The sequence below is a fragment of the Acidovorax sp. 56 genome, from assembly GCF_002749705.1.
Lineage (GTDB): Bacteria > Pseudomonadota > Gammaproteobacteria > Burkholderiales > Burkholderiaceae_C > Acidovorax.
In genome coordinates this window covers 1,564,380-1,791,921 of sequence record NZ_PEEV01000001.1, presented here as the reverse complement: position 1 = coordinate 1,791,921, position 227,542 = coordinate 1,564,380, and the positions used below count along the sequence as shown (strand labels likewise).

At 61.5% G+C, this 227,542-nt stretch carries 210 protein-coding genes, 4 tRNA genes and 3 pseudogenes (2 of these 217 only partly in view); 129 read left to right on the top strand and 88 right to left on the bottom strand.

Going from position 1 to position 227,542, the window contains the following annotated elements; genetic code table 11:
- A protein-coding gene (locus CLU88_RS07960) for a DUF1631 family protein (RefSeq protein WP_099656132.1) crosses the window boundary here: on the top strand, positions 1–685 show its final stretch. Its footprint begins 1,736 nt before the window's first position; the window shows 685 of its 2,421 coding nt (coding positions 1,737–2,421); its start codon lies beyond the left edge, outside the window; the stop codon is at positions 683–685.
- A 37-nt stretch (positions 686–722) separates the two neighbouring features.
- Here the strand turns inward: CLU88_RS07960 and CLU88_RS07955 are convergent, their stop codons facing one another.
- From CLU88_RS07955 to CLU88_RS07905, 10 genes are all read right to left on the bottom strand, one after another.
- The gene (locus CLU88_RS07955; RefSeq protein ID WP_099656131.1) at positions 723–2,045 is read right to left on the bottom strand and encodes a TAXI family TRAP transporter solute-binding subunit; all 1,323 of its coding nucleotides are present in this window, start codon (positions 2,043–2,045) and stop codon (positions 723–725) included.
- Between the two features lie 94 nt (positions 2,046–2,139).
- Positions 2,140–3,150, bottom strand: a complete 1,011-nt coding sequence (locus tag CLU88_RS07950) for a P1 family peptidase (protein WP_099656130.1) — start codon at positions 3,148–3,150, stop codon at positions 2,140–2,142.
- A 44-nt stretch (positions 3,151–3,194) separates the two neighbouring features.
- Positions 3,195–3,626: a copper-binding protein gene (locus CLU88_RS07945; RefSeq protein WP_099656129.1), complete on the bottom strand. Its 432-nt coding sequence runs from the start codon at positions 3,624–3,626 to the stop codon at positions 3,195–3,197.
- Complete coding sequence (locus tag CLU88_RS07940) at positions 3,623–4,138, bottom strand: DUF411 domain-containing protein (RefSeq protein ID WP_099656128.1); 516 nt, start codon at positions 4,136–4,138, stop codon at positions 3,623–3,625. The genes CLU88_RS07945 and CLU88_RS07940 overlap by 4 nt, the downstream gene beginning before the upstream one ends.
- A gap of 209 nt (positions 4,139–4,347) precedes the next feature.
- Positions 4,348–4,839, bottom strand: coding sequence for a plastocyanin/azurin family copper-binding protein (locus CLU88_RS07935; protein WP_099656127.1), 492 nt, complete (start codon positions 4,837–4,839; stop codon positions 4,348–4,350).
- A 15-nt stretch (positions 4,840–4,854) separates the two neighbouring features.
- Positions 4,855–6,237 carry a multicopper oxidase family protein gene (locus CLU88_RS07930; RefSeq protein ID WP_099656126.1) on the bottom strand — a complete coding sequence of 461 codons (1,383 nt, stop codon included), beginning with the start codon at positions 6,235–6,237 and terminating at the stop codon, positions 4,855–4,857.
- 28 nt (positions 6,238–6,265) lie between these two features.
- On the bottom strand, positions 6,266–7,717 hold the full coding sequence (locus CLU88_RS07925; RefSeq protein ID WP_099656125.1) for a TolC family protein: 1,452 nt from the start codon (positions 7,715–7,717) through the stop codon (positions 6,266–6,268).
- Positions 7,714–8,181 carry a hypothetical protein gene (locus tag CLU88_RS07920; protein WP_099656124.1) on the bottom strand — a complete coding sequence of 156 codons (468 nt, stop codon included), beginning with the start codon at positions 8,179–8,181 and terminating at the stop codon, positions 7,714–7,716. The genes CLU88_RS07925 and CLU88_RS07920 overlap by 4 nt, the downstream gene beginning before the upstream one ends.
- Positions 8,182–8,531: 350 nt before the next feature.
- A complete protein-coding gene (locus CLU88_RS07910) occupies positions 8,532–9,026 on the bottom strand; it encodes a hypothetical protein (protein WP_099656123.1) in 495 nt (164 codons plus the stop codon).
- A gap of 60 nt (positions 9,027–9,086) precedes the next feature.
- Positions 9,087–9,722: a YitT family protein gene (locus CLU88_RS07905; protein ID WP_099656122.1), complete on the bottom strand. Its 636-nt coding sequence runs from the start codon at positions 9,720–9,722 to the stop codon at positions 9,087–9,089.
- A 452-nt stretch (positions 9,723–10,174) separates the two neighbouring features.
- Between CLU88_RS07905 and CLU88_RS07900 the strand changes: the two genes are divergently transcribed.
- The 4 genes from CLU88_RS07900 to CLU88_RS07885 all read left to right on the top strand — a co-directional run bounded on the left by CLU88_RS07900 (position 10,175) and on the right by CLU88_RS07885 (position 13,397).
- Complete coding sequence (locus tag CLU88_RS07900; protein WP_099656121.1) at positions 10,175–10,648, top strand: Cd(II)/Pb(II)-responsive transcriptional regulator; 474 nt, start codon at positions 10,175–10,177, stop codon at positions 10,646–10,648.
- Positions 10,649–10,827: 179 nt separating this feature from the next.
- Positions 10,828–11,628 (top strand): ABC transporter permease, encoded by an 801-nt coding sequence (locus CLU88_RS07895; RefSeq protein WP_099656120.1) that lies wholly within the window; start codon positions 10,828–10,830, stop codon positions 11,626–11,628.
- Positions 11,629–11,670: 42 nt separating this feature from the next.
- Positions 11,671–12,687 carry an MlaD family protein gene (locus tag CLU88_RS07890; protein WP_099656119.1) on the top strand — a complete coding sequence of 339 codons (1,017 nt, stop codon included), beginning with the start codon at positions 11,671–11,673 and terminating at the stop codon, positions 12,685–12,687.
- 119 nt (positions 12,688–12,806) lie between these two features.
- The gene (locus tag CLU88_RS07885) at positions 12,807–13,397 is read left to right on the top strand and encodes a hypothetical protein (protein ID WP_233205404.1); all 591 of its coding nucleotides are present in this window, start codon (positions 12,807–12,809) and stop codon (positions 13,395–13,397) included.
- Between the two features lie 121 nt (positions 13,398–13,518).
- Here the strand turns inward: CLU88_RS07885 and CLU88_RS07880 are convergent, their stop codons facing one another.
- The 3 genes from CLU88_RS07880 to CLU88_RS07870 all read right to left on the bottom strand — a co-directional run bounded on the left by CLU88_RS07880 (position 13,519) and on the right by CLU88_RS07870 (position 14,737).
- Complete coding sequence (locus CLU88_RS07880) at positions 13,519–13,707, bottom strand: hypothetical protein (protein WP_099656118.1); 189 nt, start codon at positions 13,705–13,707, stop codon at positions 13,519–13,521.
- A gap of 251 nt (positions 13,708–13,958) precedes the next feature.
- Positions 13,959–14,267 carry a hypothetical protein gene (locus CLU88_RS07875; RefSeq protein ID WP_099656117.1) on the bottom strand — a complete coding sequence of 103 codons (309 nt, stop codon included), beginning with the start codon at positions 14,265–14,267 and terminating at the stop codon, positions 13,959–13,961.
- 385 nt (positions 14,268–14,652) lie between these two features.
- Positions 14,653–14,737 (bottom strand) — tRNA-Leu (locus tag CLU88_RS07870).
- Positions 14,738–14,778: 41 nt separating this feature from the next.
- On the opposite strand from CLU88_RS07870, the gene cysM reads away from it, so the two are divergent.
- From cysM to CLU88_RS07855, 3 genes are all read left to right on the top strand, one after another.
- Positions 14,779–15,681: a cysteine synthase CysM gene (cysM, locus tag CLU88_RS07865; protein ID WP_099656116.1), complete on the top strand. Its 903-nt coding sequence runs from the start codon at positions 14,779–14,781 to the stop codon at positions 15,679–15,681.
- A 115-nt stretch (positions 15,682–15,796) separates the two neighbouring features.
- Positions 15,797–16,366 (top strand): NUDIX domain-containing protein, encoded by a 570-nt coding sequence (locus CLU88_RS07860; protein WP_099656115.1) that lies wholly within the window; start codon positions 15,797–15,799, stop codon positions 16,364–16,366.
- Between the two features lie 5 nt (positions 16,367–16,371).
- Positions 16,372–16,599: a sulfurtransferase TusA family protein gene (locus tag CLU88_RS07855; RefSeq protein WP_099656114.1), complete on the top strand. Its 228-nt coding sequence runs from the start codon at positions 16,372–16,374 to the stop codon at positions 16,597–16,599.
- Between the two features lie 104 nt (positions 16,600–16,703).
- Here CLU88_RS07855 and galU read toward each other — a convergent pair whose 3' ends face one another.
- Together galU and CLU88_RS07845 are read right to left on the bottom strand one after the other, a co-directional pair.
- On the bottom strand, positions 16,704–17,591 hold the full coding sequence (galU, locus tag CLU88_RS07850; protein WP_099656113.1) for a UTP--glucose-1-phosphate uridylyltransferase GalU: 888 nt from the start codon (positions 17,589–17,591) through the stop codon (positions 16,704–16,706).
- A 64-nt stretch (positions 17,592–17,655) separates the two neighbouring features.
- The gene (locus CLU88_RS07845; RefSeq protein ID WP_099656112.1) at positions 17,656–20,664 is read right to left on the bottom strand and encodes a valine--tRNA ligase; all 3,009 of its coding nucleotides are present in this window, start codon (positions 20,662–20,664) and stop codon (positions 17,656–17,658) included.
- Positions 20,665–21,103: 439 nt separating this feature from the next.
- Between CLU88_RS07845 and CLU88_RS07840 the strand changes: the two genes are divergently transcribed.
- The 5 genes from CLU88_RS07840 to CLU88_RS07820 all read left to right on the top strand — a co-directional run bounded on the left by CLU88_RS07840 (position 21,104) and on the right by CLU88_RS07820 (position 26,693).
- A complete protein-coding gene (locus CLU88_RS07840) occupies positions 21,104–22,330 on the top strand; it encodes a site-specific integrase (protein ID WP_099656111.1) in 1,227 nt (408 codons plus the stop codon).
- A gap of 41 nt (positions 22,331–22,371) precedes the next feature.
- Positions 22,372–23,154, top strand: coding sequence for a hypothetical protein (locus tag CLU88_RS07835; protein WP_143225965.1), 783 nt, complete (start codon positions 22,372–22,374; stop codon positions 23,152–23,154).
- Positions 23,155–23,315: 161 nt separating this feature from the next.
- Positions 23,316–23,534 carry an AlpA family transcriptional regulator gene (locus tag CLU88_RS07830; RefSeq protein WP_099656109.1) on the top strand — a complete coding sequence of 73 codons (219 nt, stop codon included), beginning with the start codon at positions 23,316–23,318 and terminating at the stop codon, positions 23,532–23,534.
- Positions 23,531–25,315 (top strand): DUF927 domain-containing protein, encoded by a 1,785-nt coding sequence (locus CLU88_RS07825; protein ID WP_099656108.1) that lies wholly within the window; start codon positions 23,531–23,533, stop codon positions 25,313–25,315. The genes CLU88_RS07830 and CLU88_RS07825 overlap by 4 nt, the downstream gene beginning before the upstream one ends.
- A 130-nt stretch (positions 25,316–25,445) precedes the next feature.
- Positions 25,446–26,693: a phage/plasmid replication protein, II/X family gene (locus tag CLU88_RS07820; RefSeq protein WP_099656107.1), complete on the top strand. Its 1,248-nt coding sequence runs from the start codon at positions 25,446–25,448 to the stop codon at positions 26,691–26,693.
- A 300-nt stretch (positions 26,694–26,993) separates the two neighbouring features.
- Here the strand turns inward: CLU88_RS07820 and CLU88_RS07815 are convergent, their stop codons facing one another.
- The 5 genes from CLU88_RS07815 to CLU88_RS07795 form a co-directional block, all read right to left on the bottom strand.
- A complete protein-coding gene (locus tag CLU88_RS07815) occupies positions 26,994–27,695 on the bottom strand; it encodes a hypothetical protein (RefSeq protein ID WP_099656106.1) in 702 nt (233 codons plus the stop codon).
- 44 nt (positions 27,696–27,739) lie between these two features.
- Positions 27,740–29,386 carry a DUF2779 domain-containing protein gene (locus CLU88_RS23245; RefSeq protein ID WP_158235586.1) on the bottom strand — a complete coding sequence of 549 codons (1,647 nt, stop codon included), beginning with the start codon at positions 29,384–29,386 and terminating at the stop codon, positions 27,740–27,742.
- Positions 29,387–29,523: 137 nt separating this feature from the next.
- Complete coding sequence (locus tag CLU88_RS07805) at positions 29,524–29,727, bottom strand: hypothetical protein (RefSeq protein ID WP_054258138.1); 204 nt, start codon at positions 29,725–29,727, stop codon at positions 29,524–29,526.
- A gap of 31 nt (positions 29,728–29,758) precedes the next feature.
- The gene (locus tag CLU88_RS07800; RefSeq protein ID WP_099656104.1) at positions 29,759–31,159 is read right to left on the bottom strand and encodes a PD-(D/E)XK nuclease family protein; all 1,401 of its coding nucleotides are present in this window, start codon (positions 31,157–31,159) and stop codon (positions 29,759–29,761) included.
- Positions 31,156–32,175 (bottom strand): YafY family protein, encoded by a 1,020-nt coding sequence (locus tag CLU88_RS07795; protein WP_099656103.1) that lies wholly within the window; start codon positions 32,173–32,175, stop codon positions 31,156–31,158. Before CLU88_RS07795 ends, CLU88_RS07800 begins: the two co-directional genes overlap by 4 nt.
- A gap of 114 nt (positions 32,176–32,289) precedes the next feature.
- On the opposite strand from CLU88_RS07795, the gene CLU88_RS07790 reads away from it, so the two are divergent.
- From CLU88_RS07790 to CLU88_RS07760, 7 genes are all read left to right on the top strand, one after another.
- Complete coding sequence (locus CLU88_RS07790; protein WP_143225964.1) at positions 32,290–32,484, top strand: hypothetical protein; 195 nt, start codon at positions 32,290–32,292, stop codon at positions 32,482–32,484.
- A gap of 62 nt (positions 32,485–32,546) precedes the next feature.
- Complete coding sequence (locus CLU88_RS07785) at positions 32,547–33,152, top strand: restriction endonuclease subunit S (RefSeq protein ID WP_099656101.1); 606 nt, start codon at positions 32,547–32,549, stop codon at positions 33,150–33,152.
- Positions 33,153–33,174: 22 nt separating this feature from the next.
- Positions 33,175–34,716, top strand: a complete 1,542-nt coding sequence (locus tag CLU88_RS07780; protein ID WP_099656100.1) for a type I restriction-modification system subunit M — start codon at positions 33,175–33,177, stop codon at positions 34,714–34,716.
- Positions 34,709–35,809, top strand: coding sequence for a virulence RhuM family protein (locus CLU88_RS07775; RefSeq protein WP_099656099.1), 1,101 nt, complete (start codon positions 34,709–34,711; stop codon positions 35,807–35,809). Before CLU88_RS07780 ends, CLU88_RS07775 begins: the two co-directional genes overlap by 8 nt.
- Complete coding sequence (locus CLU88_RS07770) at positions 35,796–37,076, top strand: restriction endonuclease subunit S (RefSeq protein ID WP_099656098.1); 1,281 nt, start codon at positions 35,796–35,798, stop codon at positions 37,074–37,076. The genes CLU88_RS07775 and CLU88_RS07770 overlap by 14 nt, the downstream gene beginning before the upstream one ends.
- A 2-nt stretch (positions 37,077–37,078) precedes the next feature.
- Positions 37,079–40,381, top strand: coding sequence for a type I restriction endonuclease subunit R (locus CLU88_RS07765; RefSeq protein WP_099656097.1), 3,303 nt, complete (start codon positions 37,079–37,081; stop codon positions 40,379–40,381).
- A 2-nt stretch (positions 40,382–40,383) separates the two neighbouring features.
- A complete protein-coding gene (locus CLU88_RS07760) occupies positions 40,384–41,133 on the top strand; it encodes a M48 family metallopeptidase (RefSeq protein WP_099656096.1) in 750 nt (249 codons plus the stop codon).
- A gap of 20 nt (positions 41,134–41,153) precedes the next feature.
- Here the strand turns inward: CLU88_RS07760 and CLU88_RS07755 are convergent, their stop codons facing one another.
- From CLU88_RS07755 to CLU88_RS07740, 4 genes are all read right to left on the bottom strand, one after another.
- On the bottom strand, positions 41,154–42,125 hold the full coding sequence (locus CLU88_RS07755) for a plasmid partitioning protein RepB C-terminal domain-containing protein (protein ID WP_099656095.1): 972 nt from the start codon (positions 42,123–42,125) through the stop codon (positions 41,154–41,156).
- Positions 42,122–43,015, bottom strand: coding sequence for a plasmid partitioning protein RepB C-terminal domain-containing protein (locus CLU88_RS07750; protein ID WP_099656094.1), 894 nt, complete (start codon positions 43,013–43,015; stop codon positions 42,122–42,124). Before CLU88_RS07750 ends, CLU88_RS07755 begins: the two co-directional genes overlap by 4 nt.
- The gene (locus CLU88_RS07745) at positions 43,012–44,577 is read right to left on the bottom strand and encodes a recombinase family protein (RefSeq protein WP_255410650.1); all 1,566 of its coding nucleotides are present in this window, start codon (positions 44,575–44,577) and stop codon (positions 43,012–43,014) included. The genes CLU88_RS07750 and CLU88_RS07745 overlap by 4 nt, the downstream gene beginning before the upstream one ends.
- A gap of 157 nt (positions 44,578–44,734) precedes the next feature.
- On the bottom strand, positions 44,735–45,043 hold the full coding sequence (locus CLU88_RS07740; protein WP_099656092.1) for a helix-turn-helix domain-containing protein: 309 nt from the start codon (positions 45,041–45,043) through the stop codon (positions 44,735–44,737).
- Between the two features lie 499 nt (positions 45,044–45,542).
- On the opposite strand from CLU88_RS07740, the gene CLU88_RS22745 reads away from it, so the two are divergent.
- Together CLU88_RS22745 and CLU88_RS23385 are read left to right on the top strand one after the other, a co-directional pair.
- Positions 45,543–46,919: a hypothetical protein gene (locus tag CLU88_RS22745; RefSeq protein ID WP_143225963.1), complete on the top strand. Its 1,377-nt coding sequence runs from the start codon at positions 45,543–45,545 to the stop codon at positions 46,917–46,919.
- A gap of 18 nt (positions 46,920–46,937) precedes the next feature.
- Positions 46,938–48,524, top strand: a complete 1,587-nt coding sequence (locus tag CLU88_RS23385) for a flagellin (protein WP_099656090.1) — start codon at positions 46,938–46,940, stop codon at positions 48,522–48,524.
- A gap of 1 nt (position 48,525) precedes the next feature.
- On the opposite strand, the gene CLU88_RS07725 is transcribed toward CLU88_RS23385, so the two are convergent.
- The 3 genes from CLU88_RS07725 to CLU88_RS07710 all read right to left on the bottom strand — a co-directional run bounded on the left by CLU88_RS07725 (position 48,526) and on the right by CLU88_RS07710 (position 51,532).
- Positions 48,526–49,014: a DUF4124 domain-containing protein gene (locus CLU88_RS07725; RefSeq protein ID WP_099656089.1), complete on the bottom strand. Its 489-nt coding sequence runs from the start codon at positions 49,012–49,014 to the stop codon at positions 48,526–48,528.
- A gap of 16 nt (positions 49,015–49,030) precedes the next feature.
- Complete coding sequence (locus tag CLU88_RS07720) at positions 49,031–49,951, bottom strand: restriction endonuclease (protein ID WP_099656088.1); 921 nt, start codon at positions 49,949–49,951, stop codon at positions 49,031–49,033.
- Positions 49,952–50,374: 423 nt separating this feature from the next.
- Positions 50,375–51,532, bottom strand: coding sequence for a Shedu immune nuclease family protein (locus CLU88_RS07710; RefSeq protein ID WP_099656086.1), 1,158 nt, complete (start codon positions 51,530–51,532; stop codon positions 50,375–50,377).
- 536 nt (positions 51,533–52,068) lie between these two features.
- Between CLU88_RS07710 and CLU88_RS07705 the strand changes: the two genes are divergently transcribed.
- The 8 genes from CLU88_RS07705 to CLU88_RS07670 all read left to right on the top strand — a co-directional run bounded on the left by CLU88_RS07705 (position 52,069) and on the right by CLU88_RS07670 (position 63,199).
- On the top strand, positions 52,069–53,235 hold the full coding sequence (locus CLU88_RS07705; RefSeq protein ID WP_099656085.1) for an AAA family ATPase: 1,167 nt from the start codon (positions 52,069–52,071) through the stop codon (positions 53,233–53,235).
- A complete protein-coding gene (locus CLU88_RS07700) occupies positions 53,232–55,451 on the top strand; it encodes a S8 family peptidase (protein WP_099656084.1) in 2,220 nt (739 codons plus the stop codon). Before CLU88_RS07705 ends, CLU88_RS07700 begins: the two co-directional genes overlap by 4 nt.
- Before the next feature lie 47 nt (positions 55,452–55,498).
- Complete coding sequence (locus tag CLU88_RS07695; protein ID WP_099656083.1) at positions 55,499–56,290, top strand: RNA polymerase sigma factor; 792 nt, start codon at positions 55,499–55,501, stop codon at positions 56,288–56,290.
- Positions 56,287–56,883 carry a hypothetical protein gene (locus CLU88_RS07690; protein WP_099656082.1) on the top strand — a complete coding sequence of 199 codons (597 nt, stop codon included), beginning with the start codon at positions 56,287–56,289 and terminating at the stop codon, positions 56,881–56,883. The genes CLU88_RS07695 and CLU88_RS07690 overlap by 4 nt, the downstream gene beginning before the upstream one ends.
- A gap of 2 nt (positions 56,884–56,885) precedes the next feature.
- Positions 56,886–60,311, top strand: a complete 3,426-nt coding sequence (locus CLU88_RS07685) for an ATP-dependent helicase (protein ID WP_099656081.1) — start codon at positions 56,886–56,888, stop codon at positions 60,309–60,311.
- A 92-nt stretch (positions 60,312–60,403) separates the two neighbouring features.
- On the top strand, positions 60,404–61,333 hold the full coding sequence (locus CLU88_RS07680) for a multiubiquitin domain-containing protein (protein WP_099656080.1): 930 nt from the start codon (positions 60,404–60,406) through the stop codon (positions 61,331–61,333).
- The gene (locus CLU88_RS07675) at positions 61,333–62,739 is read left to right on the top strand and encodes a ThiF family adenylyltransferase (RefSeq protein WP_099656079.1); all 1,407 of its coding nucleotides are present in this window, start codon (positions 61,333–61,335) and stop codon (positions 62,737–62,739) included. The genes CLU88_RS07680 and CLU88_RS07675 overlap by 1 nt, the downstream gene beginning before the upstream one ends.
- A gap of 4 nt (positions 62,740–62,743) precedes the next feature.
- Positions 62,744–63,199 (top strand): DUF6527 family protein, encoded by a 456-nt coding sequence (locus CLU88_RS07670; protein WP_233205402.1) that lies wholly within the window; start codon positions 62,744–62,746, stop codon positions 63,197–63,199.
- 96 nt (positions 63,200–63,295) lie between these two features.
- Here CLU88_RS07670 and CLU88_RS07665 read toward each other — a convergent pair whose 3' ends face one another.
- Positions 63,296–63,568: an H-NS family nucleoid-associated regulatory protein gene (locus CLU88_RS07665; RefSeq protein ID WP_099656078.1), complete on the bottom strand. Its 273-nt coding sequence runs from the start codon at positions 63,566–63,568 to the stop codon at positions 63,296–63,298.
- 73 nt (positions 63,569–63,641) lie between these two features.
- Positions 63,642–64,073 (bottom strand): hypothetical protein, encoded by a 432-nt coding sequence (locus tag CLU88_RS22740; RefSeq protein ID WP_143225962.1) that lies wholly within the window; start codon positions 64,071–64,073, stop codon positions 63,642–63,644.
- Between CLU88_RS22740 and CLU88_RS07660 the strand changes: the two genes are divergently transcribed.
- From CLU88_RS07660 to CLU88_RS07610, 13 genes and pseudogenes are all read left to right on the top strand, one after another.
- The gene (locus CLU88_RS07660) at positions 64,072–64,398 is read left to right on the top strand and encodes a type I restriction endonuclease subunit M (protein WP_099656077.1); all 327 of its coding nucleotides are present in this window, start codon (positions 64,072–64,074) and stop codon (positions 64,396–64,398) included. The genes CLU88_RS22740 and CLU88_RS07660 overlap by 2 nt on opposite strands.
- A gap of 3 nt (positions 64,399–64,401) precedes the next feature.
- A complete protein-coding gene (locus tag CLU88_RS07655; protein WP_099656076.1) occupies positions 64,402–65,013 on the top strand; it encodes a hypothetical protein in 612 nt (203 codons plus the stop codon).
- Between the two features lie 177 nt (positions 65,014–65,190).
- The gene (locus CLU88_RS07650) at positions 65,191–66,480 is read left to right on the top strand and encodes a hypothetical protein (RefSeq protein ID WP_099656055.1); all 1,290 of its coding nucleotides are present in this window, start codon (positions 65,191–65,193) and stop codon (positions 66,478–66,480) included.
- A gap of 469 nt (positions 66,481–66,949) precedes the next feature.
- A complete protein-coding gene (locus CLU88_RS07645; RefSeq protein ID WP_099656075.1) occupies positions 66,950–68,179 on the top strand; it encodes a site-specific integrase in 1,230 nt (409 codons plus the stop codon).
- A 434-nt stretch (positions 68,180–68,613) separates the two neighbouring features.
- Positions 68,614–69,105, top strand: coding sequence for an AlpA family transcriptional regulator (locus CLU88_RS22735; RefSeq protein ID WP_143225961.1), 492 nt, complete (start codon positions 68,614–68,616; stop codon positions 69,103–69,105).
- Complete coding sequence (locus CLU88_RS07640) at positions 69,102–71,432, top strand: phage/plasmid primase, P4 family (protein ID WP_099656074.1); 2,331 nt, start codon at positions 69,102–69,104, stop codon at positions 71,430–71,432. Before CLU88_RS22735 ends, CLU88_RS07640 begins: the two co-directional genes overlap by 4 nt.
- Positions 71,433–71,587: 155 nt before the next feature.
- Entirely contained in the window at positions 71,588–71,881 is a 294-nt protein-coding gene (locus CLU88_RS07635; RefSeq protein ID WP_099656073.1) for a type II toxin-antitoxin system Phd/YefM family antitoxin, read from the top strand.
- 28 nt (positions 71,882–71,909) lie between these two features.
- Positions 71,910–72,296, top strand: a complete 387-nt coding sequence (locus tag CLU88_RS07630; RefSeq protein ID WP_369827613.1) for a type II toxin-antitoxin system RelE/ParE family toxin — start codon at positions 71,910–71,912, stop codon at positions 72,294–72,296.
- A 46-nt stretch (positions 72,297–72,342) separates the two neighbouring features.
- Positions 72,343–73,230 (top strand): annotated as a pseudogene (locus CLU88_RS23500) (helicase); the annotation flags it as partial.
- 62 nt (positions 73,231–73,292) lie between these two features.
- Positions 73,293–75,806: a restriction endonuclease subunit R gene (locus CLU88_RS23225; protein ID WP_233205401.1), complete on the top strand. Its 2,514-nt coding sequence runs from the start codon at positions 73,293–73,295 to the stop codon at positions 75,804–75,806.
- A 65-nt stretch (positions 75,807–75,871) separates the two neighbouring features.
- Positions 75,872–76,438, top strand: a complete 567-nt coding sequence (locus tag CLU88_RS07620) for a hypothetical protein (protein WP_199173432.1) — start codon at positions 75,872–75,874, stop codon at positions 76,436–76,438.
- Between the two features lie 112 nt (positions 76,439–76,550).
- Complete coding sequence (locus CLU88_RS07615) at positions 76,551–77,276, top strand: hypothetical protein (RefSeq protein WP_199173431.1); 726 nt, start codon at positions 76,551–76,553, stop codon at positions 77,274–77,276.
- 389 nt (positions 77,277–77,665) lie between these two features.
- The gene (locus tag CLU88_RS07610) at positions 77,666–78,892 is read left to right on the top strand and encodes an IS110-like element ISAisp4 family transposase (protein WP_099656071.1); all 1,227 of its coding nucleotides are present in this window, start codon (positions 77,666–77,668) and stop codon (positions 78,890–78,892) included.
- A gap of 158 nt (positions 78,893–79,050) precedes the next feature.
- On the opposite strand, the gene CLU88_RS07605 is transcribed toward CLU88_RS07610, so the two are convergent.
- Positions 79,051–79,362, bottom strand: coding sequence for a helix-turn-helix domain-containing protein (locus CLU88_RS07605; RefSeq protein ID WP_099656070.1), 312 nt, complete (start codon positions 79,360–79,362; stop codon positions 79,051–79,053).
- Positions 79,363–79,785: 423 nt separating this feature from the next.
- Here CLU88_RS07605 and CLU88_RS07600 point away from each other — a divergent pair, with 423 nt between their 5' ends.
- A complete protein-coding gene (locus CLU88_RS07600; protein ID WP_099656069.1) occupies positions 79,786–81,372 on the top strand; it encodes a flagellin in 1,587 nt (528 codons plus the stop codon).
- A gap of 1 nt (position 81,373) precedes the next feature.
- On the opposite strand, the gene CLU88_RS07595 is transcribed toward CLU88_RS07600, so the two are convergent.
- The 4 genes and pseudogenes from CLU88_RS07595 to istA all read right to left on the bottom strand — a co-directional run bounded on the left by CLU88_RS07595 (position 81,374) and on the right by istA (position 84,846).
- Positions 81,374–81,868 (bottom strand): DUF4124 domain-containing protein, encoded by a 495-nt coding sequence (locus CLU88_RS07595; RefSeq protein WP_099656068.1) that lies wholly within the window; start codon positions 81,866–81,868, stop codon positions 81,374–81,376.
- A 16-nt stretch (positions 81,869–81,884) separates the two neighbouring features.
- Positions 81,885–82,334, bottom strand: a pseudogene (locus tag CLU88_RS07590) (restriction endonuclease); the annotation flags it as partial.
- Positions 82,335–82,424: 90 nt separating this feature from the next.
- Positions 82,425–83,321, bottom strand: coding sequence for an IS21-like element helper ATPase IstB (gene istB, locus CLU88_RS07585; protein ID WP_099656067.1), 897 nt, complete (start codon positions 83,319–83,321; stop codon positions 82,425–82,427).
- Entirely contained in the window at positions 83,314–84,846 is a 1,533-nt protein-coding gene (gene istA, locus CLU88_RS07580) for an IS21 family transposase (protein WP_099658717.1), read from the bottom strand. Before istA ends, istB begins: the two co-directional genes overlap by 8 nt.
- Between istA and CLU88_RS07575 the strand changes: the two genes are divergently transcribed.
- Positions 84,802–85,809, top strand: a complete 1,008-nt coding sequence (locus tag CLU88_RS07575; protein ID WP_233205399.1) for an alpha/beta fold hydrolase — start codon at positions 84,802–84,804, stop codon at positions 85,807–85,809. The two genes, istA and CLU88_RS07575, sit on opposite strands and share 45 nt — an antisense overlap.
- A 7-nt stretch (positions 85,810–85,816) precedes the next feature.
- A complete protein-coding gene (locus CLU88_RS07570) occupies positions 85,817–87,184 on the top strand; it encodes a GGDEF domain-containing protein (RefSeq protein ID WP_143225959.1) in 1,368 nt (455 codons plus the stop codon).
- 613 nt (positions 87,185–87,797) lie between these two features.
- Here the strand turns inward: CLU88_RS07570 and CLU88_RS07565 are convergent.
- On the bottom strand, positions 87,798–88,802 hold the full coding sequence (locus CLU88_RS07565; RefSeq protein ID WP_143225958.1) for a hypothetical protein: 1,005 nt from the start codon (positions 88,800–88,802) through the stop codon (positions 87,798–87,800).
- Between the two features lie 1,029 nt (positions 88,803–89,831).
- Between CLU88_RS07565 and CLU88_RS07560 the strand changes: the two genes are divergently transcribed.
- On the top strand, positions 89,832–90,812 hold the full coding sequence (locus tag CLU88_RS07560; protein ID WP_099656063.1) for a hypothetical protein: 981 nt from the start codon (positions 89,832–89,834) through the stop codon (positions 90,810–90,812).
- A 146-nt stretch (positions 90,813–90,958) separates the two neighbouring features.
- Here CLU88_RS07560 and CLU88_RS07555 read toward each other — a convergent pair whose 3' ends face one another.
- Both CLU88_RS07555 and CLU88_RS07550 read right to left on the bottom strand, forming a co-directional pair.
- Positions 90,959–91,729 carry a hypothetical protein gene (locus CLU88_RS07555; protein WP_099656062.1) on the bottom strand — a complete coding sequence of 257 codons (771 nt, stop codon included), beginning with the start codon at positions 91,727–91,729 and terminating at the stop codon, positions 90,959–90,961.
- A 65-nt stretch (positions 91,730–91,794) separates the two neighbouring features.
- Positions 91,795–92,154, bottom strand: a pseudogene (locus CLU88_RS07550) (integrase core domain-containing protein); the annotation flags it as partial.
- Positions 92,155–92,523: 369 nt separating this feature from the next.
- On the opposite strand from CLU88_RS07550, the gene CLU88_RS07540 reads away from it, so the two are divergent.
- A complete protein-coding gene (locus tag CLU88_RS07540; protein ID WP_099656059.1) occupies positions 92,524–93,147 on the top strand; it encodes a tyrosine-type recombinase/integrase in 624 nt (207 codons plus the stop codon).
- Between the two features lie 189 nt (positions 93,148–93,336).
- Here the strand turns inward: CLU88_RS07540 and CLU88_RS22725 are convergent, their stop codons facing one another.
- On the bottom strand, positions 93,337–94,407 hold the full coding sequence (locus tag CLU88_RS22725; protein ID WP_143225957.1) for a hypothetical protein: 1,071 nt from the start codon (positions 94,405–94,407) through the stop codon (positions 93,337–93,339).
- A 158-nt stretch (positions 94,408–94,565) separates the two neighbouring features.
- On the opposite strand from CLU88_RS22725, the gene CLU88_RS22720 reads away from it, so the two are divergent.
- A complete protein-coding gene (locus tag CLU88_RS22720; protein WP_143225956.1) occupies positions 94,566–94,892 on the top strand; it encodes a hypothetical protein in 327 nt (108 codons plus the stop codon).
- 398 nt (positions 94,893–95,290) lie between these two features.
- Here CLU88_RS22720 and CLU88_RS07535 read toward each other — a convergent pair whose 3' ends face one another.
- Positions 95,291–95,563, bottom strand: coding sequence for an H-NS family nucleoid-associated regulatory protein (locus CLU88_RS07535; protein WP_099656058.1), 273 nt, complete (start codon positions 95,561–95,563; stop codon positions 95,291–95,293).
- Between the two features lie 508 nt (positions 95,564–96,071).
- Between CLU88_RS07535 and CLU88_RS07530 the strand changes: the two genes are divergently transcribed.
- The 3 genes from CLU88_RS07530 to CLU88_RS07520 all read left to right on the top strand — a co-directional run bounded on the left by CLU88_RS07530 (position 96,072) and on the right by CLU88_RS07520 (position 98,480).
- Positions 96,072–96,398: a type I restriction endonuclease subunit M gene (locus tag CLU88_RS07530; RefSeq protein WP_099656057.1), complete on the top strand. Its 327-nt coding sequence runs from the start codon at positions 96,072–96,074 to the stop codon at positions 96,396–96,398.
- 3 nt (positions 96,399–96,401) lie between these two features.
- Positions 96,402–97,013: a hypothetical protein gene (locus CLU88_RS07525; protein WP_099656056.1), complete on the top strand. Its 612-nt coding sequence runs from the start codon at positions 96,402–96,404 to the stop codon at positions 97,011–97,013.
- A 177-nt stretch (positions 97,014–97,190) separates the two neighbouring features.
- Positions 97,191–98,480, top strand: coding sequence for a hypothetical protein (locus CLU88_RS07520; RefSeq protein ID WP_099656055.1), 1,290 nt, complete (start codon positions 97,191–97,193; stop codon positions 98,478–98,480).
- A gap of 145 nt (positions 98,481–98,625) precedes the next feature.
- On the opposite strand, the gene CLU88_RS07515 is transcribed toward CLU88_RS07520, so the two are convergent.
- The 3 genes from CLU88_RS07515 to CLU88_RS07505 all read right to left on the bottom strand — a co-directional run bounded on the left by CLU88_RS07515 (position 98,626) and on the right by CLU88_RS07505 (position 100,201).
- A tRNA-Ser gene (locus CLU88_RS07515) sits at positions 98,626–98,715 on the bottom strand.
- An 84-nt stretch (positions 98,716–98,799) separates the two neighbouring features.
- Positions 98,800–99,717, bottom strand: a complete 918-nt coding sequence (locus CLU88_RS07510) for an SPFH domain-containing protein (protein ID WP_099656054.1) — start codon at positions 99,715–99,717, stop codon at positions 98,800–98,802.
- 58 nt (positions 99,718–99,775) lie between these two features.
- The gene (locus tag CLU88_RS07505) at positions 99,776–100,201 is read right to left on the bottom strand and encodes an NfeD family protein (RefSeq protein WP_099658716.1); all 426 of its coding nucleotides are present in this window, start codon (positions 100,199–100,201) and stop codon (positions 99,776–99,778) included.
- Positions 100,202–100,362: 161 nt separating this feature from the next.
- Here CLU88_RS07505 and CLU88_RS07500 point away from each other — a divergent pair, with 161 nt between their 5' ends.
- Positions 100,363–102,645, top strand: a complete 2,283-nt coding sequence (locus CLU88_RS07500) for an arginine/lysine/ornithine decarboxylase (RefSeq protein ID WP_099656053.1) — start codon at positions 100,363–100,365, stop codon at positions 102,643–102,645.
- Positions 102,646–102,749: 104 nt separating this feature from the next.
- Here the strand turns inward: CLU88_RS07500 and CLU88_RS07495 are convergent, their stop codons facing one another.
- Both CLU88_RS07495 and fabI read right to left on the bottom strand, forming a co-directional pair.
- On the bottom strand, positions 102,750–103,643 hold the full coding sequence (locus CLU88_RS07495; RefSeq protein ID WP_099656052.1) for a DNA ligase: 894 nt from the start codon (positions 103,641–103,643) through the stop codon (positions 102,750–102,752).
- Between the two features lie 105 nt (positions 103,644–103,748).
- Positions 103,749–104,549, bottom strand: a complete 801-nt coding sequence (fabI, locus tag CLU88_RS07490) for an enoyl-ACP reductase FabI (protein WP_099656051.1) — start codon at positions 104,547–104,549, stop codon at positions 103,749–103,751.
- Between the two features lie 162 nt (positions 104,550–104,711).
- Between fabI and CLU88_RS07485 the strand changes: the two genes are divergently transcribed.
- From CLU88_RS07485 to CLU88_RS07460, 6 genes are read left to right on the top strand one after another with little or no spacing between them, the layout of a single operon-like run.
- A complete protein-coding gene (locus tag CLU88_RS07485) occupies positions 104,712–106,481 on the top strand; it encodes an extracellular solute-binding protein (RefSeq protein ID WP_099656050.1) in 1,770 nt (589 codons plus the stop codon).
- Between the two features lie 11 nt (positions 106,482–106,492).
- On the top strand, positions 106,493–107,536 hold the full coding sequence (locus CLU88_RS07480; protein ID WP_099656049.1) for a microcin C ABC transporter permease YejB: 1,044 nt from the start codon (positions 106,493–106,495) through the stop codon (positions 107,534–107,536).
- A 9-nt stretch (positions 107,537–107,545) separates the two neighbouring features.
- The gene (locus CLU88_RS07475; RefSeq protein ID WP_099656048.1) at positions 107,546–107,980 is read left to right on the top strand and encodes a nucleotidyltransferase domain-containing protein; all 435 of its coding nucleotides are present in this window, start codon (positions 107,546–107,548) and stop codon (positions 107,978–107,980) included.
- Entirely contained in the window at positions 107,970–108,386 is a 417-nt protein-coding gene (locus CLU88_RS07470; protein ID WP_099656047.1) for a DUF86 domain-containing protein, read from the top strand. The genes CLU88_RS07475 and CLU88_RS07470 overlap by 11 nt, the downstream gene beginning before the upstream one ends.
- A 29-nt stretch (positions 108,387–108,415) precedes the next feature.
- Complete coding sequence (locus CLU88_RS07465) at positions 108,416–109,492, top strand: ABC transporter permease (RefSeq protein ID WP_099658715.1); 1,077 nt, start codon at positions 108,416–108,418, stop codon at positions 109,490–109,492.
- Entirely contained in the window at positions 109,492–111,126 is a 1,635-nt protein-coding gene (locus tag CLU88_RS07460) for an ABC transporter ATP-binding protein (protein WP_099656046.1), read from the top strand. The genes CLU88_RS07465 and CLU88_RS07460 overlap by 1 nt, the downstream gene beginning before the upstream one ends.
- 25 nt (positions 111,127–111,151) lie before the next feature.
- Here the strand turns inward: CLU88_RS07460 and CLU88_RS07455 are convergent, their stop codons facing one another.
- Positions 111,152–111,517 carry a FlxA-like family protein gene (locus tag CLU88_RS07455; RefSeq protein ID WP_143225955.1) on the bottom strand — a complete coding sequence of 122 codons (366 nt, stop codon included), beginning with the start codon at positions 111,515–111,517 and terminating at the stop codon, positions 111,152–111,154.
- A 103-nt stretch (positions 111,518–111,620) separates the two neighbouring features.
- Between CLU88_RS07455 and CLU88_RS07450 the strand changes: the two genes are divergently transcribed.
- The 3 genes from CLU88_RS07450 (at position 111,621) to CLU88_RS07440 (ending at position 114,169) form a co-directional block, all read left to right on the top strand.
- A complete protein-coding gene (locus tag CLU88_RS07450) occupies positions 111,621–112,562 on the top strand; it encodes a cation diffusion facilitator family transporter (RefSeq protein WP_099656044.1) in 942 nt (313 codons plus the stop codon).
- Positions 112,563–112,825: 263 nt separating this feature from the next.
- Positions 112,826–113,476: a DUF1003 domain-containing protein gene (locus CLU88_RS07445; protein ID WP_099656043.1), complete on the top strand. Its 651-nt coding sequence runs from the start codon at positions 112,826–112,828 to the stop codon at positions 113,474–113,476.
- 39 nt (positions 113,477–113,515) lie between these two features.
- Positions 113,516–114,169: a hypothetical protein gene (locus CLU88_RS07440; RefSeq protein WP_099656042.1), complete on the top strand. Its 654-nt coding sequence runs from the start codon at positions 113,516–113,518 to the stop codon at positions 114,167–114,169.
- On the opposite strand, the gene CLU88_RS07435 is transcribed toward CLU88_RS07440, so the two are convergent.
- On the bottom strand, positions 114,161–115,093 hold the full coding sequence (locus CLU88_RS07435) for a LysR family transcriptional regulator (protein ID WP_099656041.1): 933 nt from the start codon (positions 115,091–115,093) through the stop codon (positions 114,161–114,163). The two genes, CLU88_RS07440 and CLU88_RS07435, sit on opposite strands and share 9 nt — an antisense overlap.
- A gap of 119 nt (positions 115,094–115,212) precedes the next feature.
- Between CLU88_RS07435 and CLU88_RS07430 the strand changes: the two genes are divergently transcribed.
- From CLU88_RS07430 to leuD, 4 genes are read left to right on the top strand one after another with little or no spacing between them, the layout of a single operon-like run.
- A complete protein-coding gene (locus tag CLU88_RS07430) occupies positions 115,213–116,214 on the top strand; it encodes a tripartite tricarboxylate transporter substrate binding protein (protein ID WP_233205397.1) in 1,002 nt (333 codons plus the stop codon).
- 31 nt (positions 116,215–116,245) lie between these two features.
- Positions 116,246–117,148, top strand: coding sequence for an alpha/beta fold hydrolase (locus tag CLU88_RS07425; protein ID WP_099656040.1), 903 nt, complete (start codon positions 116,246–116,248; stop codon positions 117,146–117,148).
- 29 nt (positions 117,149–117,177) lie between these two features.
- Positions 117,178–118,596, top strand: a complete 1,419-nt coding sequence (gene leuC, locus CLU88_RS07420) for a 3-isopropylmalate dehydratase large subunit (protein WP_099658713.1) — start codon at positions 117,178–117,180, stop codon at positions 118,594–118,596.
- On the top strand, positions 118,593–119,255 hold the full coding sequence (gene leuD, locus CLU88_RS07415; RefSeq protein WP_099656039.1) for a 3-isopropylmalate dehydratase small subunit: 663 nt from the start codon (positions 118,593–118,595) through the stop codon (positions 119,253–119,255). Before leuC ends, leuD begins: the two co-directional genes overlap by 4 nt.
- Before the next feature lie 37 nt (positions 119,256–119,292).
- On the opposite strand, the gene CLU88_RS07410 is transcribed toward leuD, so the two are convergent.
- The 4 genes from CLU88_RS07410 to CLU88_RS07395 all read right to left on the bottom strand — a co-directional run bounded on the left by CLU88_RS07410 (position 119,293) and on the right by CLU88_RS07395 (position 122,382).
- Positions 119,293–120,282, bottom strand: coding sequence for a PhnD/SsuA/transferrin family substrate-binding protein (locus CLU88_RS07410; protein ID WP_233205396.1), 990 nt, complete (start codon positions 120,280–120,282; stop codon positions 119,293–119,295).
- A 185-nt stretch (positions 120,283–120,467) separates the two neighbouring features.
- Entirely contained in the window at positions 120,468–120,968 is a 501-nt protein-coding gene (locus tag CLU88_RS07405) for a ribonuclease HI family protein (RefSeq protein ID WP_099656037.1), read from the bottom strand.
- Between the two features lie 31 nt (positions 120,969–120,999).
- Positions 121,000–121,248: a DUF3297 family protein gene (locus CLU88_RS07400; RefSeq protein ID WP_099656036.1), complete on the bottom strand. Its 249-nt coding sequence runs from the start codon at positions 121,246–121,248 to the stop codon at positions 121,000–121,002.
- Between the two features lie 228 nt (positions 121,249–121,476).
- On the bottom strand, positions 121,477–122,382 hold the full coding sequence (locus CLU88_RS07395) for a LysR family transcriptional regulator (RefSeq protein ID WP_099656035.1): 906 nt from the start codon (positions 122,380–122,382) through the stop codon (positions 121,477–121,479).
- An 85-nt stretch (positions 122,383–122,467) separates the two neighbouring features.
- Between CLU88_RS07395 and CLU88_RS07390 the strand changes: the two genes are divergently transcribed.
- The 4 genes from CLU88_RS07390 (at position 122,468) to CLU88_RS07375 (ending at position 127,604) form a co-directional block, all read left to right on the top strand.
- Entirely contained in the window at positions 122,468–123,844 is a 1,377-nt protein-coding gene (locus CLU88_RS07390) for an acyclic terpene utilization AtuA family protein (protein WP_099656034.1), read from the top strand.
- Positions 123,841–124,227: a hypothetical protein gene (locus CLU88_RS07385; protein ID WP_233205395.1), complete on the top strand. Its 387-nt coding sequence runs from the start codon at positions 123,841–123,843 to the stop codon at positions 124,225–124,227. Before CLU88_RS07390 ends, CLU88_RS07385 begins: the two co-directional genes overlap by 4 nt.
- Before the next feature lie 48 nt (positions 124,228–124,275).
- Complete coding sequence (locus tag CLU88_RS07380; protein WP_099656033.1) at positions 124,276–125,268, top strand: tripartite tricarboxylate transporter substrate binding protein; 993 nt, start codon at positions 124,276–124,278, stop codon at positions 125,266–125,268.
- A gap of 212 nt (positions 125,269–125,480) precedes the next feature.
- Positions 125,481–127,604: an alpha/beta hydrolase domain-containing protein gene (locus tag CLU88_RS07375; protein ID WP_099656032.1), complete on the top strand. Its 2,124-nt coding sequence runs from the start codon at positions 125,481–125,483 to the stop codon at positions 127,602–127,604.
- Between the two features lie 135 nt (positions 127,605–127,739).
- Here the strand turns inward: CLU88_RS07375 and CLU88_RS07370 are convergent, their stop codons facing one another.
- Complete coding sequence (locus CLU88_RS07370) at positions 127,740–128,771, bottom strand: LacI family DNA-binding transcriptional regulator (RefSeq protein WP_099658711.1); 1,032 nt, start codon at positions 128,769–128,771, stop codon at positions 127,740–127,742.
- A 392-nt stretch (positions 128,772–129,163) separates the two neighbouring features.
- Here CLU88_RS07370 and CLU88_RS07365 point away from each other — a divergent pair, with 392 nt between their 5' ends.
- Together CLU88_RS07365 and CLU88_RS07360 are read left to right on the top strand one after the other, a co-directional pair.
- On the top strand, positions 129,164–130,123 hold the full coding sequence (locus tag CLU88_RS07365) for a tripartite tricarboxylate transporter substrate binding protein (protein WP_099656031.1): 960 nt from the start codon (positions 129,164–129,166) through the stop codon (positions 130,121–130,123).
- 130 nt (positions 130,124–130,253) lie between these two features.
- The gene (locus CLU88_RS07360) at positions 130,254–131,423 is read left to right on the top strand and encodes a mandelate racemase/muconate lactonizing enzyme family protein (protein WP_099656030.1); all 1,170 of its coding nucleotides are present in this window, start codon (positions 130,254–130,256) and stop codon (positions 131,421–131,423) included.
- Positions 131,424–131,460: 37 nt separating this feature from the next.
- On the opposite strand, the gene CLU88_RS07355 is transcribed toward CLU88_RS07360, so the two are convergent.
- Positions 131,461–132,354, bottom strand: coding sequence for a LysR family transcriptional regulator (locus tag CLU88_RS07355; RefSeq protein WP_099656029.1), 894 nt, complete (start codon positions 132,352–132,354; stop codon positions 131,461–131,463).
- Positions 132,355–132,479: 125 nt separating this feature from the next.
- Between CLU88_RS07355 and CLU88_RS07350 the strand changes: the two genes are divergently transcribed.
- The 4 genes from CLU88_RS07350 (at position 132,480) to CLU88_RS07335 (ending at position 135,934) form a co-directional block, all read left to right on the top strand.
- A complete protein-coding gene (locus CLU88_RS07350; protein WP_099656028.1) occupies positions 132,480–133,346 on the top strand; it encodes an MBL fold metallo-hydrolase in 867 nt (288 codons plus the stop codon).
- Between the two features lie 48 nt (positions 133,347–133,394).
- Entirely contained in the window at positions 133,395–133,973 is a 579-nt protein-coding gene (locus CLU88_RS22970) for a hypothetical protein (RefSeq protein ID WP_158235584.1), read from the top strand.
- 16 nt (positions 133,974–133,989) lie between these two features.
- Complete coding sequence (locus CLU88_RS07340) at positions 133,990–134,649, top strand: DsbA family protein (RefSeq protein WP_099656027.1); 660 nt, start codon at positions 133,990–133,992, stop codon at positions 134,647–134,649.
- 328 nt (positions 134,650–134,977) lie between these two features.
- Positions 134,978–135,934, top strand: a complete 957-nt coding sequence (locus CLU88_RS07335) for an IS110 family transposase (RefSeq protein WP_099654889.1) — start codon at positions 134,978–134,980, stop codon at positions 135,932–135,934.
- 131 nt (positions 135,935–136,065) lie between these two features.
- Here CLU88_RS07335 and CLU88_RS07330 read toward each other — a convergent pair whose 3' ends face one another.
- Positions 136,066–137,214 carry a zinc-binding dehydrogenase gene (locus CLU88_RS07330; protein WP_099656026.1) on the bottom strand — a complete coding sequence of 383 codons (1,149 nt, stop codon included), beginning with the start codon at positions 137,212–137,214 and terminating at the stop codon, positions 136,066–136,068.
- Between the two features lie 448 nt (positions 137,215–137,662).
- Here CLU88_RS07330 and CLU88_RS07325 point away from each other — a divergent pair, with 448 nt between their 5' ends.
- Positions 137,663–138,010 (top strand): hypothetical protein, encoded by a 348-nt coding sequence (locus CLU88_RS07325; protein WP_099656025.1) that lies wholly within the window; start codon positions 137,663–137,665, stop codon positions 138,008–138,010.
- A gap of 137 nt (positions 138,011–138,147) precedes the next feature.
- On the opposite strand, the gene CLU88_RS07320 is transcribed toward CLU88_RS07325, so the two are convergent.
- From CLU88_RS07320 to CLU88_RS07295, 6 genes are all read right to left on the bottom strand, one after another.
- Complete coding sequence (locus CLU88_RS07320; RefSeq protein WP_099656024.1) at positions 138,148–138,402, bottom strand: serine kinase; 255 nt, start codon at positions 138,400–138,402, stop codon at positions 138,148–138,150.
- A 67-nt stretch (positions 138,403–138,469) separates the two neighbouring features.
- A complete protein-coding gene (locus CLU88_RS07315; RefSeq protein WP_099656023.1) occupies positions 138,470–138,988 on the bottom strand; it encodes a hypothetical protein in 519 nt (172 codons plus the stop codon).
- A gap of 101 nt (positions 138,989–139,089) precedes the next feature.
- A complete protein-coding gene (locus CLU88_RS07310; protein ID WP_099656022.1) occupies positions 139,090–139,617 on the bottom strand; it encodes an SMI1/KNR4 family protein in 528 nt (175 codons plus the stop codon).
- Positions 139,618–140,054: 437 nt separating this feature from the next.
- Complete coding sequence (locus tag CLU88_RS07305; RefSeq protein WP_099655131.1) at positions 140,055–140,867, bottom strand: IS5 family transposase; 813 nt, start codon at positions 140,865–140,867, stop codon at positions 140,055–140,057.
- Positions 140,868–141,050: 183 nt separating this feature from the next.
- Positions 141,051–142,034, bottom strand: a complete 984-nt coding sequence (locus CLU88_RS07300) for an IS5 family transposase (RefSeq protein ID WP_099656021.1) — start codon at positions 142,032–142,034, stop codon at positions 141,051–141,053.
- A gap of 440 nt (positions 142,035–142,474) precedes the next feature.
- Positions 142,475–143,074: a FadR/GntR family transcriptional regulator gene (locus CLU88_RS07295; protein ID WP_255410674.1), complete on the bottom strand. Its 600-nt coding sequence runs from the start codon at positions 143,072–143,074 to the stop codon at positions 142,475–142,477.
- Between the two features lie 382 nt (positions 143,075–143,456).
- Here CLU88_RS07295 and CLU88_RS07290 point away from each other — a divergent pair, with 382 nt between their 5' ends.
- The 15 genes from CLU88_RS07290 (at position 143,457) to CLU88_RS07215 (ending at position 165,078) form a co-directional block, all read left to right on the top strand.
- A complete protein-coding gene (locus CLU88_RS07290; RefSeq protein ID WP_099656019.1) occupies positions 143,457–144,833 on the top strand; it encodes an MFS transporter in 1,377 nt (458 codons plus the stop codon).
- Positions 144,830–145,663, top strand: coding sequence for a shikimate dehydrogenase (locus CLU88_RS07285; RefSeq protein ID WP_099656018.1), 834 nt, complete (start codon positions 144,830–144,832; stop codon positions 145,661–145,663). The genes CLU88_RS07290 and CLU88_RS07285 overlap by 4 nt, the downstream gene beginning before the upstream one ends.
- Positions 145,664–145,854: 191 nt before the next feature.
- The gene (locus CLU88_RS07275; protein WP_099656016.1) at positions 145,855–147,795 is read left to right on the top strand and encodes a bifunctional sugar phosphate isomerase/epimerase/4-hydroxyphenylpyruvate dioxygenase family protein; all 1,941 of its coding nucleotides are present in this window, start codon (positions 145,855–145,857) and stop codon (positions 147,793–147,795) included.
- Between the two features lie 441 nt (positions 147,796–148,236).
- Positions 148,237–149,013: a c-type cytochrome gene (locus tag CLU88_RS07270; RefSeq protein ID WP_099656015.1), complete on the top strand. Its 777-nt coding sequence runs from the start codon at positions 148,237–148,239 to the stop codon at positions 149,011–149,013.
- Complete coding sequence (locus tag CLU88_RS07265) at positions 149,010–150,341, top strand: cytochrome c (RefSeq protein WP_199173430.1); 1,332 nt, start codon at positions 149,010–149,012, stop codon at positions 150,339–150,341. Before CLU88_RS07270 ends, CLU88_RS07265 begins: the two co-directional genes overlap by 4 nt.
- Positions 150,342–150,390: 49 nt before the next feature.
- Positions 150,391–150,792 (top strand): thioredoxin family protein, encoded by a 402-nt coding sequence (locus CLU88_RS07260; RefSeq protein ID WP_099656014.1) that lies wholly within the window; start codon positions 150,391–150,393, stop codon positions 150,790–150,792.
- Between the two features lie 63 nt (positions 150,793–150,855).
- Positions 150,856–154,446, top strand: coding sequence for a DEAD/DEAH box helicase (locus CLU88_RS07255; protein WP_099656013.1), 3,591 nt, complete (start codon positions 150,856–150,858; stop codon positions 154,444–154,446).
- A gap of 238 nt (positions 154,447–154,684) precedes the next feature.
- Positions 154,685–155,278, top strand: coding sequence for a ribosome maturation factor RimP (gene rimP / locus CLU88_RS07250; RefSeq protein ID WP_099656012.1), 594 nt, complete (start codon positions 154,685–154,687; stop codon positions 155,276–155,278).
- Positions 155,279–155,356: 78 nt separating this feature from the next.
- On the top strand, positions 155,357–156,844 hold the full coding sequence (nusA, locus tag CLU88_RS07245; protein ID WP_099656011.1) for a transcription termination factor NusA: 1,488 nt from the start codon (positions 155,357–155,359) through the stop codon (positions 156,842–156,844).
- 24 nt (positions 156,845–156,868) lie between these two features.
- Positions 156,869–159,736 carry a translation initiation factor IF-2 gene (gene infB / locus CLU88_RS07240; RefSeq protein ID WP_099656010.1) on the top strand — a complete coding sequence of 956 codons (2,868 nt, stop codon included), beginning with the start codon at positions 156,869–156,871 and terminating at the stop codon, positions 159,734–159,736.
- Positions 159,737–159,760: 24 nt separating this feature from the next.
- On the top strand, positions 159,761–160,141 hold the full coding sequence (rbfA, locus tag CLU88_RS07235; RefSeq protein WP_099656009.1) for a 30S ribosome-binding factor RbfA: 381 nt from the start codon (positions 159,761–159,763) through the stop codon (positions 160,139–160,141).
- Positions 160,138–161,145, top strand: a complete 1,008-nt coding sequence (truB, locus tag CLU88_RS07230) for a tRNA pseudouridine(55) synthase TruB (protein ID WP_099656008.1) — start codon at positions 160,138–160,140, stop codon at positions 161,143–161,145. Before rbfA ends, truB begins: the two co-directional genes overlap by 4 nt.
- A complete protein-coding gene (gene typA / locus CLU88_RS07225; protein ID WP_099656007.1) occupies positions 161,142–162,965 on the top strand; it encodes a translational GTPase TypA in 1,824 nt (607 codons plus the stop codon). The genes truB and typA overlap by 4 nt, the downstream gene beginning before the upstream one ends.
- 122 nt (positions 162,966–163,087) lie before the next feature.
- Positions 163,088–163,963, top strand: a complete 876-nt coding sequence (locus CLU88_RS07220; protein WP_099656006.1) for a DMT family transporter — start codon at positions 163,088–163,090, stop codon at positions 163,961–163,963.
- 11 nt (positions 163,964–163,974) lie between these two features.
- Positions 163,975–165,078 (top strand): enoyl-CoA hydratase/isomerase family protein, encoded by a 1,104-nt coding sequence (locus CLU88_RS07215; RefSeq protein WP_099658709.1) that lies wholly within the window; start codon positions 163,975–163,977, stop codon positions 165,076–165,078.
- Between the two features lie 83 nt (positions 165,079–165,161).
- On the opposite strand, the gene smpB is transcribed toward CLU88_RS07215, so the two are convergent.
- Complete coding sequence (gene smpB / locus CLU88_RS07210) at positions 165,162–165,635, bottom strand: SsrA-binding protein SmpB (protein ID WP_099656005.1); 474 nt, start codon at positions 165,633–165,635, stop codon at positions 165,162–165,164.
- Positions 165,636–165,770: 135 nt separating this feature from the next.
- On the opposite strand from smpB, the gene CLU88_RS07205 reads away from it, so the two are divergent.
- A complete protein-coding gene (locus CLU88_RS07205; protein WP_099656004.1) occupies positions 165,771–166,211 on the top strand; it encodes a type II toxin-antitoxin system RatA family toxin in 441 nt (146 codons plus the stop codon).
- Positions 166,102–166,587, top strand: a complete 486-nt coding sequence (locus tag CLU88_RS07200) for an RnfH family protein (protein WP_369827605.1) — start codon at positions 166,102–166,104, stop codon at positions 166,585–166,587. The genes CLU88_RS07205 and CLU88_RS07200 overlap by 110 nt, the downstream gene beginning before the upstream one ends.
- Positions 166,588–166,635: 48 nt before the next feature.
- Here the strand turns inward: CLU88_RS07200 and CLU88_RS07195 are convergent, their stop codons facing one another.
- Positions 166,636–167,163 (bottom strand): DUF4124 domain-containing protein, encoded by a 528-nt coding sequence (locus CLU88_RS07195; RefSeq protein ID WP_099656003.1) that lies wholly within the window; start codon positions 167,161–167,163, stop codon positions 166,636–166,638.
- A gap of 149 nt (positions 167,164–167,312) precedes the next feature.
- On the opposite strand from CLU88_RS07195, the gene guaB reads away from it, so the two are divergent.
- The 4 genes from guaB to guaA all read left to right on the top strand — a co-directional run bounded on the left by guaB (position 167,313) and on the right by guaA (position 171,226).
- A complete protein-coding gene (gene guaB / locus CLU88_RS07190) occupies positions 167,313–168,788 on the top strand; it encodes an IMP dehydrogenase (RefSeq protein WP_099656002.1) in 1,476 nt (491 codons plus the stop codon).
- 93 nt (positions 168,789–168,881) lie between these two features.
- On the top strand, positions 168,882–169,139 hold the full coding sequence (locus CLU88_RS07185; RefSeq protein ID WP_099656001.1) for a type II toxin-antitoxin system Phd/YefM family antitoxin: 258 nt from the start codon (positions 168,882–168,884) through the stop codon (positions 169,137–169,139).
- Positions 169,136–169,570: a type II toxin-antitoxin system VapC family toxin gene (locus tag CLU88_RS07180; protein WP_099656000.1), complete on the top strand. Its 435-nt coding sequence runs from the start codon at positions 169,136–169,138 to the stop codon at positions 169,568–169,570. Before CLU88_RS07185 ends, CLU88_RS07180 begins: the two co-directional genes overlap by 4 nt.
- A 12-nt stretch (positions 169,571–169,582) precedes the next feature.
- Entirely contained in the window at positions 169,583–171,226 is a 1,644-nt protein-coding gene (guaA, locus tag CLU88_RS07175; RefSeq protein WP_099655999.1) for a glutamine-hydrolyzing GMP synthase, read from the top strand.
- Positions 171,227–171,353: 127 nt separating this feature from the next.
- On the opposite strand, the gene CLU88_RS07170 is transcribed toward guaA, so the two are convergent.
- Positions 171,354–171,764: a hypothetical protein gene (locus CLU88_RS07170; protein ID WP_099655998.1), complete on the bottom strand. Its 411-nt coding sequence runs from the start codon at positions 171,762–171,764 to the stop codon at positions 171,354–171,356.
- Positions 171,765–171,869: 105 nt separating this feature from the next.
- Between CLU88_RS07170 and CLU88_RS07165 the strand changes: the two genes are divergently transcribed.
- On the top strand, positions 171,870–172,943 hold the full coding sequence (locus CLU88_RS07165; protein WP_233205394.1) for a DUF6352 family protein: 1,074 nt from the start codon (positions 171,870–171,872) through the stop codon (positions 172,941–172,943).
- 100 nt (positions 172,944–173,043) lie between these two features.
- On the opposite strand, the gene putA is transcribed toward CLU88_RS07165, so the two are convergent.
- Positions 173,044–176,790, bottom strand: a complete 3,747-nt coding sequence (gene putA / locus CLU88_RS07160) for a trifunctional transcriptional regulator/proline dehydrogenase/L-glutamate gamma-semialdehyde dehydrogenase (protein ID WP_099658706.1) — start codon at positions 176,788–176,790, stop codon at positions 173,044–173,046.
- Positions 176,791–176,929: 139 nt separating this feature from the next.
- Between putA and CLU88_RS07155 the strand changes: the two genes are divergently transcribed.
- The 3 genes from CLU88_RS07155 to rlmD all read left to right on the top strand — a co-directional run bounded on the left by CLU88_RS07155 (position 176,930) and on the right by rlmD (position 179,417).
- Positions 176,930–177,406, top strand: coding sequence for an Lrp/AsnC ligand binding domain-containing protein (locus CLU88_RS07155; RefSeq protein ID WP_099655997.1), 477 nt, complete (start codon positions 176,930–176,932; stop codon positions 177,404–177,406).
- A 150-nt stretch (positions 177,407–177,556) separates the two neighbouring features.
- Complete coding sequence (locus CLU88_RS07150; protein WP_099655996.1) at positions 177,557–177,862, top strand: hypothetical protein; 306 nt, start codon at positions 177,557–177,559, stop codon at positions 177,860–177,862.
- Positions 177,863–177,944: 82 nt separating this feature from the next.
- The gene (gene rlmD, locus CLU88_RS07145) at positions 177,945–179,417 is read left to right on the top strand and encodes a 23S rRNA (uracil(1939)-C(5))-methyltransferase RlmD (protein ID WP_099655995.1); all 1,473 of its coding nucleotides are present in this window, start codon (positions 177,945–177,947) and stop codon (positions 179,415–179,417) included.
- A 162-nt stretch (positions 179,418–179,579) separates the two neighbouring features.
- Here rlmD and CLU88_RS07140 read toward each other — a convergent pair whose 3' ends face one another.
- Positions 179,580–179,954, bottom strand: coding sequence for a hypothetical protein (locus CLU88_RS07140; RefSeq protein WP_099655994.1), 375 nt, complete (start codon positions 179,952–179,954; stop codon positions 179,580–179,582).
- Positions 179,955–180,182: 228 nt separating this feature from the next.
- Between CLU88_RS07140 and CLU88_RS07135 the strand changes: the two genes are divergently transcribed.
- Complete coding sequence (locus CLU88_RS07135; RefSeq protein ID WP_099655993.1) at positions 180,183–180,590, top strand: heme-binding protein; 408 nt, start codon at positions 180,183–180,185, stop codon at positions 180,588–180,590.
- 525 nt (positions 180,591–181,115) lie between these two features.
- Here the strand turns inward: CLU88_RS07135 and hemP are convergent.
- The 11 genes from hemP to CLU88_RS07080 form a co-directional block, all read right to left on the bottom strand.
- On the bottom strand, positions 181,116–181,328 hold the full coding sequence (hemP, locus tag CLU88_RS07130; RefSeq protein WP_099655992.1) for a hemin uptake protein HemP: 213 nt from the start codon (positions 181,326–181,328) through the stop codon (positions 181,116–181,118).
- Between the two features lie 204 nt (positions 181,329–181,532).
- On the bottom strand, positions 181,533–181,697 hold the full coding sequence (locus CLU88_RS22965) for a hypothetical protein (RefSeq protein ID WP_158235583.1): 165 nt from the start codon (positions 181,695–181,697) through the stop codon (positions 181,533–181,535).
- A 221-nt stretch (positions 181,698–181,918) separates the two neighbouring features.
- Positions 181,919–182,329, bottom strand: a complete 411-nt coding sequence (locus CLU88_RS07120) for a biopolymer transporter ExbD (protein WP_099655990.1) — start codon at positions 182,327–182,329, stop codon at positions 181,919–181,921.
- A gap of 3 nt (positions 182,330–182,332) precedes the next feature.
- Positions 182,333–183,052 carry a MotA/TolQ/ExbB proton channel family protein gene (locus CLU88_RS07115; RefSeq protein ID WP_099655989.1) on the bottom strand — a complete coding sequence of 240 codons (720 nt, stop codon included), beginning with the start codon at positions 183,050–183,052 and terminating at the stop codon, positions 182,333–182,335.
- 15 nt (positions 183,053–183,067) lie between these two features.
- Positions 183,068–183,760, bottom strand: a complete 693-nt coding sequence (locus CLU88_RS07110) for an energy transducer TonB (protein WP_099655988.1) — start codon at positions 183,758–183,760, stop codon at positions 183,068–183,070.
- Positions 183,761–183,861: 101 nt separating this feature from the next.
- Entirely contained in the window at positions 183,862–184,134 is a 273-nt protein-coding gene (locus tag CLU88_RS07105; RefSeq protein WP_099655987.1) for a bacterioferritin-associated ferredoxin, read from the bottom strand.
- Between the two features lie 160 nt (positions 184,135–184,294).
- Positions 184,295–185,410 (bottom strand): alpha-hydroxy acid oxidase, encoded by a 1,116-nt coding sequence (locus CLU88_RS07100; protein WP_099655986.1) that lies wholly within the window; start codon positions 185,408–185,410, stop codon positions 184,295–184,297.
- Between the two features lie 117 nt (positions 185,411–185,527).
- A complete protein-coding gene (locus tag CLU88_RS07095; RefSeq protein WP_099655985.1) occupies positions 185,528–186,217 on the bottom strand; it encodes a Fe2+-dependent dioxygenase in 690 nt (229 codons plus the stop codon).
- Positions 186,218–186,265: 48 nt separating this feature from the next.
- On the bottom strand, positions 186,266–188,464 hold the full coding sequence (locus tag CLU88_RS07090) for a TonB-dependent siderophore receptor (protein WP_099655984.1): 2,199 nt from the start codon (positions 188,462–188,464) through the stop codon (positions 186,266–186,268).
- 367 nt (positions 188,465–188,831) lie between these two features.
- Positions 188,832–189,149 carry an SWIB/MDM2 domain-containing protein gene (locus tag CLU88_RS07085; RefSeq protein WP_099658705.1) on the bottom strand — a complete coding sequence of 106 codons (318 nt, stop codon included), beginning with the start codon at positions 189,147–189,149 and terminating at the stop codon, positions 188,832–188,834.
- A gap of 222 nt (positions 189,150–189,371) precedes the next feature.
- Positions 189,372–190,331 carry a DMT family transporter gene (locus tag CLU88_RS07080; RefSeq protein ID WP_099655983.1) on the bottom strand — a complete coding sequence of 320 codons (960 nt, stop codon included), beginning with the start codon at positions 190,329–190,331 and terminating at the stop codon, positions 189,372–189,374.
- Between the two features lie 28 nt (positions 190,332–190,359).
- On the opposite strand from CLU88_RS07080, the gene CLU88_RS07075 reads away from it, so the two are divergent.
- The 12 genes from CLU88_RS07075 (at position 190,360) to CLU88_RS07020 (ending at position 201,147) form a co-directional block, all read left to right on the top strand.
- Positions 190,360–190,767, top strand: coding sequence for a gamma-glutamylcyclotransferase (locus tag CLU88_RS07075; protein ID WP_099655982.1), 408 nt, complete (start codon positions 190,360–190,362; stop codon positions 190,765–190,767).
- A 271-nt stretch (positions 190,768–191,038) separates the two neighbouring features.
- Entirely contained in the window at positions 191,039–192,370 is a 1,332-nt protein-coding gene (gene aceA / locus CLU88_RS07070; protein WP_099655981.1) for an isocitrate lyase, read from the top strand.
- A 293-nt stretch (positions 192,371–192,663) separates the two neighbouring features.
- The gene (gene thrS / locus CLU88_RS07065; protein ID WP_099655980.1) at positions 192,664–194,583 is read left to right on the top strand and encodes a threonine--tRNA ligase; all 1,920 of its coding nucleotides are present in this window, start codon (positions 192,664–192,666) and stop codon (positions 194,581–194,583) included.
- A gap of 79 nt (positions 194,584–194,662) precedes the next feature.
- A complete protein-coding gene (infC, locus tag CLU88_RS07060) occupies positions 194,663–195,268 on the top strand; it encodes a translation initiation factor IF-3 (protein WP_099655979.1) in 606 nt (201 codons plus the stop codon).
- 199 nt (positions 195,269–195,467) lie between these two features.
- Positions 195,468–195,671 (top strand): 50S ribosomal protein L35, encoded by a 204-nt coding sequence (gene rpmI / locus CLU88_RS07055; RefSeq protein ID WP_008904041.1) that lies wholly within the window; start codon positions 195,468–195,470, stop codon positions 195,669–195,671.
- 26 nt (positions 195,672–195,697) lie between these two features.
- The gene (gene rplT, locus CLU88_RS07050) at positions 195,698–196,057 is read left to right on the top strand and encodes a 50S ribosomal protein L20 (protein ID WP_027475500.1); all 360 of its coding nucleotides are present in this window, start codon (positions 195,698–195,700) and stop codon (positions 196,055–196,057) included.
- A gap of 101 nt (positions 196,058–196,158) precedes the next feature.
- The gene (gene pheS, locus CLU88_RS07045) at positions 196,159–197,211 is read left to right on the top strand and encodes a phenylalanine--tRNA ligase subunit alpha (RefSeq protein ID WP_099655978.1); all 1,053 of its coding nucleotides are present in this window, start codon (positions 196,159–196,161) and stop codon (positions 197,209–197,211) included.
- 122 nt (positions 197,212–197,333) lie between these two features.
- Positions 197,334–199,784: a phenylalanine--tRNA ligase subunit beta gene (gene pheT, locus CLU88_RS07040; RefSeq protein ID WP_099655977.1), complete on the top strand. Its 2,451-nt coding sequence runs from the start codon at positions 197,334–197,336 to the stop codon at positions 199,782–199,784.
- Between the two features lie 13 nt (positions 199,785–199,797).
- On the top strand, positions 199,798–200,139 hold the full coding sequence (locus CLU88_RS07035) for an integration host factor subunit alpha (RefSeq protein ID WP_099655976.1): 342 nt from the start codon (positions 199,798–199,800) through the stop codon (positions 200,137–200,139).
- Positions 200,140–200,239: 100 nt separating this feature from the next.
- On the top strand, positions 200,240–200,656 hold the full coding sequence (locus CLU88_RS07030; RefSeq protein WP_099655975.1) for a MerR family transcriptional regulator: 417 nt from the start codon (positions 200,240–200,242) through the stop codon (positions 200,654–200,656).
- Between the two features lie 35 nt (positions 200,657–200,691).
- Positions 200,692–200,768 (top strand) — tRNA-Pro (locus CLU88_RS07025).
- A gap of 79 nt (positions 200,769–200,847) precedes the next feature.
- Entirely contained in the window at positions 200,848–201,147 is a 300-nt protein-coding gene (locus CLU88_RS07020; protein ID WP_099655974.1) for a single-stranded DNA-binding protein, read from the top strand.
- Positions 201,148–201,286: 139 nt separating this feature from the next.
- Here the strand turns inward: CLU88_RS07020 and CLU88_RS07015 are convergent, their stop codons facing one another.
- The 7 genes from CLU88_RS07015 to CLU88_RS06985 form a co-directional block, all read right to left on the bottom strand.
- Complete coding sequence (locus CLU88_RS07015) at positions 201,287–201,478, bottom strand: hypothetical protein (protein WP_099655973.1); 192 nt, start codon at positions 201,476–201,478, stop codon at positions 201,287–201,289.
- A gap of 208 nt (positions 201,479–201,686) precedes the next feature.
- Positions 201,687–201,762 (bottom strand) — tRNA-Thr (locus CLU88_RS07010).
- A gap of 12 nt (positions 201,763–201,774) precedes the next feature.
- Positions 201,775–202,782, bottom strand: a complete 1,008-nt coding sequence (locus CLU88_RS07005; protein ID WP_099655972.1) for a class 1 fructose-bisphosphatase — start codon at positions 202,780–202,782, stop codon at positions 201,775–201,777.
- A gap of 15 nt (positions 202,783–202,797) precedes the next feature.
- Complete coding sequence (pepN, locus tag CLU88_RS07000; protein ID WP_099655971.1) at positions 202,798–205,527, bottom strand: aminopeptidase N; 2,730 nt, start codon at positions 205,525–205,527, stop codon at positions 202,798–202,800.
- Positions 205,511–206,188: an HAD family phosphatase gene (locus CLU88_RS06995; RefSeq protein WP_099655970.1), complete on the bottom strand. Its 678-nt coding sequence runs from the start codon at positions 206,186–206,188 to the stop codon at positions 205,511–205,513. The genes pepN and CLU88_RS06995 overlap by 17 nt, the downstream gene beginning before the upstream one ends.
- Before the next feature lie 121 nt (positions 206,189–206,309).
- Positions 206,310–207,414 (bottom strand): peptide chain release factor 2 gene (gene prfB / locus CLU88_RS06990; RefSeq protein WP_099655969.1). Its coding sequence is split into 2 segments (ribosomal slippage): positions 206,310–207,332 and positions 207,334–207,414, totalling 1,104 coding nucleotides; the frame shifts between segments, so codons are not numbered across the junction.
- Positions 207,415–207,638: 224 nt separating this feature from the next.
- Positions 207,639–208,547, bottom strand: a complete 909-nt coding sequence (locus tag CLU88_RS06985) for an alpha/beta fold hydrolase (RefSeq protein ID WP_099655968.1) — start codon at positions 208,545–208,547, stop codon at positions 207,639–207,641.
- A 246-nt stretch (positions 208,548–208,793) separates the two neighbouring features.
- Here CLU88_RS06985 and CLU88_RS06980 point away from each other — a divergent pair, with 246 nt between their 5' ends.
- The 10 genes from CLU88_RS06980 to CLU88_RS06935 all read left to right on the top strand — a co-directional run bounded on the left by CLU88_RS06980 (position 208,794) and on the right by CLU88_RS06935 (position 218,416).
- The gene (locus CLU88_RS06980) at positions 208,794–209,822 is read left to right on the top strand and encodes an AraC family transcriptional regulator (protein ID WP_199173429.1); all 1,029 of its coding nucleotides are present in this window, start codon (positions 208,794–208,796) and stop codon (positions 209,820–209,822) included.
- Between the two features lie 201 nt (positions 209,823–210,023).
- On the top strand, positions 210,024–211,313 hold the full coding sequence (andAc, locus tag CLU88_RS06975) for an anthranilate 1,2-dioxygenase large subunit AndAc (RefSeq protein ID WP_233205393.1): 1,290 nt from the start codon (positions 210,024–210,026) through the stop codon (positions 211,311–211,313).
- A gap of 12 nt (positions 211,314–211,325) precedes the next feature.
- Positions 211,326–211,820 (top strand): anthranilate 1,2-dioxygenase small subunit AndAd, encoded by a 495-nt coding sequence (gene andAd / locus CLU88_RS06970; protein ID WP_099655967.1) that lies wholly within the window; start codon positions 211,326–211,328, stop codon positions 211,818–211,820.
- Between the two features lie 14 nt (positions 211,821–211,834).
- Positions 211,835–212,203, top strand: coding sequence for an anthranilate 1,2-dioxygenase ferredoxin subunit AndAb (andAb, locus tag CLU88_RS06965; RefSeq protein WP_233194932.1), 369 nt, complete (start codon positions 211,835–211,837; stop codon positions 212,201–212,203).
- Positions 212,204–212,262: 59 nt separating this feature from the next.
- Positions 212,263–213,489 carry an ABC transporter substrate-binding protein gene (locus CLU88_RS06960; protein WP_099655966.1) on the top strand — a complete coding sequence of 409 codons (1,227 nt, stop codon included), beginning with the start codon at positions 212,263–212,265 and terminating at the stop codon, positions 213,487–213,489.
- A gap of 199 nt (positions 213,490–213,688) precedes the next feature.
- On the top strand, positions 213,689–214,609 hold the full coding sequence (locus CLU88_RS06955; RefSeq protein WP_099655965.1) for a branched-chain amino acid ABC transporter permease: 921 nt from the start codon (positions 213,689–213,691) through the stop codon (positions 214,607–214,609).
- Between the two features lie 3 nt (positions 214,610–214,612).
- Positions 214,613–215,629: a branched-chain amino acid ABC transporter permease gene (locus CLU88_RS06950; RefSeq protein WP_233205392.1), complete on the top strand. Its 1,017-nt coding sequence runs from the start codon at positions 214,613–214,615 to the stop codon at positions 215,627–215,629.
- On the top strand, positions 215,626–216,384 hold the full coding sequence (locus CLU88_RS06945) for an ABC transporter ATP-binding protein (protein WP_099655963.1): 759 nt from the start codon (positions 215,626–215,628) through the stop codon (positions 216,382–216,384). The genes CLU88_RS06950 and CLU88_RS06945 overlap by 4 nt, the downstream gene beginning before the upstream one ends.
- Positions 216,381–217,100 (top strand): ABC transporter ATP-binding protein, encoded by a 720-nt coding sequence (locus CLU88_RS06940; protein ID WP_099655962.1) that lies wholly within the window; start codon positions 216,381–216,383, stop codon positions 217,098–217,100. The genes CLU88_RS06945 and CLU88_RS06940 overlap by 4 nt, the downstream gene beginning before the upstream one ends.
- A gap of 254 nt (positions 217,101–217,354) precedes the next feature.
- Positions 217,355–218,416, top strand: a complete 1,062-nt coding sequence (locus tag CLU88_RS06935; RefSeq protein ID WP_099655961.1) for an aldo/keto reductase — start codon at positions 217,355–217,357, stop codon at positions 218,414–218,416.
- Positions 218,417–218,513: 97 nt separating this feature from the next.
- Here CLU88_RS06935 and CLU88_RS06930 read toward each other — a convergent pair whose 3' ends face one another.
- Positions 218,514–219,935 (bottom strand): M20 family metallopeptidase, encoded by a 1,422-nt coding sequence (locus CLU88_RS06930; RefSeq protein WP_099655960.1) that lies wholly within the window; start codon positions 219,933–219,935, stop codon positions 218,514–218,516.
- A 6-nt stretch (positions 219,936–219,941) separates the two neighbouring features.
- Positions 219,942–220,946, bottom strand: a complete 1,005-nt coding sequence (locus tag CLU88_RS06925; RefSeq protein ID WP_099655959.1) for a tripartite tricarboxylate transporter substrate binding protein — start codon at positions 220,944–220,946, stop codon at positions 219,942–219,944.
- A 177-nt stretch (positions 220,947–221,123) separates the two neighbouring features.
- Between CLU88_RS06925 and CLU88_RS06920 the strand changes: the two genes are divergently transcribed.
- The 3 genes from CLU88_RS06920 (at position 221,124) to plsY (ending at position 223,402) form a co-directional block, all read left to right on the top strand.
- Positions 221,124–222,089 (top strand): LysR family transcriptional regulator, encoded by a 966-nt coding sequence (locus CLU88_RS06920; RefSeq protein WP_099658701.1) that lies wholly within the window; start codon positions 221,124–221,126, stop codon positions 222,087–222,089.
- A gap of 78 nt (positions 222,090–222,167) precedes the next feature.
- Positions 222,168–222,659 (top strand): Cys-tRNA(Pro) deacylase, encoded by a 492-nt coding sequence (gene ybaK, locus CLU88_RS06915; RefSeq protein ID WP_099655958.1) that lies wholly within the window; start codon positions 222,168–222,170, stop codon positions 222,657–222,659.
- 113 nt (positions 222,660–222,772) lie between these two features.
- Positions 222,773–223,402: a glycerol-3-phosphate 1-O-acyltransferase PlsY gene (plsY, locus tag CLU88_RS06910; protein ID WP_099655957.1), complete on the top strand. Its 630-nt coding sequence runs from the start codon at positions 222,773–222,775 to the stop codon at positions 223,400–223,402.
- 42 nt (positions 223,403–223,444) lie between these two features.
- Here plsY and CLU88_RS06905 read toward each other — a convergent pair whose 3' ends face one another.
- Genes CLU88_RS06905 through CLU88_RS06895 form a run of 3 tightly spaced genes read right to left on the bottom strand, consistent with a single transcriptional unit; the run spans position 223,445 to position 225,626 of the window.
- On the bottom strand, positions 223,445–224,473 hold the full coding sequence (locus tag CLU88_RS06905; RefSeq protein ID WP_099655956.1) for an HD-GYP domain-containing protein: 1,029 nt from the start codon (positions 224,471–224,473) through the stop codon (positions 223,445–223,447).
- 11 nt (positions 224,474–224,484) lie between these two features.
- Positions 224,485–225,132 carry a TIGR02281 family clan AA aspartic protease gene (locus CLU88_RS06900; protein ID WP_099655955.1) on the bottom strand — a complete coding sequence of 216 codons (648 nt, stop codon included), beginning with the start codon at positions 225,130–225,132 and terminating at the stop codon, positions 224,485–224,487.
- A gap of 8 nt (positions 225,133–225,140) precedes the next feature.
- Positions 225,141–225,626, bottom strand: coding sequence for a YajQ family cyclic di-GMP-binding protein (locus tag CLU88_RS06895; RefSeq protein ID WP_099655954.1), 486 nt, complete (start codon positions 225,624–225,626; stop codon positions 225,141–225,143).
- Positions 225,627–225,698: 72 nt separating this feature from the next.
- Between CLU88_RS06895 and murB the strand changes: the two genes are divergently transcribed.
- Positions 225,699–226,772 carry a UDP-N-acetylmuramate dehydrogenase gene (gene murB / locus CLU88_RS06890; protein ID WP_099655953.1) on the top strand — a complete coding sequence of 358 codons (1,074 nt, stop codon included), beginning with the start codon at positions 225,699–225,701 and terminating at the stop codon, positions 226,770–226,772.
- Positions 226,773–226,800: 28 nt separating this feature from the next.
- Here murB and CLU88_RS06885 read toward each other — a convergent pair whose 3' ends face one another.
- Positions 226,801–227,542, bottom strand: the 3' end of a protein-coding gene (locus CLU88_RS06885; RefSeq protein WP_158235582.1) for an ATP-binding protein. Its footprint extends 1,565 nt past the window's final position; the window shows 742 of its 2,307 coding nt (coding positions 1,566–2,307); its start codon lies off the right edge, out of view; its stop codon occupies positions 226,801–226,803.

Below are 227,542 nucleotides of genomic sequence, written 5' to 3'. Positions count from 1 at the left end.
CGATGTGGTGGCGCTGGCGCAGGTGAGCCAGGCCGATGGTGCTGAGGATGACCCAGGGGGTTACCTCGCGCTGGTGCCTATGCTGCTGTGGAGTGCGCAGCCAGAGCTGACCCGGCTGGAGCTGGACCGGCTGACGCAGGCGATCCCCGACATGCTGGCCAAGCTGCGTGAGGGCTTGCGCACCGTGGATTACTCCGCCGCCAAAACCAGCACATTTCTGGAGCGGCTGGTGGCCTTGCACCAGTCTGCGTTTGAGATGCCCATGCCCTCGGGCACCTCCATCCCCTTGCCTCAAGGCGAGGTGTTTGCCGAGCCGCCCGACAGCCTGGGCTCTGAAATGCCGTCGGAAGACAGCTTGCAGGCCGTGCTGGACACCGGCAGTGGTTCTGCCGCCAGCGATGCTGTTGCCGACCCCTTTGCCAACTTTGTGGTGGGCGCCTGGGTGGAGCTGATCACCAACCAGCGCCCAGTGCGCACCCAGCTGACCTGGGCCAGCCCCAATGGCACGCTGTTCCTGTTCACATCGCCCGATGGCAGCACCCAGTCCATGACGCGGCGCATGCGCGACAAGCTGGCTGGCGAAGGCACGCTGCGTGTGGTGCGGGTGAAGTCGTCTTCGCGCAGTGCCAACTCGGCCCCGGCAGGCCTGTCGCGTTCCGTCGCCAAGTCGGCCAAGGGCCGTTAACCTCGGAGCGCTCTGGCCTTTGACAGGCTGGGCCTCTTCAAGCCCGTAGCAGCTTCTTGCGCACCAGGTGGATGTGGTTGCGCAGTGCATACAGCTCGTCTGCGTACGACAGCGGCACCGTCACCTTTTCCACCTGCGCTTCCAGGGCATCCAGGGCTTTGAGCATCTCGGGATGCTCGGCGGGTTGAGACTCCACGGTGTCTTCAATTTCCCGCAGGCGGCCATACCAGCGGAACACGCGCGAGCGCACCCTGAACTGGTACAGCGGCGGCACGATGCGCGACAGCGGCAGCAGCGCGGCCAGCAAAATACCCAGCACCAGCCACATCCGCTCAATCAGGTTGGCCAGCCAGAACGGCAGGTAGCGCTGCATTATCGGCACCGGCTCGTTGATGGCGCGCTCGCCCTCCTTGGCGATGGGCAGTTCGCTGTGCCGCATGTTCGGAAACTCCCGGGCGCGGTTGAACCAACCCGGGCTGCTGTGCAGCCGCTGTGCGTTCTGGGCAAACAGCGTGAGCAAGGCCGGGTGGGTCGATTCGCGGGCCAGCAGCGATGTGGTGGACGCCACCATGCGCACATCCCGCGCGGGCACGTTGCTGGCCAAATCCACCACCCCACGCGGCAGCGTGACGGGCGAGAGGAAGGGGAAGCGCCGCGCATAGGCCTCGTGCTGGGCAATGTCGAGCAATTGCACTCCGGGCGTTTGCAGCAGCATCTGCACCATCAGCGACTCGGGGGCCGACGCAAACACCAGGGCGTCCAGCTTGCCCGCCAGGAAGGCCACGGTGGCCGGGGTCTCCTCCAGCCGGGACATGGTCACCGCGCCTTTTTCCAGCCGGTTGGCTTCCAGCAGCCGGTCCATCAAGGTAGGCACACCACTGCCGTCCGACCCCACATTCACCCGCATGCCACGCAGCTGCCGCAGCCCATCGAGCCGGGGGCTGTGGTGCAGGCGCAGTGCAGCGTCGGTGCGATAAAACAGCCACACCGGCTCGACAAACAGGCTGCCCAGCGACACCAGCTCATCAGGGTCCTCAGGCAGTAGCTCGGCCGTGCCGCCTTGCACAAAGGCCAGGTCGGCCTGGCCATCGCGCAGCAACTGCAAGTTGGCCGACGAACCATCGCTGGGCAGCAATCGCACCTCGATGCCCTCGGCGGCCAGTGCTTTTTGGTAGCGCTTGCCAAACTCTTCGTACGCACTTTGCGCCGGGCCGGTGGCCAGGGTGACGGACTTGGGCGGCGTGGGGTTGAGCCACCAGTACGCCAGCGCCAGCAGGCCCACCGCTAGGAAAGCCAGTGGGCCTGCAGACAGCAGCAGGTCGCGCAATGACAGCAGCGTGGATCGAAGGGCCTTGGACATGCGGGAGTTCATTCTGAAGCGGAAGAAGCAGAGCAGGGCGCCCTTGCAGGACACCTGCGAAGACTTTGAACAGGTTCTTAGACCCTGTTCAAAGTCAGGAAGGGCGCCAGTCTGCCATGCCCGGCAGGTGCAGGCCTTCGGCGGTTGTGACAGAACGTGCGGCCAGCACCGCCCGTGCCGTGGCGCGTGCGGTGGCCTCGGCGGCCATGGTGGCCAGCACCATCATGCCGGGGTGGGCTTCCACACAACCGGTGCCCAGGGAAAACACGGTGTCGCCGTCGCTCATGGTATGCACGGGATTGATGCTGCGGGCCAGCCCGTCGTGTGCCGCAATGGCCAGCCGGTGGGCCTGCACTTTGGTGATGCGTGCGTCGGTGGCCACCACGCCCAGCGTGGTGTTGGTGCCCGCCAGCAGCGGCTGGGGGAGCTCGCCGCGCAGCAGGGCGCGGCGGGTGTCGCGCAACCCGTGGCCGTCGTCCGTGCGGGCGCCCGCCAGCACCTGGGCGGTGTCGGGGTTGAGCACATCGCCCAGGGCGTTGCACGCCACCAAAGCCCCCACCGTGACGCCCGCCACCGTGACCGATGCTGTGCCCACGCCACCCTTCATGGCGTGGCCTATGCCAAAAATCTTGCCCACGGCCGCGCCTGCGCCCGCGCCCACGTTGCCTTCTGCCGGGTCGGCCCGGCTCGCGGCCTGGCAGGCGGCATAGCCCGCTGCCGCATCGGGGCGGATGCGCATGTCGCCCACCAGCAAATCAAACAGCACCGCCGCAGGCACCAGCGGCAGGCGGCCCACGGCCACGTCAAAGCCAATGCCTTGCTCCTCCAGCCAGCGCACGGCGCCCGTGGCCGCATCCAGCCCCCAGGCGCTGCCACCGGCCAGTACGATGGCGTGCACTTTTTCGACCAGATTGGACGGGTGGAGCAAGTCCGTCTCGCGGGTGCCGGGGGCGGCCCCGCGCACATCCACACCGGCCACGGCGCCGTCACGCGCCAGGATGACGGTGCAGCCCGTGGGGCGGTGGCTGTCGGTGTGGTGGCCAACCTCAATGCCCGCCACGCGGGTGATGCTGCCAGCGTCGCTGGCGGGTGGGGTGCTGCTCATGGCCCGATTATGGGCTGGGGGTTATCGCCGGTTTGCTGGCTGCGTCATGGTGCCGGGGCAATGTGCGTCAGCACATAGGCGCCTTGCAACTGCTCGGCCCTGAAGCGCACCTTCACGCCCGCTTGCAGGGCGCTGCCCTGGTCGGCGTTTTGCACCTTGAACACCATGGTCATGGGGGGCATGCCCAGGTTGGCAATGGGGCCGTGGCGCAGGGTGACTTTGCCGCTGCGTGCATCCCAGCGCAGCACTTCGCCCTCGCTCAACTCGGCCGCTGTGGCCGCCTGGGCGGGGGCTGCAGCCGGTGCGACGGAGGTTGCGACCTGGGTGGATGCCGTATGGCTGTCGTGGGCTTCGCCGTGGTCGTGGTCGTCGCCCGCAAAGGCCGTGGTCGCGCCGAGCATGCCCAGGGCCAGCAGGGCGGCGCGCAGGTGGGAGGCCGTGCAAGGTGTTGTGTGTTGGCGGGAGTTGTGGCTCATGTGGATTCTTTCTGGTGGCCAGGGTAGCTTTTGAACACGCGGGTGCTGCCATCGCGGGCGACCAGCAGCACGTCATAGGGGTCACGGCGGTTTCCGTACACCGCGCCATCCATGCCGGGGGAGCCCACGGGCATGCCGGGCACGGCCAGGCCCAGGGCCTGGGGCTTTTGCTTCAGCAGGGCGCGCACATCACTGGCGGGCACATGGCCTTCCACCACGTAGCCGCCCACCAGCGCGGTGTGGCACGAGCCCAGCTTTTGCGGCAGGCCCAGGCGGGCGCGCACGGCATTGTTGCCTGTGGCGTGGATGGTGACGGCAAACCCGTGGGCCTGCATGTGGTCCACCCAGTCCTGGCAGCAGCCGCAGTTGGGGTCTTTCCAGACTTCGACCGGGGTAGCAGTGGGGGCGGCTGCGTAGGCCGCGAGCGCAGGCCCTGCCAGCGCGCAGGCCATGGCCTGGGCCAGCCACTGGCGGCGGGTGTTTTTCGTTGGGGTGGGTGTGTAGTGAGTCATGGTGGTGCTCCTGTATTGCAATTGCAGTTCAATCCAATGCGCCGTGGGTGTGCCGCTGCCCTTGGGCCTGGCACGGCCTAGGCCAGCACCCCCGCACAAGGGCCTACGCCGGCCGCGCCGCGCCGCCCCGCCGTGCTGGGGGTGTCCCCCTCCCGCATCGCGCAGCGAAGCGAGAGAGGGGGAAGGCGCGAAGCGGCTCAGGGGGTGTTTCATTTGGGCTTTACGGTGATCGTGCCCTTCATGCCCGCGCTGAAATGGCCAGCGATCAGGCAGGCAAATTCGAAGCGGCCTGCGCGATTGAAATGCCACACGATGTCGCCGCGTTGGCCGGGTGGCACATGCGCCATGTAGGGCTCGTCGTGTTCCATGCCGGGGTGCTTGGCCATCATCTCGGCATGGGCCTGCAGGTCAGTCTGGGTGCCGATCACGATCTCGTGCAACACCTGGCCCTGGTTGGCGGCCCGCAGGCGAATGGTGTCGCCCTCGCGCACTTCGATGTGGCTGGGGGTAAAGCGCATGTCGTCGGTCATGCGCAGGGTGATGGTGCGGCGCACGGCCTGCGCGTCGCCCGCAATGCCCCAGGCCTTTTGCTCTTTCACTGGCGCAGTTACGGGCGCGTGGTGTGGTGCTGATTCATGAGAAAAAACGGCGCTAGCGCTTACCAATAAAGCGCTAGCAGCTATAAATTTAATAGTATTCATGGTATGTGGTGGGGCTCAATGCTGGTGGCCGCTGGCGGCGGGTTTGCGGGCGCTGGGTTCGGTGGGGGCGGTGCCGGGGGCGTCCACGCGCGCCGGGCGTGGCGTGGCGGCAGGGACGCCTTGCCATTCATAGGCGAGGGTGCCCGGCGGGTGCTGGAAGTCGCCGGGGTCGCGGTAGTCGCTGGCGCCCAGGCCCTGGCGCACCTTGAGGGTGGTGAACATGCCGCCCATCTCCAGCGGGCCAAACGGGCCGGTGCCGGTCATCATCGGGAAGGTGTTGTCCGGCAGCGGCATTTCCATGGCGCCCATGTCGGCCATGCCGCGCTCGCCCATCACCATGTAGTCGGGCACGATCTTCTGGATCTTGCCCACCAGCCCCTTGTGATCCACGCCGATCATGGTGGGCACGCCGTGGCCCATGGCGCCCATGGTGTGGTGGCTCTTGTGGCAGTGCAGGGCCCAGTCGCCCAGCTCGTCGGCCGTGAACTCGATCTGCCGCATCTGGCCCACGGCCACGTCGGTGGTCACCTCGGGCCAGCGGGCGGTGGGGGGCACGGGGCCGCCGTCGGTGCCTGTCACCTCAAACTCATGGCCGTGGATATGGATGGGGTGGTTGGTCATGGTGAGGTTGCCCACGCGGATGCGCACGCGATCGCCGCGGCGCGCCACCAGCGGGCTGATGGCGGGGAAGGCGCGGCTGTTCCAGCACCAGATGTTGTGCTCCAGCATGGTGTTGACCTTGGGGGTCTTGCTGCCCGGCTCCACGTCAAAGGCATTGATCAGGAAGGCGTAGTCGCGCTGCACCTTGGCGATGTGCGGGTGTTGACCCTTGGGGTGCGTGATCCACAGGCCCATCATGCCCATGGCCATCTGCACCATTTCGTCGGCGTGCGGGTGGTACATGAAGGTGCCAGGGCGGCGCGCCACAAACTCGTACACAAAGGTTTTGCCCGGCTGGATGGCGGGCTGGGTGAGGCCGCCCACGCCGTCCATGCCATTGGGCAGGCGCTGGCCGTGCCAGTGGATGGTGGTGTGCTCGGGCAGTCGGTTGGTGACGAAGATGCGCACGCGGTCGCCTTCGACCACCTCGATGGTGGGGCCGGGGCTTTGGCCGTTGTAGCCCCACAGGTTGACGAAGAAGCCCGGGGCCACCTCGCGCACCACGGGCTCGGCCACCAGGTGGAATTCTTTGACGCCCTGGTTCATGCGCCAGGGCGTGGTCCAGCCGTTGAGCGTGACCACAGGTAGGTAGGGGCGCCCGTTGGGTGGCACCAGGGGCGGTGCGGTGTCGGGCGATGCCTGGGTGGCGGGCTCGGGCAGGGCGGCCAGTGCCACGCGGCTGACCGATGTGGCCGCGACGGCAGTAGCGGCACCGGCGAAAAATTGGCGTCGTTGCATGGGGTGTCCTGGATTTTTTGGAGAGAGGTCAGTGGCCACGGCTGTCGGCGGCCTCTGCTGGTGTGGTGGTGCCCAGGGCTGTGGCTGGGGTGTCGAGTGCGCCGATGAGGGCCAGGCGCAGGTCGGTGTCGGCCAGCCAGAAGTCGCGCTGCGCCTCGATGGCGCGGGCGCTGGCGGCGGCGGCGGTGCGGGCTTCGGCCAGCAGGTCCCACACGCTGGCCAGCATGCCGTTGTAGCGCAGCGTGGTTTCGCTCTGGATCAGCGCGCGCAGCGGCAGCACTTCGTCGCGCTGCTGGCGGGCCAGGTCGTGGCTGGTGCGGTAGGTGAGCCAGGCGGTGCGCACCTCGGTGCGCGCGCGCAGGGCGGTGTCTTGCAACTGGGCGGCGTTGCGCTCTACCTCCAGCCGCGCCGCCGTGCGGGCCGTGCCGCCCCAGTCGAACAAGGGCAGGGGCAGCTCCAGCTCCCAGCCCCGGGTGGTGTCGCTGTGGCCGCTGTCCCGCTCTGTGGTGGTGTTGCGCTGGTAGCCCAGGCCCACGCTGCCAAACAGGGCAGCTGCACCGGCCCAGCCTGCGCGGGTGCTGGTGGTGTCGAGCTGGCGGCGCGCGGCCTGCAGGTCCAGCCGCTGCTCAAGGGCCTGGGTTTCCAGGGCCTGGGCGTTGAGCACATCGGCGGGCACTGCGGGTAGGGCAGGCAGGCTGCTGGCCAGCGTAAAGCTGGCGTTGCCACCCCACAGGCCCAGGGTGCGGTGCAGTTGCTCGCGCGCCGTGGCGGCGGCCAGCTGTGCCCGGGCTTGGCTGGCGCGGGCATCGCTGAGCAGGGCTTGCTCGCGCGCCCATTGCAGGCGGCTCCAGTTGCCGGTGCGCGCCATGCGCTGGGCCAGCTCGGCACCGGCCTCGGCGGCCTCCACCATGCGGCTGTGCACGGCGGCCACCTGCTCCGCGGCCACGGCGCGCAGCCAGGCGCGGCGGGCATCGGCGGCCACCTGCAGCACGTCTTGTGCGGCCAGCAGAGTGGCATGGTCGCGGGCCTCGGCCTGGCGCTGGGTGCGCCAGGGCAGGGTGATGAGGTCGAGCAGGCCGAAGCTGAGCGATCGCTCGATCTCCCGCTCGTGCCCATTCACCAGCCGTCCCAGGGTGAGGTGCGGGTTGGGCAGTTGCAGGGCCTGCACACGCTGCGCATCTTGAATGCCCAGCTCTGCCAGCCGCACGCGCAGCGCGGGCTGGTGCAGCAAGGCAATGCGCACAGCGTTGTCTTGCGTCAGTGGCTGGGCCAGCCAGGTGCGCAATTGGGCCTGTGCCTCGCTGCGTGTGGCTGGGTCTGCGGGCGGGAGTTGTGCGGCCAGGGTGGGGGCGCTGCGGGCGGCTTGCTCCATGGCACGGCCTTGCAGGCCGTCGGGCGACACGCTGGCGCAGCCTGCCAGCACCGTGAGGGCGGCGGCTGCGGCGGTCAGTCGCCAGAGGGTGGGCACAGTGGCGTTCATGGGCGGCCCCCCTGGGGTGTGGTGGATTGGTCGGTGTGGTGGCCGTGGGGCATGGGGTGCGGCCCTTGGTCATGCATCTGCTGGGGCATCTGGTGGCGCATGCCGGGGTGCGGTGTGCCATCTGTTTTGGCTGCTGGGGGCGATGGGGTTGAGGGCTCCACAGTTGCGGTAGCGTTGTGCGCCTCCCAGTTCACGATGTCGGCATGGCCGCGTGGAAACTCGGCCACGGCGCGGTTGGCGGCAGTCCAGTCCCATTCGGCAGGGGCTTGGGGGCTCTGCAGCGGCAGGGTGGGGTGGTGCAGCGGCGCAGGGGTGTTTGAACCCTGCGCTGGCTGTGCCAAGGCGGGTGCAGCCAGCGTGCTGGCCAGTAGCCACGCCAGCAGGCGGCTGGTGGTTGGCAGGCGTAAAAAGGGCGGGCAGCGCCGCTGGGGGGCACGGGCCCAAAAATCAAGGTGCGATGGCATCGCGGTCTCCAAAAACAAGCTCGAAGGAGCGTTGCAGTCAGCCGATTCGGGCCACTGCAGACGCACTACGGGTGAGAACCTGTTCAAGGTTTTTTCAGAGATCGCGTTGGAGTGCAATCGGGATGAGTGGATGCAACGGATGCGCCGCATGGGCTTTTGCCCATGCAAGCAGCCGGGGCATTCAATCGCCCGATTTCACTCCAACCCTTCGGGCAAGTGCCTTGCCGGGCGGTCTGCGGCGTTGCGGCGCTTGTGGATAGCCGGGCTATCCACTGCGCACCGCGCCTTGCATCCCATCCCGGTATGGCGCTTGCGCGACTCTGAAAAAACCTTGAACAGGTTCTTTGAGTTCAGGCGATGGGAGGCTTGTGGGCCAGCGCGACGGGGGCGTTGGCAGGTGTGCGCACGGCGCGCGCAATGGCGGCTGTGGGGGCTGGGCCCTGTGCGGCTGGCGGGGCCGCAGGCAGCACCATGGTGGCATGGCAGATTTCGCACACGGTGCAGGTGCTGCTGTGGCCGTCTGCACAGGTCGATGTGGGGCCGGGTGTGGCTGCTGCTGTGGATGCACAGTGGGTGTGATCGTGCCCGTCACCCTCTTCGCTGTCGTCGCAATGGGTTGCCTGCGCAGCCGCGTGGTCCATCGCACCGTGGTGGTCGCTGGGATGTGCTGCCTCGGCATGTGGGTCACCGTGGGCCGCTTCGCCCATCTGTGCTCCTGTCTGTGCGGCCATCACCTGGCTGTGGGCCACAGCCACCGGGGGCAGCATGCCCGCTGCCATGGCCGTACCCACCAGGCCACGCAGGACCAGGAAGGTGATCAGCAACAGGGACAGGGCGCGGCGCATGGGGTGAATGATACGGCGGCGGTGGGGTTGGTTCCGTCGCGCGGCCTTTTTGATCCGCGCTCAGGTCGCCATGTAGCGGCCGGGCCGGTGGTTCATGGCCAGCACCAGGTTCAGCGCCACGGCCCCGGCAATGGACCACACCACACGCAGAGGCTCCACCGTCCACAGGGCCAGCAGCACGACGCAGCAGTCCACGGCCATCTGCACCTTGCCTGCGCGCCAGCCGTAGCGGTCTTGCAGGTACAGCGCCAAAATGCCCACGCCCCCCAGGCTGCAGCGGTGGCGAAACAGCACCAAAAATCCGGTGCCCGTGATCAGCCCACCCGCAATGGCGGCGTACAGCGGTTGCAACTGGGCAAATTGCAGAAACTGCGACTGCAGCTCGGTCAGCAGCGACAGCAGCAGCACGGCGATGAAGGTCTTGACGGTGAAGGCCCGGCCCAGTTTGCGCAGGGCCAGCCAGTAAAAGGGCAGGTTCACCACAAAGAAAATCTTGCCGAAGCCAATGCCCGTGGCGTAGTGCAGCAAAAACGCCAGCCCGGCGGTGCCGCCCGTCAGCAAGCCGGCACTGGTGAAAAACGCCACGCCCACCGAAATCAGCAGCACGCCGGTGAAGATGGCAACGGCGTCTTCGGTCAGCGAGTGGGGCACCGCAACAGGGGGCGGCGTGATGGGGGCGGCGGTGGAGCGGGACATGGCGGCAAAAGAAAGGGAAGGCTGGATTGGACCATGCAAGCCCTGTGCCTGGGCTTGCTGTGGGTCAAGAAGCAAAGGGGCGCTGGCGTTGGTTGGGCCAGGGGTTTTTCAGGTTTGTGCTCTGAATGCTATCAATTGAATAGCTGGTGGCGATTGATTCTAAAGCGCTAGGGACCCTCTGCACCAATCGCCGCGCCGTGTGCATCTGCGGTCTCGGGCAGTCTGCGGCGTTGCAAATACTCGCAATAGCTACGGCTATTGCTGCGTTTTGCGCCTTGCATCCCATCCCGATCCGCAGCGCACACTTTCCGCTCGATTTGTGCAGAGGATCCCTAGAGGCAGTTTTTATCAAAATATCGTGCTGTTCGGGCGTGCGGAGATCCCGGGGCCAGCCTGGCGGCTTGCCGCGATGGCATGATGAAAACCTTCAAGTCACTCAAAGGCATGGCTCTATGGCGCAGTCGCTGGCATTGCATCGCATTGGAGAGGCCGCCCGGCAGTCTGGTGTGTCGGCCGCCAATATCCGCTACTACGAAAAAGAAGGCTTGCTGCTGCCCGGCGCCCGCAGCGACAACAGCTACCGCCTGTACAGCGCGGACGATGTGCACCGCCTGCGCTTCATCCGCTTGTGCCGCGCCATGGACATGTCGCTGGACGAGGTGCGCACCCTGCTGGCGCTGGACTGGGGCCGCAAGGAAGACTGCCATGCCGCCTGCGACACGCTGGACGAGCACCTGCAGCATGTGCGTACCCGGCTGGCAGAGTTACAGGCCCTGGAGGCCGATTTGCTGGCCCTGCGCAGCCGCTGCGATGGCACCGACGAACAGTGCCACATCATTGAAGCCCTGCACCAGCGCGCCGATGCCCAGGCGCCTGACACGCTCGCCGCCTTGGCGGGTGCGGCGCCCGGCAAGCGCCATGTCTGACCCCGTTGCCAGCGATGCTGTGAGCACCTGTTTCAGTGCGCCCAGGGCTTTGGATTGTTTTGCTATTGAGTTGATAGCTTCTCGCGCTTTATTCAATGGGCCCAGAGGCCTAAAAGGCTTGTGGTGCCACGGGCCAGGGGCTTGCCACTGCGCTGGCAGCGCCTCGCTATGATCCGGCCATGATTTCGCACTGGCCCGGCCTCTCCTTGCCCGAACGTGTCTGGCGCGTGGTCCGGCGCTGGGCGCTGGCGTGGTGGCGCATTCTGTACCTGGGGGCGGTGGTGCTGGTGCTGGTGTTGTCGCCGTCCAGTTATGTGAGGGGCACGCGCCGCGCCCTGGCGCGCCACCTGTACCTGGACACGGCCCCGGTGTTGCTCGGCTTCACTGTGCTGGCGGCGCTCATCAGCCTGGTGCTCACGCGCATTGTGGTGGTCACTGCGCTCAGCTACGGCTTGTCGCGCTACGCGCTGGAGATGGTGATTCGCGTGCTGGTGCTGGAGCTGATTCCGCTCACGGCCGCGCTCTTCGTGGCCATGCGCTGCACCATCCCCAACGGAACGCAGCTGGCCCTGCTGCGCCAGTCAGGCCGGTTTGACCTCCTGCGCCGTTTGGGGGCTGACCCGGTGCGGGTCGAGCTGCTGCCGCGTGCCGTAGCGGGCGTGTTTGCCTGCATCACCCTGGCCGCCCTCAGTTGCGTGGTGGCACTGGTGCTGGCGTACCTGGGGGTGTATGGCTTCAACCTGGCGGGCCTGCCCAGCTACACGCGCATGTTCGGGCAGGTGTTTGCGCCGGCCGTCACACTGGTGTTTGTGATCAAGACCTTGCTGTTCAGCTTGGCCGTGGCGCTCATCCCCATGGCCGCTGGGCTGTACGACACGGGCGAGCGTGCCCAGCCCGATTCAGAGCTGGGCGGCCTGGCGCGCATGTTTGCGGTGCTGCTGCTCATCGAAGTGGGCTCGCTCGTGGGCAACTACTACTGATGGCCATGTACGCGCACTGGCCCAACCCCTGTTTCTGATGCCATGAACCCTCCATCATCCCCATCCCCTTCCAATGCGCCGCCACAGGAACCTGGCGTTGCCCCTGTGGAGACCCTGCGGCCGGTGGCTTACCTGGAGCTCAAGGCGGCGGCGCTGTTGCTGTTCACCGTGCTGTTGATTGCCGGGTCTGGCCTGTACCTGCTCTATGCCCGGGGGGCATTCGAGCCCACGCAAACCCTGGTGCTCACGGCCGATGATTCTGAGGGCGTGGTGGTGGGCATGGACATGACGTTCTCGGGCTTTCCCATCGGGCGCGTGCGCCGCATTGAGCTGGCCGAAACCGGCAACGCCCGCATCATCGTGGACGTGCCCCGCAAGGACGCCCACTGGCTGCGCGAGTCCAGCGTTTTCACCCTGGTGCGCGGGGTGGTGGGCGCCACCAACATCCGAGCCTACAGCGGCATCCTCACCGACCCCTTGCTGCCCGACGGCGCCACGCGCCCCGTGCTGCGCGGCGATGCCACCGCAGAAATCCCGCAGCTGATGGCATCGGCCCGCGAACTGCTGGGCAACCTCAACGCCTTGACGGCGCAGGACGCCGCCCTGGGCAGCAGCCTGGCCAACGTGCAGGCGCTCACCCAGCGGCTGAACGGCCCCAGCGGCGCACTGGGCGTGGTGATGGGCAACGAGGCCGACGCCAAGAAAGTTCTCGCGACGCTGGAGCGCACCAACACCCTGCTGGCGAGGCTGGACGGGCTGGCCAAGCAGGCCGATCGGCAGGTGTTTGGCGAGAACGGCAAAGATGCCCTGGTGCCCGACCTGCGCGCTATGGTGGCGCAACTCAATGGTTTGTTGGCAGACACGCGCATCAGTCTCAAGAAGGTGGATGCGGTGCTGGCCGAGGCCCAGGCCATTGGCGCCAACGCCCGCGAAGCCACCACCGACCTGGGCGCGCTGCGCGCTGAGGTGGAAAGCAACCTGCGCCGGGTGGAAGGCCTCGTCAATGACATCCAGCGCAAATGGCCGTTTGCGCGCGACACGGAGATCAAGCTGCCATGAGCTTTGCACCCAACACAGGATGGCGCCACCGGGCCTTGCGCGGCGCCCGGTGGCCTTGGCTATTGGCTTGCGCGGTCCTGGCTGCGTGCTCCAGCCAGCCCCCTGCGCCCGACTGGCAGATGAATGCCCACGCTGCCACGCAAAAAGCCTTGAACGCTTACCTGACCGGCCAGGCACGCGTCGAAGCGCAAGAGTGGGAGCGTGCCCGCCAGGCGCTGGCCAGCACCGGCCGTGCCGACCTGCTGGCACGCACCGAACTGCTGCGGTGCGCCGCCCAGTCGGCCAGCTTGGCCTTGGCCGAAAGTTGTGCGGGTTTTGAGGCCCTGCGCCCGGATGCCGCCGCGCCGGAGTTGGCCTACGCCGAATTTTTGCAAGGTCAACGTTTGACCGCTGCGCAGGTCGCTGTGCTGCCGCCACCCCAGCGCGCCGTGGCGCAGCGCCTTGCTGGCACCGCCAGCGGTGGCGATGCGGCAGCCATGCTGGTTGCTGTGGAAGATCCTTTGTCTCGCTTGGTGGGGGCTGCGGCGCTGTTCCAGGCCGGACAGGCGGGGCCTGCAGTGGTGGCGCTGGCGGTAGACACCGCATCAGCCCAAGGGTGGCGCCGCCCGCTGATCGCTTGGCTGACCGTGCAGGCGGATCAGGCGCAAGCTGCGGGCGATGTGGACACTGCAGCCCGTGCGCGCAGGCGCCTGGCCGTGGTGGCGCCCTGAACGTTACTTTGAATCGACGGCGGCAGGGCGGGGCTGCGAGGGGTGCGCAGGCCTATGCCGCGCTGGGCTTGGATCAGGCCATTGCACACCAATTGCATGCCCCATGCCCAGTCTCAGTTTGTCAGTGCGAGGCAGATGCCTCCTGCGGTAACAATGTGTCCCACTGCGCGGGCAGCAAAGGCAGCGAATCCGCAGATTGCGCCACCCACTCTGGCATGGCGCCAACCAGTGCGGCCGCCACGGCCAAGGCCACTGTGACGAGGAACGCAAGCACGGCAGCCGTTTGCGGAGAGAGGTGATGAAGTGTCATGGCATAGCTCCTTTCAGGGGAGTGCGGTTAATCCAAGCATGGCGGCATCGCTGCCGGATGAGACGGACCGCTCTTGCGCAATTCAAAGGTGCGGGGGCCGCAATGGCTCACCCCGCGCCAGCCTCAATGGCCAGTGGATGAGATTCCACCAAACCTGCCCAGTTCCGTCTGTAAGACAAGTGCTTATCTGGCATGCAGTTTGTGACCAGTTGTGTCTTGCACGCCATCTGGCAGAGGAGACGGTGTTTGCTTTATGAAGTCTGTACTTCAAAGTACATGCCTTCTGCCTCCCCCAAATCCCGAAACCCGGCTTGGCGGGCTGCGCTGCAGGCTTTGGCCCACCGCGCAGCCAGTTCCATGTCGGCCTTGGAGATTTCATCAGCGCTGGCGCCTTCCAGGTCGCCCATGGTGTCCAGGGCTGCAGCCACCTGCTCGGGCCCGCCCAGCGTGTTTTCCAGCGCTTTGGTGTAGCGGGCTTCTGCCGCAGCAACTGCTTTGGCAGGCACATCATCGGGGTAGTCACGCAGGGTGACGGTGTACAGGGTGTCAATCACTTCCATGCCGGGCTCCTGGTTTTGAATACTGTTTAAATATACAGTATTTTGAGATGCAGAGCGAGGGCGGCGTGTTGAGCGGGTTTGGGGATGGATTGTTGTGGGCGCTGAATAAAGGAAAAAGGCCGGAAGCTTGTGGAAGCTTTGCATGTCTGCGGTAGTCCAGGAGCCCAGTTTGCTGGTTGCGCCGTGGCTCTGCCGTATAGGCGCAGGCTTTGGGCCTGACGGCGTACACGATGTGCCCCCGCATTTTAAAAATGTGCCCCCAAATGTGCCCCCAATTTTCTCGGATGGGGTGGACTGGTTTGGATGGGGATGGACAGCTAAGATGCTGATTCCAAAGGGGAAATAAAAAAGGCCGGAAGCTTGTGGAAGCTTCCGGCCTTACCTGTGGTGCCCGGGGCCGGAATCGAACCGGCACGCCTTGCGGCGGGGGATTTTGAGTCCCCTGCGTCTACCAATTTCACCACCCGGGCGGGTAATTTGTGAAGACGCAAATTATGGCACAGTAGTGACCATGAATTACCAAACTATCGAACAAGCGGTTGGCAACACGCCACTGGTCGCGCTGCAGCGCATTGGTGCCCAGGACAACGCCGCGCGCGGCAATGTGATTCTGGGCAAGTTGGAAGGCAACAACCCCGCCGGTTCGGTGAAGGACCGGCCTGCGCTGTCCATGATCCGCCGCGCTGAAGAGCGTGGAGACATTCGCCCTGGCGACACCCTGATCGAAGCGACCTCTGGCAACACGGGCATCGCGCTGGCGATGGCGGCGGCCATCAAGGGCTATCGCATGGTGTTGGTGATGCCTGAGGATTTGTCGATTGAGCGTGCACAGACCATGAAGGCATTCGGTGCCGAGCTGGTGCTGACGCCCAAGAGCGGTGGCATGGAGCACGCACGTGACCTGGCCGAGGCCATGCAAAAGCGTGGCGAGGGCAAGGTGCTGGACCAGTTTGGCAATGCCGACAACCCGCGGGTGCACTACGAAACCACGGGTCCCGAGATTTGGGAGCAGACGGGCGGGCGCATCACGCACTTTGTGAGCGCGATGGGCACCACGGGCACCATCACGGGGGTTTCGCGCTTTCTCAAAGAAAAGAACCCTGGCATCCAGATCGTGGGGGCGCAGCCGCAAGAAGGTTCGCGCATCCCGGGCATTCGCAAGTGGCCGCAAGAGTACATGCCCAAGATTTACGACCCGCGCACCGTGGACGAGCTGGTGTCTGTGAGCCAGGACGACGCCGAGGAGATGTGCCGCCGCCTGGCCCGCGAAGAGGGGATTTTTGCGGGCATCTCTGCGGCAGGCGCTTGCTGGGTGGCCCAGCAGATTGCCCAGCGCGAACAAAACGCCACGGTGGTGTTTGTGGTGTGCGACCGGGGTGACCGCTACCTGTCTACCGGCGTGTTTCCGGCCTGAGCTGGCGTCTGCCGGGCAGTGCATTGCAGAGCCCTTGTGTGGGGTTGTTTTGAATGAAATTGGCCTCTAGCGCTTGCCAAATAAGCGCAAGCAGCTATTGTTTTGGAAGCATTTCATGACGCAGTACGAAATTCGACATTGCACCCACTGCGGCACGCCGCTGGCCTGGATCACACAGGCGGAAGATGGCGGCGACAAGGCGCGGCTGCGTTGCCCCGCTTGCGGCTGGACGCATTGGAACAACCCCACGCCCGTGCTGGCCGCCATTGTGGAGGTGGGCGGCCAGGTGCTGTTGGCCCGCAACGCGGCCTGGCCCGAAAAGATGTTTGCGCTGATTACCGGCTTCATGGAGGCGGGTGAGTCGCCGCAAGAAGGCATTGCGCGCGAGGTGAAGGAAGAGACCAACCTCGACGTGCAGTCCGCCACGCTGGTGGGGGCCTATGAATTTTTGCGCATGAACCAGATCATCATTGCCTACCATGTGGTGGCGCAAGGCGAGGTGCGTTTGTCGCCCGAGCTGGTGGACTACCGGCTCTATGATCTGGCAGACCTCAAATGCTGGCCTGCGGGCACCGGTTATGCGCTGGCCGACTGGCTGCGCACACGGGGGCATGAGCCCGTATTTTTTACAGAAGAAGAGAACGCAGAGCGACGCCGCGGGCTGGGCCTGCCGCCTAAGGATTGAAGACCATGGAAACCCACAAAGAAATCGACACCCGGGGCCTGAATTGCCCTCTTCCCATCCTGAAGGCCAAGAAGGCCCTGGCTGACATGGCCAGCGGCCAGTTGCTCAAGGTGCTGGCCACCGATGTGGGTTCGCTGCGCGACTTTCAGGCCTTTGCCCGCCAAACGGGCAATGAACTGGTGGAGCAGCAGACCGTGGGCGAGGAGTTCATTCACATTCTGCGCCGCCGCTGAGCGGGCGGTTTGCAGATGTGCCCTGTCTTTTGGGCCCGGCACAGGCCCGTGCGGTCGCCATGTGCCATGGGGGGGCGGGGCAGGGCGCCCCGCCTTGGCGCTGATTACAGCGACAAGCCTTTGAGATAGTTGCGGAAGGCGTCGCCCACTTGGGGGTGTTGCAATGCCAACTCCACGGTGGCCTCCAAAAAGCCTTCTTTGCTGCCGCAGTCGTAGCGCTTGCCTTCGTACTGAAAGGCGTACACGGCCTCGTTTTGCATCAAGCGTGCGATGCCGTCGGTGAGCTGGATTTCTCCGCCTACGCCGCGTGGCTGGTTGCGGATTTCATCAAACACACCGGGCGTGAGGATGTAGCGCCCCGCCACACCCATGCGCGATGGGGCGACGTCGGCCTTGGGCTTCTCCACAATGCGGTTGATGCGAATCAGCGGGCCACCGGCAGGCTCGCCCGCCACGATGCCGTAGCGGTGGACCTGGTCTTCGGGCACCTCTTGCACTGCAATCACCGAGCGGCCTTGCTGGCGGAAAGCGGCTGCCATCTGGGCCAGCACGGGTTGGCCACCCTCGGGGCCCACCATCAGGTCATCGGCCAGCAGCACGGCAAAGGGTTCATTGCCCACCAGTGGCTCAGCGCACAGCACGGCATGCCCCAGGCCCAGCGAGCGGGGCTGGCGCACAAAGGCGCAGTCCATGTCGTCCGGCTGAATGGAGCGCACCAAAGCCAGTAGCTCCTTTTTGCCCGCGGTCTCCAGCTCGGACTCCAGCTCGTACGCGGTGTCGAAGTGGTCTTCGATGGCGCGCTTGCTGCGGCCCGTCACAAAGATCATGTGGCGAATGCCGGCGGCATAGGCTTCTTCCACGGCGTATTGGATGAGCGGCTTGTCCACCACGGGCAGCATCTCCTTGGGGCTGGCTTTGGTGGCAGGCAAGAAGCGGGTGCCTAGGCCAGCGACGGGAAAAACAGCTTTACGGATGGTGGATACAGCAGTCATGGAGCTCCTTCTAGAGTGGAATGCGTGCAAAAAATAACAGGGCGGCAGCGCTGGTGAGGGCGGCTTAGCCCAGCCGCGCCAGTTGATCGCGCAAGCGGGCCAAGGTGGCGCCAAAGTCGGCGATGCGCTTTTTCTCCTGGTCGATCACAGCGGGCGGTGCCTTGGCCACAAACGCTTCGTTCGAGAGCTTGTTGTTGGCCTTGGTGACTTCGCCGTCAATGCGTGCGATTTCCTTGGACAAACGTGCTTTCTCGGCCGCCACGTCAATTTCCATGTACAGGCACATGCGGGCTTCGCCCACCACGGCCACGGGTGCGGCCTGCGCGGCGGCGGCCCAGGCGGACTCGTCGTCAAACACCTTCACTTCGCTGAGCTTGGCCAGCGCCTGCAGCACGGGCGCTACGCCGCGCATGAAGTCGGTGTCACCCACCACGTACATCGGCAGGCGGGTGGAGGGCGAGACATTCATTTCACCGCGCAGGGCGCGGCAGGCGTCCACCAAGCCCTTCACGCGGCCCATGTGGGCGATTGAAACCTCATCGATCTTCTCGGGCTGGGCCTGGGGGTAACGAGCGATGCTGACCGACTCACCCTGCAACCCGGCCACGGGCGCCACCGTCTGCCACAGGGCTTCGGTGATGAACGGGATGATGGGGTGCGCCAGGCGCAGGATGGCTTCCAGCGTGCGGATCAGGGTGCGGCGCGTGGCGCGTTGTTCTGCCTCGGTGCCGTTCTGGATCTGCACCTTGGCGATCTCCAGGTACCAGTCGCAGTACTCGTTCCAGACAAAGTCGTAGATCGTGTTGGCCACGTTGTCCAGGCGGTACTCGGCAAAGCCCTTGGCCACCTCGGCCTCGGTCTTTTGCAGCAGCGACGAGATCCAGCGGTCGGCCTGGCTGAAGTGCATGTAGCCGTGGGCGGGGCCGCCGGGCTGGCACTCTTCCTTGGTGTGCTCTTTCAGGCCGCAGTCCTGGCCCTCGCAGTTCATCAGCACGAAGCGGCTGGCGTTCCAGAGCTTGTTGCAGAAGTTGCGGTAGCCTTCGCAGCGCTTGCTGTCGAAGTTGATGCTGCGGCCCAGGCTGGCCAGCGCCGCAAAGGTAAAGCGCAGCGCATCGGCGCCGTAGGCCGGAATGCCTTCGGGGAATTCCTTCTGTGTGTTCTTGCGCACCGTGGGCGCGGTCTCGGGCTTGCGCAGGCCGGTGGTGCGTTTGTCCAGCAGCGGCTCCAGAGAGATGCCGTCGATCAGGTCCACCGGGTCGAGCACGTTGCCTTCGGACTTGCTCATCTTCTTGCCCTGCGCGTCGCGCACCAGGCCGTGGATGTACACATGCTTGAACGGCACGCGGCCGGTGAAGTGCGTGGTCATCATGATCATCCGGGCAACCCAGAAGAAGATGATGTCGTAGCCCGTGACCAGCACGGTGCTGGGCAGGTACAGGTTGAAGTCGTCGGTGGCGCTGTCGCCCTGGTTGGGCCAGCCCATGGTGCTGAAGGGCACGAGCGCGGACGAGTACCAGGTGTCGAGCACGTCCTCGTCGCGGCGCAGTGCCTTGCCCGGTGCCTTGGCCTGCGCCTCGGCTTCCGTGCGGGCCACGATCACGTTGCCGTCTTCGTCGTACCAGGCCGGGATCTGGTGGCCCCACCACAGCTGGCGGCTGATGCACCAGTCCTGGATGTTGTTCATCCACTGGTTGTAGGTGTTCACCCAATTCTCGGGCACAAACGTCACCTCGCCGCTGGCCACCGCGTCGATGGCCTTTTGCGCGATGCTCTTGCCCGTGGGGTCCTGGTCGCTCACCTTGCTCATGGCGACGAACCACTGGTCGGTCAGCATGGGCTCGATCACCTGGCCGGTGCGGGTGCAGATGGGCACCATGAGCTTGTGTTTCTTCGTCTCCACCAGGGCGCCAGAGGCTTCCAGATCGGCAACGATAGCCTTGCGGGCTACGAAGCGGTCCATGCCGCGATATTTGTCCGGTATTGCTTGCTGACCTTCAAAATTGGCCAGCTCGTTTCCGTAGAAGAAGGATGTTTCGCCTGCGTTGATTCGTTGCCGCAGCTCTTGCATTTTTGCTGCATCGTCGCCCGATGGGTGAGCAACGACGTGTGCTTGCAAGTCCAACACAGTAATCATCGGCAGCTTGTGGCGCTGGCCCACGGCATAGTCGTTCTGGTCGTGCGCGGGGGTGACCTTGACCACGCCCGTGCCGAACTCCTTGTCCACATACTCGTCGGCGATCACCGGGATCTGGCGGTCGCACAGCGGCAGGTTCACCATCTTGCCGATGAGGTGCGTGTAGCGTGCGTCCTCAGGGTGCACCATCAGTGCCACGTCGCCCAGCATGGTTTCAGGTCGGGTGGTGGCCACCGTCAGGCTGCCCGATCCATCGGCCAGCGGGTAGGCGATGTGCCACAGCGAGCCGTCTTTTTCTTCGCTCTCGACTTCCAGGTCGGACACGGCGGACTGCAGCTTCGGGTCCCAGTTCACCAGGCGCTTGCCACGGTAGATCAGGCCCTGCTCGTACAGCTTCACGAAGGTGTCGGTCACCACCTTGGACAGCTTGTCATCCATGGTGAAGTATTCACGGCTCCAGTCCACGCTGTCGCCCATGCGGCGCATCTGCGTGGTGATGGTGTTGCCCGACTTTTCTTTCCACTCCCACACCTTGCTCACAAAGTTCTTGCGCGCCTCGGGCGGGGTCGGGCCCATGTCGTAGCGGCTGATGCCTTGCTCCTGCAGCTGGCGCTCCACCACGATCTGCGTGGCGATGCCCGCGTGGTCGGTGCCCGGTACCCACACCGTGTTGAAGCCGCGCATGCGGTGGTAGCGCGTGAGGCTGTCCATGATCGTCTGGTTGAACGCATGGCCCATGTGCAGCGTGCCCGTCACGTTGGGGGGCGGCAGCTGGATGGAAAACGCTGGCTCGCCCGCCTGCGGCGCGCCCGTGCCACGGTGGCCTGCGGTGCCATACCCGCGCTTTTCCCATTCAGGGCCCCAGTGGGCTTCCAGCGCAGCGGGTTCAAAGGACTTGGACAGGCTTTCGAGGCCGGGTTGTTGCAGGGGCGTGCTCATGGATGGTGTGGTGTTGCAGGAGGCCGCCGCTGGGGCGCCTCGACAGACAAGAGGGTGAGCCGAGCATTTTAAGGCAGGGCCGAGTGGCTTCGGCCACAGCTGCATTTGTGTCTGTGCCAGAGGGTTACTGGCGCCGCCGGGCCTGCCCTGTATGGCCCGGGTGGCTCAAAGCAAACGGACTGCCCAATGCAAAAAGCCCAAGTGGTAGAACCACTTGGGCTTGCATATGGCGGAGAGGGCGACCGCACGATCCAAAATCCAAGGCAATCCATTTCAGTGCTCAGAGATGCTGTAAGTCATTGTCAATAATAGATTTTCCTGGTAATTGGGTTTGTGGATTGATCCAGATTGAATCAATAGGATACGCTGTCATCCCACGCTAAAATATGGTTAGAAATATGGGTAATACTGCTTATATGCGAGTCCTGAGAGTCCGACAATGAGTAAAGCACGCGACCGACTTACTGCAGTCCAGATCAAGAATTTCAACAAGCCTGGCTTCTACCATGACGGCGGCGGGCTGTACCTTCAGGTCAGCCGTTATGGGAGTAAGTCTTGGATTCTGCGATACACGCTCAATCAGCGAAAGCGGGACATGGGCCTCGGTCCTTTGACGGACTGGACGCTGGCCGAAGCCCGCGAACGTGCGAAGAAATATCGGCAGCTTGTTGATGATGGGATTGACCCAATCGACCAGCGCGATCAGGAAAAGGCGCGCATGCAGGCGGAGCGCCTAGAGGCTGACAGAAAGCGCCGCAGCTTCGAGGAGTGTGCCAAGGAGTACCACGCGGCCAACAAGGACGATTGGAAGAACGCCAAGCACGCTGACCAATGGATCAACACCCTCACCACCTATGCTTTCCCGAAGTTTGGGAAGCAGCCCATAGCGGACTTGACACGTGAGCAAATCCGCGAAGTGCTGGAGCCCATTTGGAAGACCAAGGCCGAGACAGCTTCTCGCGTACTGCAGCGCATCCGCACCGTCGTCAACTATGCAGCTGCCCGGGACTACTGCGTTGGCCTCGACAGCGAACAATGGGATCAGCTCAAGAAAGCACTACCCAAGAACACCAAGGCCCGTGAAGTGGAGCATCACGCTTCGTGTCCTCATGACCAGGTCGGTGCGTTACTTGTTCAGGTTCGCAGCAGCCGCTCAAGTGACAGCGTGAAGTGGGCATTCGAGTTCATCGTATTGACTGCCGCACGCTCAGGCGAGGTACGCAACGCCCTATGGGAAGAGATCGACGCAAGGACCAAGACCTGGATCATTCCCAAAGGCCGCATGAAGGCTGGCCGGGAGCATTCCGTGCCGCTCTCACCCCAGGCCTGGGACATTTTGCAGAAAGCCAAGGCTAGATGGCCCAAAAACACCGAGCCGTCAGGTCTTATCTTCCCCGGTGAAAAGAGCAAAGCCCTCAGCGACATGACCCTCACACAGTTGATGCGCCGTATGGAGCAGCCGTACACGGTTCACGGCTTCCGAGCGAGCTTTAGAACGTGGGGTGCCGACATAGCTCACTACGAGCACGACATGTTAGAAATCGCTTTGTCACACATCGTTGGCGACGCCACGGTTCGTGCATACCATCGCTCAGACATGGTCGAAAAACGCCGTAAGCTGATGATCGAGTGGGCACAGTACCTGTCAATAAGCAATATGCCTTGAGTGCTCAGATCACTCAGTCTCGCGGATTTGGAGAGAATTTCATGCAAGAAGTTACCAGCAAGAATGCCGGGATGTCAAAAGAGGGTAGCGACGTGGAGCCTTCGGCGCCCGTTCCGCTTGTATTTCCTGTGCCCACTGTTCCTGCACCGGACGTGTCTCCGACTGCGGTCAGCAGCGAGTCAGCAAAGGATTTGCCCCCTCCCAACTGGGAGATGTGGAGAACGAGAGGCGCGTGCCCTATCTGGAAGGCCGTGTTGATTTCCATGGCGCTCAAGCCCGCCCCTAAAGTACTCTTCAGACTGCGGCGAGAGCAGCCGAGCCGTTACGCCCAATACGTCAGACGAAAAAAAGACGTTGTCGCTCAGTATGGACTGCACCCCGAGATGCCAGCGGTAGAGCATCCCAATCAAGGCAAGCTACCTGGTGAGAAATATATCTTGCTGCGTGGCCTTCTCGCCATGGGTAAAGAACAGCGTTGGCACGATATAGACGCCTTTGAGAAAGGCATGCGAGCCTCTGCTGCCAAGTCAGTCGCAGCGGCCAAAGCTCACACATCATTTGAAGGCCTTCCCCAAGGTCAACGTAATGCCCTAGTTCGGATGGGTGCCCTGTTGCAGCTGCTAGAGGATGTGTTGAAGAAGGGGGTGCAGATGAATCCCGCTACCCTGTTACACGGAAAGACACTCAATATGTCGGAGGTCGCGTCGCGGGTCGAGAAGATCGTTGGTGACGCGGCTGACCAAGACAAAGTGGACAACTTTGAAAAAGAGGCCAACCGCAAGCAATTTGGCGAGGCCAAGCAGGCGTTGAACGCCTTCTTGTAGCGCGAGTCGTGCGATAGCACGCGTAAAGACTGACAGACGATTTGGGAAGTGCTTCCCAAATGGGAAATGGCACCGCGTTCAGCTTGTCATCTTCATAACCTACACAGGCCGGCAAACACGAGTCCGACGGGACTCATAACCGTACTGTTAAGGACAAAGAAGTGGCACAGCAATTTCAAGAGGCGCTGATTCGCAAGCGCGCCGTACTGGAGATGACCGGATGGTCCAACTCCACCCTATACAACCGCATTGCGACGGGCCATTTCAAGCCCGGCGTCAAAGTCGGCTCTCGCATGGTCGCATGGCCGCGAAGCGAGGTCGAGGCTTACATCCAGGCACGTATTGCTGAGCGTGACGTTGAGATCGGGGGCGCAGCATGAGCCACGAAGCTCAAAGTCTCTCCCCTCGGAAAGCGGTGAAGCGCCGTGCAGTCATCGAAGTCGGCGAAGCGCCGACTTCGCCCAAAAGTGCTGGCAGTGCAAAAAAAACTGCGGGGCTTTCCAGTAGCGGTGTGCTGTCGCCTATCCCTAAGGCCGTCAAGGCTGTCTATCGTGTGCTCGGAGAGTCTGGCCAGAACACCGGTAGATTGGCTGTTGAAGCAGTAAATCAGGCTGGTGATACCGTGCTCAACGTTATTGACCTGAAGCAGTTGAGTCTTGGGAAACTAGATGACATCGCGCAGTTCGCAATAGATGCCGATCTCTACGCATTCCAGTCCCGAAAAGGTGCCAATGAGCTTTCTGCTCTGATCCGCCAAGCCAACAAGCTGCCTTGCTACATCGCTGGCCGTGACGGTTACCACCGGGTTGACTACGGTGATCACCTCATCGAGTTCTTTGTGTGGCGCAATCTGATCCACGTGTTCGACGGCACAACGCCCCCACTGGCGTTGCGAATTCTCCAGGGGCTCCCGACTTACCCACCTCCATCTGGCACCTTGGAAGACTGGAAGTCGGAAGTCGGGGTACTCGTCGCACGTAACCCCTACATGCTCATTGCTGTTCTCGCGGGACTCACGGCACTGCTGCATCAGGCCTTTGGTTTGCCCAAATTAGTGCTGATGTTCGTCGGGCCAAGCAGCCAAGGGAAAACGACATTGCTGTGTGCGGGTCAGTCGATTGTGACCTCTGGTAAGGACATTGAGACTTTTGCAGGAACAACCAAAGGTATAGAGGCCAAGCTGCGGGAACATTCGGACGCGCCAGCGTTCATGGATGAGCTACGCCAAGCAGACGTCCCTGCTGACTTGGTCAAGCTTGTGTTTGATCTTGAGAACGGAGCGAGTCGCAAGGTCAGCTCGGGAAGTCAGCAGGTTGTCCAGCGTGGTGCGCTACGCAATGGAATGGTGATTGCTAACGAAGGCAGTTTGGCCGAGATTACGTTGACATCGCAAGTCAAGGTGCACGAGGGCACTGGCGCACGCTTGCTCGAGGTGCGTATCCAAGCACCACACGGGGCATTCCACGTGTTGCCAGCCAATATGACCGCCAAGCAGTTCTCGGAGCACATGAAAGACGTCACGTCTCGTTTTCATGGTGCCGTGTGGGACGCCTGGGTGACTTTGATTGCAAAAAAAGCGCAGAAGGTCCGTAAATGGCTTGCCGAGAACCTTGCCCAGGTGGAGGAAGAGTTACTGCAAGGGCTGCAAGTCAACAACCCTGTCACTGCTCGTCTGGTGCGAGGCATGGCCGCTTGGGCTTGTGCTGGTTTGCTGGCTGTGCGCTACAAGCTGCTGGACGCTGATCGCAAGGTCATCATCGCTGCCGTTCGCCTGGTGCTTGAGGAGCATCTGAAGCGCAACGTTCATGGCAGTCATAGCATTGCAGAGCAGGTGCTGGGAGCGGTACGCGCCTGTATCGACCAAAACGCGAGCAAGTTTCCGCCCTTGGCACAGTTCCACTCGCCAGAGCACTCAGGCATCTTTGGCTATCGCGTTGGACATGGCGAGGATGCCGAGTTTTTGTTTCTCCCCTCCGTGTTCGAGCAGCAGTTCGGTCAGAAATATGGCAGTGAGGCAACTGCTCGCGCATTGAAGGACGCTGGCTATCTGAAATGCACCAAAGGTGCTGGCTACCAGTACCAAAAACGCGTGCCTAGTTTGGGCGGCGGATCAGAGCGCAAACGGTTTTATACGGTGTTGGCGCGCATTCGTTTTGACTGATTTTCTCGATAGCTGGCTAGTGCTGTCACGTTGTCACAACCATTTGGCATGACAGCGTGGCACTAACGTCAATCAAATTTCGGCTGGCTGTAATACATGACATCAGCCCCCTCGATACCAGGTACTCAATATGAAATTCAATAGTATTCGTCATCGTCTTCGCTCACTGCCTTCGTTCAATCGCAGCAAGATCTCCAAAGCTAATCGCAATCCTGTGAAGGAGTTCACGCCGGTTCCAGACTTGCTTTCGATAGAGCCCTGTTTGCGTCACCAAACTAACGTCGCTGGATGGAAACCGTTTTCCTCGTTCTTGATTGACACGGTCAAGGTCAAGATTCGGGTGAAACACCCGCCCCTGTCTGAACTCGCTCAAGGCAATCCTTACGTCAAGCAAGATGGGTTTAAGTTTCTGATTCGTTGTCCCCGTACAGATTCTGTTGCTCGGCTGTTCAGCATGGAAAACGGCACCGTCTTGCTGATTGAGTACAGCATGCCGAAGTTTCTCACCGGTCAGAACGTCATCGGTCATATGAATGTTCATGATGGGTGTTTGGAGGGCATCAATAAAGCGTTGAATCTCTTGGGGCTCATGCCCACCAAGAAAGAGCGCATAGACATCATTTGTGGTGATTACCTCTTGACTCGCGTTGATATAACGGCGCACGTCGATTGCCAAACGCCTGATCGTGCTCAAGCTTTGTTGTTGGCCTTGCGGACTTTCATCGTCCGTTACGCCAGTGACGTCAGCATGTATGGCTACAAAGGGCTATACATCGGTCAAAGCTCCAAACGTCGAACCCTGAAGATCTACCCCAAGGGCATCGAGTTGAAGGAGAAGGGCCAGATTCCTGAGCATGTGTACAACTGCAAGTACTTGACGAGAAAGGCTGATAGTCTGGTTCGCTTTGAACTGACGCTTCGTGGCAAGGAGTTGACCCGCCTCGGTTTGTCATCGCCGATGACATGGAATAAGCAGGTCGCCATGGAGCAGATCCAGCCATGGCTTGAGAAGCTGCGAGGAGCGGGTGGTGTCGTGCCCAACTTGGCTGCCATCAAAAACCTATCACCTGTCATGCAAAACAAGCTCCTGCTTTGGCTTGGTGGGCATGTGGATGCTTTCACCCGTGGTGTTAAACGGGACTCCTATCTTGAAGCCCGCAAGAAAGTTAAGGTAGTCACTGGTATCGACGTTGAGCAATCGCCGGATGTTGGCTTGCAAGCCGCTGCGGTCGTCACCATCAGCCAACTGTTCTCGGAGGGCCTGGGGTTTAGGACACACAAGAAAAAGTGGCCGAAGCTGTTGGCAGCAATCCAGGCATACCAGCCAACGCTGGCTGTCACAGCGTCACGACCGAAATCATGCACAGCCCATAAATAGGGCGACAGGGATGAGCGAGGGGTTAACAGATTCCCTCATCTGTTAACCCCCGGATGTCACAATGTCACAACCATTGCTAGCATCGAGATCGTGTGCTGTAGGCCGAAGTCGCTCAACGTGAGTGCTTTGAACTTCGCACATCGCCGTGGCACAACCAGAACCGATTCGCGCAGAGCTTCCCTAGGTCGAGGGGGCAATGCTCGTTTTCACACAGCCTCGGCCCATTGCCGTCAGTGTTTTTCTGACCAGATGGGCGCTCAGGTGTGGGGCTTTCTGGTGGGGGAAAACGCGAAGTCTTGCTCAGCAACGGTGACGGAATCCGAAATTCAACGCCTGCATTGCTTCGTGAGCTTTACCGACTTTCGTGGATTTCGGTAGCTTGCTCTGGACTTCCTTAAGAAAAAGTTTGCTTTGCTCGAAAAAATGCAATGGCACTTTGTAGTCGTCGAGCGCTTGAAAAATGTCTTTAGCATCGGTCAGTTGTTTCAACAAGATCGTCACCATCTGCAGTTTGCTTTGCCAGTTATCCACATAGTCACGCTTGCTAGGGCTGCTCACCGGTACCTTTGGTGCCACAAGCACAGTGCCGTGAGCCAGAACATTTCGCAGGGTGAACAATGCTCGAATCGCGTCCGGGTTATAAGCGGTCGATTTGGCATCTAGGGGCACCTTGAAGAAAAAGCTGTACTGCGCCTTCAGCTTTTCAAATCCGCCGTTGCCCTCGACCTCAATAAGGTACTCCTCAAGCAACAGCTCAGCTATATTCTTCTCGTTTTGTCCGGCAGCCGTGCCTTGCTTGATCAAGTCGTCAATCGTTTCCTTGATCGAGTTCGCAAGCCAATAGCGAAGAATGCCTTCGACAATTGACGCATTGAGGATAAGAAGGGGGAAGGTGGTGTTGTAGTTATGTTTGCCGTGCTCGTTCTTTCGATGTCTGAGAGCAAGAAGCTCATAGCTGTATAGAAGCGAATCGGCAGTTTCCAGAACAATATAGGCTGTCATGACAGAGAAGAGGCAGGCAAGCGGTATTTTGAGAAGCAGCTACCTCAAAACTCTGCTTGAGTACGTTGAGCTGCAGGGGACAACACACTGGACGCTTCCAACTCAGCCACCAGCGCTTGCGTCCTCGAATACCCGGTCCGAAGCTTCCTCTGCAGCCACGCAATAGGATCAGTGATCACTCGGTTGTCGGCCAGTCGGCACCGCTCGCGCAGCAGCTCGGCCGCCCGGTACAGTAACGCGCCTTCTTGTGTGTCCTGAGAAAAAGTGCCGCACTCCTTGTCGAGGTCTGACAGGAAGTACCGCCAAGAAGACGTTTCACTCAAGAAATGCGCGAGCCGCACCATCGCCATTGTGTCGAGCGTGCAATATTCGCGCAGCCCCTCTGTCAGCAGCTGCCGACGCGCGTCAGTGGTTGCAGGGTGCACGATTTCGGCATACGCAGTCTGGGCTGCGGTACCGTTGCTCACAGCAATCTCACCATAGTCCAAGTCAGGGGCGACGGTAGGCAGCACTGCCTTGATAGACCACGACCCACGCATATGAGGGTGGTAGTAACTCTCCCTCGTGAGCGGGAGCAAATCAATGACCCGGTCGTTGATGGCTTCAAGCCGTTCAGCCAAGTCTGGGTACAAGGCCGCCAGCTCGGCAATGCGGCTTTTCTCAAACGCTTGGAAGTACACCAGGATCGGGCCGGTGTCGCCCACCACTTCCACCAGGCTTTGCGCAAATTGGCGGCGCGGGTCATCGCCCGTCACGTCCAGGAACATGGCGTGCCGCAGTTCTCCTGATTCCTCTTCGATGTGGCAAGACCACTGAAACGGCACCTGCGTGCGGTGGGGGCTCGTGTTCGCCCAGCGTGGCACAGCCAGTTTGATGGTTTCGAAATCCAGGTAATAGCGTGGATAGGGCAGGGCTTCCAACACACGGGCTGCAGCGTCGGACAGCCACATTTGGCCCGTGCGGCTGCACTCCTGTACGCGCAACTGAACGTCGTTCAGGTGCTCCTCGGGCACCAGCAAAGCGTCGAAAACCCCTTGTGCCCGCAGCTCGTCTTTGAGCGCAGATCGCATGCGCGGAAACACGTCCAGTGTGTAGTCGGGCCCGGGTGTTTCCTCTGTGGCCGCCACGCTGCAGTGCGATTTGAAAGGGCACTCAACAGGATCATCGCATTGCTCGCCAGTGGCAGTGGCGGGCTCAGTCCCCTGCAGTACCAAGCGTGCTTGATCAACCCACTGGACCACGCTTTCCAACATGGGCTCAATGTCCGCATCCAAAGGTGCATGCTGCAAAAGCCCGTGATAGTCGCCATTGCCTTGGTAAACAAAGTCCGTATTGATGTGGGCGAGTTCGACGGCACTGAGCGAAACGCCGTTTTGTCGAATCACCCAAGCTTGCAAGGCGCAGTCGTCCAGGTGGTAGGGCTTGACGCTTGCAGAAGACTTCACCTCGACCATTCGGTAGCCTGCGGGCGAAGGCAGCAGGAGATCGGCCTGCACAAGGACGTTGTCGTGCTGAAAAGTCGCTTCGTACAGAGGTCGGTCGGGGAATTGCTGCATGGCGCTGCGCGTTGCGTCCAGTGCCGACTGCAAATCGGCTTCGCCTTCAATGAGAACGCCGTTCGGAAACAGCGAACGAGCCACCTCTGCGACTTCATAGCCAATTTGGTGTCCGCGTTCTGCTTCTTCGGACACATCCAGCAGATCAGGCCGATGCACTTGCAGCCATAGCTTGCGCGGGCACTGCCGCCAGGCAGCGATACGGGACTTGGACAGGCCAGGGGTTTTCATCGTTGTGTGGCAAGTAGGTGCTGATCTGCGTGTTTGCCGTACTACAGCGTGCGTTTGAGCGAGCCAGTGCGTATGTCGTACACACGCACCTTGCCGTCACCGCAGGTCACTGCCGCCAGATCGCCGGTGATGTTGACGGACTTGGCTCCTTTGTAGCTTGCACAGCCAAAAGTGCGCTTGGTGCTGTTGGTGCGGATTTCAACGATCTTCACGTTGGTGCCTTCGATCTTTGCTGCGTAGGTCATAGGGCTTCAGTTCTTTCATCACAAGTCGGATTTAGCCGTTAGGGAGCGCGTCATCAGAAGGGCAGTACAACGCGCTCATCCGTTCTTGAAAGGGTGCGAAGAAAGTCCAAAGCTCCTGAGCCAAGTGCTGGGCATTCGGATGCGTGGGGTCACGGTTGTCTTCGTGGAGAAAAAGGAGTCCTTCGGTTGATCCTGCAACGGCGGAACCTGCTTCTCTGGCGGGACCGGAAAGGCTTGTCCAACAAAGCCACCACGAGTCCGATTTGCCTGCCAGCTTTTGCGTCATTTCAACGCGCAAAGCGTCGTCTGCAAAGCCTTGGTTTTCATACGCCTTGCGCCACCCGCCAATGAGCGTGCCGTTCCATGCTTCTGCCACACATTTGCTGTGGTCGCCGAAGGCACCGTCTATGCCGATGCCAAAGAGGAGGCCGTTGTCAGCCTCAAGTCTGGCCACCCATGGCTTTTGATAGAGGCTGGCTGCTTGCAGCCTTTGGTTCAGAAGTTCGACAACATGAAGCGCAAAGTCCCTAGGAATGGCTTTCTTTTTCTCTTCCAACTGTTCGGCCAGCATAAATGCAGCTTCCAGTTGCGCAGGGCTCTCCAACATTTCTTGGATTTCAGGATTGGGTTTGGTCACGGGTGCACTTCCTATAGCAATGCTTCTGCAAAGATGGGTGTATTGAGATACGGATTGGATCAGTGGAAGGGCCGTGGCAGGGCAGGCGGCAGCCCCTTGCTCCAGCACGTTTGCCAAGTCTGCGTAGGACATGCACACCACGATGTCGCGCGCTGCCGCAGTCGTCCCCGCTCTGCCGTCTGGAGTCAGGAAAATGAGCGCCGCCTGCTCTGCAGCACGTCCTGGGCGTGAGCGAAGCCACTGCCAATACCTGCTCAGTTGCCTGTCTTGCTCGCCTGCATACACCTTGTTTTCAATGGCGATGGTGGTGCCGTCCGGCAATTCGATGACAAGGTCAACCCGCCCGTATTCACCGGCGTCCTGCTCAGTGGTGATCTTGGCATTGGCTCGGTGCGATGCCCTGCCTAGGTACGCGCTTATGGACTCGCGGACAGCGGATGAAAGATCCATCCGCAATGCGGCCCACTTCAACAAGCCGCGCAAGAACACATCGCCCTGGTCATGTTCACTGCTCGGGTTGAAGAGGTAGCCAATAAAGCGGGAATGGTAGTTTTCCTTGTGAGCAACGCCCAGTGCTTCAAATATGTTGTGGCGCTCACCGGTCAGCCGCCGCCGGACCTTTTCTGTCAGCACCAAATCATGCACAAGCGGGTGCTGCAGCAGCTCGCGTGCTCTACGGGTCTCTTGTGCTTTCTGGCGTCCTTGCAGCCCTATGACTTCATTCAGGATGTCCCGCACTGGATGGAGCTGTGCGCCGGTGCTCGCTGCCAGGTCAGGGTTTAACGGTGGGATCATTGCAGGCTTTCTGTTTCTACTGGCGTGTCATACCGCTTACAGGCGTCTCGCAGCGATTGCGCGATTTCTTCACGCAAAGTCATGGGTTCCAGGACTTCAATGCCAGCCCCTTGCGACAGAATCCACCAGCGCAGCTCCCAACTGTCTTGCACCGTGGCATGGATGGTGTCTTGCTTCATCACCTGGTCTGTAGAAAGCGGCGATTCGGCGACCAAACGCAGCAGGTCTTCGGAAAGTTTCAATCGCAGCTGCATAGTTTGTTGGTTACCGAACTGCGCAGCGCCGTCTTGCAGCCAAGCATCTAGCTTGCCTTCTGCAGGCCGATTGCACGCCGTGTAAGTGCGATGAGCCGCAGTGATCCTGTGGAGCGCATACAGACGGATGTCTTCATAATCCCACGCCGTTGCGGCAAGATAGGTCAACGGGCCGCGCTGGATTAGCGCAAGAGGGTGCAGGCGAAGGGAGGCGGCTGCCGTGGTCCCCAATCCTGTGTATTCCACATCCAACTGTTCGTCGTTCAGCAAGCCTTCATGGATCGTGCTGGCGACTGCGGTGTCCATTTCGGGCAACTCACGGTGCAGCTGTGCGGGAATGCTGCGTACTTTGTCTTGCCAATGGCATAGCGGATTGGTGCTGCTGAGTTCCTGCAGTTTGGCTCGCGCCTGTTGGAACTTGGCCTCCAGTGTTTGGAGCATCGACTGGGGCAACAGCGGGCGCACCGCAGACTCTGCCAAGTGCAGTGAAAGCGCTTCTGCCACATCCATCCCCGCAAGCTCGGTATGGGCGCCGTTGGCCCAACGCCAGCCATACGGAGTGCCCGCCTTGTTGCAATGCAAGGAGAAGCTGGCGGACAAGTCATACAGGTCCCGCTCTACCTGTCGCTTGCTGACTGAGAACCCCCGCTCCAGCAGGTTTTGGCTCAGCTGCTGGGCGGACTTGCCCGATCCGCTTTTGGGCAGGCACTTGAGCAGTTCCCAAAGCCGGGCCTGCGTGTTTCGGGTGGTTTGGGCGGGCATGGTGTAACGTTTTGATACGTAGCACTATAGCCGTGAGTTGCGACGGAATGTGTCGCGGTATGTCGAAGTTCACTCGCATGCAGGTTGGACAAGGGGGCGCGGCTTGGCTGCACTATGGGAGCATTAGGATTGCTGGCTTATGCAGCTCTGGTAATCCTGGACACGCTGGGCTATCTGCCACAGTGGCTCAGGTTGTCCATCGGTGGCTTGCCGATCCGCCTGGAGGTGGCGCACGCCAAGCTGGTGGTCAGTCGCGCCTTCTGCCTATTGGGGTACTACAAGCACATGGAGGAAGCTGGCAAAGATTAATGCATCAAAACAATTGATGCATTAATCTTTAGGGGTGATGATTTTTCGGATACATTTGCGTCATGTCGATTGACGCAATAATTTCAAGCCTTGGGGCGCTCGCCGTTGTTAAGAGCGGCTACCCCTTCCGCGGCTCCATCGAGGAGGCCGCCGACGCGGACGCCTTGGCTGTTCAGATGAAGGACGTTGACCCCGAACATGGGGTGTCTTGGCCCGGCGTCACGCGCACCGCACTAGCGGGTAGAAAGCAGCCGGATTGGCTCAAGGCGGGCGACGTGCTGTTTGTCTCTAAAGGCGCACGCTTCTACGCGGTCTGCATCGACGAGCCGCCCAACCAAGCCGTTTGTAGCCCGCATTTCTTCCATCTCCAGGTTGCCCCACAAACACCTCTGCTGCCAGCCTTTCTGGCATGGCAGATCAATCAACCACCGTTCCAGCGCCAGCTTCAACAGGCGGCAGAGGGCAGCAGCCAACTGAGCATCCGCCGCCCGGTGCTGGAATCGCTATTGCTTTCAGTGCCATCGCTGGCGGACCAGCAGCGCATCGTTGCCCTGGCCGATCTCGCGCGTCGTGAGCGCCAGGCCCTCCACCAACTCATTCACAACCGCGAGCAGCAACTTCAAGCGCTCGCCGAAGGCCTCGCTCACGCCGCTCAGGCCGCCCGTTGAACATCTCCGGAAATACAAGACCATGAACGACACCGCCATCCAGACCGTATCCACTTCTAGCTCAACGGTCAGCCAGGACGACATCAATGCCGCCGTCTGGGCCGCATGTGACACCTTTCGCGGCACCGTAGACCCGAGCATCTACAAGGACTTTGTCCTGACCATGCTGTTCCTGAAATACGTGTCGGACGTCTGGCAAGACCACTACGATGCCTATAAAAAGCAGTACGGCGACCACCCCGAGCTGATCGAGGAAATGCTCAAGAACGAGCGCTTTGTGTTGCCCGCCAGTGCCAGCTTCTATGCGCTGCACACCTTGCGCCACAGCCCCGGCAACGGCGAGCGGATCGACAAGGCCCTGCACGCCATTGAAGAGGCCAACATTACCAAGCTGCGCGATGTGTTCCAGGACATCAGCTTCAACTCCAACAAGCTGGGTGACGAACAGCAGAAGAATGACATCCTGCGCCACCTGCTGGAAGACTTTGCCAAACCCGCACTCGACCTGCGCCCCAGCCGCGTCGGCCAGCTCGACGTGATCGGCAACGCCTACGAATTCCTCATCAAGAACTTCGCCTCCACCAGCGGCAAGAAGGCGGGCGAGTTCTACACCCCGCCGGAGGTGTCGTCACTGATGGCGCGCCTAATGGCACCGCAAGAGGGCGACGAAATTTGCGACCCCACCTGTGGCTCCGGCTCGCTGCTGATGAAGTGTGGTCGCCTCATCCGCGAGCGCACAGGCTCGCGCAAGTACGCGCTCTATGGGCAAGAAGCTATTGGCAGTACATGGGCCCTGGCCAAGATGAACATGTTCCTGCATGGCGAGGACAACCACCGCATCGAGTGGGGCGACACCATCCGCAACCCCAAGTTGCTTGACAGTGCCGCCAGCCTCAAGCACTTCGACATCGTGGTGGCCAACCCGCCGTTCAGTCTGGAGAAGTGGGGCTTCGAGGGGGCTGATGCTGACAAGTTCAGCCGCTTTCGTCGGGGCGTACCGCCGCGAACCAAAGGGGACTATGCCTTTATCTTGCACATGATCGAAACCATGAAGCCCGGCACCGGCCGCATGGCCGTTGTCGTTCCGCACGGTGTGCTTTTCCGTGGCGCGGCCGAAGGGCGTATCCGCCAGAGGTTGATCGAAGAAAACCTGCTCGACGTGGTGATTGGCCTGCCTGAAAAGCTCTTCTACGGCACGGGCATCCCCGCCGCCGTGCTGGTATTTCGCAAGAACAAAGCCGACGACAAGGTGCTGTTCATCGACGCCAGCCGCGAATATGAAGCAGGCAAGAACCAAAATGTCCTGCGTGAAGTCGACCTGCAGCGCATTCTGAGCACAGCCCAGGCAAGGAAGGGCGTTGAGAAATACGCCTACCTTGCAACCCCAGCTGAAATCGCCGAGAACGACTTCAACCTCAACATCCCGCGCTACGTGGACACCTTCGAGGAAGAGGCTGAAATCGACTTAATGGCCGTGCGCAAAGAGCGTGAACAGCTCAAGGCTCAGTTGGTGGGCTTGGAAGCTCAGATGGCCGTATACCTCAAGGAGCTGGGCTATGAGTGAATCCACGCCAGTGCCAGGAGCTGAGTTCCTGCTATATGAAACGGAAGACGGGCGCACCCGCGTGGAGTGCCGTTTTGTGGATGATTCGCTATGGCTGTCGCAAGCCCTCATGGCTGAGCTGTTTCAGGTGTCTGTCCCCACCGTCAACGAACATCTGAAAACGCTGTTTGCCGATGGCGAAATACAACCCGAGGCAACTATTAGGAAATTCCGAATAGTTCGCCAGGAGGGTGCCAGGCAGGTCAACCGCCAGATCGACTACTACAGCTTGGAAGCTATTTTGGCTGTTGGCTACCGCGTGCGCTCAGCCCGTGGTACCCAGTTCCGCCGCTGGGCGACAGAACGTCTGGGCGAGTACCTGCTCAAGGGCTTCACGCTGGACGACGAGCGCCTAAAGAACCCGCCGGCGGGTGATTCCATGGTGCCCGACCGCTTTGGCGAATTGCTGGAGCGCATCCGCGACATCCGCGCCAGCGAGCGCCGCATGTACCTGCGAGTGCGCGAAATCTTTGCCCTGGCCGCCGACTATGCCCCCACGCTGCCGGAAACCACCGCCTTCTTCCGCATCATTCAAAACAAGCTGCATTACGCCGTGTGCGGCCAGACAGCGGCCGAAATCATCCGCACCCGTGCCAACCATACCCAGCCCAACATGGGCCTCACCAGCACACGCAAGGGTCAGGTGCAAAAGGCCGATGTCAGCGTGGCCAAGAACTACCTGGCCGAGAGTGAAATCAGCGAACTCAATCGCATCGTCACCATGTGGCTGGACTTTGCCGAAGACCAGGCCACGCGCCGCAAAGAGGTTTTCCTGAAAGACTGGGCCGAGAAGCTCGACGCCTTCCTTAGCTTCAATGACCGCAAAGTGCTGGTGGGCGCTGGCAAGGTGTCACACAAGCAAGCAGTGGCCCATGCGCAAGGCGAGTATGAGCAGTTTGCGGCCCAGCGGCGTTCGGCGCTGGAGGCCGAGGGAGCGACTTACGCTGTTCGAATGTTGGGAACGGGGTCGACGGATGAAAAGTCCCTGGGCGAACTGGGCCAGGTGGCCAAGCGCCTGACAAAGAAGAAGGGGGGACGCGATGCTTCCGAATGACTGGCAGCGCAGCACCATCGGGGCGTGCACCAAGCTCCTTTCGGGCAACACGCCGAGCAAGGAGAACCAGGACTTTTGGGCAGGTGACTTTCCATGGGTGACCGTCAAAGACATGAAGACGCCTTGGCTCCACAGGACTGGGTTGACACTTACTCAGGCTGGCAGAGCAGCAGCATCGGTAGCGCCTGCAAACTCCATACTGGTTGTGACACGCGGAATGGCCTTGTTGAAGGATCTACCGATCAGCGTCGCGACGCGTGAAGTCGCTTTCAACCAGGATATCAAGGCGATTGTTCCCGGCGAACGCCTAGACGCACGGTTCTTTGCTTATCAACTTCAAAGCAAAAAACATGTCGTCTTGGGTATGGTAGATACGGCAGGCCACGGCACGGGGAAGCTTGACACGGATTTGTTGAAGTCTGTGGATCTGGAGTTGCCTCCACTTCCAGAGCAGCGCCAGATTGCCCGTATCCTCTCCACCTGGGATCAATCAATCGCCGTCACGGAGCGGTTGTTGTCAAACTGTCGAACACAGTGGAACGCACTGATTGGTCTCACCCTACACCTGCCTTCGGCGAATCCGGGCTCATTGGTGCCGACAGACAACGGCAGCTTCCCTGCCTCAGTGCAGCCGGGCATACCCATACTCCCCCCAGCGCCTATCGGCTGGCGGCGCATTCAATTGCGTGACCACCTCACGGAAGTGCGTCGCCCTGCGGCCTTGGTGGACGAGGAAATCTACACGCTTGTGACTGTCAAACGTTCGCGGGGTGGTGTGGAATTGCGTGCAAACTTGCGAGGCAACGAGGTTAAAACGCCGACACAGTTTTATGTTCAGGCAGGTGACTTTCTGATTTCAAAACGCCAGATCGTGCACGGAGCGTGCGGCGTTGTACCGCCAGAACTAGACGGTGCGGTGGTTTCCAACGAATACGCCGTTCTCAACTCGGACGGACAGATCGATTTGCAGTTTTTGCGGTATCTATCGGAGTCAAGATACTTTCAGCAGACGTGCTTTCACTCCAGCATTGGCGTGCATATTGAAAAGATGATTTTCAAGACTGACCACTGGCTCAACTGGCCATTCAACATCCCCCCACTGGCACAGCAGAAGCACATTGTCGAAATCTTGGACACGGCTAGCCGGGAGGTAGCCGCCATCTCTGAGCAGTTGAAAGCACTCAAGCGCGAGAAGTCCGCGCTGATGGCCCAACTGCTGACCGGCAAGCGCCGTGTCAAGCTGCCCGAAGCTGAGACGGAAGCGTAAGCATGAATATCACGCCCAACTCTCGCGAGCAATATAGTGCCCACCTGCCCGCGCTGCACCTGTTGTGCAACCTGGGCTGGAGCTTTCTGACCACGGCCCATGCCCTGGCACTTCGCGGTAGCACACGTGAGGTGCTTCTCAAGCCCCGGCTGATTGAGGTGCTACAGACTCGACGCTACGAGTACAAGGGCGATTGGTACCCGCTATCACCCAGCGGCATCGACCAGATCGTGCGGGAGTTGTCGGCGCTCAGCCTGGCTGAAGGGCTCATGCCCGCCAACGAGCGGCTCTACGGCAAACTGGCACTGGGCATCACGGTCACCGAGTTCATGCCCGATGGCAAGAAACACCAGCCTACTATTCCAGTGATCGATTGGTCAGACGCTACAGCCAACCATTGGGATGTGACCGAAGAATTGGAGGTGCTGGCCGCACAGGGCACGCACCACCGCACACCGGATGTGGTCTGCTATGTCAACGGTATCCCCTTGGTGGTGATCGAAGCCAAGCGGCCCGAATCAGGCGGCGGCAGCCACCCGGCCAAAGCCATGGTGAACGAGGGCATCAGCCAGCACCTACGCAACCAACGGCCCGACGAAATTCCCAACCTGTTTGGCTACGCCCAGTTGTTGCTGTCCATCAGTCAGACCGAGGGGCGCTACGGCACCACGCATACGGCAGCGAAATTCTGGGCCAAGTGGCGTGAAGAGGAATTCGACGACACGCACATACAAGCCCTCAAAAACGCGGCGCTAAAGCCTGTAGTACGCGCCGCGCTGTTTGATGGCAAGCCCGCCGACCTGACTACCTACTTCGATGCGCTGTGGAGCGCGCCCATGCAGGCCACTGACCAGGATCGTTTGCTGGTGAGCCTGCTCACGCCTGCGCGTCTGCTGGAGTTCCTGCGCGGCTACGTGCTGTTCGACCGCAAGGTGGGCAAGATTGTGGCGCGCTACCAGCAGTTCTTTGGCATCCGCGCCCTGCTGGCGCGCATCAGCCTGTTGCGGCCAGACGGTGGTCGTGAAGGCGGTGTGGTGTGGCATACCACGGGGTCTGGCAAGAGCTTCACCATGGTGTTCCTGACCAAGGCGCTGCTGCTGGTGGAGGCCTTGAAGGAATGCCGTGTGGTGGTGGTGACCGACCGCATTGATCTGGAAAGCCAGCTATCGCGCAACTTCATGACGGGCGGTGCGTTTGGCTCCAGCATTGCTACGCAGAAGGACGGCGAGAAGGCCCGCAGTCTCTCCGGTCGCGATCTGGCTAAACGCATCGGCAGCGGCACCGAGCGCATCTCGTTCACGCTGGTACACAAGTTCAACACGGCGTCCAAGTTGCCTGAGTGTCGGAACGACTCGGCGAACCTGATCGTGTTGGTGGATGAAGGCCACCGCAGTCATGGCGGCGAGACGCATGAGCGTATGAAGAACGCGCTACCCAACGCGGCCTACATCGCTTTCACCGGCACGCCGTTGCTGAAGAACGAGAAGACCGCCAACAAGTTCGGCCCCATCGTGCATGCCTACAGCATGCAGCGCGCCGTGGAAGACGAGACCGTGGCCCCGCTGCTCTACGAAGAACGGGTACCCGAACTGGATATCAACGAGGGTGCCGTCAACCGCTGGTTCGACAAAATCACCGTCAACCTCAGTGACGCACAACGCACCGACCTGAAAAGGAAGTTCGCCAAGAAGGGTGCTATCTACGGTGCAGCCAACCGCATCGAGTTGATCGCCTGGGACATTGCCACCCACTTCAACGAAAACATAAAGCAACTCGATCTGGGCCTGAAAGGCCAAGTGGCCACAGACAGCAAGCTCGACGCCATCCGCTACAAGAAAGCCTTGGACGACACCGGCTTGGTTACCAGCGCCGTGGTGATCTCGGCCCCCGACACGCGCGAAGGCAATTCCGATGTGGATGAGGACACTCTGCCTGAAGTGCAGAAGTGGTGGAAGCAAAACATGGCCACCTACGGCCATGACCCGGAGACTTATGAAAAGCAGATCGTCAGCGACTTTGGCACGGACGGCACCCCCGACTTGCTGATTGTTGTGGACAAGTTGCTGACGGGGTTCGATGAGCCGCGTAATACCGTGCTCTACATCGACAAGCCATTGAAGGGCCACAATCTGATTCAGGCCGTGGCGCGCGTGAACCGCTTGCACGACGCGAAGCGATATGGTGTGCTGGTGGACTACCGTGGCATTTTGAAAGAGCTGGACACCGCCATCCGAGCTTACCAAGACTTGGAGACACGCACCCAAGGCGGCTTTGACGTGCGCGACCTGGAAGGCATATACCACCAGTTCAGCACCGAGTACAAGCAGCTACCCGCCTTGCACGACAAGCTGTGGTCGTTCTTCAAGTCGGTGGCGAACAAGCTGGACCGCGAGCAGTACCGCCAGTTGTTGACTCCCAAGTTCGTGAAGGGGGCCGATGGTGAGGACTACGATGAGCGGCAGAAGGTCCGCGATGACTTCTACGAGGCGTTGACGGCATTTGGCCTGTGCCTGCAAACCGCGCTCTCAAGCCGCAGCTTCTTTGAAGACAAGAGCTTTTCCGAAGGCTTGATTGCCCGCTACAAGGCCGATCTGCGCTTCTTCACCGAACTGCGGCAGACGGCCCGCCGCGATGCCATGGAGACGGTGGACTACAGCGCCTACGAGGAGCAAATCCGCAAGCTCGTGGACAAACAAGTCATCGGCACCGAAGTGCGTGAACCCGAGGGCGTGTACCTAGTGCATCAGTTAGGCAAGGCCGAAGACCCGAAAGACTGGTCAGAAGAAAAAACGCGCAATGAAACGGACATGATCCGCACGCGCCTACGCAAGACAATCGAGCAGGAGCTGGCCGAAGACCCCTATGCACAAAAGGTGTTCGCTGAGCTGCTGAAGCAGGCCATTGCCGAGGCTGAAGCCATGTTTGACCACCCGCTGAAGCAATACGCATTGTTTCAGTCCTTCGAGCAAAAGCTGGAGTCTCGCGCAACACCGGGCGTGCCCGACGTGTTGGCGGAAAAACCGCATGCCAAGGCCTACTTTGGCGCGATCCGCTTGGTGCTAGGCGATGAAGCCTTTGCATCGCTGGGTGACATGGCCGTGGACGCGCTGGCGCAACAGGCAATGACGATGGACTCCATGGTGCGCGATGCCGTAGCCGAGAACTCGCTCAACCCGCAGAACATTGAGGCGGCTATCCGAAAGAGCTTGCTACCTTTGCTATTCGGCACTCTGGGGCTGGACAACGCCAAGCAGGTGGTAGAGCAGGTTGTCCAGATCACGCGTGTTGGTCTTGGTAAGACTTGAGTATGCTTTTGCTGGAGCGCACCTCCCAACATCAGCTGGTGTATGGCAATGAAGTCATTGTTTTCAGCGTACGCCGCCAGCCGACGCGTACTGTGCAGCGCGTCGCAATCCACGTCGAGCCTGATGGCCGTGTGTTGGTGGATGCGCCTGACACCGCCCCCTTGGTTGACGTGCTGGAGGCAGTCAAGAAGCGTTCGAGATGGATAAGCCACCACTTAGAAGCCGCCAAGGCGCGACTGGCCCATGTGCTCCCGCGTGAGTACGTGAGCGGTGAATCACTGCATTACCTTGGGCGGCGCTATCGCCTGCGGGTGGTTGTAAATCCTGATGCCAAAGTGGAGGCCCGCATGCGCGGCGCGTTCATTACCGTCACCGTACCGGAGCACGATTCCGAAGCGATCAGAGCCGCCCTGGATCACTGGTACCGCCAGCGAGCGCGTGAGCTATTAGCAGCCCGTATTGCAGCTGTGGCCGCGCCACTGCGCTGGGTCAAGCACTCTCCTCCGACACGCCTCCAGTTCATGACCGTTCAATGGGGAAGCTGTTCGCCCTCAGGTTGTATTACGCTGAACCCTCTGCTGGTCAAAGCGCCACGTGAGTGTATTGATTACGTCCTGCTGCATGAGCTATGTCACTTGCTTCACCACAATCACAGTCCCAAGTTTTATAGCGTCTTGGATAGGCATATGCCCAATTGGCGCGTAGTGAAGGAGAAGCTGGACAACATGGCGGAAGAGATGTTCCGCGCCTGAATAACGGATCCTCGGGGGCACTAAGCAAGTTTTCCGCGACTCTGTTGGGCGGCAGCGCCATGTGACCTGCTGTCGTCGATCTGCATCGTCCCGACGATGCTCTGAAACTCCCTGAAGTACTCTGGCTGATTGGCCGCCAACCAACGAACAATTGGCGCGCAGTCCATCCACTTTTCCAAAAAGCGCTTCAGCACGGTGAGGTGCAGTACATCAGGCCCATAAGTTTCCTCAATAGCCTTGTTTTGCACTTGCAGTGCGGCCATCTCACGCTCCATCTTTGCCATGGACTCCACCGACACAGTGTCACTGGCAGGCGCTTGCGTTACCAGCATATTTGATGGTGTGTTGTACAGCAGGGCATTTGCAAACGCAGTGGTGAAGTTGTTCTGGCCAGACATTAACTCGGCAGCTTCAATTTGCCTGATGGGCTTCATACGCCGCAGAATCGCGAATGACTTGGCAGGACATGGTTTGTCTTGTAGCTGTTCAATCACCTCGGGGCAAACGCCATCCAGTAACCTGAAATGGTTTCTGATGGTCGCTGGTGACAGATGCAGCGTTTTTCCCAGTCGTTCGGCGGAAACGCCGTGTTCCATTGCTTTGACGATCATTTTGTGCGCTTGCACCACTGTCATTCGATTGATGCGTTTGTTGTATGTGTACGTGTCATCATCGGTGGCAACCAAGCAATCCACTTCATCAATGCCTAGAATTTTTAGTGCTTCAATACGAAGATGCCCATCCATCACGAAGTAGTGACCTTGGTTGGTCGGGTGGGGGAAGACTACTGGCGGCTCAACCAGACCTACGTCTCGTACCGATGACAGAACCTGCTGGAAAGTGATGCTGTCCTTGACGCGAGGTCGCAAAGTTTTAAGGTAGATGAGGTTGGACAAGGGAATACGCACGCAATCTTTCAAGAAGGCGGCCTTGGTCTTCTCTATTGGCTCGGTATTAGGTGAGCCGTTCGCTTTGGATGCATCCAGATTCATGGACGATCTCCTATTGCCATGCGATCCTTGATGAGCTTTGGAATCGAGTCCATTTTCTCTGCGCGAAGAATCGATACAAAGCTCTTGTCGGCAAACAGTTCTTTCAGAGCCTGGGTGGCAAAAACCAACTTGTCATGAATGAAATCAGCTTTCTTCGCGGCAAGGCGCTGGTTTTCCGCCTCACGCTCGAAGATTCGTCGAAGTTCAAGCGGGGTTAGCGTCTTGCGTTTTGCCGTTTTGCCAAGTGGGGGATTGCTGACAAGCTTGCTGCGATTCGCTCGCTGCTCCAAAAGTCTGCGTAGCGTGGACAGCTTCTTTCCGCGAAATCCCTGCTCATAAGCATCGGATAGAAGGTCTTGGATTTCGCTAGCACTGCTTCTGGCAATAGTCGTTGCCATGCTCAATGGGATGGTTCCCATCTCCACCGCACTCAGCAGCTTTTCTTCCCCGCGCTGCAAAAGCCCACCAATCATGTTCACCCACGAAGCGGTAACGCCAATTTTCAGTGCTATCTGGGTATCGTTAAAGCCGCGTTCTTTGAGGCTGCCCACCTCGCGCATCAAGTCGATAGGACGGTGCTGCCTTCGCGCAATGTTCTCAACGAGGCTCATCACCAAGCAGTCGTCTTCAGGAGCGTCTGTGACGAACGCAGGAATCTCTTCCTGGTTGAGCATCTGAAAGGCTTCTAGGCGACCTTGCCCACATATCAGATCGTATCGGAAGGACCCGTCTTTCAACGTTCGGCGGCTTACCTTTATGGGGCGCTTCAGACCTACGCTGCGAATGTTTTCCACGATGGCTTCGTGTTGCTTCTTGTTGCGGCTGCGGGGATTGAGGACATCAACCAAACAGACGGGAATCATTTCCACGCTTTGATGCGTATTGGTCATGCAGCGTCCTTCAGGCTGTATCGAGCAGCCAATTCATTCAGGATGTCCAGCGTGTCGAACCTGTAGCTGTCAATCAACCCATAGTTCTCTTCGTTAATGCGCTCAGGCCATGCACCGGCGTCGATACGTGGAATGAGGTAGTAATCCCGCGCCTTCGCGTTCGAGCTGTCCATTCGTACCGCGACAGTGATGTCAGGCTGCAGGCTAGTATCGAAGCGGACGCGCCAGCGCAGTGTTCCCGCTGCTGTTGTTTGGCATCTCGCAATGACCAAGGAGACAGTCCATTCCCCATTGATAGTTAGTAAATCATTACCTGCATCGCGGTGAACAACAGCGTTCACTGCATGCAGTTGGCGGATGACTTGATCGACCAAATCGGGGCGTTGCTTTCTGAGTGCTCGATAAATTTCCAGATAGCGGTAGTCCCTATCAGGGTGAAAGCCTACCAATGCGTAAGCGGTGATCAATCCGCCGAATCTCTCCTGGTAGGCAGAGCTGGAGGGCATGCCCTCCTGCTCGTCAATGATCAGTCCAGACAAGGTGCCCGACCGTGCAAATAGATCGCGAAGGAGCGCCAGCATTTGCGCGTCGTCGAGTCGATGCGAGCGCGCGACAATGATTTCCCGCGCTTTTGCGAACAAGGACTCAGAGATGATTCCCTCGAATGCCCCATCGCAACGCACCCAAAGTTCGGGTGCATTCCGGACACGCACCTGTTTCAGTTTGAACGACCGACGGTTGTAGACGTTGTTGCCGATGTACTTTTCGTTGGTCAGGATCTGGTGGACGGTGCCACGTATCCATGCTTTTCCCAGGTCTGTGAGAAGTCCTTCGGCATTGAGTGCATTCGCAATCGCCCGCTCTGGCCTACCATTTTCGACAAAGTCGTGATAGATGCGGTGCACTACAGCAACTTCTTCAGCCGGACCGCGCACCAGAATCACGCGATCCGTCTGGATGCTCTTGTGCTCACCTGATTGAAGCAACCCCTTCGACTCCCGCTGCTCGTTGAGCAATTCACGGCGTAGACCATAGCCAGGAGTGCCACCTTGATGAAATCCCCGCCCGGCCAGGTTGCACTGACCTATGAAGACTTTGGACGAAAGTACACGACTAAACTCGCCATCCATTGACCGCTTGAAGTTTTTGAAAACAGCAGCCATTGGCGTCCCATCGTTGTCAAAGGGCTCTGCGCAATAGGAAACAGGGGCACCCGCTTGGGTACATAGATATTCGTAATGAGCGCTTTCGTCGGTGTCTTGAAATCGACCCCAGCGGCTCACGTCATACACAAGGATTCCACGATACGCGGCGTGATGACCCTGCACGTCAATGAGCAATTTGCGGAACTGTTCACGACCCTCGGCATTCAAGCCGCTCTTGCCTTCGTCGGCGTAGATTTTTACGACCACCATGCCGTGCGCTTCGGCATACTGTTTGATTGCAGTAGTCTGATTTTCAGTGGAGTACCGTTGATGGTCGGTTGACATGCGGACATACGCAGCCACCGGAATTAAACCGTTGACCTCAGTTGTCTCTGATGCGGCACTCGGACGGATCAAATCGACCTCCCGGCTGGTAGGGGTCCCAGTGGTCGCTCAGTATGGCAACTTATTCAAAAAACGAGGAAGAAAATACAAGGCGGGATACAGAAAATTTCTTCTGTAACGTTTCAAGATTTTTGCATTTGGCTCGCTTTTACGATGGGCAAAGCGAAAACTATTCAGCCAACAGTTTGAAAACCGCCATACGAACACTGGGGTCGACCTTGCTGTAGCGAAACAGCAGCTCTGCAATGTCATCGTCCTCATCCGCAAAGAAGAACGCCACAGGCACACCCAGCACCTTGGCCAGTTTGCGCACGGTGAGCAAGTCAGGCCGATGAATGCCCAGCTCGTACCGATTGATCCGCGTGCTCGCCACGAAAGCATCAATCCCAGCTTCGATCCCTAGCATTTTTTGAGACAAGCCAGCGTTGAGCCTGGCCTGCTTAAGCCTGGCTCCCCACTTTTGATCTGCCTCTGACATCTCTCGTCCCATAGGACTACGAGAGTCGTAGTTATGCGGGTTTATCGATACTACGAGTTGCGTTGTCTAACCGCTGGCAACAGATATGAAGCCACCTTCTAGACGCCCAGCAAGTACCTCCCCTCTTGCGTGAAGCCCAACGATCTGCGCCATCGCTTTGCAACATATTTGAGCGATTGGGAGAACCTCCGGGCAGTGAGCTCTTGTGCGCTTGTCATAACTACGAATTACGTAGTTATTGTTGGCTACTTCAAGCTTTTGCAGGAGACGTGCCTGGCTATTCTCGAAACTACGAGATGCGTATGTTTCGGTGTGAGTGATATGGCATGAACTACGGCAATGAGAGGGCGTATTGATGCAGATAGGGCGAAAGTGGTTCTGGGCAGCAGGTGCCTTGGTCGTGGGCGGAGCCAGTGTTCAGCCATCGCCCAGCCTTGCTGAAGCAACATCGCTAGCACCCACAGAACACCAATTTCATGCGGAGTGTTACAGGCCAGATGTGGAACTCTGCGCAATTAAAAATCCTGGGCCATCTATCTATAAGGTGCTCACACCAGGCATCCCTTTTGATGATCTCGTTTCTCACTGGGTTGTGGATTTGCGCAAGTTTCCGCCAGCGAAAGGTGCTGTCCAGACACTCCGCGTTTCAGGCACATCTGGAGATGTGTATTCCATCCGATTGGCTTTGGTGTACGACATCACCGCTCTAAGTCGTGCAGCACCGCAAATCGGGGATATGAAGAGCTCCAAAGATGTAGCTATGCCGATGACCAGGGCTTCTGCGCCAAGCCCTCAGAAGACAGCTTCTACGCAAGGCACAACGCTACCAATACCTACCCGAGTGGGCCAGCCGTCTGCTGCGCCTGATTCAGCGGCTGTGCCTCAGGGCCAGACGATCACTCGTATAGCCACGGCTTTGCCCAAAGGCGAGGGTAGCGCTCCTGTCACACCCCAATTGCCTTGTCTCGACGGAATTTGTATTGGCTCACCAGCCACGTCTTTGAACGCGCCATTTGAACCAGTGCTCTCGGTAGCCAAGCAACTCATCAGGAATATCCCGGCGTCCAAAAAATTCCCAGACATTGAAGCGCGAGCCGCCCATTTGGACGCGGTGTACCGCAAGGGGGATATGGATCAATTTGACAAGGATGGCCTAGCTTGGATGGAGGTCAGTCGAGAGGACAAGATAGCTATCAACCTTCATCATCTGCGGCAGGCGTACAACATCGCACTGCAAGCGCTAGGGGGAAAGCATTCTCCTGAGGTCGTGGAGCTAGCAAAGTACTTTGCTCCACAGTCTTCTCTTTCGGGTTATGTCCGGTCAGTCGGAAGTAAAGATTTCGCGTTTGATGTTCTATCAAACCCACTAGCGTTCACCGAGACTAGGGCTTTGCGCTTCGATCAAGGGTTCGTAGATTTACTCAATAAGGCAAAGCCGACCTTCTGCGGGGTCTATCGCCTAAGTGGTCAATACAAAAGCAAGTCTGGTCACGAGACACTGGTGGAGCTGCAATCCGACATCGATGGCATTTTCAAGGTCGCCAACATCGAGAGACTGTTTGCATCCCGATCAAGTGACAGTGTGGAGCTACTTGAGCAAGAGCTCAAAGCACGTTACGCCCCCTACGAGGATGCGAACCTAGTCCGCGTGACGAGGGATCGTTTGCTTTCCCTGCAACTGTGGCACCCATTTTTGACGCGAATCACAGGGCCTGGAAGTGGTGCAACCCGTGCGCTGCGCGACGCTTTCTGGGTCGAAGGATGGCTGGACTTCAAGGGCAAGGCGCTTGAGCAAAAGGGGGTCATGCGTGCTATTGCCGAGAGCAACAAGATGAGGATCCCAAAGTGCAGGCCTCAGAAGCTAAGCATGGATTAAGGACGTATCGACCTCGTCATGGCTCTCTCCCTTTTCACTAACGTCCAGTCGCTGAACGCGCAACGGAATTTAGGTATCAACCAGGCAGGCTTGGCTACAACCATGCAGCGCCTGTCTTCGGGCCTGCGCGTCAACACGGCCAAGGACGACGCGGCGGGTTTGGCGATCAGTGAGCGCATGCTGACGCAGGTCAAGGGCATGGATGCCGCTAAGCGCAACGCCAACGACGGCATCTCGCTGGCTCAGGTGGCCGAGGGTTCAATGCAGAAGATGACCGAAATCCTGCAGCGTGGCCGTGAGTTGGCAGTGCAGGCGGCCAACGGCACCAACTCCCGGAGTGACCGTCAAGCACTGTTCGCCGAATACTCTCAGCTGCTTCAAGAGTTTGAACGCATGTCGCAAACGGCCAACTTTAATGGTCACAAGCTCCTGGACGGCAGCTTCACCGCGCAGACGTTTCAGGTGGGAGCCAACGCTGGGCAGACCATTGATGTGTCAGTGCCCGCGTTGAAGGAAAGCACTGTTGGTGTTTACGGTAGGTTTCTAGAAGACTCTTTCGTGTTGTCGCGGGGAGCTTCACAAGGATTCAATAACTGGGTTGCTACTTCACTACCAGCAGGAAGAACCTTTGGCATTGATGGTGTTGAATTTCCTGGAGACGACATATTGTCGATGGCCGATCTTGCAGAAAAACTGAAATCCAATTCACCTAATGATGTAGCAATAGAAGCTAAAACAAAAATAACTTTGGTCATCCCCCCGAATCCGAATGGCTTGGTGACAATCAGTCTCGTTGCTGGCGAAGATTACAGCAAAGCGCGAACACTCTCATTAAATTGGGATGGCTCTAGTGCAGCAGGGCTGGCTGCTATGCGCTCAATCAATGAGCTATCGAGCATCACTGGTATTCGGGCAGAGGATTTCCGTCCCGCCGAATTGCCTAGTGGCTCCACGGATTTAAATGGGAATCCAATCAAATATCCGCTTTTTCGTCTAGTGAGCGATACGGGAGAAAACATACATGTGCTAAATGATTCCAACCCAGCTGCGTTTGTCAGCTTGGCAGATGCCAACTACAGTGAATATGGAGTTTCATACAGTTGGTTCTATGGTGCGAATTCCATGTTGGGCAGCGGTCAGTTTGGAGTTGATGACGCATACGCCATTGGGGATATTTCGTACGTGTCTGATTCCCCAATTTCATTAAAGTGGGATGGTGGTTATGACGTTGATGGAAATGAAATCGGCCTCTTACCATCCAACGGCTGGTTTTCCGCCAAACAAACAACAATAGATCAGATATCTTTTGATTCCACAGCGGATGCAAGTCGATCTTTACGTATCTTTGATGCGGCCATCAACCAAGTATCTAGAGCGCGTGCTGACTTAGGTGCCGTACAGTCGCGCTTTGAAGCCACCATTGCTAACTTGGAAATCTCGTCAGAAAACACCGCAGCCGCCCGCGCACGCATCGTTGACGCCGACTTTGCCCAAGAGACTGCGCAGCTAGCCCGCCAGCAAATCCTGAAAAACGCAGGCACCGCCATGGTGGCGCAAGCCAATGCAGTGCCGGAGCAGGTGCTGACCCTGCTCAAGGGGATCTGAGCTAGCAGTTCAGGTCGTTGAACTGTTTGCGAGCCTTGTACAGCTCCACGTCGGCCAGGGCTTTTTCGGTGGGAGTGGCTGTGGCGGCACGCTGCTTGAGTTCTGGCAACTCGGTATCCAGCCGGGTGCATTCCGCTTTGTCTCTGGGGCTGAGTTTGAATCGGTGCTTGTAGACCCGGTACTGCTCAGGGGTCATGCCTGTCAGTGGTTTCAAGGCATCGGCCATCAAGGCGTTGTGTTCAGCCCGCTGCACATCAGCGCCCTTGCGGCTGGCACCGGTCATTTTGTCCATGCCTTGTGTGGGTGTCGTGTCAATTTCCTTGGCCCCTACACAAGGCGCATCAGAGTAGCTCACCTTGCCTGCCGTCTCGCAGCGGTAGACGGGCTTTTGTGCGTGGGCAGAGAGACTGAAGCTCAACAAGCCCAGCAGGGCGAACGACCAATGAAGGTGGCGGGTCAGGTTCAAACGTGAAGAAGACAAGAAGCGCATTGGTTTCAAACTCGAACTAGCTGGCAGCTACAGTTCCCCGGCATTTGGGGTAGGTGGAGCAGCCCCAGAAGGTGTTGCCTGCATTGGCCCCTTGTCTGGCGGTGCGCAGTGCCATACCGGCACCACAACGTGGGCATTCGGGTTGGGCTGCAGCCTTGGCGGTAGCCTGGGGAGCTTGAATTGCCGATTGGGGTTGAGGCGCCGGGCTCCCCATTGAGTTGGGAGTCTCACGATGTGCGGCTGTAGGTTTGCCTTGGGTGCTCCGTGCCTGCTGAATCATCGCAAAGAGACGGGGGCCGTCAACGAGTTCGATGTTGCGCCCCTGGGCGAAGTCTTTGGCATCGGTCGTGAACCGCCCCGAGGTGACGACAAAGCCGCCTGTGGCACCTTTGGCAGCCATGACGCCATAGAGTTCACGCACGGTGGTCACGCCTACCTTGTAGGCCTTCCACTGTTTGCACTGCACAAAGAATTTTTCCGAACCCTGGGCTAGGACGAGGTCAACACCGCCATCAGGGCCGCCCCCGCCGATTTCTGCCACGCGGTATCCCTGCAGTCGGTAGGCTTCACCGACCAGCAGCTCAAACTCCCGCCAGCTCATGCCGTCCAGGGCGTCGGCATTGCGTGCTTGTGCCACGTCCGAAACCAGGGCTTGGCGCTGTTTGCGCCGCCAGGCTGAAAGGGCTGCCGCTGCAATACACAGCAGCGGCACGATGTACTGACCGGCGTTTGCCAGGCCGTGGATGATGGCCTTTTGCATCATGGCCCCCACCATGGCGCCTCCTTGGCCTTGAATGTCAGAGGTTTGGATGGGTACCGCTAGGCGGTGCAGCAAGAAATAGCTGACCGCTGCGAGCACCAAGCAGACCCACCAGGGGAGCATGGCAAGCAAGTCCAGGACATCTTCTAGTGGACTGGATTTCTTGCGTCTGGCCATGGTTCCTCCCGATGTTTTTGTGGCGTTTGCACTATTTTGGCGCAAGCGTTTGTTAGGTCAGCAATTACCTGCGCAAAGAATGCGTTCGGGTCCAGAAGAGTAGCTATGCCACTATGTGGGCTGCTGGAATGCAGCGGTTGGAGTCCGTCGTTGCGGCTGGCCGAACTCACGCTAACCGACACAAAGCGATCGCTTGACTTTGCGACCACGAGATGCATGAGGTTCAGCAGCACAAGGTTTAGCGGCCGAAGAACTTGTCCATGGCAGTCAGCGCCCCCCGCTCGTCCAAGAGTCGCCTGTAGTTGGGGACGTCCTGGTCAACCTGCTGTGCCATGCGAATGAACGCAGGACCACCGTGATAGGTTGGCTCTCCCAGCCTGTACAGAAGCTTGAAGAGGCGGTTGCATGGGGCAGTCCAGTTCATCATGGTTGTGCAGACTCCACGATAAACTTGCTCCGCTCGTACAGTTCATCAAAGGTCATGATGTCTATCCCAGTGATGCTCGTACGATAAAGCTCAAAGGAACGCAGCTTGTCTTGGTTCACACCATGCTCGCCCATGAACTCATTGAGGGAGCCAATCACGATGAACGCACGCGGCTTGAAGTTGAAAAAATCTTCACCCGTGGGATTCCCCTCGCCGTCCTCCATGCGCTGCATACCATGAAGTTTGTGCATGGCTATCGCAACGGTAGCTTGGACTTGAGCGACCGCACCTGCCATCTCTTTGGACGGTGCCCAGCAACCTGCCCGATAAGCATCTGATTCAAGCAGTTTGGTGTTGTGGTGCTTGATTTCCGCGAAGCAAAGGGAGTTGATGATCCCTCTGGTCTTCAGGACTGCATCCGCTCGCTTGCCTCTGTTGAGAAGGTCGTAGCCCTGAACAAACTGCTCAAGCTTTCGCTCTTCAAACCCGGTGACATAAAAGTAGCTCAGCCCGTAGCCAAACACCCATGGATTCTTCTCAAAGTAGGCTTGCCAAAGTGGCTCATCTCCCTTGATGGATTTCTGCTTCTTGCACAGTTCAAAAAATTCTGGATCACTCAGGAGTTGAGTGAACACGCCAAGCTGCTTCTTGCGATAGCCCAAAGCGACGATGTCATCCTTGGTAACTTCGGACTTGAGCGCTTCAAGGAACACTTCCTGGTTGTCATGAACCAAGGTCGCGGCCTGAGCCTTGGAAAGTACCAGCCGGTGTAACTCGGTGTCTGTGATGTTGACTGCGCCTGTGTGCTTGAACTCCACCTCCGCAATGTCGTTGAGAAAGCCCAGAAGCCTCGGGATCTCGCTGCCAACAAATGAGAAGTTCGTGCGGTGGGGCTGGCCGTTGTTGCCGTTGAACTGCTGGAGTGTCAACACCGTGAGCTTGCGGTCATCCTCAAGAAACTTAGCAACGATTTCGGTTCTTGCCGTTGGAGTGCGACGAAGGACAACCTCCTTCTTTACCTTGGCGTAGTAGGCACCCTCGGAATCGATCACCTTGGATGCAATGCGAAGAGGCCCGTTCAGCGTTGGGACCTGCGGGCTAATGTAAGTCTTGCCGGTAAGTTTGTTGCGATGGATTTCCTCTTCGTCTGCCATAAGTGCTACCTTATTCTCGTTCTACAAATTGCTCGGTGTCACCGTCAACGCGGCAGTGAACGATCTCGCCATTGATGACAAGCTGGGTAGCCAGCTCTATGCAGTCAACGGGCGCGATGAGCCACATCCCTCGGGATGTGCATCTTGCCTTGTTCACGAGTGACCACGCTGGCTGCGTCAGTTCTTGGGGGCAGAAAGGAGCCTGGGGATGTTCTTCACCGTCTACTCTAGAGCAAAGTAGTCGTTCAACGGCCGCCGGTTGAGTGTCAGCAAACAGCCTGAAGCGACCGGGCCGTAGGGCGGCAGCGCAGCGATTTCGAGCGTTCGAATCCGAGAGACACCTTCACGGTGCGTGACTTGAAGCCGTCATAGGCTCACCTGACAGCTTGGCGGCTGCAATGACCGACTTCGAGTGCACTGCGGTCATTTGCCTGGCCCTGTGCTGTTTTTTCAGCCCTTGCATCAGAAACATGAGAAAATACTTCTATTCCAATTTATTGTGAATTATTTTCCTTTTATATCAATAAGTTACGAAAATGTTGGACGAAATGAATGATGTTCAATCAGATTTAGCCCAGCTGATTCGGCTTGCACTTGCGGAGCAGACGGAGGACGTGCGGCTGTTCGTGGCGCGGCTAGTGCGCAAGTACCGCAATACTGACCCGGAACTGGCTGAACAGATGGACTTGTACCTTCGCGCGAAGGCACCTCGCGCAAGCGCTCCGATGCGTAAGGTCGCACCGCCCGTTCCCCCCACGCAGCCACTGCCTGTTGATGACGAATCGAGGTTGTCGCTGCTGAAAGTTTTCAAGGACGATTCAGATCGTGAGCAACCGCTACTGTCTCTCGACCTGGAGGAAACCTTAGGCCAGTTGATCCAAGAACGCCGACAGACCAAGCGCTTGGCATCGATGGGCCTAAACCCCACGCGTTCGGCCATCTTCGTCGGTCCACCCGGCGTCGGCAAGACGCTGACCGCGCGCTGGCTGGCGTCTCAACTGGGTGTGCCGCTGTACGTACTCGACCTGACCGCCGTCATGAGCAGCCTGCTCGGGCGAAGCGGAAGTAACCTGCGCGCCGCGCTCGACTTCGCCAAACGCAGTCCCTGCGTGTTGCTGCTCGATGAGATCGACGCTATTGCTAAACGCCGCAGCGACGATACCGACATCGGCGAGCTGAAGCGTTTAGTCACTGTCATCCTGCAGGAAGTCGATGAGTGGCCCGCCACCGGCTTGTTGCTGGCGGCCACCAATCATGCGGAACTGATTGATCCGGCACTGTGGCGTCGCTTCGACCTGGTGATCAATTTCAAGGCGCCGGAAATGCCAGCCGTCAAACAGGCCATCCAGCGTTTTCTCGGGCCAGACTATGCACTGTTCGGCCGCTGGATCGATATCTTAACTTTTGTATTCAACGGCGAGTCGTTCAGCGACATTGAGCGGGATCTGCAGCGATTCCGGCGCGCCGTTGCATTGGGCACTGCTTCGGACGCCGAGCTGATAGAAGAGTTCGTCAAATCACGCGCACTCGTCCTGGACCGCCAGGGGCGCATCGATCTGGCTGTCCTGCTGGCCAAGCAGACCCGCCTATCGCAGCACACTATCTCCGACATCACTGGCGTGAGCCGCGACACGATCCGCAAGTACACCAGCGAGCAGCCCGTCGCAACTAAGAGAACCATGAAAGGAAAGCCTGAAGCATGAGCCAAACCAATTTTTTGATCGGGCGCGGCGAATTGCTGACACATGACATCAAGGGGCCAAAGCGCATGCCAGGCAAAGTCGAGGTCTACTCCTTCGCGCAGGCAGTGCAGCGATTGACACCGCAGTTCTCAACGACCGCGGCGGCCCTCGATACATTGCCATCGCACGCTTGCCCTGGCGATTTTGGAGTGGCCCGGCTGACGATGAACCCAAGCTACATCGCGCGGTCCTTCTTTCCGACGGCAATGCTGCGCACCGTAGGTCTCGAATCGGTCGGCAGCCGAACTGTGAAGGTGACACCTGGCGGCTGGACCAAGAAGGGCGAGCCCCAGGAGTGCACGACGACAGAACTGTTCGTCGCCGGCAAGCGCCTGGCGTTTCGCCATCTCAATGAATGGACTCGGCAGATCGAGCCCGAGTCAGACGAAGCGTTGGACCTGGCGCACATCGAGCAGTTTTCCGCCTTCACGCCTCGCGAGCGCATCGCCGACTATGGCAGCCCCAAGGATCGCTTCTTTGAGGTCGGTATTCACCTTCTGCCAGATGAGAGCCGCCTGTTCGTCCAGCAGGCCTTCGTGAAGTACGCCAAGGAGGTGAGCGTCAAGGTTCACAGCGACCTTGGCTTCACAGCGGGCAACCTGTGGTTCGTGCCCGTCGAAGGCAAGCACGACCACATTGAGCGGCTTGCCGAGTTCGTCTTCGTGCGCGTCATCCGTCCAGTGCCCAAGCTGCGAGGCATGCGGCCCGTTCACCGAACGGGCGAGGTGACGGTTGGATGTAGCCTGCCGACCGAACAGCCGCTGTCTTCAGAGCCCAAGGTCGCCATCCTCGACGGCGGTCTGCCCAAACAACATGCCATCGGGCCGTGGTTGCGCTCCTACCGTGTCCTGGACGAAAACGCGCAGGACGATCCTGGAGGTCTGGAGCATGGCTTGGCCGTCAGCTCCGCTTTCCTGTTCGGTCCCATCCAGCCGAACGGCGCCGCCAGCCGCCCCTTTGCTTACGTTGATCACTTGCGCGTGCTCGACAAGGACGCCGACACCGAAGATCCACTTGAGTTGTACCGCACGTTGGGCTTCGTCGAACAGGTCCTGCTCTCACGGCAGTACCAGTTCATCAACCTCAGTCTCGGTCCTGACCTGCCGATCGAAGACACCGACGTACACGCCTGGACGTCGGTCATCGACGATCTGCTGAGCGATGGCGACACCTTGATGACCGTGGCCATTGGCAACAACGGCCAAATGGACCGGGCCTCGGGCAACGCCCGCGTGCAGGTGCCTTCGGACTGCGTCAACGCGTTGGCAGTTGGGGCCGCAAACGACACTGAAGCCACCTGGGCGCGCGCACCATACAGTGCAGTTGGCCCTGGCCGCAGCCCGGGTGTCATCAAACCTGACCTGATGGCGTTCGGTGGCAATGCCGGGAACTACTTCCATGTGCTCTCACCGGGAAAGAAGGCGGCGCTCTCGCCGCAACTGGGCACCAGCTTCGCTTCTCCGTATCTGCTGCGCAGCGCAGTCGGCATTCGCTCCATCCTGGGCGCCGAGTTGTCGCCACTGGCGATCAAGGCGCTGCTGGTCCACGCCGCAGACGCTGCGACGCACGACAAGCTCGAAGTAGGCTGGGGCAAGGTGCCCGAAGACCTGATGAGCATCATCACCTGCCCTGAAGGCGTCGCACGCGTGGTCTACCAGGGAGAGTTAAAGCCGGGCAAATACCTGCGCGCCTCACTGCCGTTGCCCGTCGGCGGCCTGAAAGGCAGTATCCGCCTCAAGGCAACCTTCTGCTATGCCTCGCCGACCGATCCGCAGGACGCCGCCGCGTACACGCGCGCAGGCCTGGAAGTCGTTTTCCGTCCCAGCGACGAAAAGATCAAGGACGGCAAGGCCAACGCCGACACCAAGAGCTTCTTCGACATGAAGAAATACGCCACCGAGGAAGAGCGGCGCTCTGACATGGGCAAATGGGAAACGGTGCTGCACAGCGCGAAGAACATGCGCGGCAGCACCCTCAAGAACCCGGTCTTCGACATCCACTACAACGCGCGTGAAGCTGGCCATAAGGCCAACGGTGCCGAGAAGATCCGCTACGCACTGATCATCACCGTCGAGGCCCCCAAGCATGCCGACCTCTACAACGAAATCCTGCGCGCCTATGCGAAGACGCTGGTGCCGATCCAGCCGCAAGTGTCGTTGCCGATTCGCATTCGTTAAAACGAACACAGTCACCCTGATCCACCAAAGAATACGAGAGTCAAGGAATGCCGGCAGCACTTAAACGCAAGGACAAAAACGGCAAGCCCTACGAGCGGCCACCGGAGATCGAGGCCTGCATCGAGAAGCTTGACGCGCTCGACGCAGGGACTCGGCTTTCGCGGTTCGACGGGGCGTCAAGAAAGCACCCGCAATATGTGCCCACAGAGGCCGTACTTCACTTTCTGCGGCGGGCCTGGGTCGATGGAGATCAGGGACAGTTCGAGAAAACCTTTCGTATCCTGTTGAAGCGGCTTGATCAATCGCTGTACTCAGCGATTCCTGATGCGCGCATGGACGGTGCAGCAGACATTCGCGATGAGATTCGCAGCCGTTTCGTCGTCCTGCTCACCAAGGACTGCAACACACACCCCGGTTTGCTCGACTTCTACGAGATCCGCTTTGACAAGGCAATGGTTGCGCTTCGAACTACTGTACTGCGCAAGATTGGCCCCGCCACTCGCAAGATCAAGACGGTTCCGTTGGGTAGCCAAGATGATGAAGGTCCTGAGATTTCCGCAGAAGTCGAAGCGGCACTCGAAGAGTTTCTGAGCGGCGATCCACAAAAAATTGACGATCCTGCTTTCCGGTTGGTGCTATTCGCTGCGATTGACCATCTACCCCAGGATCAGAAACAGGTCATCGGCCTCTTTCTGCAGGGAATTCCAATTGACGCCAAGGATCCAGATGTCATGACCATTGCACGCATGCTGAAATGCGACGAACGGACGGTTCGCAACAGGAAAACCCGGGCCTGCAAAGCGCTCAAGGCCATCCTTGAAAAGGAATCCGAACTATGAACACCGAAAATTCCAGACTCGACGAAGAAGAGGTTCTCCTTGCGTTTTCAGTCGAGCCCCGGCATGACCGCGCCACCCTGGAGCATTACTTGAACCAGTACCCGGAACATGCGCTGGCCCTCGTGGATTGCTCCATTGAAATGATGATGGATGCTTCCCATTCCGACGACGAGGTTCAGGTTCCGTCAGATCAGGTTGCTGATCAGGCTTGGCGGCAATTCCAGGCAGCAATGGGGTCGGTACAAAACACTGCTGCTATCGCCAACCCCTTTGCGCAGTTGCAACCCACAGCGTTCAAGTCAATAGCCAAGAGATTGGACGTCAGCAATTTGTTCTTGATTCGCGTGCGTGAACGAGCAATCGATGCTGCCACCTTTCCCCGACGCTTTGTTCAGCAACTCGCTGCCGAACTTGGCGCGACCGCTGATGCTGTTTCGGCTTATCTGCGTAGCCCGCCCACCATGGCGTCCAGCCTGAGTTTTCGATCCAACGTGAAACCCGAGGTGGTCGCCCAGATACCGTTCGATCAAGCGGTCGAGACGTCCCAGCTGACACCTAGCCAAAAGGAAGCTCTGCAGGCATTGCGAGACTGATCATGGATGCAACCGAGGCCGCACGCCGCGAGGCAGAACGCATCCACCAAGCAGCAGTCGCGGACGGTGTTGATCCATGGAACCTGCTCGAACTCGTCAGCCGCGAAGCGGCTCGGCGAGATCTCGATGTGTATGCGCTAGCGACTGGTGACTCGGCACTGAAAGGCGGTCGGGCAGTGCTCGACCGTGAAGCCGAGTGCATCCTGTATGAAGACATCGGTTCGGCATTCGACCGCGCTTTTTTGATAGCGCACGAACTTGGACATTTCGTCTTGGAGGACGATGCTCAGACCGTGGTGACAGGTGAAGTCGAACCCGGCCGTTCGGCCGAAGATGCACCTGTCGGCGCGGAACGCGTGCTCGACTACGGCGCCAGGGAACGCAGAGAGGTCCGGATGGATCTGTTTGCGCGCGAGCTCCTGCTGCCGCGTTCAATGGTGCGGCACCACCACATCGACTGGGGCTGCTCCTCCGCCGATATCGCCACACGCCTCGGAGCACCCTTGCAAGTGGTCCAGCAGCAACTACTGGATGCGCTGCTCTTGCCGAACGAGCCACTTGCCGTCGTGGATCCTACCGCAGCAGCTGCCGTGCCCACCCCTGACCCTACCCAGATGGAGGCGGCCAACCATCGCAACACGGCATTTCAGTTACAGGCAGGCCCGGGGACGGGCAAGACCCGCACACTGGTGCAGCGCATCGAAAGTCTTCTGGCTGAGGGCGTGGATCCGATCTCCATCCTTGTTCTCACGTTCTCCAACAAGGCGGCGAACGAGTTATGCGAGCGGCTCGCCGCCCGGAATCCGCGGGCTGCCGCAACGATGTGGATCGGTACGTTTCACGCATTCGGCTTGGATATCGTGCGCCGTTTTCACGACAAGCTCGGACTTCCCGCCAACCCCCGTCTCATTGATCGATCCGAAGGCATCGAACTGCTGGAGGACGAGCTGCCGCGGCTATCGCTGCGCCACTTCCGCAACTTGTGGGATCCGGCGCTTGATCTCAGTGACATGCTCAGTGCGATTTCACGCGCCAAGGACGAAGTGGTCGATGCCGCCGGCTACCGGGCATTGGCCGTGGCCATGGAACAGAGTTGCGGTACGGATGCCGAGGCGATGAAGAACGCCGAGAAGTGCATGGAAGTTGCCTTGGTCTACGAGACTTACGAGCGCCTGATGACGGCGAGGCAACTGATCGACTTCGGAGATCTGGTTGCCCAACCTGTGCGACTCGTAGAAACCGATGCCGAGGTAAGAAGTGCTTTGCGCGCGCGGCACAACCATGTACTGGTGGACGAATATCAGGACGTCAACCGCTCGTCTGTGCGCCTTCTCAAAGCCATTGTTGGTGAAGGTCGAAACCTTTGGGTGGTCGGAGACGCGCGGCAATCCATCTACCGGTTCCGCGGCGCATCGGCCACCAACATGGCTCAATTCAGCTTGGATTTTCCCAGAGCGCAAATCGCCCAACTCGGCGTCAACTATCGTTCTCGACAAGAGGTCATCAATGCCTTTACTGCCTTCTCCGGCACGATGAAAGCATCGACTGGCTCCATGCCATTGCATCTGAATGCAAGCCGCGGGGCTTCGGGCACCAAGCCAGAGTTCAAGGTTGTGCGCTCAACCGATGACGAGATCTCAGCGGTAGCGGCCACGATCAAGTACCAACAGGAAACCGGCACTGCATTCCGTCATCAAGCGCTTCTTTGCGCATCCAATGCCCGCCTGAGCGAAATTGCCGAGGGCCTCGAAGCCAGAGGCATTCCTGTGCTTCACCTTGGGAGTCTGTTTGAGCGACCGGAGATCAAGGATCTTCTCGCCATGCTCTCGATGCTGAGCGACCCCTATGCCGTTGGACTGGTGCGCGTGTCCACGATGTCGACGTACGAACTGCCGCTGCAAGATGTGGTGCAGATCATCGAATACCTGCGCGAAAGCAAAGTGGCTCCTCTCGAGTGGCGCCTGAATAAAAATTGGCCACTGGAACTTGCGGAAGCCAGCAAGACGGCACTAGCCCGGGCCGCCATGATTTTCGATGGGGTGAGTCCGACGGGCAACCCTTGGAGCATCTTGACCACATGGGTGATAGATCGGCTCGGCCTCGCCAAGTCGCTGTATCTGGCAGGCGATGCACGAAGCAGGATGAAGGGCTTGGCACTGTGGCAGTTCCTCAACTTCTGCCGTCAACAACCCTCCGGCACCGGTTCACCTTGCGTGCGCCTCCTTGATCGCATTCGCCGACTCGTCCTACTTTCGGAAGATCGTGGGTTGCGCCATTTGCCAGGTGTTGCCGACGGCATCGATGCCGTCCGCCTGATGACGATCCATGCCTGCAAGGGGCTCGAGTTCCACACAGTGCATATTCCTGGCATGGTGACCTCGGGCTTGCCGCGCAACAACATGGCTCCGCGCTGCGTGCCACCCGACGGACTCATTCATGGCTCCGACGAAATGACCGGACTGGAAGCGGTGAAGGCCGGGCACGATGAAGAGGAAGAATGCCTGTTCTTCGTCGCCCTCTCTCGTGCGCGCGATCGGTTGTTCCTCTACGCGTCGTCAGTTCAGTCGGATGGCAGAACGCGCAACCCTTCCAAGTTCATGCCCTCCATCCTGCATCACCTGGTCCAACCGCCGGTTCCGGCTCAGCGCCATGCAGGACTTCGAGCATCGTCAGCCCTGCAGATTGTTTGGGCGCAGAAGCCGGCCTGGACCGACAGTCAAGTCAACCTGTTCGAACGATGTCCACGCCGGTTTCTCTATACCCACGTCATGAAACTTGGAGGCCGCCGCACGGAGACGGCCTTCATGAAGATGCACAACGTTGTTTCGGACGTGTTCGATTGGCTCAAGACCGTGCATGCAATGACGATGCCGGCCGAAGCCGAACTCGGCGTACGCTTCGACCAGGCATGGCAATCAAGGGGACCGGTCGATCATGGCTATGCGGAAGACTACCGCCGCATCGCTCGGCGGCTTGTGGATGTTGTAGTTGAGACCCGCAGTCGAGGCGTACCGGCTCCCGCGACTCCCATCTCGCTCGGCTGGGCGGAAGGCGAAATACTTGTCCGACCGGACAGTGTCGCCCGAGGCGACAAAGGGCAAATCGTCGTTCGGCGCTTCAAGACAGGGAAGCCCAGATCCAATGCCTTCGATGACATCGAGTACACCTTGCTCCACCTCGCGACCACGCAGGCGTATGGCGGATCGGCCCAGGTCGAGGTGACCTACCTGACCAGCGAGACAACGCAACCGATGGAGATCACCGAGCGCAAACTCAAGACGCGCAGCGAGAAGATCCAGGATTTCGTCAGGCGTGTCCGCGCTGGCGACTTCCCTGTAAAGGAAGAGGCGCGCACTTGCCCGAGGTGCCCCAGCTTCTTTATCTGCGGTGACCTCCCGGCTGGCGCGATCACCATAAAAAAAGTTTGATTCAGCTTTCCGGTCCGGATTTCAGCCGCGATTGACTTAGTGGAGGCCAAGAAAACTGCAATCCCGCAGATGGCCGACAGAAAGTCAATCAAATGCAAACGCAAAATCCTGGCGATGACAGCCGCATCCCGCTCGAAGACATCGGTGCCGCCATCCGCGAAGGCCGTGGCCTTCGTCTGGCACACCTCTACCGTATCGTGGTGGCCGATGAACAGCTCAACGAGCGCAACCTGGATCTGAGTGATCCGGTCCCCACCGGCCGCCAGATCCTGCAGGCTGCTGGAGTTCGCCCGGCGGCTGACTACAGCATCTACGCGATCCTGCCATCCGGCGAATTTGAAGATCTGCGTCTCGACGAGACTTACGACTTGCGTGAGCGCGGGGCGGAGCGTTTCGTCATCTTCCAGACGGACCGCGTATTCAAGTTCACGATCGACGATCGCCAAATGGAATGGGGTAAGCCCTCGATCAGCGGCAAGATCTTGAAGGCGTTGGCTGGCGTCCCTACCGACACCTATGACGTCTACCTCGAAATCCGCGGCGGCGGCCAAGATGTTCTCATCCGCGACGCCGACTTGCTCGACCTCAGCAAGCCGGGCATCGAGCGCTTCATCACGCTGATCCGTGATACGACGGAAGGACTCGCGGCGCTGCCGGAGGCCGATCAGCGCTATCTGGACAGCCACGGCTTCGCCGTGGAAGTGGTCGGTGACGGCACGCACACGGGTGTTGTGTTGAAGCAGATGCAACTGCCGCAAGGCAAGTTCAACCACCCCGCAGCCGACGTGTTGGTGATCCTCCCGCCCGGCTATCCCGACGTGGCACCGGATATGTTCTTCTGCGACCCCTGGTTGACGCTGGTGTCTGCTGATCGCTACCCGACATGTGCGGATCAGCCGCACGCCTTCATGGGCCGCAACTGGCAACGCTGGTCTCGCCACAACACCAGCTGGCGGCCGGGTGTCGATGGTCTGCACACGATGATCAAGCGCATCGAGCACGCACTTGCGGAGGCCAAGTGATGTCGGCCGCAGCGCTGGACATCATCTTGCTTGAATCCCATGAAGCGGCGCTGCGCGCGCTGCTTCACCGGGAAAACGGCACTGAGGCAGCCGCCTATGTGCTGTTCGGCAAGGCCGAGATCGCAGCAGACCCGTGGTGCAAGCAGCCACGCATCCGCCTGATCTCGCACGAGGTGGTGCCGATCACGTCAGACGAAATGGTTTCGTCCTCCTCGACGCATGTGACGTGGTCGACGCAGGGATTCATGCGGCTGCTGGGCTTGGCGCAGCACCGCAACCTCGTTCCTGGGCTGGTTCACACACATCCTAGGGCCAAGGCGTTCTTCTCCGACCAGGACGACCGCAACGAAGCTGAGCTGGCGCGCACCACCTTCAACAAGGGCACACAGGGGCTTGCCAGCATGGTCTTCGGCCAGGACGACGCCATCGTGGGGCGCCTGTGGACATCGGCCAAGGCATCCACGCAAGCCTCATCGATCTCCATTGTCGGAAGCCACATCAAGATCTGGCGTGAGAATGATGGGCGCGAAGACACGGCGTTTTTGGCTCGACAGGCAGCACTGTTCGGCAAAGGATTCAATCCGATCGTGCGGGCGCTACGCGTCGGCGTGGTCGGTTGCGGTGGTACGGGCAGTGCCGTGGTTTCGCTGCTGACTCGGCTGGGGGTCGGTCACCTGGCGTTGATGGACAACGACACGATCGACTCGACCAACCTCAACCGTGTCCACGGTTCACGCGCTGCAGACGTACCTGCCAAGCTGGCCAAAGTGGACATCCTCGCACGCGAAATCGAGGCGTGCGGCTTGGGCAACCACGTAGTCACCCGGCGGGCGTGGGTGGGCGATCCATCGCTGCGTGACGTTCTGCGGTCTTGCGACGTGCTTTTCGGCTGTACCGATGACAACCAGGGCCGTCTGACACTGAATCGGCTTGCCCACTACTACGGGATTCCCGTGATCGACGTCGGATTGCGCATGCGGTCGGCTAAAAGCGGGGTGGACTACGACATGACGGGCCGCGTCACGACGATCCGACCGAGCAACCCTTGCCTGATGTGTCTTGGCGTCGTCAGCGCCCAGCGTGCCGCCGCCGAAGGTTTGCAGCGCAATGATCCCGCGGAGTTTGAACGCCGCAAGGCTGAGGCGTATGTAGAGGGCGGCGGCGACCCAGCCCCAGCAGTGGTCACGTTCACCACCAGCATTGCTTGCTCAGCGGTGGATGAGCTGATCCAGGGTTTGACCGGTTTTCGCGGCCCAGGCGGCATGGCGCACAACCGCATTCGCCGATTCGACCGTGTGGAGGATCGCTCCACGACGTGCCGACCAGTTCCAACCTGCCCTGTTTGCGGAACCGAGGCCACCTGGGGCCGTGGTGACGTAGACCCCTTTCTTGGCGTGATCAGTTAACTGTATGAAGCGTCTTTTAGCCTTGATGTTGCGCAGCCTCGGCCTTCTGGACTTCAACTTCCTCGTTAAACGAGTGGCTCGGCACCCGGGCAAGACCGAGATTCCTGCGGGTGAGCTGTGGCTGGTGGTGGACGGCGGCGTCAAGAAATGGGCATGCTTGGGTTGCCCAGGCGGATGCGGTGTGCAGATATCACTGTCATTGAATCCCGAACGTCGTCCACGCTGGAAAGTTGATCAGGACTTTTGGCAGCGACCTACGGTCTCGCCATCTATTCATCAGCAGAGAACGTGCAAATGTCATTTTTGGATCCGGAGTGGATTGATTGAGTGGTGCAAGACTGAAGTTGAATTGCCGGATGCAGCCTTGCAAACAGCTGAGGCTGATTTCCGAACGAAGCAGCCGATCGACCCAGCGGACCCCGAACGGCGGGTTTCGGCGGCGGCCGTCACTCGACGATGAAAGCTGAGCGTCAGCAACCAGCCTGAAGCGGCCACGTTACCAGCGACCGTCGATGAGATTGGTGACCACTGCCAAGCATTTGCAGCAACAAGCGAGTCAAACCAAAAACTCTGCCCGATTCTTCCCTTCGATCCATTTTGGCGCTCTTCCTCTGCCGCTCCAACTCGCTCCCGTCAGCGGGTCGCGGTACTTGGCCGCCACGCTTTTGACCACTGGCTTCCAAGGAAAGACCTGCTGCGCAGTAAAGCCAAACTCGGCTATCAACTCATGGACCGTCTCCAGTGCTTGCTTCGCTTGCGCCTTGCGTGCCACGGCAATTTGTTGATCCAGTGCAGCTTTTTGAGTCAGTAGTTCTTGGTAGGTGCTCATGAGGTTTTGTTTTTCCGGTAAAGCCTATGAGGATAGCGCTAAACACTTGGTCTTTTCGCGATATTTTCAATATTCAATTATTGGCCGCCATCAAATGCTGATTTTTATATTTCTGGTATTTGAATGGTTTTCTTTCGAGGCTTGAATACTGAATGATATTCGGCTGATATTTTGTCGATTTTGCTTTGTGATATAATGATATTGCTCGATATTTGATTTGCCATCGATTCGACATATCAATATCAGCTTTCTCCCTGCCTGTATTCCCAGGCCGCATTTTCCCCATCCCCCTGCTTGATTTCCCTCGCGCCGTAACCCCACGGTAGCGTGCGCGCGGCTGTCGCCATGACAGCACGCGTGGCACCGCCGTGGCCGTGTCATCGCGGCGGCGATGGGTTGTGTGGTGGCAGATCGCGCCAGGGTGTGCTGGCGGTGGTGCCGAGCGCATAGCTGCGCTTCGTTCTTTTCCCTTCTCTCTTTCTCTTCTTCTCAGGAGCTTTCCCATGACCTCTTCGCCTGGTCAGGCCGCCGCATGCGCGCGCTACGAACAACAACGCACGCCCTTGTTCACCTTGGGAACCGTGCTGATCACCCCCGGTGCACTCGACATGCTCGAAGCATTGCAGCTAGCACCGCTGCCGTTCGTGCTGCGCCACGTCGCCGGGGATTGGGGTGACTTGTGCCAGGAGGACAAAGAAGCGAATGCTGCAGCGCTCACTTACGGCAGCCGTTTGCTGTCGGCCTATGACATCCCCCCGAACCATCGGCTGTGGATCATCACCGAGGCCGACCGGCGCTCGACCACCTTGCTGCTGCCGGAGGAATACTGAGCAATGCTGCATTCCTACCATTGCCACCCCCGCATCAGTGCTGGCATGCATGGCCCCATGCTGGGCAACCAGCGGCTGCATGTGCGCCAGGGAGAGGTGGATGCCACTTGTGGCTACCACTGCGTTTTGATGGCATTGATGGTGCTGGGCCAAGTGCGGCGCAACGCGCTGATTTGGGACACCCGCGATGTGCGCCTGCAAGCGTTGCGCAAAGTGGCGCAGCGGTACTACTTTGATGGCTGCGAGGTCCAAGAGCTACAGCTGCAACTGGCCCCCTATGCCGAGCAGGTGCACTGCAAGGAATTGCGCTCGCGTGTAGCGGAACGCACCTTGGATGCCCTGGCCGATGGAAAGCTGTGCCTGGTGTGCTTTTCTACGGAGCGCTACATGCATTGGGTGCTGGCTGTGGGCATGCGCTTTGAGGCAGAGGAACCCGCTGACTTGCTGGTGCTGGACCCGGCCATGGCCCCGATACCGCTGGTGCCGTGGAATGCCATGCTGACCGGCTGGGCGAGCAAACAGCCACGGCGTGTGGTGGCCACGATCAGTGAGCGCGTGAACATCGACGCGGTGTTGGTGCTGTCGCCTGTGGTTCAGGCGCAAGAGGGCGAGTAGGCCGTTCGGCAGTTATGTCGTTCAGCTTCGCTCGTTTTCTTTTTCCCCCTTTTCCCTTTTTTTCTTACTGAACTTCCGCTTTCCGTAGCGCTGGGCTCACAGCTCAGTGCCGCTGCCGCATGAGCACATGGCTGGCGGGAGTTCGTTTTGAGCTGTTTTGTTTGGAGGTGCTTTGTGATGACCAACGATTCCTTGTTGCCACCGCCGCTGGAGCGGTTGCTCACTGCGCTGCTGGAGTTGCCGCCCTTGTTGCCCCTGCCTGGTTTGGTATCCCCCCAAGAAGCCGGTGACGGTGCTGCGCAGCTGGTGCTGGAAGTGCTGGACACGGCGCTGCACACCCCGCCCGCGCAGCCCCAGCGCATGGCTGCAGTGCGGTATTTCTGCAAACACGCCCGTCACCGCCTGGGCTTGTCGTCCTGGCGGGATCTTCAGGGCTTGCTGGAGCTGTACCCGCAAAGTGACGAAGGCGATGCCGAAGTGGCGCGCTTGCTATGGGGAATGGAGGCCCAGGAGCATGTACGGGCGCTGCGCTTGCTGGTGTGGTTCATGGCGGCGTATGACATCACCGAGCTGTGGCAGTGGCATGCGTGGATGGGCACAGTCGGGTTTGAAGAAGCCTTGCGGGAATCGCTCGATACGCTGGGCGCTGTGGCGGTGGTGCTGTTGTGGCAAGCCAAGTCAGGGCGCACAGACCACGCCTGGGTACAGCGGTTCGCCCGCAGGGCGCTGGGGCATTCGGTCAGCGAAGGGCCTGCCATGCTGGCTTTCAGAGATGCGGCAGAGGCGATGGGGGTGCCGCAAAGGGTGCTGGCCCGACAGGTAGCGCATTGGGAGCGGGCGGCAATGGGTGTTGACGATGCACCGGGCCTGCGGGTGCTCTGGTGGCAGTGTGTGGCCGAGGCGTTGCAGGTGCATGTAGCCCAAGAAAGCGGCACAGCAGCCAGCGGTGACGAATGGCGAGTCGATGTGTCGCCAGTACCTGCGTTGCGCTATTCAGAGGCGGGCGTGGTGCTGGAACCTCAGGCGAGGGAACTGCAAGCCAACACCCCTGTGGTCACAGCGCTGCGACTGCACCAACGGAGCTGGGCGCAAGGCTTGGGGCTGTGGCTGGAGATCCAGGGGGAGGGGCGGCTGTCGGCGGTGCACCAAACGGCCATTGCCGAGCGGTTTGAGGCGGCGGGGCACCGGGCACCACAGTTGCGGTACGTGAACGCAAATAGTGCTCACCCAGCCACATGGCTGGCGACATGGCACTGGGAAGAAACGGTGTGGGTGCCTCGGGATATGCCTGTGGCTGGTGTGAAGCGCTGGGCGTTGGAGACGGCGCTCAAGGCAACCGAGCACTGGCTGCTGATGTGCGGCATGGTGGCGCTGGCAGGAAAGCCGCTGGGGGCTGCGCTGGCGCTCGATACCGGGCTGGTGGGGGTGGATGTCAAAAGGGAAGCCACCAATGAAAAAAAGTTCTAGGGCCAGGGGCGCTAGAACTTCTTCAGGCTGGTGGGGGTGCCACTTTCTGAGCAAGAAACACCTGAAAAAGTGGGGGCGCTACTTGAGCTTCGACATCCCCTTTAGCTCTAGCGGCAGTCCAACTTCGCTCAACCAGATCCAACCGCAGCCACGAAAGCAATATGGTTAGAAAGTGGGGTAGGCAACAAAAAAGCCACCTTTCGGTGGCTTTTTTGTTTCTAAATCAAAGACTTAGAAATTTTTTATGGCGGAGAGGGCGTCCTTATAATCCGGACTCCAAAGTGGTTCAAAAGATTTCACAAAAATAGAAATTAAGCCAATAAAAACAACAACTTAAAATTGATTTTGAAATTTCTGATGTCAACTCAAGTCAAACCAATTCAACCTCTTGCAGCGATCTTTCCGTATAACAATTCGTATAACGGTTGAGTTATGCTCCCACCCGTAACAGCTACCTCAAGGCGAAAAAATGGCAAGGGCAAACAAGCTGACGCAGATGCAAGTGGCGAGGCTCAAGGAGCCCGGGTATCACGGTGACGGCGCAGGCCTTTGGCTCAAAGTAACAGCGCACGGGTCGAAGTCCTGGATCTTGCGATACACCTTTCAAGGGCGCGAGAAGTGGACTGGTTTGGGCTCCTATCCAGTGGTGACTTTGGCTGACGCTCGGGAAAAAGCGTTGATGCTCAAGCGACAGATCCTGCAGGGAACCGACCCTGTGCAACAAAAGCGCGAGGCCATGGCGCAGGCTGCCGCCGAATCGGCCAAGGCTGTTGACTTTGACTGGTGCGCCACGCAGTACATCGCCGCGCACAAGGCCGGGTGGAAAAACCCCAAACATGCCGATCAATGGGTAAACACCATCAAGACCTATGCCTCACCGGTGCTTGGAGCGGTGGCTGTTGACAAGGTGGATACGCCTCACATCATGAAAGCACTGGAGCCCATTTGGGCAACCAAGGCCGAAACCGCATCGCGGCTGAGAGGACGCCTGGAGGCAATCTTGGACTGGGCAACTGTTCGCAAATTTCGAACGGGGGAGAACCCGGCACGCTGGAAGGGACACCTCGACACGTTGCTCCCAGCCAGGAGCAAAGTTTCGCGTGTCCAGCATTTCGCCGCCCTGCCATGGAAGGATGTTGGTGACTTCATGAAAGACTTGTCAGGGCAACCAGGCATCGGTGCTCTGGCGTTGAAGTTCACGATCCTGACCGCTGCGCGATCCGGAGAGGTTCGTGGCATGACCTGGGGGGAAGTGGACCTTACCGAAAGCCTTTGGATCATCCCTGCCGAGCGGATGAAAGCAGGACGTGAACACCGCATTCCACTGAGCCCTCCGGCAGTGGCTCTGTTGAAGGAGTTGCTGCCTTTCAGACGAGAAGGGGAGCAAGTAGTGTTCCCCAGCATTCGTGACCGCAAGCCCCTGTCGGACATGACATTGACGGCTGTACTGCGCAGGATGGGACGCAACGACATGACAGTACATGGTTTTCGGTCAACATTCAGAGATTGGGCAGCAGAGGCAACGGACTACCCAGCAGAGATGGCAGAGATGGCTTTGGCACACACCGTGTCCAACAAAGTGGAGGCCGCATACCGACGTGGAGACATGTTCGACAAACGGCTCAAGATGATGAATGACTGGGCGAACATGTGCTCATCCCTCCCGCCATCCATATGCCAAGCAGCCACCTCTGGCTAACGGTGCCACCTGTCAGTTCAGTCAAAGCATCGAAATCACGTGAGTGATGTTGCATTCATAGCCTTTCTGTGGCAACCTATAGCTGTGCAAGTTGAGTAAATTCAACAACAAATCAAAACAAAGTACCAAGGTTCCTTGGTGTCTTTCTCAATGCCAACGCAGCTTGGCCCATTCGCAGCAGCCTGATCGGCGTCACCAACGACGTTGATCTGAAAATTCTGCTTATAAAGAAATAATGACGAATTAGGTCATGTCTCAATCCAGCCGCACGTGCAAAGGAGAGATATGTACATCACAAACTAATCAATATTACACAACGTTCTTCAGAAGGTTCTGAAGGTTTTCTTTATGAAATCGGCGCAATCCTTGCAGCCTAGCTATTGACAAAAAATAGCTCGAAAATTCTGCCTGAAAATTATAAAATAATGTGAGTTGTGTCCATTTCTTTTATTCCCGGTCTTGCCGTGGATATTGAGATGAACATGAGTGAATTTAATTTCATCAACGACCCCAAAAAACAGGTCATTCAAAATCGCAGCGTAAACCATACGCATCAATTTGGTGGCACAAAAACATCTGCCTCCACCATCCCCCGTAGATTGATCGACAGCAAAACGCTGGATGCAATGATCGGTCTGTCTGCATCCTCTCGCTACCGCTACATTAAAAAAGGGCTTTTACCACGGCCTGTACGCTGGCCTGGTTGTAAGAATCTCTGGGATTTTCAGGAGGTCTGTGCTTATATCGAGCGTAACAATGCGAGCGGTCGCATGGTGCCCCCTCCCCCCGACAAAGTGGAAGAAGTGGAAGGTTTGGCACACGGTATTTTTTCAGTCAATGACTTGAAAAATAAAAGTGCCGAGGTTCCCTACACTCCTTCCACCACAGAGGGAGAGCACGACGCACTTGGGGAGGAACGGTCATGAAAAAACCCTCCACTACACGCTTGCCCAGCACCCGCAAGTCAAACAAAGCAACGGATAAAAACCGCCGTGATGCCTTTCGGTTCAAGCAGGCCTTGTTGGGTAATGGTATCGCTGACTTTCTGACTGTGACTGAGGGTTCCGGAAAAAATAAGGTGCCTCATAAACATCGGGGCAAATTAAAAGGTCTCTGGGAAACACTCACCGACCTTAATAAAAAGGGCAACGCCATCTTCATGATGCCGAACCTGTCTGATGGCAAGGGCACCAAGGATGAAAACATCGCTCGGGTAAATGCCTTCTTCCTTGATTACGATGGGAATGAATGGAAGCACATTTCTTTAGACAAACTGCTGCGCAAATTCAAGCTGAAGCCGCACATTGTGGTTAAAACCTCAGAGGGGCACTATCACGTATATTGGTTGGCGCGCAGCTGTAAGCCAAATAAATTCAAGGCGATACAGAAGGCACTGGCTGATAAGTATGGTGGCGACCCCAAGGTATCGAATTTGGCGAGAGTCATGCGATTGCCCGGCACTTTTAATCATAAAGATCCAGATCGCCCATTTTTAGTCACGCTGGAGCACTGCGACAAAAGCTTGCCTTCATATTCTGCAAATGAGTTGCTGGAAGGGTTGGATTTGCAACTGGTGCAACTGCCAAAGGCTATTGAAGCCAGCGTCGAAGCAGCGGTTCTGATAAACCAAAATTCGACTTTTCGTAGTAATAAGGCGATCACAAAGGATGAGGCAATTCAATACCTCCAGCAGATTGATCCAAGTGATCGCGATATTTGGATCAAGGTGGCTATGGCGTTGAAGTCGTCGTTTGATAACGGTGGACTGGAATTGTTCTTGCCGTGGTCTGCACAATCCAAAAAGTACGACGAAGAGGAAGCAAAGCGCCAATGGAAAAGCATTAGCGCCAAAGGAGGCGTTACCGGGGACACTCTGCGCTACCTGGCACGCCAGGGAGGGGGCGCGTCCAACGTGAGCTGGTCGCGTGGCCCAGAGAACATGCTTGACTTTGCTTCGATGCTCGTCCAAGACCTGAGCGAGCGCTTGAAGTACTCCCCCATCGAGGATCGTTGGTATGCCTTTATCTCAGGCATTTGGCTGTCACAGAAAGCCAGCGTCGAGGGCGTGGTTCGGCAATATCTTCAGGATTTTGTTCGTGAGAACCCTCGTCATCCCTTGAGCACAAGGCTTGCAAGCATCGCAGGGATGACAGAGGTCATGCGCTTTGCCAGCACTGACTCACGGTGCCATATCAGGTCTGACGTTTTCGACGCACGTGTGGACACCGTGGCGGTGGAAATCCCTGAAGGAATGGGCGGGCAAAAATATGCTGCCATGGACCTAACCACCGGTGTGGTTCGACAAGCAATGCCAGGGGATTTTTTGAGCAAACCTATGGGGGCAACCTTCATTCCTGGTGCGAACTGTCCTCGCTTTTTGACATTTTTGAGCCAGATTACCGGTGAAGATGGTCAACTGCTTGAGGCGCTGCACATTGCTTTCGGCTATGCCATGTTCGGTCACGTCCGAGATCAAGTGATGTTCATTCTGATCGGCGAAGGATCGAACGGAAAAGGTGTTTTGCTCAACACGATGAAACATGTCTTTGGGGCGTACGCCACCACCGTTAGCTACTCGCTGCTCAAGAAGCACAACACCAACCCCAATGCGCCAACGCCCGCGTTGGCTCCCATGGTAGGTGCACGACTCGTGCAGTCGTCTGAGTTTGGTGAAGGGGAAAAGCTGGAGGAGGCTTTGGTCAAAAATATCACCGGCTCTGACCCTATCAGCTATCGCCAGAACTATGGCTCGCAGACCACGTTCAAGCCGCAATGCAAGATCTTCCTGAGTAGCAACTACTTCCCCCGCATCTCGTTTGAGCATGAGGCCATGTGGCGTCGCCTGTTCGCCATCCGCTTCACCAAGAAGTTTGCCGGGGATCAGTGCAACAGCAACCTCGAAGAACAACTCAAGGCGGAGGCCTCGGGCATTCTGAACTGGTTGATCGAGGGTGCCGTGAAGTACCACCGCTTAGGTAAGCTGCTCTGGCCTGAATCCACCTTGAAATACCTGAACGCTCTGAAGCAAGGCGCTGATACGGTGGGTACTTGGCTCAAGAACAGTTGTCGCCAGGTTGAAGGAGGTGCGGTTGCTGCATCCGAAGCCTACGCCAGCTACAAACTGTTTACCAGGAACAACAATCAGTCTCCTATCGGGGTCAAAGAGTTCAAGGACGTGATGGTCAAAAAGGGCTATCAAGCAAAGCGTCGCAATTCCGGCAACGTGTTTGTCGGCCTGGTCATCAACGAGTGACTTAGTTTGACAACGCCTTGGGGTAGTGCCGACAAGGGTGCTGCCCCATCAGTGCCACCTGTTCTCGGAAAACTAACGCAGCGTTATGTTCCAAGACGGGTGGCACGCTGTAGACTGTACAAAATTCTGCACTATCTGCGTCACCCGGAGGCCCCATGGCAATCTCAGCCAGCGACGTGATCCCCCTGTCCCACGCTCGTGCCAACTTTTCTGAGTTGGCGGAGGATGTGCGAGCGGGTGCCGAGAAGATCATCACCAAAAACGGTGAAGCGTTCATCGCCATCATTGATGCGAAACGCCTCGACTACTACCACCAGCTAGAGCGTGAGCGCATCCATCTGCTGCTGATCGACGAGGCATCCAAGGGCCTGGATGACGTGGTTGCCGGGCGCACGCAAGATGCTCGTGCAGCACTGACAACCATCAAAAAACGACGCGCAGCTGCTTGAGTACCGTTGGCATCCCATGACCAACCGCGTGACCATCAAACTCACCGCCAATTTTGAGCGGAACTTGGCCGACATTGAACAGTTCCTGACCGAGGCAGAAGCCCCTCAGGCATTCGACGGACTGATCGACGAGTTACTCGGCACGGTGCTGCCCAACCTTGAACGGTTTCCCGAGCTAGGCAGGCCGTTTTTCAATCGGGCCGTCGGCTCTGCTGAGGCTACCAACGCCACTGCCGCACTGAAAGCCAAGCTGGCTGATCTGGTGGACACCTCGTTGACCAGCTTGCGTGAGTACGTGATGAGCCACTACTTGGTGCTGTACGTGCAGGTTGAAGACACCCTTTTCCTGCTGTCGATCAAGCACCACAAGCAACTGTCATTCGACTTCGAGGGGCATTGGGGAGGCAGTGCGTGAGCGAAGCAAAAAGAATCAACGGGATGTCGAGCGAGGGGGGGACGCAATGAAGTTTGTCAGTAACGCTGGATCTGATCGGGTTTTGGACCTGATCCGCCCCTGGCTCAAGCCCAACCATCGGATGGACATGGTGTCGCCATCCTTCTCTCTGTATGCCTTCTCCGAAGTCTTGACAGAGCTGCCTCACCTGTCGAATGCGCGCCTGGTGGTGCCACCAACCTCCACCGCACCAACAAAGGGCACAGAGCAGGAGCAGTTGGGCTTGTTGGGGACAGCGGCTGACCGAGCCTCCCGAAACAAGTTGCAGGCTCCCTGGCTTGCGAGAAAGTTGGCTGCCTGGCTTGAAAGCAAAGCCGATGTTCGTCACGCCAGCGGCCCCATTCCCCAGGGCACGTTGGTTCTGAGGGATGCACAAGGCTCCGCACAACAGGCTGCGCTCGGCTCCTTTTCGTTCAGCAGCGAAGGCTTGGGCGTCACCCCCGGCAACCCTCTCAGCTTGATTCAGGCGTCCGAAAGCCCTGCTGAAGCGCAAATGCTCAGCCAGTGGTTTGACATGCAATGGGCCACGCTGAAGGAGCACCCCCAAGCCAAAGCCGACCTGATCGCAGCGGTCAAAAGCCTCTCTGCCCATCGAGACGCCACCAGCGTGTATGCGTTGATGCTGCAGCGCCTGTTTGCCTCCAGCGGTGACGGTCTTGACGAGGAGCGTATCGTCAAATCGGCCACAGGCATTCGCAACACAGTGGTTTGGAAGAAGCTGTACAAGTTCCAGCGGGATGGCGTCGTGGGGGCCATTGACAAGCTGGAGCGGTTTGGCGGCTGCATCATCGCTGACAGCGTTGGCTTGGGGAAAACGTTCGAGGCGCTGGCGATCATTAAGTACCACGAGCTACGCAACGACAGAGTGCTGGTGCTTTGCCCGAAACGCCTGCGGGACAACTGGACGCTCTACAAGGCCAGGTGCGTAACTTTGCGACCAGCCCGAACATCCAGATCATGGTCATCACGGTTGGTGCCATCAACAAGTTCGGGGATGAAGCCGCCGCGCTGGCAGAAGAGTCGGACGAGGCCAAACGCCGGGAAAAGTCGAAGAACAAGATGTACCGCGCCAGTGAGAAAACGGGTGGTGAGCGCCCCATCGACCTGATTCGCGGCACTCAACCCATTTTGATCGTGGATGAGCCACAGAGCGTGGACGGCGGCATTGACGGCAAAGGCAAGAAAGCCTTGGCCCACATGTCACCCCTTTGCACCTTGCGCTATTCGGCTACGCACGTTGACAAGCACAACATGGTGTACCGCTTAGACGCCGTGGATGCGTATGAGCAGCGACTTGTGAAGCAGATCGAGGTGGCAGCCGCTACGGTGCAAGGGGGCAACAACAAGCCCTACGTAAAGCTGCTGGCAGTCAGCAACAAGCGTGGTGTCATCACGGCCAGCATCGAGGTGGACCGTGAGAACGCAGCCGGTGTGGTGCGTCGTGATGCCATCACAGTGCAAGACGGGTTCGACCTGGAGCAGGAGACGGGCCGCCCGCTGTACGCCGACATCCGTATCGGTGAGATCCGTACCGCTAAGGGCGATCAGTACCTGGAGCTGAAAGTGCCTGGCAGCGAGTTGTACCTGCGGGTGGGTGAAGCCTGGGGCGATGTGGACGCCAGTGCTATCCAACGCGAAATGATCCGCCGCACCATCAAGGAGCACCTGGACAAGGAAAAACGGCTGCGCCCGCTGGGTGTGAAGGTGCTGAGCCTGTTCTTCATCGACGAGGTGGCGAAGTACCGCCAGTACGACGACCAAGGCAACCCGGTGAAGGGGGACTACGCCTTGATGTTCGAGGAAGAATACAAACGCTGGGCACGTCACCCCGACTACCAAAGCCTGTTTGCCGAGGTGGACCTGAGCATGGCCGCCCACGAGGTACACAACGGCTACTTCTCCATCGACAAGAAAAAGATCGGTGGCAAAACAGTGGAGATGGTCAAGGACACCAGTGGCAGCACAGCGGCTGACGATGACACCTACAACCTCATCATGCGCGACAAAGAAAAGCTGCTGAGCTTTGAGTCGCCATTGAAGTTCATCTTCTCGCACTCTGCCCTGAAGGAGGGCTGGGACAACCCCAACGTCTTCCAGATCTGCAACTTCTCAACCCGCGAAACCGAGCGTTGGCGCAGGCAAACGATTGGCCGGGGCTTGCGGCTGTGCGTGAACCAAAAGGGTGAGCGACTGCGCGGCTTTGAGGTCAATACACTGACGGTGATTGCTACCGAGAGCTATGAACAGTTCGCGGAGAACCTGCAGAAAGACATCGAGAAAGACACAGGCATTCAGTTTGGCGTGGTGCAAGACCATGAATTCGCAGGCATTGCGGTTGTGCAAGCTGCCGGTGACGTGCAACCGCTGGGCTTTGAGGCATCCAAGGCCCTGTGGGCTCACCTGAAGGCCGAGGGCTACATCAATGACAAGGGTAAGGTACAGGACACGCTGAAAACTGCCCTGAAGGATGGCACCCTGTCGTTGCCCAATGAGTTCGAGGCACAACGTCAGCAAGTCGTCGCGGTGTTGAAGAAGCTGTCAGGCAAGCTCGAAGTCAAGAACGCCGATGACCGCAAACCCATTGCAGTGCGTAAGTCGGTGCTGGTCAGCCCGGAGTTCCGCGCCTTGTGGGATCGAATCAAACACAAAACCACATACCGGGTGCAGTTTGACAACGAGAAGCTGACTGAGAGTTGCATTGAAGCCTTGAACGATGCTCCCCCCGTAGCAAAAACCCGGCTGCAGTGGAAGAAGGCGGGCATGGCGATTGGTAAGGCGGGCGTTGATGCGTCCTTGATCTCCGTGTCTGATTCGATCACTTTGAACGAGGGTGACATTGAACTGCCCGACGTTCTGACGGAGCTGCAGGATCGAACGCACCTCACCCGCAAAACGATTGCTCGCATTCTGACCGAATGCCACCGGCTGAACGACTTCAAGCGCAACCCGCAGCAGTTCATCGAGTTGGCTGCGGATGCCATCAACCGCTGCAAGCGGCTGGCGTTGGTGGACGGCATCAAGTACCAGCGACTTGGCGATGAGCATTTCTATGCCCAGGAGCTTTTCGAGACCGAAGAGCTGACGGGCTACCTGAAGAACCTGGTGCAGGACACCACGAAATCGGTTTACGAACACGTGGTGTATGACTCAACGGTCGAGCGTGACTTCGCCGAGGCGTTGGAGCGTAATGAGGCCATCAAGGTCTATGCCAAGCTTCCCGGCTGGTTCAAAGTACCTACTCCATTGGGAACCTACAACCCCGACTGGGCCGTGCTGGTGGAGCGCGATGGTCAGGAGATGCTGTACTTTGTGGTGGAAACCAAGAGCAGCCTGTTCGATGACGACTTGCGTGATGCAGAAAGCGCCCGGATCAAGTGCGGCACGGCGCATTTCAAGGCGCTTGCGGTGGGCGAAAACCCAGCTATCTATCGCAAGCTCAAGGATGTGGATGGGCTGCTGGAGCAAAAATGATCGAGCCATATTGCGCCACGACTTCTGTCGAAATTGGCGGTAAAGCTCACTAAACGGAGGATATCGTGGGCTTAAACTTATCTGACTTCAACAGAATATTTAGAATCCTTCTGGCCTTCAATGCAACCTCATTGCTTGTAATTACCTTCCTTGTCCAGAAAGGGTACGCTTTGCCGTACTTCTTTCCTGACATTAAGTATTTAGCTGAACTCCCAAACTACCTTTCATATATTCTCTACATGGTGGTGCCTATCATCTTTACCGGTCTAAGCCTTTGGCTGGGAAAACTACTCGGGAAGGACGAATTCAAGAAGGGGCAAGTTGCCAGCATCGAACACGCAAACAACAGCTTTCTTCCTAGCTACCTTGGTTATTTTTTTGTGGCATTAAGTATCGGCAACTGGGAAACACTCTTCTTTGTATATGGCGTTCTATTTTTATTTACTTATAAATCACAGGCGCTGTACTTTAATCCCCTTTTTTTGCTGTACGGGTACGATTTCTACACCATAAAAACGAGTGCGGGAGCGTCGATATTTCTTATTAGCAAGGAAAAATATAAGACACCAGATGATGTTGTTATACAGCGGGCATTTCGGATCAACAACTACACTTTTTTAGAGAGGGGGTGATTTGATGGATCATGTGATCGCGAAGGTGAAGAGACTCCGGAAAGAGACTCATTTCAAGCTTATTTCGGACAAAACTCTGTATGAGGCTGTGAAATTAGATCCGAAGTTGTGCGTGGCATACAAAACCGACCATAACTTGGACGAAGATGCATGGTTTGTTGTCAAAGACTTATCTGTTCAGGAGTACTGCCCAGGCTTTGCAAAGCAACCCTTTGACATAAAGAACTACAACGATCTGCCAAAGAGTAGATTCACTGACATCACCTACCTTTGCGCCGTTCAAGGTGAGGATCTGTATTTTCAAAAAGTAACGCCCTCCTTGTTCCTAAAACAGAAGACCATCTATTTCGGCGATGCAGCAGAAGTCGATGACAACAAGCAGAGGCTTGTAGTCAACTCTCAGCCAGATGCGGTCTACTATCCAGCGATTGATACACTCGCCTTCAAGAGTCTTGCAACTATATCCAGCATATTTCCTGGTATTGACGAACTCTACAAAGAAGCTACACAGGAAGAGGTTCGCCATTTCCTGAAAGAGCCATTTATAAAGCTCACAAATGGTTTCGACGCAGAGAAAGTTTCAAAACCTAATCGTAAGCGAATCGCGCTAGCACTAGAAACATTGGCCGCACTGCCTGCACAAGACAAGCAGGCTATGATTTCATATATCAACGCATACTGCCAGAACTCACTCACTCTTGACGCAAAAACAGGTCAATTTGAGATTCCAGGGGATGGAGAGCTAAAGCTGCTAGTTTACGGTATTGAGCAGCGGTTCTATACCACGCAGATTGGTCAGGAGAAACGCATCGCGAATTCAGTACAAGCTTTTGGCTGAGATCACTTATGCCTACGCTTCTGAATATCTGTCTGACGTGGTGATCACTGGAGATGGGTTACTCATCTCTGAGTGATCTCCTGGACTAACTGTCATGACCCAGTTGGTTCACCCTGGATGATGGAAGACACTGCAAGCGTGCGGGCCAGCACGGGTAGAGGTCGGTCAATTCTTTGATGGCACTTGACCGCGATCGCTAACTTGACCCGCTGCCGACCACTCGTACCCAGGATTGCCTGCGGGCGTTGCCCAGACCCAGCCGGGTCAGAGCGCGCCTGACAGCCCACATTAAAGAGAGCCGCCGGGGCAAGCCCGGCAGGCCGTTGGTCGGCGGCACCTTGGCTGGTCCGCACGCTTGTAATTGTCATTCAAGCTGCAGGAGAGCCGCAATGGATTTGACCCCGATGCACAAGCGCGTCATTGCGCTGGACGTTCACCAGGCCAAGATCACGGCCTGCGCCGTTATCGAACATGACGATGGCCGGCTCGAGGTCACCAAGCGAGACTTCGGCGCCTTCAAACGCGACCGCCGCGCCTTGGCGCAGTGGGCGCTGGAGATGGCCCCTGAGGTCGTGGTGATGGAGAGCACAGGGGTGTATTGGAAGAGCCCGTTTGCGGCGCTGGAGGCGGTGGGCCTGATCGCGTGGGTGGTCAACGCGCGGCATGTCAAGGCCGTGCCCGGTCGCAAGACCGACATGGCCGATGCGCAGTGGCTCGCTACGCTGGCGCGTGCAGGTTTGCTGCGCGCCTCGTTCATCCCGCCGGTGCAGATGCGCCAGCTTCGCTTGGTGGCACGCCAGCGTCAGAAGCTGGTGGGCATGTGCAGCGCCGAGAAGAACCGGCTGCACAAGGTGCTGGTGGACGCGGGCATTCGCATCAACGTGCTGGTGGCCGACATCCACGGACAGAGCGCGCGCGCCATGGTCAAAGCCTTGATTGCGGGCCAGCCCATGCACGAGGTGCTGGACCACAAGGGTCGGCTGCGAGCGAGCCGTCAAGAACTGTGCGAGGCCTTGAGCACCGAGCAGTTCAGCGCAGTGCACCGCTTCGTGGCCCAGGAGATCATGCAGCACATTGAGCAGATCGAGCAGCGCATCGCCCGCATGGACCAGTACCTGCTGCAGGGCCTGCGGCCCTGGCAGCCGCAGCTCAGGCTGCTGCAGACCCTGCCGGGCATCGACGAGCAGGGTGCGGCCATGCTGCTGGTGGAGATTGGCGCGGACATGAGCGTGTTCGGCAGTGCTGAGCGCCTGGCCAGTTGGGTGGGCATCTGCCCGGGCAACAACGAGAGCGCCGGCAAGCGCAAAACCGGGCGCATCCGCAAGGGCAACGCCTGGGTCAGAAGGCTGCTGTGCGAGTTCGCCCAGGCTGCAGCACGAACGCGCTGCGCACTCAAGGCCAAGTTTGACGCGCTGACCATCCGAAAAGGCCGCAAGAAGTCGGTGGTGGCCCTGGCCCACAAGATGCTGCGCACCATCTATGCCATGCTCAGCAACGGCAGTCACTACCAGGACAAGGAGGTCGATTACGAGGCGCTGAACGTTCAGCGCAACGCGCCGCGCTGGATCAAAATGCTGCGCAAGCACGGCTTCATCGCCACGCCCGCTGCCGCCTGAGACTCGATCAGCCCGCTGACCTTGCGGCCCTGGCCTGCCTCAGGTCAGGTGTCGGCACGTACGGTGGCAGGTGTCTTCCACATTAAGGGGGAGGGAGGTCAACACAACTAGCCAATAATGCGCACTCGTAGTTCAGAGTCGCAGGCATCTACAGCTGCCTATGAATCGGACAGCAACTTCAGGATATTTTGGCGCAGGGGTGATCCCGCCTTCTTGTACGCGAGAAGTAGCTCTGCAATGTCATCATCCTCATCCGCAAAGAAGAAAGCCACAGGCACATTCAGCACCTTGGCTAATTTGCGCGCGGTGAGCAAGTCAGGCCGGTGGATGCCCAGCTCGTAACGATTGATCCGCGTGCTCGCTACGAAGGCATCAATCCCAGCTTCGATACCCAGCATTTTTTGAGACAAGCCAGCGTTAAGCCTAGCTTGCTTGAGCCTGGCTCCCCACCGTTGATCCGCCTCTGACATCTCTCGTCCCATAGGACTACGAGAGTCGTAGTTATGCGGGCTTGTCGATACTACGAGTTGCGTTGTACAGGCCGTACAACCTGACGATGAACGCGGCCAGCACCTCTTCAGTGGCTCGCCAGGAAGTGCTGAGCACGATAGCGTGCTGAAAGCCCCGGGCTGTCACCCTGCCTCCCCCGATTTTCCCTCGAAGCTACGAATTGCGTAGCTATCACCAGCTACTTCCTGCCTTTGATGGCTGCCTATCTGAATATTCTCAATGACTACGATTTACGTAGTTTTAGGGCGAAGGTCGAGATGGCCTGTAGCAGCAGGAGGAGCATCAATGACGGGGAGGCAGACTTCGAACGGACTGAGGAATGCGCTCATTGGCGTTGGTGCGATAGGGGCCGTTGCGGCGAGGATTGAAGCAGCGGGAATGGCATGGCGCTGACCATTTCCACCAACGTTCTTTCGCTGAATGCGCAGCGCAACTTGAGCGCGAACCAGGCAGGCCTGGCTACGACCATGCAGCGCCTGTCTTCGGGCCTGCGTGTCAACACGGCCAAGGACGACGCGGCGGGTTTGGCGATCAGTGAACGCATGCTCACGCAGGTCAAGGGCATGGACGCCGCCAAGCGCAATGCTAACGACGGAATCTCGCTGGCTCAGGTGGCCGAGGGTTCCATGCAGAAGATGACCGACATCTTGCAACGTGGCCGCGAGCTGGCAGTACAGGCAGCCAACGGAACCAACTCTCGGAGTGACCGACAAGCCCTGTTCGCCGAATACGCTCAACTGCTCCAAGAGTTTGAACGCATGTCTCAGACGGCCAACTTTAATGGTCACAAGCTTTTGGACGGCAGCTTCACCGCGCAGACGTTTCAGGTGGGAGCCAACGCTGGGCAGACCATTGATGTGTCAGTGCCAGCGTTGAAGGAAAGCACTGTTGGTGTTTACGGTAGGTTTCTAGAAGACTCTTTCGTGTTGTCGCGTGGGGCTTCACAAGGATTCAATAACTGGGTTGCTACCTCACTACCCGCAGGAAGGACCTTTGGCATTGATGGTGTTGAATTTCCTGGAGACGGCATATTATCAATGGCCGACCTTGCAGAAAAACTGAAATCCAATTCACCTAACGAGGTAGCAATAGAAGCTAAAACAAAAATATCTTTGGTCATCCCCCCGAATCCGAATGGCTTGGTGACAATCAGTCTCGTTGCTGGCGAAGATTACAGCAAAGCGCGAACGCTCTCATTAAATTGGGATGGCTCTAGTGCGGCAGGGTTGGCTGCTATGCGCTCAATCAATGAGCTATCTAGCATCACGGGTATTCGGGCAGAGGATTTCCGTCCTGCTGAATTGCCTAGTGGCGCTACTGATTTAAATGGAGATCCAGTCAACTATCCGATTTTTCGCCTAGTGAGCGATACAGGAGAAAACATACATGTACTAAATAATTCCAACCCAGCTGCGTTTGTCAGCTTGGCAGATGCCAACTATAGTGAATATGGAGTTTCATACAGTTGGTTCTATGGTGCTAATTCCATGTTGGGCAGCGGGCAGTTTGGAATTGATGACGCATATGCTATTGGGGATATTTCGTACGTGTCTGATTCCCCAATTTCATTAAAGTGGGATGGTGGTTATGACGTTGATGGAAATGAAATCGGCCTCTTACCATCCAACGGCTGGTTTTCCGCCAAACAGACAACAATAGATCAGATATCTTTTGATTCCACAGCGGATGCAAGTCGATCTTTACGTATCTTTGATGCGGCCATCAACCAAGTATCAAGAGCTCGTGCTGACCTGGGTGCTGTGCAGTCACGCTTTGAAGCCACCATTGCCAACTTGGAAATCTCGTCAGAAAACACCGCAGCCGCCCGCGCACGTATCGTCGATGCCGACTTTGCCCAAGAGACGGCACAGCTAGCTCGCCAGCAAATCCTGCAAAACGCAGGCACCGCCATGGTGGCGCAAGCCAATGCAGTGCCGGAGCAGGTGCTGACCCTGCTCAAGGGGATCTGAGCTAGCAGTTCAGGTTGTTGAACTGTTTGCGGGCCTTGTACAGCTCCACGTCTGCCAGGGCTTTTTCGGTGGGAGTGGCTGTGGCTGTGGCTGCTCGCTGCTTGAGTTCTGGCAGTTCGGTATCCAGCCGGGTGCATTCCGCCTTGTCTCTGGGGCTGAGTTTGAATCGGTGCTTGTAGACCTGGTACTGCTCAGGGCTCATTCCCGTCAGTGGCTTCAAGGCATCGGCCATCAAGGCATTGTGTTCAGCCCGCTGCACATCAGCACCCTTGCGGCTGGCACCGGTCATTTTGTCCATGCCTTGTGTGGGTGTCGTGTCGATTTCCTTGGCCCCCATGCAAGGTGCATCCGAGTAGCTCACCTTGCCTGCCGTCTCGCAGCGGTAGACGGGCTTTTGTGCGTGGGCAGAGAGACTGAAGCTCAACAAGCCCAGCAGGGCGAACGACCAATGAAGGTGGCGGGTCAGGTTCAAACGTGAAGAAGACAAGAAGCGCATTGGTTTCAAACTCGAACTAGCTGGCAGCTACGGTTCCCCGGCATTTGGGGTAGGTGGTGCAGCCCCAGAACGTGTTGCCTGCATTGGCCCCCTGTCTGGCGGTGCGCAGTGCCATAGAGGCACCACAACGTGGGCATTCAGGTTGGGCAGGAGCCTTGGCGGTAGCCTGGGGAGCTTGGATTGTCGATTGGGGGTGAGGTGCCGGGCTCCCCATTGAGCTGGGAATCTCGCGTTGTGCGGCTGCTGGTTTGCCTTGGGCGCCCCGTGCCTGCTGAATCATGGCAAAGAGCCGGGGGCCATCAACGAGTTCGATGTTGCGCCCTTGGGCGAAGTCTTTGGCATCGCTCGTGAACCGCCCCGAGGTGACGACAAAGCCGCCCGTAGCACCTTTGGCAGCCATGACGCCATAGAGTTCACGCACGGTGGTCACGCCCACCTTGTAGGCCTTCCATTGTTTGCACTGCACTGTTAGTGCCAGTGCAATCGTGATCAGCAGTGCCAGTCGAACATTGACCAGGGGCTAGAGCTGGTTCCATTTGAAGCCAGCTGTGGATAACTATAGGGTGGATGCTTCTGTAGGGCCTCCTTTTTTTGAACTGATGGTTGGTATTGCCGAGCCGTCAGGCGAGGCCCCTTCCTCCGCGGTCTCGCTAACCTGGGCCGCTGCTGCCTTCTTGGTCTGCTCACGGGCCTTGATGCGCCCCTTGGCTTCGTGCGTGCTGTGGCGGAAGCGGTAGGACTCGTTGCCCGTCTCGATGATGTGGCAGTGATGGGTCAAGCGATCCAGCAACGCAGTGGTCATCTTGGCATCGCCGAACACCGTGGACCACTCCGCGAACGTCAGGTTGGTGGTGATCATCACGCTGGTGTGCTCGTACAGCTTGGACAGCAGGTGGAACAACAAGGCGCCACCGGCCTGGCTGAAGGGCAGGTAACCCAACTCGTCGAGCACGACCAGGTCCATGCGCACCAGACTCATGGCGATGCGTCCGGCACGGCCCTGGCTCTTCTCATGCTCCAGGGCATTGACCAGATCGACCGTGGAGTAGAACCGCACTCGCTTGGCGTGTCGGGTGAGCCCAGCAATTCCCATCGCCGTGGCCCGGTGGGTTTTGCCAGTGCCTGGGCCGCCGACTAGCACCACGTTCTGCGCATCCTGCGTGAACGAGAGGTCCGCCAGTTTCTGGATCAACGCGCGGTCGACCGGCGCGACGGTGACGTCGAACCCAGCCAGGTCGCGGTGCATCGGGAAGCGTGCCGCCTTCATCTGGTGGGCGATGGAACGCATCGCCCGATCAGCATCTTCAGCCTGCAGCAGGTGCTCCACCAGCCAGCGTGATGCGGCCAGGGTCGTATCGCCGCCTTGCTCCGTCAGATCGGCCCAGGCCGTGGCCATGCCGTTGAGCCGCAGCGCCTTCAGTTGGGCCTGTACATCGATGGAGGTCTCACGCATGGCCCACCTCCTGCCCGTCCAGATGATCCTGGTGGGTGGGGCGCAGCCGGTCATAACGCGCGGTGTCGGCCTTGGGCGCCTGGGTGAGTTGCAAGGACGTCTGCGCCTGCGCCGGCGTGGCAGGGTTGTTCAAGCGGGCCAGCACGTTGCGCACGTGCTCCACGCTGATACTGCCACTGGGGGCCCTGCCTTCGAGTACCAGCTCGATGGCCACCAGCACCGCTTCCAGCCCGGCCTGCGGCACCACGGCCAGCACCTGTGCCATGACCCGGTCTCCTCCAGGGTGCCTGAGCAGCGACTGGCGCAAACGCAGCAACGGCGCCGGAAGGTCCAGGAACGGCGTGCCATTGCGCAATGCGCCCGGTTTGCGCTGCACCAGGTCGATGTAGTGCTGCCAGTCGTAGCTGGTCTGGCCACTGCCCGGCAGCCGGGCATGGCTGGCTACGACGGCATCTGCGGCCGCCACATCGATTCGTTCGGGATAGACGCGGGTGCTGACGATGTGGCCGGCCCACTCGCACGGCACGGAGTAACGGTTGCGCGCGGCGGCCACCAGGCAGGTGCTGCTGACCCGGGCCAGCCGCTCGACGTAGCCGTTGAAGGGGGCCGGCATGGCCATGAGGTGAGGCTTCTCCAGCTCCCACATCTCGGCCACGGTGAACTGCCGATGGATCGGGTGCGTGGTGTCGCTCCACACCGAACGACATCGCTCGCTCAGCCAGGCATTGAGTTCGATGAACGAGCCGAAGCGACGGGTCGCGGCTTCGATCCAGATGCGCCTGCGGCTGTCCTGCACGTTCTTCTCCACCACCCCCTTCTCCCAGCCCGAGGCGACGTTGCAGAAGTCGGCGTCGAACAGGTAGTGGCTGCACATGGCTGCGAAGCGCGCGTTGACCGTGCGCTGCTTGCCGCGCTGCACCTTGTCCACGGCGGTGCGCATGTTGTCGTAGATGCCGCGCCGGGTGACACCGCCAAGCGCCTGGAACGAGCGGGTGTGCGCGTCGAACAGCATCTCATGGCCCTGGCTGGGGTAGGCCACCAGCCAGAAGGCACGGCTGGCGCACAGCTTCAGGTGCGCCACTTGCACGTTGTAGAACACGCCGCCGACGAGCATGGCTTCGACGCTCCAGTCGAACTGGAAGGCCTCGCCCAGCTCGAAGCTCATCGGAACGAACGCCTTGGCCGGACTGGTTGCTGACTCCACCCGCCAGCGCCGGATGTAGTCGGTGACGGCGCTGTAGCCGCCGCGGTAGCCTTGGGCCTGTATCTGAGCAAACAAGGCACGGCCGCTGCGCCGTCCATGCTTGGGGCGATGGCTGTCGGTTGTGAGCGCTTGATGCAGGATCGGCTCGAACGCAGTTAGCTTGCCATCGAGCTTCACCCGCTCGTACTTCGGGGCAACATCGCCGGGCGCCTTGAGCCACTTCTTGACCGTGTTGCGCGACAGGCCCGTGCGCTTTGCGATCTCGCTGAGGGAGAGTTGGTCGCGCAGCCTCATGCGCCTGACCTTGCCAATCATGTCCATGGTGATCACCTTGAATCCCTGCTGAAATTCTCAGCAGGTCAGTGGAACACCCTGGTCAATATTGGATTGGCACTTTGCGGTTTAGCTGGTCAAGTTTGCATCGGCACCAACATTCTGCCAAGATGGCCGTGCTTTTTTTACAACTCTATTCGTGTTCCTATTTTCATGACAATTTCCCAACGTCTGCAAGCCACTTGGAGTGGTAACGGCGAGCGTGTACTGGCACTGAGCCATGGTTTTGGCTCCGATCAGACTGCCTGGAACCAGATCCGCCCTGCGCTGGATGCTGGGTTCCGTGTGTTGTCCTATAACCTGGCCGGCTGTGGTGATGAGGGGGCCAGTAGCTACAAACCCGAAGTTCACGGCTCTCTTTTTGGGTATGCCGATGAGCTCCTCGCCCTGTTGGATGAACAGGGCCTGCAAAAAGTGAGCTACGTGGGCCACTCGGTGAGCGGAATGATCGGCATGATCGCCGCCAGCGCCCGGCCCGAGCTGTTTGAGCGTCTGGTGCTGCTACAGCCCTCGCCGTGCTATCTGAACGATGCTGTCACCGGCTACGTGGGGGGATTCCAGCAGGGCGACCTGGACGCGCTTTACGCTGCCATGGCCACCAATTACCAAAGCTGGGCCGCCGGTTTTGTACCTATGGTCATGGGCGTAGACGATGCGCACGTACTCGCGCGCTTCAGTGAGACCCTGTTCAAGATCCGCCCTGACATTGCGCGCCACATTCTGCGTATGATTTTTCAATCTGATCACCGCGACTTGGTCCCTCGTGTGATCACACCCACCCACTTTCTTCACAGCCGTAAGGATGCAGCAGTGCCGGTGGACGTGGCGCAGTGGCTGCATGCGCAGATACCCGGCAGTGTGTTGGAGATTCTGGAGCTCGAAGGTCACTTGCCTCATCTGACTCAGCCCGCGGTGGTCGCAAACGCAGTGCTGCGTCATCTCGCTGCCTAATCCGCCTATGCCCAACGGCCTCCATGCAGATGCCATATCCGCGCTGCTCACCTTGGGGCGTGAGCTCACGCACGCCAGCTTGACTGCTGCGCTGGTGCAGCGTGCAGCGGACGAGGTGGCGCCACTAGGCTTCGAGCCCCCACTAAGCTTAACGTTAGCCCCTGTGTGGCACTGGCGACTGCCGGTTTCACCCATAGTCGCGGCCACCGGCTTGCTGCCTTTGCCAATGCACCAGCTGCCCAGCCAAATTAGGACCGGCCTACCCTTTGTGCCCGCGATTGCCTGTTACCTCGATTGCACTTCCTGGGGCGAGCAGGTACTGGGAGGGCTGCTGTTTTTGTGGGATTCAGCCAAGGCGCATCATGTACCTGCCCTGGTGGGGGCGCGGGGGGGGGAGCATCCGGTGTTGCTGCTGCGGCAGGTGTACGCGCGCTTGCTAGACGGTAGGGAGCTGGCGGTGCATACAGCCGAGTCGGACGCGCAGTTTCACGATATTTTCAACAGTGTGCCCCAGGGCATCGTGGTGGTGGCGGCGCATGCCCAGGTCAACGAGGTCGCATCTTCGCTGTTGAAGATTCCGGTTGGACAGGTCGAAGTAGAAGTGCTGGGTCAGGCAATGCGCGCTGCCCGCAGTCGCTGTTACAACTCGACTGCGCTAGACCAGGCCTACCAACCCCTTCAGCAGTCGCTAGATGCCGAGGTGGTAGTGGACTGGCAGCTCGATGACCGCATCTGGCGCGTGGACACACATCCAATCCTGCGCAGCGGTTACAACGGACGGGTCTGGCTGTTCCAAGACGTCACGGCGCAGATCAAGCTGGAGCGTATGTTGCGCCGTGAAGCATCGCATGATCCTCTGACTGGACTATTCAATCGCCGTGCTTTTTTTGACCGGGCGCAGGAGTATTACCAAACAAGGGGGCCACTGCCTGTGGAAGCGGATGGTGCTGTGCCTGGTGCGCAGATGGCTCTGCTGATGTTTGATATTGATCACTTCAAAAAGGTCAACGACACATACGGCCACCCAGTGGGTGACCAAGTGCTCAAAGAGGTGGCGCGCCGCGCCCAGGCCCAATTGCGCGAGGGCGATGTACTCGCCCGTTATGGGGGTGAGGAGTTCATTGTCTTGTTGATCCACTGCAGCTCGGAGGTTGCACGGGCTGCGGCCGAACGTCTACGCTTGGCCATGCAGGCCAAGCCGTTCCAGGTGGATGGCGTGGACATCGAGGTACGCATCAGTGTGGGCCTAGCGTTGCGACGCGATGAGGCGGAGACCTTGGCCGAGGTTATAGAGCGAGCTGATCAGAACCTTTACCGCGCCAAACGCGAGGGACGTAACCGCGTGGTGGACGGATGTGGACTGCTCCCGATCTAGTAGACAAACCCCAGCCTCAAGCCGAGGCGCGTTCAAACGCCTCGGGGCTGATGCCGCCGAGATGGCTGTGGCGGCGGGTTCGGTTGTAGCGGCTCAGATACGACAAGGTGGTCAGGACCATCACTAAGTTTGACCCTCAGGGAAAGGGGCTTGAGCATGTTTATGTTCACTGGTTCGCTCCAGAAAGTTCTCCGGCCAGGAGTGAAGCCCTCGATGAGACCTGCCATTGGGCGGGACGACGACCAGAGCACCTTCGTCCGCTCTGCGATGACATGCTTGTGCTCGCCCCAGACAGTCCAACTCGAGAGGGGGTTCATTGGGACGGAATGACCCAGCCGGACTAAGGGTTTGCTATTGGTTGTACTTCGCTAGCAGCAAGTTCACCCGACCGCCTTACGCGCATTTATGCTGATGCCCCGGCAGCAAAGTCTCCTCCGGATCAAAGCGGTCATTGGAGACTGCAGCGCCGACTGACTGTAAACAGCCTGAAGGAGACGCGACGCTCCGACTTGTTCTAGTCGTTTGCAGGCGGCAGGGAATTATTGATGGCTATAGCTCCAATAGGTGCTCGCAGGTCCCGAGACTCAGCCTTTCACGACTCCCATCACAGAGCCTACCGGCTGTCGACGTGATTCACGTCCAACATTTTGATAGCCTGCGCCAAGAACTGATCTCCAGGTATCCAGTTCTTATCAAGTTTTTTCCCGATTCCGCCCTGCGCGAAGTCGCATTTGTAAGTCTTCGCGCGGAGCTGATCAGCTGTCATAGTGGGCAAAGCCAAGCGCCAGTTCATGAGGCCGACAACTATCGCGCCACTATCCTTGCGACATTGCTCGAGCAGGTCATCAAGCGACAGCAGAAAACGGTAGTTCTTACCTTGGTCTACCCGTTGCACGGCGCCGTTGCGAATTCGGCGCGAAAGGGTATCCAGGCTGACCAGGCTTTGCCGGACTGCTGGCCAGTGATTGGCGAAGCGGTGTTCAATAGATTCAGGCAAGTCCCCGAAGGAAAACCACAACATCGCCGGGTCCTTATCAAGCCACGCACTAGGTTTGCTGACCTCAGGAGCGATGTAGATGATTCGGGCATTCCTGACTTCCCCGAGAGCCTGTGGCAGACCGCCTTCGGGAACGCGCAACGCCTGCTCGAGCATTGCTGTTACCGTTTTGTATTTGCCCGTTTCCTGAGAAGCTGAAGCGATCGACTGAAGTTCTTCAATCAAAAAGGCCGCCGAGTTCCTCTCGGCGATGGTGTCCTGCAAACGTCTGTAGATATCAGATTGCTCTTCGCGGAACGAGGTATCTGTGGTTTTAAGCTCAACTAGCAGAAGATCGTTCTTCGAACGACTGAACATCAGCCAGTCGATGTTGGTCGACTGGTTGTTCCCAGATTCGTCAAGCCGCATCTTACGAATGGGAAACTCAGGGCATAGTGACACAAGGTCCTCGTCTAGGGCGGCTGACAAGGCTTCCGCTAGAAAGAAGCCAAGTATTGGCCCGATGGAGCGTTCCACCTGGACCTTCGGAATCATGGAGCCTTGCATAAGTTGCGCCATAAGGGCTTCGAAAAATTCTGTCTCAGTCGGATCGTTGGCTGGCGCGGTGGATGGTCGTGACATGACGTTTTCCTTTCTAAAAATCGTCTATCTCTATTCTTTTGAGCGAGCGTTTTGTTTAGCTGTTTTGCGAGAATTTTTTCCAGACTTTCACCATTGCAAAAGTGTCCAGATTGCAATAAAAGAAGAGCTGCCCACTGATTTTCACTACCTGTAGCTGTAGGCGCACCGCCCGATTGCGGGGTTGGACTATCCGTGCGATGTCATCGACTGCCCCAAGCTCAAGTTTGCTCGCAGCAAGCGAAGTGGCATTGGCTCGTGAAGACGAGGCTCAGCCCAGATGAGCTGTAGTGAACTGGTGAGATATTCAGATGCAAGGCAACGCCCTCTGAGCGAGGCTAGAACATTCAAATAAGCCCACTCCCAATGACGCGTCGGCAGTGGAAATGTGATTCCATTCTCCTGTCTGATCGGGATGTACGGGCTCCGCTCAAGCGAAGGACTCTACCTACGGGTGGAGAATGCGCGCGAGGCGACTCCGGTTTAAGTCTGGAGTCGCCTCTGCAGCGGTTGCTGCCGATCGTCTTTCAGTCCCAGCTAGCAGCCGAGATAAGGAGCCGACTCTCATGCAAGACTATTTGGGTCACGCCTGATGTCCGGTCTAGGATACACAGTCGACATTGGCAGCGCGCGCCTCGCGAATTCCCTGTCGACCGTCTGCTCTTGACGCCCCCCAACAGGTGAATTCGACCCTCAGGTGACATACGTCGAACTGATCTCGTTACCGCATAGCTGACGGTCGTCCCTCCGCAAGCGGCACCCATTAGGGGATCCGCAGTGGAGTGCGCACATTGGCAGTCCGCCCTAGGAGCGATTGAGGTCCGGCACACGACCTGAGACCGTGCTGGCTCAGCCATTCGGGAGCCCAGCATGGGCGCCATCGGCAGGCAGTCCCAGCGGGCGACCGACGGCGCCCCGTCCCACCACTTGCGCCACGGACCGGAACTGCAGTGTGGGTTTAGCGCACTGCGAACTTGGCGACGGTGCGACGTTGCGGAGAAACGGCCGGCAACGCTTCGATAATGAACGTCGATGCGACGTATCGACCAAGCCCTACTGCGATTCTTGCTTCCCACGCTCTTGGCGCGAGCCTGCCCGGGCACAGTTCACCGCTCCGGCGACGAAGGCATGAAGGTGAACTGCTTCAACGTAATCATGCCCGAACAGGTTGCGCGTCCACGTACCGTGCTGGTAGGCATCACGGGATCTACCGTCCAAGGGCTGGAGTTCGACGGCCACAGTCATAGGCGCCCCGTCAGCATTCACCTTGACGCGATTGACGCCGCCGTGCTCCAAGTCACGCACTTCTACGGGCTCGATGAAGTGCGATATGAAGGCATTCTCCATCTAGCACTCGGGCAAGGAACCAAGTGGCCGTATGTTTGGCTCCGCGCGCTGCGCGTACAGCGTTGGGTTCTGCAGAAACTGTTCAATGCCCGTCACATGAAGCTTGGCGATCGCCTGACCATCCTGACGGACGTTGCTGATCTCACCTCGCAGGGCGTAGACAGAATTGGCGCCCTTGAGGTAATGAGCCATCGATATGGCGCCCGTTGGGCAGGCCACCCGAACTGGCAGGCGTTCCAGGAGCGCCTGGACAAGCAACTGCAGTTGCTTGCCGAGGCTGGCGACCTGTCGACATCGGACAATTTCAGTTTCCGCTTGACTGGTCAGGGCGTACGGACCCTAGATGAGCGGCGAGACGCCTCTCGGAAGCATGGCGCCAACTGGTGGATGCAATTCGCGGGGTGGCTTGTCGCTGCAGCCGCCCTAGTGTTCGCCGCGGCACAGGCGAATTTCCTGAAGTTGCCCACTGTGCTCGACTTGCAGAAAGAGAAGGCCGACGGTGGTGAGGCGGCGAGTGCAGACGGTACCGCCGCGTCTCAACCGTCTTTGGCAGATACTGCGGTTGTGCCGCCCAGCAAGGCCTCGGCCCCTTTGGCGGTTACGTCCCCCGCAACGGCCGCGTCAGCGTCTGGACTCCAGCCGGCCTCGGCTGCTAAGTCTCGGTGACGTTAGCCTCACTGCCGCTTCTGTTCGCCCTCCAGCTTTTGGTCGTACCGTAACTCATTGAAGCTTTGCTCAACCTCGCGCAACAGGGCCATGAACTCCAATCGTTTCGACGTGGGGCCCAACCGAGTGAGCCCTGGTGACGGTCTTCAGCCACCCTTTGAGAAGTACGAGAGCAGAAACGGCCCGACCGTGCTCGCCAACGTCCAGCCGCGCTCGACGAGGTTGCCAATCTTGTCCAAGTTGTCGCAGACCTCGGCTGTCTTCTCGATGACCTCTCCCGCCTGTCTGAGCACGCCCTTCGCCTCGTCAGAGGCTTCAGCGGCTTCGGCCCGCAGCCGCTTGTCCTCGACCTGCAAGTCACCGACGACCTTGCGCATCGCGTCCTTCAAGGGTCGCGCGCCCTGCACCCGATACACCCGCAGCGCAGCACGGATGGTGTCCACCTGACGTTGAATGAAGTCGTGCAGGTACGGCGACATTTCCGTGTCCTGCAAGGCGGCCTCAAGAGCGGCCAGCTTCTCACGAAGCGCCGTCATGTCTTCGGCGGGCATGTCGCCCTCGTCTTCGTCGCGCAGCGCCCACTCGGCCCACTCGAACACCTTGCGGCATTCGGGCGGCTGAATGTTGCCTCGGTGCCCGTGCCAGCTGGAGTGAAGCTGACCCGGCGCTGCCACCTGCCGCAGTCGCTCGAACGCAGGGCTGGTCAGGTTCATCGGCACGCCGATAGCGTCGAGTCGCTGGCGAGTAAGCGTGATCTCCGAGCGCAGGGCCATGAGACAAGCCGTAACATCGTCTTCGCAATGCGGGTTGTCCTTGTCGATTTCCAGCACGTCGGCCCAGGTCTTGACCATCGGCTGGTCGTTCTGCTGCGCGGCGAGCTTGTCGTAGATGCGGTGCAGGCGTGCGGCGGAGTTCATTGGTAGGCAAGAAAGCTGACGTTGAATGGTAATCCCCCCAATAACCAGTGCTCTGAGAAGTAGAGCTATGCGGCCATGGCCAACCGCTGCTTGGGGGGGATGCCGCCCAAGGCCATATTTGGGCGTTCATGGTTGTACATCCACATCCACATCCATTGGGTGGCGTACAGCCTGACCTCATCAAGGTCTGTCCAATGGTACTGCGAGAGCCATTCGTAGCGCACCGTCCGGTTGAAGCGTTCAACATAGGCGTTCTGTTGTGGCTTGCCCGGTTCGATGTGCTCAAAGCGAATGCCCCACGACATGCCCCAGGCCTCGATAGCCGCGCTGATGTACTCCGGGCCGTTGTCGCAGCGAATGACCTGCGGCTTGCCACGCCAGGCTATGACCTGTGTGAGCGTGTGGATCACCCGCAGCGTGGGCAGCGGGCTGAGCGACAAGGTCAGCCGTCATTATCCGTACCTCCGGCGCAGGCTTTGCAGCGGCGCCCGTTGAGCGCATGCACCCGTTAGGCCCGGGGTGCGGGGGCGAACCGACGGTGGCGGTTTTGTGTGGCGCAGCGGCCCGCAGCGTCGGTTCCGGTATGGACCTGGGTCTTCAGGTGGGTTTCAGCGTAGGAGGAAAAGCGCCCGAACCGGACGGTCACCAGTGCCGGCTCCTGGCCGGTAGCGTGAGCCCCTTCCTGCACCGCAAAGTTGACAGTGAGGAATGACAAGATTCGAATGCAGTGACCCTTTCGTCGAAAGCGGCAAAGGAGCAAGCTTGATGGTCTCTCAACTCGATAGGAGACCGTCATGGAAATCGTAGCCAACTCTATTCATCGCGAGCCATGGAACAAGGGCAAGATCGTCGGGCAAAAGGTCCCTTTCAAAGTCAAAGACATCTGGGCGCTCCGTGTTCGGCTTCAAATGGAAGGCCGAGTGCGTGAACTGGCTCTCTTCAACCTGGGTATTGACAGCAAGCTGCGTGGATGCGACCTCGTGGCACTCAAAGTCCGCGATGTGTGTCATGGCGAACAACTATCCGCGCGTGCCATCGTCATGCAACAAAAGACCAAACGCCCAGTACAGTTTGAGATTACCCAAACCACAAGGGACGCTTTGCAAGCTTGGATCAAGCAGGCAAAGTTGAAGTCCGAGGACTTCCTTTTCCCCAGTCGGCTACACAGCTCTCCACATCTTGGCACTCGGCAGTACGCACGAATCCTTGGGCACTGGGTCGATGAACTAGGCCTCGATCGTGCTGAATATGGAACGCATTCAATGCGCAGGACCAAGGCTACGCTGATCTACAGACGCACCAAGAACCTACGCGCAGTCCAGCTGCTACTTGGGCACTCAAAGTTGGAGTCGACGGTCCGATATCTTGGCATTGAGGTGGATGATGCCCTTGAAATTTCGGAGCAGACGGAGATTTGATCATCTAGAAGATCTGCCACTCCACCTGACAAATTGGGCGGCAGATCCGAATGACTGCAGTGCGGAAACAGTTTGAAATCGCACTACCGGCCAACACCAGCCGGTGACTGACAAAGAAAGCGGACACTCGACGTTGGAAATCAGCGGCGCAGGCACGGCGTCCGCAGGATTGACCTTTTACAGCTTGCTCTAAATATTTCGATAATACCACTCAATAACCGATTCCAAGTGATTGATATGATCTTTCGCTACATCATGAGAATAGGCGTTTAAAGCATGGGCAATTGAATTTCTTGCCTTGTAAGCATTGTTCAATCCATCGAAAAGTGGTTGCGGCAGAGTAAATCCATAGCTACTAATTAAAGTCTTTGCTCTTTCTCTAAACGAATGGTTTTTAATTTTATTTTCAGCTTTTAGAGCATCATTATTTTCCAAGAACAATACAATCTCAAAAAATGCTCTTTCAACGGCAGAAGACGCCGTGACAAGTGCTATCTCGTGGAATCCATCGTTCAATAACAGTCTTGATTTATAAAGAAATTTTAATACTTGCCTGCAGTCCCAGGAGTTGGGTTTTTTGTTCCATGAACCCAATCTTGACCCTGGATCGTAAAGGTTGCTATTGAAATAGCAATGCTTGTCTCCAGACTGAACGACGGATGCCAGCAGCATCGCATGAATCTCCTCCGATTCAGCGTGTATCCAAATAAAAACAGCATCTTTTAACTGTCTATGTCCAAAAGGCCAGCCTGAAAATCTAGGACCTGTAATATTGTTTATATCTGCTACGTACTTAGCGATCAATGCATCTCGAACATCATTACTAAATATCCCATGAAATATACGAAAGTCATTGTCAGCCCATTCCGTGCCAGCAAAAGCGCTTAACTCTTCAGACGGAAGAGTGTACTTTTCATTTTTGCTGATTATGGTTATTCCTGGCAACCAATCCCAATGTTCCATACAGCCAGGACTGAGAAATTCTTTTTTGACTGCATTTACCCCCCAGCTGTTGTAAGGGTCATGGTTTCTGGCTAAGTAAAAATCTGAAGGTTTAAAGTGAGTGTTCGAATCTAACGGCCCATCTCCAGCAACGATAGTAAAGGGAGATATGTGGAAAGAAATCCCGATGTAATAATCACCACCAGGCTTGCTTAGCCAGCTATCAGGGGCATTATCTGGAATTTTTTGATCTAAATTCCATATTTGAGATGGTTTGCACCATCTTCCGTCTTCAGTATTCCAGCCTTTCAGTGTCAAGGTAACTCCATTTAGATGTGTCGCAATGTAGACCGTACCAACCCATAGGCCATATCTAGCGCTTGTGGTGGAAATCGGCACGCAAAAAGCGCCGCAAGGGCGGTCGCAGCCTAGCTGTACAGCACGAGGTCTGCATATATAAAGAACTAAATTTAGCCATGAAACCCTCCGCCCCTCCTTTGCTGCGCGCCACACGGTTACTAGATCAGGTCCATGAGCAATTTCATTACAAACACTATAGCGTGCGCAATGAACAGGCCTACGAGGAATGGGGTACACGTGTTTGTGAAATGGCACGGTTTGCGGTATTCGCGAAACATGGGGCAGTGGGAGATCGGGGTTTTTTAGCCATATTTGCCAATGAGCGGCGGGTGGCGGCTGCCACGCATATTTGCAAGCCCGTTTCGATGCACACCTTGCGCTACAGCTTCGCCATGCATTTGCTGCAGTCGGGCACCTACTTTTCACAGTGCAGGAGCTGCTGAGCGCTCGGACGTAAGCACGACAGTGATCTATACCCCAGTTCTGACAGCCGCTGCCGGCGGAGCCTCCAGTCCATTGGAATCCTTGGCGTTGAACATGCGGCCTAGCTGGATGGCGGCTTTGGAGCTTCTATCTGGATGACGGCTAGGGGTCGATTGCGCCAGTTCAACCGCATGAAAGCGGTCTTTCATGCAATGCATTCCGGCATTGAACAATCAGTGTCCGGTCTCAGTGGTAGAGCAGCCATAGGCATCACCATTTGCTGGATGTCCGGTATTGGTCGGGGCAGTCGTATCGATAGCCGAAGCCGAGTGACCCAGATCAGCCTGAAGCGGCCACGTTACCAGCGACCGTCGATGAGATTGGTGACCACTGCCAAGCATTTGCAGCAACAAGCGAGTCAAACCAAAAACTCTGCCCGATTCTTCCCTTCGATCCATTTTGGCGCTCTTCCTCTGCCGCTCCAACTCGCTCCCGTCAGAGGGTCGCGGTACTTGGCCGCCACGCTTTTGACCACTGGCTTCCAAGGAAAGACCTGCTGCGCAGTAAAGCCAAACTCGGCTATCAACTCATGGACCGTCTCCAGTGCTTGCTTCGCTTGCGCTTTGCGCGCCACGGCAATTTTTTGATCCAGTGCAGCTTTTTGAGCCAGTAGTTCTTGGTAGGTACTCATGAGGTTTTGTTTTTCCAGTCAAGCCTATGAGGATAGCGCTAAACACTTGGTCTTTTAGCGCCTCTTGCCCTATTCAAATAGTGTTCGCCATCAAATTCTGCTTTTGGATATTCTGTTTTGAATGGCTTTCTTGCCAAGGTTTGAATATCGAGTGATATTTCGCTGATATATTGCTGATTTTGCTTTGTGATATAATGATATTGCTCGATATTTGATGTGCCACCGGTTCATATATCAATATCAGCTTTCTCCCCGCCTGTATTCCCAGGTCGCGTTCTCCCCATCCCCCAGCTTGATTTCCCTCGCGCCGTAACCCTCGGTAGCGTGCGCGCGGCTGTCGCCATGACAGCGCGCGTGGCACCGCCGTGGCCGTGTCATCGCGGCGGGGATGGCTTGTGTGGTGGCAGATCGCGCCAGGGTGTGCTGGCGGTGGTGCCGAGCGCATAGCTGCGCTTCGTTCTTTCCCCCCTTTTCCTTCTCCCTTTCCTTTCTTCTCAGGAGCTTTCCCATGACCTCTTCGCCTGGTCAGGCCGCCGCATGTGCGCGTTACGAACAACAACGCACCCCCTTGTTCTCCTTGGGCACCGTGCTGATCACCCCCGGTGCACTCGACATGCTCGAAGCACTGCAGTTGGCACCGCTACCGTTTGTGCTGCGCCACGTCGCGGGGGATTGGGGTGACCTGTGCCAGGAGGACAAAGAAGCGAACGCTGCGGCGCTCACGTACGGCAGCCGTTTGCTGTCGGCCTATGACATCCCCCCGAACCACCGGCTGTGGATCATCACCGAGGCCAACCGGCGCTCGACCACTTTGCTGCTGCCGGAGGAATACTGAGCAATGCTGCATTCCTACCATTGCCACCCCCGCATCAGTGCTGGCATGCATGGCCCCATGGTGGGCAACCAGCGGCTGCATGTGCGCCAGGGGGAGGTGGATGCCACTTGCGGCTACCACTGTGTTTTGATGGCATTGATGGTGTTGGGCCAAGTACGGCGCAACGCGCTGATTTGGGACACCCGCGATGCGCGCCTGCAAGCGCTGCGCAAAGTGGCGCAGCGGTACTACTTTGATGGCTGCGAGGTCCAAGAGCTACAGCAACAACTGGCCCCCTATGCCGAGCAAGTGCACTGCAAGGAATTGCGCTCGCGCGTAGCTGAACGTGCCTTGGATGCGCTGGCCGATGGAAAGCTGTGCCTGGTGTGCTTTTCTACGGAGCGCTACATGCATTGGGTGCTGGCTGTGGGCATGCGCTTTGAGGCAGAGGAACCCGCTGACTTGCTGGTGCTGGACCCGGCCATGGCCCCGATACCGCTGGTGCCGTGGAATGCCATGCTGACCGGCTGGGCGAGCAAACAGCCACGGCGTGTGGTGGCCACGATCAGTGAGCGCGTGAACATCGACGCGGTGTTGGTGCTGTCGCCTGTGGTTCAGGCGCAAGAGGGCGAGTAGGCCGTTCGGCAGTTATGTCGTTCAGCTTCGCTCGTTTTCTTTTTCCCCCTTTTCCCTTTTTTTCTTACTGAACTTCCGCTTTCCGTAGCGCTGGGCTCACAGCTCAGTGCCGCTGCCGCATGAGCACATGGCTGGCGGGAGTTCGTTTTGAGCTGTTTTGTTTGGAGGTGCTTTGTGATGACCAACGATTCCTTGTTGCCACCGCCGCTGGAGCGGTTGCTCACTGCGCTGCTGGAGTTGCCGCCCTTGTTGCCCCTGCCTGGTTTGGTATCCCCCCAAGAAGCCGGTGACGGTGCTGCGCAGCTGGTGCTGGAAGTGCTGGACACGGCGCTGCACACCCCGCCCGCGCAGCCCCAGCGCATGGCTGCAGTGCGGTATTTCTGCAAACACGCCCGTCACCGCCTGGGCTTGTCGTCCTGGCGGGATCTTCAGGGCTTGCTGGAGCTGTACCCGCAAAGTGACGAAGGCGATGCCGAAGTGGCGCGCTTGCTATGGGGAATGGAGGCCCAGGAGCATGTACGGGCGCTGCGCTTGCTGGTGTGGTTCATGGCGGCGTATGACATCACCGAGCTGTGGCAGTGGCATGCGTGGATGGGCACAGTCGGGTTTGAAGAAGCCTTGCGGGAATCGCTCGATACGCTGGGCGCTGTGGCGGTGGTGCTGTTGTGGCAAGCCAAGTCAGGGCGCACAGACCACGCCTGGGTACAGCGGTTCGCCCGCAGGGCGCTGGGGCATTCGGTCAGCGAAGGGCCTGCCATGCTGGCTTTCAGAGATGCGGCAGAGGCGATGGGGGTGCCGCAAAGGGTGCTGGCCCGACAGGTAGCGCATTGGGAGCGGGCGGCAATGGGTGTTGACGATGCACCGGGCCTGCGGGTGCTCTGGTGGCAGTGTGTGGCCGAGGCGTTGCAGGTGCATGTAGCCCAAGAAAGCGGCACAGCAGCCAGCGGTGACGAATGGCGAGTCGATGTGTCGCCAGTACCTGCGTTGCGCTATTCAGAGGCGGGCGTGGTGCTGGAACCTCAGGCGAGGGAACTGCAAGCCAACACCCCTGTGGTCACAGCGCTGCGACTGCACCAACGGAGCTGGGCGCAAGGCTTGGGGCTGTGGCTGGAGATCCAGGGGGAGGGGCGGCTGTCGGCGGTGCACCAAACGGCCATTGCCGAGCGGTTTGAGGCGGCGGGGCACCGGGCACCACAGTTGCGGTACGTGAACGCAAATAGTGCTCACCCAGCCACATGGCTGGCGACATGGCACTGGGAAGAAACGGTGTGGGTGCCTCGGGATATGCCTGTGGCTGGTGTGAAGCGCTGGGCGTTGGAGACGGCGCTCAAGGCAACCGAGCACTGGCTGCTGATGTGCGGCATGGTGGCGCTGGCAGGAAAGCCGCTGGGGGCTGCGCTGGCGCTCGATACCGGGCTGGTGGGGGTGGATGTCAAAAGGGAAGCCACCAATGAAAAAAAGTTCTAGGGCCAGGGGCGCTAGAACTTCTTCAGGCTGGTGGGAGTGCCACTTTCTGAGCCAAAACTGGCTGAAAGTAACCGTATAACCAGCCGTATAACGGTTTGATGACTTTGCTAAAAGTCTTTGAAAATCAATGACTTAGAGCTGTATCTGGCGGAGAGGGCGGGATTCGAACCCGCGGTGGGGATTAGCCCACACACGCTTTCCAGGCGTGCGACTTAAACCGCTCATCCACCTCTCCGAAGCCCGCTACTATAGCATTGCTTTTGCGGGTTACGTTTGAACTGTGTGAATTTCTTTCGGGCGCCCCGGGCGGGCGTGTCGTTCACTGGCCGCGCTGCGTGGTCTGCACCATCTTCATGGCAGACCCGATCAAGGCAGATACCTCGGTCATGTTGCTGGGCACGATGAGGGTGGTGGTCGCGTCCGATGCGACCTGGCTGTAGGCCTCGACGGCTTTCTCCGCCACCTTGAGTTGCACGGCCTGCTCGCCGCCGGGCTGGCGGATGGCGGCGGCCACGCGTTCAATGGCGTGGGCGGTGGCTTCGGCCACGGCGGTGATGGAGGCGGCTTCGCCCTGGGCCTTGTTGATGGCTGCCTGCTTTTCGCCTTCGGAGCGGGCGATGAAAGCCTCGCGCTCGCCGGTGGCGATGTTGATCTGTTCCTGGCGGCGGCCTTCGGAGGCCGCAATCAGTGCGCGCTTTTCGCGTTCGGCGGTGATCTGGGCCTGCATCGCGTGCAGGATTTCCTTCGGCGGGGTCAGGTCTTTGATTTCATAGCGCAGCACCTTCACGCCCCAGTTGAGCGCCGCTTCGTCAATCGCCTGCACGATTTGCGCGTTGATGATGTCGCGCTCTTCAAAGGTCTTGTCCAGTTCCAGCTTGCCGATGACCGAGCGCAGCGAGGTCTGCGCCAACTGGGTCACGGCCATGATGTAGTTGCTGGAGCCGTAGCTGGCGCGCATGGGGTCGGTGACTTGGAAGTACAGGATGCCGTCCACTTGCAATTGCGTGTTGTCGCGGGTGATGCAGACCTGGCTGGGCACGTCCAGGGGGATCTCCTTGAGGCTGTGTTTGTAGGCGACGCGGTCCACAAACGGCACCAGAAAATTCAGGCCCGGGGTGAGGGTGCCTGCGTACTTGCCCAGGCGCTCTTTGACCCAGGCGTTTTGCTGGGGCACGACCTTGACGGAGCGGGCGATGAAGATCACCGCAATGATCAGGAAGACGATGGCAATTTCCATGAGAAGCCTTTGGTTTGCAGGTGAACAAATAAAAAGAGGTGCGCCAGAAAGAGGGCGTTCAGACCGGGTCGACCAGCAAGCGGTTGCCGACCAGTTCGGCCACGCGGTGCATGCCTGTGGCCGGCTGCACGCCCGTGCGGTGGATGGCCGTCCACGTGGCGCCGCGGTACTTCACGCTGCTGGTGCCGTCGGGGTTCCAGTGGTCGATCAGAATGGTTTCGCCCACATCCAGGTTCACACTGCGGTCGGCGCGGGCGGATGGATCTCCGGGGCGCTTGCGCCGCACGGCATGCCAGCCGATGACCGATCCTCCGCCCACCACGGCGGCCGTCACTATTTGCAGTGTGGTGGACATGCCCAGGTGGGCTGCGATGGCTGCAGCGGCCACGCCCAGGGCCAGCATGAGCAAATAGAAGGTGCCGGTGAGCAGTTCTGCCGCCACAATTCCCCCGGCCAATAACCACCAGAGGGTGGATTCCGCCATACAGCCTCCTTGCGTGCGGGCACGCGCCTGTGTGATGTGTTTAGTGCACCACATTCTGGGTCAAAAGGATTGGACTTCAAAGGCGTGACACGGTTATTCCTTACACTTCGCGCCTATTTCGTTTTTTGGCCGGGCAGGGCACGGTTTCACGGAGGCTGCGCATGAAGTTTCGCTTTCCCATCATCATCATCGATGAAGACTATCGTTCCGAGAACACTTCGGGTCTCGGCATTCGCGCGTTGGCGCAGGCCATAGAGGCCGAGGGCTTCGAGGTGGTGGGGGTGACCAGCTACGGCGATCTGTCGCAGTTCGCCCAGCAGCAAAGCCGCGCCAGTGCCTTTATTCTGTCCATCGACGATGAAGAATTCACTGTGGGCGAGGGGCTGGATCCCATCGTTTTGAGTCTGCGCAATTTCATTGGCGAAGTGCGCCGCAAGAACACCGAAGTGCCGATCTACGTGCATGGTGAAACCAAGACCAGCCGCCACCTGCCCAACGACATCCTGCGTGAGCTGCATGGCTTCATCCACATGTTCGAGGACACCCCCGAATTCGTGGCCAAGCACATCATCCGCGAGGCCAAGAGCTACCTCGAAAGCGTGCAGCCGCCCTTCTTCAAGGCGCTGCTCGATTACGCCGAAGACGGCTCTTACAGTTGGCACTGCCCCGGCCACTCGGGTGGCGTGGCGTTTTTGAAGAGCCCGGTGGGCCAGATGTACCACCAGTTCTACGGCGAGAACATGCTGCGCGCCGACGTGTGCAACGCGGTGGAGGAACTGGGCCAGCTGCTGGACCACAACGGCGCCATCGGCGAGTCTGAGCGCAACGCCGCGCGCATCTTCAATGCCGACCACTGCTTCTTCGTGACCAACGGCACGTCCACATCGAACAAGATGGTGTGGCACCACACCGTGGCGCCCGGCGATGTGGTCGTGGTGGACCGCAACTGCCACAAGTCCATCCTGCACAGCATCATCATGACCGGGGCCATCCCCGTGTTCATGAAGCCCACGCGCAACCACTTCGGCATCATCGGGCCCATCCCGCAAAGCGAGTTCGAGCCTGCAGCCATCCAGGCCAAGATCAAGGCCAACCCGCTGCTCAAGGGCGTGGATGCCAAGAAGGTCAAGCCGCGCGTGCTCACGCTCACGCAGTCCACCTACGACGGCGTGCTCTACAACACCGAAACCATCAAGGGCATGCTCGACGGCTACGTGGACAACCTGCACTTTGACGAGGCCTGGTTGCCCCACGCAGCTTTCCACCCGTTCTATGGCAGCTACCACGCCATGGGCAAGAAGCGCGCGCGCCCCCAGCACTCGGTGGTGTACGCCACGCAGTCCATCCACAAGCTACTGGCCGGTATCAGCCAGGCATCGCACGTGCTGGTGCAGGACTCGCAAACGGTGAAGCTCGACCGGCCCTTGTTCAACGAGGCCTACCTGATGCACACCTCGACCAGCCCGCAGTACAGCATCATTGCCAGCTGCGACGTGGCTGCCGCCATGATGGAGCCGCCCGGTGGCACCGCGCTGGTGGAAGAAAGCATTCTGGAAGCGCTCGACTTCCGCCGCGCCATGCGCCAGATCGAGGACGACTTCGGCAAGAACGACTGGTGGTTCAAGGTCTGGGGCCCTGAAAAGCTCGTGGACGAGGGCATGGGCCGCGCCGAAGACTGGATCATCCGCAGCGACGCCAAGGGCAAGAAGGGCAGCAAGTGGCACGGCTTTGGCCAGTTGGCCGACGGCTTCAACATGCTGGACCCGATCAAGTCCACCATCGTCACGCCCGGCCTGAGCCTGGATGGCAAGTTCGACAAGACGGGCATCCCCGCGTCCATCGTCACCAAGTACCTGGCTGAACACGGCGTGGTGGTGGAGAAGACGGGCCTGTACAGCTTCTTTGTGATGTTCACCATCGGCATCACCAAGGGCCGCTGGAACACGCTGCTGACTGCACTGCAGCAGTTCAAGGACGACTACGAGAAGAACCAGCCCATGTGGCGCATCCTTCCCGAGTTCTGCCAGCAGCACAAGCGCTACGAGCGCATGGGCCTCAAGGACCTGTGCCAGCACGTGCACGAGATGTACGCCAAGTACGACATCGCGCGCCTGACGACCGAGATGTACCTGTCGGACCTGACGCCTTCCATGAAGCCCTCGGACGCGTACGCCCACATTGCCCAGCGCAAGACCGAGCGCGTGGAGATTGACCACCTGGAAGGCCGCATCACCGTGGGCCTGGTCACGCCGTACCCACCGGGCATTCCGCTGCTCATTCCGGGCGAAGTCTTCAACAAGAAGATCGTGGACTACCTCAAGTTCGCCCGCGAATTTGCCAAGCTGTGCCCCGGCTTTGAGACCGACATCCACGGCCTGGTGGAAGTGGAAGACGAAAGCGGCCAAGTCCGCTTCTACGCGGACTGCGTGGCCAACAAGCCCTGATTGCCGCCGGAGGGCCATCCGAGGCTCCGCTTGCCGATAGGGTTTGAATGAAAATGGCTGCTAGCGCTTATCCATCAAGCGCTAGTAGCTATTTTTTTGATAGCTTATTGCCCAATCGATGGGGGCGCCGTGGTGGCAGGCATGTCCAGCCGCACCCGCACAAAGCTGGCAAAGCGCGGCAGGCCGCCCTCGTGTGTGCCGCGAAAGCGGTAGGTCACCCAGCTGCCAACGGGCGGCGGATCGGCGCGGTCGGCGTCGGTCAGGCCTGCGCCCAGCTTGAAGCGCTGGCCTGTGGGCATCTCCACCAGCAGCGCGCCCAGCCGCCCGGCGTGTTTGCCCTTGCCCGGCAGGTGGCCCACCACCAGGGCCTCGGTGTCTTCGTGGGTTTTGAGCTTGATGAGATCGTCGCTGCGGCCTGACCGGTACAGCGAGCTGCCTTTGTGCAGCATCAGCCCCTCACCCCCGGCGCGCACCGTGCGTTGCAGCAGGGCCTGCAAGGCGGCATCGGAGGCTACACGTTGCTGTGGCACGGCTTGCACCCAGTTTTGCTGAATGGATGCGACCAGCGTCTTCAAGGCCCCCAGCCGTTCGTCAAAAACACCACCATGGGCGGGCAGGTCAAACACCATGAAGCGCATCTGCCGCCAGGCTGCGTCATCGGGCTGCTGCAGGCGCGTGGTGGACTGGGCGTGCCCAAAGCGCCCGCGCCCGGCCCACAGCTCGCCATCCATGGGCGTGGCGGGCCAGCCTGCGGTAAACCACGCGGGCGCGGCCACCGTTTCGCCACCCCGCGTGCGCAGCGTGTGCCCATCCCAATAGCCGCGCACACCGTCGTACTTCTCGCTCACCCAGTAGTCGGCCAGTGGCATGCCAGGGCGGTATACATTGGCCAGCAGCAAGGCGGGCGCGTCGGCGGCCCACGCCTGGGGCAGGGCCAGCGTGAGGAGGGGGCTCAGGGGCGCCAGGCCCAGCCAGGTCAGGCAGCGTCTGCGGTGCATAGGGGGATGTGGGGATGGTTTGCTATCAAAAAAATAGCTTCTAGCGCTTATGGGGTAAGCGCTAGAAGCCAATTTGTTATGGAGCCTGTTCAGCCCAGCAGGGTTTTAGACCTGGTCAGCGCTCAGGCCTGCGGTCTGGCTGAAGCCACCGTCCACGTAGGTGATCTCTGCGGTCATACCCGAGGCCAGGTCGGACAGCAGGAAGGCGGCCACATTGCCCACGTCTTCAATCGTCACGTTGCGGCGCAGGGGCGAGGCATCGGCCACGCGGGACAGCAGCTTGCCGAAGTCCTTGATGCCGCTGGCGGCCAGGGTCTTGATGGGGCCTGCGCTGATGCCGTTGGCGCGGATGCTGCGGCCGTCTTCGGTGCGGCCCACGGCCTCGGCCAGGTAGCGCACCGAGGCTTCGAGGCTGGCCTTGGCCAGGCCCATGGTGTTGTAGTTGGGGATGGAGCGCAGCGCGCCCAGGTAGCTCAGCGTGATCAGTGACGACTTGTCGTTGAGGTAAGGCAGGGCCGCCTTGGCCATGGCCGGGAAGCTGTAGGCACTGATGTCGTGCGCAATGCGAAAGCCTTCGCGGCTCAGGCCGTCGAGGAAGTTGCCGGCAATCGCCTCACGGGGGGCAAAGCCAATGCTGTGCACAAAGCCGTCAAATTGGGGCCACACCTGGGCCAGGTCGGCAAACATGCGCTCGATCTGCTCATCGCTGCCCACATCGCAATCAAAGATCAGCTTGGAGTTGAACTCGGCGGCAAAGTCGGTGATGCGGTCCTTGAAGCGCTCGCCCACGTAGCTGAAAGCCAGCTCGGCGCCTTGTTCGTGGCAGGCCTTGGCGATGCCGTAGGCGATGGAGCGGTTGGACAGCACGCCGGTGATGAGCAGCTTCTTGCCGGTCAGAAAACCCATGTTTGTTCTCCTTGTGGAATGGGGATGGGGCCTGCAGGCGCAGTGCATGTAGATATGCGCTGCCTGCTGCAGTGGCCGATGAACGTAGTGCAGAATTGTCGCATGTGCCTTGTTGCAATCTGCTCTCGTTGGGTCCGCGCGGTGTTGTGTGCTGTGTGTGGCATGGTTATTGGATCGACGTCCTGGGCCGCGCATGCTTATTCACAATTTGGTGATGTGAAGTACCCGCTGGGCTTTACCCATTTTGACTATGTCAACCCTAACGCTCCGAAGGGCGGTGAGATTCGTTTGGTCCCGCCCATTGCGGTCACTAATTTCGATAAATTTAATCCGTTCACGCTGAAAGGAACTCCCCCTGCGGGGATGCAGGAGTTGGTTTTCGAGTCACTGTTGACAGGTAACTTAGAGGAGCCGTCCACGGGGTATGGATTGCTTGCAGAAGACGTGGACGTGCCTCCTGATGGTTTATCGGTGACCTTCCGGATTCGTAAGGAGGCGCGTTTCAGTGATGGATCTGAGGTGTTGGCCGCTGATGTGGTTCATTCGTTCAACACGCTGATGAGCAAGCAGGCATCTCCCCAGTTTCGGACGATTTTTGCTGACATCAAGACAGCTCGCGTGTTGGGCGAGCGACTGGTCAAATTTGAGTTCGCCAGCTCTAACCGAGAGTTACCGCTCGTGGCTGGGAGCATTCCCGTTTTCAGTCGGAAATGGGGTGCCGGCAAGCCTTTCGACGAAGTAGTCACTGATTTGCCAATTGCATCTGGGCCTTACCGGCCGTCCGGGTCTCAGTTGGGTCGCGACATTACCTACGTTCGTGACAAGAACTACTGGGGCACATCCTTACCTGTGCGCAAGGGTACGTATAACTTTGATCGAATCACCTACAAACTCTATTTGGACGACACCAGCCGTTTTGAGGGGCTAAAAGCGGGTGAATATGATTTGAAGCGGGAATTCATTTCAAAAAACTGGGCGCGCCAGTACACGGGCAAAGCGTTTGATTCCGGAGTAGTCAAAAAGCAGGTGTTTGAGCATCGCAACCCTGGAGACTTTCAGGGCTACACATTCAACTTGCGTAATCCCAAGTTCAAGGACATTCGCGTCCGCAAAGCCATTGCACTGACGATGGATTTTGAATGGCTCAACCGTCAGATGTTCTATGGCTTGTACAAGCGGGTGGAGGGCTATTTCCCAAATAGTGATTTCCATGCGTCTGGGTTGCCAGGGCCTGCAGAAATGGCTTTGCTTGAGCCACTGCGCGACAAGCTGAACCCCGATGTTTTTGGACCGGCTTTGCGATCACCCAGCACGCTACCTCCATCCAGCTTGCGGGACAACCTGCGCCAGGCGAAACAGTTGCTTGCGGAGGCGGGGTGGGTCTACCGCGACGGAGCCCTGAGAAACGCCAAAGGTGAGGCGTTCGAGATCGAATATCTGAATGCTCAGCCATCGTCGGTGAGATTGGTCAGTCCCATGCAGATTGCATTGAAAAAGCTGGGAATCGATCTGAAGATCCGTAATGTGGATGGTGCCCTTTATCAGCAGCGAATGGATGAGTTCGAATTCGAACTGGGCAGCCTTCGCATTCCAGGGCGAACTTCTCCTGGTAGCGATCTCTTTGAATACTTTGGTTCCAAGGCCGCTACCACCCCGGGGTCAGCAAACATGTGGGGTATTACCGATCCGGCCGTGGACAGTCTGATTCGCTCGGTGCTCTCTGCAAAGTCCAAGGCGGATGTGTCTGCTGCGATGCGCGCACTGGATCGGGTGTTGTCGCACGGCTACTACTCGATTCCCCAGTGGTACAGCGACGAGTTTTTTGTTGGCTACCGGCCTGCTGGTTTTGTCTTGCCCGCGACGATTCCGCCCTATTACCAGCCAGACTCCTGGGCTGCCGCCACATGGTGGGCTTCGCCAACGACCCGCTAGGTCCACATTGCATGCTCAGCTACATACTCAAACGCATTTTGTTGATGGTGCCCACGCTGTTGGGGGTGCTGCTTCTGACCTTTGTGGTCATTCAGTTCGTGCCGGGCGGACCGGTTGAGCAACTGGTGTCTCAGTTGCAAGGCCGTTCTTCCGGTGGGGAGGGGGCTGCTCCGAGTTCTGGGACGGGGAGGGATTACCGTGGCAGGCAAGGGCTGAGTCCGAAGCAGATTCAGGAAATTAAGGAACTCTATGGATTTGATAAGCCTGCACATGAGCGCTTCGTAAAAATGCTTTGGTCATTTGCCCGGTTTGATCTGGGGCAGAGTTTTTATCAGCGAAAGGCGGTTTGGGACCTCGTTCGCGAAAAGCTGCCTGTTTCCATCAGCCTGGGCCTGTGGACGTTTTTTATCAGCTACCTTGTTGCAGTGCCGCTGGGCGTGGCCAAGGCGGTGCGCGCGGGCTCGCGGTTTGATCTGGTCACCACGCTGCTCGTGCTTTTGGGCTACGCCATTCCAGGCTTTGTGTTGGGTGTGGCGCTGCTGGTGGTGTTTGGCGGGCAGCTGCAGTGGTTCCCACTGCGGGGGCTCACGTCTGCCAATTGGGCAGATCTGTCGCTGTGGGGCAAGGTCACCGACTACCTCTGGCACATTGCGCTGCCCATCACGTCCATGGTGCTGGGCAGCTTTGCCGTCACCACCATGCTCACCAAGAATGCGTTTCTGGAAGAGATCCGCAAGCAATACGTGCTCACCGCCCGCGCCAAGGGCCTGAGCGACCGGCAGGTGCTGTGGAAGCATGTGTTTCGCAATGCGCTCATTCCCATCATCACCGGCTTTCCGGCCGCGTTCATCGGTGCGTTCTTTACCGGCTCCCTGCTGATCGAAACCTTGTACTCGCTCGACGGCCTGGGCCTGCTCAGCTACGAAAGCGTGATCCGCCGCGACTACCCCGTGGTGCTGGGCACGCTGTATTTGTTCACGCTGATCGGCTTGGTGACCAAGCTGGTGAGCGACCTGTGCTACGTGTGGGTAGACCCCCGCGTGAAGTTTGATTGAAAGACACGCATGCCATCGACGCGCACGCCATTTGCATCTTTGCCCGCCGACGTGATAGAGCTCACCGTGCATCTGCTGCAGGCCCAATTGCCGGGGCTGCTGGCGGTGTATGCCTTTGGCAGCCAGGTGCAAGGCACGGCAACGCCTCAGAGCGATCTGGACTTGGCGGTCCTGGTGGCTGGTTACGCCGATGTGCTCCAGCTGTGGAGTTTGTCGGGCGAGTTGGCTGACGTGGCCGGTTGTCCTGTCGATTTGCTGGATTTGCGCGCTGCTTCCACCGTGATGCAGTACCAAGTCATCACGCAGGGCGTGCGATGGTGGGCCAGTGACGCCCAGGCTGCCATTTTTGAGAGTACTGTCCTGAGCGAAAAGACCGAATTGGATGCGGCGAGGGCGGGTTTGCTGGCGGACATTCAACAGCGTGGGAGTGTGTATGGTGGATGACGTTCTGATCAACAAGGCCGCAACGATTGAGCGCTGTGTGCAGCGCGCGCGTGAAGAGTATTTCAGTGACCCCGCCAGCTTTGCCGCCAACTTCAGCCGCCAGGACGCCGCAATTTTGAACATCCAGCGCGCCTGCGAGGCCGCGCTGGACATGGGGCAACATTTGATCAGGCGTGACCGGCTAGGCGTTCCGCAAAGTGCGCGGGATGTGTTTGCCCTGCTGGCCCGCGCCAGCCGCATTGAACAGGGGCTGGCTGCAAGCCTGCAGCGCATGGTGGGCTTTCGCAACATTGCGGTGCACGATTACCAGAGCCTGCAATTGCCCATCACCGTCGCCATCATTGAAAAGCACCTGGACGAATTTTTGCAGTACAGCAAGGCCCTCTTGTTGCACGACGCTGCATGACTTTGGACAAGCAGGCAACCATCCGCACCATGGGTTCCACCACACCTTCTCTACCCTCTGTCTCTGCCAGCGCTGCGCCCGCGTCGCTGTCCCCCTCCCGCCGTGCCTGGCTGCGCTTCAAGCGCAACCGGCAGGGCTACTGGAGCCTGTGGCTGTTTTGCGCCCTGGTGCTGGTCAGCCTGTGCGCCGAGTTGGTCAGCAACGACAAGCCGCTCATCGTACGCTACGAGGGGCAGACCTACTTCCCCATGCTCAAGGACTACCCCGAGAAGACCTTTGGCGGCGACTTTGAGACCCCCACGGATTACCTGGACCCCTTTATCAAAGAGCGCCTCTCGGCAGGCAGCAACTGGGCGCTGTACACCCTGAACCCCTACGGCCCCAACACGCTCAACTACTTTGCCAAGTCGCCCAACCCGTCGGCCCCCACGGCCGACAACTGGCTGGGCACGGACGACCGGGGGCGTGACTTGCTGGCGCAGCTGCTCTACGGCTTTCGGGTGAGTGTGCTGTTTGGCCTGGCGCTCACGGCCACCGGGGTGGTGCTGGGCATGGTTACGGGCGCCATCCAGGGCTTTTTTGGGGGCAAGACGGACCTGGCCTTTCAGCGCTTCATTGAAATCTGGGGCTCCATGCCCGAGCTGTATTTGCTCATCATCTTCAGCGCCGTGTTTTCCCCCAGCATTGCGTTGCTGCTGATTTTGCTGAGCTTGTTTGGCTGGATGGGCCTGTCGGACTATGTGCGCGCCGAGTTCCTGCGCAATCGCCAGCTTGACTACGTGAAGGCCGCACGCGCCCTGGGCGTGAGCAACCTGCAAATCATCTGGCGCCACATCCTGCCCAACAGCCTTACGCCCGTGGTCACCTTCCTGCCGTTTCGCATGAGTGGGGCCATCCTCGCGCTCACCTCGCTGGACTTTTTAGGCCTGGGTGTGCCGCCCGGCACACCCAGCCTGGGTGAGTTGCTGAGCCAGGGCAAGAACAGCATTGATGCGTGGTGGATTTCGCTGTCCACCTTTGCGGTGCTGGTGGTGACCTTGCTGCTTTTGACATTCATGGGCGATGCCCTGCGCGATGCGCTTGACCCACGAAAGGCTGACCAGTGATGCCACAGCCTGTGAACAAGCCCCTGCTGCAGGTGGCCGACCTGCGCGTTCGCTTTGGCACCAAAGAGGTGGTGCGTGGCGTGAACTTTGACATAGCCCCCGGTGAAAAGCTCGCGCTGGTGGGCGAGTCTGGCTCGGGCAAGACCATCACCGCGTTGAGCTTGCTGCGTTTGGCGGGCGATGCAGCAGTCTCGGGCCAGGCATCGTTTGCCGGGCGCGACTTGCTGGCCCTGACCGAGCGTGAGATGCGCGGTGTGCGGGGGGGCGACGTCGCCATGGTTTTTCAGGAGCCCATGACGGCCCTCAACCCGCTGATGACCATTGGCCAGCAGATTGCCGAGATTTTGTTGCTCAAAAAGGGCCTGACGGGCGCGCAATGTGCGCAAGCAGCTATTGAATTGCTAGCAAAAACCGGCATCCCTGAGCCCGCGCGCCGCGCCAACAGCTTTCCGCACCAGCTCTCGGGTGGCCAGCGCCAGCGCGCCATGATCGCCATGGCCCTGGCCAGCAGCCCCAAACTGTTGCTGGCCGACGAGCCCACCACCGCGCTCGACGTGACGCTGCGCGGCCAGATTCTGGACCTGCTCTCTGATCTGCAGCGCCAGACCGGCATGGCCGTGCTGCTCATCACGCACGACCTGAACCTGGTGCGCCGCTTTGCCGACCGCATTGCCGTGATGGAGCAGGGCGTGCTGGTAGAGCAGGGCCCTGTGGCCGAGGTGTTTGCCAACCCGCAGCATGCCTACACCCGCCGCCTGCTGGCCAGCCAGCCACGGCGCGATGTGGTCGAGGCGGACCCGCCCGCAGGCACGCCGCCCGTGGTGCAGGCGCGCCAGCTGCGCGTGACCTACCCCACGCCCCTGCCCGGCGTGCGGGGTTGGTTCAAAAAGGGCGAGTTTGTGGCTGTGCAGGGGGCTGATTTGCAACTGCTGCCTGGGCAAACACTGGGTGTGGTGGGCGAATCAGGCTCGGGCAAGTCCACCCTGGCGCAGGCCATTTTGGGGCTGCTGCCGTCGGGGGGCGATTTGCAGGTCAACAGCCAGGCGTGGCAGCAGCCCGCCACGCGCAACACCCCGGCCAACCAGGCTTTGCGCAGGCGGGTGCAGGTGGTGTTTCAAGACCCGTTCTCGTCGCTCTCGCCACGCATGACGGTGGAAGAGATTGTGGGCGAGGGCCTGTGGGTGCATGAGCCTGCGATGGAGGTGGCTGAGCGCCGCCGCCGCGTGGAAACAGCCCTGGCCGAGGTGGGCCTGACCGAGGCGCAATTCCCCGGCTTGCTGGCGCGCTACCCGCACGAATTTTCAGGCGGCCAGCGCCAGCGGCTGGCGGTGGCCCGAGCCCTCATCGTGCAGCCCCAGGTGCTGGTGCTCGACGAGCCCACCAGCGCGCTCGATGTGACCATCCAGCAGCAGGTGCTGGCCTTGCTGCAGCGCCTGCAGCGCGAAAAGGGCTTGAGCTACCTGCTCATCACGCACGATGTGGAGGTGATCCGCGCCATGGCGCACGACGTGCTGGTGATGAAGGACGGCGCCATCGTGGAGTGCGGGACGGTCGATGCCGTGCTGAACCAACCGGAACACCCCTACACGCAAAAGCTCGTGGCTGCAGCCACGATGGTCGCTTCGCAAACGTAGTTCGCGGCAAGCGGTCGGGCAGTGGTCAGGCGAAGGTGTCTACGTTGTCGCCCAGGCCGGGGGTGCGTTGACGGCCGGACGTGGCGCTGTTGTTTTGCTTGGCCTGGGTTCCAGCGGATTTTTGTGCCTTGGCAAGCTCTGCCTGCTTTTGCTTCTCGATCTGCTCTTGCTGGTTCTGGCGCTGAATGGCTGCAATTTGCGCCTGCACCATCTGGATCTGCGCTTGCAGGGCCTCTACCTTTTGCTTTTTGGCTTTGGCGTCCAGGTCAGAGGTGGCCACGCCTTTGAGTTCGTCGGTCAACTGGCGCAGCTGCTTTTGCAGCTTGGCGATTTCGCTGGAGGACTGGGCGCCTGATGCGCTGCTGGTGGAGGAGGCGCTAGAGACTTGCATGGCAGGGTTATCGGCATATTTGCGCAAAACTGAATGGGCCTCAATGCATTCTTAAGACTGGGCGTGTAGCCTGTGGTGCTTCACGGAATTTGAATCACCGCCCATGAACTTCAACGAACTTGACGACAGCGAAGACACCCAGCACACGCCCCAAGAGCGCGCCGCTGCCGCCTCGCGCAGCACCTGGGTCAGCGTGGTGGTCAACCTGGTGCTCAGCACCGTGCAGATCGTGGTGGGCGTGCTGTCCAAGTCGCAGGGCTTGATTGCCGACGGCATCCACTCGTTGTCCGATCTGGTGGCTGATTTTGTGGTGCTGTTTGCCAACCACCACTCGCAAAAAGACGCCGACGAAGACCACCCCTACGGCCACCAGCGGTTTGAGACCGCAGCCTCGTTGGTGCTGGGCTTGCTGCTGCTGGCCGTGGGTGTGGGCATGGTGTGGTCGGCCGTGCTGAAGCTGGAGAACCCCGACACCGTGCCTCAGGTGCACGCCGTGGCCCTGTGGGTGGCGGGCGGCGCTTTGCTGGGCAAGGAGCTGCTGTTTCGCTACATGCTGGCCGTGGCCAAACGGGTCAAGTCCAGCATGCTGGTGGCCAACGCGTGGCATGCGCGATCGGATGCTGCCTCGTCGCTCGTGGTGGGCGTGGGCATTGCGGGCAACCTGGCGGGCTACCCCATCCTCGACCCGATTGCGGCCTTGATCGTGGGCTTCATGGTGGGCAAGATGGGCTGGGAGTTTGGCTGGGACGCCATGCACGACCTGATGGACCGCGCGGTGGACGAGCAAGAGGTGCAGGCCATTCGCCAGACCCTGCTGGACACCCCTGGTGTGGCAGGTGTGCACGATGTGCGCACGCGCAAAATGGGTGACATGGTGGTGGTGGACGCCCACCTGGAGGTAGACGCCCGCATCACCGTGGAAGCCGGGCACGACATTGCCGTGCTGGCGCGCCAGCGCGTCATGCAGCGCCACCGGGTGCTCAACCTCATGACGCATGTGGACCCTTGGCGCAAACCCGATCTGGACCACACGCTCAAGCCATAGGGATGCCCTGCATGACTCCTTGCGGTCTGTGGCCGTGCTGCCGCGGGCGGTTCGCTGCGTTGCTTTTCTTGCCAATGGCCCGGCTATTGGCTGCCAAAAGGCGCCTTGCGACCCATCCCGATCCGCACTACCACCGCCTCGCGAGGGCCATGCAGGACACTAGGCACAGACGTTCTTTGAACTGGTTCTCAAACCCCGCTCAACGCGCATTGCCAGCCACGGCCGTGCGTGGGTGATCATTCCATGGTGCGAAAGGTATCGGCATGAACCATCCTGCAGGCCCGTCAGGTAAGCCCGGCCAGGGGCCAGACAGCGCCCCCGCCACAGCCACGCAAACGGGTGCGCGGGCCATCGCAGCGGCCGGGGCCGAGCACCGGCGTTACCACTCGCAGCATGCGCATCTGGCCCCCACGTTTGGGGCCGACCAGTTTGCCCTACGGGCCGAGGCTTTTGCCCGATTTTTTGGAACCCCGTTGTTCCTGGGCGCGCAGACCGTGGTGGTGGCCGTGTGGATCATCGTCAACTCTGCGGGGTGGCTGCACTTTGATGTGTACCCCTTCATTTTGTTGAACCTGGCCTTCAGCCTGCAGGCGGCCTATGCAGCGCCCTTGATCTTGCTGGCCCAAACCCGGCAGGCCGCCCGCGACAAAATGCACGCCGAGGCCGATGCCCAGCACCGCGAGGCCCTGGCCGTGGCCAACGAACAGCGCCAGTTGATCGCTGCACAAAACGCCACCCAGATGCTGGAGCTGCTGGAGCAAAACACCCGCCTGACCGAGCTGACCAAGCAGCTGACGGAACGCATTGAGGCACTTACCGTCGAGATGCACGAGCGCATTCGCCACGGCCTGCCTCCGTCAGAGTCGCTGCAGCCGGGCACCAGCGCGCAAGCTCGCGCCCAGACACCGCCGTAAAGCGCTTTGAACAGGTTCTTGGATACGTCCCGACACGCCATGCCCACACACTCTCACGAACCGCTCCAAAGCCCCAGCGCAACGCTGGCCCCCAGCGTGGTGGCCGATTTGCCGCCGTGGGCTGCGAAGCTCATCGAGCGCATGAGGATGGAGGGCACGCCCACCGCGCCCGCACAGCCCCTCGCGCTGCTGCACCTGGGGGCACACACCGCGCAGGTGTGCCTGTGGAGCCCTGCTGAGGCACGCCCAGCGCACCTGTTGGTGTTGCCCTTGGGGATGGAGGCCACGGCGCAGCGCTTTTTTCGTGCTGCCATTCCTTCGCCGCTGGATCTGGAGACAGCCATCGCCCATGTGGAAGACGAGGTGTACCTTGCGCACCAGCAGTACCAGCCTTGGGCCGAGGTGGCCCAGGCGGTTGGTGGGCCTGTGGCGTGGTGGAGTGCCGACGAGGCTTTGGCCGAACTGGCTGGGCTTGCTGGTGTGCCCGCCGCTGCCGACCAGGTGCTGGCACTGGACGCCATGGAGCGGTTGTTCCAGCGCCTCACCTACGTTGCCCAGGGGCGGCCTGCCGCCAGCGAAGGCCTGCCCGAGCGTGCATCGTTTTTCGCCGCCTTGTTGCTGCTGCGCGAGCTGATGCACCACATGCCGTTTCACACGCTGCATGTGGCAGGGCACCCCACGCCATCACGCTGACGGTGGTGTACCCGCCTCTTGGGGGCGGGGGAGGGTGTTGCGAGCAAACCAGGTGCCCAAAAAATCCACCAGCGCCCGGGTCTTGGCCGATAGGTCGCTGCGCGTGGGGTGCACCAGTATTACATCGGCCGGTGGCAACTGCCAGGCGGGCAGCACGGCGATGAGCTGCCCTGTGGCCAGGTGCGGGGCCACGTCCCATTCTGAACGCAGCAACACCCCCCGGCCATCCAGCGCCCAGGTGGTGGCGGCGCTGCCATCGTTGGTGCTGAGCATGCCGCGCACCTTCACCGTTTCTTGCCGCGCGCCCTGGCTCAGGTGCCAGGTGCCGTAGGTCTCGTCGCTTTCGCGGATCACGATGCACTGGTGACCCAGCAGGTCGGCGGGTTGCTGCGGTGTGCCTGCGCGGGCCAGGTAGCCGGGGGCAGCGCACAGCACACGCCGGTTGGCCCGCAGGCGGCGCGCGGTCAGGCGTGAATCGGGCAAATCACCAAAGCGCACGGCCGCGTCAAAGCCTTGCTCCACCAGGTTGATGGGGCGGGCGGTCAGGTGCAGTTGCACCTCCACCTCGGGGTAGGCCTGGGCAAAGGCCGATAGGGCAGGGGCCAGGTGCACACGGCCAAAGCCTAGCGTGGCAGCCAGCTTGATGAGCCCCCGGGGCGTGCTGCGGGCGCCTGCCACGGTGCGCTCCAGCGCATCAAGGTCGGCCAGTATGCGGGTGCCTTCGAGCAGGTAACTCTCGCCCTCTGGCGTGAGTGCCATGCGCCGCGTGGTGCGGTGCAGCAGGCGCACGCCCAACCGGTGCTCCAGCTGCGCCAGGCGCCGGCTGGCCGCAGGCGGGGTGATGCCCATTTGCTGCGCGGCGGCAGCGAGGCTGCCCTCCTTCATCAGCAAGGCAAAAAAGCGCAGGTCTGAAAACGCGTCCATGGGGTGGGGTGATTAATGCTTTTGATTTACGAATGAAGTGATTTTGAATGACTTTATGCCGATGCAATGCACTCATAAGATGCCCTTGCCATACCAAAAAAACTGCAGGAGACAAACCCATGAACGCATCCTTCCGCCGCCGCTGCCCTGTACCTGGGCTGGCGCGCCGCACCCTGGTGACCGCCGCCTTGGCTTTGGGGGCCGCTGCGGGCGCCTGGGCGCAGGCCTACCCCGCCCGCGCCGTCAAGCTCGTGGTGCCTTACGCGCCCGGTGGCAGTGCCGACATTGCAGCGCGGCTGGTGACAGACGAGTGGGGCAAGGCCCTGGGCGCCTCGCTGTTCATCGAGAACAAGGGCGGCGCGGGCGGCAACATTGGTGTGGACATGGTGGCCAAGGCGCCGCCAGACGGCTACACCATCGGCTTGCAAACGGTGTCGTTGGCCATCAACCCCAGCCTCACCGCCAAGATGCCCTACGACACCCTGAAGGACCTGGCACCCATTGGCATGGTGGCCAGCTCGCAGCATGTGCTGGTGGTCCACAACGCCTTGCCAGCGAAAAATCTCAAGGAGCTCATCGCACTGCTCAAGGCCAAGCCGGGGCAATATTCCTACGGTTCGGCCGGGGCGGGCAGCACCTTTCACATGTCGGCCGAGCTGTTCAAGGCCGTGGCAGGCACGCCCATCGTGCACATCCCCTACCGTGGCGGCGGCCCGGCCATGATCGACACCATGTCAGGCCAGGTGGCGATGAGCTTTCCTGTGCTGTCGGCCGCGCAACCGCATGTGCAGGCGGGCAAGCTGCGCGCCTTGGGCGTCACGGGCACGAAGCGCTCGCCCCTGATGCCTGAAGTGCCCACCATCGCGGAGGCAGGCCTGCCGGGCTACGCCTTCGAAACCTGGTTCATCGTCTTCGTACCCGCTGGCACGCCCCGGCCCATCATCGACAAGCTCAACACCACACTCAACCAGGCGCTGGGCACCCCCGCCTTGAAGGAGCGCATGGCCAAAGATGGGTTCGATCCCATCCCCTCGACCCCCGAGCAGGCCCGCGCCCGGCTGGAGCAGGAAATGCCCCAGTGGGCCAAACTGATCAAAGAGCGCGGTATCACCGCCGAGTGAGCGGGCTCGCGTTCCACATTGCCTCACAACCATGACCACCACTCCGCTTTTCCCCGGCTTCACTCCCCATCGCGTGCCCACGCCCGATGGCCAACACATCCATGCACTTGTCGGTGGCTCAGGCCCGCCCTTGCTGCTGCTGCACGGGCACCCGCAGACTTCGGCCATCTGGCACAAGGTGGCACCCGTGCTGGCGCAGCATTTCACGCTGGTGCTGGCGGACCTGCGCGGGTATGGCGATTCGGCGAAGCCCGAGGGCGACGCGGAGCACCTGCTCTACAGCAAGCGCACCATGGCCGCCGACATGCTGGCTGTGATGCAGTACCTGGGCCACCCGCGCTTTGCCGTGCTGGCCCACGACCGGGGCGCACGCGTGGCCCACCGCCTGGCGGCCGACCACCCGGATGCCGTGCAGCGCATGGTGCTGCTGGACATAGCCCCCACGCTCGCCATGTACGAGCAAACCAGCAATGCCTTCGCCCGAGCCTACTGGCACTGGTTCTTTTTGATCCAGCCCGCCCCGCTGCCTGAACGCCTGATCGAGGCCGACCCCGCTGCTTATGTGCGCGACGTGATGGGTCGGCGCAGCGCAGGTCTGGCACCGTTCGACCCCCGGGCCCTGGCCGAGTACGTGCGCTGCCTGACCTTGCCTGGCACGGCCCACGGCGTCTGCGAGGACTACCGCGCCGCCGCAGGCATCGACCTGGTGCACGACCGCACCGACCGCGATGCGGGCCGCCAGCTGGCCATGCCGCTGCTGGCTTTGTGGGGCGAGCAGGGCGTGGTGCACCAGTGCTTTGAGCCGCTCAAGGAGTGGCAGCGCGTGGCGGCCGACGTGCGCGGCCATGCGCTGCCCTGCGGCCACTACATCGCCGAAGAAGCGCCCGATGCGCTGCTCGACGCGGCGCTGCCTTTCCTGCTCGCAGGCCAATAACCCATTCCCCCACACCCACCACGATGACCATGACCACGCCCGCAACGCTTTACCAGAAGCTGGTGGCATCGCACACCGTGGCCGTTCTGGACGAACAGAACGTGCTGCTGTTTTGCGACCTGCACCTGATGAACGAATACACCAGCCCCCAGGCCTTCGCTGGCCTGCACGAGGCGGGGCGCGGCGTGCGCGTGCCGGGGCAGAACGTGGCGGTGGTGAGCCACATCATCCCCACGCACCCGGTGCGCCACCGGGTCATTCAAGACCCGCCTTCGGCGCTGCAGGCCCGCAATCTCAAGGCCAACTGCGACCGCCACGGCATCCCGCTGTTCGACACCAACGACCCGCTGCAGGGCATTGAGCACGTGATTGCGCCCGAGCACGGCATGGTGCGCCCGGGCATGGTCATCATCTGCGGCGACAGCCACACCACCACCTATGGCGCTCTGGGCGCGCTGGGCTTTGGCATCGGCACGTCCGAGGTCGAGCACGTGCTGGCCACGCAGACCCTGGTCTACCGCCGGGCCCGGGACATGCGCATCCGTGTGGACGGCAGCCTGCCCAGGGGCACCACCGCCAAGGACCTGATCCTTCTCATCATCAGCCGCATCGGCGCGCAGGGCGCGCGCGGCTTCGTCGTCGAGTTCTGCGGCAGCGCCATCAGCGCCCTGTCGGTCGAGGCGCGCTTCACGCTGTGCAACATGGCCGTGGAAGCCGGTGCGCGTGGCGCCTTGATTGCGCCCGACGCCACCGCCATCGACTACGTGTTGGCCAAGGCCCCCGACATCACCGGCGACGTGCGCACGCAGGCCCTGGCCCACTGGGCCACGCTGCACAGCGACGAGGGCGCAGTGTTTGACGTGGAGCATGTGTTCGACGCGGCCAAGGTGGCCCCCTTCGTCACCTGGGGCACCAGCCCCGACCAGGCCATGGCCATCCACGCCACCGTGCCCCGGCCCGACGACATGGCCGATGCCGTGCAGCGCAGCAGCGCCGAGCAGGCCCTGCGCTACACCGCGCTGGCGGCAGGCCAGCCGCTGGTGGGCGTGCCGGTGCAGCATGTGTTCATCGGCTCGTGCACCAACGCGCGCATCGAGGATTTGCGCGAGGTAGACCGTATCGTTGGCAGTCGCCGCGTGGCGCACGGCGTGCGCGCCATGGTCGTTCCCGGCTCGGGCGCCGTGAAGGCCCAGGCCGAGGCCGAGGGCATTGCCGCGCGCCTGATGGCTGCAGGCTTTGAATGGCGCCAGCCCGGCTGCTCCATGTGCCTGGCCATGAACGACGATGTGCTGGCCCCCGGCCAGCGCTGCGCATCCACCACCAACCGCAACTTTGAAGGCCGCCAGGGCCGCGGCGCCATCACCCACCTGATGAGCCCGGCCATGGCCGCCGCAGCCGCCGTCACCGGCTGCATCACCGACGTCCGCAGCCTGGAGACCGCCGCATGACCACCCACCCCCACCCTGCCGACCATAGCGTGATTCATGGCCAAGCCGCCGTGCTGGCCACGCCCAACCTCGACACCGACCAGATCATGCCCAAGCAGTTCCTGCGCGGCATCGACAAGGCGGGCCTGGCGCCCGGCCTGCTGTACGACCTGCGCTTTGATGAGGGCGGGCAGCCCCGCGCAGACTTTGTGCTGAACCAACCCGCCTTTGCTGGCGTGGACGTGCTCATTGCGGGCTCCAACTACGGCTGCGGCTCCAGCCGCGAGCATGCCGTGTGGGGCATGCAGCAATACGGGTTCAAGGCGGTGGTGGCGTCCAGCTTTGGCGAGATTTTTTACTCCAACGCCCTCAATAACCGCCTGCTGCTGGCCATGGTGGACGAGGCCGACGTGCAGGCCTTCATGGCAGAGGCCGCCGCGCAGCCTGGCCCGCTGCCGTTCACCATCGACGTGTCGCAGCGCGTGGTGCGCAGCCCGGGGCACAGCGCGGGCTTTGTGCTGTCTGACCGGCACCAGCGCATGTTTGTGCAGGGGCTCGATGTGATCGGCGCCTCGCTGACCTACGCCGAACACATCCGTGCATTTGCAGACCGGCACTGGGCCGCCCAGCCCTGGGTGCGCGATGTGGCCCGGCGCACCCGGGATCGACTGGTGGGTTGACCCCGCCACCGCTGCCCGGCAGTGCCCGTGCAGTGCTTTACTTGGCTGCCGCAGGCTTGGCCTCTGCCAGGGCGGCCTGGGTCTTTTTGTGGACCTCCATCACCGTGGCAAAGTCACGCTCGAAGTTGATGGGCAGCATGGTGTCGTTGCCCGGCAGCAGCTGCTTGAGCTTGGGCGAGAAGCTGTAGGCGTACGAGCATTTCTGCACGCGGTTTTGCACATCGGGCGAGGCGGTCTTGCCCAGTGTCCAGGTCTCGGTCATGAACGGCGCGCTTTCCCACAGGGTGCGAATGCTCGATCCCTTCACATCGCCCTTGAGCACCATGCGCTGGTACAGGTCGCTGGCCACGGCGGCTGCGGGGTAAAAGCCGTGCATCACGCCTGTCACCGACCGCTCGTGCCCGTTGGAGAACACCACTTCGTAGTTCTTGTCCGGCACCAGCCCAATGGCAGGGAACAGCGCGCGCGGCGCCAGGTTGCCCGAATTGGAAGTGGGCGTGGAGTGGGCAATCTTCTTGCCGATCAGGTCCTTGGGCTCCTTGAAGGGGCTGTCCACCCGCGCAATCAGGATCAGGTGGTAGGAGTTGCGCTTGCCCGATGCCTTGTTGCCCGGCACGGCAAACGGCGTGGGCTGGCCTGCGGCCACCAGTTGCGGCACCAGGCCGGGGTTGACCTGGGCCAGTTGCACCTTGCCTGACGTGATGCCTTCGATCAGCTCTTTTTCGCCCAGCAGGTCGATGTTGGAGCTGCGCTCCAGCGACTCGCCTTGCTGGTTCTGCAAATCCAGGTTGCCGCAGCGTGCCAGGTGGTTGAAGTAGTCGCCCCACAGCAGCATGGTCTCGGCCTTGGCGTAGGTCTTGGGCATGGCCACCACCAGCTTTTCGCGGGGGCTGCTGGCAAAGTTGGGGGCCGGGCTGGCGGCAGCGGCGCGGGCCTGGGCTGCTGCGTTGTTGTTCTGTGCTGTGGCAGTGCCGAGCACCGCAGTCGCGCCTGCCAAAAGCACCACCCAGCGTGCATCACGTCGCATTGGTTTTTCCTCCATGAGTTTTTGCGGCTTGGACGGATGGTGCCAAGCCGGCAAAGTATGCAGGAGGATTGTTGCCTAAACGTAAATTTTGTGACGTTTGTGTGACGGTACTGCGACAAAGCTGGGCCGGTGCAGGCCTGCAACAGACCTGTACTGGGCCTGTACTGGGCCCGTTCGGCGGTGCTTCAGCGCTTCTTTTTCTTGTGGCTCGGGTGCTTTGCCACCTTGGCGGGTGCCCCCAGGGCGGCGCGTGCCAGCGTGTCGGCGGCGCTGTTGCGGTGGCGCGGAATCCACTGCAGCTGCACGCTGTCAAACCGTGCCAGCCAGGCGCGTGCGCTGTCAAACAGTTCGGCCAGCCGGGCAATGGGCGCGGGCGTGCGCTGGTTGGCTTGCGGCGGCTGCAATTGTTCGATGAGGAGGGTGCTGTCGCTGTACACCGCCACGGCCCGCGCACCCTGGGCGTGGGCGTGCTGCAGCGCGGCGATCAGGGCGCGCAACTCGGCCTCGTTGTTGCAGCCCACCAGGCTGCTGGTGAGCGACAGGCTGTGCTGCTGTCCATCGGGGGCCAGCAGGGAGGCCCCCAGCCCCATGCGGCCGGGGTTGGGGATGGCGCTGCCATCGCAGTGAATGACCCAGAGCCCTGGCAGCGCAGGCTGCGCCACGGGCAAAGTGGGGTGCTGGGCCATGCAGGCGTGAAGGCGATTGCGCCGGGCCGGGTCAGCGGTAAAACGCTTCGACCGTGCCCTTGAGCTTGATCATCACGGGCTGGCCCTTGCGGTCCACCGTCTTGCCTGAAGGCACTTTGACCCAGCCTTCGCTGATGCAGTATTCCTGCACATCAAAACGCTCTTTGCCATTGAAGCGGATGCCGATGTCGTGTTCGAACACGGCGGCGTTGTGGTGGGGGCTGCGCGGGTCGGACGAGAGGTGGTCGGGCAGGGCGGGGGCGGCGGTCGCTTCGGTCATGGGGGCGGGATGGAGAGAAATGCTAAGGGGCGAGATTTTCGCGGATTTGCGGGCTGGCGTGCGGGGCTTGCCTTGCCAGTCTGCGGGGTTTCCGGCCTTTGGGTGGGGGCGAGGTGGGTCGCACGGGCTGTCTGTGTCGCTTGTTTTTGAATCAAAATGGCTTGCAGCGCTTGATGGGTAAGCGCTAGCAGCTATTGAATTAATAGCGTTTTCATTACGTTCCCTGATTCAAGCCAGCCGGGGCTTGCGCGCCACCACCCACTCGTACAGCGACTGCGCGGCGGCCGACAGGCTTTGGTCGCGCCGCCGCACCAGGTAAATCTGCCGCTGCAGACCGGGTAACGGCAAAGGGCGCGTGACCACCCCCGGCTGCTGAAAGTGAAACAGCGTGAGCGCGGGCACCACGCTGATGCCCAGGCCCGCCCGCACCATGCCGGTGACGGTGGCCAGTTGCTCCACCTCCATCAAGGTGTGCATGCCCTGGGGGTGAAAGGCGGCCTCCAGGTACTGGCGCACGCTGCTGTTGCGCGCCAGGTGGATGAAGGGGTAGGTGGCCAGGTCGGCCACGGCCAGCGGCTTTTTGCGCCGTGCCAGCGGGTGGGCGTCGGGGCACACCAGGTAAAAGGCATCGCTGCAAAACGGCTCGGCCTGCAGCGCGGGCGTGTCGGCGCGGATGGCGGCCAGGGCAAAGTCGGCCGTGCCGCTGGCCACGCGGTCAATGCAGGGCTCAGACAGCACATCGGCAATGTCCACTGCAATGCCAGGGTGGGCCTGCTGGTAGCTGGCCAGCACCTGCGGCAGCCAGCCCGCCGCCAGCGAAGGCAGCAGCGCCACGGCCACGCGGCCGCGTTGCAGCGTCACGGCATCGCGCAGGGCCGCTACGGCGGCGCGCATCTCGGCGCGAATGCGGTGGGCCGATTCGAGAAAGTTCACCCCCTCGGGCGTCAGGTCCACATGCCGGGTGCTGCGGTCAAACAGGCGCGCGCCCAGCTCGTCCTCCAGCGCCTTGATCAACGCGCTGAACGCGGGCTGTGACAGGTGGCACTGCACGGCAGCGCGGGTAAAGCTGCGGTGCTCGGCCAGCGCCACAAAGGCATCGAGCTGGCGGGTGGAGAGGGCGGGGTTCTCATTCATTTGCTTTGCGGATGGATTGATTGCAACAATCGATTTCACAGAATAGCGCAGCCTGCGTACATTGCGTCGCAGGAGACAGCAAACGATGTCACAACACATCCCCCACCTGCGCATTGGCTGCGCGGCAGGCTTTTCGGGTGACCGCACCGATGCCGCTGCGCCCGTGGTGCAGGCCCTCATCGCCAGCGGCCAACCCGCTGTGCTGATTTTTGAAACCCTGGCCGAGCGCACCCTGGCGCTGGCCCAGCTGGCACGCCGCACCCAGCCCGATGCGGGCTATGAACCCCTGCTGGTGGACTTGCTGCAGCCCGTGCTGGCCGATTGCCTGGCGCACGGCGTGCGCATCGTCAGCAACTTTGGCGCTGCCAACCCAGCCGGGGCCGCCCGCCGCATTCACCAGCTGGCGGCCGAGCTGGGCCTGCGCGCCCCGCGCATTGCCGTGGTGCAGGGCGACGACCTGAGCGGCCCGCACCACCGAGCCTTGCTCGAACGTGCCCTGGGCCCTGCGATGCCCACCGAGCCCATCGTCAGCGCCAACGCCTACATCGGCGCACAGGCCATTGCCGATGCGCTGCGCGCTGGGGCTGACATCGTGGTGTGCGGCCGCGTGGCCGACCCATCGCTGGTGCTGGGCCCGGCCATGGCGCATTACGGCTGGGCGGCAGACGACTGGGACCGCCTGGCCCGCGCCACCATGGCGGGCCATCTGCTGGAATGCGGCGCGCAAGTCACCGGCGGCTACTTTGCCGACCCCGGCTACAAAGACGTGCCCGGCCTGGCCACCCTGGGTTACCCCATTGCCGAGATCGACCCAGACGGCCACTGCACCATCACCAAGCCCACAGGCACGGGCGGCTGCATCAACGAGCGCACGGTGAAAGAGCAGCTGCTGTACGAGCTGCACGACCCCGCCGCCTACCTCACGCCCGATGTGGTGGCCGACATCACCGCCGCGCAGGTGCTGCCCGTGGGGCCCGATGCGGTGCGGCTGGAAGGTGTGCGCGGCCACCCGCAGCCGCCCACGCTCAAAGTGAATGTGTGCTTTGAATCCGGCTGGTTTGCCGAAGGCGAAATCTCTTACGCAGGCCCGCGCGCCGAGGCCCGCGCCCGCCTGGCAGGCCAGGTGCTGCGCGAGCGGCTGCAGGGCCTGGGCCCCGTGCGCGTGGACCTGATTGGCGTGACCAGCGTGCTGGGCGACGACGCCAGCACCTGGCTGGATGCGCCTGCTGCGGGCCTGGACGAAGCCCGCGATGTGCGCCTGCGCGTAGCCTTGCAGCACCGCGACCACGCCAGCGCCCAGCGCCTGGTGCGCGAGGTAACGGCGCTGTACACCTGCGGCCCGGCAGGCGGCGGTGGCGTGCGCACCGCCATGCGCCCGCGCCTGGGCACCGTGTCGTGCCTGGTGCCGCGCAGTGCCGTGGTTACCGGCTATCAGATGTGGAATGAAGGAGGCCTGCAATGACCGAAACGCGCACGGCCGAGGCCGCCCCCATGCTCACCGTTCCTCTCTATCGCCTGGCCCACAGCCGCACGGGCGACAAGGGCAACCGCTCCAACCTCAGCGTCATTGCCTGGCACCCCGCGCTGTGGGATGTGCTGGTGCAGCAAGTGACGGAAGAGGCTGTGGCCCGCCACTTTGCCGCCCGCCAGCCCAGCCGCGTGGCCCGCTACCTGCTGCCCCAGCTGCACGCCATGAACCTGGTGCTGGACGATGTGCTGGACGGCGGCGTGAACGACGCCCTCAACCTCGACAGCCACGGCAAGACGCTGAGCTACTGGCTGCTGTCGTTGCCTGTGCAGGTGCCCGCCGCGCTGCGCCAGCACCTAGCCGGGCCTTCGACGTGATGCCCCCCGTTTTCGTTTGACATGACCCATAGAACAGAAGGAGACAACATGCCCGCTAACCGCTTTGCCTTGACCCGACGCCACGCGCTGACAGCTGCTGCCGGTGCCCTGATGGCCTTGTCCATCGCCGCACCCGCAGCCGCGCAAACCTTTCCGGCCAAGACCATCACCTTCGTGGTGCCCTTTGCTGCGGGCAGCGCCACCGACCAGCTGGCACGTGCTGTGGGCCAGTCCATCACCAACGACACCAAGCAAGCCGTGGTGGTGGACAACAAGGCCGGTGCCAGCGGCATGATTGCCGCCGCCGCCGTGGCCAAGGCCGCGCCTGATGGCTACACCATCCTCATCACCACCAACACCACGCACGCCGCCAACGAGCACCTGTACAAAAAGCTCTCGTACGACCCGGTGAAAGACTTCGCTCCCATCTCCGGCCTGGGCAAGGGCGGGCAGGTGCTGGTGGTCAACCCCGCATCCCCGCACAAGAGCGTGGGCGACCTGGTGGCCTTTGCCAAGAAGAACCCCGGCAAGCTCACCTTTGGCAGCGGCAGTGCATCGAGCCGTGTGGCGGGCGAAATGTTCAAGCAGCTTGCGGGCGTGGACATCCTGCACGTGCCGTACAAGAGCAACCCGTTTGCCATCACTGACTTGCTGGCCGGGCAGATCGACTTGATGATCACCGACACCTCCACCGGCATGCCGCAAATCAGCGCGGGCAAGCTGCGGGCGCTGGGCTACTCCACCCAAAAGCGCAGCCCCCAGCTGCCTGAGGTGCCCACCATCGACGAAGCAGGCGTCAAGGGCTACGACATGGGCTACTGGTTTGCCGCCTACGCCCCCGCAGGCACGCCCGCTGCCGTGGTCACCCGCCTCAATGAGCTGATGCAGAACGCCACCAAGAGCGCCACGGCCAAGTCGTTCTTCGACATGTCCGGCTCAGAGGCCTGGACCACCACCCCCGCCGATCTGGCCAAGTTCCAGGCCGCCGAGACCCTCAAGTGGGGCAAGGTGATCAAAGCCGCCGGGATCGAGGCGGAATAAGTCCAAGGCCTGAGGCAACCCCCTCAGGCCTTTTTCCCATCTGCGCTAACGCACTGGCCCACCCGCCGGTGCAGGCGGAGCTTTGCCCGCAGGCAACGGCCAAGCCCCGGCGCAACCCCAACGTGAGCGACGAGCAGCGCAACAGACGCTGCCGCTTTTGCGTAGAGAGAACTCGCCCTTGCGGCGATATCCATCCAACCCTAGGAGACAACATGAAGCAACTTCATGCATTCGGCAAACTGGCCCTCACGGCCGCTGCTGCAGCCGCCCTGGCTGCGTGCGGCGGAAGCGATTCCACCCCCACCAAGGCCCCGGCGTTCAAGCTGGAGGTCACATCCACCGAGGCCTTCCCCGGCACCTACGGCGATGTGGGCGAGTACGAAACCGTCAAAGGCACGCTCAGCGGCGAGGTGGATCCGGCCGACCCCAAGAACGCCGTGATTCAAGACCTGGCCCTGGCCCCCACCAACGCGAACGGCATGGTCGAATACAAGGCCGAGTTCGTCATGCTCAAGCCCAAGAACATGGCCAAGGCCAGCGGCGTGTTGCGCTACGACGCGCCCAATCGCGGCAACATCCTCACCCTGCTCAACCCCACGGCCACGCCCAGCGATGCGGTGTACCTGGAGCGCGGCTACGTGATGCTGTACTCGGCCTGGCAAGGCGACGTGCCCAAGAGCAGCGCTGCGCGCCTCACAGTGACCGTGCCCGTGGCCAAGAACAAGGACGGCAGCAGCATCACCGGCCCTTACCGTGCTGAGCTGGTGCCCACCGCCGCTACCCCCGCGATGACATTGCCCGGCGGCGTGTTCAACGGCACCATGATTCCGTATGAGCCCGCCAGCCTGGACAACACGCAGAGCGGCTATTCGCTCACCCGCCGCGCCAACGAGACGGATGCACGCGTCACCATTCCTGCGTCCGACTGGAAGTTCGCCACCTGCGATGCCACGGGCAGCAACGCCTTCCCCGGCTCGGCCAGCGCCACCAGCGTGTGCCTGAAGGGCGGGTTCGACCCAGCCTATCTGTACGAGCTGGTCTACGTCGCCAAAGACCCGAAGGTGATGGGCGTGGGACTGGCCGCGCTGCGCGACACCGTCAGCTTCTTCCGCAGCAAGGCGGCCGATTCTGCGGGCATGCCCAACCCGATCGCAGGCCGCATCCAATACACGCTGGGCCAGGGCACCTCGCAGTCGGGCAACGCCATGAAGACCTTTCTGCACCTGGGCTTTAACCAGGCGCTGGATGGCAGCAAGGTGTTTGACGGCATGTACGCACACGTCGCAGCACGCCAAACCAACATCAACACCCGCTTTGCCGTGCCCGGCGGCGGTGGCGGCCTGCGCACCGACCACACCGCCTTTGGCCAGACGGCACCGCGCGGGCTGGACAAGGACTATGCAGACGACATCAGCGGCCGCCAGGGCGGCGTGATGAAGCGCTGCGCCGCCACCAACACCTGCCCCAAGTTCTTCCTGGGCCTCTCGGGCACCGAGTTCTGGCAACTGCAAGGCTCGCCCGTGCTGACGGACGCCAACGGCACCAAGGACCTGGCCCAGCCCGATAACGCCCGCATCTACTACTACGCCAGCACCCAGCACGGCGGGGCAGGGGGCACGGCCAGCATTGCCTATGCGCCCACCCGCGCCACCTACCCCACGGGCACCGTGGTGCACTTCAACGACACCTTCCGTGCGCTGTTCTTGAACCTGGAAGACTGGGTGGTGCGCGGCACGCAGCCACCCGCCAGCCAGGTGCCCAAGCTGGCCGATGGCACGCTGGTGCGGCCCGAGGCACTGGCCTTCCCGGCCATGAAGGGCCTGACCTGGGCGGTGGGCGGCGTGCAGACGGCGATCCCGGACTTCAGCTACCGGGGCCTGTACAACAACTTCCCGCTGTTCGACTTTGGCCCGCAATACGTCCCGCAGGACGAAGCCGGCATTGCCACCGTGCTGCCCCCGCGCAACCTGGGCCGCGACTACGCCATCCTCGTGCCGCAGGTCGATGCGTCCACAGGCTTGACCCGTGCAGGCATCCGCAGCGTGGAGGCGCTTGCGCCGCTGGGCACCAGCATCGAGTTCAACTACGTGGCCACGCCCGGCATCACCGACCTGGCCAATCTCACGGGCAGCTTCATCCCCTTCCACAAGACGCGTGCCGCGCGGCTCGCGGCGGGCGATGCACGGCCCTCGCTGGAGGAGTTGTATGGCACGCAGGAAGGCTATGTGACCGCAGTGACCGCCGCCGCCAACGCGCTGGTGGCCCAGCGCATGTTGCTGCAGCGTGATGCGGACTTGCAGATTGCGCGGGCCAAGGCGACGGTGGTGCTGCCCTGATCGCCAGCGCGATGACCTGCCTGGACGTTGCTCTAGGCAGGTTTTTAGTAAAAAATGGCTGCAGCGCTTGATCAATAAGCGCTAGCAGCTATCAAATGCATAGCGTTTGATCGCGGCAGGGGATGCCCGCTGCCTTCACTCTGGCATCTGCCGGTCTGTGTGGCCCGGGCCGCCAGTCGATTCCCGCTCGGCAATCCAAAAGCCCACATCCACGATGGGTTGCTCTGTGGCCTCGCCCCGGCAGCGCTGGGTGATCATCTGCGCGGCCAGTTGGCCGATGCGTGCGCCGTCGATGTGCACGGTGGTGAGGGAGGGGTGCATGTGCTGGGCGAAGTCGGCGTCGCCGAATCCGCACACGGCCAGGTCCTCGGGCACACGCAGGCCCCGGGCCTGGGCTTCGACGATGACGCCATGGGCCATGGCGTCGGAGCTGCAATACACGGCCTGTAGGGTGGGGTCTTGGGCCAGCAGTTCGGCCAGGGCGCGGCGGCCCAGGGCCAGGCTGCTGGGGGCGGGCACCATGGCCGTGGGCACGTCGCGGCCCATGGCGGCCACAAAGCCGTCGCGGCGCAAGGCGGCGCGGTGGTCGTTGCCGGTGGCAATGCCCACGCGGCTCCAGCCTTGGGTCAAAAAGAACCCCGCAATGGCCGCGCCCACTTTGGTGTGCGAGAAGCCCACCACCATGTCCACCGGGCGCTCGCTCAGGTCCCAGGTTTCCACCACCGGAATGCGCAGCTGCCCCAGCCGTTCGCGCGCCTTGGGTGAGTGCACCAGGCCTGTCACCACGATGCCGTCGGGCTGGCGCGCTATCAGGGTGTTGAGCAAGTCTTCCTCGCGGGCGTAGTCGTAGCCGCTTTGGCCCAGGATGAGCTGGTAGCCCTGCGCGGCCAGGGCCTCGGTCAGCGCTTCGACCGTGGGCAAAAACTGCTGCACCGAGATGGCGGGCACCAGCGCCGCCACGGTTTTGCTGCGCCGCGACTTGAGCCCGCCCGCCAGCAGGTTGGGGATGTAGCCCGTCTCGCGCACCGCCTGCTGCACTCGGGCGATGGTTTTTTCAGACACCAGCGAGGGGTTGCCCAGCGCACGCGATGCGGTGATGAGCGACACCCCGGCCACACGGGCAACGTCGTGGAGCGTGGCGGCTTTGAAGGGAGTGGGCGAGGACATGGGGCGCGATGGCTCAGCAGTGAACGGCTCTAACAGGGTGGGCAACGTAGGGTGGGCAAAGTGCGGGAGGGCGGCGTGCTGCACGCTGCCCGGGTGGGATTGTCGGTCATGCCAGGCCTTTGTCACGCCGTCTTGCAGGGTTGACATTTTAAAAATGACAACGTTATCATTACTGCGGCTGACTGGTTTCAACCGAGTCAGTGCAACCACTTAATGGGCTGAAATGTGGGTAGAAGCGGAGCGTTTCGGGAGCTGTGTGATGGGTTTTATTCTTCATTTAAAAATGACAACGTTGTCATTTTTCAAAGAAATGAACCCAGGTCACCCGCCTTGCACCGAGACCCATCCCGCCACCGGCACAGCCTTCAATCAGGAGACAAGCAATGCAATGGATGAAAAACGTTTTGGCGGTGACCGCCTTGGCCTGCAGCGCGATGGCGTGCCATGCGCAGGCGTGGCCCGACAAGCCGGTGACGCTGGTGGTGCCGTTCCCGCCCGGGGGCTCTACCGACCAGGTGGCCCGGGCCCTGAGCACGCGGCTGAGCGAGCGGTGGAAACAATCGGTGGTGGTGGACAACCGGGCCGGGGCCACAGGCACGATTGGCGCCACGTTTGTGAAGCGGGCGGCGCCCGATGGCTACACCTTCTTGGTCAGCTCCCTCGGTCCACTGGCGATCACGCCGCATTTGCTCAAGGGTTTGCAGTACGACCCGCTCAAGGACTTTGACCTCATCACCGTGGCCGTGCAATCGCCCAACGTGCTGGTGGTGCCTGCCAACTCGCCCCACAAGTCTGTGGCCGATGTCATCGCCTTTGCCAAGGCCCATCCCGGGAAGATGAGCTTTGCCTCGGCGGGCAGCGGCAGTAGCGACCACCTGACGGCCGAGCTGTTCTGGCAGCAGACGGGAACCAGCGGGGTGCACATTCCCTACAAAGGCGGCGCCCCCGCACACACCGATTTGATCGGCGGGCAGGTGGATGCGTCGTTCCAGAACATCAACGCCATCGTGCAGTACGTGAAGAACGGGCGCATGCGTGCGCTGGCCATCACCAGCGCCCAGCGCTCGCCCGTGCTGCCCGATGTGCCGACCCTGGCCGAGGCGGGCGTGAAGAACGTCGAAGTCACCTCCTGGCAAGCCGTGGTGGCGCCCAAGGGCCTACCCCCCGCCATCCGCGACAGCGCCTACGCCGCCATCGCCGAGGCGCTGAAACACCCCGCCGTGCGCGAGCAGTTTGTCTCCATCGGTTTTGAGATGGTGGTCAACACCCCGGCGCAGTTTGCCGCCTTCCAGCAAGCCGAGTCTGCGCGCTGGAAGCGGGTGATCGAGGCCGGAAAGATCTCACTCGACTGAGCACGCCGTGGGGCAGGGCGGCGGGCAGGCCTGTGGGCGATTTGGCCCGCCGCTGCATTCCCCGCGTGCTCCGCTTCCTGCCCAGCCCCGTTTGCTTCCTGTTCCCTTTTGTTGTTTTGAAAGACTCGCCGTGACGACTGCTTCTTCCCCTCTCGCTTCCGCCGCCGCTGCCCCGGGCGACCGCATCACCTGGCTGCGCGTGTCGTCGTGCTACCTGCCTCTGGCCCAGCCCATCAGCGATGCCAAGGTGCTGACGGGCCGCCAAAAGCCCATGACCGAAATCGCCATGCTGTTTGTGGAGGTGCAAACCGCGCAGGGCCACCAGGGCCTGGGGTTCAGCTATTCCAAGCGCGCAGGCGGGCCCGGGCAGTTTGCGCATGCGCGCGAGATCGCCCCGGTGCTGATCGGCGAAGACCCCAGCGACATCGCCAAGCTGTGGGGCAAGCTGTGCTGGGCCGGTGCCTCGGTGGGGCGCAGCGGCCTCTCTACGCAGGCTATTGGTGCCTTTGATGTGGCGCTGTGGGACCTGAAGGCCAAGCGTGCGGGCCTGTCGCTGGCCAAGCTGCTGGGTTCGCACCGCGACTCGGTCCGCTGCTACAACACCTCGGGCGGCTTTTTGCACACGCCGCTGGAGGAGTTGCTGGTCAACGCCTCGCACTCCATCGGCCGGGGCATTGGCGGCATCAAGCTCAAGGTGGGCCAGCCCGACGGCGCGCTGGATGTACGCCGCGTGGAGGCCGTGCGCAAGCACCTGGGCGATGCGGTGCCCATCATGGTCGACGCCAACCAGCAATGGGACCGGCCCACCGCCCAGCGCATGTGCCGCACCTTCGAGCAGTTCAACCTGGTCTGGATCGAAGAGCCGCTGGACGCCTACGACCACGAGGGCCACGCCGCGCTGGCACTGCAGTTCGACACTCCCATTGCCACCGGCGAGATGCTGACCAGCGCTGCCGAGCATGGCGACCTGATCCGCCACAAGGCGGCCGACTACCTGATGCCCGATGGCCCGCGCGTAGGCGGCATCACGCCCTTCCTCAAGATCGCTGCCAAGGCCGAAGACGCTGGCCTGATGCTGGCCCCCCACTTTGCGATGGAGCTGCACGTGCACCTGGCGGCGGCCTACCCCAAAGAGCCCTGGGTAGAGCACTTTGAGTGGCTGGAGCCTTTGTTCAATGAGCGCATCGAGATCGCCAACGGCCGCATGCTGGTGCCGCAGCGCCCGGGCCTGGGCATTTCGCTCAGCGACCAGGCCCGTGCCTGGGTGCGCGAGCACTGTGAGGTGGGCGCCAAGGCTTGAGGCTGCTTGCCTGCTTGCCCATTTTCTCGTTTGCTCGCTACCACGGCACCTGGGCAAACCGCTGCACCAAAAAGTCCAGCAGCGCCCGCACGGCGGGCGACAGGTGCCTGCGCGAGGGGTACAGCGCATAAATCGTCATCACCGGCAAATCCCAGCCCGGCAGCACGGCCTGCAGCTCACCGCTGTGCAGGTGCGGGTTGACGAGGTAGGTGGGCTGCAGCGCAATGCCACCGCCCGCCAGCGCTGCACGCATCAGCGTGGTGGCCTCGTTGGCGCTGAAGTGGCCTGACACGCCCACACGCTCCACCACCTCGCCCCGCGAAAGCTGCCACACGCTTTTGCCAAAGTTGGCATAGCTCAGGCAGCGGTGCTGGGCCAGCTCGGCGGGCTGCTGTGGGGTGCCGTGCGCGGCCAGGTAGGCGGGCGATGCAACCAGCACCGATGTGCACGGCGCCAGCGGGCGGCCAATGAGCAATGGGTCGGGCTCGGCGCTGATGCGGATGGCCAGGTCGATGCGCCGCTCCACCAGGTTCAGCGAGCCTTCGCTGGCATCCAGATCAATCTTGAGCTGCGGGTGCTGGGCCAAAAAATCGGCAATCGCCGCACCCATCTGCGCAAACGCAAACGACACGCTGCAGGTCAGCCGCAGCTGGCCGCGCAGCTCGCCCTCGGCGGTGGTGGCGGTTTCTTCTTCCAGGTCTTCGCTCAACGCCAGCATCTGCTGGCAGCGGCGCAGGGCCAGCTCGCCCGCATCGGTCAGCGTCACGCTGCGGGTGGTGCGCTGTAGCAGGCGGGCCTGCAGCCACTGCTCCATCTCGCTCACATAGCGTGTGACCATGGCGCGCGACATATCGAGTTTGTCGGCCGTGGCGCTGAAGCTGCCACTGGTGGCCACTTCAGCAAATACGCGCATGGCGGTCAGGCGGTCCATAGGGTGTTTATTTGATCGATTTGTGAAACAAGTTTGCGCATTTTATGGTGTTTATTAGATCGATTGGTGCAAATAAACTGCATCCTGTGATCGACGCAACCCCCTCAAATTCTGGAGAAACCGCCATGTTCCGCACCACCCTCATCGCCGCCACCCTGTCCCTGGCTTTTGCTGGCGCCCAGGCCGCTCAGCCCCTGCAAGTCAAGGTCTACAACGCCGACGGCAACAGCTTCAACGTGAACTCGACCCTGGTCTATGGCGAGAAGGAAGCCATGGTCATTGACGCAGGCTTTACCCGTGCCGACGCGCTGCGCATTGCTGCCAACGTGCTCGACAGTGGCAAGGAACTCAAGACCATCTACGTGAGCCAGGCCGACCCTGACTACTACTTTGGCGTGGAGACCATCAAGGAAATCTTCCCCAAGGCCGAGGTGGTGACCACCCCCGCCGTGCTGGAGAAAATCAACGCCAAGCTCGCAGGCAAGCTCGGCTTCTGGGGCCCCAAGATGGGCGCCAATGCACCACGCACGCCCGTGCTGCCCAAGGCCCTGAGCGGTAACACCCTCACGGTGGACGGCCAGACGGTGGAGATTCGTGGCACCACGGGCGCACTGGCACACCGCCCCTACGCTTGGATTCCATCGATCAAGGCCGTGGTGGGCAACATCGGCGTGTTCGGCACCAACATGCATGTGTGGACAGCCGACACCCAGACCGTGGCCGAACGCAGCGCCTGGGTGGCCCAGCTGGACGAAATGGCCGCCCTGCAGCCCACCGTGGTGGTGCCAGGCCACATGCCCGCAGGCACGGCGCTGGACGTGAGCAACGTGACCTACACCAAGGGCTACCTGCAAACGTTTGAGAAGAATGCCGCCGCCACCAAGACCGGCGCCGAACTCATCGACGCGATGAAAAAGGCCTACCCCGCAGCACCCATGGGCCTGTCGCTGGACATCGGCGCCAAGGTGAACAAGGGCGAAATGAAGTGGTAAGCGCGAGGCCAGTGCTGCCCCAGCCCACCGTTTGAAAGGAACCAGACCGTGACCGCAACGCACCCCCTCCAGCAAGTCCTGCAGCACCTGCACGCCGGGCGCTGGAACGCGGCGCACGATCTGGTGCAGCAAGACGGCTCCCTGCTGGGCGCGTGGCTGCACGGCATCCTGCACCTGCAGGAAGGCGACCTGGAAGATGCACAGAGCCTGTTTGCGATCTCCCAGGGGTCGCGCAGCGGTCTTTGCGGGCGCCCGGCCAGGGGATGGGATGCAAGGCGCGGTGCGCAGCCAATAGCTCGGCTATTGGCAAGCGCCGCAACGCTGCAGACCGCCCGCAAAGACCACTGCCCGAAGGGTTGGAGCGAAATCGGGCGATTGGACGCCACGGCTGCTTGCATGGGCATGAGCCCATGCGGCGCATCCGAAGCATCCACTCATCCCGATTGCGCTCCAACGCGATCCCCTGCGAGATCGCAAACAGGCTCTGCCAACTGGTACGACCGCGCCGCCCGCCACTTTCGCAGCCGGGGCACGCTGGCCGAAGAAATTGCGGCGTTGGAGGCCGCGCTGGCCGCATCCTCCACACCAGCAGCGGCGCCGTCTGCCTCCACGCCGCCTCACATCTAAAGAGAGACCCTCATCCATGACTTCCATGCCCACCGTCACGGTGACCTACCTGTTCGACCCCCTGTGCGGCTGGTGCTACGCCGCTGCACCTGCGCTCCAGTACCTGCAGGGTGTGGAGGGTATCGATGTGGCACTTGCACCCACCGGCCTGTTTGCAGGCGCTGGCGCCCGGCCCATGGACGCGCAATTTGCCGCATACGCGTGGGCCAACGACCAACGCATCCAGCAGCTCACGGGCCAGCCCTTCACGCAGGCCTACCGCGATCACATCCTGGGTGCGGCGAATGGCCGTTTTGACTCCGGCCCCGCCACGCTGGCCCTGACCGCTGTGGCCCAGACCGCTCCCGAGCGTGAGCTTGAAGCACTGCACGCCCTGCAGCACGCCCGCTATGTGGATGGCCGCGACAACACCGACCCCGCTGTGATCGCTGACGTGTTGCGAGCCGTCGGACTGCAAGAAGCGGCTGATTTGGCCCTTGCCCCAAACACCGCGTTGCAGCGCGCCACCGCCGAACGCACGGCCGCCGCCCAGGCCATGCTGCGCGCCGTGGGTGCGCGCGGCGTGCCGCAGTTGGTGGTTGCAGGGAAGGGCGGGGCGCTGCAGCTGCTGGGCGGCGATGCGCTGCTAGGGGCGCGCGAGCAGTTGGTGGCAATGGTGCGTGCGGCTGCGGCTTGAAGGCAGCGCAACGCGCCACTTTGAAACACCAAGAGCCGTTCACGCTGAGCCTGTCGAAGCGCCGCGCAGGGCTTCGACAAGCTTGTATGGTTTAGCTCCCATCAACCAACCTGTAAGAAAGGGCGAGGAGCCGGGATGCAGGGACATCGACAAGCATCGGCAGTTGCTTCAGATCCAACTGACCGACCTACTGAGTCATTACCCCATCCCTGCGCCGAGCGTCGATAAGGAACCTGACGAGGGCAAGCTGCGCTTGGCAGCACCGATCGTCAATTCTTGCAAGCTCACGCCGACAGCAGGACACATCCCGGCGCTCGTATTTTGAGCGATGAACCCTCAACAAGCTACTGAGTTTGTCGGCGTGGATGTCGCCAGCGCCCATCTGGACGTGGCCGCGCAGGGCCAGGCCAGCGTGCGCCGGTTTGCCAATACACCCCAGGGCATTGCCCTGCTGCTGCGCACGTTGCGCCCCGCAAGCGTACTGGCGCTGGAGTCCACCGGCCGCTACCACGTGCCGCTTGCGCTGGCAGCGCACGCCGCAGGCCTGCGTGTCTATGTCCTCAATCCGCTGGATGCACGCCGCTACGCCCAGTCGGTGGGTCAGCGCGGCAAGACCGATCGGATGGATGCGCTCGTGCTGGCACGCTATATCTGCCACGAACATGCGCATTTGCAGCAGTGGCAGCCACCCACCGCTTGCCAAGCCGTGTTGCGCGAGCTCCTCGCACACCGGGCAACTCTGGTGCGTCAGCGCAGCGCACTGGCTCAAGCCGGCTGCCACAGCAAGACGCTTGCACGCCTGGACGAGCCAGTGCTGGCGGCCTTGCAACAAGCCATCAAACATGTCGATGGGCAAATAGAAACTACCCTGCGGGCTGATCTCAGCAGCCACCAAGCGTTTGAACACATCACCTCCGTGCCCGGCCTGGGGCTGGTTTGTGGCGCTTTGCTGGTGATGCTGTTTGGGCGGATGCAAGGCGGCAGTGCTGATGCGGTCATCGCATTTACCGGGCTGGACCCTCGCCCCAACGACTCTGGCAAGAAAACGGGGCAAAGGCGCTTGTCCAAGAGGGGCTGGCCAGAGATCAGGCGCTTGATGTACGCAGCAGCCATGTCGGCGGCGCGCACGAAGACGTGGAACGGCTATTACTGTGCTCAGCGTGACAAAGGCTTGAGCACGACCGCTGCACTTGTCGTGCTTGCCCGTAAGCTCTTGCGTGTGGCTTTCTCACTGTTCAAGCAGCAAGCTCTGTTCGATCCCGCGCTGGTCGCTGGCAGAGCTTGACGGGAACCATAGAACCTCAGCCCGAACGGTAGGGCGTGATCGCCGGTGGAGTCGCAAAAAACCCCGTTCACGCTGAGTTGGCCAAAGCGCGGCGCAACGCTTCAAGCGGCTTCGCATCGCACGGTGCGCACTCACCCCATCGACGGATCAATCAACACCTTGGCCCCCGTGTTGCGCGGGCCATAAAAGGCAATCGCCTCGGCGCTCAGTGCCCCCGCCAGCGACACCGTGCGTGCGTAGTGGCTGGCAAACGTGGTCTTCAGCTCTGCTGCCACGCGCGCGCGCAGCGCCTGGGCCGCCTCTTCGCCAATCTTCTGCAAAAACGGAAACAGCAGCCACCCGCCCATGCCCCAGGCCATGCCAAAGGTGCGGTGCACTTCGGTGGGCCGCGTGTCCAGGTGGCCATACAGGTACACCTGCTTGTGCACGGCCGAGCCATAGCGGCTGTATTCCTTGGCCGTGCGGTTGATAGCGGCCTCCATGCACTGCAGGATCTGCCCGGCCAGCGTGCCGCCGCCCGTGGCATCAAACGCAATGGTGGCGCCCGTGGCGGCCAGTGCATCCGTCAGGTCGGCCATGAAGGTGGGCGCACTGCTGTCGCACACATGCTGGGCACCTATGCCGCGCAGCAGCGCCGCCTGCTCGGGCTTGCGCACAATGTTCACCAGGCCCACGCCATCCTTCTGGCACACCTTGTTCAGCATCTGCCCCAGGTTGCTGGCCGCAGCGGTGTGCACCAGCGCGGTGTGGCCCTCGCGCTTCATCGTCTCCACCATGCACAGCGCCGTGAGCGGGTTCACAAAGCACGATGCGCCTTCTGCCGCTGTGGTGCCGTGCGGCAGCACCAGGCACTGAGCAGCGGGCATGGCGCGGTATTGCGAATACATGGCCCCGCCAATCACCGCTACCGTGCGCCCCAGCAGCGCCTGCGCGGCGGGCGATGCACCCGCAGCCACCACCAGGCCCGCCCCCTCGTTGCCCACCGGCATGCTCTGGCCCAGGCGCGCCGCCATGTTGGGCATGGCGCGCTCAGGGATGCGGGCCGTGGCCACAGGCCGCTCTGCCGTGCCGGAGACCTGCACGGTAGACAAATCGGCCGGGCCCAGCAGCAGGCCAATGTCCGACGGGTTGATGGGCGTGGCCTGCACCTGGATCAGCACCTCGTCCGGCCCCGGTGTGGGCACGGGCGTGGGCGCCAGGCTGATCTGCAGCGTGCCATCGGGCTGGACGAGGGAGCGCAGTTGCAGGGCGGTGGTGGGAATGGCAGTGGTGGTGGTCATGGCTCGCTTTCGGTGAAAAGACGGGGCGCCATTCTTTCAACGGCGCGGCTGGGTACTGCGCATTACAACTTGGCTGCGCCGCAAGCACGGTCGCGTAAGTGCCTTGCAGCACAAGTCTCACGGTGGCGCCGCTGCGGCAGCCGGGCAAGGCCGCAGCGGTGCGCGATGCGTGAGCCCGCTCTCTTGAATCTTCACACCCGTTCGGGGGTAGCCTGCCGAAGCTTTGGGCGGCGCTTCGACGGGCTCAGCGTGAACGGTTCAAGTGGGGCGAAGTCCGGTCAATAGCTACTGTATTTGCTACTAATTTAATAGCTTCTTGCGCTTGATGGATAAGCGCTGCAGGCCAATTTGGCTTGAATATTTGTGCCGCGCCCTTCATTCCCCGCCCGTTCGGGTTGAGCCTGTCGAAACCCTGCGCAGCCCGTCGCCACGCGAGCAGCGTTTGCCCATGTTGAAGGAAATCCGCCAGCGTCTAAAACCCGGCGCACCACTGGTGTTGGTGCATTTGAGCGTGGTGGACGGGGAGCGCGCTGGCGGCGAGGCTGGGGCAGGGGAGCGCGATCTGTGGCTGTCGCGCTATGCCGCGTTTCCGGTGGCATCTGGCGTGCCGCTAGAACATGCGGCCAGGGCGCGGGACAAGGTGGTCGCGGAGTTGGCGGTGCTGACGCCGCAGGAGGATGAGGCGGCTTTGCGCGAGGCGGGGTTCCGTGATGTGCGGATGTTTTATATGGGGTTGGCGTTCAGGGGGGGCGTGCGGGTGATCGGGATGACAGACCTATTTAGGTCAGGTGCGTAGGTGGTTGCAGGAAAAAATCAGCTGCACAACGCAAAAGTGATTGGCCCCATGCCGCTAAGCATCAGGGTCGCCCTTTCTGTTTGACTGAAGCGCTCGTGGCTCTCCTGCCACAACCAGCTGGGCAGGCGCCACGCCTTTCACATCCACTGCGTCTCATACCCCTCGGACCAGTTGTCTTGGTCCAGTTCATATTCGTCGATGTTGAAGCCTTCGGCCGGACCAGGTTTGGAATGGTTCGCCATCTGAGGTGTGTCTCGAAATCCGGGCAACTTGCGGAAACGTTCCACGGCTGCAACAGCCGCCTCACGGGTCGAGTAGATCCCGAGTGCCTTCACATCCTCCTCGTCCTCACCAAGGAGGTGAAGGTGCTCTAAAAGAAAAACGCGCGTCATTTTTTGCGGTTAGTGTTCGACCTGAGATGCCTGCCAGAGACAGGGCCTCTTGATGGAGCGTTTAAGGCTAGTTGAGCTTGACATCAAGCCTCCCGTCGCTGACTTCGCACCACGCCTTAGGACCAAACCACTCGGTGTAAGTGTGATCGCCATGGCTGAAACTCTGGCGGGTTAGCAACTTCTTGGTTTGACTGAAGATGCCTTCAGCCCAGGCTACAAACTCTGTTGGCTTCGCTTTTACCGGATCGCCATGGAGTACCTTGGGCTCATACCAGAAGCGGCCGCCACGGATGCTGCCGTCCTTGACGTAGCAGCGATCAACTTCAATCAAATTTGACCTTGCGACATGCAACCAAGGGCCTTCAAACACGATGGATCGGAGCCGCTCCGGTGGGGCCAGCAAAAGAGATAGCGATTGCGTGCCCATGAGTTCCCGTGCCAACGGGAAGTGGGAAACCGGAACCAGGTTGTCGCGCTGATCTCGCTTCTCCCTCATGAGAAGCATCCCTCCGGCTGGGTTGAATACGCCTTCTTCGATCTCAGCCAGATCTTCAGGCAGACCGTAGTACGTGAACTGGCGGCCCATTTCTCTGGCCCTAAAGTAGACCTAATCGACGCTGTGCGGCATTCTCGCGCAGCGCCTTGCGACCAAAGGGAGTCAAGTCGTTCTCGGAGTTGGGCATCGTGTCAATCCGACGCCTCGTCAAACTCCAGCCCTCGAATAAATGATTCGAAACTCTCGGCTACGAGGGTGATTCTGTAGTCAAGTTCTTGGTCCACGTGAACCACACTCGGCTCACCCGCGGGACCACAAACTCGATAATCGAGACAGAGCATGTCGTGCCCTGCGGAGGGGCAGTCTGCAAAGTAAATGCCAATTGGCGGATAGCCCCACTCTTCGCACCAGAACTCTCTCCCGAATGAGCCCAGTAATGAGCATGGTTTGGAATCGCCAATGGAGTAGATGCCCGAAACGGCAATGTGGTTTTCAGACCATGACGTGGGCGTTGGCGTGCGGTGATTTGCTCTTTTGGGAATTCCGCCATTTTGCAATTGCGAAAGGGCGACATATGCGGTAGGGAGCTTGTAGCCCAATTGATGTTCGACTGCAGCCACCTTCTCAAGTGTGAGAGGACTATCGATGTATTCCTCTCGGGCGTAGTCAGAATCTACCCAAAAGTCAGAAAGGTCGAAGTCTCGGAAAGGTTCGTTCATGGGTTGCTTTGCAAAAACGAGAAATGTTTTGATGGCTAATGTTGAGCTAACCGGATGTTGAAGTTGAGAGGTAACTGTCGCATCCCGGACGATCACATGAGCCTGCGGGTTCGACAGTTAGGCTGTGCCATCTGAGTTGCCTTTGAGGCCAGCAATGAGATGGCGGAAGCAACAAAACAGTATTTGAATAATTCGAAGTATCCAGTAGGTGACTGACAGCGGGGTGAGAATAAAAACAAATACTCCAATAGGAGCCATGAAAGCATTCCAATCAATACCGTAATTCCTGCAGTCATGCACAAATGCTAATGGTGCACTACTCCAATGGCAACGAGACGCAAACAGAACGCAGAAATACAAAATGCACACTAAGAGCCAAAATATCCACAGTTTGTCTCGCGCTGATATGTTTGCACTCATAGGCAGCCTAGAGCGTGTTATGAACTTCCCGCTGCAGCCAGCACCCGTGCGGCAGCGGGCAGCATGAGCACCGCAAACACCAGGAAATGCAGTCCGCCGAGTACTTCCGGTAGTCGCTCGTAGTCCCGGGAGAGCCTGCGGAACCTCGCCAGCCAGCCGAAGCTTCTCTCCACCACCCAGCGACGCGGCAACAGTACAAAGCCTTTCTTTGCCTCGGGCAGCTTCACGATGTGCAGGTCGATGCCGTTGTCCTGCGCCGCTTTGGATGCCGCTTCACCCGTGTAGCCTTGGTCTGCCCAGGCCAGTTGTACCGTGTGGCCCGTGGCCTGCTGTACGTCTTCGCACAGGCGCTGCACCTGCGCACGTTCCTGTTCGTGTGCAGGCGTGACATGCACTGCCAGCAAGTGGCCCAGCGTGTCCACGGCCATGTGCACCTTGCTGCCGCGCTTGCGTTTGTAGCCGTCGTAGCCTGCACGTGGACCGCTCTCGCAACTCGATTGCAGCGTGCGCCCATCCATCACTACTGCGCTGGGCTGGCCCTGGCGACCCTGTGCCACGCGGATGATGGAGCGCAGATCCGACACCATCGCCTCGAAGCAGCCCGCGTCAAGCCAACGCCTGCTTTGCTGGTAGACCGCCTCCCACGGCGGCAGATCGTTGGGCAGCATCCGCCAGGGCGCTCCTGCGCGCACCAGCCAGCGCAGCGAGTTGAAGACTTCGCGCAGATCATGCTCGCGCTGGGGCGCGTGCTGATTCATCAAGGTCAGGTAGGGCGCAGCGAAGCTCCATTCTTCATCGCTAACGTCTGTCGGGTAAGGCTTGCGGGGCATCTGCAAACTCTACCCTTGGCTCCGTGCTCACGCAGCAAAGTTCATAACACGCTCTAAGGAAGGTCAGCACGAATCACTTGGAAGTGAGCTACTCCCGGCCGTGAGATAAAGCCAGCCCCGGCAAGGCGCCCAAACGCTGTCCAAGCGCCTCCTGGGGGAAGCAATTCCCCGATTTCCTGGGCATTACGCCCCTTGCACACGCACTTGCCCCATGGCCAGCAATTCGTGCCTGACCATCCACAAGTTGGACAGGGCAAACAGCGTGACGATCTGCGCCGTGTTCTTCCTCAAACCACGGTAGCGCACCTTCACATAACCAAACTGCTGCTTGAGCACGCGGAACGGGTGTTCCACTTTGGCCCGGATGCGCGCCTTGGTGCGCTCGAATTGGTCGATCAGTGCATCAAGAGGCTTGTCCTTGTCCAACGCCCGGCGCAATCCTGGGCGCATGGCCACATGCCAGCGTACGCCAGGCCTGGCGTCAGGCCGCCTGTCCACGCCTTGATAGCCCGCATCGCCAAAGGCATCTGTCTCCTGCCCGTGCAACAGGCTGTTGGCTTCGACGATGTCGCTGACGTTGCCAGCCGTGCCCCGCACTGTGTGTACCAGACCCGAGTCCGCATCCACTGCGATGTGGGCCTTCATGCCGAAGTACCACTGGTTGCCCTTCTTGCTCTGGTGCATCTCGGGGTCTCGCGCCTTGTCTTCGTTCTTGGTCGAACTCGGCGCTGCAATCAGCGTGGCATCCACCACGGTGCCCGCCTTCAACTGCAATCCCTTGGCCTGCAGCAGCGCGTTGACCGTGGCCAGGATTTGTTCGGCCAGCTTGTGGCGCTCCAGCAGGTGGCGAAACCTCAGGATGCTCGATTCGCTGGGAATGTGTTCGTCCCAGTGGGATAGGCCTGCAAAATCACGGAAGGCAGGCACGTCGTGCAGCGCTTCCTCCATGGCTGGGTCGCTGAGCTTGAACCATTGCTGCATGAAATGGATACGCAGCAGGGTCTGCACTGCAAAGGGCTGCTGGCCGCGGCGACCACTCTCGGGGGCGTAAGGCTCGATCAGCGAGACCAGTTCAGCCCATGGCACCACCAGCGCCATCGCATCCAGGAATTCGCGCTTGCGTGTGCGCTTGACGGTGTTGCTCATGCCCAGGCTGCTTTGCTTCATGCGTGAATTGTCTCGCCTTCACGCCCGCTCAAACACATCGCATCGGGATTCGTGCAGAGAATCCTTAATGTGTTTTAGGCCGCAAAACCTGCGGGATAAATTGGACTGTGAAGGATATTCTGGGCACTGATTTTTCCTGGGCGCGGCTTGCAGTAAGGGTTTGCAAGGGTTGAACTGTTTAAACGTCCAAGTATAAAAATGCCTGGGAACCCGACACGCGCTACCTCACCAAACTACCGCGTGTCGTAGCCGCACACCGGGATTTCCATCGGCTGCTGCAGCAAGTCAATGGGGCTTCCTGATTGTGCTTCTGAAAGGTGCTTCAGGGTCCAAGCCAGACCCACCCGTCTGCAATTGAACAGCGTGGTACGTCTCCTCGCAACTCGGCGGGAAGGTGGGGGGCATTTCCAATGCCGTCCAGCCGTCAAACGTTACCTCCCTCATCCCCCAAACAACCGCGCAATCCCCCCCTGCAAATGCGACTCCGCCGCTTGTCTGGCCGCTGCCGCAGCCTGCTGCGCAATGGCCTGCTCAATAGCAGCATGCTCGCGGCATACGTCGGCCAGTCGCTCGCCCTTGGGGCGACCGGCCAGGCTGCGGACCAGGCCGATGCTGAAGCGGATTTGCGGCGCCAGGGCGGCCATGGTCATGCTGAAGAAGCGGTTGCCGCAGGCCATGGCAATAGCTTCGTGGAAGGCGATGTCTTCTTCCATGGCGTCTTGCCCCGCGTGCAGTGCGGCCTCAAAGCGCTCGCGGCAGTGGCGGATGTGGGCCATTTGCGCATCGGTGCGCACCTGGGCGGCGCGGGCGGCTGTTTCGCCCTCCATGCAGCAGCGAAATTCCAAAAATGCCCGGATGTCGGGGATGTTGCTGAGCGTGCCAAAAGACAGCCGCTCGCCCTGGGGCATGACGTCGGCCACAAAGTTGCCGGAGCCTTTGCGCGTGTGGATGCGGCCCTCGTCTCGCAGCCGGGCCAGCGCCTGGCGCAGCACCGGGTGCGATACGACCAGACGCTGGGGCAAGGCGGTTTTGCTGGGCAGCCGGACAGCCGGACAGCCGGGCGCGTGCTTCGTAGCCGGGCGCGCCCAGCAGGCTCACCAGTTCGTGTGTACGCCGCCAGCAGATCACCGACTGGATGCAGACCGAGACCCAGCGCTGGGGCAAGCTGGTGAGGGAGCACAACATCCAGGCCAACTGAGTCTGAGCTGGGGCGGGCGAGTGCTTCTGCGCTGCGGCCGCCCTGGCTGTGAGCGCCGTTGTAGATGCCACCGGGCGCTTGCCATCGGCTGGTGTTTGGGTGCAATGACCTGCGTCAGACGCTGTGCAAATTACCTAGGGTTTGTCCTAGTCATTGAATAACGTACTAGTTAGTACATTGCATGCACTTTCATCAAACAAGGCGCTTTTTTGCGCCGGATGTGTATGTCTTCCAACACTTCTCCGTCGGCCACCCACGCTGGCACCGCCAGCCACAATCCCCGCAAGGCGGCCCTCGCCAGCTGGATTGGCAGTGCTGTCGAGTACTACGACTTCTTCATCTACGGCACGGCCGCTGCGCTGGTGTTCGGCAAGCTGTTCTTTCCGTCGATTGACCCGCAACTGGCCAACGTGGCGGCGTTTGCCACGTTTGGCGTGGCCTACATCACCCGGCCCTTGGGGGCGGTGCTGCTGGGGCACATTGGCGACAAGTTTGGGCGCAAGAAGGTGCTCACGCTCACGCTGCTGCTCATGGGCTTTTCGACCTTCATGATTGGTGTGTTGCCCACGTATGAGCAAATCGGCTTTGCCGCGCCTGCGCTGCTGGTGGTGATGCGTTTGCTGCAAGGTGTCTCGGCGGCGGGCGAGCAGGCCGGGGCCAATTCGATGACGTTGGAGCATGCGCCCGACCATCGCCGCGCCTTCTTCACCAGCTTCACGCTGTCGGGTACGCAGGCGGGGCTCATCCTGGCCACGTTGGTGTTCATTCCCATTTCGGCGTTGCCTGAGGACCAGTTGCTGGCCTGGGGCTGGCGCATTCCGTTCTTGCTGAGTGCGGTGGTGGTGGCGGTGGGCTTTTGGGTGCGCCGCACCTTGCCTGAGACGCCCGCGTTTGAAGAAGACGCCCAAGCCAAGGGCAAGGCCAAGTTGCCGGTGGTAGAGCTGTTCACCCAGCACAAGGCCCAGGTGCTGCGCGTGGTGTTTGCCGCGCTGGTGTCGGTGGTCAGCACCATCTTCAGCGTGTTCACGCTGTCGTATGCGGTCAACACCATCCACATCCCGCGCGCCACCATGCTCACGGTGCTGGTGCTGGCCAACCTGGTGGCGCTGGGCGCCATCCCGCTGTGGGCCACGCTGTCAGACCGCATTGGCCGCCGCCCTGTGTTCATCCTGGGTGCCCTGGGCTCTGCCGCGCTGATCTGGCCCTACATGTGGGCGCTGAGCACGGCCAATATTCCGCTGATTTTTGCGCTGGGCATTTTGCTGTCGGGCGTGGTGTACAGCGCCGCCAACGGTGTGTGGCCCGCCCTGTATGGCGAGATGTTTGACACCCGCGTGCGCTTGTCGGGCATGGCCATTGGCACGCAGCTGGGCTTTGCCTTGGGTGGCTTTGCGCCCACCATCAGCGCGGCCATTTTGGGCACTGGCCCTACGGGCTGGATTCCGGTGGCGGCGTTCACCACGGGCGCTGCGGTGGTGTCGGCCATCTCGGCCTTCACCGCGCGTGAAACCTATCGTGTGCCCATGGCACAGCTGGGCAAGTACGGCGCCGCATCGGCCGCCCCCGCCAAGTCTTCGCAACGTGGGGCACAAACCGCATGATCTCCGGCAAAACCGCACTCATCGCCCACCTGGGCTACCCCACGGAGTCGTTCAAGGCCCCGATGATCTACAACCCCTGGTTTGAAAAGCAGGGCATTGATGCGGTGGTGGTGCCCATGGGCGTCAAGCCCGATGACTACACCGCCACGCTGGCCGCGCTCTCGCGCTTTACCAACCTCAAGGGCGCCTTGGTGACCATGCCGCACAAGGTCACCACCTTGTCGCTGGCCGACGAAGTCACGCCCACAGCCCGCATTGCCGGGGCCTGCAACGCGCTGCTGCTGCGCCCCGATGGCACCTGGCTGGGCGACCAGTTCGATGGCGCGGGCTTTGTGCGCGGGCTGCTGCGCAAGGGGCGCACGCTGCGCGGGGCGCGTGTGATCGTGTCGGGCGCGGGGGGCGTGGGCTCGGCCATTGCGGCCTCGCTGGCGGCTGAGGGCGTGGCCCACATCAGTCTGTATGACACCTATGCCGCCAGCGCCGAAGGCCTGGCCGAGCGCCTGCGCGCCCACTACCCGCAGCTGGTGGTGCAGACGGGCTCCAACGACCCGGCGGGTTTTGACGTGGTGGTGAACGCCACGCCGCTGGGCATGAAGGAGGGCGACCCGCTGCCCTTTGATGTGGCGCGCATCGACGCTGGTGCCATGGTGGGCGAGGTGGTGATGAAGACCGAATACACGCCGCTGCTGCAAGCCGCGCTGGCCAAGGGCTGCGGTGTGCAGGTGGGCACCGACATGCTGTTCGAGATGATTCCGGCCTACCTGGAATTCTTTGGCTACGGCACCGCCACGGCCGATGAGCTGCGCGCCGTGGCGCGCATCAAGTATTGAAGTATTGATATGCCCCCTGAGTCGCTTCGCGCCTTCCCCCTCGGGGGACGACGGCCTTTGCTGCGGGGCGGCCCTTGCTGGCCGTCCTGCGCTGGGTGGCGCGCCAGTTGCCGAGGTAGCGCGCTACTCACTGCTTAGCACGAGACCCGCCTTTTTGCTTGAAGACTTTGTTGCTGAATAGAGCTTTACCTATGCGCCGATCCATTGCCACCGTCTCCCTGAGCGGAACCCTGCGCCAGAAGCTCGAAGCCATTGCCGCTGCGCGGTTCGATGGCATTGAGCTGTTTGAGCCCGACTTCATCAGCTTCACCGGCAGCGCGCGCGAGTTGCGCCAGCAAGCCGCCGATCTGGGCCTGGGCATTGACCTGTACCAGCCGTTTCGCGACTTTGAGGGCATGCCCGACGATCTGTTTCGCCGCAGCCTGGACCGTGCCGAGCGCAAGTTCGATGTGATGCAGGAGCTGGGCTGCCCGCTGATGCTGGTGTGCTCCAACACCTCGCCCGCATCGCTGGGCGATGCCGAGCGCGCGGCGGCGCAACTGCACGAGCTGGCCGAGCGCGCCAGCCGCCGCAACCTGCGCATTGGCTACGAGGCCCTGGCTTGGGGCAAGTGGGTCAACCTGTACCAACAGGCGTGGAACATTGTCGAAAAGGCCGACCATCCGCACCTGGGGCTGATTCTGGACAGCTTCCACACCCTGTCGCTGCGCGACGACCCGATGGGCATTGCCGACATTCCGGGTGAGCGCATCTTCTTTGTGCAGATGGCCGACGCGCCGCTGCTGGCCATGGACGTGATCCAGTGGGCGCGCCACCACCGCAACTTTCCCGGCCAGGGGCAGCTGGATGTGGTGACGTTTTTTGAGCAGGCGCTGCTGGCGGGCTACACCGGCAACCTGTCGCTCGAAATCTTCAACGATGTGTTCCGCGAAACGCCGAACCGTCGCACGGCGCTGGACGCCATGCGCTCGCTGCTGTTCTTGGAGAGCGAATGCAAGAACCGGCTGACGGCCCGCACGCAGGCCGCATCGAGCGAGGCCCGCGCCCCCGCTGCCACCCGCGCGCTGCAGCGGCTGGACCTGGCTGCGCCGCCCGCCGTGCAGCCCGTGGGCGGCTTCAGCTTCATCGAGTTTGGTGTGGACGAGCCCACGGGTCAGGCGCTGGCCAGCACCTTCACCGCGCTGGGCTTTGAGCACACGGGCCGCCACCGCAGCAAGGCGGTGGATTTGTACTGCCAGGGCGATATCCAGTTCGTCATCAACACCCAGCCGGGCTCGGAGGCGCGCCAGCGCTTTGACGAGCTGGGCCCCTCGGTGTGCGCCATGGGCCTGGTCGCGCCCGACCCGGTGCAGGCCGCCAACCGCGCAGCCGCCCTGCTATCGGCCCGGCACGTGAGCCCGCTGGGGCCGAATGAGCTGCAACTGCCTGCCATCATCTCGCCCGGCGGCGCGGTGGTGCACTTTGTGCACGCGGGCTCCACACTCGATGCCGACTTTGTCGCCCCCGTGCCCCGTGCGCCCGTGCCTGCGCAGTGCGGCCTCACGCATGTGGACCACATGGCCCTGGCGCTGGCCAACGACCAGCTGGACACCTGGACGCTGTTTGCCCAGTCCATCCTGGGCCTGAGTGCGGGCGAGAGCCTGGAGCTGGCCGACCCGTTCGGGCTGATCCGCAGCTGCGCGCTCACCAACGCCGAGCGCAATCTGCGCCTGGTGCTCAATGTCTCCAAAAGCCAGCGCACGCGCACGGCGCAGCAGGTGCGGGCCACGGGCCGCTCGGGCGGCGGCGTGCACCACATCGCACTGGCCACGAACGACATCTTTGCCACCGTGCAGCGCCTCACGGCCCAGGGCGTGAAGTGGGTGCCCATCAGCCCCAACTATTACGACGACCTGCTGGCCCGCCTGGACCTGGGCGAGGCCCTGGTGCGCCGCATGCAGGCGCTGAACATCGTGGCCGATGTGTCGCCGGGCGGCGGGCGCTTTTTGCACGCCTACACCGAGCCCTTTGCCGACCGCTTCTTCTTTGAAGTGGTGCAGCGCGAAGGCGGCTACGACGGCTATGGTGCCGTGAACGCCGCCGTGCGCATGGCTGCACAAGAGCAGGCGCAGCACGCAGACGCGGGCCGCTGAGGGCTGGGGGAGGGTGGGGACGGCAGTGCCTTGCTGGCCGCAGCGAGGGGCCGTCTTTCATGGAGATGCTGGATTGGGTGGATGTCTTAGAGAGGGGTATCAGCCTGTGCACCAGCTGCGGCGCTCGGGAATTGCCCCCTCTCCCGCCAGGGGAGAGGGAGTGAGGGCCATCGGTGATCGGTGGCTCATCAGCAAAAATGACCGCTAGCGCTTGCAGAATAAGCGCAAGCAGCTATTGATTTGATAGTGAATGGGCAGATGGCCACAGCCACGGCCTAGCCCCGCGCCCCTGCCGCGTAGGCTGGCGTAGCGCATCTGCTCTGCTTGTTTGCGCCACCACTGCGCCTGTTCGGTGGTGCGCCGGGCGCGTAAAGTGGCAGGCGGCCGCAGGCCTTGCTCTGTGTTTGTGCCGTCCCCTACAAGCCTTCACACAACGACCCTATGACCGAATTTGTTCGCACCCGGCTGCGCGCCCTGGCGCTGTGGGGCGCCGCCCTGGCCTGCAGTGCTGCAGGGGCTGCGCCCGGTGCTGCGGATGCCGCAGGCGTCCAGCCCGTGCCCGCTGCCGCTGCGCCAACTGCTGCGCTCTCAGGCATGGCGTCGCGCGTGCTGGCCTGCACCGCCTGCCATGGCAAAGAAGGCCGCGCCACGCCCGAGGGCTACTTCCCGCGCATCGCGGGCAAGCCCGCGGGCTATCTGGCCAACCAGTTGCTCAACTTCCGCGACGGGCGGCGGAGCTACCCGCAGATGGCGTACCTGCTGGAGCACCTGAGCGACGACTACCTGCGCGAGATGGCCGCCCACTTTGCGGCGCTGGACGTGCCGTATCCCCCGGCCCCCGCGCCCCAGGGCACGCCTGCGCAACGGGCCCAAGGCCAGGCGTTGGTGCAGCAGGGCGATGCGGCGCGAAAGATTCCGGCCTGCGTGCAGTGCCACGGTGCGGCCCTGACGGGGGTGGCCCCGTCCATCCCCGGCCTGCTGGGCCTGCCGCGTGATTACCTCAACAGCCAGCTCGGCGCCTGGAAGACCGGCCAGCGCAAGGCCCACGCGCCCGACTGCATGGCCGATGTGGCGCGCCAGCTCACGCCTGAGGATGTGAGTGCGGTGTCTGCCTGGCTGGCCGCGCAGCCGGTGCCCGGCCATGGCAAGCCTGCCAGCAGCCTGCCCGCCGCGATGCCTGCGCGCTGTGGCGGTGTGGCCGAAGGAGGCCGCCCATGAAGCGGCTGAACCTGCGGCGACTTTTGCGATGGGTGTCCGGCACCCTGGCCACGGTGGGCGTGGCGGCCGCTGCCATCGTGGCGCTGAACCTGCGTGGCGAAGCCCCTTTGCCCACGGCCGAAACCCTGCAGACCACCCCCGCGCTGGTGGCGCAGGGCGCGTACCTGGCCCGCGTGGGCAACTGCATGGCCTGCCACACCGCCCAGGGCGGCGCACCGTGGGCCGGTGGCCGGGGCATTGAGACGCCGTTTGGCATGGTCTACAGCCCCAATCTCACGCCCGACAAAGCCACGGGCCTGGGCGCGTGGACATCGGCCGAGTTCTGGCGCGCCCTGCACCACGGGCGCAGCAAGGATGGGCGCCTGCTGTACCCGGCGTTTCCGTACCCCAGCTACACGCACGTCACGCGTGAAGACTCGGACGCCCTCTACGCCTATCTGCAAAGCCTGAAGCCCGTGGCGCAGGCCAACACAGCGCACGCGCTGCGCTTTCCGTACAGCACCCAGGCGGCGCTGGGGGTGTGGCGGGCGCTGTTCTTTGCGCCCGGTGCCCCGGTGGCGCAGGCGGCCTCTGCAACCACCACCACCTCCTCCTCCCCCGACTACCAGCGCGGCGCCTACCTCGTCAACGGCCTGGGCCACTGCGCGGCCTGCCATACGCCGCGCAATGCCATGGGCGCCACCAGGGATGGGCAGGCTTTGGCAGGGGGGCTGATCCCGGTGCAGAACTGGCTGGCCCCGGCGCTCACTGACCCCGCCCAGGCTGGCGTGCAGGCGTGGAGCGAGGCCGATGTGATGGCCTTGCTCCAAACCGGCGTGGCCCCGCACGGCTCGGTCATCGGCCCCATGGCCGAGGTGGTGCACCGCAGCACCCAGTATCTGAGCGATGCCGATGCCCGGGCCATGGCCGTGTACCTCAAGGCCTTGCCGCAGCAGGCCAAGGAGCCATCCGTGTCACCAGCGCCACCCGCCGCATCGGCCATGGCGCGTGGGGCCAAGGTGTACGAAGCCCAGTGCGCCCAGTGCCACGGCGCGCAAGGGCAGGGCGCGAAGGACGAGGCGGGGGAACCCGCCTTCCCGCCCCTGGCGGGCAACCGCGCCGTGGTGCTGGCCGACCCGACCAACCTGGTGCGTGTGGTGCTGCAGGGCGGCTACCTGCCCGCCACGGCGGGCAACCCGCGCCCGCATGGCATGCCGCCCTTTCAGCACCTGCTGGGCGATGAGGATGTGGCCGCTGTGGCCACCTTTGTCAGGAGCAGCTGGGGCAACCAGGCCGCCGGTGTGGGTACCATCGAGGTTTACCGCGCCCGCGAACGGCGCAGTCCGTGATCCCGTTGTAGCCCTGGCCCTTGCCTTGCGGGCTTGAGGAGTTGAACCGATGCCCAGCCCTGCCGCCTTGCCTGTTGATTCCGCCACCACCGCCCAGCCCAGCGGCTGGTGGGCCGTGTGCCTGTGCGCGGGCTGGTGCGGCACCTGCCGCGACTACCGGGCGCTGTTTGACACCCTGGCCCAGGCCCACCCCGACGTGCGCTTTGAATGGGTGGACATTGAGGACGAATCGGAGCTGGCAGGTGACCTGGATGTGGAGACCTTCCCTACGCTGCTGATCGCCGATGGGCGCAAGGCGCATTTTTTGGGCCCCTTGCTGCCCCAGGCCGCTGTGCTCGATCGATTGCTGGCCACCCTGCGCAGCGGTGCCCCTTCGGGCGCGGCCACCGACCCCATGGCGCAAGAGGTGTTTGACCGCGTGCGCGCAGACCGCACCGTGGCGGGTGCTTGATGCTACTAAATGTATAGCTGCTGGCGCTTATTTATCAAGCGATAGAAGCCATTTTGACTTGTAATGTCTGACACCTTCTGGTTCGATCCCGACTCTTTGCGTGCCTTGTGCGAGGACGGCCCCTGGATGCGCGGCAAGGCCTTGCTGGCACAAGGTTTGGTGGGCGAGCCGGACATTGAACCAATGGACGAAGGCTGGCGGATACAGGCCCTGGTGCAGGGCACGCAGCACCTACCGTATGAGGTGGCCGTCACCATGGCGGTGATGCCCGATGGCCAGGTGGATTACTGGCGCAGCGTGTGCGACTGCCCCGTGGGCCGCCAGTGCAAGCATGCCGTGGCGTTGATGCTCAAGGCGGCCCGCCTGCCGCTGAGCGATGAAGCCCGCGCGGCAGCGGCCCCGCGCAAGGATGTGAGCGCGGCGGCAGCGTCCTTGTCGGCCCGCGAGCGCATGGCCGCCGTGCAGCAGGCGGAGGCCCAGGCCCAGCTGGTGAACTGGCTGGCCGCGCTGGACCGCGCCGCTGGGGGCGATGTGGTGCTCAGCCCCACCGACCGCAGCGCGCGGCCTGAGCAGTATTTGTATTTGGCGTCGGTGGTGGGTGGCGCGCGCCAGCCCACCCAGTTGCAGCTCGAAGCCGTGGTGTCCTACCCCAAGCTGACCGGTGGCTGGGCCAAGCCCAAGCAGGTGCGCACCCAGCCCGCCAAGGGCCAGGCGGTGTACAACCAGGCCAGCGAGACCGATCGCCAGGTGCTGCAACTGCTGCGCGCCATGCCACGCAGCCAGGGGTATTACTCGGCCTACAGCGGCGCGCCCTGCGCGGTGCTGGAGGGGCAGGTCGGCTTGCTGGCGCTGCAGCAGGCGGCCAGCACCGGGCGGCTGTTTGCCGATGCGGGCGGCTCCACCGTGGGCGAGCCGCTGCGCTTTGCCCCTGCGCGCGCGCTGCAGTGGCTGTGGCGCGAAGTGCCCGCGCAGCCCGGTGCCTTGTCGGCCGAGCCCGCTTGGCAGCTGCGCGCAGCCCTGTCGGGCGATGGCGGCACGCTGTGCCACAACAGCCCGCCCTTGTTCGTCGACGCCGAGCGGGGCGAATGCGGGCCGGTGGACCTGGGCACGGTCACTGCGGCGCAGCTGGATGTGCTGCTCAAGGCCCCCGCGCTGCGGGTGTCGGCCATCGAGAAGTACCAGGACGAAATGGCCCGCAGCCTGCCCCACGTGCCCCTGCCGCCGGTGGTGCAGGGCGTGCAGCGGGTGCAAGGCGTGGTGCCCCGGCCTTGCCTGCACCTGGCACCCACGCCGCTGACCCAGCGGCCTACGCTCGGTTTGGTGATGGCGCGGCTCAGCTTTGACTACGCTGGCCACCGGGGCTGGTGGCCGGGGCAGGGCGCGCAGGTGATGGTGGCGCCGCTGGACGGGAGCGATGGCCCCAAGGTGCTGCTGCAGCGCCACCCGCAGGCGGAGCTGGAAGCCATCCAGAAGCTGATGGCGCTGGGCCTGCTGGCCACGGACGATGGCGTCTTCGGCCTGCCCGGTGAGCGTTCGCAGCAGGCCTGGATGCCCTGGGCCGATGCGGGTTTTGTGGTGTTCAGCGAAGCGGGGTTTGCTGTGATGCAGGACCCGGCCTTGCAGGGCTGGGTGAGCCATGCGCAGAACCTGACGGTGGCGCTGGCACCGCAGCCCGTGGCCCGCGCTGCGAAGTTGGGGCACGAGGGCGGCGGCGAAGCGCAGGGACTGCCCAGTCCTTTTGAACCGGACGCCGGGCGCGCAGGAGTGTTTGATGCACTGCCGAATGTGATGCCGGGTGTGATGCCCGACGAAGCCGCAGACACCTCGCCCTGGTTCTCGCTGTCGCTGGGCGTGGAGCTGGACGGCCAGCGCCACAACGTGCTGCCCTGGCTGCCGGACCTGATCGCCCAGGCGGCGCAGCACCCGCCCGATGCAGCGACCGGGCAGCCGCAGCTGCCGCCCTTTGTTTACGTGCCGCGTGGCGATGCGCAGGGCGGCTTTGTGCGCCTGCCCACCGAGCCGCTGCGCCCCTGGCTGGCCGCTTTGCTCGAACTGGTGGGCGAGCGGGGGACGGATTTTGCCCAGCCCAGCCTGCGCCTGTCGCGCCTGGAGGCCTTGCGCGCCAGCGCCGCTCTGGGCGAAGGCGCGGTGTGGCAGGGCGCGGCTGCGCTGCAGGCCCTGGTGCGGCAACTGCAGGGCGCCAGCCCCATCGCCGAGGTGCCTGTGCCCGCCAGCGTGCGCGCCAGCCTGCGCCCGTACCAGCAGCAGGGGCTGAACTGGTTGCAGTTTCTGCGCGCCCAGGGCCTGGGCGGCATCCTGGCCGATGACATGGGCCTGGGCAAAACGCTGCAGACGTTGGCCCACATCCAGGTCGAAAAGGACGCGGGTCGCCTCACAGCCCCGGCCCTGGTGATCGCGCCGGTGAGCCTGATGGGCAACTGGCACAGCGAGGCCGCGCGCTTTTGCCCCGGCCTGCGCACCCTGGTGCTGCACGGCGCTGGCCGCCATGAGCTGGCCGATTCGGTGGCCGAGCACGACCTGGTCATCGCCCCCTATTCACTGTTGCAACGCGACCGTGAGCGCTGGCTGCAACTGCAGTGGCACCTTGTGGTGCTGGACGAGGCGCAAAACATCAAGAACGCCAGCACCAATGCAGCCCAGGTGGTGTCGGCACTGCAGGCGCGCCACCGGCTGTGCTTGTCGGGCACCCCCATGGAAAACCACTTGGGCGAGATCTGGAGCCTGTTCCACTTTCTCATGCCCGGCTTTTTGGGCAGCCAGCAGCGGTTTCGGGAGCTGTTTCGCAACCCGGTGGAAAAGCAGGGCGACAGCGGGCGCCTGGCGCAATTGCGGGCCCGGGTGGCGCCGTTCATGCTGCGCCGCACCAAGGCGCTGGTGGCGTCCGAGCTGCCGCCCAAGATGGAAACCGTGATGCGCGTGGAGCTGACGGGCGCGCAGGCCGATTTGTACGAAACCATCCGCCTGGGCATGGAAAAGACCGTGCGCGAAGCCCTGCATTCCAAGGGGCTGGCCAAGTCGCAGATCACCATCCTGGATGCGCTGCTCAAGCTGCGCCAGGTGTGCTGCGACCCGCACCTGGTGCCGCTGGAGTCCGCCCGCCAGGTGCGCGAGTCGGCCAAGATGGCGCAGTTGATGGAGCTGCTGCCCGAGATGCTGGCCGAGGGGCGGCGGGTGCTGCTGTTCTCGCAGTTCACCAGCATGCTGGGCTTGATCGAGGCCGAGCTCAAGGCCCGGGGCTTGCCCTGGGTCAAGCTCACCGGCCAAAGCCAAAAGCGCGATGACATCATCCAGCGCTTTACCAGTGGCGAGGTGCCGCTGTTCCTGATCAGCCTGAAGGCGGGCGGTGTGGGGCTGAACCTGCCCCAGGCCGATACCGTCATCCACTACGACCCCTGGTGGAATCCCGCTGCCGAGGCCCAGGCCACTGACCGGGCCCACCGCATCGGCCAGACGCAGCGCCTGTGGGTGGTGAAAATGGTGGCCCAGGGCACCATCGAAGAGCGCATCCTGGCGCTACAAGAGCGCAAGGCACAGCTGGCGCAGGCCATTTATGGTGGCGATGCCGCGCGCAAGGAGCCGCTGTTCACCGAGGCCGACTTGCACGAACTGCTACAGCCCCTGTCGGCGCTGTGAGTGCCATGCGCCTGGGTGGGCCACGCCACATGCCATGGCACGGAAATGGCCGTTTGGCAACAGGCTGGCTTTGCAAATCAAGGCGTTACAGGCTACAATACGTTTCTCACGACCAAGCGGGCGGGTACCAACCGCCCGTTTTTTTTGGCCGTTTGGTTTTGGAGCTCGAAGCTGTCAGAAGGGGGAGTCTTCTGGGGGTTATCGGGTTTTTTGTTTTTCCCGGGATTGAACTGAACACGTGGCACTGCAGCAAATCGTCGAACAAATTGTGATCGGTCTGGGCTATGACCTGGTAGAGATTGAGCGCTCTGCCGGTGGCCTGCTGCGCATCACCATTGATTTGCCCTGGGTGGCGCCTGTTGTGGATGCTCCCCAGCCTGTGCTGGATCAGTTCGTTACGGTGGAAGACTGCGAAAAAGTCACCCGCCAGCTGCAATTTGCGCTGGAAGTGGATGGCGTCGAATACAAGCGCCTGGAAGTGTCATCCCCAGGCATTGACCGCCCCCTTCGCCACGAGCAGGACTTCGTGCGCTTTGAAGGCTCTGTCATCGACATCACCTTGAAGGCGCCCATGGGCGCAGCAGCGGCGGGCCAGGTCAGTGCCAACCGCAAGAAATTTCGCGGCACGCTCGAGCGCGCCGAGTCCGGGGGCTGGCAGATCGTCTGGAGAGACGAGCCTGCGGTCAAGCCCGGCCAGAAAGTCAGCAAAAAACGGGTGCCAGCACCATTGCAGGCACTGGGCTTTGCCCTGGATGAGTTGCGTGATGCGCGCCTGGCGCCCATCGTGGACTTCAAGGGGCGTGCCGGCAAGGCAGAGCAGGGCGCTGCCTGAGCTGTTCAGAACAATTGGGATGGCAGGCCGCCCGCAGGGGCCTGCGTCTTCGGGTGATTGAAATAGGAGAGTCGTCGCATGAATCGCGAATTGTTGATGTTGGTTGAGGCCATTTCGCGCGAGAAGAACGTGGAGCGTGATGTGGTCTTGGGTGCGGTGGAATCGGCCCTGGCCCAGGCTACCAAAAAGCTGTACCAAGGCGAGGTGGACATCCGTGTGTCCATCGATCGCGACAGCGGCAACTACGAGACTTTCCGCCGCTGGCTGGTGGTGCCCGATGACGCCGGTCTGCAAAACCCCGAAGCCGAAGAGCTGCTGATGGATGCCCGCGAACGCGTGGCCGATATCGAGGTGGGTGAGTACATCGAAGAGGGCGTGGAATCCGTGCCCATCGGCCGCATTGGCGCCATGGCGGCCAAGCAGGTCATCCTGCAAAAGATCCGCGACGCTGAGCGCGAAATGCTGCTCAACGACTTCATGTCGCGTGGCGAAAAGATCTTTACCGGCACCGTCAAGCGCATGGACAAGGGCGACATCATTGTCGAGTCTGGCCGTGTGGAAGGCCGCCTGCGTCGCAGCGAGATGATCCCCAAGGAAAATCTGCGCAGCGGCGACCGTGTGCGCGCCATGATCATGGAAGTGGACCTGACGCTGCGTGGCGCTCCCATCATCCTGTCGCGTTCGGCCCCCGAATTCATGGTCGAACTCTTCCGCCAGGAAGTGCCTGAAATCGAGCAAGGCCTGCTGGAGATCAAGAACTGCGCCCGTGACCCCGGCTCGCGCGCCAAGATCGCCGTGCTGAGCCACGACAAGCGCGTGGACCCCATCGGCACTTGCGTTGGTGTGCGCGGCACTCGTGTGAACGCCGTGACCAACGAGTTGGCTGGCGAGCGTGTGGACATCGTTCTGTGGTCCGAAGACCCCGCCCAGTTTGTGATTGGTGCGCTGGCGCCTGCCAACGTGTCCTCCATCGTGGTGGACGAAGAAAAACACGCCATGGATGTGGTGGTGGACGAGGAAAACCTTGCCATCGCCATCGGCCGTGGTGGCCAGAATGTGCGCCTGGCTTCCGACCTGACGGGCTGGAAGATCAACATCATGGACGCTGCCGAGTCTGCCCAAAAGCAGGCCAACGAGTCCGATGCCTCGCGCCGTCTGTTCATGGAGAAGCTGGATGTGGACGAGGAAATCGCCGACATCCTGATCTCAGAAGGCTTTGCCACCCTGGAAGAAGTGGCCTATGTGCCGCTGCAGGAAATGCTGGAGATCGAATCGTTTGACGAAGACACCGTGAACGAGCTGCGTGCCCGTGCCAAGGATGCGCTGCTGACCATGGAAATCGCCCGTGAGGAAAGCGTGGATGAGGTCTCTCAAGACCTGCGCGACCTCGACGGCATCACCCCCGACCTGATTGCCAAGCTGGCTGAAGGCGGTGTGCACACACGTGACGACCTGGCCGATCTGGCCATTGATGAGCTGACCGACCTGACCGGGCAGTCTGCAGAAGATGCCAAGGCCTTGATCATGAAGGCCCGCGAACATTGGTTCGCGGCGGGGCAAGAGTAAAGGTCAGGGAGGCACGAACCAAATATGTCCAGTAATACTGTCGCCGAGTTCGCAAACGAACTCAAAAAATCGCCTGAAACTCTGCTTGACCAGCTCAAGGCTGCGGGTGTGAGCAAGGCTGCCCCTTCGGATGCCCTGACCGAGCCCGACAAGCAAAAGCTGTTGGCTTACCTTCAGGCCAGCCACGGCACCGCTTCGGGTGATCGCAAGAAGATCACCATGGTCAAGAAGTCCACCAGCGAAATCAAGCAGGCCGATGCCACTGGCAAGGCCCGCACGATCCAGGTGGAAGTGCGCAAGAAGCGCACCTTCATCCAGCGCGATGAAGGCGTCGAGTCCGCTGCTGAATCTGCAGCGCCTGCCGCCGAAGAAGCCGCTGTTTCCAGCGAGGACATCGAATTGGCTCGCCGCGAGGAAGAAGCCCGCCGCCAGGCCGAGTTGATTCGCCGCCAGGAGACAGAGCTCGCTGAAAAGCGTGCCGAGCGCGAAGCCCGCGAAAAGCGTGAGCGCGAAGCCGAAGAGCGTGCCGCCGCCTACGCAGCCCAGGAAGCCGAAAAGAAGGCGCAGGCGTCTGCTGTCAAGCAGGAAGCCACCCGTGAACAGGCTGCTGAAGCTGCTGCGCGCAATGCCGCCCAGACCGAAGCCCGCGAAAAGGCCGCTGCCGAATCCAAGGCGCGTGCCGACGAAGAAACCGCGCGCGCTGCCGATCTGGACGCCCGCCGCCGCAAGGCCGAGGCCGAAGCTGCAGCGATCCGCTCCATGATGGCAACGCCCAAGAAGGCGGTCATGGTGGCCAAGAAGCCCGAAGAACCCAAGCCAGTGGCCAAGCCTGCTGCTGTGGGTGACGCCAAGAAGGGCACTTTGCACAAGCCTGCCGTTGGTACCGGCACAGGGCCGCGCAATGCGGGTGCTGCTGCACCTGCTGCGCCTGGCGCAGGGGCTGGCAAGGAAGTCAAATCGGCCAAGCTGTCCTCCAGCTGGGCCAATGACACGGCCAAGAAGAAAGAAATCAAGACCCGCGGCGACAGCAGCGGTGGTGTGGGGCGCAACAACTGGCGCGGTGGTCCTCGTGGCCGCCGTGGCGACAACCGCGATCAGCGTGATGACCACCAGCAATCTGCGCCGGTGGAAGCCCGCATCATTGAAGTGCATGTGCCTGAAACCATCACGGTGGCAGAGCTGGCGCACAAGATGTCGATCAAGGCCTCTGAAGTCATCAAGGCTTTGATGAAGATGGGCCAGATGGTCACCATCAACCAGCCGCTGGACCAGGACACTGCCATGATCGTGGTGGAAGAACTGGGCCACAAGGCGGTGGTGGCGGCACTGGACGATCCAGAAGCCTTCACCGACGAAGATGCAGGTCAGCAAAACGCAGAGCTGTTGCCTCGTGCCCCTGTGGTGACCGTCATGGGCCACGTCGACCACGGCAAGACCTCGTTGCTGGACTACATCCGCCGCGCCAAGGTGGCTGCGGGCGAAGCCGGTGGCATTACGCAGCACATTGGTGCCTACCACGTCGAAACGCCACGCGGCATGGTGTCGTTCCTGGATACCCCAGGTCACGAGGCCTTTACGGCCATGCGTGCCCGCGGTGCCCAGGCTACCGACATCGTGATTCTGGTGGTGGCAGCGGACGACGGTGTCATGCCCCAGACCAAGGAAGCCATCAAGCACGCCAAGGCGGCTGGTGTTCCTATCGTGGTGGCCATTACCAAGGCCGACAAGCCCGATGCCAACCCCGACCGCGTCAAGCAAGAGCTGGTGGTGGAAGAGGTGGTGCCGGAAGAATACGGTGGTGATTCGCCGTTCGTACCTGTGTCTTCCAAGACGGGTATGGGCATTGACGCACTGCTGGAGCAAGTGCTGTTGCAAGCCGAAGTGCTGGAGCTGAAGGCCCCGGTGGAATCGCTGGCCAAGGGCCTGGTGATTGAAGCCCAGCTGGACAAGGGCCGCGGCCCCGTGGCCACGGTGCTGGTGCAATCCGGTACGCTCAAGGTGGGCGATATCGTGCTGGCTGGCCAGACCTATGGCCGTGTGCGCGCCATGCTGGACGAAAACGGCAAGGTCGCCAAGACCGCAGGTCCTTCGATCCCGGTGGAAATCCAGGGTCTGACGGAAGTGCCGCAGGCGGGCGACGACTTCATGGTGATGACCGACGAGCGCCGTGCGCGCGAAATCGCCACCTACCGTGCAGGCAAGTTCCGCAACACCAAGCTGGCCAAGCAGCAAGCCGCCAAGCTGGAAAACATGTTTGCCGACATGACGGCGGGCGAGGTCAAGACCCTGCCCATCATCGTCAAGGCCGACGTGCAGGGTTCGCAGGAAGCGCTGTCGCAATCGTTGCTCAAGCTCTCGACCGACGAAATCAAGGTGCAACTGGTGTACGCCGGCGTGGGCGGCATCAGCGAGTCCGACATCAACCTGGCGATCGCCTCCAAGGCCATCGTGATTGGCTTCAATGTGCGTGCCGATGCCGGCGCTCGCAAGACAGCCGAAGGCAATGGCGTGGACCTGCATTACTACAGCATCATTTACGACGCTGTGGACGAGCTCAAGGTCGCTATGTCGGGCATGCTGGCCCCAGAGCAACGCGAAGAGATCATTGGTACGGCCGAAATCCGCACTGTGTTCGTGGCAACGAAGATCGGCACGATTGCCGGCTCGTACATCACGTCCGGTATGGTGCACCGCAATGCCAAGTTCCGCCTGCTGCGCGACAACGTGGTGGTCTACACCGGCGATGTCGACTCGGTCAAGCGCCTCAAGGACGACGTCAAGGAAGTCAAGGAAGGCTTCGAGTGCGGTATCAAGCTCAAGAACTACAACGACATCAAAGAAGGCGATCACCTCGAATTCTTTGACATCAAGGAAATCGCACGGACGCTGTAAGGCGTACCAGGCAAGAGCGACGACATGGCAGCGAAGAAATCCTCCACTCCCAACCGCGCCTTCAAGGTGGCCGATCAGATCCAGCGCGATCTGACCGAGCTGATTGCGCGCGAGCTGAAAGACCCGCGCGTGGGCATGGTGACGCTGCAGGGTGTGGAGGTCACCCCTGACTACGCCCATGCCAAGGTGTTCTTCAGCCTGCTGACGGGCGACCCTGTGGAGACACAGGTGGCGCTGAACCAGGCCGCGGGCTTTTTGCGCAATGGTTTGTTCAAGCGCTTGCACATCCATACGGTGCCTACGCTGCACTTCATGTTCGATCGCACCTCTGAGCGTGCGGCCGATATGAATGCGCTGATTGCGCGCGCCGTTGCTTCTCGCGCCAAAGACGACGAGGAAGCATGACCGAGCGCGCTCCCCGCATCCGGGTGCAGCGGCGCCCGGTGCACGGAGTGCTGCTGCTCGACAAACCCCTGGGCCTGTCCAGTAACGACGCCTTGCAAAAGGCGAAGTGGCTGCTGCGCGCCGAAAAAGCGGGCCACACCGGCACGCTGGATCCGCTGGCTTCCGGCGTGCTACCGCTGTGCTTTGGTGCTGCCACCAAGTTCAGCCAGTTGCAGTTGGAGGCGGCCAAAACCTACGAAGCCATTGCGCTGCTGGGCACCACCACCACCACCGGCGACGCCGAGGGGGATGTGCTGGAGCGCCGTGAGGTGCTGCCCGAGCAGGTGACGCCAGAGCGTATTGCTGCCGTGCAGCAACAGTTCACGGGCCCGATCAGCCAGGTGCCGCCCATGCACAGTGCGCTGAAGAAGGACGGCAAGGCGCTGTACGAATATGCCCGCGCCGGCATTGCCGTGGAGCGCGAAGCGCGCAATGTGGTCATTCATGCATTGGAATTGACCCTTGCGCGCACAGAACAAGCGCAGGTAGCTATCAAAATGATAGTGACTTGCAGCAAGGGAACGTACATCCGTACCCTGGGGGAAGACATTGGTGCTGCGCTGGGGGTGGGGGCTCACCTGACCTTTTTGCGCCGTATTGATACGGGGGGTCTTGGTGTCGAGCGCTGCGTCACACTGGCGCAGCTGGAGGCCATGGACGAGGCAGGGCGTCTGGCCTGCCTGGAGCCCCCTGAGTCGCTGCTGGTGGGGCACACGCGTGTCACGTTGGACGGCGACAATGCGGCCCGGTTCCTGTCGGGCGTGCGTCGCCGTGGATCCTGGCCGGACGCCAGTGCCGTGGCGGTTTTTGGTGACAAGCCACCGGCATTGCTGGGGGTGGGCCATATCGTTGGCGGGGAGCTGGTGCCGGGCAGGCTCCTGAGTCCGCTGGAAATTCAACAAATTTTGGAAGGCACGCCGCATTCCGCGTCCATGGCGCACAGCGGCACATTGGAAAAACTATGACTAAACAAATCCGCAATATCGCGATCATTGCCCACGTTGACCATGGCAAAACCACCATGGTGGACCAGCTGCTGCGCCAGTCCGGCACCTTCGCCGACCACGAGAAGGTCGTCGATACCGTGATGGACAACAACGCGATTGAAAAAGAGCGTGGCATCACCATCCTGGCCAAGAACTGCGCCGTGAGCTGGAAGGGTACGCACATCAACATCGTGGACACCCCTGGTCACGCGGACTTCGGCGGCGAAGTGGAACGTGCCCTGTCCATGGTGGACAGCGTGGTGCTGCTGATCGATGCGCAAGAAGGCCCCATGCCCCAAACGCGCTTCGTGACCAAGAAGGCCCTGGCCTTGGGCCTGCGCCCCATCCTGGTCGTGAACAAGGTGGACAAGCCCGGTGCCAACCCCGACAAGGTGGTGAACGCTGCGTTTGACCTGTTCGACAAGCTGGGCGCGACCGACGAGCAACTCGACTTCCCCGTGGTGTACGCCTCGGGCATCAACGGCTGGTCGTCGCTGGAAGAAGGCGCTCCGGGTGAGCAGTGGGGTCCCGACATGTCGGCCCTGTTCGACACCATCCTCAAGCACGTGCCCCCGAACACGGGTGACGCGAGCGCGCCGCTGCAACTGCAAATCTCGGCGCTGGACTTCTCCACCTTCGTGGGCCGCATCGGCGTGGGCCGTATCAGCCAAGGTACGCTGAAGCCCATGATGGACGTGGTCGTCATGGAAGGCCCCGATGGCAAGGCCGTCAAGGGCCGTGTGAACCAGGTGCTGACCTTCCAGGGTCTGGACCGCATGCAGACGCCAATGGCTGGCCCTGGCGACATCGTGCTGATCAACGGCATCGAAGACATCGGTATCGGCGTGACCGTGACCGACCCGGCCAACCCTGCACCGCTGCCCATGCTGAAGGTGGACGAGCCCACGCTGACCATGAACTTCTGCGTGAACACCTCGCCCCTGGCAGGCCGTGAAGGCAAGTTCGTGACCAGCCGCCAGATCTGGGACCGCCTGCAAAAGGAACTGCAGCACAACGTGGCCCTCCGCGTGAAGGAAACCGACGAAGAAGGTATCTTTGAAGTGATGGGCCGTGGTGAACTGCACCTGACCATCTTGCTGGAAAACATGCGCCGCGAAGGTTACGAGCTGGCTGTGTCCAAGCCCCGCGTGGTGTTCAAGGAAATCAATGGCGAGAAGTGCGAGCCTATCGAGCTGGTGACTGCCGACATTGAAGAAGGCCACCAAGGCGGCGTGATGCAAGCCCTGGGCGAGCGCAAGGGCGAGCTGGTGAACATGGAGTCCGACGGCCGTGGCCGCGTGCGCCTGGAGTACCGCATCCCGGCCCGTGGCCTGATCGGTTTCACCAACGAATTCCTGAACCTGACGCGCGGTTCCGGCCTGATCTCCAACATCTTCGACAGCTACGAGCCGCACAAGGGCGACATCGGTGGCCGCAAGAACGGTGTGCTGATCTCCATGGACGACGGTGAAATCTTCACCTACGCCCTGGGCAAGCTGGACGACCGTGGCCGCATGTTCGTGAAGGCGAACGACCCCGTGTACGAAGGCATGATCGTCGGCATCCACAGCCGCGACAACGACCTGATCGTGAACGCCACGCGCACCAAGCAGCTGACCAACTTCCGCGTCTCCGGCAAGGAAGACGCGATCAAGATCACGCCCCCGATCGACCTCACGCTGGAATACGGTGTGGAATTCATCGAGGACGACGAGCTGGTCGAAATCACGCCCAAGAGCGTGCGCCTGCGCAAGCGCCACCTGACAGAAAACGAGCGCAAGCGCGCTGGCCGTTCCTGAGCGGACCGCTGAAGCACGCGCACTGAGCCTTTGGCGGGTGTGCGTTGCTCTCGCAGAAAAAGGGCCCAGCCATGCTGCGGCCCTTTTTTTCATTTGATTTGATGGTTTGACACAACCGATCCATGTTGAAACTCACACATTCCCGCGCGGTGCTCCTGATGGTGGTTGTGACCCTGCTGTGGTCCATCGCCGGGGTGGTGACCCGCCACCTGGAACAGGCGCGCAGCTTTGAGGTGACTTTCTGGCGCAGCCTTTTTACCCTGCTCAGTCTGCTGATCCTGTTGCCCGCTGTGCAGGGGCGAGGGGTGTTTGGGGTGATGCGCAGGGGTGGAGCGGCCCTGTGGCTGTCTGGGCTGTGCTGGGCGGTGATGTTCACCGCCTTCATGGTGGCCATGATGCTGATGCCTGTGGCCAATGTGCTGGTGACCATGGCGGCAGGCCCGCTGCTCACGGCGCTGTTTGCGCGCATGTTCATTGGCCATCGCATTGCACCGCGCACCTGGGCGGCCATTGGCCTGGCCGGGCTGGGCATTGGCTGGATGTATGGCTCGCAGATGGCGGGGTTGCCGCTGTCGGGCACCCTGGTGGCGCTGTGTGTGCCTGTGGCAGCCGCTGCCAACTGGACGGTGGTGCAACACTCGCAGCGGCACGGCCACGCCGTCGACCTGGTGCCTGCGGTGCTGGTGGGGGCGGTGCTGTCGGTGCTGGTCACTTTGCCGTTAGCCCTGCCGTTTCAGGCCACGCCGCATGATTTATTCTTGCTGGCTTTGCTAGGGGTGTTTCAATTGGCCATCCCCTGCGTGTTGGCGGTGCGCTGTGGCCGCGTGCTGAAGGCGCCTGAGATGGCTTTGCTTGGCCTGCTGGAGGTGATCTTTGGCATCCTCTTGGCCTGGCTGGGCGCGGGTGAGCGCCCGGCACCCGCCGTGTTGGCTGGTGGCGCCCTGGTGATTGGTGCCTTGGTGTTGAATGAAATGCTGGGTTGGAAGGAACAAAAATGATGGAGACAGTGATGACGGAAGTATCGAAAGACGTGGTGAGTGACGTTGTGAGCGAAGTGCGCGGTCAGGTCGGGTTCATTACCTTGAACCGGCCCCGGGCGCTGAATGCGCTGTCGCTGGGCATGGTGCGCGAGCTGATGGGCACGTTGCTGGCCTGGCAGGCAGACCACCGGGTGCTGGCTGTGGCCATCCGGGGCAGCAACAAAGAAGGCCCCTTTGGCGCCTTCTGTGCGGGTGGCGATATTCGCTTTTTGCACCAGGCAGGCAGCCAGGGCAATCCACAGCTCGAAGATTTTTTCACTGAGGAATACGCGCTCAACCACCTGATCCACAGCTACGCCAAGCCCTACATCGCCTTCATGGACGGCATCGTGATGGGTGGCGGCATGGGCATCAGCCAGGGCGCAGCGCTGCGCGTGGTGACCGAGCGCACCAAGATGGCCATGCCTGAGACGGCGATTGGCCTGTTCCCCGATGTGGGCGGTGGCTACTTTCTGAGTCGCTGCCCTGGCAGCGTAGGTGAGTGGTTGGCCCTGACGGGCGACACCATTGGCGCGGGCGACGCTATCGAGAACCAGTTGGCCGATGGCTGCCTGCCGTCAGACCAGCAAGCTGCCGTGTGGGAGGCGCTGGGCAGCCAGTCGTTTGCCGACGGGCAGGCGGTCCGGTCGTTTGTTGCTTCAAAATTTGTAGCTGTTAGCGCTTATCACACAAGCGCTAGAGCCCAAATTGATCAGTATTTTTCGCTGTCCACCGTCGGGGCGATTGTCACGGCGCTGGAAGCGGCGGACACCGATTGGGCGCGCACTGCGGCGGCCACGCTGCGCAAGCGCTCTCCGCTGATGCTGCACGTGGTGCTGGAGCAGATCCGCCGGGCACGCGGCATGGGCCTGGCCGATGATTTGCGCATGGAGCGCGACATGGTGCGCCACTGCTTCTATCTGCGCCCTGGGCAGAGTGAAACCGTGGAAGGCATCCGCGCCCTGGCGGTAGACAAGGACCACGCCCCGCAGTGGAACCCCGGCCGCATTGAAGACGTGACGCCTGAAATGGTGGCGCCGTTCTTTGCAAGTCCCTGGCCGGCGCATGCGCACCCCCTGGCCAACTTGGCCTGATTTTTGGCGCGGTACGGCTTGCGTTGGCATGAAAAAGCCGCTCGACGAGCGGCTTTTTATTTGGGGCTGAGCGGCTGCAAGGGTCAGCGGTTGCGGCTTTTCATGGCCCGCTCCACCTCTCGTTTGCCCTCGCGGTCCTTGATGGTGTCGCGCTTGTCATGTTCGGCCTTGCCCTTGGCCAAGGCAATTTCGCATTTCACAAACCCGTTCTTCCAGTGCAGGTTCAGGGGGACGAGGGTGTAGCCCTTTTGCTCGACCTTGCTGATCAAGCGTTTGATATCGTCTTTTTTGAGCAGCAGCTTCTTGGTGCGTGCCGACTCTGGGTTTACATGGGTGGAGGCCGTCTTCAGCGCCTGGATCAGGCAGCCCAGCAGGTACAGCTCGCCTTCGCGGATGAGCACGTAGCCATCGGTCAATTGCACTTTGCCCTCGCGCAGCGCCTTGACCTCCCAGCCGTGCAGCACCATGCCGGCCTCGTGGCGTTCTTCAAAGAAGTAGTTGAAAGCCGCTTTCTTGTTGTCAGCGATGCGGGACGATGGATCGGGTTTTTTGGCCATGAGGAATTAGATAAGACGCAAACCGGAAGATAAAAGGCCTCCCTACAATTGTCGCTGTCTCGCAGCTGCGATTCTAATTTCCTCTGACCCCTTGCACCCGCCAGCCATCACGCTGTGTGTAGCGGTCCTGTTTGCATGAAAACCGTTCAAAAGTCTGTCCTCATTTGGTATTCCCCCGAAGAAATGTTTGCCTTGGTCACTGGCGTGGAGCAGTACCCAGAATTTCTCCCTTGGTGCGACCGAGCTCGGGTGCTGGAGCATGTGGAGGGCGGGATGACAGCCGAAGTGGGCATCGCCCTGGGCGGGATTCGCCAGACCTTTGTGACCCGCAACACCCACGTCCCTGGCCAGAGGGTACAAATGCATTTGGTGAAAGGCCCGTTCTCACAGTTGGAGGGAGACTGGCGCTTTTTGCCCGTGGGCGATGGCAGCCAGCGGGCGTGCAAAGTGGAGTTGCAATTGAACTATGGCTTTAGCAGCATGGCACTGGCCGCGCTGGTGGGCCCCGTGTTTGACCGCATTGCCGCCACCATGGTGGATGCCTTCGTCAAGCGTGCGGAGCAGGTGTATGGGTGAATCGCCCACCAAGAGCGGCGACGCAATGCAGCCGCTGAGGGTTGTGCTGGTGGCGTGCACGGCACCCCGTCAGACGCATCAATGGCAATTGAGTTTGCCCCAGGGGGCTACCGTGGCTGATGCCCTCAAGGCCTGCGGACAGGGTGCTGCACTGTCTGCACTGTCTATAGGATGCGAAGAGGGCAGGGGGCTGATCGGTGTATGGGGCCGGTCTGTGGCCCCAGAGACGGTGCTGCAAGACCTGGACCGGGTGGAGCTGTACCGCCCCCTGAAAGTGGACCCCAAGGTCGCCAGGCGCGAGCGTTTTGCCAAACAGGGTGCCCGCAGCACCGGGCTCTTTGCCAGCAAACGCCCAGGTGCCAAAGCAGGGTATTGAACAGAGCCGCAGCCTTGTCTGGCTGCGCTGCGCTGGATCAGCAGCGCATTAGCGTGCGCAATCCGTTGCCATAATCTCGCTGGCACGCTTGATTTCAGCGTTGCGACTGGCTTCATCCATAAAGACGCGCTCGCCTTGGGCGTTGACCTGCATGGTGGGGCGGCCCATCTCCAAGTCGGCCTTGGCGCGGCGGGCGCGTGCGCAGTTTTCTGCCTTGGCGCGCGCCAGCTTCTCTTCCTCGGCCTTTTTCTTGGCGGCTTCTGCGGCCTCTGCCTGGGCTTTTTTCTCTTCCAGCTCTTTGTCCTTGCCTGCACTGGCGGGCTTGGTGGGGGCTTTGGCTGCCGTGACCGGTGCGGCATCGTCGGCACCGGAGGCTGCGGCGCCAGCGTCTGGCGCAATGCGCACTGCAGCGGACCCACCGGGCTGCTTCAGGATGCTCTTGGCGGGGATGTCGGACGGAGGTGGACGGTCGCTGAACACCTTGCGGCCGTCTTTGTCGATCCACTGCCACTGAGCGGCGGCGCCCAGTGCCCAAGTGCAGGCCACGGCCAGCAGGAGAAGCTTGTGCATTTTCATGGCGATGAGTTTAGCCGTGCCCGCTGTTTGTTGTCACAGCAATAGCACATGGTTACAGATGGACGGACGTCTTGATGCAACGGATGGTAGGGCTCTGGCCAGCGTGTCACGAAGCAGTGCGGGTACAATCCGTCTTTTGGAGCCTTCTCATGCGCCTACTTGGAAAAGCGCTCACCTTCGACGATGTGTTGCTGGTGCCAGCGTACTCCCAGGTCCTGCCCAAGGACACGTCCCTCGCGACGAAACTCTCCCGCAATATCCAGCTGAATCTGCCGCTCGTGTCCGCCGCCATGGACACCGTGACCGAAGCGCGCCTGGCCATTGCCATCGCCCAAGAGGGCGGTATCGGTATCGTTCACAAAAACCTCACTCCGCAAGAGCAGGCAGCGCATGTTGCCAAGGTCAAGCGCTATGAGTCTGGCGTGCTGCGTGATCCTGTGGTCATCACCCCCGAGCACACGGTGCTGCAAGTGCTGCAGTTGTCAGAGCAACTGGGTATTTCTGGCTTCCCGGTGTGCGATGGTGGCAAGGTGGTCGGCATCGTCACGGGCCGCGATCTGCGCTTTGAAACCCGTTACGACGTCAAGGTCCACCAGATCATGACGCCGCGCGAGAAGCTCATCACCGTCAACGAAAAAGACGGCACGACGCCTGAGCAAGCCAAGGCGTTGCTGAACAAGCACAAGCTCGAACGCATCCTGGTGATCAACGATGCCTTCGAACTCAAGGGCCTGATCACGGTGAAGGACATCACCAAGCAGACCAGCTTCCCCAATGCAGCGCGCGACCCCTCGGGCCGCCTGCGCGTGGGCGCGGCGGTAGGCGTGGGCGAGGGCACTGAAGAGCGCGTTGAAGCGCTGGTGCGCGCCGGTGTCGATGCCATCGTGGTGGACACCGCCCACGGCCACAGCAAGGGCGTGATCGACCGTGTGCGCTGGGTCAAGCAAAACTACCCGCAGGTGGATGTGATTGGCGGCAACATCGCCACGGGCGCTGCAGCGCTGGCGCTGGTCGAAGCCGGTGCCGATGCCGTCAAGGTCGGTATTGGCCCTGGCTCCATCTGCACCACCCGCATCGTGGCTGGCGTGGGTGTGCCCCAGATCATGGCCATCGACAACGTGGCCACGGCACTCAAGGGCACGGGTGTGCCACTGATCGCCGACGGCGGTATTCGCTACAGCGGTGACATCGCCAAGGCTTTGGCTGCTGGTGCCAGCACCATCATGATGGGCGGCATGTTTGCGGGCACTGAAGAAGCGCCTGGCGAAGTGATTCTGTTCCAGGGCCGCAGCTACAAGAGCTACCGTGGCATGGGCTCCATCGGCGCCATGCAGCAAGGCAGCGCCGACCGCTACTTCCAGGAATCGACCACCGGCAATCCCAATGCCGACAAGTTGGTGCCTGAGGGCATTGAAGGCCGCGTGCCCTACAAGGGATCGATGGTCTCCATCGTGTTCCAGATGGCTGGCGGTGTGCGCGCTTCCATGGGCTACTGCGGTTGCGCCACCATTGAAGACATGAACAACAAGGCAGAGTTCGTTGAGATCACCACCGCTGGTATCCGCGAAAGCCACGTGCATGACGTGCAGATCACCAAGGAAGCACCGAACTACCGCGCTGACTGATCGTTGCTGATCTAATCTGGCCTGATTGAAAAAATCTAGTCAGACTGATATAGTCTGGTCTGAATTAACCATTCAGGCCAGACTTTTTTACTTATGCAGTCCGTCGGCATCTACGAAGCGAAAACCCGGTTCTCTGCCTTGATCGAGTTGGTCGAGCAGGGCGAGGAGGTGCGCATCACTCGCCACGGCAAAGAGGTGGTGCGCATGCTGCCCGTGCGCCGCCGTCCCGTCATCTCGGACGAGCAGATTGCCCGCGAGCTGGGCCAGATGGACGCACTGCATGCCAGCATCCAGCCTGCCGAGCCGTCGATGGTGGAGTCTCTGCGCCACACAGGGCGGAGCGCCGCATGACCGCTTTCGTGCTCGATGCATCTGTCACCGCCGCCTGGCTGCTGCCCGATGCCGCCAGCGACCACACGCGCCGCCTCTACACCTTGATCCGCCGCGACGAGGTAGAGCCCCAGGCGCCCAACCTCTGGCACTGGGAGTGCCACAACATCCTCGCCTGCGGTGTGAACAGTGGGCGCATCCCCGCCGCATCGGTTGAAGGCCTGTGGAGCGTGCTTGAAGCCATCCGCCACCGGGTGGAGCTGCACGAGCTGGCCCCCGCGCAGCACAAGGCCGTGCTGGATGTGGCGCTGGAGACCAGCCTGCCCACTTTCGACGCGGCATACCTGTGGCTGGCCCGCTCGTTGCGCCTGCCCTTGGCCACTTTCGATCCCCAACAGATCGCTGCCGCTCAGCGCAGCGGTGTCCCCCTTCTTGACCTCTCCCGCCTCTGACGGAACCCCACCATGCAACACCAGAAAATCCTCATCCTCGATTTCGGCTCGCAAGTCACCCAGCTCATTGCCCGCCGCGTGCGCGAAGCCAATGTCTACTGCGAAGTGCACCCCTGCGATGTGACGGACGAATGGGTCCGTGACTACGCCAAGGACGGCTCGCTCAAGGGCGTGATCCTGTCGGGCAGCCATGCCAGCGTGTATGAGGTGGATGACAAGGCGCCGGATGCGGTGTTTGAACTCGGCATCCCGGTGCTGGGCATCTGCTACGGCATGCAGACCATGGCCCAGCAGCTGGGTGGCAAGGTCGAAGGCTCCAACACCCGGGAATTCGGCTATGCCGAAGTGCGCGCGCACGGCCACACCGAGCTGCTCAAGGGCATTGAGGACTTCGCCACGGCCGAAGGCCACGGCATGCTCAAGGTGTGGATGAGCCATGGCGACAAGGTCACCACCTTGCCCCCAGGCTTCAAGGTGATGTGCTCCACCCCTTCGTGCCCTATCGCTGGCATGGCCGACGAAAGCCGCCGCTACTACGCTGTGCAGTTCCACCCCGAAGTCACGCACACCGTGCAGGGCAAGGCGCTGCTGGAGCGCTTTGTGCTGGGCATCTGCGGCACGCGTGCTGACTGGATCATGGGCGACTACATCGAAGAGGCTGTGCAAAAGATCCGCGAGCAGGTGGGCGATGAGGAGGTGATCCTCGGCCTGTCGGGTGGCGTGGATTCGTCCGTGGCTGCCGCGCTGATCCACCGCGCCATTGGTGACCAGCTCACCTGCGTGTTTGTGGACCACGGCCTGCTGCGTCTGAACGAAGGCGACATGGTGATGGACATGTTCGAGGGCAAGCTGCACGCCAAGGTCATCCGCGTGGACGCCAGCGACTTGTTTCTGGGCAAGCTGGCCGGGGTGAGCGAGCCTGAGCAAAAGCGCAAGATCATCGGTGGCCTGTTTGTGGATGTGTTCAAGGCCGAAGCTGCCAAACTCAAGGCTGGCACGGGCGGCCACAAGGGCGAGGATGTTGGTCGCACCGTCAAAGGCGCGACGTTCCTGGCTCAGGGCACCATCTACCCCGATGTGATCGAAAGCGGCGGCGCCAAGAGCAAGAAGGCCGTCACGATCAAGAGCCACCACAACGTGGGCGGCCTGCCAGAGCAGTTGGGCCTGAAGCTGCTGGAGCCCCTGCGCGACCTGTTCAAGGACGAAGTGCGTGAACTGGGCGTGGCCCTGGGCCTGCCGCCAGAGATGGTCTACCGCCACCCCTTCCCGGGCCCCGGCCTGGGCGTGCGCATTTTGGGCGAAGTGAAGAAGGAATACGCCGACCTGCTGCGCCGTGCCGACGCGATCTTCATCGAAGAGCTGCGTAACTTCAAGGACGACGCCACCGGCAAGAGCTGGTACGACCTCACCAGCCAGGCCTTCACCGTGTTCCTGCCCGTCAAGAGCGTGGGCGTGATGGGCGACGGCCGCACGTATGACTACGTGGTGGCCCTGCGCGCCGTGCAGACCAGCGACTTCATGACCGCTGACTGGGCTGAGCTGCCTTACGCGCTGCTCAAGAAGGTGTCGGGCCGCATCATCAACGAAGTGCGCGGCATAAACCGCGTGACGTACGACGTGAGCAGCAAGCCGCCAGCGACGATCGAGTGGGAGTGATGGGCACGCAGCTCAGGTCTATCGACTGAGCTTCGATGCACGAACGAAAAAGGCCTTGAAGTCATTCAAGGCCTTTTTTCATTCAGGGGGCTTTGCGCCGAGTACGCTGGCAGAAAGCCCGTGACAGTTACTGCCCGCCAAACAACCCCCCTTCGTCCAGCAGCTCATAGCTGATCTCAGGCCGCCGCTCCAGGCTTTGCTTGATGGCTGCTGGAATGGCCTGGCGGGTTTTGCGGCACAGGCCTTGTTGTTCGTGGACCAGGATGGTGATGCCGCGCAGGGTGCGCACTTCGTTGGGGCTGGGGGTGATGGTGACGCGGATGCCCAATTGTTGCTCCATGCGCTCTTGCATGCGACGCAGGTCGGCCAGGCTGGCCAGTTGCTCCAGTCGCTGCAGCAGGCGCTTTTCTTCTTCGCGGGTCAGCATCAGCACGCGGGTGTCGCCCTGCGGGTTTTGCAGCAGGGCATCGCGGTCGCACACGCAGGCGCCGGGTGGGCATTCGGTGCGGATGGGGAGCGTGGTGGGCAGCGCGTTCATCGTGCGTCCATTGTGCCGCCGACACCGCAAAAACGCAGGCCTGTGCGGGAAAGCACGGGGAGGCCGGTGTAGCCTTGGGCGTTTTGATTTTCGGGAACCTTCGCCGTGACGCCACACCTCCATGACTTTTGGCCCCGCAGTGGGTACACCCACCTGCAGCAGAATGCGCGCGGCTGGTTGGTGCCCACGCAGGCCTATGTGCGCACGTTTCTCGCACGGCCTGAGCTGGCGTTAGTGCCCGAGTCTTGCGCCGCAGAAGTGGCCCTGCACGAGGGCTTGCAGGCTGCACCGCTCAAGCCCGTGGCGGCGGCCGAGCTGGCCGCCGTGCAGGACGACGACGCCCGCGAAAACTATGCCGTGTTTCTGCGCTTTCGCGATGGCCTGCTGGCGGCGGGGACGCTGGAGGCGTATTACCTGCAGCTCATGCGCAGCGGGGTGGTAGATGTGCCTGCGGTGTTCATCGACGCGGTGGTGCAGGCGCTGCTGCGTCACCTGCTGGCCGACTGCAACGACGCCTTGGAGGCCCGCGCCGCCGAGATGCTGTTCCGCCCCCAGCGCATCACGCAGTACGAAGGCCAGATGCTGGCAGGCGACCGCGCTGCGCTCGACATGCTCAACGAGACGGCGGGCTTGGGCGAGGTGGGGCGCCTGCTGCGGCAAAGCGGGGCCTTGCAGCCCACGGCGCAGGTGCAGGTGTTGACCGCGGACAACGCCGTGGATTACTGGCAAGCGAGCGAGCGCCACCACTTTCTGCTCGACCTGACCCACGAGCTGACACAGGACCTGAGCCATGGCCTGACGTTCAAGATGACCCGTGCCCGGTCAGGTTTGAAGGCCCTGGCCCGCGTGCTGGAGCGCTGGTTGGCCCACCTGCTGGGCGTACAAGTGCAGATCGAACCTGTGCACCAGGTCACCGACAGCGCGTGGCGCTGGCATGTGGGGCTGGACGTGGAGTCCACCGCCATCCTCAACGACCTGTACCAGGACCGCCCGGTAGAGGCCGAGCGCATGCAGCGCCTGGTGAGCCTGTTCACGCTGACTTTTGCCAACCCTGCCGAGATGCGCTCGGACGTGGCTGGTAAGCCGGTGTACCTGGGGCTGGCCACCAACGCCGAGGGTGTGGTGCGCATCAAGCCACAGAACCTGTTGCTCAATCTGCCGTTGGCATCCGCATCTTGAATGCTATTGAATTAATAGCTGCTAGCGCTTTATCTGCAATAGCTAGCGGCTGATTTGATTCAAATTTTCAGTTGCAGGGCGGTGGCCCTGTGCAGAACCCTCAGCCGATCGTCATCAGGCTTGCATTGCCCCCGGCGGCGGCCGTGTTCACGCTCAGGGCCCGTTCGATGAGCAGGCGTTCCAGCGGGATGTCCGTGGCACCGGGCGGCAGTGCCGTTACGCCCACGATGGGGCCGTGGCGCTGTGCAAGGGCGGTGCACACGGCCTGCAAGGCTGGCGCGTCGCCGTGGTGCAGCACGGCGTCCAGCGCTACGGCGGCGTTGCCCAGGGCGTTGTCTGGCAGCATGACCTGGGCTTGCACCTGCGTGGGCAGTTTGGCATGCAGGCTGGCCTGCGCGTTGGGCCACAGGGCGGTGCCGCCGCTGGCGAGCACAGCTGCCGTCTGTACCAGCAGGTCGTCAGTGCTGGGCGCCAGGCACAGCACGCGGGCACGGGGCTCCAGGGTGTAGACATTGCGCTCGCCGGTGGGGCCGGGCAGGGTGCGGGCGGTGCCGCTTTGGGTCTCTTGCGCAAAACGCTGGCAATGGCCCGCCAGGGCCAGGTTGCCCTGGGTGTGCGCCCATTGCTGCAAGGTGGCCAGGGGCGCCAGTTGGCGCTCGCGCCGCTCTGTGTCGGGGGGGCTGGTGCGGTCGGCCTCGGCAAAGGTGCGGGCCAGCGCATCGGCCGGGCGCTGCGACAGCAGGCGCAGCAGGTACAGCGGCCCACCCGCCTTGGGGCCCGTGCCCGACAGGCCTTCGCCGCCAAACGGCTGCACGCCCACCACAGCGCCCACCATGTTGCGGTTCACGTACACATTACCCGCATGGGCGCGGTTCACCACGCGGGCAATGGTTTCGTCGATGCGGGTGTGCACGCCTTGCGTGAGGCCGTAGCCGGTGGCGTTGATCTGATCGAGCAGTTGGTCCAGGTCGTTGCGGGCGTAGCGCACCAGGTGCAGCACGGGGCCGAAGACTTCGCGCTGTAGCTCGCCGATGTGGTTCAGCTCGATCAGCGTGGGGGGCACAAAGGTGCCTTGGTGGGTCGCGGTCGCAAGGTGCTGCGGGTGCTGGAACACCCGATGACCTTGGGCCTTGAAGTTCTCGATGTGTTGGATGATGCCCGCTTGTGCTTCGGCATCGATGACGGGGCCCACGTCCACACGCAGCGCTCCGGGGTTGCCCACGCGCAGTTCGCCCATGGCACCTTGCAGCATCTCGACCACGCGGTCGGCAGCTTCTTCTTGCACGCACAGCACGCGCAGGGCGGAGCAGCGCTGGCCTGCGCTGTCAAAGGCGGACGACACCGCGTCGCCCACCACCTGCTCGACCAGGGCGGACGAGTCCACGATCATTGCGTTCTGCCCACCGGTCTCGGCAATCAGCGGGATGGGGCGGCCTGCGGCGTCCAGGCGACCTGCCACGGTGCGTTGCAGGATGCGCGCCACCTCGGTGGAGCCGGTGAACATCACGCCCATCACGCGGGCGTCGCCAATCAGGCAGGCGCCCACGGTTTCGCCCTGGCCGGGCAGCAGTTGCACGGCGGCACGGGGCACACCAGCCTGCCACAGCAGGCGCACGGCTTCGGCGGCGATCAGCGGGGTTTGCTCGGCAGGCTTGGCCAGCACGGGGTTGCCTGCGGCCAGCGCAGCGGCCACCTGGCCCATGAAGATGGCGAGCGGGAAGTTCCAGGGGCTGATACAGGCCACCGGGCCCAGCGGGATGTGGGTGGTGTTGTCGAAGGTGCTTTGCACCTGGGCCGCGTAGTAGCGCAAAAAGTCCACGGCTTCGCGCACTTCGGCCACGGCGTTGCTGGCGCTCTTGCCCGCTTCGCGCATCAAGAGGCCCAGCAGGGGCAACATGCGGGCTTCCAGCAGGTCGGCCGCGCGCAGCAGAGCCGCAGCACGCTCGGCAGGCGGTGTGGCCGCCCAGGGGGCTGCGGCGGCCTCGGCGTGGGCCAGGGCCTGGTCCACATCGGCGGTGGTGGTCTCTTGCACCTGGCCCACCACATCGCTGTGGTCGGCGGGGTTGCGCACGGGCTGCATGGGGCCTGCGGGGGCATCAGTACCCAGCAAAGGGCCAGCGGTCCAGGCATAGGCGGCAGTGGCTTGCAGGGCGGCGGCCAGTTCGGTCACCGTGTTTTCGTTCGACAGGTCCAGCCCGCGCGAGTTGGTACGGTGCGCGCCATACAGGCCCTGCGGCGTGGCAATGCGGGGGTGGGGCAGGCCCGCGGCGCCTTCCACCGCAGCTTGCTGGTCCACCACTTGCACGGGGCTCTTCACCAGCTCGTCCAGTGCAATCGTTTCGTCGGCAATGCGGTTCACAAACGAGGTGTTGGCGCCGTTTTCCAGCAGGCGGCGCACCAAATAGGCCAGCAGCGTTTCGTGCGTGCCCACGGGGGCATAGATGCGGCAGGGGCGGCCGAGCTTGCCCGCGGTGATGGCACCCACCACCTGCTCATACAGTGGCTCGCCCATGCCGTGCAGGCACTGAAATTCGTATTGCCCTGCGTAGTAGTTGCTGCCTGCCAGTTGGTAGATGGTGGCCACCGTCTCGGCGTTGTGCGAGGCGAACTGGGGGTACACGGCCTCGGGCGCGGCCAGCAGCTTCTTGGCGCAGGCGATGTACGAAATGTCGGTGTGCACCTTGCGGGTGTAGACGGGGTAGTCCTCCAGGCCATCGACCTGGGCGCGCTTGATTTCGCTGTCCCAGTACGCGCCTTTGACCAGGCGCACCATCAGGCGGCGCTGGGTGCGGCGGGCCAGGTCCACCACAAAGTCGATGACGAAGGGGCAGCGCTTTTGGTAGGCCTGGATGACAAAGCCAATGCCGTTCCAGCCCACCAGCGTGGGCTCGTGGCACAGGCGCTCCAGCAGGTCCAGCGACAGCTCCAGCCGGTCGGTTTCTTCGGCGTCGATGTTCAGGCCAATGTCGTACTGCTTGGCCAGGGCCGTGAGGCGCAACACCAGCGGGTACAGCTCGTCCATCACACGGCCAAACTGTGCGCGGCTGTAGCGCGGGTGCAGGGCCGAGAGCTTGATGGAGATGCCCGGGCCTTCATAGATGCCGCGCCCGGCAGAGGCCTTGCCAATGGCGTGGATGGCTTGCTCGTACGAGGCGTAGTAGCGCTGCGCGTCCGCGCTGGTCAGCGCGGCCTCGCCCAGCATGTCGTACGAATAGCGAAAGCCCTCGGCTTCCATCGTACGGGCGTTGCGCAGCGCTTCGTCGATGGTTTCGCCGGTCACAAACTGCTCGCCCATCATGCGCATCGCCATGTCCACGCCCTTGCGGATCAGGGGCTCGCCGCCCTTGCCAATCAGGCGGCTGAGCGAGTTGCCCAGGCTGCCTTCGCTGTGCGTGGCCACCAGCTTGCCGGTGATGAGCAGGCCCCAGGTGGCAGCGTTGACGAAGAGGGATGGGCTCTTGCCCAGGTGGGCATCCCACTGGCCGTGGCTGATCTTGTCGCGGATCAGCGCATCGCGTGTGGCCTTGTCGGGGATGCGCAGCAGGGCCTCGGCCAGGCACATCAGCGCTACGCCTTCTTGCGACGACAGCGAAAACTCCTGCAGCAGCCCCTGCACGATGCCCGCACGTCCGGCGCTGGCCTTGCGTTCGCGCAGCGCCTTGGCAATGCGCAGCGCCAATTGCTCGGCCGACGTTGCTTGATCGGCAGGCAGGCGGGCCTGGGCCAGCAGCGGGGCCAGGGCCTCGGGCTCGGGGCGGCGGGTGGCGGCGGTGATGGCGGCGCGCAGCGGGTTGCTCAGCGTGGTGCGGGGAGCGAAGTCGGCAAACGGGGCGGAGGGCTGCGTCATGGCGGTGTCTTTCAGGGATTTGGCGGGGCCCAACACGGTGGGAAGTGTTGGTTGGGCGCGTTATTGGCGATGATCCTTGGGTTGGCGATGAATAAATGGTCGAAAATTGGCATTGAAACCGAATAAAACTCTAATCGACATGCAAACAGAACCCGATCTGGACCGGATTGACCGCAAGATACTGTCAATCCTGCAGGAGGACGGCCGCATTGCCAACCTCAAGCTGGCCGAGGCGGTGGCCCTGTCGCCCACGGCGGTGCTGGCGCGCGTGCAGCGCCTCACGCGCGATGGCTTCATCCTGGGCTACGAGGCGCGCCTGAACCCCCTGAAACTGGGCGCGGGCATGCTGGTGTTTGTAGAGGTGCTGCTGGACCGCACCACGCCCAATGTGTTCGACCAGTTCAAGGCCGCCGTGCAGGTGCACCCCGAGATCATGGAATGCCACATGGTGGCGGGGGGGTTCGACTACCTGCTGAAAACACGGTCTGCCGACATGAACGCCTACCGTGTGTTTGCGGGCAATGTTCTGTGGCAGCTGCCCGGCGTGCGCGAGACGCGCACCTATGCGGTGATGGAGGAGGTCAAGCACACCAACCATTTGCACCTGCACATTTGACGGCGGGTGACGGCCTGAGGTGTGCCAAGCAGCTGTATCCAACTGTTTCGAGCGGCTGGCAGTGGCTGCGGATGCAACGTTTGCGCTTGGGCTGCGAGGGGGTGGCGCCGCATAATGCAACCAATTTCAGTCTATACCGAGGAGAAGAAGATGCCCGCATTGCCTTACGCAGCCGCTGCCGCAGCATTGGCCGCCACGTTGTTCAGCCCCGCTGCATCGGCCGCCTGCTATTACATCTATGCCGCAGATTCCGAGCTGATCTACCGCTCGTACGAAGCCCCGGTGGACCTGTCCTTCCCGCTGCACCAAACGCTTTCCTCGGTGGCGCCGGGCGGCAAGATGGTGTTCACCCTGGACACACAAGGTTGCGAAGTCGTCATCAACAAGCTGCCCAGCCGCACCAAGCCTTCGGCCGCCAGCGCAGCCCCCCGCGCACGGCGCGCTGACCGGGGCTAAATCTCCCCTCAGGCCAGCCCTCAAAACCCGGCTGGCCACCCATCGGGCGGCCCAGGGGTCCCGAGCCTGAGACAATCGGGGGATGAGCGAACAGACAGAACCACTCTCCCCACAAGAAATTCAAGACACCGCAGACCTGCCAGACCTTCCGGATCTTCCCGAGGGCTGGCTTGCGGTGCAGTCCATGGACCTGGACGCCCAGGGTGTTGCCCGCAAGCCCGATGGCAAGGTGGTCTTCATTGATGGCGCCCTGCCGTTCGAGTGGGTCAGCGCCAACACCCATCGCAAAAAGAACAACTGGGAACAGGCCAGCCTGACGGACATCCACCGCGAGTCCTCGCAGCGCGTGCGCCCAGGCTGCCCGCATTTTGGTCTGCACGGCGGCTCCTGCGGCGGCTGCAAGATGCAGCACCTGGACACGCGCGCCCAGGTGGCCGTCAAGCAGCGGGCACTGGAGGACAACCTCTGGCACCTGGGCAAGGTGAAAGCCGAAACCATCCTGCGCCCCATCGAGGGCCCGGCCTGGGGCTACCGCTATCGCGCTCGCCTGGCCGTGCGCCATGTCATCAAAAAGGGCACGGTGCTGGTGGGCTTTCATGAGCGCAAGAGCCGCTACGTGGCCGACATGGAAGTCTGCCCCGTGCTGCCGCCCCATGTCAGCGCCATGCTCATGCCCCTGCGCGGCCTGATTGCCGACATGGATGCGCGGGACACCTGCCCACAGATTGAGCTGGCCTGCGGTGACCATGTCACGGCCCTGGTGCTGCGCCACCTGGAGCCTTTGTCTGCCGACGACATCGCCCGCCTGCGCGCCTTTGCGGCCCAGCACCAGGTGCAGTGGTGGCTGCAAGCCAAGGGGCCTGACACCGTCAAGCTGCTGGACGAGGACAGCGAGCCGCTGTCGTACGCGCTGCCCGACTTCGGCATCACCATGCCGTTCAAGCCCACCGACTTCACGCAGGTGAATCCGCACATCAACCGCGTGCTGGTGTCGCGTGCCCTGCGGCTGCTGGATGTGCAAAAGCATGAGCGGGTGATTGACTGGTTCTGTGGCCTGGGCAACTTCACGCTGCCGCTGGCCACCCAGGGGCGTGAGGTGCTGGGCATTGAAGGCAGTGAGGCGCTGGTGGCCCGTTCGCGTGAGAACTATCAGTCAAATCAGGCTCTAAGGCAAGAGAATCAAGCGCTAGCAGCTACTGATTTCGTAGCGCGCAACCTGTTTGAAATGACGCCCGCCATGCTGATCGCCGATGGAGTGGCCGACAAATGGCTGGTGGACCCCCCACGCGAAGGCGCCTTTGCGCTGGCCAAGGCCCTGGCAGACATCGAGCAGGCCCGCCAAGGCGCCGAAGATGCGCCTCCCTTGCCCGAGGGCGCGGAGCACTGGAGCCCGCCCAAACGCATCGTGTACGTGAGCTGCAACCCCGCCACCCTGGCGCGTGATGCCGGTTTGCTGGTGCACCTGGCAGGCTACCGCTGCGTGGCGGCGGGCATGGTCAACATGTTCCCGCACACCGCGCACGTCGAGAGCATGGCGGTGTTTGAGCGCGCCTGATGCCGCGAGCCTGACGGTGCAGGGCCAGCGCTTTCGACGCCCTGGTCCTGCTGTCAACCACCCAGCCACATGCCCAGGTGCAAGGTTGGGCTGAGGGCGTCTCTTAAAGGCTGTATCGGTTTGGGGCTTTAAATGCGGGGCTTGTCCGCACCGGCCGCGCCTTCAGTGCTTGGCACTGGCGCTTTTGCTGTCGGCAGATGCAGACACAGACGCGGAGGCGGCTGCCTTCTTCTCCGGTTTATCGGTCTTTTCGATGACCGACGGACTGCCTTCGAGCTTGTTCTCGCGCATGTAGGCGTCCATCTCCTTCCACCCTGCAAACACCGAGGCCTTGGACGCCTTGGGGTTGAGGGTGTAGCAGTCTTCCAGCCCGCGCAGGGCATGGCGGCAGGCGCCGCCAATGGCTTTGGATTCCTCCTCGCGCTGGGCAATGCGCGGGTCGGGCCAGATGCCTGGAATCTCGCAGCCAGCCAGCAGCAGCACCGCAGCAACGGCAAACGCTTTGAGCAGGGCAGGGTGGGGGTGTCTGGATCGCATGTACCACCATTATCGGCATCGGCTCGCGCTTATTGAGAACCTGTTTGCGATCTTTTCGGGTGAGCGATGTCAACAAAGCGAGGCAAAGCCATGGCGCACTTGGGGCTCAAGCTGCTTGCCTTCAGCCCGGCGTGCGGCGGGCCGCTATGCTTGGCGTGCTTTTTGCCTGCGTGGCGGGCTTGCCCTGCCATTCAATGGCCTTATTCATCCAAACTGGTACATACCTTTATGAAGACCAAACACGAACTCGAACTGGCAGACATCAAGCGCGTTGCCGCAGCTGCTGAGGCCGAAGCGCTGAAGCACCAATGGGCGGTCACCATCGCCATCGTGGACGATGGCGGCCACCTGCTGTGGCTGCAGCGCCTGGACGGTGCTGCCGCTGTGTCCTCGCACATTGCCCCTGCCAAGGCCCGTACGGCCGCACTGGGCCGCCGTGAAAGCAAGGGCTATGAGGACGTCATCAACGGTGGCCGCACCTCGTTCCTGAGCGCCCCCACGCTGGAAGGCATGCTCGAAGGCGGCGTGCCGATCATGAAAGACGGCCAATGCTTGGGCGCCGTGGGCGTGAGCGGCGTGAAGTCGACGGAAGACGCGCAGATTGCCCGCGCTGGGATTGCCGCTCTGGGCTTGTGATGGCCTAGGGATCCTCTGCACGAATCGAGCGGCAAGTGTGGACTGCGGATCGGGATGGGCTGCAAGGCGCAAAGCGCAGCAATAGCTGTAGCTATTGCGAGCATTTGCAACGCGGCAGACCGCCCGAGGCCGCAGATGCACACGGCGCGGTGATTTGTGCAGAGGATCCCTAGGGATGACCTTCATCACTCCCTGCGGTCGGTGATAGCGCGGCCTCGGGCAGTCCGCTGCGTTGCTTTTCTTGCCAATAGCCGGGCTATTGGCTGCTAAAAGACGCCTTGCGGCCTCTCCCGATCCGCACTACCACCGACTCGCGATGGTGATGCAGGACATCCCTAGCACCCCGCTGGGGTGCACCGCCCGCCAATCATGCGGGCACAAAAAAACCGGTCAGCGACCGGTTTTTTTGATGGGGGAAACCATACCGTGGAGAAAAAAAGCCTGGCTACGCGGGATAAACCGTTGGCTGGCAAAAACGACCCTTGCGGACTGCTGTTGAGCCCGGGAGTCGCCCCACGATGAAACTCATTTGGTCAGGATCAGCTTGCCCAGTTTGGTGGCTTGCAGGCGGTACAACGAGCCGTTGTGGCTGATGGCCACGGCCTTTTGACCCTGCAGCAAGGTGCTGCTGTCCACGGCCAGCACCGGGCCTTCCGAGGCGGCCGATGGCACGGCAGCGGCGTTGGCCGAGGCCATGGAAGAACGCAAGAACGAGGCGGTGGTCAATGTGGCTTGCATGTCTGTGTTCCTGAAGCGGTGTGATGCTGATCGATGTGCTAATGATAACGATTCGCAATTACTTGGCAAGCGATTTCTGAAAATATTTCGGAGTATTTCGGGGATTTGTGTGCCCAGGTGTGACAACACCCGCGCAAGGCGGGGCGCATCACGGGGCGGGCGGGGCGCCACAAGGGCGGCTGTACATCGTGGCCCCCGCACCTGTCACTTTTCGGTATCGTTCCCCTGCTTGCCAGTGACGGCGGAGACAAAAATCTCGACCGCTAGAAACACCACGTACAGAACGCCTGCCAGCCTGCCTTGCCCGGCGAACAGCAGGCCCAGGCAGATGGCAGCGCAGACCATGTGGATGGCGGGGTGGAGTTTCATCGGTGCCTCCTGAGCGTTTGTGCCTGGCCCGCCCATGGTGGCAAGACTGCGGCATCGGGTGTGTGCGTATTCTGGCGGCGGGGGTTGCCGTGCCCTTGTCCAAGGCCGCACCTGCGGCCACAGGCCTCCCAACGCAAAAAGCCCGTGCACAGGGCCCGGGGCTTTGAGAGGGGCTCCTTGCGGAGCCTGGGGGTGTGGAGTGGTCCACAGCGCCTGCTGGGTTACTGCTGCGGGTCCGTCACAAACCCGATCTTGCGCACACCCGCACGTTGGGCGGCCGCCATGGCGGTGGCCACCTTTTCGTAGCGCACGGCCTTGTCGCCGCGGATGTGCAGGTCGGGCTGCGGTTCCTTGGCGGCTTCGGTTTGCAGGCGGGGGAAGAGTTCTTCCTCCGTCACTTCCGACTCGTTCCAGTAGTACTTGCCTTCGGAAGACACGCTCAGGCGCACGGTCTCGGGCTTCACGTCCTCGGGTTGGTTGGTGGCCCGTGGCAGGTCGACATTGACCGAGTGTTTCATCACCGGCACGGTGATGATGAAGATGATGAGCAGCACCAGCATCACGTCCACCAGGGGCGTCATGTTGATCTCGTTCATCACCTCATCGGAGCTGTCCTGGGTTCCAAACGACATGGCTTAGCCGCCTTTCTTCATGGGCAGCACCTTGCCCTGTTCGCCACCGGCGTTCACGCGGGCACCGGTCACGAAGTAGGCGTGCAGGTCATGGGCAAAGCTGTTGAGGCCGCCCAGGATGGACTTGTTGCCGCGCACCAGGGCGTTGTAGCCCAGCACTGCAGGGATGGCCACGGCCAGGCCCAGGGCGGTCATGATCAGCGCTTCACCGATGGGGCCGGCCACCTTGTCGATGGTGGATTGGCCCGACGTGCCGATGGCCAACAGGGCGTGGTAGATGCCCCACACCGTGCCGAACAGGCCGATGAACGGAGCCGTGGAGCCCACCGAGGCCAGGATGGCCAGGCCTGATTGCAGGCGGGCGGTGAATTCGTCAATGCAGTTGCGCAGGCAGCGCGTCACCCAGTCGCTCACGTCCAGCGCATCGTGCAGGTGCGCCTTGGTGTTGCGGTGGTGGGCGGTGGCTTCGCGGCCTTCCAGTGCCAGGTGGCGGAAGGGGTTGGTGGGGTCGGCGCCCAGCTTGCTCATGCCGGCGGCAAAGTCTTCGCTGTGCCAGAAGTCTTGCGCAGCGCGGGCGTGCTTCTTGAACTTGATGATGTCGATGGCCTTGATCAGGATGACGATCCACGAGGCCAGGGACATGCCCAGCAGCAGAATGGCCACGGCACGGGTAACAAAGTCGCCTTGAATCCAGACATTGGCGATACCGAATTGCGATTCCATGAAAACTCCTGATGATTATTCGAGAACAAAATTGACGGGGACCAGGTTCCACATGGTTTCGGGAACACCGTTGCGTTTGCCGGGCACAAAGCGCCAGCGCATCACGGCTTCCTGGGCCTGGCGGTCCAGGCGTTCGTAGCCGCTGGACTTGTTGACTTCCACCTTCTGCGGCGTGCCATCGGTGCCGATCAGCACGCGCAGCACCACCTTGCCTTGCTCACCCATGCGCTTGCTGATGGCGGGGTAGCTGGGCTTGGGGTTGTTGAGGTAAGCCGCATCGCTGGAGGGCAGCTCGATCTTGGGCGGGGCCGGGGGCGCGGGTGGCGCTGCAGGCGCGGCGGCCACGGGCTCGGTGATGGGGGGCGCGGGGGGCTGCGGCGTGGTGGCCCCGGTGGGCGCATTGGGCGCCGGAGTGGGGTCGTTGATGGCCAGCGGCATGGGCGCTGGCTTGGGGGCTTGCACTTTGGGCGCTGTCTTGGGTGCAGGCGGTGTTGGCGCGGGCTTGGGCGGTGGCGGCGCCACCTTGGGGGCTGGCGGGTTGATGAACTCGCTGAGCAGTTCGGCAGGAACAATGATCTCTGCCGCCTTGCGCACCAAGCCCGACTGCAGGGCCCAGATGGCAGCCACGTGAAAGAGCACGACGCTGCTGACGATGACGGTGTTGCGACTCAAGCCCCCGGCAGGGGCAAAACGATCAGGCTGCGACATAAAAATGATAGCTGCTAGCGCTTACAGAATAAGCGCTAGAGGCCTAAATGACCTTTGATTTTATTTGCGAAAGATCCACCAGGCGGAGCCCGCCACCAGGATCAGGCTGCCTGCGAGTGTAGAGAGGAGGTCCATGCCTTGCTTTCCGTGATGGAGCTGGCAAGCTGGATCGTCTGCGGCACGGATTCATTGTGCACCGCAGCAATCGGATGGGTTGCACTGCATTGCGCCACCACGTCGCGGGCGCAGCTTTCGCAGCGGCCGCATTGGGTGGCAACGCCCAGCTCGAACTGGATTTCGTCAAAGCTCAGACCCGCCCGGGCGTGGCGGGCAATTTCTCGGTCCGAAACTCGGCGGCATACGCAGACGATCATGGCGGCAAGCAGAGTAGCTGGCTGTTGGTAATGACTGAATTATAAATACGAATCCATCGCATTTGCAATGCATTCCCTTGCGCTCGTGGGGTTGACAGTGCGCAAGCCGCTTTGCAGCAGGGACTTGCGCCTGTTCAATGGCGGCCCAGCAGTCTGCCCATCAGTCTGCCGACAGGGCTGCCGGTGCGTCTGCCAGGGTTTTGCAGCCTGTGAGAGCCATGGCCACCTCCAGCTCATCGCGCAGCAAGCGCAGCACGTGGGCGACCCCCGCTGCACCTGCATGGGCCAGCCCGTGCACGGCGGGCCTGCCTACCAGCACCGCGCTGGCACCCAGCGCCATGGCTTTGAGCACATCGGTGCCCCGGCGTATACCGCCATCCACCAGCACGGGCACTGCGCCCGCCACGGCCTGCGCAATGCGGGGCAGGGCCAGGGCGGTGGGCGGGGCGGTATCGAGCGTGCGGCCACCGTGGTTGGAGACGATGATCCCGTCGGCCCCCACCGCCATCGCCTGGACAGCGTCGGCCGGGTGCAGCACGCCTTTGAGCAGCACGGGCAGGCGGGTGATGGATTTGAGCCAGGCGATGTCGTCCCAGGTGGGGGCTTGGTGCAGCAGGCCATCGAACAGCGCGCTTTGTCCGGGCTGCAGGGCCGGGGTGGGCGGGGGCTGCAGCCCGGCCAGGTTCACCGGGCCGATGCCGGGCGGCAGGTGGAAGTGGGCACGGCGCTCCCGGTCGCGGATGCCGCTGGTGGGGGCGTCCACGGTCAGCACCAGGGCCTCGTAGCCTGCGGCTTCGGCGCGTTGCACCAGGGCCTGGGTAAAGCCCCGGTCGTGCTGTAGATACAGCTGAAACCACAGCGGCCCACGCCCTGGGTCGCTGAGCACCGCCTGCGCGATGGGCTCCAGCGGCAGGCTGGCCTGGGTGCTGAGCACCAGCCCCGCGCCCAGCGCGGCGGCGGCATAGGCGGTGGCCAGTTCGCCGTCGGGGTGGGCCATGCGCTGGAACGCAATGGGCGCCAGCAAGATGGGGTGCGCCAGCGTGCGGCCCAGCAGGCTGACGCGGGTGTGCCCGCCCGCCAGGGGGCGCAGCACGCGCGGCCACAGGGTCAGGGCGTCCCACGCGCTGCGGTTGGCGCGCAGGGTGATCTCATCGGCCGCGCCGCCACTGAAGTAGGCCCAGGCGTTGTCGTCCAAGTGCTGCCGGGCGTGCTGTTCGTGGTCGGCCAGGGACACCACGGTGGGTGGAACCTTTTGCAGTGCGGGGGAATGGGTCATTGCAATGAAAAAAGCACCTGGCGCTTGTTGGGTAAGCGCGAGGTGCTATTAAAAAGAGAGTAATTTGAAGCGATTGGCAGGCATCGGGTGATGCTGCTGGGGCCTCTACGCAGGTTCTTACACATCGGCCCACATGCGCAGCAGGTTGTGGTACGTGCCCGACAGCGCAATCACTGCGGGGTCGGTCTCGCCCACGCTTTGGCGCAGCTTGAGCAAGGCCATGTCCATGTCAAACAGCAGTTGGCGTTGCTCCAGTCCGCGCACCATGCTCTCCACCCAGAAGAAGCTGCAGATGCGGTGCCCGCGTGTGACGGGCGAGACCTGGTGCACGGTGCTGCTGGGGTAAAGAATCAGGTCGCCTGCGGGCAGCTTGATGCGCTTTTCGCCCAGGGCCTGGGCAATGACCAGCTCGCCACCGTCGTAGTCTTCGGGCGCGGTCAAAAACAAGGTGCAAGACAGGTCGCTGCGCACCCAGCAGCCATCGGCCTTGGAGTGCATGACGGCGCTGTCCACATGGTTGCCGTAGTAGTTGGCGCCGTCGCCGTAGTTGTTGAACAGCGGGTTGAAGATGCGCCGTGGCAATGCCGCTGAAAAAAACAGGGCGCTGCGGTGCACGGCCGCCTTGACTTTGGCCTGCAGCTGGGCAGACAGCTCGCTGGCTTGCGACAGCTGCAGGTTGTTCTTCTGGTGCAAAGCTTGCCCACCCGCACTGCGTGCCCCGTCCACCCAGGGGGCGTCTGCGCCGAGCGATTGCCTGAAAAAGGCGATTTCCTCTGGGGTCAGAACGTTCTGGATGTGCAGGAACATGGTGTGCAGGCGGTTACAGGCTTTACAGGCAGCGGGTTGGGCTGCGGATCAGAAGCGGGTCTTCAGGGTGAGCTGGACCGAGCGGGCGGCGCCAGGGACGTAGAAGCCGCGGTACAGCGAGTCGGCATAGACCTTGTCAAACAGGTTGTTCACGTTGAGTTTGACGGAGGTCTTGTCGTCGATAGCGTACTCGACCATGGCGTCGATCACGCCGAAGCCGCTGGCGTACACCGCACGCGAGCCTTCGGGGTTTTGCTTGCCACGGTAGGTCACGCCAGCGCCCGCACGGATCTTGGAGGTGATGGCGTAGGTGCTCCACACGCTGCCGCTGTGCTTGGGGGTGAGGCCAGGGCGGTCGCCTTGCACCTGCGCACCACCACCGTTGGCGGCCAGGGCCACATTGCTGCGGTCGATCTTGGCTTCAGGAATCCAGGTGTGGTTCCAGAACACTTCCCACTGGGGCGAGATGCGGCCAGCCAGGTTGAACTCCATGCCCGTGGCGTGGCGCTTGCCCGACAGCAGCTCTTGCGCAGCGGCGGTGTCAGGGTCGGTGTTGCGCTCGTTGTATTTCTCGCTGTAGAACATGGCCACACCCAGCAGGGCACGGCGTTCAAACAGCTCGAACTTGCTGCCGATTTCGATGTTGCGGCTCTTCTCGGGCGGCGTGGCGGCGGTGCGGTTGGTGGCGCTGCTCAGGTTGATGCCGTACTGGTACGTATCGCCCGAGGTGTTGTACGAAGTGCCGTACGACACGTAGTACGAAGACAGTTCGTTGGGCTGGAAGATCAGGCCGACACGGGGGCTGACCAGGCTGTCGGAGACTTCGTTGGTCACGGAGCCTGCCGCATTGCGGTAGGAGTTCTTGAAGTCGTCATAGCGCAGGCCGCCCACCAGCTTCAGCGTGTCGGTCAACGACATCGTGTCTTGTGCGTACAGGCCCAGGTTGCGCGACTTGAAGGTGTTCCACTGCACTGGCGTGCGGCCATCGACCACGGCAGCGCCGTTGTCCGGTGCGCCCACGATGGTGGTGGGGCGGGCCGTGGTGTTGGCGTAGTTCTGGTTGCGCTTGGCGTCGTCGTCGTAATAGTCGACGCCAGCCAGCACGGCGTGCTTCTTGCCACCCCAGTTGAAGGTGTTGCTGTAGTCGCTTTGCGCTTGCAGCACATCGCTCTCGCCAATGCGGCCCTTGGAGCCACGGGTCAGCACGGTGCTGTCGTTGATCTGGTCCAGCGTGATGGCGCTGTTTTGGAAGCCAATCGTGCTGGCCAGCATGTCGCGCTTGTAGTTGCCCCAGCGCAGGCGGGTGTTCAGCTCGCCGCCGTCGTTAAAACGGTGGATGTGCCCCAGCGTGACGTACTTCGACTCGGTGTTGTTGTAGTCGCTTTGCAGCCCGTAGAAGTTGCGGGCAGGCAAGGTGGTGTTGATCTTGCCGTCGGCCGACAGGCGCCAGGGGTGGTTGTAGATCGGGCGGCCTTCGGTGGTCAGGTAGTAGGCGCCGATAGAGAATTCATCGCGCGTGCCAATGCCCCAGGCAAAGGTGGGCGCAATGCCGCGCTTGTCTTGCTTGGCGCCGAAGTTGTCGGATTCCTGCACCATGGCGTTCAGGCGGAAAGCCGCGTTTTCGCCGGTGATGAAGTTGAAGTCGCCTGTAGCGCGGTGGGTGTTGCCCGTGCCGTAGGTGTACGAGGCTTCGTGCTGGTTGATCAGCAAGGGGGCCTTGCTCACCTGGTTGACCACGCCGCCGGTCGAGCCCTTGCCAAACAGCATGGAGGCCGAACCCTTGAGCACTTCAACGCGGTCGTTGTTGAACGTGTCGCGCTCCAGCAGGGGGGCGTCTTTCATGCCATCGTTGTAGATGTCACCGGCCTGGCCCAGCGAGAAGCCGCGCAGACGCACGTCTTCCTCGCCCGTTTCGCCCGCCAGGAAGGTCACGCCCGCCGTGGTGCGCAGCACTTCGCGGAAGTCGTCCTGGTTGCGGTCGTTCATCAGCTTTTCGGTGAACACCGTGACGGACTGGGGGATGTCCTTGATGTCTTGCTTGCCCTTGCCTACGGTGGTTTGCTTGAGCAGCAGGGTGTCCTTGCCTTGGGGGGCGGCTTGCTCTTTCACCGTCACGGTGGGCAAGGCAACCTCAGGGGTGGCGCTGGATTGTGCCCAGCTGCCCATGGAGGCGGCCAGCATCATGGCGCCCAGAGGCAGCAGGGCTTTGTCGGACTGGGGGGCGATGGATGGTGTGGATTGCAGCATGCTGCTGCCGCGCGGTGCGCTTGTTGTTGCCAAGATGGCCTCCGTGGATGGTGTGGTGCGGGTGGTGTGACCCAGGCCCGAAGCGCTGCAACGGCAGTTGCACGGAGAGCGAACGGTGGGCGTACCAAAGCAGACCAGAGGCAGTGGCTAGAACCACAGCGCTACGCTGTGTTGTACATGGCTGTGCATTGTCGGCTGTCACACATTCTATCAAATGAGGGTCATTCTCATTTGTATTGATGTTTGCAAACAACAGCTTTACACAGGCCTTGGAACGGGTTCCTGGGTTCGCCAGGAAGGGGTTTGTGCGCCCTAAAAGCAAAAAGCCGGCAAAGCCGGCTTTTTGCATGACCGATCGGGAGCCCGATCAGCTGACGTGCTTGCCAATCAGGCCAGCCAGTTCAAACATGGAAACCTGGGGCTTGCCAAACAGTTCCTTGAGCTTGGCATCGGCGTTGATGTTGCGCTTGTTGGTGGCGTCTTGCAGGTTGTTGGCCTTGATGTAGACCCACAGCTTGCTGATGATCTCCGTGCGTGGCAGCGGTGCGGCACCGACCACCGCAGCCAGAGCTGGGCTGGGGGTGAGGGCCTTCATGAAGGCCGCGTTAGGGGTGCGCTTTTTTGCCGGTGCTGCAGCCTTGTCGGCGGCGGCTGTCTTTGCCGGGGCTTTTTTTGCAGTTGCCATGTTGGGTTTTTCCTTTTTGGACATCAATCTTCACCAGAGAAAAGCTGCGTTCCCACTGGCCGCCCGATGCTACTTTGAAAAAAACGGGTTTCCAAGGGAGAAAAGGCTTTTTTTGCCTCGATTTGTAGCAAGGGCTACCCGGTGTCACCGATGGGGGGTCCTGTGCTTGACAAATTTTTGACAAAGCGCTGTTTTTGAGCGACTGCGCCAGCTGTCAGGGTGTCATTGCGGCCCACGGCCCACCCGGGCGGCTGCGCGCGATGGAACAGTGGCCAGCAGCACGCTGGCCAGCGCAATGCCCAGCGCCAGCATCTGGATGCCCGTCAGTTGTTCGCCCAGCACCAGCACCCCCACCAGCGCCGCGCTGACCGGCAGCATGACGGTGAAGATGCCGCCTTGCGCTGCAGGCACCGATTTGAGCCCGGTCATCCAAAGCCACACCGTCCACATGCTGGCGGCCAGCGCATAAAACACCAGCAGCACCCAGTTGCCTGTGCTGACTTGTGCAAAATTGAAGCTCCAGGCGGTGTACAGGCCCAGCGGAGTGGCCAGCACAAAGCCCCACAGGTTGATGAGGGAGGTGATGCGCTTGGGCCCCAGGCTGCCGGTGAGCTTTTTTCCAATGACCGAGTAAGCCGCCTCGCACAGCACCGCTCCAATCAGCAGCAACTGGCCCAGCCAGACTAGGTCGGATGAGTTTTTGCCTTCTAGGGCAATGGCACTGTGCGCTGAATGCTCTGTTTTTGATAGCGAAAGCAGGGCGATGCCCAGCACAGCCAGTGCCACGGCTGCCCAGGTGCGGGGGGCAATGCGTTCGCGCAGAAAGGCCCAGCTCATCACGGCCACTGCTGCAGGAATGGCCGCCATGGTCACCCCGGCGGAGAGTGCATTCGTCAGGCTGACGCCAAACAGCATGCACAGGGTGAACAGGAAGTTGCCCAGCAATGACTCCAGAAAGAGCAGTCTTTTGGTTTGGGGGCTCAGCGGGGGTTCTTGCACCGGTTTGCGCAACCAGCTCAGCATGGCCAGCCCGCCGATGCCAAAGCGCAACCACGCCAGCAAAAACACGGGAATGGCGGCCGCCAGAGGCTTGGACAGTGCCACGTAGCTGCCCACCAGGGCCATGCTGAGTGCCAGGCAAAAGTAGGAAACGGTGCGGTTGGGGTGGGGCACTAGACTCATCGGATCACCAAATCAAGGAGCCCGCATCATGCCCGATGAGCCATTGCCGCCACGGCAGGCGCGCTGTGTTTTTGTCTATGGCACTTTGCGCGCGGGTGGGGCCAATGACATCCGGCGGCTGCACCCTGCACCGCAATGGGTGGGCGCAGCCTATGTGTCCGGCGACCTGTACCACCTTGGTGCCTACCCGGGGCTGCTGCTGCGCGCAGGCGGCCCGCCCGTGGTGGGCGAGGTGTATCAGATGGATCCGGCATTGGAGCCTGTGCTGGATGCGATCGAAGGCTTGTTGGGACCGTGCGCGACAGATGAATATGTGAAGCGCGAGGTAGCCGTGCCCTGCAATGGGGCGGTGGTGCGCTGTCTTGTGTATGAAATCAACCCTCGCTATGTTGCCAATGCGGCATGCATCGTGCGTGGGGATTGGATGAAGGCCTGACTCTTGTGGGTGGTCGATATTTTTGTATTGCGGAAATGCGTTTTTGCAATGCGAAATAAAGAGTTTGGTGCGACGCCGCAAATTTTCTCAATATGAGAAAACAACTCTCGCATTGAGATATTTGTACTCTAAGTAATTGTTTTAAAACAAGAAAATTTATATCTTCTATAAGACATAAGAGCTTGCTCAACTCTTATAGAAGACTTAGAGTTATCTCCATGGGCAGCAGCGAAGCCGCCCGGTGTTTTCAACCAACCTCAGGAGTGTCCACATGCCTCAATCCCTCAACGAACAACTGAGCCGCGAACAGCAAATTGCCGCCCTGGAAAAAGACTGGGCCCAGAACCCCCGCTGGAAGGGTGTGAAGCGCGGTTACTCCGCTGCCGATGTGGTGCGTCTGCGCGGCTCGCTGCCCATTGAGCACACCCTGGCCAAGCGTGGTGCTGAAAAACTGTGGGACAAGATCAACGGTGGTGCCAAGAAGGGCTATGTGAACGCGTTCGGCGCCATCTCCGCCGGCCAGGCCATGCAGCAAGCCAAGGCTGGCCTCGAAGCCGTGTACCTGTCGGGCTGGCAAGTGGCCGCTGACGGCAACACGTCTGAGACCATGTACCCCGACCAGTCGCTGTACGCCTACGACTCGGTGCCCACCATGGTTCGCCGCATCAACAACACCTTCAAGCGCGCTGATGAAATCCAGTGGGGCCGCGGCATCAATCCTGGCGACAAGGAATTCATCGACTACTTCCTGCCCATCGTGGCGGACGCTGAAGCCGGTTTCGGCGGCGTGCTCAACGCCTTCGAACTGATGAAGAACATGATCCAGTCGGGCGCTGCTGGCGTGCACTTTGAAGACCAACTGGCTGCGGTGAAGAAGTGTGGCCACATGGGCGGCAAGGTGCTGGTGCCAACGCAAGAAGCCTGCGAGAAGCTGATTGCAGCACGTTTTGCGGCCGATGTGATGGGCGTGTCCACCATCGTGCTGGCCCGCACCGACGCAGAGGCCGCCAACTTGATCACGTCCGACCATGACGCCAACGACAAGCCCTTCCTGACCGGTGAGCGCACGCAAGAAGGCTTCTACCGCGTGAAGAACGGCCTGGAACAAGCCATTAGCCGTGGTGTCGCCTATGCTCCTTACGCCGACCTGGTGTGGTGCGAAACCGGCGTGCCAGACATCGGCTTCGCCCGCGAATTTGCGCAAGCTGTGCACGCTGCCTGCCCCGGCAAGCTGCTGTCGTACAACTGCTCGCCTTCGTTCAACTGGAAGAAGAATCTCAACGACAAGCAGATCGCTTCCTTCCAGGAAGACCTGTCGGCTCTGGGCTACAAGTACCAGTTCATCACGTTGGCTGGCATCCACATCAACTGGTACAACACTTTCCAGTTCGCCCATGCATACGCCAACGGCGAGGGCATGAAGCACTACACCGAGATGGTGCAAGAGCCAGAGTTTGCTGCACGAGAAAAGGGCTACACCTTCGTGTCGCACCAGCAAGAAGTGGGTGCAGGCTACTTCGACGACGTGACCACGGTGATCCAAGGCGGCTCGTCCTCCGTGAAGGCCCTGTCGGGTTCGACCGAAGAAGAGCAGTTCCACTGATCCGCGCGGCTGGTCGCGCTATCTGAGCCCGGGCATGCCCGGGCTTTTTTCTGGCTGCTGGCAAGGGATGGTTAAAATATCAGCAAGATTGATTCACAAGAGCGAGAAAGGCATCCTGGTTATGACACCGCGAACTACGACGGAGATCCTTACCGGCCACTAGTGGCTGGCCGTTCGCGCCTGTACGAGATGCACTCTCCCTTCCAAAAAGCGCGGCCGGTTCCGCGCTTTTTTGTTTTGAATTTTTCGTGGGCCTTTGCTGCCCGCTGCCTCTTATCTTTACGGACATCCCCATGATTCACATTACGCTCCCTGATGGCTCGCAGCGCGAATTTCCTGGCCCGGTCACGGTGGCTGAAGTCGCTGCATCGATCGGCGCTGGCTTGGCCAAAGCGGCACTGGCGGGCAAGATTGGCGAGAAGGTGGTGGACACCAGCTACCAGATCACGGCAGATAGCCCCTTGTCCATCGTGACCGCCAAGGATGCCGATGGCCTGGAGGTCATTCGCCACTCGACCGCTCACTTGCTGGCTTATGCGGTCAAACAGTTGTTTCCTGATGCGCAGGTGACCATTGGTCCGGTGATCGAAAACGGCTTTTATTACGACTTTGCTTACAAGCGCCCCTTCACGCCTGAGGACTTGGTGGCGATCGAAAAGCGCATGGCCGAATTGGTCGCCAAAGACGAGCCGGTGGTGCGTCGGGTGCTGCCGCGCGACGAGGCTGTGGCTTATTTCAAGGGCCTGGGCGAGCACTACAAGGCAGAGATCATTGCCAGCATCCCCAGCAATGAAGATGTGAGCCTGTACCGCGAAGGTGACTTTGAAGACCTGTGCCGTGGCCCTCACGTGCCCAGTACCGGCAAACTGAAGTTCTTCAAGCTCATGAAGGTGGCGGGCGCCTATTGGCGCGGCGATCATCGCAACGAAATGTTGCAGCGCGTGTATGGCACCGCATGGGCGTCCAAGGACGATTTGCAGCAGTACCTCACGATGCTGGAAGAGGCGGAAAAGCGCGATCACCGCAAGCTGGGGCGTGAGCTGGATTTGTTCCATATCGACGAGCACTCGCCCGGTACGGTGTTTTGGCACCCCAAGGGCTGGACGGTGTGGCAAGAGGTGGAGCAGTACATGCGCCGCGTGTACCGTGACAACGGCTACCAAGAAGTCAAGGCGCCGCAGATCCTGGACCAGAGCCTGTGGGAGAAAACAGGGCACTGGGACAAGTACCGCGAAAACATGTTCGTGACAGAGTCGGAAAAGCGCGATTACGCGCTCAAGCCGATGAACTGCCCTGGACACATCATCATTTTCAAGCAGGGCATCAAGAGCTACCGCGACCTGCCGCTGCGGTTTGGTGAGTTTGGCCAATGCCACCGCAACGAACCCACGGGCGGGTTGCACGGCATCATGCGTGTGCGCGCTTTCACGCAAGACGATGGGCACATTTTCTGTACCGAGGACCAAATCCAGTCTGAAGTGGTGGCGTTCACCCGGCTGCTGCAAAAGGTCTACAAGGACTTTGGCTTTTCGGACATCATTTACAAGCTGTCTACCCGCCCAGAAAAGCGCATTGGCTCCGAAGAAAGCTGGGATCGTGCCGAGCAGGCGCTGGCCGATGGCTTGCGCGCGTCAGGCTGCGATTTTGAATACCTGCCGGGCGAAGGTGCGTTCTACGGTCCCAAAATCGAATACACGCTGAAAGATGCGTTGGGTCGCCCGTGGCAATGCGGCACGATCCAGGTGGACCCCAACCTGCCAGAGCGCCTGGATGCGGAGTTTGTTGGGGAGGACGGCGCACGCCACCGGCCCATCATGCTGCACCGCGCCATCGTGGGCAGTCTGGAGCGCTTTATTGGCATCTTGATCGAGCAGCACTCTGGTGCGCTGCCCACTTGGCTCGCGCCAGTGCAGGTTTCGGTGCTCAATATCACCGACTCGCAAGCCGATTACTGTCGTGAAATTGCAGCAAAACTGCAAAAAGCGCTGCCCAATCAAGGCCTTAGGGTGGCCGTGGACCTGCGCAACGAGAAGATTACGTATAAAATACGTGAGCATTCGTTGCAGAAGCTGCCCTACATCCTCGTCGCGGGTGACAAGGAAAAGGCGGCAGGAGCCGTCGCAGTGCGCGCCCGAGGCAATCGTGACCTCGGTGTAATGTCTGTGGATGCGTTCATCGAACTCATCGCCAAAGACATTGCTGACAAAGCCTGATTTTGAATGAATCTAGCTCTGGGGCACGCCAGTTGCGCGGGTGTAGCTACAATTTTCGTAGCATTTTGATTCAAGGAAGATAGCCATCGCTACTGAATTTCGTGATCGTCGCCACCGTGAAGAGCGCAAACACCGCCTGAACCGTGAAATCATGGCCCCAGAAGTTCGTCTCTCTGGGCCTGAGAACGAGCCTTTGGGTGTGGTGAGTTTGATGGAAGCCTTGCGCATGGCGGGCGAGCTGGATGTGGATCTGGTGGAGATTGCTGCTACAGCCAATCCCCCAGTGTGCCGCCTGATGGACTACGGTAAGTTCAAGTACCAGGAACAAAAACGCGCTGCCGAAGCCAAGGCCAAGCAGACGGTCATCGAGATCAAGGAAGTCAAGTTCCGTCCTGGTACGGACGATGGCGACTACAACATCAAGATGCGCAACATTCGCCGCTTTTTGGCGGATGGTGACAAGTGCAAGATCACCTTGCGTTTTCGCGGGCGTGAAATCACCCACCAGGAACTCGGTTTGGCTCTGCTCAACCGTATCCGTGATGAGTTGGCGGACTCCATCCTCGTCGAGCAGTTTCCCAAGCTGGAAGGCCGCCAGATGATCATGATGATTGCCCCTGGTAAGAAAAAGCCTGCTGCAGCAAAGCCTGCGGCGGAGAATGCCGCTGGCGGTACTCCTGCTTGAGCAGGGATCGTCCGGGTGTGATTCGGATTCGATAGATTTGTGGGTGTGCCATCTGTCAAAGGATGGGGCGCCTGGCAAAGGCGGTGCTTGCACCGCCAAACCCTGAGGGGCGACCTTCAGGGTAGAAGTGGCTCGGGGCCAACAAGTTTGCAGATCGGTTTGCAAACGCCTCACGAGCACAACTAAAAGGAGCATTCAAATGCCCAAAATGAAAACCAAGAGCAGCGCGAAAAAACGTTTCCGCGTTCGTCCAGGTGGCACCGTCAAGCGCGGTCAAGCCTTCAAGCGTCACATCTTGACCAAGAAGACCACCAAGAACAAGCGCCATCTGCGTGGTGCGGTTGCTGTGCACGAGACCAATATGGGCTCGATTTCACAGATGCTGCCCGGCATGGGCGTTTAATTTACTGACGAACAAGGAGTACATACATGCCTCGCGTCAAACGTGGTGTAACGGCCCGTGCCCGTCACAAGAAAGTTCTCGCCCTTGCTAAGGGTTTCCGTGGTCGCCGCGGTAACGTCTTCCGTATCGCCAAACAGGCGGTAATGAAGGCTGGGCAATATGCCTACCGTGACCGCCGCACCAAGAAGCGTGTGTTCCGCCAGTTGTGGATCGCCCGTATCAACGCCGCTGCCCGTGAACTGGGCCTGACTTACAGCCAGTTCGCCAACGGCCTGAAGAAGGCATCCATCGAGATCGACCGCAAAATGCTGGCCGACCTCGCCGTGCACGACAAGGCTGCTTTCGGCAGCATCGTGAACCAAGTCAAGGCCAAGCTGGCTGCTTGAGATCACGATAAGAGGCTATCATTTTGATAGCTTCTTGCGCAATAACAGCAAGGGCTAGAGCTTGAAAAGGCACTAGCCCTTGTTTATTTTCAAGAGTCGATATGAACGAGTTGGATTCTCTGGTCGAAAGCGCAACACAGCTGTTTGCGCAGAGCGCTACCCCTGCCGAGCTGGAAAACGCCAAGGCGCAGTTTCTGGGCAAATCAGGCCGTGTGACGGAGCTCATGAAGGGGATGGCGCAGCTGTCCGTCGAAGAGAAGAAGTCCCGTGGCGCCGCAATCAACCTGACCAAGCAAGCGATTGAGGCCGCGCTGACTGCGCGCCGGCAGGCTCTGGCGGATGCGGAACTGCAAGCCCAACTCAAGGCTGAGGCCTTGGATGTGAGTCTGCCAGGGCGTCAGCGCGGCCAAGGCGGCTTGCACCCTGTGTCGCTCACGCTGGAGCGCATTGAGGGCATTTTTGGCTCCATGGGTTTTGATGTGGCCGAAGGCCCCGAGATCGAGACCGACTGGTTCAATTTCACCGCACTGAACACGCCGGAAGACCATCCCGCGCGTTCCATGCACGACACCTTCTACGTGGAGGGCGGCACTGCCACCGCCCCCAACCTGCTGCGCACGCACACCAGCCCGATGCAGATTCGCCATGCCGTGCAGCATGTGAAAAAGCACCGCGCTGCACTGGATGCAGGCCAGTCCATGCCTGAAATCCGTGTCATCGCCCCCGGCCGCACCTACCGTGTGGACAGCGATGCCACGCACTCGCCCATGTTCCACCAGTGCGAAGGCCTGTGGATTGGCGAGAACGTGAGCTTCAAGGATTTGAAGGTCATCTTCACGGACTTCTGCCGCACCTTCTTCGAAAGCGATGACTTGGTGCTGCGCTTTCGCCCCAGCTTTTTCCCCTTCACCGAGCCGAGCGCCGAGATCGATATCCAGTTCCAGACGGGCCCCTTGGCCGGCCGTTGGCTGGAAGTGGCGGGTTCGGGCCAGGTGCACCCCAACGTGGTGCGCAACATGGGGCTCGATCCTGAGAAGTACATCGGCTTCGCCTTCGGCATGGGGCCTGACCGCCTGACCATGCTGCGCTATGGCGTCAACGACCTGCGCCTGTTCTTCGACGGTGACATCCGTTTCCTGTCGCAGTTCCAATAACGCAAAAAAGTGAGCTGGCTGCGTACGTATTTATTGAGTTTCAACGTCATTTCGTTCTGAAACCCCTGATTGAAAAGCGCCAGCAGCTCCTTTTTTAAGAGCAAACGCCAAAGAATCTCACTATGCAATTTCCTGAGTCCTGGTTGCGCGAATTCTGCAATCCACCACTGACCACCCAAGAGCTGGCCGACACCCTGACCATGGCGGGGCTGGAGGTTGAGGAACTGCGCCCCGTCGCTCCGCCCTTCACCAAGATCGTGGTCGGCGAGATAAAGGAGGCTGTGCAGCACCCTGATGCCGACCGCCTGCGCGTGTGCCAGGTCGATGTGGGGCAGGGCGCCTTGCTCAACATCGTCTGCGGTGCGCCCAATGCCCGTGTGGGCATCAAGGTACCTTGTGCCTTGGTGGGCGCTGAGTTGCCCCCGGGCGACGATGGCAAACCTTTCCTGATCAAGGTGGGCAAGCTGCGTGGAGTGGAAAGCCAGGGCATGCTGTGCTCGGCCCGTGAGCTCAAGCTGTCGGAAGACCACGGCGGCTTGCTGGAGCTGGACGCATCAGCCCCTGTGGGTCAGGACATCCGCGCGCATTTGAATCTGGATGACACGCTCTTCACCCTCAAGCTCACGCCCAACCTTGCGCATTGCCTGAGCGTCTACGGCATTGCCCGTGAAGTGTCTGCGTTGACCGGTGCTCCATTGCAGCAACCGTCGTTCCCGGCCGTGCCGGCCCAGCTGGCAGACAAGCTGCCCGTGAAGGTGGGCGCGCCCGATCTGTGTGGCCGTTTCTCGGGTCGCATCGTGCGCAACGTGAACACGCGCGCTGCAACTCCCCAATGGATGCTGGACCGCTTGGCCCGCTGCGGTCAGCGTGGTGTGTCGCCACTGGTGGACATCTCGAACTACGTGATGTTTGAGCTGGGCCGCCCCTCGCATATTTTTGACCTCGACAAAATCCACGGTGGCCTGCAAGTCCGCTGGGGCAAGGCCGGTGAGCAGCTCAAGCTGCTCAATGGCAACACGATCACCGTCGATGACAAGGTGGGTGTGATCGCCGATGACAGCCAGGTCGAATCGCTGGCTGGCATTATGGGTGGCGATGCCACGGCGGTGTCTGACGACACGCGCCACATCTACATCGAAGCCGCCTTCTGGTGGCCCAAGGCCGTGGCGGGGCGTTCGCGCCGTTTCAACTTCTCGACCGACGCAGGCCATCGCTTTGAGCGGGGTGTTGACCCTAGCCTGACCGTCGAGCACATCGAGCGCATCACGCAGCTCGTTCTCGATATCTGCGGTACTGCCGATACGGCTTGCGGCCCCATCGATGACCATACGGTCAATCTGCCCACGGCACAGCCTGTCGCATTGCGCGTGGCACGCGCGGCCAAGGTCATCGGTATGCCACTGACCCAGGCACAGTGCGTGGACGCGCTCCAGCGCCTGGGGCTGCCGGTGTCTGAATCTGACGGTGTGGTGACGGTAACCCCGCCCAGCTACCGCTTTGACATTGCCATCGAGGAAGACCTGATCGAGGAAGTGGCGCGCATGGTGGGTTACAACAACCTGCCCACCACACCGCCCTTGGCGCCCATCACCCCCAAGCTGCGTGCCGAGGCCCAGCGCAGCCCGTTCGCTGTGCGCCGTGTGCTGGCAGGGTTGGGGTACCAAGAGACCATCAATTTCAGCTTTGTGGAAGAGCGCTGGGAGCAGCAGTTGGCAGCCAATGCCAACCCTATCAAGCTGCTCAATCCGATTGCCAGCCAGATGAGCGTGATGCGCTCTACCTTGCTGGGCTCGTTGCTGCAAGTGCTCAAGTTCAACCTGGATCGCAAGGCCGAGCGGGTGCGCGTGTTTGAACTGGGCCGCGTGTTTTTGCGCGATGCCTCTGTGGCCAACACCGACACTACGGTCGAGGGTTTTCACCAGCCCATGCGGGTAGCTGGCGTGGCCTATGGTGCCAGCGACATCCTTCAGTGGGGCCGCAAAGAGCAAGGTATTGATTTCTTCGACGTCAAGGGCGATGTCGAGGCCTTGTTGGCGCCGCTGCGTGCCACCTTTGAGCCCGCAACGCACCCTGCCATGCACCCTGGCCGTTGCGCCCGCGTGCTGATGCAAGGCCGTGCCGTGGGCTTTGTGGGCGAGTTGCATCCGCAATGGCGCCAGTCCTGGGAGTTGCCCCAGGCGCCCGTGATGTTCGAGCTGGAGCTGGACGCCGTGCTGCTGCGCACGGTGCCCCGTTTCACCGCCGTGGCCAAACACCAGGCCGTGGAGCGTGATCTGGCCATCGTCGTGGCAGAGCGCGTGACGCACAGCGAAGTCATGGCGGCGGTCGAGTCTGCCGTGCCTGGCACCTTGCTACGCTCTGCCGTGTTGTTTGACGTGTACCGCCCCAAGGCGTTGAAGCCCGGCGAAGAGCCATCAACCACTGCAGGCGTGGCGGCAGGTGAAAAGAGCTTGGCGGTGCGCTTGACCTTGGGCAGTGGCGAGGCTTCGCTCACTGAAGCCGAGATTGAAGCGGCGGTGCAGGCCGTCATGGCCCAACTGGTGGCGCGCACGGGCGGCCGCCTGCGCGTTTGATACTGGCGTGGAGATGGCCCAAGTGATTGAATTTGCAGTCGACAGCCTGGAGACCAACGCGCTGACCAAGGCTCAGCTGGCAGACCTTTTGTTTGACCAGATTGGGCTGAACAAGCGCGAGTCCAAAGACATGATCGACGCATTCTTTGACCTCATCGTGCAGAGCCTGATCGAGGGCAAGGATGTGAAGCTGTCGGGGTTTGGCAACTTTCAGATCCGAACCAAAGCCCCCCGGCCCGGGCGCAATCCGCGCACGGGTGAGGCCATTCCCATCCAGGCACGGCGGGTCGTCACCTTCCACGCCAGCAGCAAGCTCAAAGAGCAGATTCAGGGCAGCGCGACAGAGTCCGTGTGAACCTTTTCCTGTTTTGAATGGGAATCCGTGGATTCGCGCTGGCGGCCGTTCGGCCTCTGCAGTACGCTAAGCGGTTTTCGAGTACACCGGTCTTCCCTTCATGGGCACAACGCTTCCTCATATTCCAGCCAAGCGCTACTTCACCATTGGTGAAGTCGCTGAACTCTGCGGCGTGAAGCCGCATGTGCTGCGCTACTGGGAGCAGGAGTTCACGCAACTGCGTCCCATGAAGCGGCGCGGCAACCGCCGCTATTACCAGCACCATGAAGTGTTGATGATCCGGCGGATACGGGATCTGCTGTATGACCAGGGCTTTACCATCAGCGGCGCACGCAACCGGTTGCAAGAGCTGACGCACCTTGAGCGTGACAGCGGTGCTGTTGCAGATGAGGATGGTCCAGATGCGTTGCATGCCGAACCTGCTGACCCATCTGCTGCGGCGCTGCGAGAAGAGCAGATTCTGGACTTCGCCGCTGTCCGCCAAGAATTGTTGGAGATAAAGGCTCTCCTTTCTTAAGGGGCCTATTTTTGTGTATATAATCTAAGTCTTGTCGGCGTGTAGCGCAGCCTGGTAGCGCACTTGCATGGGGTGCAAGGGGTCGCGAGTTCGAATCCCGCCACGCCGACCATTGATAGCAAAAGCCCGGTTCCGAAAGGAGCCGGGCTTTTTTGCTTTGGGCCGGAGCCAGTCTGGAAGTTGAGGATCAGATGATTGATGGTTTGGTGGCAGGCAGGCTGTGGAGCGCTGCCGAGCGTCGGGTGGATAAGGCGGGCAAGTCCTATACGGTGGCGCGCTTGCGTGTGACGGGCATGGATGTCGATGGCGTGCTCGTCAATCTCATCGCCTTTGATCCAAGGGTGTGCGAGCTTTTGCACGATGCCCAAGAGGGCGAGGCTGTGTCCGTGTCGGGTGCGTTGACCCCCAAGGTCTGGACCGATAAGCAAGGCAACACCAAGCCCGCACTGGACATGGTGGTGCACCGCGTCTTGATGGTGCGTCCAGACTGACTGGAGGTGCTGCATGCCCAAAGCATGCACAGGGTTTCAGTGGGCGCCTGCTGAGTCAGCACGGCAAAAGCTACTGACTGTTCAGGCAACGATGTCTCTAGCCTTTCAGCGACAGTGCAAGCCTATGGAGGGGGGGCAATCAGGGTTTGTTTGGCTTTGGTGCCGTGTCAAAGCCGAGTGCGATGAGCTCTTCGGGCGACAGCTCGATCTCTACGACCTCCGGCTGCCGGGGCTCAATGGTTCTGCGCCGCTCATAGCTGGCGGGTGGCTCATTTTGCGTTTGTCGGCGGTCGATGCCGCTTCTGCGGTCGGAGGGGGTTCTGTTTTGCATGGTGTGATGGCCTTTCCAGCGGTGCGCAGAGTCCCGAAAATTGTGGGCAGCCCGCCTGCACGTGGCAACCTGGCGGGCGTTCCAAGTGTCCACAATTTGCCGCCATTCGCAAACAAAGTTTGCGCCAACCCACTGAATTTCAGAACCGGCCGAGTGGGCCCAAACCCATGAAAAAAGCCCTGACTCTTGCGAATCAGGGCTTTTCATTTGGTGCCGGAGAGATGAATCGAACACCCGACCTTCTCATTACGAATGAGCTGCTCTACCGACTGAGCTACACCGGCGTTAGCCTCAAATTATAGCGTTGAATGGTAGCTGGTGACCCGCTCCACCTCGTTCTTGGAGCCGAGGATGACGCTGACGCGTTCGTGCAGTTGTTGGGGCTGGATGTCCAGGATGCGGCCTTTGCCGTTGGTGGCGGCACCGCCGGCTTGCTCTACCAGCCAGCCCATGGGGTTGGCTTCGTACATCAGGCGCAGCTTGCCGGGCTTGTTGGGTTCGCGCTTGTCCCAGGGGTACATGAAGACGCCGCCACGGGTCAGGATGCGGTGCACGTCGGCCACCATGGAGGCAATCCAGCGCATGTTGAAGTCCTTGCCGCGCGGGCCTTCCTTGCCTTGCAGGCATTCGTCGATGTAGCGCTTGACTGGCTCATCCCAGTGGCGCATGTTGCTCATGTTGATCGCGAATTCCTTGGTGTCCTCGGGGATACGCACGTTCTCTTGCGTTAGCACGAAGGAGCCTTGCTCGCGGTCCAGGGTGAACATGGCCACGCCGTCGCCCACCGTGAGCACCAGGGTGGTTTGCGGGCCGTAGATGCAGTAGCCAGCGGCCACTTGGCGGTTGCCTGCCTGCAGGAAGTCGCCTTCCTCCACGCCACGGTCGTCATCGGGCTTCTTGAGCACGCTGAAGATGGTGCCGATGCTCACGTTCACGTCGATGTTGCTGGAGCCGTCCAGGGGATCGAACAACAGCAGGTATTCGCCTTGCGGGTAGCGGTTGGGCACCAGGTAGATGCCGTCCATTTCTTCAGATGCCATGGCCGCCAGGTGGCCGCCCCATTCATTGGCTTCAATGAGCACTTCGTTGGCGATGATGTCCAGCTTCTTCTGGACCTCGCCCTGCACGTTTTCGCTCTCGGCACTGCCGAGCACGCCGCCCAGCGCGCCCTTATTGACGGCTTGGCTGATGCCTTTGCAGGCGCGTGCCACCACTTCCAGCAGCAGGCGCAGTTGAGAGGGGATATGGCCGTCAACGCGCTGTTGTTCGACCAGGTAGCGGGTGAGGCTGATGGGTTTTGCCATGGGGAGACTCCTTGTTTATTCGGCCAGTGCGCGGTTGACGACTTCGCGCACGTCGTTGCTCAGGCCCTCGCGGGCGGCCACGCGGGCGATGGCTTCGCGGGCGGCGGTGCGCCAGGGCTCGGCCAGCTTCTTCCAGCGGTCCAGTGCGCGGGCCAGGCGGGCGGCCACTTGGGGGTTGATCGCGTCCAGCTCGATCACGCGGTCGCTCCAGAACACATAGCCACCCGCATCCAGGCGGTGGAAGGCGCCGGGGTTGGCACTGCAGTAGCTGAAGATCACGCTGCGCGCGCGGTTGGGGTTCTTGAGACTGAAGTCTGGGTGCTGCATGAGCTGGCGCACGGCGGGCAGCACGTTGCCGCCCCGGTCGGGCGCGCCCGCCTGCAGGGCAAACCACTTGTCGATGACCAGCGGCTCGTTCTTGAACAGCGCATGAAAGCGCGCCAGGGCAGGGGCCGCCAGTTCGTGGCCGCTGGCCACCAGGGCCGTGAGGGCGTTGAAGCGGTCGGTCATGTTGCCCGCGTCCTTGAAGCGCTGGTAGGCCTTGCCGGGCCACACGGCATCGCCCGTGATCTGCGCTGCGATGCACAGCATGTGCAGGGCCATGCCGCTCAAGGCGCGGCGACCGCTGGAGACGCTGTCAGGCTGGTAGCCGCCGGTGTTCTGGTGCTGCTCCCAGGCGGCTTCCCAGTCGGCGCGCAGGGCCAGGGCCAGTTCGGTGCGCATGGCTTCGCGCACGGCGTGGATGCGCTGCGGGTCCACCACGTCCAGCTGCTCGGCGATGTAGGTCTCTGACGGCAGGGTGAGCACCAGCTCCTTGAAGGCGGCGTCCAAGCCGGGATGGCGCAGCACAGCACGCATGGCCTCGACGAAGGCCGTGCCCAGGATTTTGGGCTCTGAAGTGGCTGTAGCGCCCGCCAAATCAGCGCTAGAAGATATGCTATTGATAGCGATTCGCAGTGCCAGTCGCTGGCCTGCTTCCCAGCGGTTGAAGGCATCGGTGTCGTGCGCCAGCAGGGTGAGCAGCTCAGCATCCGTGTAGTCGATGTCCAGCACCACCGGGGCGCTGAAATTGCGCAGCAGCGAGGGCACCAGGGCGCTGTCGAGGTTGGTGAAGGTGAAGGTTTGCGATGCCTCGGTTAGCACCAGCACTTGCGACAGGGCGCCAGTGGCGGCCTCGCCCGTCAGCTGCAAGGGCAGGGGGGCGCCTGAGGTGCTCAGCAGGCCCAGCTCCACAGGGATGACGAACGGCTCTTTGGTCGGCTGGCCGAGCGTAGCGGGGCAGCTTTGCGACAAGGTGAGGGCGTAGCAGCGCGTGGCAGCGTCATACACCCCGGTCGCGCGCACGCGGGGCGTGCCCGCCTGGCTGTACCAGCGCTTGAATTGCGGCAGGTGCTGTGCCAACGGGCTGGCGGGGTTGGCATCAGCAATGGCCTGCACGAAGTCGTCGCAGGTCACGGCCTGGCCGTCGTGGCGCTCGAAGTACAGCTTCATGCCCTTGGCAAAACCGTCGCGGCCGACCATGTTGTGCTGCATGCGCACGACTTCGGAGCCTTTTTCGTAGATGGTGACGGTGTAGAAGTTGTTGATCTCGACGTAGCTGTCGGGCCGCACCGGGTGGGCCATGGGGCCCGCGTCTTCGGGGAACTGGGCGGTACGCAGCACGCGCACGTCTTCGATGCGCTTGACGGCGCGGGCCGAGGGACTGCCCGCCAGGTCCATGCTGAACTCTTGGTCGCGGAAGACGGTGAGGCCTTCCTTCAGGCTCAACTGGAACCAGTCGCGGCAGGTCACGCGGTTGCCCGTCCAGTTGTGGAAGTACTCGTGGCCGACCACGCTTTCGATGTTGGCGAAGTCGGTGTCGGTGGCCGTGGCTTCGCTGGCCAGAACGTACTTCGTGTTGAAGATGTTCAGGCCCTTGTTCTCCATGGCGCCCATGTTGAAGTCGCTGGTGGCGACGATCATGAAGCGCTCCAGGTCCAGCGGCAGGCCAAAGCGGGCTTCGTCCCACGCGATGCTGGCCATCAGCGAGTTCATGGCGTGCTCAGTCTTGCCCAGGTCGCCCGGGCGCACATACACCTGCAGCAGGTGGTCTGTGCCCGCGCGGGTGCGGATCTTTTGCTCGCGCGCCACCAGCTTGCCTGCCACCAGGGCGAACAGGTAGCAGGGCTTCTTGTGCGGGTCCACCCACTTGGCAAAGTGGCGGCCGTCTTCCAGGTCACCGCTGTCCACCAGGTTGCCGTTGGAGAGCAGCACGGGGTATTGCGCCTTGTCGGCGCGCAGCGTCACGGTGTAGCTGGCCATCACATCCGGGCGGTCCAGGAAGTAGGTGATGCGGCGGAAGCCCTCGGCCTCGCACTGCGTGAAGAACGACTCGTTGCTCACGTACAGGCCCATGAGCTTGGTGTTCTTGGCGGGCGCGCAGGTGGTGAAGATCTCGATGGCGCAGGGCTCGCTGCCTTCGGGCAGGTTCTCCAGCACCAGCTGGCCGCCGTCCATCTTGAACGAGGTGCCCTGGCCGTTGACCAGCACGCGCGCCAGGTTCAGGTCTTCGCCGTGCAGGCGCAGAGGTTGCGCGGCCACGTCGGGGTTGCGGCGCAGCACCATGCGGTTGAGCACGCGGGTCTTGGCAGGGTCCAGGTCGAACGTGAGCTCGACGCTGTCGATCCAGTAGGCGGGGGCGGTGTAGTTCTCGCGGTGGATGGCTACAGGCACGGCCTGTCCGTCTTCTTTAGACAGTTGCAACATGGATGCTCTCCAAAAAGTCGGTGTTCATGAGTTCGGTGTAATCGCGCACGGCGGCCAGCACATGGGGCCCCGCCAGTTGCGCGGGGCTGTGCGTGCTGCACACCGCCACGGCGCGCATGCCAGCGCGGCGGGCGGCTTCAATGCCAAAAGGGGCGTCTTCAAAAACGATGCAGTGCTCTGGCGCCACGGCCAGCCTGCGAGCGGCTTCCAGAAAGATCGAGGGCTCTGGCTTGCCGGGCAGGCCTTCATCGCCCCGCACCACCGCCAAGGGCTGCGGCTGCATCTGCAGGCGCGACATGGCGAACTCCACGTTGTGGATGTCGCCCGCCGTGCCCACGGCCACTTTCAGGCCGCGGTCCGCCACCTGCTGGGCAAATTGGCGAAAGCCCGCCACCTCGGCAAATTGCGGGCCAAACAGTTCGCGGTAAATGTCTTCTTTTTCGCGGGTCAGCGCGTCGGCCTCGTCCTGCGACACCTCGCGGCCCAGCAGCTCGCGGATGCATTCGGTGCCGTTGCGCCCGGTGGTGCGCGCCATGAGGTCGGGCACATCCAGCGCCATGTCGCGGCGGCGGGCAAACTCCACCCAGGCCTTGGCGTGCCAGGGCATGGAGTCGATCATGGTGCCGTCCATGTCGAAGATGATGGCTTGGGTGGGTGTCATGCCGCCTTTCGGGTGCGGGTTGGGTGCAAGGTGTGGGGTTCAGTGGCAGGTCAGCGGCCAGAGGGCGCGGCGCCCACCGCACGCAGGCGGTGGGCAGGGGTGGCGCCGTGCGCTGCGCCCATCACACCCCTTGCTTGAGCGAGGCTTCGATGAACGCGTCCAGGTCGCCGTCCAACACCTTTTGCGTGGCCGAGATTTCGACGTTGGTGCGCAGGTCCTTGATGCGGCTGTTGTCCAGCACATAGCTGCGAATCTGGTGGCCCCAGCCCACGTCGGTCTTGGTGTCTTCCAGCTTCTGCTGCTCTTCCATGCGCTTGCGCATTTCAAAGTCATACAGGCGGCTGCGCAGGCGCTGCCAGGCCACATCACGGTTGCTGTGCTGGCTGCGGCCGTCCTGGCACTGCACCACGATGCCGGTGGGAATGTGCGTCAGGCGCACGGCCGAGTCGGTCTTGTTGATGTGCTGCCCGCCCGCGCCCGATGCGCGGAAGGTGTCGGTGCGCACGTCGGCCGGGTTGATGTTGATCTCGATGGAGTCATCGATTTCGGGGTACACGAACAGCGAGGCGAACGAGGTGTGGCGGCCGCCTGAGCTGTCGAACGGGCTCTTGCGCACCAGGCGGTGCACACCGGTTTCGGTGCGCAGCAGGCCGAAGGCGTACTCGCCCTCGATCTTGATCGTGGCGCTCTTGATACCGGCCACGTCGCCCGGGGTTTCGTCTTCGACGGTGGCCTTGAAGCCCTTGCGTTCGGCGTACTTGAGGTACTGGCGCAGCAGCATGCTGGCCCAGTCGCAGGCCTCGGTACCACCGGCGCCCGCCTGGATGTCGACGAAGCAGTTGAGCGGATCGGCCTCATTGCTGAACATGCGGCGGAACTCCAGCTCTTCCACGGCCGTGCGCATCGTGGCGACTTCGGCCTCGATGGTCAGCAGGCCGGCTTCATCGCCTTCTTCCTTGCTCATCTCGTACAGCTCGGCGTTGTCGGCCAAGTCGCGGGTGAGCTTTTCCAGTGTGACGACCACGCTGGAGAGCGATTTTTGTTCCTTGCCCAACTCCTGGGCCTTCTTCGGGTCGTTCCAGACCGAAGGGTCTTCCAGCGAGGCGTTTACCGTGCGCAGGCGTTCAAATTTGGCATCGAAGTCAAAGATACCTCCGTAACTCTTGCGTGCGCAGAGCCAGGTCTTCGAGGGTGGTGCCGATGAGGTTGGTGCGTTCTGCGTCCATGGTTCTTGTCCTGCGTGTTCTGTGGAATAACCCGCGATTTTCTCATGGGAAGTGAATCTGCCCCGCCAATGTCCCCAGGAGGGCTTTGCGCCTGCACAGCCGGGGCAGGCGGCTGCCCGGTGTTTCGGGTGCCTTATCAAAAATGATAGCTGCTAGCGCTTGATGCATAAGCGCTAGAGGCCATTTTGATGCATGGTGGCTATGATGGTGGTTTCACTGGTGGTTCAGGCGGCGTCCAGAAACTGCTCCATGAGCTGTGCCACTTGCTGCGGCTGGTCGTGGTGCAGCATGTGCCCGGCGTCCTGCACGACGGCGGTGCGCGCGTCGCGCACATGGGTCAGGCGCTGGTGGTATTCGGCCAGGCTGTATTTGCCTTTCCACCACTGGCCCAGGCTGTCGTCGCTGGCCTCCACGGCTAGCACGGGGGCGGTGATGTTTTCGTAGAGCGCCAGCGCCTCGTCCAGGCGGTACAGCTGGGCGCTGGAGATCTTGTGGGCCGGGTCGCCCAGGATGGTCCACTGGCCCTGGGCATTGGGCCGTGCCCAGTGGCCCGCCAGCCATTGGGCCTTGTCTTCGGACAGGCGCGGGTTGGTTTTCATCAGGCGGCGGGCCACGCCGTCCTGGCTGTCGTAGCTTTTCAGGGCCACATCGCCCTGGTGCAGTTGCTTGATCTCGTCGATCCATTGCCCGTAGCGCCTGGGTGCTTGTTCGGGCCGCGTGGCGGGCATGCCAAAGCCTTCCAGGTTGACGAGACGGCGAATGCGCTGCGGCCGCACACCCGCATACATCATGGCCACGTTGCCCCCCATGCTGTGGCCCACCAGGTCCACGGCTTCGCCGGGGGCGTAATGGTCGAGCAGCAGGTCCAGGTCGGCCAGGTAGTCGGCAAACACATAGTGGTCTACCGGCGCGCCGGTGGTCAGGCCAAAGCCGCGCCAGTCGGGCGCGATGATGCGGCGCTCGCGCTGCAGCGCGTCCACCGTGAACTGGTACGACGCGCCCACGTCCATCCACCCGTGCAGCAGCACCAGCGTGGGCAGCGGACTGGTGTCGGGCCCCCAGTGGCGGACGTGGTAGTTCAGGTGGCGCAGGGCCAGTGTGCTGCTGCGCGAGGGTTTCAGGGCTTGGTACATCGGTGCTGGGGCGATCGCGGAAAAAAGGGGGGAAGGCTGTGCAGCCAGGGTGTGGCGGGATGTTACGTCGGGCACCCCGGTCTCGCAGGCGCTGGGCTGTCGCGCAGGTGGCTGGTGCAGGACATCCATAGGTGGACATTCCCTCCAGCGCAATGGCATTGGGTATGGAAATTGCTGTTTTGACGCAAATCAAAGCGGTGCCCCCTGAGTGCACTGCGCCCACCCCCCGCGAAAAGGCCTTGTCGCATGCTGCTTCAGCCCGCCCTGTCTCTGGACCTGTCCGCCCTGCAGCGGCGGCCGGTGTTCACGTCGCGCGCGCGGGTGGATTCGCATGACCTGGTCGCCCGCGAGTTCTCAGACCATGGTCTGAAGTGGTGCAGCGGGGCGGTGGACACCGCGCTGTCTAAGGTCCGCATCCGTCAGTTGCAGGTGTTCCTGCTGCAATACGGTGCGGAGGTCGAGATCCGCCCGCGCCCATTCGATGACTTCGTGCTGGTGCACCTGTCGCTCTCGGGCGTGGCCGAGATGGTGTCCGACGGGGTGCCCATTCGCCTGCCCGCCGGTGCCGCCGCGTTGATTGCGCCCCGGCGCAACCTGCACATGCGCTGGCAGCAGGGTGCGCGCCAGCTCATCCTGAAGGTGCCTTGCCCACTGCTGCGGGCCTGGGCGCCCGAGTCGCTGCTCAACGACACGCGCTTTGTGCACCCGCTGGTGCCCTTGTCGGCCGTGCAGGGGCAGCAATGGCACTTTCTCATGCAGTCGCTGCTGCACGTCAGCCAGCAGCCGGTAGAAAGCACCGCGCATGCCCGCTGGGTGGAGCACATGGAGAGCAATGTGGCGCTGTTCCTGGCATCGTGCGCCCAGGCCCTGCCGGTGCCTAAGCCGGGTCGTGAGGAGGGCTGTGGCGAGCCCGCCGCACCGCAGATGGGGTTGCCAGCCAGCCACGGCAGCCTGAGCGATGCAGGGCGGCTGGACCGGCTGGACGCCTACCTGCACAGCCGCCTGAGTGCGCCTGTGGCGCTGGAAGACCTGGCCCGTGCGGCCGGGGTGAGTGTGCGGGGCCTGAACCAGCTGTGCCAGCGCCACCACGGCACATCGCCCATGGCGCTGCTGCGCAATCGGCGCCTGGATGCCGTGCGTGCGCGGCTGTTGCAGCAGCCCAGCCCGTGCGTGACCGATGCAGCGCTGGAGTTTGGCTTTGGCCACCTGGGGCGCTTTTCCAGCTACTACCGCGAGCGCTTTGGCGAGCTGCCCAGCCAGACGGCGGGCGGGTAGCTGCCTCTGTCTCACCTTTGCTCTATTGGTTCTTCCGCTTGGCTCTGTGCAGGGGTGAGGCTGCCGCATGTGCAGGTGATTGGCACCCCTCCACAGATTTGCAAGAAGCGGACAGACCCAGCGCCTTGCGTGCCGATAGTGGATAGCGCCCAGGCGCTGCGATTTCTAGCATGAAGGCATCCCCATCGAAGAGGTTTGCCCATGTCCGACATCCCCGTGGTCCCTGTGATTCCCATTGCGCCACCCGCATCGCTCAAGGCACAGCGGCAGGTGCATTTCCCGCAGCCCGACGGCTCCAGCGTGCCCTACAGCGTCTTCAGTTCGCAAGAAGTATTCGACCGCGAGCAAGAGCGCATCTTTCGCGGCCCGGTGTGGAGCTTTCTGGGCCTGGAGGCCGAGATCCCCAACGTGGGCGACTTCAAGTCCACCTTCATCGGCGATACGCCCGTGGTGGTCACCCGCACCCCCGAGGGCCTGGCCTGCTGGGTCAACCGCTGCGCGCACCGGGGCGCCATGGTGTGCCGCGAAAAGCGCGGCAACGCCGCCAGCCACACCTGCGTGTACCACCAGTGGAGCTTTGCGGCCAATGGCGACTTGCAGGGTGTGCCGTTTCGCCGGGGCCAAAAAGGCATGGTCGGCATGCCCAAAGACTTCAAGCCCGAAGAGCACAACCTGCACAAGCTGCACGTAGACAGCTACAAGGGCCTGCTGTTTGCCACCTTCAGCGACCAAACCCCGCCGCTGCCCGACTACCTGGGCGAGCAGATGCGCCCCTGGATCGACCGCATTTTCCACAAGCCCATCGTCTACCTGGGCTGCACGCGGCAGTACTCCAAGTCGAACTGGAAGCTGTACTTCGAGAACGTGAAGGACCCCTACCACGCGAGCCTGCTGCACCTGTTCCACACCACGTTCAACATCTTTCGCGTGGGCATGAAGGCGCGCTCCATTCCCGATGCCACGCACGGCCTGCACAGCATCATCACCGTGACCAAGCCCGAGGTGGACACCGACACGGCGGCGGCCTACAGCGCGCAGAACATCCGCTCGATGGACGAAGGCTTTGCGCTCGAAGAACCGGCCCTGCTCGGGCAAATCAAAGAGTTTGACGAGATGACCACCAACCACATCCAGCCCATCTTTCCGCAGCTGGTGGTGCAGCAGATCCACAACACCCTGGTGGCGCGCCAGCTGCTGGCCAAAGGGCCCAGCAACTTTGAGCTGGTGTTCCATTTCTTCGGCTACGAAGACGACACGCCCGAGCTGCGCGAACTGCGCCTGTTGCAGGCCAACCTGGTGGGGCCCGCGGGCTACATCTCGATGGAAGACACCGAGGCCACCGAGCTGGTGCAGCGCGGCACTGCGCGCGATGGCGACAAGCACTCCTACATCGCCATGGCGCGCGATGCCCCCGAGCAACAAGACACCGTGATCACCGAAAACCTGATCCGCCGCTTTTGGGTGGGCTACCAAAAGCTCATGGGCTATTGAGGAAACACCGCCATGAACCAACATCAACAACCACAACAACGACTGCCGCTGTGGACCGAGCTGCTGGAGCTGCAGTACCGCTACGTGCACGCGCTGGACAACAACCGGCTCGAAGACTGGCCCGGCTTCTTTGTCGAAGACTGCCGCTACGAAATCATCCCCAAAGAGAACTTCGACGCAGGCCTGCCCGCGCCCATTGTGTATTGCCGCAACGCCGGCATGCTGCGCGACCGTGTGCTCTCGCTGCGCAACGCCAACATCTTTGAAGACCATGTGTACCGCCACGCTACTTCGGGCCTGGTCATTACGGCGGTGGAGGAGGGCGTGGTGCACACCCAGTCCAGCTACATCGTCGTCATCACCGGCCAGGCGGGCGATTCGAGCGTGTACCAGGCGGGCACTTACCTGGACGAAGTGGTGCAGCACGAGGGCGAGTGGCGTTACCGCAGCAAGCGCGTCATCTACGACACCTTGCGCGTTCCCACCCTGTTGGCCACCCCTATTTGATGACGAGTCGATCCATGCACACAGAATCCGAAACCCCGAGCTCTTTGACCCTGCTGGCCCAAGCCGCCGCCGCTGCCCAAAGCTGGCACGACGTGGGCGAGCCCGATGACTTTCCGGACGGCGCCGTCTGGCCCGTGGTGGCGGGCGGCCTGCCGGTGGCCGTGTTCCGGCAGGGTGAGGGGCTGTACGCCCTGCACGACCTGTGCACCCACGGCGCGGCCAAATTGTCCGATGGCTGGGTCGAAGACGGCTGCGTGGAATGCCCCTTGCATCAGGGCACCTTTGACATCCGCACGGGTGCCCCTTGCAAGGCCCCTGTCACCGAAGCGGTGCGTACTTTCCCGGTGCGCGTGGTGGCGGGCAGGGTCGAAGTAGGGCTGTAGCATTCGCGGTTGCCAACTGCGTATCGCTTTTTTTCAAATTCAACTCCACAGGACAGACGATGGCCCCCACATTTCGCCCTTTCTCCGGACCTGCCCTGCGCCGCGCCGCGCAACTGACCCTGCTGGCGGCGCTGGCCACCAGCGCTTGCTTGTCGGCCCAGGCCCAGGGCACGGCCGCCGCGCCCATCAAGGTCGGGATTGCGCTGGATGTGTCAGGCCCCTTTGCTGGCCCCGGTGCCGAGGCACGCGATGGGTTTGCGCTGGCCATCAAGCAGCTGGGCAGCAAGCTGGGCGGGCAGCCCGCACAGTTCATCCAGACCGACATGGCGGGCAGCCCTGACCAGGCCAAGCAACTGGTGGATCGCTACGTGCAGCGCGAAAAAATCGACCTGTTCACCGGCCCCATTGCCAGCAACGTGGCCCTGGCCGTGGCCCCCACCTTGTTTGCGGCCAAGGTGCCGTACCTGTCGAGCAATGCAGGCCCGAGCCAGTTGGCGGGGGCACAGTGCAATGCGTACTTCTTTGGCACGGCTTACCAGAACGACCAGTTCCACGAGGCCGCAGGCCAGTTTGCCGCCGACCAGAAGTTTGGCCGCATGGTGCTGATTGCCCCCAACTACCCAGCGGGCAAGGATTCGCTGACCGGCTTCAAGCGCAAGTTCAAGGGCCAGGTGGCCGACGAGATCTTCACCAAGGTGGGGCAGATTGACTACGCCACCGAACTGGCCCAGCTGCGCGCCGCCAAGCCCGATGCGGTGTACTTCTTCCTGCCCGGTGCCATGGGCATCAACTTCATCAAGCAGTTTGTGGGAGCGGGCCTGTCCAAGGACATCACGCTGGTCACCAGCGGCTTCTCGGCCGATGAGGACGTGATCACCGCCGTGGGCGAGCCCATGCTGGGCCTGTTCAACACCACCCACTGGGCACACGACCTGGACAACGCCGCCAACAAGGCCTTCGTGGCGGCTTTCCGCAAGGAATACGCGGGCCGCACGCCATCGCTGTACGCCGCGCAGGCGTTTGACGCCATCATGGCCATGGACGCCGCCGTCAAGGCCGCAGGTGGCAAGGTCAGCGACAAGGACGCCTTGATCAAGGCCCTGGCCAAGGCGCAGTACCCCTCGGTGCGTGGCAACTTCCGCTACGCCAACAACCACTACCCCGTGCAGAACTTCTACCTGCGCACCGTGGGCAAGAACGCCGAAGGCCGCGTCACCAACAAAACCATCCGCACCGTGCTGGAGAACTACGGCGATGCGTATTCGGCGCAATGCGGCCTGAAGTGACAACTGCCTCAGCCGCCGCGCGCCTGCCCTCCCGCTAGGGCAGTGCAGTCCTGGGGCCGCCGCCTCTGGGCAGCGCCCGCTTGGGCCGTGCGCGGCGCCTGGACAAGCTCGGCGCGTACGGCTGCGATGCATTGAGTCCGAATCCATAGGCTGTGACCCATCTGAACCAGCAATCCATCTTGCACATGCACGCCACACGATGAATCCGATACTTGTTTTCGAGCAGTTGCTCAACGGCGCGGGCTACGGGCTCATGCTGTTTTTGATTGCGGCAGGGCTCACGCTGGTCTTCGGGATCATGGACGTGATGAACCTCTCGCACGGCTCGCTGTTCATGGTGGGCGCCTATGTGGCGGCCACGGTGCATGTGCACAGTGGCTCGTTTGCCGGGGCGGTGGCGGTGGCCGTGGCGGCCACCATGCTGGTGGCCGTGCTGCTGGAGGTGACGCTGATGCGCCGCCTGTACGGGCGCGACCACCTGGCCCAGGTGCTGGCCACGTTTGGCGTGATTTTGGTGGCCGACGATGCGGTGAAGATGGTGTGGGGCCCCTCGCCCGTGATGGCGCCCACGCCTGCTGCGCTCTCTGGCCCGGTGGATCTGTTCGCCGGGCTGCCATACCCCTCATACCGCCTGGTGGTGCTGGGTGCGGGTGTGCTGGTGGCGGGGCTGCTGTACTTGCTGGTCAACCACAGCCGCGTGGGCATGCTGGTGCGCGCAGGCGCGTCAGACCGTTGGATGGCCGAGCTGATGGGCGTGCGCGTCAAGCGCGTGTTCAGCGGCATTTTTGTGCTGGGCGCTGCGCTGGCGGCGCTGGCGGGTGCGCTCATGGGGCCCATCATGGCGGTGCAGGTGGGCATGGGTGAATCCATCCTCATCCCGGCGCTGGTGGTCATTGTCATTGGGGGCATTGGCTCGGTGCGCGGCGCCTTTGTGGCCGCGCTGCTGGTGGGCCTGGTGGACACCATGGGCCGTGCGTTTGTGCCGCAGCTGTTGCGTGTCACCTTGCCCCCCGCGCTGGCGGCGGACCTGGGCCCGCTGTTTGCCGAGGTGGCCATGTATGCCCTGATGGCCGCCGTGCTGGCCTTTCGCCCTGCGGGGCTTTTCTCTGCAAGGGCCTGAACCATGTCGGACGTACCGATGAACTCTGCTGCCGTAGCGGCCCCGGGCGCAGCCGCACCGCGATGGCTGGGGGTGGCATTGCCGCTGGCCCTGTTGATAGCGCTGGCCGTGTTTCCGCCCATCGCATCTGCCATGGGGCTGGACTTCTACATCGGCTTTGTGCGCCGCGTGCTGGTGGTGGCGCTGGCCGCTGCGAGCCTGAACTTCATCATGGGCTTTGGCGGCATGGTGGCGTTGGGCCATGCGGGGTTCATGGGCGTGGGGGCCTATGCAGTGGTGGTGCTCAGCGATGCCGGGGTGGGCTCGGCCTGGGGGATGTGGGCGGCGGCCATGGGGGTTGCTGCGCTGGCGGCCCTGGTGATTGGTGCGGTATCGCTGCGTACCAAGGGCGTCTACTTCATCATGATCACGCTGGCCTTTGCGCAAATGCTGTACTACGTGTTCGTGTCGCTGCGCAGCTACGGCGGTGACGACGGCTACACGTTGATGGCGCGGCCCGCGCTGGGCGGGGGCCTGAACAGTGCCGATGAGTCCACGCTGTACTGGGTGGTGCTGGCGCTGGTGGCTGTGGTGCTGTGGTGGATGGACCGGGCCACGAAGTCGCGCTTTGGCGTGGCGCTGGCGGGCATCCGCGACAACGAGACCCGTATGCGGGCGCTGGGCTACCCGGTGTACGCATTGCAGCTCACGGCGTTTGTGCTGGCCGGGGCCATTGCGGGCCTGGCCGGGGCGCTGCTGGCCACGGGCAATGGCTTTGTGAGCCCATCGATGATGCACTGGACACAATCGGCCACGCTGATCGTGATGGTGGTCATCGGCGGCCTGGGCCGCCGCTGGGGCGGGCCGCTGGGCGCTGCGGTGTGGCTGGTGCTGGAGGAGGTGCTCAAGCTCAACACCCACTACTGGCACATGCCGCTGGGCCTGCTGCTGATTGCCACGGCGCTCTATGCGCCCCAGGGGCTGGCGGCATGGGGTGGGCTGCGCGGCCTGCGCCAACTGCGCGAGGGGAGCAAGCCATGAGCCTGTTTCAAGTGCAGGGCCTGGTCAAGCGCTTTGGCGGCCTGCTGGCCACCGACCATGTGAGCCTGTCGGTGCAGCACGGCGAAATCCATGCGCTCATTGGCCCCAACGGCGCGGGCAAAACCACGCTGGTCAACCAGATCTCGGGCCTGCTCGCGCCGGACGAGGGCCGGGTGGTGCTGGGCGGTGTGGACATCACGGCGCTGCCCATGCACCGGCGCGTGGCGCATGGGCTGTCGCGCTGCTTTCAGGTCACGCGCATCTTTCCCAAGCAGAGTGTGCGTGACAACCTGCTGCTGGCGGTGCAGGCGCACAGCGGCTCCAGCTTTCGGTTTTGGCAGCCACGCACCCAGGCGCGAGGCCTGTACGCCCAGGCCGAGCAACTGGCCGAGCGCGTGGGGCTGCAGCACAGCTTGAACGCCACCGCCGGTGCGCTGCCCCACGGTGCGCAGCGCACGCTGGATGTGGCGCTGGCCCTGGCCTCGGCACCCAAGCTGTTGCTGCTGGACGAGCCCATGGCGGGCATGGGGCCGGACGAGTCGCAGCAGATGGTGCAGCTGATCGAGACCCTGCGGCGTGACATGGCGGTGCTGCTGATCGAGCACGATATGGAGGCCGTGTTCCGCCTGGCCGACCGCATCTCGGTGCTGGTGTATGGCCGGGTGCTGACGGCAGGCACGCCCGACGAGATTCGCAACCACCCCGAAGTGCAGGCCGTGTACCTGGGCACCGAAACGCTGGAGACCGCTGCATGAGCACCCCCGAGCCCTTGTTGAACTGCCAGGCCGTGGAGGCGGGCTACGGCGCCAGCCAGGTGCTGTTTGGTGTGGACCTGCAGATTGCGGCGGGCGAGGTGGTATCGCTGCTGGGCCGCAACGGCATGGGCAAAAGCACCACCATCAAGACCCTGGTGGGGGCGCTGCGTCCCACGGCAGGCCAGGTGCGCTTTGCGGGCCAGGCCACCACCCGCATGCCCAGCGATGCCATTGCTCGCCTGGGCCTGGCCATCGTGCCCGAGGGGCGCCATGTGTTCCCCAACCTCAGTGTGCGCGAGCATTTGGTGGCGTTTGCCGATCACCGCAACGGCCTGCGCGATGCGTGGGACATCGAGCGCATCTACGGCGTGTTTCCACGCCTCAAGGAGCGGCAGCACCACCTGGGCAGCCAGTTGTCGGGCGGCGAGCAGCAGATGCTGGCCATTGGCCGGGCGCTGTCGACCAATCCGCGCCTCTTGATCCTGGACGAAGCCACCGAAGGCCTGGCCCCGGTGATCCGCGAGGAAATCTGGCGCTGCCTGGGCACGCTCAAGGCGGCGGGGCAGACCATTTTGGTGGTGGACAAGTACGTGCACCGCCTCATGGGTCTGGCCGACCGCCACCTGATTCTGGAGCGCGGGCGCGTGGTGTGGCAGGGCGACTCTGATGCCCTGAACGCCGACCGCAGCCTGTGGGCCCGTTACCTCACGGTGTAGTGACACGACCGTAAGGCCAAAGTGCTTGCCAGGCCTAAGGTTGCGTTGCCCACACAGCGGCCATGTCGAGGGCATGGTGTGTTTGCTATTTATTTGATAGCTGCTTGCGCTTGATTGATAAGCGCTAGAGCCTGTTTTTATTGAAATGCCAGGTGCGCCATGTCAAACCCACGCACCGCGCCCCGGCGCATAAGCTGATGCCAGCAGCAAATATGGCCACACCGTAAACTGGCGGGCTTGCCAACGGAGACCCCATGAAAGCCATTCAGCTCGGACACAGCGATCTTCAAGTCACCCCCATCTGCCTGGGCACCATGACCTTTGGTGAACAGGTCAGCGAAGCCGATTCCCACGCCATCCTCAGCCACTCGCTGGCACGGGGCGTCAACTTCATCGACACGGCAGAGATGTACTCGGTGCCTGCCAAGGCCGAGACCTTTGGAGCCACCGAAACCATCATCGGCAACTGGTTTGCCAAAAACCCCGGAGCCCGCCAAAAGCTGGTGCTGGCCACCAAGGTGGCGGGCCCCTCGCGCGGCATGCCCTGGGTGCGCGAGGGCAAGGGCATGACGCCTGCTGACATCGTGGCCTCGTGCGAGGCCAGCCTGCGCCGCCTGCAGACCGATGTGATCGACCTCTACCAGATCCACTGGCCCGAGCGCCATGTGCCCGCCTTTGGCACGGTGTACTACGACCCGGCCAAGGAAACCTCGCAAACGCCCATCCACGAGCAGCTGGAGACGCTCTCCAAGCTGGTGAAGGCGGGCAAGGTGCGGTACATCGGCCTGTCGAACGAGACACCCTATGGTGTGCACGAATTTGTGCGCCTGGCCGAGCAGCACGGTCTGCCGCGCGTGGCCACGGTGCAGAACCCGTACTGCCTCATCAACCGCACCTGGGAAAACGCGATGGACGAAACCTGCCATCGCCTGAACGTGTCGCTGCTGGCCTACTCGCCCCTGGGCTTTGGGCTGCTGACGGGCAAGTACGACGAGAGCGGCATCACCGGCCCCAACGCGCCCCAAGGCGCACGCATTGCCAGCTACGAGTCGGTGCGCAAACAGCGCTGGGGCCGCCCCGAGGCGCTGACCGCCGCCCGCCGCTACAACCAGCTCGCGCGCGACAACGGCCTCACGCCCACGCAGATGGCGCTAGCGTTTTGCTACACCAAGTGGCAGGTGGCCAGCACCATCATCGGCGTGACGTCGGTGGCGCAGCTGGACGAAGACCTGAACGCCTGGGGCACCACGCTGTCGCCCGAGGTGCTGCAGGCCATTGACGCCATTCGCTGGGAAGTGCGCGACCCGGCACTGTGAAGCCCCCCTGAGTCGCTTCGCGCCGTCCCCCCAGGGGGACGCCCCCAGCGCGGCGGGGCGGCCCTTGCGCGGGGGCACTGGCCGGGCCGTGCTACTTTCAGGCGCTGGTGGTTGTGTTCAGCGCGCCTTCTTTCCACGGCACGCCTGCGGGATCGCCCAGGTCCCAGAACAGCCCCGCCATCACGGCCAGCCCTTCGCGGGCGACGGAGCCCAGCAAATGCTCGTTGGGCGCATGCTGCGCGCAGGCGGGGTAGGAGTGGGGAATCCACAGCGTGGGCAGGCCCAGTTGGTCGGCAAAGATGTCGTTGGGCAGCGAGCCGGCCAGGTTGGGCAGCAGTGTGGCGCTTTGGCCTGCGCTGCGCTCCATGCTGGCCAGGGTCCAGTCCACCCAGGGGTTGTCCAGGTCCAGCCGCGTGGCGCCGCACACCATGCCCATGGCGATTTCGACCTGCTCAAAACCGTGGGCGTCCAGGTGCTGGCGCAGCGTGGCCTGCACGTTCTTCCAGTCGGTGCCTACCACAAAGCGCAGCTGGCAGTGCGCCACGGCTTGCGAAGGGATGGCGTTGATGGGCCGCTGTGCATTGCCCGAGCCCAGGGCCAGCACCTCCAGCGTGTTCCAGCCTACCAGTTGCTCGGCGGGCGTGAGGCCCGGCTCACCCCAGCCAGGGGTGAGTGTGGGGTCGTCCGCGCCTGTGCCAATGACCACGTCCTTGAGTGCGGCGCGCAGCTTGTCGGGCACGCTGGCGGGCAGCAGGCCGGGCACCAGAATGCGCCCGTGCGCATCGACCATGCTGGCCAGCGCATGGCTGAGCACGGTGGCCGGGTTGGCCAGCACGCCGCCCCAGTTGCCTGAGTGGTAGGCCTTGTCACGGCTGCGCACGGTCAGCGAGAAATTGAGGGCCCCGCGCGAGCCCAGGAACAGGGTGGGCCGCTCCACATTGATGCGTGGGCCATCGCTGGCCACGAACAGGTCGGCGTGCAGGGCTTCGCGGTGGTCTGCGCAAAAGCGGGCCAGGCCGGGCGAGCCTGCTTCTTCGCCCATCTCCAGCAGCACGGTGATGTTGTAGCCCAGTTGGCCGCCCCGGGCTTGCAGGGCGTACGCCAGGGCCGTCAGCACCACGGTGTGCTGGCCCTTGTTGTCGGCGGTGCCTCGGCCGTACCAGCGATCGCCCTCTTGCGTTAGCGCCCAGGGCGAGAGGCCTTCGCGCCAACCGCTTTCCTGGCCGTTGACCACGTCGCCGTGGCCGTAGGTGAGCACGGTGGGCAGGGCAGGGTCTTCCACCCGGCGGGCCAACAGCAGGGGGCCGCCCTTGGGGTCTGGGTTGTCGATCACCTGGCAGTCAAAGTCCAGTGCGTGCAGGCTGGGCACCATTTCTTCGGTCAGGTAGGTGTGCAGCTCAGGCGGCACGGTGCCGGTGTCGCTTTCGGTGCGCCAGGCCACGCGGCGGGCCAGGTCGGTGGCAAAGGCGCCACCGTCAAAGTGCTGCTGCACGCTGCGGATCAGTTGTTCTCTGCTCATGGGGGTTCACTCCACTGCGATTTGTGCTCGGTGCGCCAGGGCGCGGTAACGGCCAATTTCGGCCTCCATGGCGGCGGCCATGGGCTTGGGGCCGATGAACACAGGTTCCATGCCCTGGTTGCGCACCTGCTCTTGCAGGCCTGTGTCGCGCATGCTGGCGTCCACTTCTTTTTGCAGCTTGGCCAGTATGGCGGCCGGGGTGCGTGCCGGGGCCGCAATGGCGTACCAGCCGTCAAAGGCAGCATCGGGCAGCTTCAGCTCTTGCACGGTGGGAACAGTTGGCAGCGCCCGCGAGCGGTCATTGCCCGCAATCGCCAGGGCGCGCAGCTTGCCCGATCGCACATGCGGCGCAGCGCTGGCCACGGTGTCGATGGCGAGCTGGATCTCGCCGCCAATCAGGCCCATCATGGCCTGGGCACTGCCACGGTAGGGCACGTCTTGCAGGCGCACGCCAGCGGCTTGCTCCAACAAAGCGCCCACCAGGTGCGGCGCAGAGCCCGAGCCAAACGTGGCGTAGTTGATGGTTTTGGGCGCCGCCTTGGCCGCCGCCAGCAGCGAGGCAAGGTCTTTGTGGGGCGAGCTGGCGTTGACCACGATCACCAGCGGTGCCTTGGCCACGATGGCGACCGGGGCCAGGTCTTTGAGCGGGTCGTACGGCAGCTTGGGCCGCAGGGCGGCGTTGACGGTGTAGCTGGTGGAGCCAGACACCAGCAGGGTGTAGCCGTCGGGCTCGGCCTTGACCACGCTTTCGGTGCCGATGATGGTGGAGGCACCGGGTTTGTTGTCGACTACCACGGGGCTGCCCAGGCGGGTGGCCAGCTTTTGCGCCAGGGCCCGAGCCACGGCATCGGTGCCGCCGCCGGGCGGAAACGGCACCACGAGGCGGATGGGGCGCTGCGGCCAGGCGGCGGATGCACTGGCTGCACTGTTGGGCTGCTGCGCGCTGCTGGCCATAGCGGCCAGGGCGCCACAGGTGGCGAGCAAAAGGGTGAGTGAGGCGCGGCGTTTCATGGAATGGCTCCTGGGGTGGTGGCGAGGAAGGCGCAGCCCTCCAGGCCATATGGCAATTGGAGCCTTGAAACACGCAAGATGGGCGCCTGCTATTCGTTCTGATTCATAGAGAATAGGCAAAAAAGTGTTGCCTTTATTGCAACGCAATATGGCGCCGATTTTGGGCAAAGGATGGTCATGCAGTTCTCACTCTTCAGTTTGCCTTTGCGGTATTTCTTTGAGGTGGCGCGCACAGGCTCGGTCAACCAGGCGGCGCAGCGCTTGCATGTGGCAGCGTCGGCGGTGAGCCGCCAGTTGGCCAAGCTCGAAGACTCGGTGGGGGTGCCGCTGTTCGAGCGCCAGCCCCGTGGCATGGCCCTTACGGCCGCTGGTGCGCGGCTGCTGGCGCATGTCAATGCGCAAGAGGCGCAATCCCACGGGTTGGTGCAGCAGTTGCAGGATTTGGCCACCCAGCAGGCACAGCAGGTGCGCGTGGCGTGTACCGAGGGCTTTGCGGTGGGGTTCTTGCCCCGCGTGATGTCGGCTTTCCGGGCGCAGCACCCCTCGGTACAGATGCAGCTGCAGGTGGTGGTGCCGCAGGACGCCTCGGCCTTGCTGCTGCGGGGGGAGGTGGACCTGGCCCTCAAGTACAGCCTGGCGCCCGACAAAGGTCTGCAGGTGCTGCACTCGGCCGTGGCCCCGGTGTATGCCGTGGTGGTGCCGGGCCACCCGCTGGCCCGCCAGCGCAGCGTGCGCGTGGCCGATGTGGTGGCCTACCCGCTGCTCATGGGCGGTGCCAGCATCACCGGGCGACAGTTGTTTGATTTGAGTTGCACCGTGCAGGGATTGCGCTATGCGCCCGCCGTTGAGAGCAATTTCTCGTCGGCCTTGCTACCCCTGCTGGAGGGGCTGGACGTGGTGCTGGCGGGCTACCTGACAGCCGCCCATTGGGTGGAAGACGGGCGCCTGGTGGCCGTGCCGTTTGAGGAGGCCCAGTTGCAGCAGCGCCGCCTGCAGGTGCTGGCACCCGAGGGACGTGAGCCGTCGGCCTTGGTACGGGCGTTCACCGAGACTTTGGTGGCCGCCATTGGCGAATATGGAACGCGCAAGGTGGGGCGCCGTAAGAAGGCCGCTGTGGCCAAGGCCACAGCGAAGGCGGGGTGAGCCGGGACGCGCCCCTGTGCGGGGCGCCGTGCAGGGCAAGCAGGGTGGTTACCATTGGGCGTTACCTTGCGTTGCACTATGGCCAAGAGAGATCACGTTTCAGAAACCCCGGCGACCCAATTGCTCAAAGCCAACAAAGTGGCTTTTACCGAGCACCCTTATGAATACCTGGAGCATGGAGGTGCCCAGCACAGTGCGGCTGTGCTCGGGCTCGATCCGTTCACGGTGGTCAAGACCTTGATCATGCAGGACCAGGATGCGAAGCCGCTGGTGGTTTTGATGCACGGCAACCGCAAGGTGTCCACCAAGAATCTGGCACGCCAGATCGGAGCCAAGTCGGTGGAGCCCTGTGCCCCTGAGGTGGCCAACCGCCACAGCGGTTATCTGGTGGGCGGCACGTCACCTTTTGGGACGCGGCGCACCATGCCGGTTTACATCGAAGAGACGATCCTTGGCTTGCCCCGCATTGCCATCAACGGCGGGCGCCGGGGCTTTCTGGTCCAGATCGACCCGCAGGTGTGCGTGCAATTGCTGTCTGCCAAGACAGTGCAGTGCGCGCTGGCAGAATAGCCAGCCGCTTTTACCAGCCTTTTTTTGCCCACCGTTTTTGTAGCCGCTGTGTAGCGTTGCTTTTGCGCCCCTGCGGAGTTTGCCCGCATGGAGCGTCTACCCAAGGAGTTGTTTTGACCGCCGCGTACCCTTTGTTTGCCACCCTGGCTGCCTATTTGCTGGGCTCATTGTCTTTTGCCGTGATCGTGACCCGTGTGATGGGGTTGAGCGACCCGCGTACCTACGGCAGCAAAAACCCGGGCGCCACCAATGTGCTGCGCTCTGGCAGCAAGGTGGCCGCCATCGTGACCCTGCTGCTCGATGCGGTGAAGGGCTGGGTGCCCGTGGTGCTGGTGCGCTGGTTTGGCAAGCCCTATGGGCTGGAAGACGGCACGATCGCGCTGGTGGGTCTGGCCGCGTTTCTCGGCCATCTGTGGCCGGTGTTTTTCCGCTTTCAGGGCGGCAAGGGGGTGGCCACGGCGCTGGGGGTGTTGGTGGGCATTAGTGGCTGGCTGGGCTTGGCCACAGCGCTGACTTGGCTGCTGGTGGCGGTGGCCTTCCGCTATTCGTCCTTGGCCTCGTTGGTGGCGGCCATCCTGGCCCCCGTGCTGTACCTGTTGCTGGATGGCGTGGTCTGGTATGCAGAGCAAAGCATTACTGTGGCTATTGCTGCCATGGCTTTGCTGTTGGTGTGGCGGCACCGTGAGAACGTCTTGCGCCTGCTGGCCGGTAAAGAGTCGAAACTGGGCAAATCCAAGAAATAAGCTTTGCCCACCCCGTCTTGGGTGGGCACGCATGCCCGGGGCTCACTGCAATCCGAGTGTGGCGGGTGTGGTGACCAAGTGGTGGATACCGGTGTGGTGCTGGGCTGCATAGAGGCCCAGCCGCACCATGGTCTGGTGGTGCAGGTCGACGGTCACGGCGGAGCGCGCCAGCGCTGACTGAATACGGGGCTTGCCCAGTGCGGTGGAGTGCAAGATGGGCTGGGGTTTGTGGTGGCCTGCACGGTCCAGCAGGCTGGCGACCAGCGGGTGGTTGGCCTTGTCGCTGCGGCGCAGAACAATGGCGGTGTCGCCGTTGTCGAGCCGGACAAAAGTGCCTGGTGGGCACAGGCCGATGGCACGCACCAAGACGTAACTCACTTCATCGTGCTGTTCAACCTCCTGGCCCACAATGGCCCGGACGGAGTCGGTGGCACTGCGGCCAGCGCGTGATTTGCGGGGGCTGATCATGGCCGCGTAGCGGTCAATCGTCCCGAGGATGCGGGTCAGGCGGTCCTGCGGCGCCTGGGTGGCCAGTGGCACCCGATCGGCAATCGGCGCATGGTGCTGCCCCACCACATCCAGCCACAAGGGATCGTTGATGAAGACGCGTTCCAGCAGGGCCTGGCTGTCCAGCGGGTGGCTCTGGATGGCTTCTTTTTGCGGTGGCGTCGGCTTTTCGCGTTGCTCGGCCAGCTCGTCCTGCAAGACTGTCATGCCGATGTTCATGGTGAGCGCCGCGCGCACGAGGCTGTCGCGCTCGTTGGCAGGCAGCTTCAGCTCGCGGGCCATGATGTCGCACAGCGTAGCGCACACCAGTGCATGCGATGCGCTGTAGCCTGCGGTGGAGGTGGCCGCCAGTTGAAACATGAGGTACAGCGCTGCATCGTTGTCGTGCGCCACCAGGTCCTGCAGCCACAAATCCAGCTGCCGGATCTTTGCTGAAAAGTCCTGCACCAGCAGGGGCTTGGACAGCAGTAGCGAGAGCGCTGACTCCAGGTCAGACCAGAGGCTGAGCAGGTCTTCGTATTCACCGTCGTGGTGTGGTTTGCCTGAGGGCAGGGGGGCCGACATGGTGATGAGGCTCAGTTGCGCTTTTCCAGCACCATTTGGTCGTTGGTGCGGGTCATCTGAAATTGGCCCAGGAAGCTGTTGCCCAACAACACATAAGGCATGGGTTGGGGGGTGACCACGGCGTCAATGCCAAACACTTCTACATCGCCAATGCGTACCGAATCGAGTCGGATACGCCAGCCCTGCGCGACCCCATTGGCGGTGCTCAAGCGCATGGGCTGGCCTTGCAGGTATTTCAATCCCATGCGGTCAGCGTCTGTCTTGCCAATGGCAACCGACGATGCACCCGTGTCCACCACATACTGCATGTGCTGGCCGTTGATCTGACCAGTGTTGATGAAATGGCCCCGGCTGTCTGCGGCCAGCACAACACGCTTGCCGGCGGAGGCACTGCCCACGCTCACCGGCGCTTCGCCCAGGCGCAGCGAGCGCCGAGCGCCATCGATCTCCACCACGGCGTCTTCTTTGCCGACCGACAGCACTTTGACGCCTTGGTGGCTCTCGCCTGCGCCTACACCGCGTGGCGCGCCGCCATTGACCACCAGCAAGGCCTTGCCACCCAAAATGCCTGCCAGGGCGACCGCCGATTGAGCAGACGCCAGCGTGGGGCTCAGAAGAGCGAGCGCCAGGGAGAAGGCCAGTGCCGGTGTGTATTTCATCTGCGGTGTCAGTCGCGGAAATTGTCGAAGGACAGCGGGACGTCTGTGACGTCTTTGCGAATGAGTGCCATGGCCGCTTGCAGGTCATCGCGCTTGGCACCTGAGACGCGGACCTTGTCTTCCTGAATGGCGCCTTGCACCTTGAGCTTGCTGTCTTTGAGCAGTTTCTGGATCTTCTTGGCCAGTTCGCTCTCGATGCCGTTGCGTACCTTGATGACTTGCTTGACCTTGTCTCCGCCCATTTTTTGCACGTCGCCCTTGTCGAGGAAACGGACATCCACGCTGCGTTTGGTCAGCTTGTTGCGAAGAACGTCTTCGATCTGCGTGAGCTGAAATTCAGCGTCGCCGATCATGGTGATCTCTTTGTCTTTGATCTCAATGCTGGCGGAGGTCCCTTTGAAGTCAAAGCGTGTGGAGATCTCCTTGACGGTGTTTTCCACCGCATTTTTGACTTCTACGAGGTTGGCTTCACAAACGGTATCAAAGGAGGGCATAGCGGCTTTCACTGGCTTGGCAAAACAAAAGGGGCAGTCGCGCACGGTTGCCCCGGTGCGACAATCCTGGCAATGGTAGTCGAGAAAAACGTCCCTTTGCAGCCCTGGAACACCTTCGGTATTGCCGCTCGCGCGTTGTCGCTGGTGCGCATCCAGAGCGCGGCTGATTTGTTGCAAGTGCGCGCAGCGCCTGAGTTGTGTGATGCCCCCTTCTTTGTCCTTGGAGGCGGTAGCAACATCGTGCTGACGGGAGATGTCAAGCCGGTGGTGCTCAAGATGGAGATCAAGGGTTTTCGTCTGGTGCAAGAGACCCCAAAGGCCTGGATTGTCGAAGCGGGGGCGGGTGAGCTGTGGCACGACTGTGTGGCGTGGACGCTGCGCAATGGTTATCCAGGCCTTGAGAATATGGCGCTGATCCCAGGCACGGTAGGGGCCGCGCCAGTGCAAAACATTGGTGCGTATGGCGTGGAGCTGCAAGACCGCTTTGAGTCGCTGGACGCAGTGGATATGCGCACGGGTCAGTCCTTCACCTTGATGGCCGAGCAATGTGCGTTTGGGTATCGTGATTCTGTGTTCAAGCACGGTGCTTCCACCCCTGCTGTGCCAGGCGCAGATTTGCGCAACATGGGGCTGGCTGGGCGTGCGGTGATCACCCACGTGCGTTTTCGTTTGCCTCGCCCCTGGCAGCCCGTGCTGGGCTATCTGGACCTAGAGCGCCGCAGGGAGCAAGCGGGCGTGGATTGCCCCGATGCGTGGCAGATTTTTGAGTGGATCTGCGAGATTCGCCGGGCCAAGTTGCCTGACCCGGCTGTGGTGGGCAATGCCGGTAGCTTCTTCAAGAACCCGACGGTCACCCCAGAGCAATGCACAGACATCATCGCCAGAGAGCCCAAAATCGTGCACTACCCCATGCCAGACGGCAGCGTGAAATTGGCCGCTGGCTGGTTGATTGATGCCTGTGGCTGGCGTGGCAAATCGATTGGCAAAGCCGGTGTCTACGAGAAGCAGGCGCTGGTGCTGGTGAACCGAGGTACGGAGCAAGACAGCGTCACCGGTGGCGAAGTGATGATGCTGGCCAAGGCCATACAGACCAGCGTGTACGAGCGGTTTGGCATTCGACTGGAGCCTGAACCTGTTGTGGTTTGACCCAGACGCTTTCGCGTGTAGCCCGGCGTCAGGCGGGTGCTGGGGTCTTGTCGGTGGTGGCTGGTGGGTTGCGGTGGCGGTCGAGCACATTCTCTACATCGGTCAGCCCCATGCGCAGGCAAAGCGCATGGGTCATCTCCCAGGCCGCGAGCAACTGCGTCTGTGCCTCTCGAAGGCTTCTGCCGTTTTCCTCGTGTTTTTCCAATTCAAAGGCCAAGTCCGCCAGCTTCTGGAACCCCAGGTTGGCAGAGGCACCTTTGAACCCATGGGCGGCTGAGCGTAAGCTCTCAGGTTCTCCCTCTTGCAAGGCTTGCAACAACGCGTCGAGACTGCCTGATTCATCGCTGAAGTAGCCTTGCAGCAGAGATCGGTAACCTTGAACGTTCACGCCGATGCAGACCTCTCCCACCATGGGCATGTTGATATGTGCCGTGACATCCCCGGAGCGAAAGCGCCGGCGTGGGGCACGTTGGGCGGCGGGTTTTGGTGCCTCGGGCTCTGCGGATGCTATGGGGGCGCAGTGCGCTTCCTGAAGGTCCGCTACAGAGGATGTGGCAGGGGCGCTTTTCTCGTTGGCAGAGAACATGTCTGCAAGCAGGGACTGGATCGTGTCCACGCTCACGGGCTTGCTGATGAACGCATTCATGCCCACATCGCTGGCCCGCTGGCGGGTTTCTGCAAACACGTCTGCGGTCAAGGCAACGATGGGTACCTTGGTAAATTGAGACCACTGGCGAATTTGCTGGGTGGCCTGGAATCCATCCATGATC

Coding starts and splice junctions, on each gene's coding strand:
- CLU88_RS07955 (WP_099656131.1), bottom strand. CDS start 2,045: ATGTCCAAGGCCCTTCGATCCACGCTGCTGTCATTGCGCGACCTGCTG.
- CLU88_RS07950 (WP_099656130.1), bottom strand. CDS start 3,150: ATGAGCAGCACCCCACCCGCCAGCGACGCTGGCAGCATCACCCGCGTG.
- CLU88_RS07945 (WP_099656129.1), bottom strand. CDS start 3,626: ATGAGCCACAACTCCCGCCAACACACAACACCTTGCACGGCCTCCCAC.
- CLU88_RS07940 (WP_099656128.1), bottom strand. CDS start 4,138: ATGACTCACTACACACCCACCCCAACGAAAAACACCCGCCGCCAGTGG.
- CLU88_RS07935 (WP_099656127.1), bottom strand. CDS start 4,839: ATGAATACTATTAAATTTATAGCTGCTAGCGCTTTATTGGTAAGCGCT.
- CLU88_RS07930 (WP_099656126.1), bottom strand. CDS start 6,237: ATGCAACGACGCCAATTTTTCGCCGGTGCCGCTACTGCCGTCGCGGCC.
- CLU88_RS07925 (WP_099656125.1), bottom strand. CDS start 7,717: ATGAACGCCACTGTGCCCACCCTCTGGCGACTGACCGCCGCAGCCGCC.
- CLU88_RS07920 (WP_099656124.1), bottom strand. CDS start 8,181: ATGCCATCGCACCTTGATTTTTGGGCCCGTGCCCCCCAGCGGCGCTGC.
- CLU88_RS07910 (WP_099656123.1), bottom strand. CDS start 9,026: ATGCGCCGCGCCCTGTCCCTGTTGCTGATCACCTTCCTGGTCCTGCGT.
- CLU88_RS07905 (WP_099656122.1), bottom strand. CDS start 9,722: ATGTCCCGCTCCACCGCCGCCCCCATCACGCCGCCCCCTGTTGCGGTG.
- CLU88_RS07900 (WP_099656121.1), top strand. CDS start 10,175: ATGGCGCAGTCGCTGGCATTGCATCGCATTGGAGAGGCCGCCCGGCAG.
- CLU88_RS07895 (WP_099656120.1), top strand. CDS start 10,828: ATGATTTCGCACTGGCCCGGCCTCTCCTTGCCCGAACGTGTCTGGCGC.
- CLU88_RS07890 (WP_099656119.1), top strand. CDS start 11,671: ATGAACCCTCCATCATCCCCATCCCCTTCCAATGCGCCGCCACAGGAA.
- CLU88_RS07885 (WP_233205404.1), top strand. CDS start 12,807: ATGAATGCCCACGCTGCCACGCAAAAAGCCTTGAACGCTTACCTGACC.
- CLU88_RS07880 (WP_099656118.1), bottom strand. CDS start 13,707: ATGACACTTCATCACCTCTCTCCGCAAACGGCTGCCGTGCTTGCGTTC.
- CLU88_RS07875 (WP_099656117.1), bottom strand. CDS start 14,267: ATGGAAGTGATTGACACCCTGTACACCGTCACCCTGCGTGACTACCCC.
- cysM (WP_099656116.1), top strand. CDS start 14,779: ATGAATTACCAAACTATCGAACAAGCGGTTGGCAACACGCCACTGGTC.
- CLU88_RS07860 (WP_099656115.1), top strand. CDS start 15,797: ATGACGCAGTACGAAATTCGACATTGCACCCACTGCGGCACGCCGCTG.
- CLU88_RS07855 (WP_099656114.1), top strand. CDS start 16,372: ATGGAAACCCACAAAGAAATCGACACCCGGGGCCTGAATTGCCCTCTT.
- galU (WP_099656113.1), bottom strand. CDS start 17,591: ATGACTGCTGTATCCACCATCCGTAAAGCTGTTTTTCCCGTCGCTGGC.
- CLU88_RS07845 (WP_099656112.1), bottom strand. CDS start 20,664: ATGAGCACGCCCCTGCAACAACCCGGCCTCGAAAGCCTGTCCAAGTCC.
- CLU88_RS07840 (WP_099656111.1), top strand. CDS start 21,104: ATGAGTAAAGCACGCGACCGACTTACTGCAGTCCAGATCAAGAATTTC.
- CLU88_RS07835 (WP_143225965.1), top strand. CDS start 22,372: ATGCAAGAAGTTACCAGCAAGAATGCCGGGATGTCAAAAGAGGGTAGC.
- CLU88_RS07825 (WP_099656108.1), top strand. CDS start 23,531: ATGAGCCACGAAGCTCAAAGTCTCTCCCCTCGGAAAGCGGTGAAGCGC.
- CLU88_RS07820 (WP_099656107.1), top strand. CDS start 25,446: ATGAAATTCAATAGTATTCGTCATCGTCTTCGCTCACTGCCTTCGTTC.
- CLU88_RS07815 (WP_099656106.1), bottom strand. CDS start 27,695: ATGACAGCCTATATTGTTCTGGAAACTGCCGATTCGCTTCTATACAGC.
- CLU88_RS07805 (WP_054258138.1), bottom strand. CDS start 29,727: ATGACCTACGCAGCAAAGATCGAAGGCACCAACGTGAAGATCGTTGAA.
- CLU88_RS07800 (WP_099656104.1), bottom strand. CDS start 31,159: ATGATCCCACCGTTAAACCCTGACCTGGCAGCGAGCACCGGCGCACAG.
- CLU88_RS07795 (WP_099656103.1), bottom strand. CDS start 32,175: ATGCCCGCCCAAACCACCCGAAACACGCAGGCCCGGCTTTGGGAACTG.
- CLU88_RS07790 (WP_143225964.1), top strand. CDS start 32,290: ATGGGAGCATTAGGATTGCTGGCTTATGCAGCTCTGGTAATCCTGGAC.
- CLU88_RS07785 (WP_099656101.1), top strand. CDS start 32,547: ATGTCGATTGACGCAATAATTTCAAGCCTTGGGGCGCTCGCCGTTGTT.
- CLU88_RS07780 (WP_099656100.1), top strand. CDS start 33,175: ATGAACGACACCGCCATCCAGACCGTATCCACTTCTAGCTCAACGGTC.
- CLU88_RS07775 (WP_099656099.1), top strand. CDS start 34,709: ATGAGTGAATCCACGCCAGTGCCAGGAGCTGAGTTCCTGCTATATGAA.
- CLU88_RS07770 (WP_099656098.1), top strand. CDS start 35,796: ATGCTTCCGAATGACTGGCAGCGCAGCACCATCGGGGCGTGCACCAAG.
- CLU88_RS07765 (WP_099656097.1), top strand. CDS start 37,079: ATGAATATCACGCCCAACTCTCGCGAGCAATATAGTGCCCACCTGCCC.
- CLU88_RS07760 (WP_099656096.1), top strand. CDS start 40,384: ATGCTTTTGCTGGAGCGCACCTCCCAACATCAGCTGGTGTATGGCAAT.
- CLU88_RS07755 (WP_099656095.1), bottom strand. CDS start 42,125: ATGAATCTGGATGCATCCAAAGCGAACGGCTCACCTAATACCGAGCCA.
- CLU88_RS07750 (WP_099656094.1), bottom strand. CDS start 43,015: ATGACCAATACGCATCAAAGCGTGGAAATGATTCCCGTCTGTTTGGTT.
- CLU88_RS07740 (WP_099656092.1), bottom strand. CDS start 45,043: ATGTCAGAGGCAGATCAAAAGTGGGGAGCCAGGCTTAAGCAGGCCAGG.
- CLU88_RS23385 (WP_099656090.1), top strand. CDS start 46,938: ATGGCTCTCTCCCTTTTCACTAACGTCCAGTCGCTGAACGCGCAACGG.
- CLU88_RS07725 (WP_099656089.1), bottom strand. CDS start 49,014: ATGCGCTTCTTGTCTTCTTCACGTTTGAACCTGACCCGCCACCTTCAT.
- CLU88_RS07720 (WP_099656088.1), bottom strand. CDS start 49,951: ATGGCCAGACGCAAGAAATCCAGTCCACTAGAAGATGTCCTGGACTTG.
- CLU88_RS07710 (WP_099656086.1), bottom strand. CDS start 51,532: ATGGCAGACGAAGAGGAAATCCATCGCAACAAACTTACCGGCAAGACT.
- CLU88_RS07705 (WP_099656085.1), top strand. CDS start 52,069: ATGTTGGACGAAATGAATGATGTTCAATCAGATTTAGCCCAGCTGATT.
- CLU88_RS07700 (WP_099656084.1), top strand. CDS start 53,232: ATGAGCCAAACCAATTTTTTGATCGGGCGCGGCGAATTGCTGACACAT.
- CLU88_RS07695 (WP_099656083.1), top strand. CDS start 55,499: ATGCCGGCAGCACTTAAACGCAAGGACAAAAACGGCAAGCCCTACGAG.
- CLU88_RS07690 (WP_099656082.1), top strand. CDS start 56,287: ATGAACACCGAAAATTCCAGACTCGACGAAGAAGAGGTTCTCCTTGCG.
- CLU88_RS07685 (WP_099656081.1), top strand. CDS start 56,886: ATGGATGCAACCGAGGCCGCACGCCGCGAGGCAGAACGCATCCACCAA.
- CLU88_RS07680 (WP_099656080.1), top strand. CDS start 60,404: ATGCAAACGCAAAATCCTGGCGATGACAGCCGCATCCCGCTCGAAGAC.
- CLU88_RS07675 (WP_099656079.1), top strand. CDS start 61,333: ATGTCGGCCGCAGCGCTGGACATCATCTTGCTTGAATCCCATGAAGCG.
- CLU88_RS07670 (WP_233205402.1), top strand. CDS start 62,744: ATGAAGCGTCTTTTAGCCTTGATGTTGCGCAGCCTCGGCCTTCTGGAC.
- CLU88_RS07665 (WP_099656078.1), bottom strand. CDS start 63,568: ATGAGCACCTACCAAGAACTACTGACTCAAAAAGCTGCACTGGATCAA.
- CLU88_RS07660 (WP_099656077.1), top strand. CDS start 64,072: ATGACCTCTTCGCCTGGTCAGGCCGCCGCATGCGCGCGCTACGAACAA.
- CLU88_RS22740 (WP_143225962.1), bottom strand. CDS start 64,073: ATGGGAAAGCTCCTGAGAAGAAGAGAAAGAGAGAAGGGAAAAGAACGA.
- CLU88_RS07655 (WP_099656076.1), top strand. CDS start 64,402: ATGCTGCATTCCTACCATTGCCACCCCCGCATCAGTGCTGGCATGCAT.
- CLU88_RS07650 (WP_099656055.1), top strand. CDS start 65,191: ATGACCAACGATTCCTTGTTGCCACCGCCGCTGGAGCGGTTGCTCACT.
- CLU88_RS07645 (WP_099656075.1), top strand. CDS start 66,950: ATGGCAAGGGCAAACAAGCTGACGCAGATGCAAGTGGCGAGGCTCAAG.
- CLU88_RS07640 (WP_099656074.1), top strand. CDS start 69,102: ATGAAAAAACCCTCCACTACACGCTTGCCCAGCACCCGCAAGTCAAAC.
- CLU88_RS07635 (WP_099656073.1), top strand. CDS start 71,588: ATGGCAATCTCAGCCAGCGACGTGATCCCCCTGTCCCACGCTCGTGCC.
- CLU88_RS23225 (WP_233205401.1), top strand. CDS start 73,293: ATGGTCATCACGGTTGGTGCCATCAACAAGTTCGGGGATGAAGCCGCC.
- CLU88_RS07610 (WP_099656071.1), top strand. CDS start 77,666: ATGGATTTGACCCCGATGCACAAGCGCGTCATTGCGCTGGACGTTCAC.
- CLU88_RS07605 (WP_099656070.1), bottom strand. CDS start 79,362: ATGTCAGAGGCGGATCAACGGTGGGGAGCCAGGCTCAAGCAAGCTAGG.
- CLU88_RS07600 (WP_099656069.1), top strand. CDS start 79,786: ATGGCGCTGACCATTTCCACCAACGTTCTTTCGCTGAATGCGCAGCGC.
- CLU88_RS07595 (WP_099656068.1), bottom strand. CDS start 81,868: ATGCGCTTCTTGTCTTCTTCACGTTTGAACCTGACCCGCCACCTTCAT.
- istB (WP_099656067.1), bottom strand. CDS start 83,321: ATGCGTGAGACCTCCATCGATGTACAGGCCCAACTGAAGGCGCTGCGG.
- istA (WP_099658717.1), bottom strand. CDS start 84,846: ATGGACATGATTGGCAAGGTCAGGCGCATGAGGCTGCGCGACCAACTC.
- CLU88_RS07570 (WP_143225959.1), top strand. CDS start 85,817: ATGCCCAACGGCCTCCATGCAGATGCCATATCCGCGCTGCTCACCTTG.
- CLU88_RS07565 (WP_143225958.1), bottom strand. CDS start 88,802: ATGTCACGACCATCCACCGCGCCAGCCAACGATCCGACTGAGACAGAA.
- CLU88_RS07560 (WP_099656063.1), top strand. CDS start 89,832: ATGCGACGTATCGACCAAGCCCTACTGCGATTCTTGCTTCCCACGCTC.
- CLU88_RS07555 (WP_099656062.1), bottom strand. CDS start 91,729: ATGAACTCCGCCGCACGCCTGCACCGCATCTACGACAAGCTCGCCGCG.
- CLU88_RS07540 (WP_099656059.1), top strand. CDS start 92,524: ATGGAAATCGTAGCCAACTCTATTCATCGCGAGCCATGGAACAAGGGC.
- CLU88_RS22720 (WP_143225956.1), top strand. CDS start 94,566: ATGAAACCCTCCGCCCCTCCTTTGCTGCGCGCCACACGGTTACTAGAT.
- CLU88_RS07535 (WP_099656058.1), bottom strand. CDS start 95,563: ATGAGTACCTACCAAGAACTACTGGCTCAAAAAGCTGCACTGGATCAA.
- CLU88_RS07530 (WP_099656057.1), top strand. CDS start 96,072: ATGACCTCTTCGCCTGGTCAGGCCGCCGCATGTGCGCGTTACGAACAA.
- CLU88_RS07525 (WP_099656056.1), top strand. CDS start 96,402: ATGCTGCATTCCTACCATTGCCACCCCCGCATCAGTGCTGGCATGCAT.
- CLU88_RS07520 (WP_099656055.1), top strand. CDS start 97,191: ATGACCAACGATTCCTTGTTGCCACCGCCGCTGGAGCGGTTGCTCACT.
- CLU88_RS07510 (WP_099656054.1), bottom strand. CDS start 99,717: ATGGAAATTGCCATCGTCTTCCTGATCATTGCGGTGATCTTCATCGCC.
- CLU88_RS07505 (WP_099658716.1), bottom strand. CDS start 100,201: ATGGCGGAATCCACCCTCTGGTGGTTATTGGCCGGGGGAATTGTGGCG.
- CLU88_RS07500 (WP_099656053.1), top strand. CDS start 100,363: ATGAAGTTTCGCTTTCCCATCATCATCATCGATGAAGACTATCGTTCC.
- CLU88_RS07495 (WP_099656052.1), bottom strand. CDS start 103,643: ATGCACCGCAGACGCTGCCTGACCTGGCTGGGCCTGGCGCCCCTGAGC.
- fabI (WP_099656051.1), bottom strand. CDS start 104,549: ATGGGTTTTCTGACCGGCAAGAAGCTGCTCATCACCGGCGTGCTGTCC.
- CLU88_RS07485 (WP_099656050.1), top strand. CDS start 104,712: ATGGTTATTGGATCGACGTCCTGGGCCGCGCATGCTTATTCACAATTT.
- CLU88_RS07480 (WP_099656049.1), top strand. CDS start 106,493: ATGCTCAGCTACATACTCAAACGCATTTTGTTGATGGTGCCCACGCTG.
- CLU88_RS07475 (WP_099656048.1), top strand. CDS start 107,546: ATGCCATCGACGCGCACGCCATTTGCATCTTTGCCCGCCGACGTGATA.
- CLU88_RS07470 (WP_099656047.1), top strand. CDS start 107,970: ATGGTGGATGACGTTCTGATCAACAAGGCCGCAACGATTGAGCGCTGT.
- CLU88_RS07465 (WP_099658715.1), top strand. CDS start 108,416: ATGGGTTCCACCACACCTTCTCTACCCTCTGTCTCTGCCAGCGCTGCG.
- CLU88_RS07460 (WP_099656046.1), top strand. CDS start 109,492: ATGCCACAGCCTGTGAACAAGCCCCTGCTGCAGGTGGCCGACCTGCGC.
- CLU88_RS07455 (WP_143225955.1), bottom strand. CDS start 111,517: ATGCAAGTCTCTAGCGCCTCCTCCACCAGCAGCGCATCAGGCGCCCAG.
- CLU88_RS07450 (WP_099656044.1), top strand. CDS start 111,621: ATGAACTTCAACGAACTTGACGACAGCGAAGACACCCAGCACACGCCC.
- CLU88_RS07445 (WP_099656043.1), top strand. CDS start 112,826: ATGAACCATCCTGCAGGCCCGTCAGGTAAGCCCGGCCAGGGGCCAGAC.
- CLU88_RS07440 (WP_099656042.1), top strand. CDS start 113,516: ATGCCCACACACTCTCACGAACCGCTCCAAAGCCCCAGCGCAACGCTG.
- CLU88_RS07435 (WP_099656041.1), bottom strand. CDS start 115,093: ATGGACGCGTTTTCAGACCTGCGCTTTTTTGCCTTGCTGATGAAGGAG.
- CLU88_RS07430 (WP_233205397.1), top strand. CDS start 115,213: ATGAACGCATCCTTCCGCCGCCGCTGCCCTGTACCTGGGCTGGCGCGC.
- CLU88_RS07425 (WP_099656040.1), top strand. CDS start 116,246: ATGACCACCACTCCGCTTTTCCCCGGCTTCACTCCCCATCGCGTGCCC.
- leuC (WP_099658713.1), top strand. CDS start 117,178: ATGACCACGCCCGCAACGCTTTACCAGAAGCTGGTGGCATCGCACACC.
- leuD (WP_099656039.1), top strand. CDS start 118,593: ATGACCACCCACCCCCACCCTGCCGACCATAGCGTGATTCATGGCCAA.
- CLU88_RS07410 (WP_233205396.1), bottom strand. CDS start 120,282: ATGCGACGTGATGCACGCTGGGTGGTGCTTTTGGCAGGCGCGACTGCG.
- CLU88_RS07405 (WP_099656037.1), bottom strand. CDS start 120,968: ATGGCCCAGCACCCCACTTTGCCCGTGGCGCAGCCTGCGCTGCCAGGG.
- CLU88_RS07400 (WP_099656036.1), bottom strand. CDS start 121,248: ATGACCGAAGCGACCGCCGCCCCCGCCCTGCCCGACCACCTCTCGTCC.
- CLU88_RS07395 (WP_099656035.1), bottom strand. CDS start 122,382: ATGAATGAGAACCCCGCCCTCTCCACCCGCCAGCTCGATGCCTTTGTG.
- CLU88_RS07390 (WP_099656034.1), top strand. CDS start 122,468: ATGTCACAACACATCCCCCACCTGCGCATTGGCTGCGCGGCAGGCTTT.
- CLU88_RS07385 (WP_233205395.1), top strand. CDS start 123,841: ATGACCGAAACGCGCACGGCCGAGGCCGCCCCCATGCTCACCGTTCCT.
- CLU88_RS07380 (WP_099656033.1), top strand. CDS start 124,276: ATGCCCGCTAACCGCTTTGCCTTGACCCGACGCCACGCGCTGACAGCT.
- CLU88_RS07375 (WP_099656032.1), top strand. CDS start 125,481: ATGAAGCAACTTCATGCATTCGGCAAACTGGCCCTCACGGCCGCTGCT.
- CLU88_RS07370 (WP_099658711.1), bottom strand. CDS start 128,771: ATGTCCTCGCCCACTCCCTTCAAAGCCGCCACGCTCCACGACGTTGCC.
- CLU88_RS07365 (WP_099656031.1), top strand. CDS start 129,164: ATGAAAAACGTTTTGGCGGTGACCGCCTTGGCCTGCAGCGCGATGGCG.
- CLU88_RS07355 (WP_099656029.1), bottom strand. CDS start 132,354: ATGGACCGCCTGACCGCCATGCGCGTATTTGCTGAAGTGGCCACCAGT.
- CLU88_RS07350 (WP_099656028.1), top strand. CDS start 132,480: ATGTTCCGCACCACCCTCATCGCCGCCACCCTGTCCCTGGCTTTTGCT.
- CLU88_RS07340 (WP_099656027.1), top strand. CDS start 133,990: ATGACTTCCATGCCCACCGTCACGGTGACCTACCTGTTCGACCCCCTG.
- CLU88_RS07335 (WP_099654889.1), top strand. CDS start 134,978: ATGAACCCTCAACAAGCTACTGAGTTTGTCGGCGTGGATGTCGCCAGC.
- CLU88_RS07330 (WP_099656026.1), bottom strand. CDS start 137,214: ATGACCACCACCACTGCCATTCCCACCACCGCCCTGCAACTGCGCTCC.
- CLU88_RS07325 (WP_099656025.1), top strand. CDS start 137,663: ATGTTGAAGGAAATCCGCCAGCGTCTAAAACCCGGCGCACCACTGGTG.
- CLU88_RS07320 (WP_099656024.1), bottom strand. CDS start 138,402: ATGACGCGCGTTTTTCTTTTAGAGCACCTTCACCTCCTTGGTGAGGAC.
- CLU88_RS07315 (WP_099656023.1), bottom strand. CDS start 138,988: ATGGGCCGCCAGTTCACGTACTACGGTCTGCCTGAAGATCTGGCTGAG.
- CLU88_RS07310 (WP_099656022.1), bottom strand. CDS start 139,617: ATGAACGAACCTTTCCGAGACTTCGACCTTTCTGACTTTTGGGTAGAT.
- CLU88_RS07305 (WP_099655131.1), bottom strand. CDS start 140,867: ATGCCCCGCAAGCCTTACCCGACAGACGTTAGCGATGAAGAATGGAGC.
- CLU88_RS07300 (WP_099656021.1), bottom strand. CDS start 142,034: ATGAAGCAAAGCAGCCTGGGCATGAGCAACACCGTCAAGCGCACACGC.
- CLU88_RS07290 (WP_099656019.1), top strand. CDS start 143,457: ATGTCTTCCAACACTTCTCCGTCGGCCACCCACGCTGGCACCGCCAGC.
- CLU88_RS07285 (WP_099656018.1), top strand. CDS start 144,830: ATGATCTCCGGCAAAACCGCACTCATCGCCCACCTGGGCTACCCCACG.
- CLU88_RS07275 (WP_099656016.1), top strand. CDS start 145,855: ATGCGCCGATCCATTGCCACCGTCTCCCTGAGCGGAACCCTGCGCCAG.
- CLU88_RS07270 (WP_099656015.1), top strand. CDS start 148,237: ATGACCGAATTTGTTCGCACCCGGCTGCGCGCCCTGGCGCTGTGGGGC.
- CLU88_RS07265 (WP_199173430.1), top strand. CDS start 149,010: ATGAAGCGGCTGAACCTGCGGCGACTTTTGCGATGGGTGTCCGGCACC.
- CLU88_RS07260 (WP_099656014.1), top strand. CDS start 150,391: ATGCCCAGCCCTGCCGCCTTGCCTGTTGATTCCGCCACCACCGCCCAG.
- CLU88_RS07255 (WP_099656013.1), top strand. CDS start 150,856: ATGTCTGACACCTTCTGGTTCGATCCCGACTCTTTGCGTGCCTTGTGC.
- nusA (WP_099656011.1), top strand. CDS start 155,357: ATGAATCGCGAATTGTTGATGTTGGTTGAGGCCATTTCGCGCGAGAAG.
- infB (WP_099656010.1), top strand. CDS start 156,869: ATGTCCAGTAATACTGTCGCCGAGTTCGCAAACGAACTCAAAAAATCG.
- rbfA (WP_099656009.1), top strand. CDS start 159,761: ATGGCAGCGAAGAAATCCTCCACTCCCAACCGCGCCTTCAAGGTGGCC.
- truB (WP_099656008.1), top strand. CDS start 160,138: ATGACCGAGCGCGCTCCCCGCATCCGGGTGCAGCGGCGCCCGGTGCAC.
- typA (WP_099656007.1), top strand. CDS start 161,142: ATGACTAAACAAATCCGCAATATCGCGATCATTGCCCACGTTGACCAT.
- CLU88_RS07220 (WP_099656006.1), top strand. CDS start 163,088: ATGTTGAAACTCACACATTCCCGCGCGGTGCTCCTGATGGTGGTTGTG.
- CLU88_RS07215 (WP_099658709.1), top strand. CDS start 163,975: ATGACGGAAGTATCGAAAGACGTGGTGAGTGACGTTGTGAGCGAAGTG.
- smpB (WP_099656005.1), bottom strand. CDS start 165,635: ATGGCCAAAAAACCCGATCCATCGTCCCGCATCGCTGACAACAAGAAA.
- CLU88_RS07205 (WP_099656004.1), top strand. CDS start 165,771: ATGAAAACCGTTCAAAAGTCTGTCCTCATTTGGTATTCCCCCGAAGAA.
- CLU88_RS07200 (WP_369827605.1), top strand. CDS start 166,102: ATGGCTTTAGCAGCATGGCACTGGCCGCGCTGGTGGGCCCCGTGTTTG.
- CLU88_RS07195 (WP_099656003.1), bottom strand. CDS start 167,163: ATGAAAATGCACAAGCTTCTCCTGCTGGCCGTGGCCTGCACTTGGGCA.
- guaB (WP_099656002.1), top strand. CDS start 167,313: ATGCGCCTACTTGGAAAAGCGCTCACCTTCGACGATGTGTTGCTGGTG.
- CLU88_RS07185 (WP_099656001.1), top strand. CDS start 168,882: ATGCAGTCCGTCGGCATCTACGAAGCGAAAACCCGGTTCTCTGCCTTG.
- CLU88_RS07180 (WP_099656000.1), top strand. CDS start 169,136: ATGACCGCTTTCGTGCTCGATGCATCTGTCACCGCCGCCTGGCTGCTG.
- guaA (WP_099655999.1), top strand. CDS start 169,583: ATGCAACACCAGAAAATCCTCATCCTCGATTTCGGCTCGCAAGTCACC.
- CLU88_RS07170 (WP_099655998.1), bottom strand. CDS start 171,764: ATGAACGCGCTGCCCACCACGCTCCCCATCCGCACCGAATGCCCACCC.
- putA (WP_099658706.1), bottom strand. CDS start 176,790: ATGACGCAGCCCTCCGCCCCGTTTGCCGACTTCGCTCCCCGCACCACG.
- CLU88_RS07155 (WP_099655997.1), top strand. CDS start 176,930: ATGCAAACAGAACCCGATCTGGACCGGATTGACCGCAAGATACTGTCA.
- CLU88_RS07150 (WP_099655996.1), top strand. CDS start 177,557: ATGCCCGCATTGCCTTACGCAGCCGCTGCCGCAGCATTGGCCGCCACG.
- rlmD (WP_099655995.1), top strand. CDS start 177,945: ATGAGCGAACAGACAGAACCACTCTCCCCACAAGAAATTCAAGACACC.
- CLU88_RS07140 (WP_099655994.1), bottom strand. CDS start 179,954: ATGCGATCCAGACACCCCCACCCTGCCCTGCTCAAAGCGTTTGCCGTT.
- CLU88_RS07135 (WP_099655993.1), top strand. CDS start 180,183: ATGAAGACCAAACACGAACTCGAACTGGCAGACATCAAGCGCGTTGCC.
- hemP (WP_099655992.1), bottom strand. CDS start 181,328: ATGCAAGCCACATTGACCACCGCCTCGTTCTTGCGTTCTTCCATGGCC.
- CLU88_RS22965 (WP_158235583.1), bottom strand. CDS start 181,697: ATGAAACTCCACCCCGCCATCCACATGGTCTGCGCTGCCATCTGCCTG.
- CLU88_RS07120 (WP_099655990.1), bottom strand. CDS start 182,329: ATGTCGTTTGGAACCCAGGACAGCTCCGATGAGGTGATGAACGAGATC.
- CLU88_RS07115 (WP_099655989.1), bottom strand. CDS start 183,052: ATGGAATCGCAATTCGGTATCGCCAATGTCTGGATTCAAGGCGACTTT.
- CLU88_RS07110 (WP_099655988.1), bottom strand. CDS start 183,760: ATGTCGCAGCCTGATCGTTTTGCCCCTGCCGGGGGCTTGAGTCGCAAC.
- CLU88_RS07105 (WP_099655987.1), bottom strand. CDS start 184,134: ATGATCGTCTGCGTATGCCGCCGAGTTTCGGACCGAGAAATTGCCCGC.
- CLU88_RS07100 (WP_099655986.1), bottom strand. CDS start 185,410: ATGACCCATTCCCCCGCACTGCAAAAGGTTCCACCCACCGTGGTGTCC.
- CLU88_RS07095 (WP_099655985.1), bottom strand. CDS start 186,217: ATGTTCCTGCACATCCAGAACGTTCTGACCCCAGAGGAAATCGCCTTT.
- CLU88_RS07090 (WP_099655984.1), bottom strand. CDS start 188,464: ATGCTGCAATCCACACCATCCATCGCCCCCCAGTCCGACAAAGCCCTG.
- CLU88_RS07085 (WP_099658705.1), bottom strand. CDS start 189,149: ATGGCAACTGCAAAAAAAGCCCCGGCAAAGACAGCCGCCGCCGACAAG.
- CLU88_RS07080 (WP_099655983.1), bottom strand. CDS start 190,331: ATGAGTCTAGTGCCCCACCCCAACCGCACCGTTTCCTACTTTTGCCTG.
- CLU88_RS07075 (WP_099655982.1), top strand. CDS start 190,360: ATGCCCGATGAGCCATTGCCGCCACGGCAGGCGCGCTGTGTTTTTGTC.
- aceA (WP_099655981.1), top strand. CDS start 191,039: ATGCCTCAATCCCTCAACGAACAACTGAGCCGCGAACAGCAAATTGCC.
- thrS (WP_099655980.1), top strand. CDS start 192,664: ATGATTCACATTACGCTCCCTGATGGCTCGCAGCGCGAATTTCCTGGC.
- rpmI (WP_008904041.1), top strand. CDS start 195,468: ATGCCCAAAATGAAAACCAAGAGCAGCGCGAAAAAACGTTTCCGCGTT.
- rplT (WP_027475500.1), top strand. CDS start 195,698: ATGCCTCGCGTCAAACGTGGTGTAACGGCCCGTGCCCGTCACAAGAAA.
- pheS (WP_099655978.1), top strand. CDS start 196,159: ATGAACGAGTTGGATTCTCTGGTCGAAAGCGCAACACAGCTGTTTGCG.
- pheT (WP_099655977.1), top strand. CDS start 197,334: ATGCAATTTCCTGAGTCCTGGTTGCGCGAATTCTGCAATCCACCACTG.
- CLU88_RS07035 (WP_099655976.1), top strand. CDS start 199,798: ATGGCCCAAGTGATTGAATTTGCAGTCGACAGCCTGGAGACCAACGCG.
- CLU88_RS07030 (WP_099655975.1), top strand. CDS start 200,240: ATGGGCACAACGCTTCCTCATATTCCAGCCAAGCGCTACTTCACCATT.
- CLU88_RS07020 (WP_099655974.1), top strand. CDS start 200,848: ATGATTGATGGTTTGGTGGCAGGCAGGCTGTGGAGCGCTGCCGAGCGT.
- CLU88_RS07015 (WP_099655973.1), bottom strand. CDS start 201,478: ATGCAAAACAGAACCCCCTCCGACCGCAGAAGCGGCATCGACCGCCGA.
- CLU88_RS07005 (WP_099655972.1), bottom strand. CDS start 202,782: ATGGCAAAACCCATCAGCCTCACCCGCTACCTGGTCGAACAACAGCGC.
- pepN (WP_099655971.1), bottom strand. CDS start 205,527: ATGTTGCAACTGTCTAAAGAAGACGGACAGGCCGTGCCTGTAGCCATC.
- CLU88_RS06995 (WP_099655970.1), bottom strand. CDS start 206,188: ATGACACCCACCCAAGCCATCATCTTCGACATGGACGGCACCATGATC.
- CLU88_RS06985 (WP_099655968.1), bottom strand. CDS start 208,547: ATGTACCAAGCCCTGAAACCCTCGCGCAGCAGCACACTGGCCCTGCGC.
- CLU88_RS06980 (WP_199173429.1), top strand. CDS start 208,794: ATGCTGCTTCAGCCCGCCCTGTCTCTGGACCTGTCCGCCCTGCAGCGG.
- andAc (WP_233205393.1), top strand. CDS start 210,024: ATGTCCGACATCCCCGTGGTCCCTGTGATTCCCATTGCGCCACCCGCA.
- andAd (WP_099655967.1), top strand. CDS start 211,326: ATGAACCAACATCAACAACCACAACAACGACTGCCGCTGTGGACCGAG.
- andAb (WP_233194932.1), top strand. CDS start 211,835: ATGCACACAGAATCCGAAACCCCGAGCTCTTTGACCCTGCTGGCCCAA.
- CLU88_RS06960 (WP_099655966.1), top strand. CDS start 212,263: ATGGCCCCCACATTTCGCCCTTTCTCCGGACCTGCCCTGCGCCGCGCC.
- CLU88_RS06955 (WP_099655965.1), top strand. CDS start 213,689: ATGAATCCGATACTTGTTTTCGAGCAGTTGCTCAACGGCGCGGGCTAC.
- CLU88_RS06950 (WP_233205392.1), top strand. CDS start 214,613: ATGTCGGACGTACCGATGAACTCTGCTGCCGTAGCGGCCCCGGGCGCA.
- CLU88_RS06945 (WP_099655963.1), top strand. CDS start 215,626: ATGAGCCTGTTTCAAGTGCAGGGCCTGGTCAAGCGCTTTGGCGGCCTG.
- CLU88_RS06940 (WP_099655962.1), top strand. CDS start 216,381: ATGAGCACCCCCGAGCCCTTGTTGAACTGCCAGGCCGTGGAGGCGGGC.
- CLU88_RS06935 (WP_099655961.1), top strand. CDS start 217,355: ATGAAAGCCATTCAGCTCGGACACAGCGATCTTCAAGTCACCCCCATC.
- CLU88_RS06930 (WP_099655960.1), bottom strand. CDS start 219,935: ATGAGCAGAGAACAACTGATCCGCAGCGTGCAGCAGCACTTTGACGGT.
- CLU88_RS06925 (WP_099655959.1), bottom strand. CDS start 220,946: ATGAAACGCCGCGCCTCACTCACCCTTTTGCTCGCCACCTGTGGCGCC.
- CLU88_RS06920 (WP_099658701.1), top strand. CDS start 221,124: ATGCAGTTCTCACTCTTCAGTTTGCCTTTGCGGTATTTCTTTGAGGTG.
- ybaK (WP_099655958.1), top strand. CDS start 222,168: ATGGCCAAGAGAGATCACGTTTCAGAAACCCCGGCGACCCAATTGCTC.
- CLU88_RS06905 (WP_099655956.1), bottom strand. CDS start 224,473: ATGTCGGCCCCCCTGCCCTCAGGCAAACCACACCACGACGGTGAATAC.
- CLU88_RS06900 (WP_099655955.1), bottom strand. CDS start 225,132: ATGAAATACACACCGGCACTGGCCTTCTCCCTGGCGCTCGCTCTTCTG.
- CLU88_RS06895 (WP_099655954.1), bottom strand. CDS start 225,626: ATGCCCTCCTTTGATACCGTTTGTGAAGCCAACCTCGTAGAAGTCAAA.
- murB (WP_099655953.1), top strand. CDS start 225,699: ATGGTAGTCGAGAAAAACGTCCCTTTGCAGCCCTGGAACACCTTCGGT.